The organism is Flagellimonas hymeniacidonis (assembly GCF_008040165.1).
GTDB classification, from domain to species: Bacteria; Bacteroidota; Bacteroidia; order Flavobacteriales; family Flavobacteriaceae; genus Flagellimonas; species Flagellimonas hymeniacidonis.
In genome coordinates, this window is the sequence record NZ_VRUR01000001.1 from 1,277,879 (window position 1) to 1,508,564 (window position 230,686).

The following is a 230,686-nucleotide window of genomic DNA, read 5'->3' on the forward strand; positions in this document are numbered from 1 at the left end:
ATGAAAAATATAAGTGCTGTGAAGTATTGTTTGATCGTCATAGTTATTTACTGTGCCAAACTATTTACCATTCTTATGCCAAAGAATTAAATGACACATTATCAATTAGTTGAGATGATTTTCAAAGACAACACAATCTCAATGTGTAAAATTTTTATACAAAAAATGTCAAATTATTTTACACCGAATAAAAAGATAACAGTTCAATTCGTAGTTTTAAATCAGATATGAATTGAAGATTACATGATTGACGCCAATATTTTAGTGATTGATGACAACAAAAGCGTGCTAAGCGCTTTGGAGATTTTATTGCAATTTGAATATGAAAGTGTTCAAACGCTCTTTAATCCAAATCAAATTTCTTCATTTCCAAATATGGAAAAGATTGATATTGTGCTTTTGGACATGAATTTTTCTGCAGGAGTAAATACCGGTAATGAAGGTTTGTTCTGGTTAAATGAAATTAAGAAGAAATCGCCCAACACCTCTGTAATTATGATGACCGCCTATGGCGCAGTTGATTTGGCGGTCACCGCGTTAAAACAAGGGGCATCAGATTTTGTATTAAAACCATGGAACAACGAACGCTTGTTAACAACAGTGAAATCTGCATATGAACTTAGAAAGTCCAAAATAGAGATTCATAAACTTAAAAGGAAAGAGAGCAACCTTAAACAGGTGATTAATGATGACAAGAATTTCATCATTGGAAATTCAAAAGCGTTAATGTCGGTTTTAAATTTAGTTAGAAAAGTGGCCAAGACCGACGTAAATGTTTTGATTACTGGAGAAAATGGAACTGGGAAAGAGCTGATTGCAAGAGAACTTCACCGATTGTCATCCAGAAAAGATGAGGTATTTATTGGGGTAGACATGGGCTCTATTGCAGAGAATTTGTTTGAAAGCGAACTCTTTGGGCACCTAAAAGGCTCCTTTACAGATGCAAAAGAAGATCGGGCAGGTAAATTTGAAGCCGCACACCAAGGCACATTGTTTTTGGATGAGATGGGCAATCTTTCCTTACAAATGCAAGCCAAGTTGTTATCCGCAATTCAAAATAAATCGGTGGTGCGTGTTGGATCAAACAAATTAATTAATGTAGATATTAGATTGGTTTGTGCTACCAATTGTAATTTGGAACAAATGGTAGCGGATGGCCTTTTTAGAGAGGACCTTTTATATAGAATAAATACCATACACATTGAAGTGCCCCCGCTTCGTCAGCGAGATGGAGATATATTAATTCTTGCCGATTTTTACTTGAAGAGATTTGCAAACAAATATGATAGACCAGGCCTTCGCATTAATCAGTTGGCTCAAGAGAAACTAATAGAATATTCCTGGCCGGGAAATATAAGGGAGCTGCAACACACCATGGAAAGAGCTGTTATACTTTCGGAAGGAAATGTGCTTAAACCAACCGACTTTTTACTGCATTCCAAGCCGCTGCAATCATTTGAAAATGGACCAGCAACACTAGACGAGATGGAACTCCAGATGATTTCCAAGGCCTTGGACCAGCATGATGGAAATTATAGTGCTGCCTCAGAGCAACTAGGAATTTCACGACAAACGCTATATAATAAGTTGAAGAAAAAGAAGAAATAATGGCAAGTCGCAACTTTTATATTCAGCTAATTTTTAGGGTTTTAGTAATTTCCCTAACAGCGCTGGCTTTTGCGTTTGGTGTAGTTAAACTGTGGTATTTTACCATGGTTTTTTCTTTTTTCTTCCTGATTACCCAAGTATACTTTTTAATCGCTTTCATTAATAGCACTAATCGTAAGATTGCCTATTTCTTTGATGCTATTAGAAATGAGGATTTCACCCTTCGGTTTCCGGAAAAGGTTGCTATAAAATCATTTAAAGAGCTTAATCAAAGCTTGAATAGGGTTAATGGTCTTATTCAAGAAGTGCATCTACAATTACAAATTAGGGAGCAATACTATCAAGAAATACTGAAGCAAGCGAGTATTGGAATTATGACATTCAATGAGAAAGGGCATATTCTTTTTTCCAACCCCACTTTGGAAAAACTACTCAATTACACACCTTTAAACCACATTAAGCAATTAGCCCAAGTAGATGAAAAGTTATATCAGGTATTTAAGTCATTTCGGCCGTTTGAAAGGAAGTTGTTTCAATTGACCAATGAACGGGAACAAATTCAATTGGCACTAAAATCCACGCCCCTTACACTGGACGGAAAATCACTTATTTTGGTAGTGGTGCAGGATATTCATGAAGAGTTGGATGAGAAAGAAACCGAATCTTGGGTGCGACTTATAAGGGTGCTTACCCATGAAATTATGAATACCATCACCCCAATTGCATCAATTTCAGATTCCATTATTAAATATTATAGGAAAAACAATAAAATAGTGCCTTTACAGGATCTAGACGAAAGCCAAATAAAGAATACATTAAAAGGGCTGGAGGTAATAAAGGAGCAAGGTGGTAATCTTATGGATTTTGTTCAATCATACAGAAGTTTACTCAATGTTCCAGAACCAAACAAGACCATTGTGAGTGGTAAAGGATTGCTAGAAAAAATAGATGTTCTGATGTCGGCGAGACTAGAAGAAGGACAAACAGATTTTAAGTTGATTTGCGATCCAGAGGATTTGGAATTTTTTATTGATGAAAAACAGATTACCCAAGTGCTGATAAATTTGGTTAAAAATGCGCTTCAATCCGTTAATGAGAGTGATGAAGGTAGCGTGAAAATGATAGCGGGCATGGATAACAACGGGATAAAATTTATTGAAATAAAAGACAATGGCCCAGGCATTCCATTAGATTTGATTGATGAGATTTTTGTGCCCTTTTTTACTACTAAAAATGAAGGTACGGGTATTGGACTTAGCCTCTCCAAGCAAGTAATGCAATTACACGGGGGCAGTTTAAAGGTTCGCTCTATACCCAATCAAGAAACTGTTTTTAGATTGGCCTTTTCTTAGCAATGATTTTCAATATGAAAACGAAAGAAGCACTTTTAAACTTTTGTTGGGACCATTTTAATGACAGAATGGAAAACCTCAAAAAAAGCAGAGCATCATTACAAGAATCGCTGAATTCCGAAACTAAAAGTAGCGCTGGAGATAAGCATGAGACGGGGCGTGCGATGGTACAACTGGAACTAGAAAAACTGGGAAAGCAATTTTCTGAACTGGAGAAATTAAAAGAAGTACTTCAAAAAGTCGATATAGAAAAAAGGTCCAGGAAGGTTGGCCTAGGAAGCTTAGTTGAAACAACTAATGCACATTATTTTATCGCAATTTCCGCAGGGGCATTTAATATCGATGATATTGCGGCTTTCTGTATTTCAGCAAATGCGCCCATTGCTAAATTACTACTTGGTAAAGAGAATGGAGACACTTTTGTTTTTAATGGAAAAGAACATGCGGTTGCAAAAGTATTGTAGCCAAACGCGCCAAGCTAATCCCAATCGGGTTTTTTACGACTCGCCTTTTTGTCCGAATCCTTTTTCTTGGACTTCAATCGCTTCTCAATGGAAGATTTAGAGGGTTTGGTGGGCCTCCTTTTTTTGGGAACTTCTAGCCCTTTTTGCAATAGAGAAAAGAAACGCTTTATTACAATTTCTTTGTTTTTGTGTTGACTTCGTGCTTCATCACACTGTAAAATCAATAACCCCTCCTTAGTCAATTTGGAATCCAGTTTGAGCAATAACCGTTCTTTTTCCAAAAGGGATAAACCTTCTGATGCCTGTAATGGGAACGTTAATTCCACTTTAGAAGACACCTTGTTTACATGTTGCCCACCAGCCCCGCTGCTTCGGATGGCTTTAAATTGAAGTTCTCTATGAATCTGTTCCTTGTTCAAATTGAAGACGCAAATTAATGGTCTCCAAAGATACATTAAGGAAGACAGTGTCGCCTTGCTTTAGCTTTTTATTGGAATTGAAATACAAAACTGTTTCCTCATTTACTTCCCCTTCAATAAGATAATGGGTTCCCTTAAAAAAGGATTTTTTTACCCAAACCTTTAAGCCCGAAGTTTCCGAAACTTTAAACTCGTGTGGATAAATCAGAACAGTTTTATCAATTTCTGAATACGATTTTAAAAGTTTAATGGGAAGCTGATTTACCTCTCCAAAAAGGGAAGCTGTGTAATAATTGGGGGGGTTCTTATAGAGCTTTTTTGTTTTTTGATTGGCTATTATTTTCCCTTTTTCCAAAATCAAGGTTCGTTCTGCATAGGGTAAAACATCGTTGGGATCATGACTGGCCGTAAGCACAGTTATTCCTTTTTCCTTCAAATAGGGGAACAGATTCCTTCGAAGTGAATTTCTTTTAAAATTATCAATATGCCCAAAGGGCTCATCTAACAATAAAAGCTCAGGTTCTTGAGCCAAAACACGGGCCAGCGCAACGCGTTGTTGTTGCCCACCACTTAAGTTTTTCACTTTAGTTTTGGCATAGGCTTCCAACTCAATCAGCTCCAAAAGCTCTTGAATTCTTTGTTGATGGTTTTCCTGCTCAAAGACAGATAGATGTTGTCCAATGTTTTCAGCTACTGTAATAAAGGGCATCAAATCAAAATCCTGAGACAAGTATTTCATATAGGGCTCACCTGGCACCAGATTAAAATTTGGACCAAGCACTTTTTTTTCTTCCCAAGAGATAATTCCGTTTTCAACATGCAAAAGACCATAGATAATCTTAAGCAATGTACTCTTGCCCGAACCGCTTTCACCCATAAGGGCCAGATGCTCTCCTTTATCCACTTTAAAGGAAATATCCTCTAAAATGGACTGGTCCTGATAATGGAAAGAATCAATGTGAACGTCTAACATATAAGGGAAATCAACAAAAAATCCGCTTCAATAGAAACGGATTAAATGGGGATTAAAGTATTTCTAATCCTTAAACTCTTTTAATATTGCTTGATTCGGCAGATAATCATACCCCATATTATAAAGGGTAAAGCCAAAAATATCAGCATACTGTTCAATGGTTTTACTTACAGGCGTTCCAGCTCCATGACCAGCATTAGTCTCAATACGAATTAGGGTGGGATTATTTCCAGTTTGTTTTGCCTGTAACTCCGCTGCAAATTTAAAACTATGGGCAGGCACTACACGATCATCATGATCTCCAGTCGTAACTAACGTGGCTGGATACGCAGTTCCCTCCTTAACATTGTGCACGGGCGAATAGCCTTTAATATAATTGAACATCTCTTCACTTTCCTCCGACGTACCATAATCATATGCCCATCCTGCGCCAGCTGTAAAGGTATGGTAGCGAAGCATATCCAAAACCCCCACGGCAGGTAGTGCGACCTGCATCAAATCTGGGCGTTGGGTCATTGTTGCACCAACCAGTAAGCCGCCATTGGATCCACCTCTAATAGCTAAATATTCTTTAGAAGTATAATCGTTTTCAATTAAATATTCTGCCGCAGCAATAAAATCATCAAACACATTTTGCTTTTGCATTTTGGTGCCGGCAATATGCCATTTCTTACCATATTCACCACCCCCTCTTAGGTTTGGAACGGCATAAATTCCTCCCTGCTCCATCCAAACAGCATTGACAATACTGAATGAAGGGGTAAGACTTATGTTGAATCCACCATATCCATATAATATGGTTGGATTTTTACCATTACGTTCCACGCCCTTTTTGCATGTAATAATCATAGGAATTTTTGTTCCATCTTTTGAAGTATAGAAAACTTGTTTTGACTCATAATCCTCTGGATTAAAGTCAATTTCTGGCCTCCAATATTGCTCATATTCCCCAGTTTCCACATTATACTTATAAGAAGAGCTTGGGGTATTATAATTGGTGAATGAAAAGTAAAATTCTTTCTCTTCTTTTTTGCCGCCAAAACCACTTGCGCTCCCTACGCCAGGCAGCCTCACTTCCCTTACCAGTTTGCCATCATAATCATATTGCAGCACTTGGGAAATGGCGTCAACCATATACTCTGTAAAAAAATAGCCCCCACCGGTTCCCGTGGTTAGTACGTGCTCCGTTTCCGGAATTAAATCTTTCCAGTGTTCTGGTGTAGGGTTCGATGCATCGGTGACCACAATTTTTTTATTGGGTGCGTCCATATTAGTGACCAGATATAACTTGGACCCAACAGTTTCTATCACGAAAGTATCAGAATCGGTATTGTCTAAAATGGTGATTAAACCGCTATTGGGCTGTGTTAAATCCTTTAGAAATAATTTATTGCCAGAGGTTGATGTCGAGGCGGAGATGAACAGATACTTTTCATCTTCTGATACGGAAGCACCTACATAACGATGTTTTTCTTTAGCAGTGCCCCCAAATATTATGGCATCGTCCGATTGAGGCGTTCCCAGCTTGTGGTAGTACAATTTATGTTGATCGGTTTTTGCGGAAAGTTCACTTCCTTCAGGTTTGTCGTAACTGGAGTAAAAGAAGCCTTCGTTTCCTTTCCATGATATTCCACTAAACTTGATATCGACCAAAGTATCTTCTACAATTTCACGGTTTGTTGTGTTTATGACAATACCTTTGCGCCAATCGCTACCTCCTTCAGAAATTAAATAAGCAGCTTTAGAACCATCTTTGGTAAACTGTAGCCCCATTAAAGAGGTAGTGCCATCTTCAGAGAAGGTGTTAGGGTCCAAGAAAACCTCTTCCTCGTCGCCTTCTTTTTTTCTATAGACGACATATTGATTTTGCAACCCATTGTTTTTGTAGAAATAAGTGTAGTCTCCTTCTTTAAAAGGAGATCCTACCTTTTCATAATTCCAAAGCTTTTCTAATCTGTTTTTTAAGTCATCCCTAAATGGGATTTTATCCAGAAAGTTAAAAGTGGAAGCATTTTGTTCTTTGACCCAGGCTTCGGTTTCGGCACTGCGATCGTCTTCTAACCAGCGGTAGGGGTCTTTTACTTCATTTCCAAAATAGGTATCAACGGTATCAACTTTTTTCGTATCGGGATAATTCACTACAATGGGTTCTCTTTTGGTTGCGGTTTCACATGAGGCCACAACAATTATAGCTACAACAAGACTAAATGTTCTCATTCCTTTTGAGATTGATTTTGCTAAAAATAGCACAAAAACCCTGACTCTCAAGGATAAGAATAAAGCTTTAACGTATTTTAAGAAACAGCTTCGGAAGTGCTGATTACCAGATTATTTTCCACAAGATATTCGGCTATTTGAACCGCATTGGTTGCAGCCCCTTTTCTAAGATTATCCGAAACAACCCACATGTTCAGGGTATTGCGTTGCGTTTCATCCCTGCGGATTCTCCCCACAAAAACATCATCTTTCCCATGGGCATAAATGGGCATTGGATAAGTGTTGGTCTCTGGATTGTCTTGTACCGTTACGCCAGGAGTTTCACTCAATAATTTTCGAACCTCTGAAAGATCAAAGTCATTATGAAACTCAACATTAACGGATTCGGAATGACCACCGGCGGTTGGAATTCGCACGGCTGTTGCAGAAACGGAGAACGTTCTATCGTCTAATATTTTTTGAGGCTCTCTGGCCAGCTTCATTTCTTCTTTGGTATAGCCGTTTTCCATAAAAACATCGCAATGTGGCAGTGCGTTGCGTCCAATAGGGTAAGGATAGGCCATTTCTCCCTGTACCCCTGCAATCTCATTTTCTAATTGGCGCACAGCTTTTACTCCAGTTCCGGAAACAGATTGGTATGTAGAGACCACTACACGCTTCATTTGGTATTTTTTATGGAGTGGGTTAAGCGCCATCACCATTTGAATTGTTGAGCAATTGGGATTGGCTATGATTTTATCTTCAACGGTCAACTCGTTAGCATTAATTTCTGGGACCACTAATTTTTTGGAAGGGTCCATTCGCCAAGCAGAAGAGTTATCAATGACAGTGGTCCCTATTTCAGCAAATTTTGGGGCCCACTCCAAAGAAGTATCACCACCAGCTGAGAAAATGGCAATATCAGGCCTAGATACAATGGCATCTTGAAGCCCAATTATAGTATGTTCTTGGTCTTTGTATGTCAATTTTTTTCCAACAGAGCGCTCAGAGGCAACCAACAATAATTCCGTGATTGGAAAATCTCTTTCGGCTAGTACTTTCAACATAACTTCGCCCACCATACCTGTGGCTCCTACAACTGCTACTTTCATTTCAGATTTTATTATAAAAGAACAAAGGTACTCCAGATAAAGATCTATGCAAGCATTTTATAAGGGGCTGATAAAAAAATAACAAAATGTTATAAATAAAACAACCGCCAACTTGTTAGCGAAACAAACTGACGGTTTTAAAGTTATTATTGTGATGTAGCGGTTGCCCTTTAAAGGCAAATGGGCTTATTTTTTAAGGAGATCCCTAATTTCAGCAAGCAACTCTTCTTGAGATGGACCTGCTGGCGCTTCTGGAGCTGGCTCCTCTTTTTTCTTCATCTTATTAACGCCTTTTACAATCATAAACATTACAAAAGCGACGATGATAAAATCAATTACATTGGTTAAAAAGTCACCGTATAGTACAGCTACTTCTCCTACTTTTTCACCTGCATCATTCATAGTTCCTTCGGTTATGGTGTATTTAAGATCTTTGAAATCTGCATTGAAAATGAGACCGATTAAAGGGGAAACGATTCCACCTGTAAAAGAGGCAACCACCTTGTTAAAGGCTGCACCCATTACGAAACCTACGGCAATGTCCACTAGGTTTCCTTTCATTGCAAAATCCTTGAATTCTTTCAACATAGTTTTATAGTTTAACTGGTTAATAGGATTACAATGTAATTAAAAATAGGGTTTTGCACCAATTGATGATGGAAAAATCATGAGTTAATAATAACCCTCTTTACTCTATGGGAAATAGCGGTTAAGATTTCATAAGAAATGGTATCAGCAGTATTTGCAAATTCTTCTGCGGACTGATGCAATCCAAAAACAAGGACTTCATCCCCTTCTTTGCAGGCAATATCGGTAACATCAACCATGATCATATCCATGCAGACATTCCCAATAATAGGAGCTTTTTTTCCATGTATGAATACATGCCCTTTTTTATTCCCGTATTGGCGGCCAATACCATCGGCATGACCCAAAGGTAATGTTGCGGTGATTCTATAACCTTCTGATTTGTATGCGCGATTGTACCCTACGCTTTCATTGGGCTCTATTTTATGTAGTTGCGAGATAATAGTTTTTAGCTGAGCTACTGGCTTTAGTTTAGCATCAATAGCTTTAGCATTTCCATATCCATATAACCCTATTCCGCTTCGGACCATTTCAAATTGTGCTTCAGGATAGTTAATGATTCCTGAAGTATTTAGCATATGCCTAAAAGGCTTGTACCCCAATTTCTGGTTTAATGCCTCACTTGTTTTTTTAAAAGTGGCTATTTGTTGAAGGCTAAATGACCTTTCAGCTACATCTTCAGATGCAGCCAAGTGGGAGAAGACAGAAATTACTTTTAAGGCATTTTGTTCTCTAAGATGATTAATAATATAATCAACATCGTTTTCCCAAAACCCTAAACGATTAAGCCCTGTGTTGAATTTAATATGTACAGGGTAATCCTTTTGCTGTCTTTCCTCAGCTTTTTCCAAAAAAAGCTTTAAAATTTTAGGGGAATATAAGCTGGGCTCTAGATTAAAATCAATTAAAGCTTCAAAGTTTATAGGCAGTGGATGAAGTATCAGGATTGGTAATGTAATTCCGGCATTCCTAAGCAAAACACCTTCGTTCGCATAGGCAACCGCAAAATAGTCGGTTCCCAAACTTTCCATTTTTTTGGCAATGGTTACCATATCGCTTCCGTACGCAAAGGCCTTTACTACAGAAAGAAACTTGGTTTCAGGGTCTAATCTGGATTTTAAAAACTTGAAATTGTGTTCTAGTGCCGCCAAATCAATTTGTAATGTAGTCTCACCAACTTTATCCATCAGCAGTTTTCTTTTTTGCTGCGACTTCCTCAGCATCTACATTCATTTGACTTACTTTTTCCTTAAGCATGGCTTTATAAAATGCCGCTCTACTTAACGGTTCGTATTCTCCGGTTTCACCTAGCAGGACAAGATTATCGTCGTTAGATTTTCTAAAACTGTAATTGGCCAAGTTCCCGGTACGCGTGCAAACGGCATGTACTTTGGTTACATACTCTGCAGTAGCCATTAGGGCTGGCATAGGGCCAAATGGATTTCCTTTAAAATCCATATCCAATCCAGCAACTACAACGCGAACACCTCTATTGGCCAGATCATTGCAGACCGTAACGATTTCATCATCAAAGAACTGTGCTTCGTCAATCCCAACAACGTCACAATCATCTGCCAACAACCGGATATTAGCTGCGGCAGGGACCGGTGTGGAACGAATTTCATTGGCATCGTGGGAAACGACCATATCCTCGCGATAGCGTGTATCCACAATAGGTTTAAAAATTTCTACTTTCTGCTTGGCAAACTGGGCACGCTTTAATCTGCGGATCAATTCTTCAGTCTTTCCAGAGAACATGGAACCACAGATAACTTCTATCCATCCAAATTGTTCTTTAGGGTTGACTGTGTTTTCGAGAAACATACCGTACTTTTAAACGAAATTGGGTAGTTTTTTCGTTTTATTATAGGAAAGCACAAAACTACTAAAAAAATATGCCTTGGCTTAAGATTAAAATTTAACCTTTTGTTCTAAGTGACATAATTAAAATGGTTTTATTTTTATAATATAGATTAAGAGCGATGATAAAGAAATTAAGGGAAGATTTGATAAAATTATCTACGGATATTATCACATCAAGGGAAGATAAAGAGCTGACAGAACTTTACGGTAAAGCTAAGGAGATTTATGAGAAGCTAGCAGTTCTTAAGTTTATAGATGAGAAGCTAAACGATGTGGAAGTTGATGTTTCTAAAAATATGATTGCCTCTCGGTTCGAAAAATTGGCAAATGCGGTGTTGAGTGAAAATATTAAAGTTCCAGAAAGCAACCCACATGAGGAAGATATCATAATACCGGGAATGGATACCATTAAAGATATGGTTTCAGAAATGCCAACAGAAGCAGCTGTCGAGCATGTGTTTACAGAGTTTGTGGCAAAACCTGATTACATGAAAAATGAAAAAGAAATTCTTTCCCCCGCAGAGAGCAATGGAAATGTTGTAGAAGGCAGATCTAAGTCTTTGAATGATACCTTTATTAAAGACCTGCAAGTAGGTCTCAATGACAAATTGGCCTTTGTAAAGCATTTGTTCAATAATAACACGAGTGACTACGACCGTGTACTTTCGCAATTAAACACCATCGATACCGAAGAGCGCTCCATTGCATTTATAAACAACATGGTAAAGCCAGAGTACAATGGTTGGGAGGGCAAAGAAGACTACGAAGCCCGATTTATAGCCTTGGTGGAACGAAGATTTGCTTAAAAACTTCTTTTCCAATTACTTTTTATACATTTAGGTAAGCAACCTAAACGTTCAATTATGAATTTCAAAAAAATAAGCTTTTGGCTGTCAACAGCTTTGCTGACGGCTATAATGTTGTTTTCTATCTACAATTATTTTTTTAACCATGAGATGATTCATGGTTTTTTTGAGAGTATGGGCTACCCAACATACCTCATTTATCCTCTGGCTAGTGCAAAAATTTTAGGATTGATTGCCGTTTGGGGTAATTTTTCCAAATGGTTAAAAGAATGGGCATACGCTGGATTTTTCTTTAATGCCATTTTAGCTTTTTTTGCTCATTATATGATAAGTGATGGACAACATATCGGTGCTGTTTTGGCTTTTGCATTTGTATTGATTTCCTATTTCACAGGAAAGCAAGTAAGGCCGTAACTTTGGCCTATGGGAAAGCTGTACCTGGTACCTACACCAATAGGAAATCTTGAAGATATAACCCTAAGGGCTATTAAAGTGTTGAAAGAGGTAGATTTAGTGCTGGCGGAAGATACCCGAACCAGCGGGAAGCTCCTAAAGCATTTTGAAATAGGGACCCCGTTGCAAAGCCACCACATGCACAACGAACACAAACAAGTGAATGCGTTGGTGCAAAAACTAAAAGCAGGCACTACGCTGGCGTTAATTTCAGATGCTGGGACACCAGCAATTTCGGATCCTGGATTTTTATTGACAAGAGCTTGTGTAGAAAATGATATTGAAGTAGAATGTCTTCCGGGCGCAACCGCGTTTGTACCTGCACTTGTAAATAGTGGGCTTCCCAATGATCGCTTTATTTTTGAAGGGTTTCTTCCCATAAAAAAAGGTAGACAAACCAGATTGCAGCAATTGGCTGAAGAATCCAGAACCATGGTTTTTTATGAATCTCCACATAAGTTGATAAAAACCTTGACCCAGTTTATTGAATACTTTGGAGCCGACAGACCTATTTCAGTATCACGTGAGTTGACCAAGTTATATGAGGAAACTGTCAGGGGAACCATAGTTGAGGTTTTAAAGCACTTCACTGAAAAGCCCCCAAAAGGAGAATTTGTTATCGTTGTCGGTGGAAAAAAATAGACCTGTATGAATCTGACTCCATGGATTATAACTGGAATAACAGTTACCGTAGTTTATTTTTTGGATGTCTGGGAGAACAAATACATCAAATCTATTTTCGACTGGGTTCCTGCCATCTTATTAGTGTATCTAATTCCCGCGGCGGTTTCATATGTTTTGGGCCTAGACTTTTCTCAGGAAAAAATCCATGACTATAGTAAAGACTTCTTTATTCCATTGGCAATTGTTACTGTCATGGGAAGTCTTTCATTAGGGCAACTTAAGGCGATTGGTTATAAACCAATTGTACTTTTTGTTGCTGGGTCGTTTTTTATTGCGCTCTTTCCGATAATTTTTGTCATGGGATTTTCCGAAACCACCTTGGTTGCTGAAACATTATCTATGAATGGTTTTTGGAAAGGAATACCTCCAATTGTAGGCAGTTGGATAGGAGGAAGTACAAGTCAATTGGTACTAAAAGAATTGGTAGAATGCCCTGAGGCAATTTTTCTTTCCGTCTTGGTTATGGACAATATCTTGGTTAACGTTTGGACCATTTTAATGTTTCAAGGAATTAAGAACAGCAATAGACTAAACCTTTGGTTTAAAATAACAGACAAAGGAATACCCGAGGAAATTCGCGAGGAAAAGCAGAAACCAATGGCTGTATGGATAACCGTCGTTATTCTTTTGGCCGTTGTTTTTGTCACTAACTATTTTGTCGAAAGCTTTGTGGGAAAAGTGGTTTTACTTTCAATTGTTGGATTAGCACTTGGAAATTTTGTTCCCAGATGGAACTTCAAGTTCTCTTTGAAGGCAGGGGCTATTTTAATTTTGGTGGTCATGGCTATTTTAGGATTAAAGTTGCGGTTTGATACCCTTGGTTTTGATGTATCCTTTTTTGGCTTTTTAGTAGTTTGGCTCTTTGGTCATTTTATTTTTATGGTCCTAATAGCCAAATTGATGAACATAAATATGGCCTGGGTTCCCATTGCAAGTATGGCAAATGTTGGGGGTATCGCAACCGCACCTGCCGTTACAGCAGCTTATGAGAAAAAATGGATGCCACATGCCATTGTATTGGCAATACTAAGCATGGCAACAGGTACTTTTTGGGGAATGCTTACGATATACTTTTTAAAAGTAACAGTAGGGTCTTAACTATGTTAAACCTTTGAGTGACTATTAACGCGTAAGATTTGATAGTTTTTGAGTGTATTTTCGACAATACCTCTAGCGTTTAGTATTTGACTCCAATGGTCCAAAAGTTTAATCCTGAGATTGATAAGGTGTATTTCATCAACAGATATACGCTTTTTCATATTATGTCAGGTTCGGGAACCATTCAAGTGGATTTCAAAAATTATACAGATTGGCAGGACAAAGCCATCTACTTAGAAAAAGGACAGTATATCAAATTCTTTTCGGATGATTTTGTGGTCAGAAAAATAGAATTTCCAAGTAAATCCATTTTTGAAAAGAAGGAAGTTCGAGTTCTTTTTAAGCATTTGATTTCGTTGGGCTACATCAACTTCAATGAATGTGAGGAATGCAAAAGATATCTTTCAAATACAGTTTTCTCTGAAAACACCGCCGAAATTATCGACATCTCCTCAAAACAATGGTATTGGCAAAATCCTTTTCAGGCCAGTAAAGAAGAATATCAGATCATTTTTGATGTGAAGGATATTATTGACCAAGAATATTATGGCAACTTTACCAACAATGACCTTTCCGCATTAATGTTGGAAAATGGGTATGACGCTCAAGCATTGGTCAAAGACAAGGTTGGTTTTTCCGTTAGAACATTGCTTTCCAACAAACGATTAATGGAGAGCAAGAAAAAAATAGCCTTTACAGATAAGAGCATTCAAGAAGTTTCTTATGAAACGGGATATAAAGACCCTGCCTATTTTAATCGGGTATTTAAAAATACTACGGGCCAGACGCCTTCTCAGTTTCGAGATGGCTTCGATTATGAAAACCGTGATTCCTTCACCCAAAACCTTATTGAGTTATTGAAAGAACATCATTTGGAACATCGTGCTTTGGATTTCTATGCGGATAAGATGAACCTTTCTGTAAAAGCACTTTCCAAAAAAACGAGGGCGAAAATGAACGCCTCTTTGGGTCAGTTGATTCGAAACGAGGTGATTTCCACCTCAAAAAGGTTGTTGAGCCAAGATGCTTCCATAAAAGATGTGGCTTATGCATTGGGATTCGAGGAAGCCAACCACTTTTCACATTTCTTCAAAAATTATACGGGCAATACCCCCACCGATTACAAAATCAAAAAGTACAATTCTTAGCGTCTTTTTTGTACGGATTCTAGTCCATTCCATGCTGAAATTTGCAATGTAATTACAAACAAAAATTTGTTCAATCATTAAAAATATCAGAAATGGAAATTAAATCATTAGCCGCCGAAATGGATGGCATAGTAACACAAGGAGCTATAGTTGATGCAGTAAAGCAATTCTTCGCGGAAGACGCGACCACATCAGACTATAGTGGAGTAGCAACCACTAACAAACAACAAATGGTGGAAAAAATGGAAGGTTTCGCAGGGGCGATTGCCCAAGTGAACGGCATTACCCATCACCACACTATTGTGGATGGAAATGTATCTGCTTCAGAATTCACTTTTGATTTCAATATGAAAGATGACAGTAAAATTTACTGGCATGAAATTATTCGTCGTATCTGGAATGCAGAAGGGAAAGTTGTACAGGAAGAATACTTCAACGCACAATAGATGCTTCCTTATTTCTCTAATATCAAACAAGAAAATCGATTGTATCGTAATGACGCAGCGAGTTTTGGTGATGTTTTTATCAGGTCCAGATGGTATTATCAATTAGTACTTACAGACAAAGATATTGGTAGGAGTAAAGATGTAGTAATTAAAAAAACAAACAAATAATTTAAGAAAAGTAAAATGAAAAGTTTAAAATTATCCATAGCATTAGTAGCATTAACATTTGCTACAGGTTTATCGGCCCAAGACAAAATGGCCAATAATATTGACAACAGTAATATTGCACTTGCAGGGTATAGTCCTGTATCATATTTGGATTTGGGATTGGCCCAAAGAGGTAATAAAGCGTATAAGTCTGAGTATAAAAAAGTAGTTTATTATTTCACTTCTGGAGAGCAAAAGGCAACTTTTGATAAAAACCCTTCAAAGTACTTACCTCAATATGGGGGTTTCTGTGCTTTTGGCACCTATGCAGGAGCAAAGTTCAGAGTGGATCCAACTAAATTCATTGTAAAAGACGGAAAATACTACTTGTATTTGAACAATGTGGAGCTCGATGCAAAACAACTTTGGCTTGCAGAAAACAATCATGGTAAATTAAAAAGTGTTGCGGACACCAATTGGAAGAAGTTGGGTAAGACGCATAACTAAGCCATTTTAATAATCGCTAAAATTTTAAATTATGAAATTCATAACCAAAAGAATTCACGCATTTTTAGATTATCCAGTAGCTATAGCATTAATAGCACTCCCATTCTTATTAGGTTTGGGTAGTTCTAACCCATTAGCATTACAGCTTTCGGTGGCTACAGGAATTGCAGCATTTGTGCTGACCTTGTTAACAGATCATCACTTGGGAGCATTTAAAGTTATTCCCTATAAGTTTCATTTGATAGTTGACTTTATGGTTGCCATAGTATTTATTCTGGCACCTTTTATACTGTCTTTTGAAGGAATCGATGCTTACTACTATTGGATAAATGGAATTGCGGTACTGACTGTGGTTAGCTTGCATAAAGCAGAAATAAGTACTTAGAACTGTGAAAGTGGAGAATAATCAGAATACAATGTTCTTTTTCACATAAAACAACTGAAGATTTTGGTTGGTTATGGCTCCAAGCATGTCGATTGTAAGATTGATGTGCTTTGGTGTTTATTATGAATCGCAAAACTATTTCAACAAAAGCTAAGCTAGGTAACTAAAACTACTCTCTTAGCTTTTTTATACATTTAACAAGCATGAAAGAACTACTCTCCGATATTCGAAAGTGTGAAGTATGCAAAGCACACCTTCCTTTGGGCCCAAGACCCATCGTTGCAGGACACCCAGATGCGCGAATCTTAATCATTGGCCATGCACCGGGCACCAAAGTGCATAAAACAGGAATACCTTGGGATGACCCTAGCGGCAAACAGCTTCGCAAATGGATGGGGGTAACGGACGAAGAATTTTACGATGAGACCAAAATAGCTCAAATGCCCATGGGATTCTGTTATCCAGGAAAAGGAAAAACGGGTGATTTACCCCCAAGAACAGAATGCGCTCCCCTGTGGCATAAACCACTGCTGAGTAAAATGCCTAACCTTAAATTGACAATTTTGATTGGCCAATACTCCCAACGTCATTATTTGGGCAACAAAATGGAAAAGAATTTGACCGAAACGGTTAGGAATTACATGAACTACGCTCCTGAATATTTTGTAATACCACACCCTTCACCCAGAAATCGATTTTGGTTAAGTAAAAACCCTTGGTTTGAAGAGGAAGTTGTGCCCAAGCTTAAAGAATATATTTCGCAACAATTAAACAATTAATACGAAATACTAGATCGTAACCTACTGAACGTTTCGGGTTTCATGTTAAGGTAAGAAGCCAAATATTTTTGTGGAATTATTTTTAGCTCCTCAGGACAGCGTTGCATAAAGGTGGTATAGCGTTGCTCGGCAGAGAGGGTCAATATTTCAACCTCCCTTTGTAATCTACCAAACAAGATTTGTTGAAAAAACTGATGTCCCCACACATAGAAATCTGGATATTTTTCAAACAAACCTTGATAGTCCTTGAAAGAAATGGCCAACATTTTTGAAGGCTTCAATGCTTCTAGGAAAGTATCTGAAGGTGTTTTTTTAATAAATGAATCAAATGCTCCAGAAGGACTGCCCGAATACGAAAACCCAAGAACCACTTTCTCGCCCTTTTCATTCAAAATATAAATGGCCTGTACGCCCTCCAGTACAAAATAGAAATAGCGCTCAACATTCCCAGCTTCGGTAATCAGGTCATACTGGTTAAAAGTCTTTACAGACCACAGTGACTTAAAATGACCTTCTTCTTGTTCATTTAGGGTAATCTGAGGAAAAAAGGCCTTTAGGCGAAGGAAAGTTTCATCATTCATACAAGCAGCGAATTTTCCTTAAAAATAAGAATATGGTTTAGGATTAAAATAGAGGTCTTTAAACAAAGTGATTATGCTTTTTCAGACATCAGATTTCTGACCACTGACCTAAAACTCGACCCTTCAATCCACAATTTGCATTCGTCAATTAACTCTTGAATCTTAAGCTAAATTTCCCGAACTTCATTTATCTACGGATAAAAATCATTAAAACGGATTCATATCCTTTTTAGATAAGTGCAATCTAAAAGGCATAACCTGATATATTTGGCAGTGTTGTCTCCCTAAAACCCCATCCTTCAATCCAAAAGGGCCATCCATCAATTCCATCTTGATTTTAAACGTTAATTCAGCCAACTTCCATTCGGATGATATAGCTCATTAAAATGAAGCCATATCATAATCATTTGCAACAATTAAATATAAATTGATGGAGAAAATAATTGCAGAAGAATTAATGACTGAAAATTTATTTTGGACAATTATTTCAAACTCGAGAAAAGAGGGTAAGGACATAGATTCTCAAGCACGATCATTGAAACTTGAATTAAAGAAATTATCTGAACAGGAACTTTTTGGTTTCCTGTACCATTACTACAAACTTTCATCAAAATCATATAATGGAGACTTGTGGCTGGTGCCTTACATTCTTTTGGGGGGCTGCAGTGATGACTGGTTTGATTATTTTCGGGATTGGCTTATTTCTAGGGGGAAAGCAGTGTATTATAGCGCTTTAGAGAACCCTGACAGTATTTGTGATGAATTTGATTTAATTTCTGAAGGAGATGAACCAACATTTGGGGGATTGGGCTATGTATATAGAGAAGTTTTTGAAGAAAAGTTCAAAAAGGATTTTTATAAGGAAGAAGACAAATACGATTATGGTGATGCATTGAATAGGGATGAAATTGAATTCAAATGGTCTCGGGAGGATGAAGAGTCTATGCGAAAAATTTGCCCAAAAACCTTCGATAAATGGTGGAATAATGATAGATTCTAATCAAAATAGAATAAAAAGTTGCCGACAATCTACATGAAATTATAGTTTTATTCCACAGATGCAACACAAAAAACCGCACATAATATACTCAGCGATAAGTGCAATCTAAAAGACATAACCTGATATATATTTGGCACTGTTGTCTCCCTAAAAACCTCTGCCGAGCAAGGTTAAAGGGTGATACTAAAGACCGTTCCGCAAAAATTAATTCTTATTTACTGACTACTGACTACTGACTACTGACTACTGACTACTGACCACTGATCCAAAACCCCATCCTCCAATTCAAAAGAACCATTCATCAATTTAGCCCAGATTTAAAGAATAGAATCTTCGAACTTCACGTATCGCCGGATATAAACCATTGAAACGAATACATATCCTTAGTAGTTACCTATAAGTTGAAAATAATGGATGAAAATTGGGAAATTGAAAAACATAAATTTGATGAAGAAACCCGTCTTTCCGTAAGTGTCAATAATAAATTGAACGCTTCAGATTTAAATAAAATTGAAGATTTAGTAGCCAAGAATAATATTATTTATATTTCCTTTAAAACCGAGCAAACAACAAAGCTTTGGAAAGAAATAAATAGAATAATAGTTACACACAGTCCAACAATACGATTCGCTATAAGTAATCTTAAAATCGGAGAATTTGAAAATCTATCTTTTTTAGAGAATTTACCGGATATTCAAGACCTGTACATATCCAATTATTATAAATTAAAAGATTTGAGTCCGATCTCTAATTTAAAAAAACTTAGAGTTTTAAGACTTTTATACCCTTTTCGGTCTGCAAGAGTCCGTTTAAAGCCTTTGACCGAATTAAAACAGCTGGAAGAATTTGAAATATTTCACGTAAAGGATATAGAGGAAATTGCGAATTTCACATCTTTAAAAAAAATAACCCTTCTTCGTTTAAAATGCGATAACCTTGACTTTTTGAGGCCTTTAATAAATCTAGAGGGAATCAGATTAGGTGCAAGTGATAAAATAGCAGATTTTTCTGGCTTATATGATCTACCTCGATTAAAGGACGGGTTCTTTATTAAGGATTATAAAAACACCACCGCTGAATTTATTTCTCATCTAAAAAAAATGGAAAAATTGAAAGTACATTGCTTTAACTCTTTAGTAAAGTTTCCTTCTTTAGAAAGCCTTGACAATTTAACAGAATTAGAGATCGTCCATTTAAAAAAATTAAGAAATATCGATGGTGTTGCCAAGGCAAAAAACTTAAAGGAACTAATTGCTTTTGTTGGAAAAGAATTTAAACCATCAGCATTGAAAATATTAAAGGGACACCCATCTTTACAAACGTTAAGAGCAGGATTTAACACAAACAAGCAAGAAGCAGAATTTGAATTGATAAAAAAAGAAATTTTGGGATAAAAACTGTAGGGAACACCGTATAAAAATGATAAGGATCAAATACCAACCCATAACTGCAATCCAGCACAACCTGATATATTTGGCACTGTTATCTCCCTAAAAAACCTCTGCCGAGCAAGGTTAAAGGGTGATACTAAAGACCGTTCCGCAAAAATTAATTCTTATTTACTGACCACTGACCACTGACTTAAAACCCCACCCTCTAATCTAAAAAGACCCTGCCATCAATTTAGTCTGGATTTTTCTTTAAAATTTCCGAACTTCACTTATTGGATGACATAGTCCATTAAAGCGAAGCCATACCATAATTGTTAGTTTTGATATTAAAGGAATGATAATTAGAATATTTAAAGCAGTAATCCCAGAAGAGCTTCATGAGGAATTTGAATTGAAATTCAAGGAAATTTCCGTTCCAGTCGTTGAAAATTATAGTGGTCTGATATCGTTGGAAATCGGCAAACCAACAAAGTGGAATCCGAAGGAGTTCATTATGATTTCTTGTTGGAACAAGGAAGACGATTTAATAAGATTTGCAGGGCAAAATTGGAATGAAGCCCATATCCCAAAAGGAATGGAAAAGTATATTGATAGCTGTTCTGTAGACCATTACCAGCAAATCAAATTATCAAATAACTAAATCTAACAACGTATATAATTTTGCCTTCCCTTTTAATTGTAAATTAAATCCATCGGAAAAATCCAATCAAGCTGCTCCCGCACACGCGGAATCACAAGTATTTTGGTAGTGTTGTCTCCCTAAAAAGCTATGCCGAGCAAGATTGAAGGGCGAGACTTCAGGCTTATACTAAAGACCTCTTGCCCAAAACCCCACCCTTCAATCCAAAAGAACCATCCATCAATTTAGCCCAGATTTAAAGAATAGAATCTTCGAACTTCACTTATCGGTTGCTAAATAATCATTAAAAAGATTTTTAGCTTAACATTAGACAACATTTGAGAAACTCAATCTGAATGGAATTAAAGTCAATATCTGGACAACAAAAGAGAACTTTACTTGACTTTTACAACCCAAAAGAATGGCCATCGCAATGGAAAAAAATGCCTGAAATGATGTGTGAATTAATTAAAACACTCGAATTGATTGACCACGAACCTGTTTGGGTATTTACATCTCATGCTGAGCTGTTATTTACGAATAAAGATGACTATCAGGATTGGCAAGTTTTAGTGAAAGTAATTGAAATAGATAAAAAGCAATATTATAAAATAACTGCTGCGCAAGAGAATCCGTGGCATCATTTAACTGGATTTTCGGATAATCATAATAGTGCAGCTGAATTAGTTATATCTGGATTATCGGTTTCGGCTATTGGGAAAAATCGAAATATTTTTCTGGACTCGAACTGATAAAAAACGTTGTCTAACAATGGCTATAATCCATTAAGGTCTCAACTGCTCCTTCAACAAAATTAGGACTACATTACCCGAAGTGAGGTTTAAAGTAATCCCATTACCCCAAAACCTCATCTATCTGAACCATATGCCGTTCTATATGGCAGAGCAAAAATTCAAAAGCCTCTGGCAAATAGAAATTGACAATCGGGCCAATGGCCGAGGTAATCTTTATTTTGGCGACATCCTTACTTCTGCTTTTTAGGATAGATTGTTTTAAATGATCGTGGAGTGTAAAAAACTCAGCGAAAACAATATTAATTTTCTCCCTATTTAGGTCTTTATTGCTCAATAATGGCTCAAAACGCTTAAGGGTCTTCATTTTCCATTTCCGCACGCCATTTTTTGGTCGTTGGCCAGCAATAACCAGTTTTTGCCATGCCCTAGCTTTGAATTCTACAGGGACAGAGTCAACGGTGGGTAATTTGGTAAAGGCTTCGTCCAGTTTTGGCATGTACATTCCATAAGCGATGTTCAAATGGGCTATTACTTCCACCACATTCCAAGACTTTGAATTTGGTGTAGCGATTAATTGGGAAATATCCAGCCCTTGAATTGTTTTTACATGGTTCAAGATTCCATTTAGACGTTGAATTTGATTTTCAGAAGAGATGAGCAAGCTTGCCATAACTGTTCGTTTTTTGATTGGAACAAAGTTCAGTTATACCCCATCAATAAATGTTGATGTAAATCAAGAAATCTCACTGTCAGACATCTGATTTCTGATATCAGTATCTACTCCCATCATGTTTTCCTTCTTCCCAACCATGCTTGCCAAGATATTGTTCCCCGCTTTCTACAGCCCCTTCCTCAATAGAAGTGCCCATAGAATCGTTCCAACGGTTCAGGTATCCAAACAAAGAAATTACCCCTAGCATTTCCACAATTTCGCCTTCATTCCAATGCTCATGTAGGCGAGCCTTGATTTCGGCATCCACCCCATTTGGAACTTGGGAGGCAACCAGAGAGAAATCTAGGGCAGCACGCTCAGCATCCGAAAAGGCAGGATGTGTTCGGTACTCCCAAATATTGTCCAACTGCTCTTGTTCCGCACCGTAACGTTCCGCAGCTCTTATGGCATGTGCTTGGCAATACCGGCATCCGGTGGCATTACTGCTCACCCAGGCAATCATCCGTTTTAGTGCCGAAGTCACCCTGCCCTCATTGGCCATTACCGCTTTGTTAAGGTTAATAAAGGCTTTTGAAATTGCTGGCCTATGCTGCATGGTCAATACCGAGTTTGGGCAAAACCCAAGCGTCTCGTTAAAGAATGCTGCAAGCTCTTTTGTCTCTGGATCATGATTTGGGTCAAGCGGATTTACTAATGCCATAAGTGCGGTTTTAAATTGTATTTTTGAAGGCTACAAGAAACAAAAATTTGACATCATGACAAATCATATCACCACCAAATGGCTAGGCGAAATGGCCTTTGAAAGCAACAACCCTTCAGGACTACATTTTAAAATTGATGCAGGGCCAGATGATGGTGGTAAAGGAGAAGGATTTCGCCCCAAAGCACTTATGCTTTCTTCTCTTGCTGGTTGCTCTGGACTGGATGTTGCTTCGCTCATTAAAAAAATGAAATTGGAAGTAGATGATTTTAGCATTGAAACCATAGCCAATCTAACGGATGAGCATCCAAAATACTATGATACGGTGACCATTGAATATCATTTTCACGGATCAAACTTACACGAGGCCAAGCTTAAAAAAGCAGTTGACCTTTCTATTGAAAAATATTGTGGGGTAATGGAAATGTTTAGAAGATTTGCAAAATTGGAAATCAAAACGATTTTTCATCATAAGTAAAACAAGTTCAAAAAAATAAGCTCAAGTTCAAAATACGGGTATAAGTATAAGAAATTGACTTACATTTAATATCAGTTTCAGCCTCAGAATCAATTCATAGAAAATATGAGCAATAAAAAATTTGATTTAGAGGATAGATTTGTTGAATTGGCGGCAAGCATCGCTTTATTTTGCAAAGGGTTGCCTTCGGATTTCACTGGACAATATTATGGCAATCAATTGCTTCGCTCTGGAGGAAGTGCAGCGTTGAACTTTGGAGAAGTCCAAGGAACCAATACAAATAGAGACTATCGTTTTAAAGCATCATTGGTTTTAAAAGAGTTGAAAGAATCAAGAGTGAACTTAAGAATCTTGAATAAAATCAACTACGGTCCGGAACAAACTCAGCACCAACTTTTGGATGAAATTGAACAACTGGTCAAGATTATCTCTACCGTTATCAAAAACAAAACCCCTTGAATTTGAACTTAATTTTTGAACTTGAACTTAGCCCATGAGATGGACCATAAAACCAAAACCTACCCCAAAAGACATTGACCGACTTTCAAAAGAACTTAAGATAGATAGTTTGGTGGCACAATTGCTTTTGCAACGTGGAATAACTACGTACCAAGAGGCAAAAGATTTTTTCCGACCACAGCTTTCCCATTTGCATGATCCTTTTTTAATGAAAGATATGGATAAAGCCGTGGAACGAATAGAATTGGCTATAGCCAACCATGAAAATATTTTGGTTTACGGGGATTATGATGTGGATGGCACCACAGCGGTAGCGTTATTATCCTCTTATCTTTTGGAAGAGTACCCCAATGTTGCTACCTATATTCCGGATCGTTATGCGGAAGGATATGGTGTCTCTCTACAAGGAATTGATTTTGCTTCTGACAATGATTTTACCTTGATTATAGCATTGGATTGCGGTGTAAAAGCAATTCAACAAGTAAAATACGCGAAGCAAAAAGGTATTGATTTTATTGTTTGTGATCATCACAGACCAGGTGAAGAAATGCCTGAAGCAGTAGCTATATTGGACCCAAAACGGCCAGATTGTGAATATCCCTATAAAGAACTTTGTGGTTGTGGGGTGGGTTTTAAGCTTATTCAAGCATTAGCATTAAAAAAAGGCGAAGGCATAGATGATCTTATTCCTTATTTGGATTTGGTAGCCACTGCCATTGGAGCGGATATTGTTCCAATCGATGGGGAAAATAGAGTACTTGCCTATTTTGGACTGCAAGTCATTAATACAAACCCAAGAATTGGATTTAAAGCCATTATTGATCAAATAAAAAAGAAGGAACTTACCATTACAGATGTTGTTTTTATAATTGCTCCTCGAATAAATGCAGCCGGAAGAATGAAACATGGTCAACATGCAGTGGACCTTTTGGTAGAAACAGATTTGACAATTGCCTCTGAATTCGCAGCAGAAATTGAGCAGTTTAATTCAGACAGAAGAAACCTTGATAAAGAGATTACAGAAGAGGCGCTTCAACAGATACAAAAAAACAAAGAGGAAGATAGATTCACATCCGTTGTGTATGATGAAAATTGGCATAAAGGAGTTATCGGAATCGTTGCATCCAGGCTTACAGAAACCTACTATCGCCCAACATTGGTTTTTACTAAAAGCGGAGATAAGTTGGCAGCTTCAGCTAGATCTGTAAAAGGATTTGATGTATACAACGCTTTGGAAGGATGTTCTGATTGTTTGGAACAGTTTGGCGGACATAAATATGCTGCGGGATTGACGTTATTGGAAGAGCAGTATGAAGCCTTTAAGAACCAGTTTGAAAAGGTTGTTTCTGAAACCATTGACCCAAACTTATTGGAACCTGAACTTAAGGTAGATGCCATAATAGAATTACATCAAATAAATGACAAGCTCATGCGAATTTTAAAACAGTTTGCACCCTTTGGCCCAAGTAATATGACTCCAGTTTTTATGTCTGAAAAAATCCAGGATACCGGATATGCCAAGGGTGTTGGGGGTGGAGAAAAACATCTAAAACTAACCGCTTTTCAAAAGGATTCTACGCCTATTGGGGCCATTGGTTTTAATTTGGGAGGCAAATTGGAAAGTGTCAAAAACAAAAATTCATTTGATGCGGTTTTTTCTTTGGATGAAAATGAGTGGAACGGAAATGTAAGTCTTCAGCTAAAACTTAGAGATATTCGCTAGTACCATATGGATCCCTACGCAGCCTTACGTTATAAAGAATTCAATATCTTTCTGATAGTCCGTTTTGCCATGGTCTTTGCTTGGTCCATGCAATTTATCGTTATTGAATGGCAGGTATACTCCTTGACCAAAGATCCTTTGTCTCTTGGAATTATTGGTTTAATGGAGGTTATTCCCGCAGTATTAATGGCACTTTTTGCGGGGCATATTGTTGACCAGAAAGAAAAAAGAAATTTACTGATCAAATGCATTCTTGGGTTTTCTGTTATTAGTCTGGGCCTATTTTTTGTCAGTGATCCATCAATGGAAGCAGTCCTATCTCCAAAGGGAATTTTATATATCATTTACTTTTTGGTCTTTCTGGGAGGTTTGGTTCGTGCCTTTTTGGGCCCTACCATATTTTCATTGATTGCATTGATTGTTCCCAAGAAAATATACCCAAATGCTGCCACATGGAGTAGTTCCACTTGGCAAATGGCATCTGTTTTAGGTCCTGCACTTGCTGGTTTTTCAATCAGTTGGATTGGAGTCCATTGGTCCATGTGTGTGATTTTTGGTTTTTCACTTTTTGCTTTGCTTTTTCTGCTCAAGATTCCGAAAAAACCCATTTTAAACCCCAAAATTGGAGAACCGGTTTTACAAAGTTTAAAAGACGGGTTGAAATTTGTTTTTAATAGTCACGCCATTTCCGGAGCATTAACCTTGGATATGATTGCGGTACTCTTTGGGGGTGCTGTAGCACTTTTGCCTATTTATGCTCAAGATATTTTACATGTAGGTTCAGAAGGCTTTGGTATTTTGAGGGCTGCACCTGCTGTGGGAGCGTCCATCACGATGTTGGGATCAACTAGATTTCCTTTGCATAAATATGCAGGTAAAAAATTGCTATGGGCGGTATTTGCTTTTGGCATTTGTATTATCGTTTTTGGTATTTCCACCTCTTTTTGGCTTTCTGTTGCAGCCTTGTTTTTAAGTGGTGCGGTAGATGGTGTTTCCATGATCATTCGCCAGACGATATTGCAGTTAAAAACACCGGATAATATGAGAGGACGGGTTGCTTCGGTAAATTCTATTTTTGTGGGGTCTTCCAACGAGCTTGGAGCTTTTGAAAGTGGATTGGCAGCAAAACTTTTGGGTACGGTTTCCGCAGTAGTCTTCGGGGGTTGTATGACTCTTTTGACCGTTGGAATAACGGCAATAGTTTCCCCAAAGTTCAGAAAATTGGACCTTCAAAAGGACATTGAGGAACATGAAAAAGACTAGTCTTCCAGTTTCTCAAGAGATAGCTTTTCACCATCAAATACGGCGTAGGTAAAATATGAAATCCAGTCCCCTAAATTGGTATAAGTGGATGTGTCATTTAGTTTTATTTCCATGGGAAGGTGGCGATGTCCAAAAACAAAATGATCGTAGTGCTGTTCCTCCAGTTTTCTTTTGGCATATAGAATCAACCATTCCTTATCTTCTCCTAAAAAAGAAGCATCAGCCTCACCAGAAATAATCCGGTTATTTATAGAAAGATGTTGTGCCAACCGTACTCCCAAATCTGGGTGCAACCATCTAAAAAACCATTGGGCAACAGGGTTGGTAAATACTTTTTTCATGCGCTTAAACCCTTTATCAGAAGGTCCCAGACCATCACCATGGCCTAAAAAAAACGAAGTATCATTAATAAGATATTGCTGAGGTTTATGGTAAACGGGAATATTCAGTTCTTCTTCAAAATACCCGTTCATCCATAGATCATGGTTGCCTACAAAATAGGTAATTGGAATACCCATGTCGGATAGCTCAGCAAGTTTGCCCAAGGTTCGCGTAAATCCCTTTGGAACAACGGTTTTGTATTCAAACCAGAAATCAAAGAGATCTCCCATTAAAAAAATAGCGGAGGCATCTTCTTTTATGGAATCTAACCAAGCCACAAATTTTTTCTCCCTGGGCAAACTTTCTTTTAAAGAAGGTGCGCCCAAATGATTATCGCTAGCGAAATAAATTTTTTTGCCTTTAGGAAGTTGTAGCTTCTTCATGGAATAAATATACAGCTATATGTGATTTGAAATATTAAAAGTACGTATACCACAGATAACTTCCTCCTAGAATGAGAAAAGGAGAGGCAATCATTCCCAAAATAATACTCCAACGGTATAGTCCCCAAAAAGAGATGGTTTTTACATGGGTCTTATTTCTTCCGTCATAAACGATTTTAATATTTTGACCAATATCGTATGCAGCGGGACGGGATTTAATAGTACTTTCAAAAGAATGGACATTTTTCTGACGGTCCTTGAATTCAAAAACGGGGGCATAAGTAGTGCCATCATCGCTTTGGTAAGGAATCAATTGTGTGACTTTGGCCGTGGTGCGGATGCCTTTTTCCAACAGCAATTCTGTTTTATTGTATTGATTATATGCGGAATACATTAAAAACCCGCCCAACAAAAAGAAAAACCAATATAGTAGTACCCACATATGCCACTTGGTTTTGGACATGGTTACCTTTTAAACCGTCTTTGGTTACGAATCCTGGTAATGATATAAACCACTATGACCAACAATGCCAATAAAGGAAGAACAATATCACTATTTAAAAAAGAAAGAATATCCATAATATTACTTCTTAAACTTCTCCAAAGCTGTTTTAGTATTTGGCGACAAGGAAAGTTTACCTGAAGCTTCTGCCCTTTCTAGCAACAATTTGCCCCAATGCTCTGTGCCTTCCCACAGCACGCGTTTCATTTCTGAGAGCGCCTCGGAGTTATAAGAAGCGAGTTTTTGAACATGAAATTCCAATTCTTTATCCATTTCCGCAATAGAATCATACACTTTGGAAAACAGACCTTTTTCTTTGGCCCAATAGGCATTTTTCCATTCTGTTGGAACTAACGAAAGTTCGGAAAGTCCAGCTGTCCCAATTTTACGTTCAACTGCTGGCGCAATAACCAAAGGAGCAATACCAATGGAGATTTCTGAAAGCTTTATGGAAGCTGCCTCAGTAGCGTAAACATAATCACAGGCTGAAGCCAAACCAACTCCCCCGCCAACGGCTTTCCCTTGTACTCGCCCAACAATTGGCTTTTTGCAAGTTCTCATGGCATTGATTACATTGGCAAAACCACTGAAAAAGGCTTTCCCTTCTTTAAGATTTGAGATGGCCACCAATTCATCAAATGATGCTCCTGCACAAAAAGCCCGTTCTCCTTCAGATTTTAAAACGATTAGGGAAACCCCATCATTTCCAGAAAGTTTGTTGAATTCGTTAGTAAGGCGTTCCAGCAATTCCGAAACAAAAGAATTACTGGCGGGATGGCCAAATTCAACAATTGCGATTCTGTTTTCAATTTTTGTATAGAGACTTCCGTTAGATCTATCTGTAGACATTATTGTAGCTTCTTTATGGCACTAAATTAACTGTTTTGAACCAAGGGCTTAAATTTTCTTCGAAACTTCCAAACCAGCGCAAGGCCCCTTATTAGCATCCAAACCACAAAAGCGATCCAAATGGCATAAAATCCCCAACCTAGATATTTCCCTAGATATAATGAAGGAATAAACCCTAAAAAGGTGGCGGACAGCAATACATTTCTCAAATATTTCATCTCTCCCAATCCTTTAAAAAGTCCATCAAAAACAAAGGCAAGGGTGTTCATGGGCAATCCTAGAATAACGATGAAAAAGATTCCGTAAAAAGTATTTAAAACAACAGCCTCATTTGAAAAAATGTGCCCTATGGGCCTATAAAAGATGAACCCGAATGCCATCAAAATAAGACTGATGACCATTCCATATGTGATGATTTTTTTGGAAAGTTTCCAAAGCCCTTTATAGTCTTTTGCCCCTAAAAGTTTTCCGCCCATACTGTTACCTGCCGCACCATATCCATCAATAAAAAAGGCAGCGAACAACCAAAGGTTGATGGCGATGGTATGGGCTCCAATATACTTGTCACCTAGAGCGGTTGCTTCACGAACGGCAATAATCAAGGCAGCATTAAGTGCCAGTGCTCTCACAAATAAGTTTAAACTCATGATCACAAGTCTCTTGATTTCTTTGTTTAAAGGGAAGACCAATTTTAAACTGATTTCGGTTTTTTTAAGCAATAGGATAAAAACCAGTATTGCCATTACTGCTTGGGAAATTAGACTGGCCCATGCGGCACCTTCTAAATACATGGCAGGAATGTACCCATCTATACCATAAACAAAAACAAAATCTAAAATGATATTAAGTACAGCACCGATTATAGCGATGATCATGGGGTAAAACGTATTCTGCAAGCCCCTAAAAATTCCGAAAATGGCAAAAGTAAAGAGCGTAAGAGGGAAGCCCCATACTCGAATAGAATAGTAGGAGATGCAGTATTCCAATATTTTTCCTGTGGCTTCAAACAAACTGAAAATTTCTTCTACAATGAAAATTGTGGATAGTAGTAGCACTATGCTTAAAAGGATATTAAAAAAGATAGCTTGGGCTGGTAGATTTTTAACTTCTTCCAATTTTCCTGCGCCTAGATATTGAGAAATTATTGCTGAAATAGAACTTCGGGTTTGACCGAGCACCCAAATGAGCATGGACAAAAAGGAACCTACAATTCCTGCTGCGGCCAAGGATTCCAATCCATCAACAGGAATGTTTCCCACAATAGCGGTATCCGTAATAGATAGAATGGGTTCTGCAATACCGGAAATGGTTGCTGGAACGGCAAGTTGGTTTATGGTTTTAAAATTGACTTGTGTTCTCAAAGTCGTAGCAAGTTACAGCACTAATTCATAACAATGAAAGGGATGGCTACTTTGTTTTGGAAAGAAGATATTCCCTAATTTTTGATACCCCCGTTGCTCATAAAACTTTTGGTTTCTTTTGTTTTGTGAAAAGGTATCTAAACGGACTGATATAAAGCCATTTGATTTAGAATACGCTTCAGCAAAATTCATTAATTCTTGGGCAAATCCTTTACTTTGGAAGCTTGGGTGTACACAAATTCGATGTATATAAATATTATTTCCATTTGGCACAAGCCATTTTATGGGCACATATTCTTTATCCATATGTGTTGTAATTACAATGGCCCCAATAATCTCCCCATGGAGCTCTTTTACATAAAGTTCGTTGCGTTTTAAGTCATTCAAAAAAACAGTTTCAGAAGGGTAGTGTTCATTCCATTGAAAAATATCATTATTGATCATTTTAGTGGCACAGGCCCTGGTAATGTTCAGTATATCTTTAATTTCAGATATCTTTGCATGTCTTATCATGGATTCATTTCAATTAAATCGTAAATTTAAGGTATAATCATAACCACCAAACAATGAATAATATACTGGTACCTATAGGAACATCCCCTAACTCATCAGATACACTTCAATATGCAATAGACTTCGCAGCGAACTTTGGTGCCAAGGTATTTGTAATGGACGTTTTTTCGGTGACTTCGGGAACAGGTAGCTTGGCCAATGTTAAAGAGAAAGTGGCCAAAAGCAGCAAAGAACATTTAAAAGAAATTATTGACACTGTAAACACCAATGATGTTGAAATTAAAATAGCAACATACAATGGGGATATTGTTGATGGCCTCAATGAAATAAATAAAGAACTGGGGATAGATTTGATTATTATAGCTCCTCGAAGCAATGATATTCAGGAAGAGCTTTATTTAGGAAATACATCTGGTAGAATCGTAAAACAGACCAACATACCAACCTTGTTGGTTCCTAAGAGTACCTCGTTTAAACCTATAAAGAGTATTATGACGGCTTTTGGTTCTGGAATCCTTAAACGTAATAGGGTATTAAACCCCTTGATAGCAATTAAGGATAAATTTAGATCAGAGATAAGTTTGCTGTTGGTTAAAAGACCTGGATATTCTGAAGAAGATCTACAAGTAAATACGGCGTTATTGGATTTGAGTCAACAATTGAATATTACGGAGCATGCCACCACGTATTTGGGTGTTTTGGAGCATTTTAAAGAACACCACCCTGATTTATTATGTGTATTTAGGAAAAAGCGTGGGTTCTTTAAAAAATTATGGGAGAAAAACACTGTCCTTAAGGCTGAGTTTTTTGTTTCGATACCAGTATTGGTATTAAGCGTTAAAAAAGAGTAAGCCAAGGTTGAATTTTGAAACCTTGTTAAAATGTCTTTCCTTTGCCGTCGCTTTGGGGGATTAGCTCAGCTGGCTAGAGCGCTTGCCTGGCAGGCAAGAGGTCACCGGTTCGACTCCGGTATTCTCCACTAATATTTATAGGGCTTCAAGAGTTTTTAACTTTTGAAGCTTTTTTCATTTGCACGCAATTTGCACGCAAAACTGGTTTTAAATCAACCATGGTATTATTTGATACAAATTGGTCTATTTTAGTACTTCTTCACCCTTTACAGAATATTTTTTGAAAAAGCATCACATTTATTGGGTGCTTTAACTTCAATATTAGATTAAGGAATCTAAGTCCCATAAAACGTCAAATTAAGGGACTACTAAAAGAGACCATAATTGAGACGTTTGAATATGAAGTTATAAACTATTGGCAAAGTGTCCTAAAAAACGGCCATCTATTGAGACTACTACTGACTCATCCCCATATTAGAAGATCGATGATATTAATCGGTTAGGTAAATGACCAAAAAGAACAAATGTTGCCTTCCAAATACCTGCAAATACCCGAAAATATCCTTAGATTGACCAGTCTATTTTTGATTGACATACATTATTTAATGCCATATACACAGTTTTTGACTGGGTAAAGTGTAACTTGCCTAGATTGCAATTTTTATTCAGTAGTTCCCCAAAATAGGAATTTGTCACGCTTTAACACCTTGGAATTATGAATTTAAAAAAAATAGTAATTCTTTACTTCTCCGTTTTATTTCTGTATTTATCTGCCTGCAAGAATGCCAATCTGGCACCTGATTTAGCGTCTTTGGGTTTAATAAGGGGTACCCTCCAGTTATGTGGGGATGGTCAATTCGGAGAGGTCAACTTTTCGGAATCCTGTAATTACGAAACAAGGGAAACATTCAACCTTGGGATATCATTACTCCATTCATTTGAGTATATCGAAGCGGAAAAAGCCTTTGTACAGGTCATCGATAAAGACCCGGAATGCGCGATGGCCTATTGGGGTGTGGCGATGAGTATTTATCATGGGCTTTGGGCACCACCTGAAAAATCAGTATTAGAAAAAGGGGTTAAATTATTGGAAATCGCCGAAAAATTACCCAAATCTGAAAAAGCTGAACAGTATTTAAATGCAATAGGTGCTTTTTACAAAGAATGGGAAATTGTAGATAATCAAACCAGAAAATCAAGGTATGCCAAAAAAATGGAAGAAATGTACCTTGAAAATAACGAGGACACGGAAGTTGCCGTTTTTTATGCCTTGGCCCTTCGCGCATCCGCCGTACCCAGCGATATGACATATTCCAAACAACGGGAAGCCGGTAAAATACTGGAAAATCTTTTCAAAAAAGAACCCAACCACCCGGGTATAGCCCACTATATTATCCATTCCTACGATTATCCCGAATTGGCGGAGTTGGGCCTGGGCACGGCCAGGCGCTATGCTGATATTGCACCAAATTCGGCACATGCGCAACATATGCCATCACATATATTTACACGTTTAGGGCTTTGGGATGAATCGATTAGCACAAACCTAAAGTCGGCCGAATCTGCCATTTGTTATGCAGAAAGTATTGCTCCTGGCGCACATTGGGATGAGGAAGTACACGCTATGGGCTACTTGGTTTACGCCTATCTGCAAACAGGAAACAATAAGCTTGCTTACGAGCAATACAACTATCTTAAAACATTTAAAGAATTATTTCCGCCAAATTTTAAAATTGCCTACACAGCCGCTGCGATTCCCGCACGTTTGGCAGTTGAAAACAAAAATTGGGAAGAAGCTGCCAATATTGAGTTGCCTCAAAAGTTAGAGATAGAATGGGTAGAATTTCCATGGCAGTCATCGCTATTGCATTTCGCAAAAGCATTGGGAAATATTCATATGAATAAATTAGACTCTGCCCAAAATGAATTGGACATTTTATATGCTTCTAAACAAAAGTTGACAGCCCTAAATGATGCTTATAAAGCAAATCAGGTTAACATCCAAATTAAAACCATTGAAGCATGGATACAATTAAAAAGGGGTAATGAAGAAGAAGCCTTGACCCTTATGTCCACTGCGGCAGAAATGGAAAGTAAGACATCAAAACATCCTGTAACGCCTGGGGAAATCTTACCTGCCGATGAACTTTTGGCAGATATGCTTTTGGTCTTGAATAAACCGCAAGAAGCTTTGACCGCTTATGAATTAAATTTAAAAAGACGCCCAAATAGGTTCAATGGTATTTATGGCGCAGCTGTAGCGGCCAATCTTATTGGTGATATTGAAAAAGCGACCATGTACTTTGAAATATTACTTGAACAAACTGAAAATGTAGTTAGTGATAGACCGGAAATACAAGAAGCAAGAGTATTTCTAGAAAAGAACATAAACAGTTAATATGTGTTTCAATAAACCATTCTCAATTTTCACTGGCTTAATTCTTTGTTTCACATTATCATGTAATAATACCAAATCAGGCAAACTGCCTATCTATAATCCTTCAGATTTTAATGCTGAATTGGTAGATGTAAGTTTACGAAATACCAGTAAAAATCATACAGTATCAGATTTTGAGTTAATAAATCAAAACGGAGAAATTGTAACTCAAGACCATTATAAAGGTAAAGTTTATGTCGCTGATTTCTTTTTTACAAGTTGCCCGACCATTTGTCCTATAATGACAGATAATATGGCCATACTTCAAGATGAATTTTTAGAAAATCATGAGATCATGTTTTTATCACTATCAGTAACACCAGATATTGACAGTGTCTTCGTACTACGCAAATATGCCACAGAAAAAGGCGTGATAGATTCAAAATGGAACGTTACGACTGGAAATAAAAAACACATTTATGAATTGGCCCGAAAAAGCTACTTTGCCGTTGTAGAGCAAGGTGATGGTAGTTTTCAGGATTTTATACATACACCAAATTTTGTGCTAATTGATAAGAAAAAAAGAATAAGAGGGATTTATGATGGCACGGATAAGGACGAGATTTTTCGAATTATAAATGATATCAAGACTTTAACGACCGATATTGAGAAAAAATGAGTGTTTGCCACGGCTACTGTAGCCCACTCAAGAATCCCGATAGCTATCAGGAGCACTCGCGGATCTTCTATTTGATTTGTACTTGTTAAATAAGGTGTTTAAAACGTACAACTAACCATATACAATACCGCTGCATAATTTTAAAAAACTGAAATCAACGTAGTGATCAATGCATACGAATACTTTAAAAATCATCCGAAATTCAACAAACTTGTTGGAAATGATTTCTTGTTCGTAGAATATAAATGTCCTCTTAATATTGAAGAGTATCAATTGTGGATTGAAAATCATTTGATTACGTATGTCATTAGCGGAAAAAAGGATTGGATTACTTCAAAAAAAATACACAAACTTACAGCCGGAGACACCCTATTTGTTAGAAAAGGTGTTTATACTACAAAGCAATATCTGGAAAGTGAGTATTGCGTAATGTTGTTTTTCATTAATGATAATTTCATAAATAGGTTTATTTCGGAGAACCCAACTTTTAAAAGAGAATTGAATCACCGGAACGAGTATCGTCAAATATTTGAGATTACGACCAATGAAGCGTTCAGAACTTTAATAAAAAGTGTATTTCACTATTTAAACCAAGGAGATAACATTCCTAAAGAACTGGTTGAAATTAAGTTTAAAGAATTGCTCTACAATATTGTACTCAACTCAAAAAATAAGGAATTACTGTTTTTCTTCAATTCAATAATGCAAAACAGTCAAACAACTATTGAAAATATAATGACAGAAAATTTTCAATACGATTTAAAAATAGCAGATTTTGCAAAACTTTGTGGAAAAAGTCTATCCTCTTTTAAGCGTGAATTTAAAAAATTCTTTAACACAACCCCAAGTAGGTGGTTGATTAACAAACGATTGGACCACTCCAAAATACTACTGTTAGGTACAAATTTGACCGTAAATGAGGTAGGTTATGAATGTGGTTTTAAAAATAATTCCCATTTTATTCAAGCTTTTAAAAAGGTGGCCAAAGTAACGCCGAATAGATATAGAATACTCAAAAAAGAAGTGTAACTATAATATTGCTTGGACTTTTAAGAATATTAATTGGGCTTTTAAGAAATCCTGATTGGCACTATAAATACAACCTTTACATCATTAGTAAATTAGAAAAATGATGTTATGCCAAATCAGGAGTATTCAGCCAAAAATATAAAATCCAAAAAGGACACTTCCGTTGTTCACGAAAGACATTTAGTTCTTAAGGAAAAATATTTAGAAGATTCCACATCTGGTTGGATTACTGATTCTGCGGAAGTTATTGGAATTAATCTACACGACCCATTTAGAACATCGGTTTCCATAAATAATAAAATGAAGGTTCCATTTAAAATCGGGGTCCATAACGCAGTTGGGGGCGACCACGATTTTCCAAATCCTGGAGATTTACTTTGCGCTTCGCTGGCATCTTGTTTTGAAAGCACCATTAGACTGATTTCCAATAAATTGGGAATAGAACTTATTGAAACAAAAATAAACGCAACGGCCCAAGTTGATGTCAGAGGAACTTTAATGTTTGATAAATCCGTTCCAGTTGAGTTTCAATCTATGCATATTGATGCATTAATTATTGCTAAAAACACCACTGAAAAGCTCTTGCACCAACTAATAGAAGGAGCAAAACGTAGCTGTATTGTCTATCAAACTATAAAAAAAGGCACCCCAATTACTTTAAAGTCGGATGTTAAAACCAAAAACAATAAATTATGAAAAAATCAATCATCTTATTATATGGAATTGTGGCCTATTTTGTCTTTCTAATTGCTTTTTTATATGCCATTGGATTTGTAGGTAATATTATTGTTCCAAAATCGATAGACTCAGGTGCAGAAACTACAATGTACTCTTCCATATTCATCAACCTGGTTTTATTGAGCGTTTTTGCTTTACAACACAGTATAATGGCGAGACCAAAATTTAAAGAATGGTTTAATTCTATTTTTAGTCAAGCTATGGAACGTAGCACTTATATTCTACTATCCAGTTTAGCTCTAATTTTAATCTATTGGCAATGGCAACCAATAACAACCATAGTTTGGAAAACCGAAAACACAATTCTTTCAAGTATTATAACTGGAATATTTTTTCTAGGTTGGATTATTGTTTTACTTTCTACGTTTATGATTAATCATTTTGAGCTTTTTGGATTAGCCCAAATTTTCGATAATCTAAAAAACAAACAAACTGCTAATCCAAAATTTCAAACCAACTATTTATATAAAATTGTTAGACATCCCATAATGCTAGGTTTTCTAATCGCCTTTTGGGCAACACCTACTATGACAGTTGGACATTTACTATTTGCTCTAGTAACTACTATTTACATTTTTGTAGCGGTAAAGTATTTGGAGGAAAAAGACCTGAAAAAAGTTATTGGAGAAAAATATGAAACGTACCAAAAAAAAGTGCCAATGATTATTCCTTTTACAAAAGTCAAAAAATAAGACCCCAGAAATTTGGTTTTTAAAATTAATTCTTTGCGGAATCAAACTTAAGCCGTCATTAAATAATTGCTTGGGCCTGTGTTACGCGGAAAACCCAACTAATTTTCTCTGGTTCATTTTCTTTTACCAGTTAAAACTTATCCAATGCGAGCAACCATACACGAACAGTTTAATTCTCAATTTTTGTGCTTTCTCATGATGGGAACAATTATTTGGAATTCTCACTTCTTTCCTATTCGGTTCCTTAATTAGGCCTTTTCATGAGGTCTCGCTTACTTTTTGATAATCTTATACCCCTAGCTACAATTGAGCATGTAAATATCTTACCGAATAGAATATTAATCTCTTAGGCTTGAAACTATTAAGTAGCTCGCCGTAAATTATTATATATGAGTTTATTATCATACTGAGCAACTGTGTCCAAAGTCTTAAATGTTGTGTTATTTTCTTATATATAAGCAACGGGTCTTTCCCTCATCAAACCTTAGTACAACAACCTATTTAATCAATAACAATGTTTTCAGGAAAGGGGACGTTCCATTTTATAAAGTTTTTTAGCACTCCTCCAAAAGTCTTGATTTTTGCCTTGCTGAAAATACCATGCGGGCGGGCGACAACCTGCCATTGACAACTTCGGGAAACAATAGAACCAAGACCGTCAAAACACTATCTCATATGGGCTACTTTACTACCAGAGAAGGACTATATTCAAAGGCATCCTCCTCCGTAATGGAAGTAAAGTGATCGGCCTCATCAATCAGAACGGCAGCTGCGTTTTTCTTTACGGCAGCTATTTCTACCCTAACGCCTCGTGACTTGAGGTAACGGACCAGTTCCACATAGTCGGAATCACCGCTAAGAATAATAATTGTATCCACCTTTTGTGCTATCTGGGTGGCGAAGATAGTAAGGGGAATATCAGCTGATTTGTGGCAAGGAATCACACTTCCATGAAAGTTTTCATGTAGTCTTTCAGCCAGTTTGGCACTGATCTCCTTCCCTTCACGAAAATAAACCAATCGATTCAGAGCTCGGTCGCTCAACAATCTGGGCACAAGAGTATCAAAGTTAGCAAGTACGTTCTTGTTCATCAGGCTCTGTAAACTTCGCTCAATATTGTTGCCATCAATCAAAATCGCCACACATTGGTCTATCTTAATCATTTTTGTTGGATAGATAACCGTTCAAAATTAGTATTGTTCTTTTCTCTGCCCAATTCCCTGAGTCTGCGGTAATGAGAAGCCAATGCACTAAAAACATTGGGCTTAAGGTTATACGTAAAACCAAACTCTTTGGCCGTACCCTCTATAATAGGGGCAATAGCGGAATAGTGAATATGGCAGATGTTCGTGAACATGTGGTGCTCTACCTGATAATCCAAACCGCCGATATACCAGCTCAACAGCCCATTTTTTCTGCCAAAATCGGAAGTTGCACGCAATTGATGTACCAACCACTCGGTATGGAAGATGTTATTTTCATCCGGTAAGGGTTGATACGTGCCCTCGACCACATGGGCCATCTGGAAAACTGTGGTCATGATTATCCCGGCGGTCATTTGCATAATGGCGAAACCCAGAAATATTTGCCAAAAGCTAAATTCGGTCAACCACATTGGCAACCCGAATATGACCCCAAGGTATATGAGCTTAGTGGCTGCCAGCTTAACGAATTCAAGGACGGGGCTTGATTTTTGATCTTTGGTGATTCCCTTCCGGTTGTGTTTTAGCAATACGCCAATATCGCCGAACAGTCGCATCAAAGTTGCAAATCCATAGAGAAAAAAGCTGTACAGGTGTTGAAACCGATGATACTTCTTCAAGGTCGAATGATCGCTTAAGCGGACTACCGCTTTTGTAGAGATGTCTGGATCAAAGTCAAACATATTTGTGAAAGTATGATGCTGTATGTTGTGCTGTATCTTCCAATTAAACGTATTGCTGCCCAACAAAAACATGGTGGAAGCTGCCATTTTATTGACCCACGGTTTGGAAGAATAAGCTCCATGTGCCCCATCGTGCATGATAGACATACCTATTCCCGCTTCGCCTATTCCCATTAGAACCACCATTGCCAAAGCTGCCCAAGGTGTAATGGGAATCGTAAGCAAAAGGATAAAAGGTGCCAGGTACAGCCCTAACATGACGAAGGTTTTCAAGTACATGTTGTAATTACCGTGAATGGAGATGTTATTATCCTTGAAATATACACGTACCCGTTTCCTGACCTCTCGCGAAAATTCCTTTTCCGTTTTATTATCGCTTCTAAACTTTACTCTTTCCATATCAAATACTAGTTTTCTTTTTCAAAGAAATTCAAAAACCCGGAATTCAAAAATGACCAAAATCAGTGATTGGAATACCAAATGTCCTCATATATGGATGACATCATTCAGCTTCGATTATTTCGTTTAAAATAGTTTGCGGATAAAATACAATTCAGTACTCGTAAGTTTGTTTCCGAACGTTAGCCTCCGAATTACTTTTGCATCTTTTTTGGCCTTTGTTTTCGGCTCTCCGTGCAGTTTTGTTACTCCTCACCTTGTCGCATCAAACCCACCGCACTATTGTCTTAGTGTTATCATCTCAATAGTTAAGGAAGCGTTTATATCTAGAACGTCTCAAGGTTATGTAGAGGTACCTTGGAGGCAGTAAATTCGACTTATCCAAGTTCTCCAATTAGATAAGGATTTGTTCGAACAGATGAGTCGCAAGAAATATTGATTTAGGGGAAATAATCCAATCCAACATGGCTATATGAAAAGGCAGATAAATCAAAATGGTTATTGTCGCATAATTCCAACAATTTTTAAGACTCCATAGATTTTCTAAACCGGATTCAATAAACGGCTGTATTATAGGACTGATAATATCTTGGATAAATCTTATGTCGATTGCTACATTAAAGACAAAGGTTATTTGTTCAAAACTAAACCAAAAAGAACTTACTTTCTGCCAAGAAAATCTGTCTTAATATAATCCGTATATTGGTCGGTGTCAAGTTATTATTACAGAACATAAAAAAATCAAAACACCTTAAGTATGCCATTATTCATGGACTTCCACAAAATCGATTCAGATGCTGTTACTGAAGACGATATGTACAAAGCTCACTTGAGAGATGTGGCCGTGCAAAATAAACACGGATTGATTTACAAGAAATATTATCTGAACCTTCCCAACAAAACAGCTTTTTGCTTGATTGAAAGTCCTGATAGAGAATCATGTGTCGAGAGCCATAAAGAGGCTCATGGACTTGGTGCGTGCAATGTTATTGAAGTATCACGAGAGCATGAATTTCTTCCCTATATGGGAGAGGGAGGCCAAAATGAGCAGGATTTGGCTTTGACGCTAACAGGAGAAATCGACAGTGGTTTTCGTACGATTTTATTGGTCGACTTTTTGGACCTAATGGAAAATCAAAAATTGATAGACTCCAAAATAATTGATTTTATTAAAAACTGTAATGGTAGTGTAATTAAGGTTCCGAGCGAAAAGTATATGGCTTCTTTTATTGATGCTATTGATGCCTTAGATTGTGCGCAGCAAATATCGAGGTACTTTGAATCTTCTGACCAAAACTCTTTATACAGTATAGCTTTAGCGACAGGAAGACCAGTTGATGAACACGGTAAAAATTTATTCGAAGAAACTAAAACTAGAGTAAATGTGATGTCAAGACTAGGTTTTCAAAAAGGAATATTTATGGATTTGGAAACAAAACTTTCTGCTTCCCGAAGCAAAGAATTTTCCAAAATTGATACTGAACGTGTAACTATTCTGGACGAGGCATCTTACAAAGAAATTGAAAAATTGGATGAAGTTCTTCTGAAAAATCTAATCAATTCAGCTTTTAAGAGTGATGACCTTAGCAATGACCTAGGGTTGAGTAAGACCCAAGCCTATCGAAAAATATCCTCTCTAGTCGGAATTCCTCCCAATAAGTTGTTGTCCGAATTACGTTTGATACTTGCTGCAAAAGCTTTAAAAAAAGGAGGTAAGACGGTTTCAGAAATAGCCTATGAATCAGGTTTTAACAGTCCAACCTATTTTACCAGGGTGTTTCGAAAAAGGTTTAATATACTCCCGACCGTGATTGGCAAGTCTATATCCAAGTAACCAAAAAAACATACGTTTTACATCCTGCTTGTCTAAATTGTTTCAGCTTTTGGAACAAAACTTACATCTTGGGTTTCAATATCCCTTTAGTTTTACGCCATGGAATAATTGGAAAATCCCCTTTCAATTTCACTATTGCTACTTCAAGGTTTCCATTTAACGTCTATCACTAAAACATAAAAAAATGAAATCAAGGAAAAACAAAAAAAGATTATGGATAATCGTTACGACTTTCGCCCTTACTTTTCTGACCAATCAAAAGATGACTTCCCAAGAAGTAGTTCTACGTACGAATGAGGTAAAAGGTGAAACGCATATTTCAAAAGACGATTTTCCGAAAGGAAACATTATCAACATGGTCAATGGTTGGGGAGGAATGACAGTTGCCATAAACGAGCCTAAGGCAGGCACCGATTATACCCCTATCTTAAAAGGACTTAAAAATGATTTATGCCAAGTGCCTCATTGGGGTTATTTGGAAAAAGGTAAAATACGAATCATTAATTCAGATAAAAAGACCATAACCGTTTTGGCGGGAGAAGTTTTTTATATGCCACCAGGGCATACTCTTATTGTGGATGGGGATGCAAGGATTATCGACTTCAGCCCAGAGAAAGAAATGAACGAACTCAACACCTTTATAGTTAATAAAGTAACCGAAATGCAGAACAAAAAATAAAAACATCATGGAAAAATTGATTGAAGAGTTGAGGAACAACACCCGGGGGCAGGTAATCCTTCCTCAAGACAATAGTTATGACGAAGCCAGAGCTATTTATAATGCAATGATAGACAAGCGACCGAGAATTATTCTGAAATGCAAGGATAAAGAAGATATAGTGCAGGCGGTCAATATTGCACGGGAGAACAATTTGGAGGTTTCTATTCGCAGCGGAGGTCACAATGGGGCAGGATTGTCCTTGGTAAACGATGGTTTGGTCATCGACCTCTCCGAAATGAAATCAATAAAAATAAATCCAAACGAAAAAACAGCAATCGTAGAGCCAGGAAATACGCTGAGTGATTTGGATAAGGCCACTCACGAGCACGGTCTGGCCTTGCCAGTTGGTATAAATGGCACAACAGGTATAGCTGGCCTAACCCTTGGGGGAGGGTTGGGCTATTTAAGCCGTAAAGGAGGTCTGGCCATCGATAATCTTTTAGAGGCGGAGGTTGTTTTGGCATCGGGGGAGCTGATTACAACCAACGCTTCAAAAAACTCCGACCTTTTTTGGGCGCTGCGTGGTGGTGGTGGTAATTTTGGGGTCGTAGTTTCTTTTACCTTTAATTTAATTCCTATAAAGAATGTATATGCAGGGCCTATGCTCTGGCCTTTGGAACAGGCGGAAGAAGTTATGAAGTTCTATGATAAAACTACCAAGAACGCCTCTAACGACCTCTACGGATTTTTTGCATTTTTAACCGTACCGCCCTCGGAGCCTTTTCCAGAACATTTGCACATGAAAAAAGTCTGCGGTATAGTTTGGTGTTACACAGGGGATATGGAAAAAGCAACAGAGGTTTTCAATCCCATCCGTGCGTTCGGCCCACCTATTTTGGACTTTGTAGCCGAACTTACTATGCCTGTCCTTAATGGTATGTTCGATGGATTATATCCACCAGGATACCAATGGTATTGGAAAGGTAACTACTTTGATGAATTGACAGACGAGTGCATTCAAGAGCATATAAAACATGGGTCCCAATTGCCGACGATGTTTTCTACCATGCACCTGTACCCCATTGATGGAAAAGTTCATGAAACAGCGCAGCAGGATACCGCTTGGGCAAATCGTGGCGCACGGTGGGCACAAGTAATCGTGGGGGTTTCTCCTGACCCCGCGGAAGCTGATAGAATTACCAAATGGAGCCGAGATTATAATGAAGCAATGAAGCCCCATGCCTTAGGCGGCGGATATGTCAATTTTATGATGCAAGATGATCAAGCCCGGGTTAAAGAAAGTTACGGGGTAAATTTTGATAGACTTCGTAAAATAAAGAAAAAATACGACCCCGATAATTTCTTTCATATGAATCAGAATATCAAACCGGAGTAATGGGTTTTTACCCTGTTCCATAGCCCCATTTTTTCTCCCTCAATTTTAGCAATTTCATTATAGATATTAGACTTTGAAAGTTTCAATCTCTTCTGCTACAGGACCTGCTATGCCTAAAAATTCCCCATCAAAATAGAATATAAATCTTTTAAAACCATTGAAATTATGAAAACAGACAAAACAGTATTATGGATATTATTATTTGGAGTTTTAATTGCAGGATGCAAACAAGAGGAAAAAAAAGTGGAAACTGAAGAAGTGAAAATTGATTTAATTAATGATGAATTTCCTGAAGCAAAACAGGAAGTAGCGGAAACCTATGAGGCAATTGTTCAAAGTATTAAAGAAGGAGATATTGATAGGCTTATTTCTTTACACGCCTACAGCCCAAAGTTTACAGAATTCAAAAATGGAGAACTACGTAATGGTGGTGAAGCAAATGAAACATACGAACGAAATATTTTTAGCTCTATAACCGAAGTGGTAAAATTCGATTCAAACGACTTAAAGATTGCAGTTTATGGCGATGTTGCAAATGTAACCTTTCACTCTGATTTTCATTTTAAATTCGGAGAAGACCTTGTGGTCGTTAATGACCAACTTACTCTACTATTTGTAAAAACAGAGAATGGTTGGAAATTGGTTCATGAGCATCATTCACCTTTGAACGCATCAGAAGAAAATAGCTGATTCATTTTGGCACTTAAGGTCTTCGGATAGGCCACTATGACCCAACTGGCCAATAACAAAAAAATCTGGGATAATGTTCGGCTCGGTTTTGGCGCCCATATTCCGAAAAAAAAATATGGAAGAATCCATAAACTGGCAAGCTAATAGTAACAGGAAAAAAAAATTCGCCATAGATTGCGATGGTGAACTCTGCGGTCTTGCCGGTTTGATCTTCCAAAAAGACGTCTATCGCAAATCGGCGGAGATAGGCTACTAGATAAGTGAACACTTTTGGGGCAACGGCATCGCTACCCAAGCCGTTGGTCTCTTGGTACGCCATGCATATGAAGAATTGATAATGGTGCACGCTTATATGCAGGAGTATCCGAATTCAATTTAGGTTCTATGCGAGCTTTTGGAAAAGAACGGTCTTCAAAAAGAGGGCATCATTAAAGACTATCTATTCAATATTTCCCGGAAGAAAGTAGCATACAATTCTTATTTAAGATATTCTTTTTTATGGAGTTCCGTAAAACGAAGGTTTTTTGAGACGGTACTTTCAAATGAAATGCCAATCTTTCTTCACGTAATAATAAAATATCAAAGCGTTTTTAATATGACTTAAATATCAAAATCCGTCTTTTCATAGTCCTTATTTTCTAATTCCTTCAGTTTTAATTGTTGATAACCCACAATTTTCTGCTAAATCACAGATAAGACTCTTATTTAGAATGGTGTCGTTTGGTATCAAACGGAACCAAATAAAATTACTGGACTTGTAGCATCATCTAGTTTGGTATAGTTTGGTTTAATTTGTTGTATATCAGTTATTTGTGAATAACTATTTGTTACGGTCTACTTCTTTATTCGCCTATTTTCATACATTTATTCAATAACAATATTGAAAGAAAACAAAAGCGCTTTTGTTCATTTCGTAACCCTAAAAAGAAACAAAATGGACAACTTTTTAATACTCGAACGGCTAGACCGTTTGGAAAGACTGTTGATTGCCAATAAAGAGGTACTAACCTTTGAGGAAACCTGTGACTATACCGGCATATCCAGAAGTTACCTTTACAAACTTACCGCTGCGGGAAACATTCCGCACTCCAAACCCAATGGGAAATTGATTTTTTTCGAACGGAAGAAAATCGTTCGTTGGCTGCTGCAGAACGAACGAAAATCCATAGGGGAAATCGAAGTGATAGCGGATCCTGTTCGTTAGGTAGTAGCAGGCGATACCGTTTCTGAATTTTTTATCAACCCACTGTTACATCTTGGGAATCCCCTTGATGTTCAAAACGTCATTATATGAAAACAGTACCGTACTTACGGGTGGGCACTTCCTATTATAAACTGGTGCAGGCACCGACCATAGCAGGCCATTTCAACGAAATACTGGTGCATTGGAACATCGAGACCATACGCCAGGACCATGGCAAGGATTACCTGAGTAAAGTTCCCAAGTACGATGGCTTTACCTGCATCCCGAGCAACGTCGAATTCAAACAGGAGTATAAGGGGTTCTACAACACCTATTCCCCTTTGCCGGCAACCCCCAAAGAAGGGGAATGTCAACATTCGTTGAATTTTGTAAAACACATTTTCGGGAAACACTATGAACTTGGATTGGACTACTTGCAATTACTGTACACAAAACCGGTACAGGTATTGCCCATCCTATGCTTGGTTTCTAAGGAACGTTCCACGGGCAAGAGTACCTTCTTGAAATGGCTGAAGGCCATCTTCGATAATAACATGACTTATTTGACCAATGACAGTTTTAGTAGCCAGTTCAATGCGGACTGGGCGAACAAACTCCTTATATGTATAGACGAAGTACTGTTCAATAAGGAGGAGCTTACCGAACGTATCAAATACCTGAGCACAACCAATATTAATAAGTTAGAAGCCAAGGGAAAGGACAAACGTGAAGTAGAGTTCTTTGGCAAGTTCGTACTCTGTAGCAACAATGAAGACAACTTCATCAAGATAGACGGGAACGAGACCCGTTTTTGGGTCTTGAAAATTCCTGTACTCAAAAAAGAGGAAACCAATTTTCTGAATCAATTGATATTGGAAATACCGGCTTTTCTGCATTACATGCAAAAGCGACAGTTATCGAGTAAGCATACCACAAGGATGTGGTTCACCCCAAAACAGATAAGGACAACCGCCTTGAAAAAACTGGTCCAGAATAATCGTAATAGGGTCGAAAAGGAACTTGCTACGATTCTGCTTGGGGCCATGGAACAATTCGATTCCGAAGAAATACACCTTTGCCCTTTGGACGCACTACAGTTGTTGAACAGGACACGGATAAAGACCGATTTGACACAACTCAGAAGACTGCTGAAAAGGGACTGGAAACTGGATAACAAGGACAACTCCCTGAGCTATCAAAAATTGGTCATTTGGCAGGATGCTTCCATGCAACTATTGGATGCAAAGGGACGCTATTTTGTAGTGGAAAAATCCTTTTTGCTTGACAATTTCGATGAATCGATGACGGATTGAGCTTTTCTTAATATCTATCAATGCCGGGGCTGTCATCATTATTTCATCATTTGTTCATCAAAAAATAAAACGATGACAAGAAAACATAGAAAAAATATAAAAACGATGAATCGATGAGGAAAACGATGCTACGGAAACCTAAGTAAAGAAGGGCTTTCCCATGTTCTGTCATCAAAACATCAATTTTTTGCCCAAAACTATTTGGCTTATGAAAAAAGAAAGAACAACCGGATTATCGTGTGAAATAGCCCGAGCTTTTCCCATCGAAAAGGCGCTGGCAAAACTCGGGCACTTTCCGACCAAGACGAGCGAAAAAGAAGCTTGGTTCCTGAGTCCGTTCCGGCTCGAGACCCAAGCCTCTTTCAAGGTGGCCAAGAAACTCAATAGATGGTACGACCATGGTGCTGGAAAAGGTGGAAATGTTATCGACTTGATATGCCTGATAAACAAATCGTCAGTAAAGGAAGCTTTGAAGTTTGTTGGACAAGACCAGACCTCTTTCTCTTTTCAACAGCGGCCAGTTTTAATAAATGATAACAGCAATGGCAGACAGATTCTCCACGCACTACCGATTCGGCATTACGGTCTGTTAAAATATCTTTTTGAACGAAAAATTTCCATTGCTACGGCATCGACCATTTGTAAGGAAGTCCACTATCTACATAAAGGAAGACGATACTTCGCCATCGGTTTGAAAAATGATTCGGGAGGATGGGAACTACGGAACAAATACTATAAGAATTCCAGCTCTCCGAAGGACACCACCCATATCAAAAACGGTAATAAAAAACTTATCGTTACAGAAGGGATGTTCGACCTTTTATCGATTTTGGAGAATAGTAAAACTTTGAAATCGGAATACGATTTTTTGGTCTTGAACTCTACGGCGTTTCTACGGAAAGCGATAAAAGTCATTGATGGCTATAACCAAATCGACCTCTATTTGGACAATGATACAACCGGTAAAAAAACGACCCAAAAATTGATTGCCCATTTCAACAACTGCCTGGACAAATCCATTATTTACAAGGGATTCAAGGACATGAACGAATGGCTGATGTTCAATGCTAGAAATGGACTTGGTCAGGGAGCGCGAGATGTGTCTTTGTTGCCACAAAAACAAACTCGCTTTACTCCCGGCGGTCGCAAAGTAAAAAAGAAATGAAACGGACCTACATCAAATTCCGGTGCTCTATCTACGAGAAGAAGCTGCTCAGCAAAAGGGCGGAACGGGCAGGTATATCCCTTTCCGAATATTGCCGTAGCTCCGCTTTCGGCAATTCGGTCATCGAACGTTTGACCGATGAACAGTTGGAACATTATAAAATGCTGGTGAAGTACAAGAGCAACTTTACCCGCATCGGGAATATGTTCAAGAAACACAACCCGAAACTGGCAAGCGAGATCGAGCAATTGGCGGAAGAAATACGCACACACCTTTATAATTTCAAAAGAATACAGAAATGATAGGAAAGGGAACCTCCATAGCGCACACCGGGACAAGTATCGATTACGGATGGAACCAGGAGAAAGATGCCGAGATAGTCTTTAGTCAACATCTGGCGGGAACCGATCCCAAAGAAATCACCGAGGAGTTCAAGTTGATACAGGAAGAGAATACCCGTTGCCAAAAGAACACCTTGAGCTTTATCCTCAGCCCGACACAAGAGGACGGTAAAAACCTTTCCACGGAACAATTGGGGGAACTGACCCAAAAGTTCATCAAGGAAATGCAGCTAAAAGAGCGGCAGGCCATCGCATTCGTTCATCGGGACAAGGCACATACGCATGTGCATTTGTACGTCAACCGCATCGGTTTCGACGGCAGGGCATACAATGATAGCTTTATCGGGAAGCGGAGCCAACTGGCAGCCGAAAACGTGGCCAAGGAAATGGGACTGACCACGGTCAAGGAAGTACAACTGGAAAAGGAGCTGGATTCCATAAAAGTCCGCCTTGAAATAAGAAACGTTCATCAGAGGGTAATGGAGAGCCAAAGACCAAAAACCTTGGATAGTTATATCAAGGCCATGCAGGAAAGGAACGTGGAAGTAATTCCAACTATCAACAAGGCGAACAAATTGCAGGGATTTCGATTTGAATACCAAGGCCATAATTTCAAGGCCAGCGAGGTACACCGCTCCCTGTCCGGGGGAAGGATTATGGCACAGCTTTCCCGGAACAAAGGGATCGCCAAACCAAAAGAAATCGGCAAATCGGTACAGTTACTAGGGAAAACGGTGGAACTGGGTACCAACCTCGCAACGAGCATCGCCAAGAACATCATCAAGAAAACAATTAAAAGGGCTATCGACACGGGAATCGGAATTTAAAACTGAAAACTATGGGATACAAGAAACTGGATGAAATAATGGAACTGCTCACAGACGAGCTGGACGGGTTTGACAAGTCCCTTGTCAGACTGGAACGGTTGACCCAAAACACAGACAACATCAAGATTAAAGCGGATACCACCGAAATTGAAAGTTTGCTCAAAGAGCATTTGAACTCCGAAAAGATCAAGAATACAGAGCTTCATGAATCCTTTCAGAACGTTACGGAACAGATTTCAAAGGTAAGATTGGTTCCAAAAGTACAGTTGTGGTTTCAATATTCGATTTGGTTGATTTCCTTGGTCATCATAGGATATATGGTTTTACAGGTCGCGCGAATTGGGGATTTTCAAGAAAAGGCCTTTGCAAAGGGAGAGCAAGAAGTAATATCTAATTTAAAAGGATATTTTGACCAATACCCGGAGCATTACGAATCATACCGAAAATGGATAAAAGAAAAAGATAGTGTTCCAAATCAAAAGTAGAATGCGCCCTATGGAATTTTTGCTTGACGCTTATCTGCCGGAACACTACAAAAATTCCACAGGATCCAGGCGCAAAGTTTAAGGGTAAGACTGGGGACAAGCTAAAAATCAATCCTTATAGCTCAACTAATTTTTTGTTGTAATCATCCAATATCTCGCTTGGCAAAGACTTAAGGTAAATTTGAGTAGTTGATAAACGATTATGACCCAGCATAGCTGAGATTGCTTGTAAAGGAACATCTTGTAACATGGCTTGAGTGGCGAAGCTGTGACGAGACACATAGGAGGTCAACCGTTGTTCTATGTTACATTTTTTCGCAATCTCCTTCAACCCTTTATTATATCTCTTCCGAGCCCATAATACATCCTTATATTGAAGTTCAAAGGTGTCCCTTTTAACTATCGGAAATATAAAATCTGATTTCCTCTTGTTCTCAAGGTAAAATGAAAGTATCTCCTTTAACTGTGGCGTTATATTTATATCATAGGGTTTGGATGTTTTTTTCCTCTGGAACTTAATGCGGTTATCAATGATATTTTCAACTTTTAAAAAAGCCAAGTCCATAAAGGAAACGCCATAGAGCATATAAGATGCTAAAAAGTAGTTTCTATAATGAAACAAGTTATCAGTTTCTTCCAGTTTTAAAAGCATTATGGATTTGATGCTTTTGATGTCAAGAGCTCTTTTTTTAGTGGGAGTTGTTTTAATTCTATAGTGGGTAAAAGGATAAGCATCTCTTGAAATAACATCAGATTTAATGGCCTTATTTAAAATAGCCTTTATAGTTCTCATGTATGCCGAAAGACCGTTTACAGAATTACCCCTTGAAAAATGCCAACTTTCAAACTTTTTAAGAAAGTCGTAATTAACTTCGTTGAATTTGATATCATTCCCACCGGTAAATTTTTCCATTACTTTTATTACAGCATAGTACGTGTTAGCATTTCCAAAGCGTTCCGCATGCCTTAGCTCATTTACGATACCCTGACTATATTCAAAAAATGATTCGAATGAGGCGGTTTTTACGATTTTGTTTTTGAGTTGTAGAATGGATAAAAAGTTAAGCTCATCTTTCTCGTGCAGATCATTAATTATGTCCACAGCTCTGGTCTTTTCCTTCAAAAGCTGATTATTCAATTTACTAACTGATGAAGTGCCTTTGAACGCTCTTTTTATCTTCTCGTTTTTATTGTCCCAAAACTCCTTTTGTACAGATTGGCCTAAACTTATTGACGTTGTTTTGCGAAAATGAGTCAATCGTAAAATAACTGGGTAAGAAGCATCCTTTTTCTGCCTGCGCGTATCTAAAGAAAGTTTTACATTAGTGTTCATCCTAATCAAAGGTAAAAAAAATTTGCACGCAATTTGCACGCAAATAGATGGTTTTGTTTGATATCAAATGAATATGAATTCAATTAAATAATTGATTTATAATTAGTTATGTATAATTTTGGTTCGGTTTGATATGACAATCCTCTTGCTGGCAGGCAAGAGGTCACCGGTTCGACTCCGGTATTCTCCACCAAGTAAACATGGGGCTTCCAAGAAATTGGAAGCTTTTTTTATTTCCAAAAAAACTTGTTTTACGCTCACTTTTATCTTTAACTAAGTATAGAATCATGAAATCTGAACCCAAATATTTACTATTCTTTAGAGGGCTAAATTAGTTCCTTAAAAGGTGAATTAACGAAACTACTTAAAGGAACGGAATGAGTACGAGCAGCGGATTCCCAAGAATTGTTCGTTTTATGAACCTTTAAGAATTAAGGAGCAACGATTAGTAAATGAAAAAGTAGGTGATTGCAGGATGATTTCAGGTCTAAATACAAAAGTTGGAGAGGATAACTTTAAGTTAGTTGCTTTCACACATGCTTCTTACTATGTCTTGTAAGCAAGCTCATTTTGTTTAATATTTATTTTGGGGTTTCAACTTTTCAAAAATCTTGGTACTTATCCAATAAATACCTCGATAAGGCTTTTTTGCTTTTTTGAAAAAGAGATATTTAGCATCTGGAGATAATGTTGGTGAACCAGCCCTAGCTTCGGTGTTCACTTCAGCTCCTAAAGGAGAGGCTTTAGTCCAGATGTTTTCACCTATTTGAAAAGAAATGTAAATCTGCTGTATGCTATTACTTTCAGGTCGCGAAGTGCAGAAAAGTATATAGCTTTCATCTGGTGCAATTACTGAATTGCTTTCTCCAAAGGAAGAATTTACATTTGCCCCCAGTTTTTAACATTTATAAAATTTCCATTCACCTATTCACCTCGATATAGATCATCACCGCCAAAGCCCCCTAGACGCGATGAACGAAAAAAAATATTCTTTTTCTTTGAAACAGAAAGATAGACTTCTCCTTCGGCTGTGTTAATGTCCATACCGGCATAAATTGGCTCTGACCAACCGCTTTCTGTTTTTATGGCATAATATATATCAAGACCGACTGAATTTGGCTGTGGTCTATCCGAAGCAAAGAATATATGATTGCCATCGGGCGAGAAATTAATGTCCACATCAGAATATTTACCAGAAAATGAAGCAGTTTTAGGACCTACCCATTCATCATTAATTCGTTTGAAAGTTCTTATTTCATATGTAGGCTCCGGTTTTTCCTTAGTTGCCTTGTAATAGGAAAAAAACATTTCTTTGCCATTAGGTGAAAAAGAAACATTAAAGCTCCTTCTTTTCCCTTTTGGATGTATGACCAATTCACCACCACTAAATAGCTCTGCCTTAAGGCCTGGAGGTTTTTGTCCCAAATAGTTGTTTGTTTTTTCTTGTGAATGCAAAGAGCATAGTGCTGTAATAAAAGCCAAAAAAGATAATAATCCTTTCCTCATATTATTTTTTATTTAGCGATTTCAGCTCCTCAATAATCTTTGTAGAAACCCAATAAATATCTGCCTTACCCCTGCGTCTGCTCATAAAGAACAAATACTTTCCATCTAAAGTTATACTCGGACAAATCTCATCAAAAGCTGAATTTACCGCACCCCTTAAGTTTTCGGCCTTCGTCCAATTATTATTTTCTCCTTTAAATGAAATATACAAATCTTGTGCGCCAATCGTATCTGACCAATCTTTTGAACTAAAAATAATGTAGCTCTCATCTGGAGAGACATAAGCATCCCAATCATGCATGTTGCTGTTGATATTTTCATCCAAAAGAATGGGTTGTTGGTATTTCATATTTCTAAATGGAGCCATGTAAAGATCACATCCTCCCCAACCTTCATTTGTGCATGAGAAATAATATAGGTTTCCATTAGCCGCCACGGATGGATAATTCTCACCGTGATCACTGTTCACGGGAGGTCCAATATTAACCGGATTTGACCACCCTCCTGATTCATCCCTTTGAATAAAGTAAATATCCATCGATTCCAAGATTCTTTCTTCTGAGGTACGAGGTCTGTTCGAACCAAAAAAGATTTTGCTTCCATCGGGTGAAATGGTAAAATCACCATCGGTAAAATGCAGTGGTTGGGGTTTTGTCCACCTCCCATCAATTTCTTTGGTAAAGAAAATGGAAAATGTTCCATCATTCGTGAAAGCAGCACACATTTCACTTCCTTCAATAGTTGAAATAATTTCAGGACTAAACACTTCGGTAGTTAAACCAGGTGGCTTTTGACCCAAATAGGGGCCATTCAATTTTGAGAAATCAGAATTCTTTCCTTGGGAATATCCAGAAATAAAAACAAGGAAAATTATAGCAATTGACAACAATGGTGTTCTCATATTTTCACCAATGATATGTTTGGTGACAGGAGACAAAGATCGTATAATCTTTGGGCGACATATATGTACAATAAAAGTAAGCAATTAAGTACGTTGATTTGGTCAAAAGATGAGGTCCCATAAAACGCCCTATTTAAGGGACAATATTCAACTAATGGAGGAGACCCAAAATGGATTTGCAATACCAAATGGTTATAAAACATTTTATAAACGAACAATTATATTTGAGAAATTAAGTTGAGAAATTTATTTTTCTCGTTTATTATTTCTTTGCATTGCAATCAGTTTTTCAGTCAAAGTAATCTAAAAATGGATTGATAATTAACATTAATGAAATCAAACTAATTACAAATGGATAGCTTTAGCCTTTAATAACCTCAAGGCTTAAAGCAGAAACTGAATTTAGTTTATACAATATTTACTACCTTGAACTATTGCAAATCAAATTTTAACAACAATTTCATTGGTCCTTATTAGGTAGTTTGGATTATTTTTTAGGCTGAATTTATTATATGAAACATATATTGCTAATCGGTAATTTGGATGGCCACTCTGTTCCAATTCTACGATATACAGGTAAGTTATGTAAAGATTTAGATTTACGTTTACATGTACTCAAGATTGAACCTAATAACGACCCTGTTTTTCTCTCTTCACCCCATTATGTAAATAAATTGGGCTTATTGGCAAATCGGGGCACTTCGGTCAAAAAAAAGGAATTGGAAACCTTTGTTTTAAAAAATACGGAAGATCTTATTGATTCCACATGGGTATCACTTAGATTAATGAGAGGAAATATTGAACATTGTCTCAATTCATTTATAAACGAAGAAAAAATCGATATGATCATTGCTCGATACGAGCTGTTCAAAAAATATGGTTTTGAAGAAAATGAAATTTTTAGAAAACTTTTTCTCAATGTTTCAGAACTCCCTACTTTGCTTATTCCGGAAAATTTCTCTTATGAACCTTTACAAAATGTAGCTTATTTTTCAACGTTTAAGCAAGATGATTATAACAATATTCAGTGGTTGTTGACCAATTTTCCCAAATCGAAAATAGATGTTATACACTTTTCAAAAGAAGAAAATACCATTGAACATCAGAAATGGATCAAATATTTGATGTCCGAAATTAGTAATGCAAATCTTTCATATCATCGAAAAGATGCAACTATAGAGGAATTCATCCAAAAAGAGGCTGATACAATTACTCCCGACTATAATTGTCTTGGATTAACAACCCATAAAAGAAATTTCTGGGTTAGGCTAATTGACCCCAGTACTGTACTTAACCTGTTGTCTAAAATAGAGACGCCAACTCTAGTATTCAAATATACCATTGCCAAGAAGTAATATTGGGACCTTTCATTTTTCCCTGGGGCCCAAATTAGATCCGTACTACCTATTCGACGAGTTTTAGATCGGTGATAGTGTTCGTAGTGATTTCATCGCCTTCATCATCTTCCTCGGTGTCAGTAGTGTAACTGATTACAAATAGTTTCCCCTTGAATTCATCGGTAGTAAGATCGAACTGCTCCAATACGCCTTTTTCAACATGCACGAATTCATTTGAAAAATCATCTTTGTCAGTAAAAAAGTAGATTCCATCAACGTACCCGTCAAAAGTAGCTTTCATGGTTTCGGTTTCTTGGTTCAAAAGTCCCATCGATGTAATTGTAATTAAGAATACAAATAGTGTTTTCATTTGTGTTGTTTTTTTAATTTGTTAAGTGATTTATTAATAAGTTATTCTTTAAAATTGTAACGGAATTATCCAGTTGAATTCCAAAAAAATCTAAGAATTTTACTGAATCGTAACTGCTACCTAAGTAGCTGTCATTCTAAGATTAGGTTCTTCATTCTATTTTTTTACAGAACAGTTTTATGCATCAACAACCTCAATGACCAAAGTCGTTCGAAGTTTTGAGGTCGCATCGCCTCGCACCGAACCCGAAACCGGCATGGTATTTTCATAATGGCTGCTTGAGGCTACTGCGATATGGGTATGACTGGTTGTGATTCCATTACTAGGGTCGAAACCAATCCATCCTGCCCCTGGTATAAATACTTCCGTCCAGGCGTGTAGTTCGTACTGCGGGTCTTCAACATTGACATAATAGTAACCACTTACAAATCTTGAGGCGATACCTAAATTGCGAAGTAGCTGAATCTGCATCCATACCAAATCGCGACAAGAACCTTTTTTTAGGCGAAATGTTTTGTCCGCTTCAAAGGGGGAGCCTTCCTCCCTCGATTCCACAATAAAATCAGTATGGATGGCAATTGTAAGTTCCGTTAGAAAAGAAAGGGTATCATTATTCTTTGAAGCTAGGATGGTTTTGCCGTACCGAACCAAGTCCTCTTGTATGGTTTCTGCCCGTAGATACCTGTGAAGCAAAACCTGTGAGGCATCCGAATAAGAAAACGGAATGGTATTGAAATAAATCGGATAAACCAAAAAATTAAATGGGTTATGTGGACTACTATTCAAAACCGCTTCTGATGTAATGCTGATTTTTTTGTGCATTCCTTCAAACCAACAGAAATGAAGGAAATTATCTTCTGCATCCAATTGTTCTGATATGCCTGCCGGGGTAATTGAAAGTTTTAAGAGGTGAGATTCCAAATCAAGGTGCGGTTGGTTCTTGGGCCTAAATATCATACTATGGGGTTCAAGAAAAACCGCCTCACTAAACTCGTATTCCGTTTCATGAATGATTTTGAACTTCATGGGTGCCGTCTTAACAGTCATTTTTATTAGATGTATCCTCTTTGGATCTAAGCTTTATTCCCAAACGATATCTCATTGATTTCTTTATAAAGGGGATGGTCATTGTTGAATCTGTGTTTGCGCCTGTGCGGCAAAAAAGGAATTATAAAGCCCTAAAGAAACGGCGTTCAACCGTTTTTGAAATTCGTCTAGATATTCATGAAGACCACTTTCAAAGACATCACCGATTTCAATAAATTCGAGTTCTGATTTAAGTTTTCCCAATTGCTTTTCCGCTTCATTGCTAAAGCCACCAGTGTTTCCCGTTATTTCTTGCAACGACTTCTCAGCATGAATCAAACAACAAAGCATGGACCGAGGAAACCTTTTGTCCAGAATCAAAAATTCCGATATGTTGACAGCGGTCAGTTTGCCATATTTTTTTCGGTACATGTCATAGGCACTTACCGATTTTAGCAAAGCGGCCCATTGCATCAAATCCAAAGGGCCTCCAACTTCTTGATGCGTTGTCAATAAAATATGATATTTGACATCCATTACCCGCGATGTTTTATCGGCCCGTTCGATAAGTTGTCCGATCTTACCGAAATGCCACCCATCGTTTCTGGAAATAGTTGCGTCCAAAATGCCGTATAGCAATTGACAGTTTTCTTTTATTTTTTTGAAGAACATTCTGGGATCGTTATTTTTCCAGCGTTTCTTTTCCAATCCGTCTTTTACAAAAAAGTAGATTGCATTAATCTGTTCCCAAACTTCTTTGGTAATCTCTGGTCTTATGGATCTTGCATTTTCCCTAGCCTGTGTTATGCAACTGTATATGGAGTTCTGGTTTTGGGGATCAAATCCCAAGAAATAAATGACATTGTTCTTGTTCACGGTTTCATAAAGAGATTGGTATAAAGGCCAATCTCCTGTAATTACCACTAATGGCTTCCATTGTTCTTCAGCATTAGGTTGGGATTCTAAAGAAAGATTGAAATTCACATCCATAAATCGAGCATAATTTTCGGCTCGTTCTATATATCGGTTCATCCAATACATGGTATTTGCTACTCTACTAAGCATACGTTATTTTTTAGTTTTGGAATCTAGTACCCAAGTGTCTTTACTTCCACCACCTTGAGAAGAATTGACTACTAATGATCCCTTGGTGAGAGCGACTCTTGTTAGTGCGCCCGGTACTATTTTAATATCTTTCCCGTATAGGCAATAGGGCCTTAAATCCACATGCCTTCCTTCGATGGTATCATCCGTCAGGGTCGGTACTCTAGAAAGATTGATCATGGGTTGGGCAATATAGTTTCTTGGATTGTTTTTTATTTTGACGAGGAATTCATCACATTCTTTTTTAGTTGATTTTGGACCTATCAACATGCCGTATCCTCCAGAACCGTCAGTTTGTTTTACTACGAGGGTATGAATATTTTCCAGAACATATTTACAGTCGTCTTTCTCCCCACAGATGTAGGTCTTGATATTAGGCAAGAGCACCTCTTCTCCTAAATAATATTTGATCAATCGGGGGATGTAGGCATAAATAGCCTTGTCATCGGCGACCCCTGCACCTGGCGCGTTGACCAATACCACATTGCCCTTGCGGTAGGCTTCAAAAAGACCAGCTGTGCCCAACATTGAATCTTTATTAAAGACCAATGGATCTATAAAATCGTCATCGACCCTGCGGTAGATAACATGTACACGTTGAAGCCCTTTGGTGGTGTTCATATAAACAAAATCGTTTTTCACGACCAAGTCCCTTCCCTCGACCAATTCGGCACCCATTTGTTGGGCTAGGTAAGCATGTTCAAAATAGGCTGAATTATAAATACCGGGCGTCAACACAGCTATGGATGCAGGAGATTCCTTAGTTAGGGACTCCAACATATCCCTTAGATGGTGGGTATAATCATGAACTGGTCTTACGTTTAGTTTTTCAAACACTTCAGGAAATGTGCGTTTCAAAATCTCCCTGTTTTCAAGCATGTACGATACGCCAGAAGGGCATCTTAGATTATCTTCCAGCACATAAAAATTACCATCATCGCCACGAATTAAATCCGTTCCAGAAATATGGCTCCAAACATTCTCGGGAGGACGTAAACCAACACATTCCTTGAGGTATCCGGCACTAGAAAGCACAAGTTCTTTTGGGATGATATTATCCTTTAAGGATCTTTGTTCGTTATAAATATCATTAATGAACATATTCAATGCCACGATGCGCTGTTCCAACCCTTTTGCAAGCATGTCCCAATCGTTACCGCTTATGATTCTTGGTATAATATCTAAGTGTAGGATACGTTCCACCCCTTGGTTGTCATTGTACACGTTAAAGGTCATGCCAAGAGATAGTTGGGCCCGATCTGTTGCGTGCTGTAAAAATTGGAGTTTGTTTTTACTCAATTTTTCCAAACGTCCTTTGAACTTTTCATAACTAGGTCTCACGTCATTGGTGTCCTTGAACATTTCGTCATAAAACCCAGTGGTTTCATATTTGGTAAAATCTACTTTGGACATATTTATGGTTTTTGGTTCTTATGTTATATTTTTTTCGGCAAAAGGATGTTTCGGTATTAAATCAGTATGTAAATCCCGCTAAAAAGGAAGCCCTTATAATATACTATTAAATATTTATCTATTGGGTTTGTATGGGTACAGATTAGAAAGAAATTAATCGAATTCTGAATTTCCGTGGATGAATTTGTTTAAAAGTACGAATTGCAAGTAAGGCTTAACAATCTATATTAATTGGTTATCAGCACTTTAGATTTTATGGCTTTAACTTTGTTTGTTATGGCATCAATCATTCGACGTATAAGAATCAAAAAATAGGCATCTAAGATTTATATGTGTCATTTGCGCATAGAAATAACAAATCACACTTTGCATCAACAGTAAATATTGCATTAAGTGATGGGAAATCGGTTAAAAAGAAATTGTCTTTTTGTGATTTGCCGCTATATTGGATATTTCGAGTGAAGAATATAAAGATGTCCCTAAAGACCTTCAGTGTATACCCATTTAATCCATGTGAACAAAAGAGACACAATTACAACATATTTGCAATTTTTTCAAGACAATCTACACCACCATTATGCTCAACCGCAAATATGCCAAAGGTCACACCTCTGAAAATATCAAAATCATCGCCTTGTCAACAATAATTCATGAATAAAAATCATTTTTTTTATGACTTTCTTGGTAATCACAAATGGGTAAACATCTGATATTCCCATTGCTCTGTTGATACTATTAACGGCAAAGGATAAGGGTACACAGGTTCGTATAATTGTTTTAAAATCTTTTACTGTATAAGGGTCAAATGTTGACGATATCTTCATACTTTCAGAAATATCCCTATGATTTACTTCCAATCCAAAAAAGTGTGCTGTCTCCACCATGTCCATAATGTGTAGGTAATGTGCCCAAGTTTCCGCCCAATCTTCCCAAGGATGCGATGTCGCATATTTACTTATATAGGAGTCGTGCCAATCATCGGGTGCTCCGTTCTTGTAATAAGCCTTCAAGGCATCAGCATAATTCTCTTTCTCATTTCCAAAAATGCTCCTAAAGGTTTGCAATACCTCTTGATCTTTGAAAATTAATTGTTCCCAAAAGTAATGGCCTACCTCATGCCTTAAATGTCCTATAAGTGTCCGATATGGCTCCTGCATCTCCTTTCTCGTTTGCTCCCTCAATACCGAATCCGCTTCCCTTAATAATATGGTAATGACTCCATTTGCGTGTCCAGTCATGATTTTTGGGTTATTCCGTTTTGCTATAAAATCAAAACACAATCCCTCATCGTTGTCCATTTTACTTGGCAAATCCATGCCTATTTTTTGAAGCTGATAAATGAGACGGTGTTTAGCAACTTCTAAATTTTGCCATTTGGGAAAATTCTTTTTGTCGGAAAGATCAGGTATGGTTCGATTGAGCTGGCAAGCACGGCAATATTCTTGCTGGGAGTCCCTTACTAAAAGCCAATTACAAACTTCATACTCTTTGTTTTTACAGTACTTATATTCAAATTTTTCGCGATCGGAGGTCAGGGAAGAGGCATCTGGGTCAAATGTGAGCATCTGCCGGTCAAGGTCGCGATAACCGGACAAATGTCCGCAATTCTCACATTGGGTATTTTCAAAATACAGCGGATGGTTGCAATGTCCGCATTGAAAAACTTTCATTGATTATATTCAATTTTTGAGTAGCGAATGTAGTAATTAAACCACAAGATATTTGGTTATGTATTAATGTTTTGATCAAGGTATTTGTAACTTAAATGAGGGGTTTATAAAACGAAGGTTTCTAGGGAATTTAATCTTTCTGCGTAATCAGTCCCAACAACTTGCCCTTTTACAACACCGATTGATTTTTTAACAAATGATATTCACACAAAAATCTGAACTGCAAAAGTATTGCAAGCATAGAATTTGATGCTTCTATTTTAAGAATTGAAAGCCACTGGTTATGATTTATGCCGGGATTGAAATTGGTATGGATAATTAAAAAAAATTGGCAGGCATAAATTATGAAAAGTTTGAATTAATTTCAATACATAAATGAATCCCTAAAGTTAGGTTATGACTGGTTTAAATCCGATAATGGTAAAAGTAAAGCCCTCTGCCACTTTGGCGATTAATGAACTGTCCGCAAAATTGATTTTAGAAGGCAAAGAAGTATTTCGGTTGGGTTTTGGACAATCACCGTTTCCCGTTCCGAACAAAGTGGTTGAAGCCTTAAAAAAAAATGCGCATCAAAAGGATTATTTACCTGTTCAGGGTCTAAAGTCCTTGCGAGAAGAGATTGGTTCTTTTTTCAGAAGGCGTTATGGTTTGCTAGTCGGAGCTGAAGAAGTATTCATTGGTCCTGGATCAAAAGAACTGATATATAACTTTCAAGTATCTTGTGCGTTTAATGAATTGTTGTTGCCCACTCCAAGTTGGGTCTCATATGAACCTCAAGCGATACTTACCGGCCATAAGATCGTATGGCTACCTACCAAAAAAGAAAACGGATGGAAACTGGATGCAAAGGCTCTAGAAGAGCATTGTAAGAAGGATCCCGATCAAAAAAGGGCTATAATACTGAACTATCCATCCAACCCGCTCGGCAACACTTATTCTGATGAGGAACTGCAAGCTTTGGCAGAAGTGCTAAGAAAAAAACAAATCATTGTAATAGCGGATGAAATATATGGTGAGGTGCATCATGAAGGTCAGCATCAGACCATGGCCAAGTACTATCCAGAGGGGACAATAATAAGTACTGGACTTAGCAAATGGGCCGGAGCCGGTGGGTGGCGTTTTGGTGTTTTTGTTTTCCCTCCGCAACTGAAATACTTACAGAATGCAATGGCCATTGTGGCAAGTGAGACTTTTACCTCCGTTAGTGCTCCCATACAATATGCAGCGGTCGAGGCTTATAAAGAAGATGAATCTTTGAGGTTATATCTGGAACACACACGAAAAATTTTAAAAGCGGTTGCGTTATATGTTTATGGTGAACTAACAACAATAGGAATCTCAATGCCCAAGCCAGAAGGCGGGTTTTACCTTTATCCAAATTTTGAAAAATGGAGGCCCTATCTAATTTCTATGGGTCTTACCAACAGTGAGGATTTTTGTTCGCACTTATTAAGTGAAACTGGTGTGGCACTTTTACCAGGGATGGCATTTGGACATCTTCATGATCATTTTGCTGCACGTCTTTCCTATGTTGATTTTGATGGAGAAAAAATACTGCAGTACGTCATGGAGAATCCTGGGATTAATATTGACAAAGGCTTTGTTGAAAACCATTGTGCAAGAATAGTCTTGGCAATAAAACGACTTATCACATGGACTTTATCACTGGAAAAAATACAATAGCGTATTTTCTTCTTATTATGTCATTTCTAGTATGTAATGATCAGAAAGAAACTTTTTTAGGAGTAGTTACATCAGCTACACCCGAAGCATCACAAGCTGGCGAAAAGATTATGAAGATGGGAGGAAATGCTGTTGATGCTGCTGTGGCCGTTTCTTTTGCCCTAGGTGTGACCGAGCCAGCAATGTCCGGTTTGGGCGGGGGAACCCAGGTATTGCTCTCCCTAAAAAACCAGCCTCCCATAGCCATCAATGGAACTACTTTTTCACCTCAAAATACCTTGGTGACCAGTGAGGACACCTTAACGTATCATCGAAGAAGTACTATCCCATCAACGGTAAAAGTTCTTGGTTACCTACATAAAAAGTATGGCAGTGGTAATATTACTTGGGAAGAGTTGATATACCCTGCTATTGAATTGGCAAAAAATGGATTCGAAGTGGGTGAATTTAGGGCGAAAGTCTATGAAAAATATGAGGCCAAGCTACAAGGGAATAAACACCATACCTCTTTGTTTTTGATAAATGGAAATACAGCTCCAAAAAAAGGGCAAATTTTAAAGCAACCTGTTTTGGCAAGAACATTGGAAAGACTGGCAGAGTATGGCGCAGAAGACTTCTATTCAGGTCAAATAGCCCAAAGTATATCGGAAGACATGCAAAACAACAACGGATGGATCAGTCTGAAAGATCTAAAAGAATTTCAGGATCCAAAAGAGTTGACCCCTTTAGCCATTGAGTATGGAGATTATACCGTTTACTCCCAACCTCCTCCTTGCGGAGGTTGGACAACCCTACTAATATTGAGATTATTGGAGGAAGAATCCAAGAATGATAAAATCAAAACTGATGACCTTGTAAAAGCATTGTATTTGGCTCAGAACGATAGAAGAACGGATCCAGTTACAGATTTGCTCGATTATGATAGCATTGTACATGTGAAATTGTCAAAACAATACGCTGCACAACTTTTATCAGCTTCGCCAGGTTTTCAAAAAAGTGATGGAAATTCTAGCAATAATTCTGGTGAAACCACACATTTTTCCGTGATTGATTCGCAGGAAAATGTCATATCGGTCACGGCAAGTATAAACGCTTATTTTGGGTCTTTGGCCGCATCAGAGCAGTTAGGGTTCCTATATAACTCCTATATGGACGATTTTGTATTTGGGGAGCCAGGACACCCCTTTGCCTTAAGTCCAAATGCAATGGCCTATTCATCCATGTCTCCAACAATAGTTCAAAAAAATGGCGAAAACAGGATGGTCATAGGTAGCCCTGGAAGCAGTAGAATTGTATCAACTGTTGGTCAATTGACAGCTAAGTGGATTGAAAAACAGGATATTGCAGACTTAATTCACACTCCACGTATTCATGTTAACCGAAATAAAGTCTATTTTGAGAAAAAAAAGGACACCTCACTCGTCACCGATAACTTGGCGCAGGAATATGGCCTAAGATTTCACTTTCCAAGCGAAGACTTGCTTTCCCAAGAAGGGTTGAACCCCTATTATGGCGGAGTACATGCTATAGCAAAAGAGAATGGTAGCTGGATTGGAGCATCGGACCCAAGAAGGGACGGACAGTCAATTCGTGTTCTGAAATAATTCTATTGGGTTTGTCGGTATTTTTGCTACATAAAGGAGGTATTTGATTGTAGTTAACAATTTTGCATTCACAATTTGCGCCGTTTGCATTGGAGATAGAATTATATAAAGTTTATACACTAAGATTTGGGGTCTAATTATCTCAAAAAAAGTAAACATTCCTCAGTCTGTTCCGGTCACTATTCTCAAGATAGCTGGAACAATTGAATGGGGTATTAACTTTTTTTATTGGCAGAGGTTACTGCATCAGCAAAAGAAGAAATCTATTATTCCTAGATATCATAAAAAGATGGTTTTATGAAACTTCAACCATTTTTTAATAAGGCCGATACCAATGGAACGGCTATGTACACCATAATAGGGACTATGATAACAGTTAGTACCAAAATCTGAATCGGCAAAGAAAAAAGCTTCAATGTAGGCTCCAGCATGAGTAGTGCCAAAGTTACGATGGGATAAATCGCAAGCCAATCAAACAGAACCGTTTTTAATTTGTCCTTATTTACTTTTAATCACATAACGATTTGTACTCAACATGGGGAAAATTTTCAATGACTTTCCATTCACCTGAGTCATATATCAGTGATATATAGGATTGGAACTTTAATTTTTCACTTTCCAATCGGACCTTGGCAACCGCTATATTAAGGTGAATGTCCAGCCTTTCAATCTCCATACTGCGGGGGATGCCTCCGAAAGTCCTATCTTGGATAAGTTGTAAATAATGGGCCTTATTGAATACGAAAACCCCAGTTTTGTTAAAAAAACCAAATTGGACATTTCTGTAATCGGCATGCAAAACTTCCTTTAGTCCCTTAAGGTTACTTTCATCCCCTGCTTTGATAAATTTTGTAACCGCTTCGGTCACTGCTATTCTATGTTCTTCCATAATATTTAAATTGATTGAGTTGAAGTATGGGCATATACCGTTTATGATTTTGTACCAGTACTTCGAGAAAGTTGTTCATTTGCTGTGTTTGTTTTAAATACGATATAATTTTATTTACAGGCAAGAGTGAATAGGTGTATACAAGACAAATAGCCAAACAAAAACGTGACATGTTTTTTCATTTTAACGACCATGTAACCATTATATAGCTATTCAGTGGACTCCACATTTAAATGAAGGAAACCATTTATAGCAAGATTCGGGTTTTACATTCAACTTGTAACAGGGAAATTGGACCCTCAAACATTTTGATATGAAAAATATTCTAATTGCCTTAATGGCCTTCTATTGTGGTACCACGTGGGCCCAGGTTCAGGACGTTGAAAAATTCGCACTGATCGAAACTTCCGAATTCATCGAAGAACCCAAAGATGTTTTAGCGCATATTGTCAATCTAAAGTCCAAGGACTCTCTTGAGTTGATTACCTTTTTGAAGACAAATGGTGAACTGGCGGAACATGGAACGATAACCAAAAAGGCTTTAACGGAGATTTTGGAACGCACCAATTTTAGAAATCGATATTTTGTAGTATTGATTGATAAGACAGCCATTTTTTATTTGGATTAGCATTAAGTTGTGGAAGAGGTATTTTTGAAAAAGATTGAAAAAAAACCTACTTTTTGTCACATTGAACACTTTTCTTTTGTCCATATATATGTGGAAGGCAACAATAATCAATAATAAGGTATTTGTATGATGGATACTGTTTACCGTAGTTTGCTCACCTATGCCTATAATATCATTGGATCTTATGCCGATGCGCATGATGTGGTTCAGGATGTAATCGAAAAATACATAGGACTGGATAAATCGAAAGTGGAAAATGAGGTCAACTATCTTATTAAATCCGTTATCAATCATTCCATCAACTTTAAGAATAGGAGCAAAAAATTCTCAAAATATGGGGTTTGGCTGCCCGAACCAGTGACCACAGAAAGCGCAGATACCCCTTTGATCAAGGAGCAAGTGGCCAATTACTCTCTTTTGGTTCTATTTGAAGGGCTTAACCCCAAAGAAAGGGCAGTCTTTATTTTAAAAGAGGGGTTTGACTATAAACACAGTGAAATTGCCCAGGTCCTTGAGATTTCGGTAGAGAACAGTAGGCAATTGTTCGTTAGGGCCAAAAAGAAGCTTAAAAATCAAAACTTTAAAAAAGAGTTGCCTTCAAAGGGCAATCTTTCACCTTACATAGACGCCCTTATGAATGCGGACACAAATAAATTGGAGTCCCTCTTTACCGATGATATTCGCCTAATGGCTGACGGAGGTGATACCATAAAGGTGGTTACCCGTATTACGGATGGCAAGCAACATACCGCAGAATTGCTTCAATATGTGTACGCTATGTTTTTGGACGGAAAGGAATATACCGTCACCACTGTCAACCATCAGCCCGCTATATGGTTCAAAACCAATAATCGGATTATGAGCTGTATGATCTTCAATTTTGATGAGAACCAAAAGGTTAATACAATTTATTCCATGGTAGCCCCAGAGAAGCTGAAAAATATGGAATACGGAAAAATGATGGGCCAAGGTAAAGACCTCACAAATTTGTTAAAGCAGTTTGGTCAAAACCTAAATTGAAATAAAAAAGTGTGAAACGCGTCACATAATACCGTATTGATTTGTCTTGTATAGAGAAATATAGCAAATCATGAAAACACTTTTACGAATCGACTCCAGCTTTAACCAGGCCAATTCTTTCAGTAGACAAGCAGCAGACCATTATGAAGTATTATGGAGGCAACAGCACCCGAACAACCATATTATTTATAGGGATTTGGAGCAAAAGGTACTGCCCCACCTATCCAAAGCGGCTTATGAGGCGTTCAACAAGCCTGAAGAAGGTAAGGACCATTTGAAAATTTCTGACCAACTTATTGAAGAGATGGAACAAGCGGATACCATTCTCATCAGCTCTCCAGTGCATAATTTTTCGGTGCCCAGTTCACTAAAGTCTTACATAGATCATGTCCTCCGGATCAATAAAACCTTTGGGTATGACCCAGTAAGTAGGGAGCGAAAAGGATTGCTCGTCGGTAAGTCAGCTGCAGTTATAGTGGCTAGGGGGGGACTCCCATTAAATGGGGAATCACCTGATGGCGTTGAAAATTATCTTTCTGCAATTTTAAATTATATAGGAATAAATGAGGTGAAAACATTTTCAGTCAATGGAACTGCTTATCCAGGCTCCGAAGAACAAATTTCGACCACCATGACCGAAATATCCCAATGTTTTGAATAAGCTAAATGAATTTAACTAACTAGATTATGGAAGAAAATATATTTGAAGATACTTTGGCCGATAAGTCACATGTGGTATTGCCAAGTGAAGGGGAAACACTGAAAATGAAAGGCGTGGCAATCACTTTTAAAGTGACCAGCGGGCAAACGGGAAATCAATTGGGCATCTATGAAATAGTCCTGCAACCCAAGACTATTGGCGCCAATTTGCATTACCACAGGTTTATGGACGAAACGTTTATCGTTACCCATGGAATGTTAACCATGATGGTTGATAAACAGATAAAACAGGCTCCAAAAGGCACAGTGGTCTTTGTACCGAGGTTTACACCACACGGTTTTAGAAACGATTCGAACAGCGTAGTAAAACTGATGCTCATTTTTAACCCTTCCATGAAGCGAGAAGGTTTTTTTAGGGGATTACATATGACGCTGACCGAGAATCCAATAGACCCCTCAAAATATCTCAAATTATATAACAAGTACGACAGCTTTCCGGTTGACTTGGATAATATGCTTCCCATAAGCAAACAATAAAAACCATGAAAAAACAGCTAATAAGTTCAAACTCTCCTTTTGAAAGGGAAATAGGTTATTCAAGGGCCGTGGTCCACGGAAATTGGATCTTTGTATCGGGTACTACGGGTTTTGATTATACTACTATGGAGATTTCCGATGATGTGGTGGTCCAAGCGGAGCAATGCATTAAAAATATTGAAAGTGCCCTGCAACAGGCCAATGCTGATTTGAATAGTGTAGTAAGAGTGAATTATATACTACCCAAAGCAAGCAATTTTAAACTATGTTGGCCAGTATTAAAAAAATATTTTGGCAACATAAGACCGGCCGCGACCATGATATCGGCGGGACTATCGGATGCAAGAATGAAAATAGAAATACAGGTGACCGCAATAAAACACTAGAATAAAGGATAAGAGGACATCGGTTCGACTCCGGTATTCTCTACCAACAAAAGCCTTCACTAAAATCAGTGAGGACTTTTTTAATTTTTGTTTTGGAGACATCTTTTTGAAAAAGCTCTAGGGTATAATTTTGATTGAATAGAGTTTAAAGCTTTATTAGTAAACAATTGCGTGACAAAAACAATCAAAAGAAAATGTTAACGATGATAATGCCGATTAGGATGAACAGATAAGCCGATGTAAATTAACATTTACAGCTTGTATGTTTCTGTAAATCAAAATTTTAAATAAACCAATTATGTATTTTCATGACCTGCATACTGACAATTAATGAGATTGCTAAAGAGTTTTTTTCAAACAAGCATATGATGGGTAAGGGTAAAATATTATCGTACATAATGCTTTTTCTTTTTTGAGCATTAATTTTTACGACTTTTGTTCCCAAACTAATTGGACAATGAATTTAAAAGGTAAAGTTGCCTACATAACAGGTGGGACCAAAGGAATAGGATATGGAGTTGCGGAATGTTTATTGGCCCAAGGGATGAAAGTTGCCATAAGCGGGAGAAGTGAAGCTGGGGTTCAAGAAGCTTTAAAAAGCCTCGGAGACAAGGAAAATGTTTTGGGATTACGTTCAGATGTTTCAAGCCTTTCTGATGAAACTGTAGCTGTAAAAAAGATTTTGGACAAATGGGGCCAATTGGATTTGGTTTTGGCCAATGCCGGGGTAGGTCATTTTGCACCAATTGATGAAATGAAAGAAAGTGAATGGCACAAGATGATCAATATAAATCTAAATGGGGTTTTTCATACCCTTAAGGCTTCCGTTGAGGCATTGAAAAAATCAGAAGGGTATTATATGACTCTTGCAAGCTTGGCCGGCACTAATTTTTTTGCCAATGGAGCGGGTTATAATGCCACCAAATTTGGAGTAGTTGGTTTTACTCAGGCGGCCATGTTGGATTTACGGAAGTATAATATAAAAGTGACTACTATAATGCCTGGATCCGTTGCCTCCAACTTTAATGGAAATAAACCTTCTGAAAAAGATTCATGGAAAATACAAGCCGAGGATATTGGCAAGCTTGTGGTTGATTTATTAATGATGCACCCTAGAACCTTGCCTAGCAAAATTGAAGTAAGGCCCACGCGCCCAGATTTGAAGTAATTAAACCTTTTTTTCTATAAATGGAATAGAAGGACTGCAGATTTCAAGAATCAACTTTTGCAAAGCATCTTCAAAAAGAGTGAGTGTTTCTTTGGTTATTGTATTTCCTTCTGCTGAAAACAGCAATAACCCCTGACTTAGATTTTTAAACGAATAGATTCCTGCCTGCATATCGGAAGCATTTTTTTGCTTAGTATACAAATAGGCATAGCAAAGTAGTTGAAAAGCCTTGCTTTTATCATAATCAGCAATAAGTTGGTCCCAATCCGTAATTTTTACATTTTTAGGCTCTACCTTGCCTGTTTTATAATCCACTATTCTAATAACCCCATTAACTTCATCAATCCGGTCTAGGGTTCCTTTGAGTTTTATGGGATAGTCCAATGGAGGAACATCAAGTTGTACTTCATACTTTTCTTCTAACCCCAAAAGTTTAATTTGATGTCGTTGTATTTGATTTCTCTCCAAAGCAATGAAATTCTCTAAGTACTTTACAATAACATTATAAACCAATAAAAATTTACCTTTTGTAATATCAACACCATGTAAGACTACATGAAATTTCTGTCGTACTATTTCTGGGATGCTTTTTGCCAGTTTAGCTGTATTTTCCAGGTCTAGAACTTTGCCTACTAACGGTTGATACAGCTGTTCTAGGCTATCATGGACTATGGTGCCAAAAGTATTGGCTGCCATGGTTTCTTCTACTTCAATTACATCATTGATTTTAAGAATGTTTTGTTTGTAAAAATCAAGAGGATTCCTAATATAGTTGGTAAGTGATGTTGGTGAAAACCCATTGGCTGCAAAAGCCTTTATCTCATTTAAAAGCAATGGTGTTTTGCCAACCTCATGCAGAGGAGAAGCAGTGATTTTCACTTCTGGTGATGCGATATTGTGGGTTACGTATTTGGCAATATTATCGTCCGTGAGCAATTGGCTTATCAATCTACTTTTTTCACCTCCCTCGAGAACATCAGGTTCTGTATTATATATGATGTAAATGTTCTTTGCCCTGGCAATAAGTCTGTAAAAGTGATAAGTATATATAGCATCTTTTTCTTTGTAAGTGGGAAGTCCATATTCTCTCTTTACATCAAACGGAATAAATGAGTTGTTAGACTTTCCGGCAGGTAATATTCCCTCATTCACAGAGGTAAGGATAACGGTTTCAAAGTCAAGGTTTCTGCTTTCCAACATTCCCATGATTTGCAATCCAGATAAGGGTTCGCCAATAAAATCTAAAGCTTCGGTGGTGGCCAATTGCTTAAAAAGGGTTTTTAGAGACTTTAAATTCGTTATAAAGGAAATGGAACTTAAGTGTTGTTCAAGCTGATTGAATAAATTATAGAATCTATACAAATGTTCTAATTCCCTTGTATTCTTTTCCGCTTGAAAAAGACGCTTTAATTCATGTATTAATAAAATACAATGTTCTATCCACTCTAAAGGAGAGATAGCTTCCGCAGGAAATATAATTTCCAATATGTTTTTTGATGAAGTATACTTAGACAATTGATTTGTATTGAGATACAGCCAATTGTTCTTTTTTATATCATGGGTAATGGATTTTGCAAAATCTACCTTTTCAGTTGTAGAAATTGCAATGGAGTAGGGGCTGGCCAAAAATGCCAAAACATCTTTATAAAACCAACCTTTTTGGGTTTTGGCAATCGTGAGGTCTAGGAATGATATGAAAAAGGAATACAAAATGGTTTTATTCAATGGCATGCCCATGGTAATGTTTGCTTCCTTTACCTCTTGAGGGATAGCCTGAAGAACGGGATTCAACAAAGATTCATCTGCAAGAACCAAAGCCGTATTTTTAAGTCCATCATCAGATTTGCCATTGATTTTTTGTAATAGTTCACCGACATATTTTGCCTGTGAGATACTCTTTGGAACACCAGTAATAGAAATTTTTTTTTGGGAAAGGAAGCTACTATGAACACCCAATAGATTTTCAGTGGCATAATAGGGCCATTGCTGCTTGTAGTTTCTTATGAATAGTCCAGCATCGTGAATGGAGTCTTCCATAAAGTACGAATCAATATCCCAATAAATACTACAATTGGGTTGTTTCAGAAAATATTGGACAATGGTAGATTCTGCTGTATTTAATGCATTAAAGCCGATAAAAACAAGAGGGCTGTCTTCCATAGCTTTGCTATAATCTGCAAGCTTATTAACGGCTTCTCTATACACTAGCCCTTGATATCCCCTTTTTTGTTTTAGAAGGGTCATGGTGAAAGAATTGTAGAGTGATTCTAATCCTTTCCATAGCTGCAGATAGTTTTGGACAAGTTCTGTTTTATTGCTTTGTAGTGACCAGTGATCAAGTTCTTTTATTGCGGACAGATAGTTAAGAATATTGTCAGCAGGGATAAGATACCGGTCTATTTCGTTAAAATCTTGAAGGAGGGTTTGCCCCCATTTCAAGAACGTATTAAAATCATCATGACTTTCTAATGGTTGTTTTTTATAAACGTTATATAGGGTTAGTAAGAGTTCTATAGAAGTAGCGGATGAGATATCTGCTATTTGGGAAACATAGTCTTCTATGGATAAAACCTCTGGACTGAAGCAGCTCTTGTCAAGGGTAGTTGCAATATGCTTTTTAAGAAATGTCCCAGAACGTTTACTGGGTAGAATAAAGGTGCAGGCCTCAATGGACACATCCTTGTTCTGTAAATCGTCTAAAACATACTTAAGAAAACTTTGGTGCATAAGTCTAAAAATAAAAAAGGCTCCGCATTTGCGGAGCCTTTTTTGAAAAGAAAACTGAATTTCTATTTCATTATTTTACCAAGTTGATTTCAACTCTTCTGTTTTGAGCTCTACCAGCTCTTGTTTTGTTTGTAGCAATTGGCTTGTCTTCACCATAACCAACAGCGGATAATCTGAACTCTCCAATTCCTTTATCTACCAAGAAGTCTTTTACAGAAAGCGCTCTTGACTCAGAAAGTTTTTGGTTTGTAGTTGCTCCACCAACACTATCAGTGTGTCCTTCAACTGAAAACTTAGCATTAGGATACTCATTCAAAATTTGGATGATATCAACCATTACAGAAGTAGATTCTGCTTTGATAGAAGATCTACCAGTGTCGAACAAGATAGTTCTTGCATAGTCGTTCAATTGCTTTTGAACTTCTTCAGTTACTTCTGGACAACCATTGTTAGCAACAGTACCAGCTACTTGAGGACATTGATCATCTTTATCAAGAACACTGTCACCATCAGCATCAGGCCAAGGGCATCCGTTGTTCTCAGCAGGACCAGCTTCGTTAGGACATTGATCGTCTTTATCAGCTACACCGTCACCGTCAGCATCTGGACATCCAGCTAAAGTAGCAAGACCAGCTTCGTTAGGACAAGCATCATCTTTGTCAGCTACACCGTCACCGTCAGCATCTGGACAACCGTTCATTTCTTTAGAACCAGCTTCGTTAGGACAGCTATCTTTGCTATCTTCAATTCCGTCACCGTCAGCATCTGGACAACCATTGAAAGCTTCTAAACCAGCAACTTCTGGACAAGCATCATCTTTGTCGTAGATTCCGTCACCATCAGTATCAGTTCCACCAAATTTGATGCTAATACCTGCCATGTGTTGGAAATGCTTAACTAAGTAATCTTCGAAAGCATGCTTATACTGAGTCTGTAATGTTAAACCTACGTTCTCTGAGAACCAGATATTAACACCAATACCAGCGTTTGCTGTTCCAGCACCAATTTCATCTACCCAAGTATAACCACCACCAATTTCCGCAAAAGGATCAATAGTTGTGTTTTTTAGGAAGTTGTACTTAATGGTACCATCTATAGCGTAATGAGAAAGATCATCAACGGATTGATCACCGTTGTTTTCAATTCTATTTAAAGAACCTCTTGCACCTACAGAAAAACCACTTCCAACGTACTTAGATACGGCCACGTAAGAAACGGAAGGCAAGATGTTCCAGTGGTCAGAAACGTTAAAGTACTCATCGAACAATGTAGTACTAGAGAACGGGTTGTTCTCGTCGTTAGTAGGATAAAGGTCAATTGCGTTTACCCCGAAACTAACCTGCCAAGGATTATTCTCGTCTTGCGCTTGTATGTTGTTAGCTCCTAAAACTAATAGGACAACAACTAATAATTTGCTAAGATGTTTCATGCTCAAAATTTTAAGTTTAAGTGTTTATCAGCAGCAAATGTAAGTTGTTAAGACTTATTAACAAAATCAATTTTTCTTTTTTTTTGATGCATTACATGGAACATTTACTGCATTTCAACGATTTTCAATGCTTTTCCCACCTCAATGAAAGCGTTAATGGCATGATCCAAATGGTGCTTCTCATGTGCTGCGGACAGCTGTACTCTAATGCGAGCCTTGCCTTTTGGGACTACGGGAAAGAAAAAACCTATTACATAGATTCCTTTCTCTAAAAGCATATTTGCCATTTGTTGCGAGAGTTTGGCATCATATAACATTACGGGAACGATTGCAGAATCTCCATCAATAATGTCAAAACCTGCCTTTTTCATGCCTTTTTTAAAGTATTCCGTATTGTCTTGGAGTTTATCTCTTAGCGAAGTGTCTTTATCCAGCATTTCAAAAACCTTAATGGAAGCACCCACTATTGCCGGTGCAAGTGAATTGGAAAACAGATAAGGCCTTGATCTTTGGCGCAACATTTCTATGATTTCCTTTTTGCCGGTTGTATAGCCACCCATAGCACCTCCCAATGCTTTGCCCAAGGTACCTGTGATGATATCAATACGATCCATTACCCCTTTTTCCTCCAAAGTTCCTCGTCCTGTCTCTCCAATGAAACCGGCAGAATGACATTCGTCGATCATGACCAAGGCATCATACTTGTCCGCTAGGTCACAAATTTTATCCAATGGGGCTAACAAGCCATCCATGGAAAAAACACCATCAGTAACTATTATTTTAAATCGGGCGCCATCTTTTTGGCTTTGTAACAGTTGATTTTCCAAATCTGCCATATCATTGTTGGCATATCGATATCTTTTTGCCTTGCACAACCGTACTCCGTCAATAATGGAAGCATGGTTTAAGGAATCTGAGATTATGGCATCCTCTGCGGTCAACAATGGCTCAAAGACGCCTCCGTTGGCATCAAAAGCGGCGGCATACAAAATAGTGTCCTCTGTGCCATAAAAATCAGCGATTTTTTGCTCTAGTTCTTTATGGATATCCTGAGTGCCACAAATAAACCGAACCGATGACATTCCAAAACCGTGGGTGTCCAAGGTGTCTTTTGCCGCTTGTATTACCTCTGGATGGGAGGAAAGCCCTAGATAGTTGTTGGCACAAAAATTTACCACCTCTTGTCCAGAAGCTATTTTTATAACAGCATCTTGTGGGGACGTTATAACGCGCTCCTGTTTAAAAAGTCCTGCTTCCTTAATAGTTTCCAATTCGTTGGAAAGGTGCTCTTTTATTTTTCCGTACATAATGTTTTGTTTAGAGAAAATGGGGATTTATTTCTTGGTCAATATAAACAATAATGAGATGTTTAATTTTAAAATTCATTTCTTTTAGTACATCTGCATATTCGGTTATCTGCTCTTTATGGGATGGTGATGTCTTTCCAGTTTTATAATCAATTATAGTAGCTTCATTATCAGCAATTGCAATTCTATCTGGACGCAAAGATTCGCCATTAGCTTTAAGAATTTCTTGTTCATTCAATATTTGATATTGGTGCGTAAAAAATTCTTTTAGTTTGGGATGATGAATAATGGCAAGGATTTTCTGCTCAATATATGTTATTGAATCTTGGGGAGCATGACCTGTCAACTTTAATTTTTCAAGAACCTGCGGAACATCATCCAACGTTTTTATTTGGCTTAAGGCAAAGTGAATTAGATTTCCCATTTCAATGGCCTCTCTTTTTTCCTCATCCCACAACTGACTGGATTTTGTAGAAATAGTAAAATCAATTTCTTGTTTGTTCCTTATCATATATGGAATATAATGAGGCTCTTTCGAGTGTTGTTCAGCAGTGCTTTTATTTTCCGAGAAATCGCCGAAAGTATAAACGTCAAGCTCATTTTTTGGAATTCCTTTTTCACTAAGATAATATTGGAACAAGTCGGCATAGGAGAGGGCTTCCATTAAAGAATTGACATTCTTACCTGTCTCAGAAATAATGTATAATGCTTTTTCGGCTCTTGTTAACGCAACATACAATACATTAAATGCATCCAAGGCCGTCTTTTTAGATTCATCCGTATACACCTCCGCGGCTAGCTCATTGTAATGCAACATGTCTTGGGTAGTGTTGACCAAGAATTCAGACAACCCAAATTTTTCTCCTGCCTCAAGAGCAGGTGTCCAAGATTTCTTTTTCTTTCTTTTATCATCAATAATTGCATTCGCAAAAGGAAAAATTACAACAGGGAACTCTAACCCTTTTGCCTTATGAACGGTCATAATTTTTACTGCATTCACGTGATCTGGAGCTGTAATGGACAGGCTTCCTTTTTTTTGTTCCCAATAATTGAGAAAGGAATAGACCCCAGGGCCGTCTCTTTTTTCCACCAATAATACTTCATCCATTAAAAAAGTGAGGTAAGCTTCTGAATCCTTAACAAGGTCAAACTTAATGATTGCCTGTTCCAAAATTGTCAGTACCGGTTGCCCTTTTACATCTTGAAGATGAAATCCATAAATTTCAGAAAATAGCGCCCCAAGATCATCAAGATAAGATGCTGTAAAATCGTGGGTTTTACTTTCTACTGAAGCTAGATAACGTAAAACCTGATAGGCAGCTTCTTTATCGTTTATGTTGTCAATCACTTTTAGAAGTGAAATCAGAAAGACCACTTTTTCATTGTTTGCAAGCAACAGAGAATCTGATGAAACAATAGGAATATGGTTCTGCGATAAAAAATTGGCAAGGATTACGCCTTTATTATTATCCCTAACCAAAATACAGATATCAGCATAGGAGTGCTTTTTGGAGATGGCTTGATCAATCGCCTTTAAAACCTCGTTGCAATAGACTTCTTCCTTATTGTCTGCCATTTTATCCAAAAAAGACAATTGCACAAAACCCCCATTTACAGTGTTCGGTTTTTGTTCGCAACCTTCTAAAAAGAGATTTTTATGATCTTCATCTTTTAAAAAGAGAGCAATCAACTTGAAAAAACTATTATTGAATTGGACAATTTCTTTGTGACTTCTCCAATTGGTGTCCAGAACATTGATGTTGGGTGCTACTACAAAAGGATGTGTTTTTTTGTTGATGAGATTTAAGAATTGTTCTGCCCTACCACCACGCCACCGGTAAATGGCCTGCTTTACATCTCCAACCAGGAATAAGGAACCGCGTTCCTTTATCTCGTTTTCACTTTCAAGCGCACTTCCAATTAAGGGAATTAAATTATCCCATTGCATTTGGGAAGTATCCTGGAATTCATCAATAAAGTAATGCCGATACTTTTCTCCCATTCTCTCATAAATAAAAGGCACTGGCTGATTTTTAATTTCTTTGGACAGTAGGGAATTTAATGAAGAGATGGGGATGATGTCTTTTTCATTTTCAATATTCTTGATTTCCTTCGCAATTTCATTAAGCACCGTTAAAGGAACAATATTGCCATAAATATTTTTAAGGTAAGCCCGTTGGTAGATTTTCTTTTTTATAGACAAGTACGATTCTAAAATGTAACTGGATAAATGATTGGAATCTCTTTTGTCTCCAGATTTTAAAATGGTATTATCAAGGAGGTTTTGTTCAAGTTTGTTGTTGTATAGCGCTTTTGGATTGAACTCTTTCGAGCTTATTTTTTTGAAATGATTGGGCAAGGTTTTTCTTGGGAAATCTGACTCTACGAAACCCATATTATCAATTTCCGTCAGTATTTTTTGCGCCTCTAGAATGGCTTTCCCCTCAATTGAAGCGATTTGAGATAAGATGTTTTTTTGGATTTCCTGAAAATCGCGAATGGTTTTTGAACTTAATTTTTCAAGATGTGTGGAATGATTCTCTTGAAAAAGCAACTTTCCAATCTCAACCAAATCATAAGCGATGTTCCAACTTTTATCATCATCAATTTTTTCTAGGGAAAAAGAAAGTAGGACATCTGTAAGTTCTTTATCGGTTCCTGTCCTTTCCAACAAATTGCCCACGGCCTCCTCCAAAAGCAGTTCAACGTCCAATTCCACCTCAAAATTTTGTGCAAGCTGAAGATCACGTGCAAATGTTTTTATGATTTTATGGTTGAATTTGTCAATAGTAGAAATTTCAAAAAATGAATAATTATGCAAAATTCTCTTTAGCACAATTTGGGACCTCCGTTGCAGTTGTTCTGGTTTTAATGAAAGCTCTTTACAAATGTCGTGGAACAAGGAACTTTGTTCCTTGGCATCAGTTTTAGTACCAAAAGCGTAAAGATTTTCTAAAATTCTATTTTTCATTTCTCCAACGGCCTTGTTGGTAAAGGTGATGGCCAGAATTTGCCTAAATGTAGCGGAGGAGCTATCAGATAATATGAGTTTAAGGTATTCTTTGGCCAACATATATGTTTTGCCAGAACCTGCGGATGCGTTGTATATTTTAAAGCTGGAAACCTCCAAAAATGTTTTTCTTGCAAATTACGGATTACGTACCTGAACTTAATATCCAATTGCATGAAAAATATATCTTAAAACCGTATTTTTACAGGAATCATTAATAACTTAAAAACAAAAGAAATATGGCTTTTGAATTACCAAAATTACCCTATGCATATGATGCGTTGGAGCCACATATAGATGCAAGAACGATGGAAATCCATCATACAAAGCACCACAATGGTTATACAACCAAATTAAATGGAGCTATAGCCGGAACTGATTTAGAAGGAAAGGAAATCTTAGATGTTTTATCCAATCTGGACATGTCTAATGGAGCTGTAAGAAACAACGGAGGAGGCTTTTATAATCACGCCTTGTTCTGGGAAGTAATGTCTCCTAATGGCGGTGGAGCACCTAGTGGAGATTTAGCGACTGCTATTGATGCTGCTTTTGGCTCTTTTGATGGATTTAAAGAAAAGTTTAGTGCTGCTGCTGGAACTCGTTTTGGTTCGGGTTGGGCATGGCTTTGTGTTCATAAAGGCGGAAAAGTTGAAGTTTGCTCAACACCAAACCAAGACAATCCCATTATGCCTGGAGTAGCTTGTGGAGGTCACCCCATTCTTGGGCTGGATGTTTGGGAGCATGCATATTATTTAAACTATCAGAATAGAAGACCAGATTATGTTTCAGCATTCTTTAATGTAATCAATTGGGATAAGGTTTCTGAAAATTATGAAGCGAACAAATAGGTAACTTTATTACTTGGATAAAAAGGGCGGGGCACTATTTAGTGCCCCGCCCTTTTACCTTTACAAATGTTTGTAATAGAAAAGGGTGAGGAAGCCCTCACCCTTTTCGTCCCAAATCTTACCATAAACTTAACCTACTTATGCTATGGCAAAACTAAATTACTGGTATTGTGAGAAATAACAAAAGTTTTTGAGGAATTTTTTGAGTTGTAAAGAAAAATTTAAGCTGACTTTGGGAGAAGAATTTGTTAAATCCTTGGGGTTCAAACATAAAGAAGGCGGAGTTGCCTCCGCCTTCTTTCCCCAAATCTTACCATGAACTTAACCTACTTATGCTATGGTCCTCCAAATGTAAGGCAAGGAGGTACTTGTGGAAAAAGCTTTTAGACGAAACCCCCTTTATTTGGTTGAACGACCAACCTTGTTGTTAGGGAGTACTATTGCTAAGGAAAAGGATTACGAAGAATTGTATTTGGATTACCTAAAATAAAAAAGGTGGAATAGCTTCCACCTTTTTTGCCCCAAATCTTACCATGAACTTAACCTACTTATGCTATGGCAATACTAAAGTAGGTTTGACATTTACCTACCGTACAAAAACACGGCAATCTGCACGTTTCATCGATGAAATGCACACATTAACTTTAATTTAAATACAGCTCAATTAATAAGCTCTCTGGTTTTTGCCTTCGTAGAAGTTGATGAATGCCCTGTTCACCACTCTATTTCCACCTGGTGTTGGATAGTTTCCTGTGAAATACCAATCCCCTAAATTTTTAGGACAAGCTTGGTGCAAACCTTCTATGCTTTGATAGATGATAGCGACTTCGGCATTAATGTCTTCGGGACTAAGAATTTCTGCAGTTTTCTTTGAAATTTGGTCTGCTGTAAATGGAGCATAAAACTCTTTTACATAGTTCACAACCTCTTTATCATTAGAATCGGTTTGGGCTAGGCATTTTTCGTAGATGTCTTTTATGATGTGCGTAGTTCCATGTTCTTCATGTAGTGCCTGCGCCGCTTTAAAAGCCACAAAATCCTCAAGCTTGGCCATATCAATCCCATAGCAATCTGGATATCGTATCTGCGGAGCCGACGATACGACCACTATTTTTTTAGGAGATAGTCTATCAAGAATTTTGAGAATACTTCTTTTTAAAGTTGTCCCCCGTACAATGCTATCGTCGATAATAACAAGATTGTCATTTTCTTTTACTGATCCGTATGAGATGTCATAGACGTGGGCTACAAGGTCATCCCTACTACTGTCCTGGGTAATAAAGGTGCGCAGCTTGGCATCCTTGATGGCCACTTTTTCAATTCGAGGACGCACCTCCAATATTTTGTGTAACTCTTCTCCAGTAATTTTTGGTCCTAAGGCCAATATCTGCTCTTCCTTTCTTTTGTTGAGGTAATTTTGGGCTTCTTTTACCATACCAAAAAAGGATGTCTCAGCGGTATTGGGAATGAATGAGAAAACGGTATTGCCCAAATCATCATCAATGGCTTTCAAAATTTGTGGGAACACCAATTTCCCAAGCATTTTTCGTTCCTGATAAATTTCTTTGTCGCTTCCTCTTGAAAAATAAATCCGCTCAAAAGAGCACGCTTTTCTTTCTGTAGGCTCCTGAATCTGCTCCAAATGAACCGTTCCTTTTTTCTTTACGATGATGGCATGCCCAGGATCAAGCTCTTTTATATCATCGTATTTGACATTAAAAACAGTTTGAATAGCTGGCCTTTCTGAAGCAACCACAACCACTTCCTCATCTTGGTAGAAGTAAGCCGGACGTATTCCAGCGGGGTCTCTCATGACAAAGGCATCGCCATGGCCCAATAAACCTCCAATAGTATAGCCGCCATCCCAATTCTTGGAAGACTTAGTAAGTAATTTTGCAACGTTTAATCGCTCTGCAATTAAAGCGGAAGCTTGTCTTTTATTGAACCCTTCCTTTTTTATTTGCTTGTAGAGTTTGGCAACCGCATCATCTAGGAAGTGACCAATTTTTTCCATTACGGTGACGGTATCCGCCATTTCCTTCGGATGTTGTCCTAGGGCTACAAGGTTATTAAAGAGCTCATCAACATTGGTCATGTTAAAGTTACCCGCAACAATGAGATTTCTATGCATCCAATTGTTCTGTCTTAAAAAAGGGTGGACGCTTTCAATACTATTTTTCCCGAAGGTGCCGTACCTCACATGCCCCATCAACAATTCTCCTATGTATGGAATGTTCTTTTTCTGAAGGGCGACATCATTTTCATATTCTGGGTGTTGCCCGAGAGTAGTATTGATTCGCTCATTGATTTGGGCAAAAATATCCTGTATGGGCTGTTGCTGTGCAGAACGAACCCTGCTCATGTAACGCTCTCCAGGATCCATATCCAATTTTATGCTAGCAAAACCAGCACCGTCCTGTCCTCGGTTATGCTGTTTTTCCATCATAAGGTACATCTTGTTTACACCGTAGAAGGCAGTACCGTATTTTTCTTTGTAGTACTCTAGAGGTTTAAGCAAACGGATCAATGATATTCCGCATTCGTGCTTAATCGCATCACTCATAACAAACCAAAAATAAAAAAGCCCCGAAAATTTTCAGGGCAGTATTTATGTTAATTCAATATTGAACTGTGTCAATTCTCTAAACTGTATCAATCGTTTATCCACTTCGTGCTTCTGCAATTCTACCATTCTTTCTGTTCCAAAGCGTTCCACACAAAATGAAGCTAGGTTAGATCCGTGTATGATGGCATTCTTCATGCTTTCAAAAGAAATATTTTTTGTTTCTGCTAAATGGCCCGCAAAACCACCTGCAAAAGTATCTCCTGCTCCCGTGGGATCAAAAACATCTTCCAAAGGTAAGGCAGGCGCAAAGAAAATATGCTCTTTATGAAATAAAAGTGCACCGTGTTCTCCTTTTTTAATGACCACATATTTTGGCCCCATCTCTTGTATCTTGGCTGCGGCTTTTACCAGTGAATATTCGTTGGTCATTTGGCGGGCCTCTTCGTCATTAATGGTAATAACGTCTATATATTTTATGACAGCTACTAACTCATCCCAGGTATGATTCATCCAAAAGTTCATGGTATCCAAAATGATGAGCTTTGGTCGTTCTTCCATCTGGTTGATTACACCCATTTGAATATTTGGATGCAAGTTGCCCAGCATAACAACTTCGGCAGTTTTAAAATTATCAGGAACAATAGGATTGAAATCGGCTAAGGTATTTAGCTCTGTAATTATGGTGTCCCTAGAATTTAAATCATTATGGTACTTCCCTTTCCAATAAAAGGTTTTTCCTCCTTTAACAATATCAATTCCGGAAATGTCAATGTTTCGTTCAGTCAAAAGGTCTAGATAGCTTTGTGGAAAATCATCTCCTACAACCGAGACCACAGCAGATTCAACTTTAAACTGGGAAGCTGCCAAACTTATAAAGGTTCCTGCGCCTCCTAAGATTTTATCACTCTTGCCAAAAGGAGTCTCAATATCATCAAAAGCGACACTTCCAACAATCAATAATTTACCCATTCACTAAAATTTGGTGCAAATATACACTTTAGCATTGCCATTTGTAACTACGAAGAGGGTATTTAAAGAAAAGTGAATCAATTGTATAAAAGTTGCTTTATTTTCTGCCAAAATCAGCGGGTATTTCTCCCCATGCTTTGGTTTCCCATTTAACAATTGGGGTATTGTACCTATTTTTTTTCAACCAGTCTTCGGCACGTTGGATAAGTTCAAAAACAGTAGCGTTTTTGGCGTTTTTTTTCAATTTGGTGCCGCACTTTTTCTTTCTTACCCAACCTATGGCAATTCTAGAATCTGAATAAATAATACGCTCACTTTTTCGTTCCTTTAAAAATGCGAGACCATGTACCAAGGCCAAGAACTCTCCAATATTATTGGTGCCTTGCTCAAACGGGCCCTGTTTAAAAAGCAGCTTTTTGGTTTTGGTGTCGACACCTTGGTATTCCATTTTACCCGGGTTACCGCTGGAGGCTGCGTCAACGGAAATAGAATTATAATTGGGATCTCCAATTTTTAGCAATTCTTCAGGTGACAGCTCTTTTTTACCTTTGGATTTGCCCTTGTATTCAAGATAATTACTGTTGTATGCCTTTTTGGCTTCTGCAAACTCGGAGAAGGATTTGTACTGTGCTCCTTTAAAGCCTTCTATCTGTGCCTTGCAATCTGCCCAGCTTTCGTAGATGCCAGGTCGCTTGCCTTTCCAAACCACATAAAACTTTTTTTTAGCTGCCATTACATCAGTAATTTTTCTATCACTTTTGGGAAATGTTCATATTCCAATTGGTGTACTTTTTCAGCTATAGACTCTGCACTATCCTCAGAAGATATTGGTGTACTTGCTTGAAATATTATGGCCCCTTCATCATAATTTTCATTTACATAGTGAATGGTAATACCGGTTTCTGAATCCCCATTTTCTTTTACTGCCTGATGTACTTTTGCCCCATACATGCCTTTTCCACCATATTTTGGTAATAAAGCGGGGTGAATGTTTATGATGCAGTTTGGAAAAGCATTAATAAATGGGGATGGGATCTTCCATAAAAATCCCGCCAAAACAATTAGGTCAGGGCTTAAGCCCTGTAAAACCTTTATAAAGCTATCCGAGTCAGAAAAAGCTCCTCTGTTAAAATAAAAAGCTGGTACTTTAAGTCTTTCACAGCGGTCTAAAACTGCTGCGGTTTTCTTATTGGTAAACACTGCAGATACCTCTACAAGGTCATTTTCCCTAAAAAAGGAAATGATGTTTTCTGCATTTGAACCACTTCCAGAGGCCAAGATGACGATTCGTTTCATTATGGGACTACTACTATAACTATTGGTCAATATTTAGGAGCTAAAGTAGTATATGAGGGGGTAAGATGTTTAATTTATGGCACATTTTATCGACAAATGGTGTATTTAATCCAAAGTTTTATATTTTTGCCAACGATTAAATTTTTAAAACCGATATAATTATGTCAGACATTGCATCAAGAGTAAAAGCTATCATCGTTGATAAGCTAGGTGTAGATGAGAATGAAGTAGTAGCTGAAGCTAGCTTCACCAATGATTTAGGAGCGGATTCCTTGGACACTGTTGAACTTATCATGGAGTTTGAAAAAGAATTTGATATTCAAATTCCAGATGATCAAGCAGAGAACATTGCAACTGTTGGTCAAGCCATTAGCTATATAGAAGAAGCGAAGTAATTTTATGATATTTTACTAAAGATTGTAAATTATCCATGTGATGATCATCACATGGATAATTTTTTTTTAATTTAGGTCTAAAGCATAAAGAATAGTTCAATGCAGTTAAAGCGAGTAGTAGTTACTGGAATGGGGGCACTTACTCCCATAGGTAACAATTTGGAGGCTTATTGGGAAGGACTAAAAAACGGTAAAAGCGGTTGTGCACCCATTACGTATTTCGATACGGAAAAGTTCAAAACCAAATTTGCCTGTGAGCTTAAGGGATATAAACCTGAAGACTTTTTTGATAGAAAAGAAGCCAGAAAACTAGATAGATTTGCCCAATATGCACTAGTTTCTTCAGATGAAGCTATTGCAGACTCAGGTATAAACTTGGATACCGTGGACAAGTTTAGGGTAGGAGTTATCTGGGGGGCAGGAATTGGAGGATTGGAAACGTTCCAAAATGAAATGATGGGATACGCTGGAGGCGATGGAACCCCTCGTTTTAACCCGTTTTTCATCCCAAAAATGATTGCAGATATTGCACCAGGGAATATTTCCATTAAGCATGGATTTATGGGCCCGAATTACACTACGGTTTCCGCTTGCGCATCATCCGCAAATGCAATGATTGATGCTCTTAATTATATTAGATTAGGACATTGTGATGTTATTGTTTCAGGAGGAAGCGAAGCTGCAGTTACCATAGCGGGTATGGGCGGATTTAACGCCATGCATGCATTATCAACAAGAAATGAAAGTCCAGAATCTGCATCGAGACCTTTTGATGCTACAAGAGATGGTTTTGTTCTAGGTGAAGGAGCTGGAGCACTTATTCTAGAAGAATATGAGCATGCAAAAGCTAGGGGAGCCAAAATATATGCTGAGGTATTGGGCGGCGGATTATCCAGCGATGCACACCATATGACCGCACCACACCCTGAAGGAATAGGTGTTGTAAGGGTGATGGAAAATTGTTTACAGAACGCTGGGTTAAAACCAGAAGATATAGATGCTATTAACACTCATGGAACATCCACACCTTTAGGTGATGTTGCCGAGTTGATAGCAATCTCCAAAGTGTTTGGAGCGCATGCGCCCAACATCAACATCAATTCTACTAAGTCCATGACGGGGCATTTACTTGGCGCAGCAGGAGCTATTGAAGCCATTGCCTCTATCTTGGCTATGGAACATAGCCTTGTCCCTCCTACAATTAACCATAGTGTGGTGGATGAGAATATAGATTCATCATTAAACTTAACGCTTAACAAAGCTCAAAAAAGAGAGGTTAATGTGGCAATGAGTAATACCTTTGGTTTTGGTGGACATAATGCCTGCGTTTTGTTTAAAAAATTAGGGTAGTTTTGTAAACGATGAGATTTACTTCTAAAATATTCAATTCCCCTCCGAAAACGGACGGGGAATTTTTTTTGGGAGTCAAAAAAATACTTGGATTTAAGCCCAAGGATATTGATGTTTATAAAAAAGCATTTCTACATCGCTCTGTAAATAAGAGAGATGAAGATGGGAATCCAATGAACTATGAGCGGCTGGAATTTTTGGGCGATGCCATGTTGGGGACCATTATATCAAAACATTTGTATAGCGAAGTACCAGAAGGAGATGAAGGATATCTTACCAAAATGCGGTCCAAAATTGTAAGCAGAAAACATTTGAACGAACTTGGAAAAGAGTTGGAGCTTTTACGTTTTGTGGAGAGTAGGATTCCCAAATCACATTTTGGAGAAAACATTCATGGAAATGTATTTGAAGCTTTGGTAGGGGCCATTTATTTAGACCGAGGCTACCCGTATTGCGAAAAATTCATTAATGCAAGGGTGATACAACCTTATGTGGATATTGAACAATTGGAAGGTAAAGTAATAAGCTATAAAAGTTTGGTGATAGAGTGGTGTCAAAAACAAAAGAAATCATTTCACTACGATGTGTATGAAGACACCGGTAATGATGAGCTAAAGCACTTTGCCGTTAAACTCACCATCGGTGAAAAAATACTGGCCAAAGCAAGGGCGACTTCCAAAAAGAAGGCCGAGGAAAAAGCTTCCAGAAGAGCATATTTTGCGTTGCAAAGCAGAATTGAAAATCAACAGTTTTAAATTATAGTAAACTCAAACGTTTTCGTAACCTTCTATAAGGGTAATGTTCCGTTTCAGCTAGGCTGGGAAATGTATTAAGAGTATATTTACCGTTCGTGTTTAGGCCATGTTGACAACGCACAAGATATCAGCTGACTTCTATGATGACAATTTTCAGCTCATCGCAATACATAGCGGTTTGGAAGACTATGCTATGGGTTATGCAATAAATTCTAATTGCGGATTGCATCTAACAAGAATGAAAAGTGATTTGCAATTTGATAAAAACCTCTCTTTTTCAGTTTTTGAGTGGGATGATGAGATGAACGATACCTACTGGACTCTTATTTCAAATAAGTGTACCCTTGAGGTTGAAGTTCCATCCTATGGATTTTTTGAAAATAATACTGCTTTACAAACAGCTTATTTGATAGAAGAAAAAAAGGAAGTTGATTATTTTTTGAAAGTTGACGCTGACAATGATTTGAAGTTGACAGCGTATATGAAGCCTATCCAGATGATATCCAAAGTTATTACTGCATATCCAGTAGAAACACAAAGCTTAAAATCAAAAAGAAACCTAATCTTTTAGCAATGCCGACTAGAAAGAAAACCAAAATAGTAGCGACCCTTGGTCCTGCAACCAGCAAGAAAGCTGTTCTTAAGAAAATGATGCAAGCAGGCGTAGATGTTTTTAGAATAAATTTCTCGCATGCTTCACATGATGATGTTGCCGAACGCATTCAGATGATTCGGGATTTAAACGAGGAACTGGGAATCAATACATCCATCCTCGGAGACTTACAAGGCCCTAAACTTAGAGTAGGTGTTATGGGCGGAGAAGCTGTGGTTGCTCCAGGAGATGAGATAACCTTTGCTACCGGAGAGCCTTTTGAAGGGAGTGCCCAAAAGGTATACATGAACTACCAAAGTTTTCCACAGGATGTAAAACAGGGAGAACGCATTTTGCTGGATGATGGAAAGCTAATATTTGAAGTAAAGGAAACCAATGGCAAGGATGAAGTAAAGGCGAAAGTGATACAGGGAGGACCCTTAAAATCAAAAAAAGGGGTAAACCTACCCAATACAGATATTTCTTTACCTGCTCTTACAGAAAAAGATATAAAGGATGCCATTTTTGCCATAGGACAAGAAGTGGATTGGATTGCACTTTCCTTTGTACGACATAGTCAGGACCTAATCGATCTGCAAAATATTATCAATAAACACTCAGAGCATAAGATTCCAATTATAGCTAAAATTGAAAAACCGGAAGCTGTAGAAAATATTGATAAAATTGTTGCCTATTGTGATGGATTGATGGTAGCCCGCGGGGATTTAGGCGTCGAAGTTCCAGCACACGAAGTTCCCTTAATTCAGAAGCAATTGGTACTTAGGGCCAAAACAGCAAGAATTCCAGTAATTATTGCTACCCAGATGATGGAAACTATGATTACTAGTCTAACCCCAACGCGTGCTGAGGTAAATGATGTTGCCAATTCTGTAATGGATGGTGCAGATGCTGTAATGCTTTCAGGAGAAACTTCCGTTGGAAACTATCCTGTTCAGGTAATTGAAAAGATGAGTAGTATTTTGGGTAGTGTGGAAGGCTCAAGTTTAATTAGTGTCCCTCAAACACCGCCGCATATTCGTACCAAGAGATACATTACCAAATCGGTATGTTATCATGCAGCAATAATGGCTAATGAGATTCAGGCTAAAGCAATTTCCACCTTAACAAATAGTGGTTATACGGCATTTCAAATATCAGCTTGGAGACCAAGTGCCCACATCCTTGTTTTTACATCCAACAAAAGAATTTTAACCCAATTAAACCTGTTGTGGGGAGTTAAAGCTTTTTACTATGACAGGTATGTTTCTACAGATGAAACCATAGAGGATGTAAACCAGATTGCATGCAAGAAAGGATTTTTGGATGTTGGGGACATGTTGATTAGCCTTGCGGCAATGCCAATAAAAGATAAGGGAATGGTAAATACCCTACGGGTTACAGAAATAGAAAGCTGTAGCTTTTAGGTTTAAGCCACCTCTTTTTCAAATGCGATAAAATTAACAACCTTACCCGCCTTGTCAAAAATTGGAGAGCCTTTTATCCAGCAGTTATATACAGAGCCGTTTTTTCTGTAATTAGTTAAGACAACTTCAAAAGCTTCATTATTTTTAATGGCCTCTGATACTTTGTTGGTAGTCTCTTTACAGGTCTCAGCACCTTGAAACATTTTTGGCTTTTTCCCATAAACCTCCTCCGGCATATAGCCATTCATATGGTACATGTTCTGCGAGGCATACACAATATTGAGATTAGCATCAGTCACAACAACAACATGTTCTTTGTCCATAATCTCATTTCTGAACGGTACCTGATCGTGCCACTTCTCCCTTTTTGCCAAACCACTTAGTTGTTGCACATCTTGCAAACTTTTGCAAACTGTACTAAAGTGCTTTGTATAGATATCTAAAGAACTTATGGGGTAGCTATGTATTTCTTTGTCACGATAAAAATTGTTTACCGCTTCATCATAGAATTTTGTCTTTTCCATACCCAATACTATAAAAAGTTATAAGGACAGTAAAATGTATGCGTTGAATTAACATTCTTGTTTAAGAAATCCTTTAAAACAGCATTTAAAATGGGTGTAAGTATCAACAAGATAGCAAGACTAATTGCTCGAAATATGTGTTTTTTTGACCATCAACTAAGAGCAATCGTTTAATGAGACAGGAGTATAGAGACCCAAAACTGGGTGCAATTTTGGGGCTAACGGACAATGTTAAAGAAGACCGGGAACGTTTCACAATGACCTCCAATACCATTAAGTTTTTATGGAACAGAAATGAGGAACCTCTGGAAATTGTTGTGGATGATATGGTCCTGGAACTTAACCCCAATCAAATGGTTACGGTTACTTATTTACAAAACGTCTCTTTCACCAAAACACAGTTACCCCTAGCCGCTATTCTTTTCAATAGGGAGTTTTATTGTATTTCAGATCATGACAGCGAGGTCTCTTGTAACGGTATCCTATTTTTTGGAACCCAAGATCTACCAATAATCACTATACCGGAAAAGCAGCTGCGTAAATTCAATTTACTGTATGAGGTTTTTGTTGAGGAATTTTCCACGCCGGATAACATTCAAGGGGGAATGCTTCAGATGTTATTGAAACGGTTGATTATTATGAGCACCCGTTTGGCAAAAGAACAGTTGATTGTAAAGGAATTGAATAATGACCAAATAGACACCATAAGAAAATTCAACTACTTGGTAGACATTCATTACAAAACCAAAAGAAAGGTTAGTGATTATGCAGAAATGCTTTTTAAATCACCCAAAACACTTTCCAATCTATTTTCAATCTACAACCAAAGGTCTCCACAACAAATTATTTTGGAACGCCTGACCTTGGAAGCTAAAAGACTTATTCACTTTACAGATAAGCAAAATCAAGAAATAGCCTTTGATTTAGGGTTTAATGACCCAGCGCATTTTAGTCGTTTCTTCAAAAAAATGACCAAAAAAACACCTTCAGAATACCGCGAGGAGCTCCAAATATCCGCCTAAGGGAAACTTGGGCAAGCCATCGGGAAATTGTTGCTAACACCTCCCCTCATTTTCGAGACATCTTTGTACTGTAATTAAAAGCTAGGTAAAGATGAACGAAATAGAAAAATCAATTTTCAATCTCATAGAGATTTTTAGAACTTCCAAAAAACAAGAAGCTCAGCCTATTATTCCACAAACACATTGTGAGCAAAAACATCACCATGATTTTTATTGTGATGCGGAAAAACCATTTGTAAAGAATTTTTAACCCATATAATAATTAAATAAAAATAGAATTATGAGCACATTTAATGTACCCAAAAGAGAAGAAGTAAGTACCGCAAATCAAGTAATTTTTGACAATTTGGAAAAGGCGGTTGGTTTTGTACCAAACCTTTTTGCTACCTACGCGCATTCAGAAAATGCATTGGGCAACTATCTGAACCTTTCAAATGCTAAAACTTCACTAAAAACAAAAGAGAAAGAAGTAGTGAACTTGGCTGTTAGTGAAGTGAACAGCTGTATTTACTGTTTGTCTGCACACACGGCTATCAGCAAAATGAACGGATTTACAGAAGACCAAATACTGGAACTAAGAGCTGGTAGAGCGTCATTTGATAATAAGTTGGATGCATTAGCGCGTTTGGCGAAGAACATTACTGAAAATAGAGGAGCTACCGATGCTGCAATTGTAGACAATTTCTTTGCCGCAGGATGGACCAAGGAAAATTTGATTGATACCATTGTATTGGTTGGCGACAAAACCATTTCAAATTATATCAATAATACTACCGAAGTGCCTGTTGATTTTCCTGTAGCGCAACCTTTGGAAGCAGTAGAAGCATAATTAATAAACCCTTATATATTTAAAATTCATAAAAATGAAAAAAACAATTGCAATTTTAATGCTAGCCGTTGGAACAGTATTTTCTGCTAACGCACAGGACAAGATGATGAAGGATGCACCAGTGAGAACACTGTCTTTAGAGCAAACTTCTGGTGAGTTTACCCAAAAACAAATTACTGTTTCGGAAGGAACATATGTTTTTGATATTACCAACAACGGAGTTGGACATGATGTAGGTTTTGTATTGGTGAAAAAAGGGAAAGATGTAAGCAAGCCTGAAAATCACATTCAGACTGCTTATGTTACTCAAGCGGTAAAAACAGGAACTTCGCAAACTTCAAAGCCAACTAAATTGGAAAAAGGAGAATACGTGTATTTCTGTCCTTTAAACCCTACATCAACAGATAATACCTTGATTGTAAAATAATAACAAGTGTTATATAAATAAAAAGAGCCCCTTCAATTTTGAAGGGGCTCTTTTTATTGTACTACTTCAGAATTAGCAAAAAGTAATGGTGCTATGCTTCTAGCCGTATAAATGGGCCAATCATTTTTGAACAAATGACTCTCGGTAATGGCGCTATCGTATAAAAGATAGATTCCTCCTGATATTTTTTCGGTCTCGGCCTTGGAGATATTGGTAATATTGTCACCAACAACCTCACCTAAGTACAACAACAGTTCTTTTTTTTGCTTTTGTATTACCCCTAAAATTTTTTTCTGTTTAGGTGAAAGTTCCCCCAAGGTTTTAAGTCCCCAACAGCCATGAAAATCTTCCTCTCTATACATATCCCTTAAAAGGTCAAAGATGGCCAACAACTGATTTCTCCCTTTTTTCCTCTTGGAAACATAACTTTTTAAGGATTCCAAGAAACTATCGTGACGCTGTTTTAGATAAGCCATACAAATGTCTTCCTTAGATTTAAAATGGCTGTACAGCGTAGCTTTTGCTATACCAGACTTAGAAATAATTTCATTGATTCCCGTTGAATTATATCCGTTGGCATAAAAGAGATTACTTGCTGAAGTGATTATTTTGTTGTGTATTGTGATTTCCCCCATGGTATAAATATAAGAAAAGACTGGTCTGTCTAGTTATCCTTATAAAAATTTAAATTTAAACACCTGTATTAGAGGGTATTAAGATTTATGCTCCGCTTATTTTAGTTCTATATATTGAGCTGGGAGTTTTAATTATAATTTAGCGTTTTATAGTATGGATTAAAGCATTTTCATGACTAGTTTAGCGGTCTAAATAATGCTGTGATATTAGACCTATTAACTGCCATGCTTTGGAGTTTATCCCCTTTTGGTGAATCTAAATTGGGAATACCTTACGGAATTATGAGAGGCTTAAATAGTTATGTAGTTCTTATTGCCTGTTTTCTCGCCAATCTTTTGGTTTTTCCTTTAATGATGTTCTTTCTTGAGAACATAAACCGTTATTTGATAAAATGGCGTTTCTATAAAAAATCGGCAATCTATGTTGCCAAAAGGGCAAAGATTGGATCAGCAGCAAAAATTAAAAAATTTGGTTTTTTTGGCCTAGTGCTATTCGTTATGATTCCTTTGCCTGGTACAGGGGTGTATGCTGGAAGCATTGCATCGTATCTTCTTAAAATTGAAAAAAAGAAGGCATTTTTCGCCAACGCCATTGGAATCTTCTTCTCTTCTATTATTATTTGGGCATTGACCATATTTTCTGTAGAAGCAGTATAATTTTTGGTTTTTGGATAGAGATAACCGGTTTTGATTGTAATCAAAAATCAAATTTTAATTGTACGGATACCGATTCTTTTTTAGGCGCTTCTTTTTTGATGTCTGTGTTGAGGTTTGCTAACGAAATCCCCAGTAAGCGAACGGAATTTTGAAGCGTAGACTGATATAATAACTCCTTTGCTGTTTCCAATATGAGCTCTTTTTTCGCAATATAATATGGAAGTGTTTTGCTCCTAGTTTGAAGTGTAAAGTCGCTATATTTTATTTTTAGGGTAATGGTCTTTCCAGCAATTTTCGATTTTTGAAGCCTTTTTTCTAGCTCAGTGGCAATGTTTTCCAACTTCTCCAACATAAAAACTTCACTGCTTAAGTTTTCAAAAAAAGTACGCTCAGCACCAACAGATTTTGGAATCCGTTGCGGTTTTACTTCACTGTTGTGAATACCACGGACCACATAATAATAGTACTTCCCACTTTTTCCAAAAGTACTATCCAAAAACTCCAATGACTTTTGTTTTAAATCCTTGCCGGTGAAGATACCAAGGCTGTACATTTTTTCAGCGGTTACTTTTCCAACCCCATAAAATTTTCTAATATCAAGAGCTTCTAAAAATTCGATTACTTCTTCTGGATTTACTGTTTTTTGCCCATTAGGCTTGTTATAATCACTGGCTACTTTGGCAATAAACTTATTAATTGAAATTCCAGCAGAAGCGGTCAAGCCTGTTTTTTCAAAAATCTTTTGTCTAATTTCTTTGGCAATAAGTGTTGCTGATGGATTTCCTTTTTTATTTTCGGTAACATCCAAGTAAGCTTCATCCAAAGAAAGGGGCTCAACCAAATCTGTATATTCAAAAAAGATGCTCTTAACCTGCTTGGAAACTTCGGAATAGCGATCAAAACGTGGTTTTACAAAAATAAGATCAGGACAATTTTTCCTAGCAATAAATCCTGCCATGGCACTACGGACACCAAATTTTCGCGCTTCATAACTTGCCGCTGAAACTACGCCACGTTTTGAACCTCCACCAACGGCAACAGGTTTTCCTTTAAGCTCGGGATTGTCATGCTGTTCCACCGAAGCATAAAACGCATCCATGTCTACATGAATGATTTTTCGTAAAGGAAAATCAAAGTCCATACCCAAATTTAGGGTATATTTAGTTTGATGGAACACTTGGAAATTGAACGTAAGTTTTTGGTAAAATCAGAGGCATATAAAAAGGCAGCAAGCACCAGCACAAGAATTGTTCAAGGGTTTTTGAATACAGACCCAAAACGTACCGTTCGTGTTCGAATAAAGGGAGATAAGGGTTTTTTGACCGTAAAAGGAGAAAGTAATGAGTCCGGTACTACAAGATTTGAATGGGAAACGCAAATCAACCTAGTTGAGGCAACAAATCTTATAGATTTATGTGAAGCGGTTATTTTGGAGAAAATGCGATTTGAAGTTCCTTATAAAAAACATCTTTTTGAAGTGGATGAGTTTTTAGGGGAAAATAAAGGTCTTGTCGTAGCCGAAGTAGAGTTACAACATGAAGATGAGATATTTGAAAAGCCAGATTGGTTGGGTGCCGAGGTGACGGGAGAAGTGAAATACTATAATTCGCAACTAAGCAAAGTTCCTTTTTGCAAATGGTAATTAGTCCAGTTTTTTATCCAATGCCAAAATGGTATGGAGTAAAACATTGGCGCCATTGGCCATATCTTTAGCAGATGTAAATTCTTTGGGAGAATGACTTATGCCTCCTTTGCTCGGCACAAAAATCATCCCCGTTGGTGCAATAGTAGCTATGTCCTGGGCATCATGCCCCGCGCCGCTTGGCATATATTTAAAAGAATATCCCAGTGTTGAAGTAGCTATTTCAATTTCTTTTTGAATTTCTTTGGCTGTCAAAGCTGGGTTTGCTGTAGTATCCAGAGGAAGAAATTCTATCGATACATTTGAAGTTGCAGCAATTTCTTCTCCCTTTGCCTTTATTGCACTGTATACCTTTTCGATGACATCTGAGGACAAATCACGAATTTCCAAGCTGGTAATCACCTTTCCAGGAATAACATTAGGTGCTCCTGGGAATGCTTTAATGCGCCCAACAGTACCTACTTGGCTTCCTTCAAAGCTATTGGTGATTTCATTCACGGCCACTACAAATTTAGCTGCTGCAAGCAGTGCATCCTGTCGTGCATTCATTGGAGTAGTTCCTGCATGATTGGCAAATCCAGTAAAGACAACATCCCACCATTTAAGTCCAACAATACCTTCAACAATACCAATATCCAATTTTTCTTTTTCCAAAATACCGCCCTGTTCAATATGAAGTTCCAAGAAAGCTGCCATGGATTTTTTTTGACGTTTGACTTCAGCAAGTTTTGTGGTATCGCCACCCAATCTCATAATGCCTTCACCCATGGAAAACCCTGTGGAATTGACCACTTGCAAAGCGCTTTTCCCCAAATGACCAGACATGGCCCTACTGCCCATGACACCACCTTCTTCATTAGAAAATATGATTACTTCCAGGGGATGTTCTGTTGTAATATTGTTTGCATTTAAGGTTTCGATAACCTCCAATGCCGCCATGGACCCGACACAGCCATCATAATTTCCTCCATTGGGGACCCGATCAGTATGCGAACCAAAAGAAATGACTTTTTTGTTGGAATCTCGACCTTTTCGAAGCCCGATAATATTTCCAGCAAAATCTATGGAAACGGTTAAACCTTGATTTTCCAATGTGTGTATTACCCATTTTCTGGCCTCAATATCCGCATCGCTGAAAGCGACCCGTTCCGTTTCTCCATTTTCTTGCAAACCAAATTTTGCAAGTTCGAAGATTCGGGTTTCAAGACGATTTTGATTAACCTTGAGATTTTTCTTCTGTGAAAAAGTAGTAACGGAAACGAAAAAAACTAGTAATGGGATATGGCGAAAAGTCATACACTAAATATAGCCATAAAAGAGAAATTTTGGCATATGGATGAAGAAGTAACAACGGAAATTAAATACTATAAATGCCCAAAAAAATAAAACTATTTTCGGTTTGGTAAATTATATTATAGACTTATCTCTACTAAAAAGTCAAGTGAATTGTTCGACTGGTCTATATTTAAATCGTTTCCGTTAGAATTTGCATTCACAGGAATATAATAGGAAATATTGCATTGGATATTTACCTTTTCAGCGCCAAAATCTATACTAATTGGTTGTTGATCCTTAAGACTTATGGTATATTGAAACGATTCCATTGATGCTATGGAAAGACTTATGGTGTTGTCAAAAGGCAGAGGTTGGATGGCCATGGAAGGAGGAATAAATCTAAAACCAGCACCTGTAAAATTTCCTGTCGCTGATATATCATCTGGAAGTATAGTTCCATTTTCGATTAAATTATCACCATTTTCATCGACAAATTTTAGAATCAGTAAAGGAAAGGCAGGGTCAAAGAGTGCACAATCAATACGGTCATCATCATTACTGCATGAAAGTACACAAGAAACTAAAACGAAAAATGTAAATACTCTTTTCATTTTTTTTCTCAGAAGATGTATAAAATTGCAATGGGTTGCTACAAAGCGGACTTAAACTGCTCTAAGAAACGGATATCGTTTTCACTTAACAAACGGATATCAGAAATTTGATGTAATAAAAGTGCAATTCGATCAATACCCATTCCAAAGGCAAAACCAGAATACACTTCGGGGTCAATACCGCAGTTTTGCAAAACGTTTGGATCTACCATACCACAGCCCATAATCTCCAGCCAACCGGTTCCCTTGGTCATACGATAATCTGTTTCAGTTTCTAATCCCCAATACACATCTACTTCTGCGCTGGGTTCTGTAAAGGGGAAGTACGATGGACGTAACCTAATCTTAGATTTTCCGAACATCTCTGAGGTAAAATATTGAAGCGTCTGCTTTAAATCTGCAAAAGACACATCTTTATCCACGTATAAGCCTTCCACTTGGTGAAAGAAACAATGGGAACGTGCTGAGATAGCCTCATTTCGATATACTCTTCCCGGTGATATGGTACGGATGGGAGGTTGGTTGTTTTCCATGTAGCGAACTTGTACCGAAGAGGTATGTGTACGAAGTAAAATATCTGGATCTGTCTGAATAAAGAAAGTATCCTGCATATCCCGCGCTGGATGATATTCCGGAAGATTTAATGCGGTAAAATTATGCCAATCATCCTCTATTTCCGGACCTTCGGAAACATTAAAACCAATGCGCGAAAAAATATCGATTATTTGATTTTTTACTATGGAAATAGGATGTCTTGCTCCAATCTCTATAGGCTCTCCGGGTCTAGTTAAGTCGCCATATTTCCCTTTCGTATCAGCTTGGTTTTCCAAGGCCGTTTTAAGGGAATTCACTTTTTCTGTTGCTGAATTTTTTAATTGATTGATGACCTGTCCAAATTCTTTTTTCTGCTCAGCAGGCACATTTTTAAACTCCGCAAAATAGGTGTTCAAAAGCCCTTTTTTCCCCAAATACTTAATTCGGAAAGCTTCTATTTCTTCTTTGGAGGTGGAGATGAATTTTTCAACTTCCGCTAAGTGTTCTTTAATGGTCTCAATCATAGTCAATGGCGCTATTGGCCGACAAATTTAACAAATTGTCTTTGAATATGTAGGCAATTAGAAAATGTACCGCAACTCCACCAAAAAAATGCCATAACCAATGCGTGCCCATTGGAAAAAAAGTTTGATTCAAATCAATGCTTCTAAAATAAATCGCCACTCCAAAAACTGCAAAGGCAGATACAACTAAAATAAGATTTCTCCTTTTGGTTTTTATCACATACCATATAATAGGTAAAAGTATCGTGAAGGCTGTAATGATATATCCTAAAGAGATTCTCCAAGTGTCTGCAATTGGTAAAATCCTTAGAAAGAAGGAAGTGCCAAAAATCAGAATAAGCAATAATAGTCTTTGCCACCATGAGTGCACCACTTTGAAAATAAAATAAACGATAAGGGCAAAACATAAAAGCATAATAGGCATCCAATCCAGTCTAAGCCAAAATTCATGACTTCTGGATGCATGATAAATGGTTCCCCCAACATAACTGATAGCAATAATGGGAAGAACAAATGCCAAGAAAAGATGCTGTCTTGGGTTTTTGTAGACTTTTGACCCCCAATATAAAAGTATGGCAACAAAGATTAAATTACTGTATGTGTTAAAGGGCTCTACCGGAAACCTTCCTTCTATGGTTTCCAGATAAATAGGCCCAGAATCATTGGGGAATTTAAAAAAAACATTTAAAAGAGTATTCACATCCTACTGGATTTCCTCCGCTTCCTTAAGGTTTTCCTTTATCCACTCCAGACAAGGCTTAAAGTCTTCAAAAATATGTTCTTCGGGAATTAGATCTGGAATAATATCAATACGTTGCATCATATATTTTGGCTGTTCCAAGATTCCTACAAGCAAGACGGTTATCCCCTTCCTTTTTAAATCTTGTAAAACATCTTCCATGGCATACAGACCAGATTGGTCCATATACTGCATCCTGCCCATTCTTATAACAACAGAGGATGCCGAATCTGGTATTTGTTCAGCCAGTTGTTGAAAATCACTCGTAGATCCAAAGAAAAGAGGTCCTTTAATATGTTTGATGAAAACCTCTTCCCTCAGTTTTTTGGGAAAATCTTTCTCATCTGCCCAAGCTTGTTCCTTTAAGGGCCTAACATCCGACCTTTTTGCGGTAAGATCACCAATCTTTTTCATAAACATAAGGGAAGCAAAGACCAACCCGATTCCTACAGCATATACCAAGTTCCAGATGGAGGATAACACCATAACCACCAACATGATAATAACCTCAGAGCTTAAATTTAATGGCCCTAGTTTTATATCCTTTGGTAAATATGGAATGGCTTTTAACCCTCTGTAGTCCATTACCCCAATTCCAACGGTTACCAAAATACCCGCTAAAACAGCAGCTGGGATTTGAGAGGCGACTGGACCAAGTGCCAATAATATAACAAGTAAGAGTACACCAGCTATCATACCAGATAATCTAGTTTTACCACCAGAATTAATGTTCACTACTGTTCTTATTGTGGCCCCCGCGCCAGGAATACCTCCGAAGATGGCAGCAATACTGTTTCCAATTCCCTGACCTACCAATTCTTTATTGGGCTTGTGTTTGGTCTGCGTCATGTTGTCCGCCACAACTGATGTTAAAAGAGAATCAATAGCTCCTAAAAGTGACAAGGTTAAGGCTGTGAATATATAGGGGGCGATAGCGCCGAATTTAAATCCTGTGAAAATTTCAAGATTTGGAATGGGAAGACCGCTTGGGATTTCCTCAATGGGGCGATAAGGCAATCCAAAGCCATATGCAGCACCGGAAACAACAATTAAAGCTACTAATGTACTTGGAACCGCGGTAGTAACCCGCTTAAAACCGTATATGATGAAAATAGTGGCCAAGGCAAGGCCCAGTTCCAACCAAATAATACTTTTTAAAGCTCTTGGCAATACTCTAAATGTTCCTATCACTCCTGAAGCCTCTTTTGCTGCCAAGGTCTTTGCTTCTTTTTGCATATCTGCCGGAGTGATTTCACCAGCCCTTCTAATGGTCTCTTCAAAATCCTCTAAAACCAAAATTCCCTCACCAGCTTCTTCTTTCAGAATATTTTCAAGAATTTCTTCTTCTGCATCAGCCTTAAAACGACTCACATATTCTGCATCTTCTTTTGGGTAATAACCAACCGCAGGAAGAATCTGTGTCACCAAGATAATTACACCTATGGCAGTCATAAACCCTGAGACCACTGGATATGGAATATATTTTATATACTTTCCAAGGCCCATTAGGCCAAGTCCAATTTGCATGATACCTGCTAAAAGGAAAACAGCTAAAATTATAGGTAATGCTTTAGCAACATCACCATCATGAACAGCCAAAATACCAGCAATAATGACCATGCTCACAGCGGTCATAGGCGCAGTAGGCCCAGATATTTGGGTATTTGTACCACCAAAAAGAGCTGCAAAAAAACTAATAAAAATAGCTCCGTATAAACCGGCACTTGGACCAAGACCAGAGCTAACACCAAATGCCAACGCCAAGGGAAGAGCAACAATTCCTGCTGTAATTCCACCAAATAAATCTCCTCTAAAATGTTTGAACATGGGTATAGATTGGTTATAATAGTATTGCTGTCAAGATAATGATTTTGTGCTACTAAAAAAGGCCAATGAAATGTTAAACACTGGCCTTTTAGAGTTTTTATGGAAAAGGATTTACATATAGGATATTTTTCCGTTTTTAATATCATACATCCCCCCAACAATTAAAATTTCTCCATTGTCTTCCATTTCCTTTAAAACAGGACTTTGGGTTCTTATATTTTCAATGGTCAACCGAACATTTTTGTCTGCAACTGCATTTACAAAATCAATATTCTTAGAGGTACGTTCACCTGTATCTGTAGGTTCTTGAACGGCATTTACTGCTGGCCTTATTTTGCTTAACAGGGCTGTTAAATTTCCCATTTTAGCATCGTCGCAAGCCCCTTTAACTGCACCACAACTGGTATGGCCAAGCACTACAATGATTTTGGTTCCCGCAAGTTTGCATGCAAATTCCATGCTTCCAAGGATATCTTCGTTCACAATATTTCCTGCAACGCGGGCACTAAAAATATCGCCTACTCCTTGATCAAAAATCAACTCCGCAGAGACCCTAGAATCTATACAACTTAAAATGGTTGCGAACGGGTATTGCCCAGAGGCCGTTTCTGCTACTTGTTCCAAGAGATCTCTATCTGTTTGGTTTTTTTCAACAAAGCGCTTATTGCCTTCTTTTAACAACTCCCAAGCGGTATTGGGGTTTAAGGCGGATTGTGTTTCTTTTGTATGTGTTATCATCCTTTTTATTTTATGCCGATTTTGGCCTTAGGTTAAAAAATTCTATATAACTAGCAGGGTTCTCAACGATACCTCGTTCTGATACCAATTTGATATCGATGTTTCGATTTTGGGCTTTTTCGGAGAAATCTTCGAGGATTTCAACAATATCATTATCTAAATAGCGGGTTTTTCTAACATCCAATTCAAGATATGAATTTTCAGGAAGACTATCCAATTCTTTTAAGATGGCTCCTTTGTTAAAGAAAGTTACTTCTTCTGCTAGGGTCATTTTAATTTTATGAACGCCATTACTCTTGTCTTCAATATGAAGGAAATGTGAGTTTTGATAGCTTTTTATCAGTATCACTACAATACCTACGGCAAGTCCAAGACCTATTCCAATAAGTAAATCGGTAAATACTATTCCAACAACGGTAACCGTAAAGGGAATAAATTGTTTCCATCCTAAATTGTACATTTTTTTGAATAGTCCTGGTTTTGCCAATTTGTACCCAACAATAAACAGGATTGCTGCTAAAACGGACAATGGAATCATATTCAACAGTTTTGGAATTAGCATTACTGAGATTAAAAGGAAAAAACCATGGATTATGGCAGATGCCTTTGTTCTACCTCCAGATTGGATATTGGCGGAGCTGCGCACAATTACTTGGGTCACGGGTAATCCACCAAGCATACCGGAAATACTGTTTCCTACTCCCTGAGCAAACAGTTCTTTATTGGTAGGGGTAGTTCTTTTATATGGATCTAGTTTATCGGTTGCTTCAACACAAAGCAGGGTCTCTAAACTAGCGACTAGTGCTATAGTAAAGGCGGTAATCCATATTTCGGGCCTTCCTATAACGGCAAAATTTGGAAAGCTTAAAAGGTTTCCAAAAGATTCAATACTGTCCGGAATTGGAACACTTACCAAGTGATCACTTGATATAGAAAGCGACTGGTGGTCTTTGGTAAAGACATAGTATAAGATTCCAATTACAACAGCGACCAAAGGACCCTGAACCAGCTGAAAAACTTTAGATTTCTTACTCAGTACTTTGTCCCAAAGTACAAGAATCAATAACGCCATAACAGCAACAAAAGTTGCTCCAGGGCTTATGAAGTTGATAGCATTAATAATTTCGCTAAAGGTGTTTTCTCCATCTACTTGGAAAAAAGCAAAATCTCCTTCAGGATTGGAGTCATAGCCAAAGAAGTGTGGAATCTGCTTTAGAATAATTATTATTCCAATCCCTGTTAGCATTCCCTTAATAACGGAAGAAGGAAAATAATAGGCAATTACTCCAGCTTTTAGAATGCTGAAAATAATTTGAATCAAACCTCCTAGCACAACGGCGACTAGAAAGTTCTCGAAACCACCCAAGGTTCCAATTGCGGTCAATACTATCGCGGCCAGACCGGCGGCTGGTCCACTTACTCCAATTTGGGAGCCACTTAAAGCACCAACAACAATTCCACCAATTATTCCTGCGATTAAGCCTGAAAATAAGGGTGCGCCACTGGCAAGGGCAATACCAAGACAAAGAGGTAGTGCCACAAAGAATACGACAATACTTGCCGGCAAGTCATTTTTTATATACTTGAACATGATAAAGAAGTTAGGCCTTCAAACGTAACTACTTGATTGAAGACGGTTAGAAATTGATTAAAATAAAATTGAGATATTAAACCAATTCCCGGGGAGGAGGGAGGAGTATTTCAGCTTTAAAATCTGAGTTGGAAAAAACATATCTGCTAAAGCCTTGATCCTGGTTCAGCAAGTATAAACTGTTGGATGGGGAAGAGTCATCTAAGAACAAGTTTTTTTCATCGAACTTTTTTTCAGACTCTTTTTCTTTGTTTTTTTCTTCTTCACCAGAATCGACAAGTACGGCGATGTCGAATTCCTCGTCTATTAAAGGCGCAAGAGATGGTGCCAATATGGAAAATATTAGCATCATGGCGATTAATGGAAATGCTATGGTCTTTAGCACTAGTTTGTTGTTTTGCATCAAAAATAATAGTAAAGCTATTGTTTTCTGTTAAATAAATTTTAAAAATCCTTCAACAATCTCAAATTTTGGTCCGTTAACCATCCCGTTTGCCCATCGGAGAGCTTTATTTTTTTCCAATCATTGAGTTCTTCCAGTACATTGACTTTGGTTCCTTCGTGTAAGGTAAAAACAACTTCACTATTGTTATTGGGTTCTGAGGTAATTTTGACTTCTTTGCTAAAGATAATGGCGGGGTTATCCATCTTAAACTCTCTATACTGTAGATAGGCAATCAAAATGCACAGCACTCCTAAAATCAGTGACGATATGCTGGCAATAAAGGCTATTCTTTTTTGTGTAGCAAATCGAAGGAAAAAATAAGATAGATAGGCCAAAACAAACAACATTACAAGGGTCACTGCTAAGTAAGCCCATTGGTCAAAAGAGAGTAGATTAACGAAATTATTATACAATTGTGCAAGCTCGGTTCTAGGCATTTTCTCTACGGCATCTAACCGCATATTTTGGGCATACCCCAAATTATTTAGAATTTCGCTATCGTTTGGCTTTAGCAATAGGGCTTTTTCATAATAAAAAATACTTGGCCCTATGGCGTTAAGTTTGTAATGACAGTTCCCCAGATTGAAATAGAGCTCTGCAGAATGTTCTCCATTTTTAATAATTTGCTCGTAATTCTCAATAGCTTTAGTATACTCTCCTTTATTATATTTTTCCGTTGCTTCTGTAAAAAGTGAATTATTCTGGGAAGCTCCAAGATTAAAGCAAAGGATGCAAACAATAAAGGCAGCTACATATCTCATTTTCATAACTGTTTGTCCAATTTAGAGATTACTTCACTTGCTTTTTGATAATCATTCTGCATTTGTACATCGGAAAAAGGACTATACCTGGCCATTTCACAACTTGTAAGAAGACCTATAAATCCATTCATACTATCCACATCTACCTTTCTATCAGTCAAAATAGTGGTGATTTTCTCCTTGCTAAATTCTGAAGTTTCGATTTTCAGCTTTGCTTTTAGATAATTATGCAATCCTTTTTCCAAGGCAACATAAAAGGCTTCTTTATTACCTAGTTCTTTTTTTGCAGTGGAAAGGTATTTTTTCGCCAATTTGTTGGCCCGCTTGATTTTGTTTCCTGCGACATCACTGGCAATAGCCTCTCTCTTTTTAAAAGAAACTACAGCAATGGGAATTAATAATAATGGTAGAATGAGCATAAAATAAAATCGGTTTGAACCAAAGAAGTAATTTGCCCCTATTTTGTTAAGGTTTGGACTCAGTTTTATGAAGTGAAATTGCTTTCCTGTTGGCACAACAAGTTGCTTGTTACTAGTTGAGGAGACGGCATTGTTTGAAGTTGCTCCAACGGGTCCTTCCATAACTTCAATATTAATTTCTTCTGAAGTCAAAGTGACATATTTGGAGGTCTTTGGGTTAAAATAGCTGAAGGAAATACTGGGGATTGGATATTTTCCTCTAAAAGAGGGGACAATGGTGTAATGGTTTGCGACCTTACCTTCCATACCAGAACTTACGGTACGCACATTTTCGTCATACTCAGGCTCATACACTTCAAGTGCACTGGGCAGTTCTGGTTCAGGCAATTGAAATAACTTTAGGTTTCCCTTACCAGTAACTTCTACTTTGGCCTGAAGCGATTCTGAGGCATTCAGTTGCTTTTTGCTCGTCGTTACAGCAAATTCAAAATCACCAACAGCACCACCAAAATTCAAAGGCTTTCCAGCCTCCGGCAAGGCCTTTACGTTTAAGGTACGCCTTCCTGCTGAAACTGTTTTGGTGGTCTGGGAATAAATCCGACCTCCAAAAAAGTCACGCCTATTCGTAGGGACATCAACGTAAATTTCCAAGGAAAGAGGTTCAATATCCAACTTGCCAGATTTCTGCGGATAGAGCACAACCCTTTTCAAGACCACAGAAAGATAGGGTTTCCCCTTATAGGTAGTATTTTGGGGTTTGGGTTTGGAAACGGGGATATCCTGACTCCAAAAATTATTGTATTTAGGATTATCTAACGGCCTATAATTGGTAACGCGAATATCTTGACCCACATATAATTTATACACCACGGTCACCGCTTCATTTAGATAAGGATTTCCCTTGGAAACTTCAGCAACCAAATGCAGGCTTTCATCGGCAACATCGTCCACGGTTTTTTCATCGCTAGGTTTATCCACTGCAGCTGTTACCTCTACGGTCTTGGGTAATGTTTTATAGGTTTGGCCACTAATTTCAATGGTGGCCTGCTTTATGGTAAATTTTCCTCTGGAGGTAGGGACCAAAATATAGGAATAGGATTTTGAAAAACTACGCTTTCCATTAATCCATGAAGAACTGATTGATTGTGAAGGCCCCATGACCACTTTAAAACCATCGAAGGCCGGTGGGCTAAAGTTGTCCCCATCTTTATTCATGGTAAACTCAACTCTAAGCCGCTCATTAATACCCAATTTTTCTTTGCTGAGCTTTATTTCAAAGGAAACTTCATTTTCTTGCGCATAAGAAATACTGCCCAACAACAGGCATGCACTCAAAAAAATAAAAAATTTAACCTTCAACAGCTGCATCACCAATCCTTTTCGTTTTTAATTTTTTTGCCTTTTATCTTTCTTGCTTCCATTTTTTCTTGCACTTTCTTTTCCTCGTTTTGCATCGCTTCTAACAGATTTTGAATCTGCTGCTTAGAAAGTTGATTTGGTCTTGGTTGCTTTTTTTGTTCTTCAGGTTGATCTCCTTCGTTAGGCTTCTTTTCCTGTTCTTTCTTTTTATCTCCTTCACCTTCTTTATTTTCTTCAGGCTTGTTCTCTCCATCATCTCCTTCATCGCCTTTGTCTTTGTTTTCATCTTCATTTTGTTCTCCTTCATTGTCCTTTTTATTCTCACCTTCGTCGTTCTGATCTTTGTTCTTGTCTTTTTGATCTTCCTGATCCTGCTTGTCCTTATTGTCTTGGTTTTGGTCGTTCTTTTGTTCGTCTTGTTGCTTTTTTAGCATTTCTTTAGCCAAGGCAAGGTTGTATCGAGTCTCTTCGTCATTTGGATTATTGCGTAAGGATTCTTTGTAAGCTTCAACCGCTTTTTGATATTCTTTGTTCTTCATGAACACATTGCCCATGTTATGAAAGGCTTTATGTTTTTTTGGTTTTTCAGTGGTTTTTTCACCTGCTTGTTTAAACCGTCCAAAAGCCTCTCCATAATGCTCTCTGTTGTAATACGCGGTGCCTAGGTTAAAAGGGGCAACGACGTTTTTTTCACTTTTGGAGATGGCTCTTCTATAATCCGACTCTGCATTTATAAAGTCATTTGAAATAAGTTGATTGTTTGCATCCCATGTTAGATTTGTAGAAGCGTTAAGCGCTTTTTCCGCTTCCTTTTGGGCATCGTCTTCATCTTGGGCGTATGAGGTTAACCCAATGAGAAGGAACAGGCAAAATAGTAATCCACTCTTATACATCTTCGTGTTCATTAAAAAGATTTAGCTTTTTCAACCACTTTGTTTTTTTGTCTAAAAGGAAGATATCCAAAAATAAAAAGAAAAGACCTATGCCCAAGAACCATTGAAATTGGTCCTTATATTCGGCAAATTGCTTGGCTTCAAATTCTTTTTTATCCATCTGATTTAGTTGTTCTTTTATATACTCCACAGCATTTTCTGTATTGGAACCATCAATATATTCTCCATTTCCTTCGCTGGATATTTCTGATAGAACAGCCTCATTCAGTTTGGTGATGACCACCTCACCTTTATTGTCTTTTTTCAAACTTTCCACAACACCATTTCTTTTGATAGGAATGGGAGCTCCCTTTGGTTTTCCAACACCAATTGTAAAAATGCGGATACCATTTTTTACAGCGTTGTCCACTGCATCAATAGTAGATCGTTCTGAATGATCTTCACCATCAGAAACTATAAACAGTACCCTGTTGGTTTGTTCAGAATCGTCATAATAAGTACTTGCTAAATCTATCGCTGCATTTATTGCGGTTCCTTGAGATGAAAGCATATCTGTATTCATGCTTTGCAAGAACATTTTAGCAGCCCCATAATCCGTAGTAATGGGTAATTGAGGGTATGCTTGACCGGCATAGGCAATTATTCCAATACGGTCACTGGCTAATTGATTAATGATTTCAGAAACCAATCTTTTTGCTTTTTCAATTCGGTTTGGTGCAATATCCTCGGCCAACATACTTTTAGAGACGTCAACAGCAAAAACAATATCGACCCCTTCCCGTTTTACGGTTTCCAGCTTGGTTCCAATTTTTGGATTTACAAGACCAATAATTAAAAAGGCGAGCCCCAAGGAAAGAAAAATCAGTTTTAACGCTGATTTAAAACTTGATTTATTTGGTGCCAGTCGTTTTAAGAGCTTGGTGTCCGCAAAATGACGCTGGGTTCTTTTTTTCCATACCTGAAGAAAGAAAAAAGCAACAACCATCACTGGGATGATGGCCAATAGGTAGAAATATATTTTTTCGTCCAGCTGAATCATTCTTCTTTATATAAAGCTTTTAAAAATTGAGTTGCGCAATACCCATTCTATCAATAGCAAAGCTCCTGCCAATAATATCAAAGGCCTAAACTTTTCTTCGTATTTGTAATATTTGAACTCTTCAATTTCTGTTTTTTCCAGTTTGTTTATCTCGTCGTAAATCTCTTCAAGCTTTTCATTATCCGTAGCTCTAAAGTATTTTCCGCCTGTTGCTTGGGCAATTTCTTTTAATAATGCTTCATCAATTTCTACTTGTCGCATCCCAAACCTAAAGGAGCCATCTCTATTATAAGCTATTGGTGAAAGGGCATTGCCATTGGTGCCCAAACCTATGGTATATGTTTTTATACCAAATTCTACTGCTAAGTCCGCGGCGGTATTTGGCTCAATAAAACCTGAATTATTGACTCCATCGGTTAGTAGAATAATAACCTTGCTAATAGCCTTGCTTTCTTTTAGGCGGTTTACGGATGTAGCCAGCCCCATCCCTATTGCTGTACCATCTTCTAGTTCACCATAGGTGATTTCTTTAAGGGCTCTTAGAACAATGGATTTATCGCTGGTAATGGGAGTTTTGGTATAGCTTTCCCCGGCATACCCAACGAGTCCGATTCGATCATTAGGCCGTTGTTTGATAAAATCCCCTGCTACAGATTTAAGTGCAGAAAGCCTATCTGGTTTTAGATCTCTTGCTAACATACTCGAAGAAACATCTATGGCCATTACAATATCAATACCTTTTGTGGTCTTTGTTCTGGTAGAGATGTCTTCCGTTTGAGGTCTTGCGAGTGCAGTAATGATAGCTGCCAGTGCTAAAATCCGTAGAATAAAAAGTGCAGGTTTTAATTTGGATGCTAAGCTTCCCACCGTAAATCCTTTTATGCTGGAAATCTTTAGCGAGGCTATTTCATTTTTTCGTTTGAAAAAATACCACAGCAAAGCCAAAGGTAGCAGCAGTAGCAACCAAAAAAACTGAGGGTTTGCAAATTCTATATTCTCAAACATTTACGTCTGTGTTTTTACATCTAAGGTGTTCAATATTCTGCTCACTATTTGATCTGCGTAAGTGTCTCCTTTTTCATGGTAAATAATGACCTGTTGCACAAAACCTTTACCGCCAAAACATAAAATAATGTATTCTATTTTTCTTGTCTCTTTTGTATCGGGAATATCGAAGGTTCCGGTACCAAAAGTTTTGAGGCCCACTACGCCAGATTTTGTGGTGAATTTATCTTCTTTGGTAAGGATGTTTCTAACACCCATGTTTTCAAAGTTTGCTAAATTGGCATCTACCAATGCTTTAAAATCAGGTTCAACTTCTTCTTTATAGGTAGTTGAATTAGCAGAAACGGAAAACAGCCCATCTACTTTTCCATTGAGAAAAGTCTGATGTGATTTCACTACTTCTTCAGCACCTTCAGGTAATGTTACTTCTTGTCTAATAAGCACATCGGGTGTCTCTAAATCAATGGGAGGAAAACCATACGAGCTTGTTACCCATTCTCCTTCTAAAAGCTCTTTTGTTGGATGTCCTAAAACGGTGTCTTTTACTTCTTTTAAACCATAGTATGCGATGGAAAGTCCGCCTCCAAATATTAAAAGTCCAGCAAAAATAGCTGCCGCCCAATAGATTTTCTTACGCTGTTTTTTTCTGGCAAGTTCCTCAAGATATTCTTCTGTTAGCAATAATTCCTCTTCGGTAGGTTCTGGGAGTGCTTCATGCGTTTTTACCACAATTTGCTCTACTAGTGCTCTATCTTGCTCCGCTACCGAGGTGGAAGGCTTGGACTTGGCGAATTTTACCAAATCCGCGGTTTGTAGAATTTTCTGAAATTGGGTTATGGTCTCGTCATCTAATTTTAAATCACCAGCATCTTTAAGCATTTCAAGCTTGGCAATTAATTGACCCGTTGTGCTTTCTAAAGCAGAAACGTTAACGTCTTCCTCCAAATAGGAACGAACAATGTCTGTAAGCTCAGAATAATATTTTTTGTATTCGTCCTGGATAAGGTATTTTGAATTCTCCAGTTTCTTAAGCTCCAGAAGGGCTCGATCATATGGAGGAAGCAAAGCTTCTTTTTCTTCTTCGGTAAGTGGTTTTTTTCTAAGGAAAAACCAATAGACCAATCCACCAACGATTAGTAGCACTACTAGTATCCATAGGAGAATTCTCCAAAGTCTGGCATTGCTTTTTTCCACTTCGATGAGCGGCTTAATGTCAAACATTTTTTGTTTGGTGGTGTCCACTACCACATCCGCCACTTTTATTTGAAAAGAATCTGTGAAAAAAGGCTGCTCATTAATGGCTATTCGCTGTGGAGGAATGGTATAGGCTCCGCTATCAAATTGAGTGAGGGCATAGATGCGTTGAAGGGTAACTCTTTTATTGTTTTTGACGGTATCCAACATGATGGCTTCCACAGTTTCTAAGGGTGAAAAGGTCTGCCCTTCCGGGAAAAAAACAACATCTGTGGAATCTGCTTCAACGGTAATTTTATATTGAATTTGCTCTCCAATCTTGATGGAAGTGGTATCAATTTCTGAGGTAACTTTGGGTTTTTCTTGTGCAAAACCGATGATGGGAATCATAAAAAGAAATAGAAAGGTCATTTTGCTAAATGACAATCTATTGCTTCTAATATCTAGTTTTATGTTCTCCATTTCAATCATCCCCTACGTTTAAAATAGCCCAACAATTTTTTTACGTAGCTCTCATCCACACGACAATTGATAACACCACAGCCCGATTTTGTAAACGAATCCAAAAAGTAACTCACCTTGTCTTTGTGGAATTGACCGTATGCAGTTCTAACTTTTTTAGATTGGGTATTTACCAATTGCAGTGTCCCAGTCTCTGCATCTTGCATTTGTACCATTCCCAAATTTGGAATAGACTCCTCGCGTTCATCAAAAACCCTAATGCCTGTAACATCATGTTTGTTGCCGATTATCCGTAATGTATTGTCATATTCATCAGCAATAAAGTCCGAGAGCGCAAATACAATGGCTTTTTTCTTCATTACGTTCATCAAAAACTTTAGGGCTTCTGCAATATTGGTCTGTGTGCTTTTTGGAGTAAACTCCAAAAGTTCCCGAATAATACGCAGCACATGACTTTTTCCTTTTTTCGGCGGAATATATAGTTCCACTTCGTCTGAAAACAAAATCAGACCAACCTTATCATTATTCTGTAGTGCTGAGAAGGCAAGAGTGGCAGATATTTCGGTAATCACATCTTTTTTAAACTGATTGGTGGTCCCAAAAAGCTCGGAGCCACTTACATCCACCATCAGCATCATGGTAAGTTCACGTTCTTCCTCAAAAACTTTTACAAAAGGCTCATTGTAACGTGCGGTAACATTCCAGTCAATGTTCCTAACATCGTCACCAAACTGATACTGACGGACTTCGCTAAAGGTCATACCCCTACCTTTAAAGGTAGAGTGGTATTCTCCACCAAAAACATGGTCGGAAAGACGCCTCGTCTTTATTTCAATTTTACGTACTTTTTTAAGTAGCTCTTTTGTATCCATCTGTAAAGTGAACAGTGTTTAGCTGTCAATATTCGGTGATGGTAGGTTATTTTAAGGACACCACCAACTTCAACGGCCAACTTCTCTAAGGTACTTCTACCTCGTTGACAATCTTGTTTATGATTTCCTCGGAAGTGATATTTTCTGCTTCTGCTTCATACGTGATTCCAATACGATGCCTTAGCACATCATGTACGACGGCCCGCACATCTTCTGGAACTACATATCCTCTTCTTTTTATAAAAGCATAGCATTTGGAGGCATTTGCCAAGTTGATACTTCCCCTTGGAGAAGCACCAAAGCTGATTAGGGGTTTGAGGTTTTCTAGATTATATTTTTCTGGATATCGGGTAGCAAATACCAAATCCAATATATACTTTTCAATTTTTTCGTCCATATAAACCTCTCGCACCGCTTCTTGTGCACTTAAAATTTGCTTTACGGTGACAACAGGTTTTATGGCTTCGTTTTTACCGCTCAAGTTTTGGCGTATAATAAGCTGTTCCTCGTTTAACTTTGGATAGTCAATTACGGTTTTTAGCATAAAACGGTCAACCTGGGCTTCCGGTAACGGGTAAGTTCCTTCTTGTTCCACTGGGTTTTGTGTTGCCATTACCAAGAAAGGAGGATTCAATTTAAAAGTCTCATCTCCAATAGTTACCTGTTTTTCCTGCATGGCTTCCAAAAGCGCGGATTGCACCTTGGCAGGTGCTCTGTTGATTTCATCAGCCAACACAAAATTTGCGAAAATGGGTCCCTTTTTAATGGAAAAATCATTTTCCTTCATGTTGTAGATCAGCGTACCTACCACATCCGCAGGCAAAAGATCTGGAGTAAACTGAATTCTGCTAAAACTCCCTTTAACAGCTTTTGCCAATGTATTAATGGCAAGGGTTTTTGCAAGTCCGGGAACTCCCTCCAACAAAATATGCCCCTGGCCCAAAAGGCCAATAAGAAGCCTTTCTACCATATGCCGTTGGCCAACGATGGCCTTGTTCATCTCATTTGTGAGTAAGTCTATAAAAGCACTTTCCTTGGCAATTTTTTCATTCACAGCACTAATATCAATAGTAGTGTTTTCTTCCATACAAACTTTTATCGTTTAAGTGTTAATGTTGGTTTTTTTATAGAAGTGCAAAATGAAAATTAATTTAAAAATGGTCTGTTAATTAATGGTTAAAAAAATCGCTGAAGCCCTAGTTTTGTGAAGGATTTAAGGGTTTAATTTTATACTTTCACTTTATATGCAAAATACAGATAATTATTCTAAGATTATAGCAGGGACTATGACATGGGGAAGTTGGGGTAAAAAACTTCCTAAAGTTGAGATGATCGATTTAATGCACTATTGTATTGAAAATGGGTTGACGACCTTTGATCATGCTGATATTTATGGGGATTATTCCACGGAATCGGATTTTGGAAGGGCCTATGCCGAAAGCGGTATTGAAAGATCCAAAATACAGATGATTTCAAAATGTGGTATCCAAATGACGTCTGGCAGGGACAATAGGGTAGCACATTATCAATATGATAAAGAATACATTATTTGGTCGGCAGAGCAATCACTCAAAAAACTAAATACGGACTATTTGGACTTGCTATTGGTGCATAGACCAAGCCCTTTGATGGATCCTGTTGAAATTGGCAAAGCCGCTAAAGAACTTTTGGAGAGCGGAAAAATAAAAAAGTTTGGAGTTTCCAACTTTACTCCTTCTCAAATCAATATGTTAGAAAAAGAAGTTCAAGTTGAGGGGAACCAGGTTGAGTTTTCTTTAACGCATAACACACCAATGTATGATGGCACTTGGGATGATTGTATAGCGAACAATAGAATGACAATGGCATGGAGCCCATTAGGGAGCCTGTTTAGAGAGGATAATGAACAGACTGGCAGGATAAAAGAAGCATTGATTCCCCTTACTGAAAGATATGGAGTAGATGAAAGTCAATTGTTGTTGGCCTGGATTCTTAAACATCCGGCTAAAGTTCATCCGGTTATTGGAACAACAAATAAAGATAGAATTGCAGCATCAGCGGAGGCTGCCAAAATAGCATTGGACTTACAAGATTGGTTTACGCTTTTAAAAGCCAGTCACGGACATGATGTACCATAGAAAAAATGAAGATGAGAGATAAAAAAACGGTTCTTGTTACTGGAGCAACCAGTGGAATAGGAAAAGCGACCGCGGAATTATTGGCAACGAAAGGGTTTAATCTTATTGTGTGTGGTAGAAGGGAAGAGCGACTGCAGCAACTAAAAGCCGAGTTGGGAAAACATACCCAAGTACATTCCTTACAATTCGATGTTAGGGATAGAGATGCCGTTCAAAAAGCTGTGGAAAGTTTGCCAAGTTCTTTTGCAACTATAGACGTGTTAATTAATAATGCAGGAAATGCGCATGGACTGGATACCATTGATCAGGGAAGTCTAGATGATTGGGATGCCATGTTGGACATTAACGTAAAAGGACTTTTGTACATATCCAAAGCAATACTTCCTCAAATGGTGGAACGCCAATCTGGGCATATCATAAACATAGGTTCCACAGCGGGTAAGGAGGTATACCCAAAAGGAAATGTCTACTGTGCCAGCAAGCATGCTGTAGATGCCATTAACCAAGGCATGCGTATGGATTTGAATGCCCATGGGATTAGAGTGGGTGCAGTAAATCCAGGTTTGGTCGAGACCGAATTTAGCGATGTTCGGTTTAAAGGAGATTCAAACAAAGCGGAAAAAGTATATCAAGGATTTCAGCCACTCAAGGCTGAAGATATTGCAGATATCATTCATTTTGTCATTACAAGACCTTATCATGTAAACATTGCGGACTTGGTTGTTATGCCCACTGCACAAGCGAGCAGTACCATTGTGAAGAAAGAGTTATGATCAATAAACGCCTTTTGGTCAAAAACCTTTTAGCGCATAATGATGAGAACAGTTTTTATGACAAGAAGAGGTTCATAGCCATAGGTGAAAAGGAAGGAAAGGCCAAGTTTTTAAAGCATGTTTGCGCCTTGGCAAACAGCAATCCAAAAAACAATTCTTTTATTGTTGTTGGTGTAGAGGATGAAGACAATGCCATTGTTGGAGTCGATTTCTTTGATGACAGCAAGATTCAAAATTTGGTCAATGCGTATTTGGATAACCCTCCTATTATTTCATATGAAAACATCCCATTTCCACACTTACCTGAAGGAAAAGTAGTAGGGTTGGTTACCATAAAATCCAATGGCAAAGTATGTGCGTTGCGAAAAAACATTTGGAAGTATTATGGTGGCGCTGTTTTCTTTAGGGAAGGAAGTATAAGTTTACCCAAAGCATTTGATATTGAACTCAAAGACATCAACTCAAAAGCGGTAGCAACTATAGAACAACATGCACGTAACAATATTGAGCTAACCTTAGATGCTGTTATCAATTTTATGAACAACAGACATGCTGATTTAACTAGTAATTATAAGGTTTTTAAAGAACAATTTGTAGTCTGTTGGGCAGGGAACAAAAAAAAGGTAAACAATAAAACCTACTATTCTAGAGTAGATATCGAATTGATTAATGAACAGGTGAAATTGTTCTACTCCGCACTAGATGAAATTACTATTACCTATGACAACCATTCATTTACTACTTTGGAATTTGTGCAATTGGGTCTGGGCTCCCAACAAAAATACTATCCGCTCGAGCAGATGGTTATTACGTTTTCAGATAATGGAAAATATACCATTAATAGCGAACTGCTCTTTGAGCCACCGCAATATGACAAAAAAACACTCCACCATGTCCTCAACACCAATAATACCTTATTGCAGAAGTTGGAAAAAGGGATAAGCTTGAACAAGACAGAAGAGATTGATTTAACACACTTGCCGGCCACCTATCTTATTTGTTATCTAAATGGTTTTGAAGAAGCAAAAGAGCAAATGGAACAGGCACGCCCAATATTAAAAGCTGCAAATGAAAGAGTCTACGGTTCACTGAAAGAATCCTTAAGGATTCTTAGAAAAGTGCGTTATAATTAAGATTTCTTCAACCAAAGCAATTGATAAGGTTTTATTTCAAGTAGACCACTTTTAAGATTCACCTTTTCATCCGAAACAAGGTCTTTAGGCTCTCCTTTTGCAAAATACCCTAGTTTTTTTATCCAACTAGGCTCAATAACCTGATGTTTTTCATCAAAATTGCAAATGGCCAACAGCCCATTTTTTGCATTGCCTGTTCGCTCAAAAACGAGCATATGATGATTACCCGTATGATGCAATGTTAGATTATTATGATCTGCAAAAACTGGATTTTTCTTTCTAATACCGATTAACTTTTTTAGGGTATGGAATATTATAGATTGTGGGCCTTTTCCCGAATTTAGGCTAGCGATAACTTCCCAATTCTGTTTGGGCCGGTTCACCCAGCGACTGTCTTCTTTTTTTGACTCATCTTCAGTGAAAGAATAATCATTGGGCATTGCTATTTCATCACCTGCATATATCATAGGAATTCCTCCATAGGCTAGAATAATTCCATAAAGCAAAATAATTTTTGAAACAGCATCTGCAATTAGGGTTTCATCTTTGTTGGCCAAGGCCTTTTCCAACCCCAAAAGAGAAGCGGTACTCCCAGTTATTCTTCCATCTCCTGTTTTGGGATTATACATAAACAATAAGCCCGTTGCCGGAGACCAACCTAGCCGTTGGCAGTAATAATCCAATAAAAACTTACGGTGTTGTTGAGGGTCCCACCCAATTTCCTGGATGAATTGGTTTTCATACCCTAAACCGATATCATCGTGACATCGAACATAATTAATCCATGTGCAATCATCGGGCTTTGAAGGCACCTGTGTTAAGCTTTTATAAAGTAAAACGGTTTTTTTCGTAGCAATGGAATTCCATAGCAACGCCATCAAAGAAGCGTTGTAGGCAACTTCACATTCATTTCCTTTTTTTTGCCCTTCCCCAAAATATTTTACAATTTCTGTGGGTGCAACAATGGCCTCAGCCAAGAATATGGTTCCAGGAGCCACGACCTGCAAACACATTCTGAACAACGTTATAAGATCATGAGCTTCTGGAAGATTTTGGGAAATGGTTCCGATTTTTTTCCAAAGAAATGCTAATGCATCAAAACGTACTATATCTGCACCCAAATTGACTAGCTTAACTAAATTGGTCAACATTTCCATGAACACCTTTGGGTTGGTATAGTTTAAATCCCATTGATAATGATTGAAGACCGTCATTACCCATTTATCCATTTCGTCGTTATAGGTGAAATTTCCAGGAGACGTTTCCGGAAAAACTTCTGGCATCGATTTTTCGTATTCTTTGGGAATGGTGTCGTTTTCAAAAGTGTAGTAAAACCCTTGGTATTTCTTGTCACCAGCTATGGCCTTTTTTGCCCAGGAAAATTCGTTGGAAGTATGGTTGACCACAAAATCAAGCATTAAGAACATGTCTTGATCGCGTAATTCCTTGGTTAGTTTTAATAGGTCTTTATTGGTTCCGTATTTTTTAGCTACTTGATGGTAGTTATTTACGGCATAACCACCATCATTTTCTTTTTTCGGACGGGTGGTAATTGGCATTAAATGTAAAAAGTTGACACCTAATTCTTTAAAGTATGGGATTTTTTCCTGTAAGCCTTTCAGGTCTTTATTAAAGTGTTCCACATACAACTGCATGCCGAGCATTTGCTCAGATTGATACCAATTGCCCATGCTTAGCCGATGTAAATCTTGCTGTTTTAACTCGTCGGGGCGAAGGGAAAATAATTTAGGAAGCAAATCCAACAATTGTTTAAAATCGCTTTGATGGTCTTTTTGGGAATAAAGAGAAAAGAACTGTTGCTGAATGAGGCTGAGATTGGTGGCTAACCTTAAATCAAATAATGTTTTAGGATTTTTTTCCTTGAACTTGGTAGCAACGAGTCTATGTAGTGCAGCTTGGTTCATCTAGTTTTCAAGCTGGGATTTTGTGGGTAAAGCTATAATAGCCCCATAATTGGTAGTGGTAATGGCTCCTGCCTTGTTTGCTTTCTCAACCATTTTTAATAATAGGGCGTAATTTTCGAAAACGGGTTTAAAATTACCCAAATCTGAAATTTGATGAAGTAAACAACCGATAAACGCATCACCGGCACCAGTAGTGTCAACAGGTTTAACTTTAATACTGGGGACAAGGGTTTTTGTATTATTTGCGCTTAGCAAGGTGCCTTCTTTGCCCAATGTTATGGTTATGATTTGCGTCCCCACTTCATGTAAAAAATCGCAAGCATCATAAACATCTGTTTTACCAGAAAGCAGTTGAGCTTCTTCCAGACTGAACTTACATAAATGCGATTTTTCTATAAAAGGCTTACACTTTTTAATGAACTGAGATTCATTGTCTTTCCATAGGTCGCCTCTAAAATTTGGATCGAAACTTATAAACATTTCTTTGGTAAGTGCATCAAATAAATATTTACCGTACGTTTTTTCAAGTGGTCCTCCCAATAGGGCGGTTGCGGCTCCCAAATGAAGAATATTGCCGTCAAAATCTTTCCTAAGCGTTAGGTCATATGTCAGTTCTTTGTCGGCACCTCTACTAAATACAAAATCCCGTTCTCCGTCCTCCGCCAATGATACAAAGGCAAGTGTTGTAAAAGTGTCTGACTTTTGCGCTAAAGAGACATCCACCCCTTCTTTTTTAACAACATCCAATAAAAAGCTTCCAAAAGGGTCGTCACCTACACAACCGATGAAAACGCCATTTCCACCGAGTTTGGCAATAGCACAGGCGACATTGGCTGGAGCTCCTCCAGCTTTTTTGGTAAAAACTGAAGCTTTAGATAGATCGTTGCCTTGTTTTTCGGCAACAAAGTCTATCAATAATTCACCAACACAGAACACTTTTTTCATACCTAGTAGGAATAATTAGGTAATCCAATGTAAGGAGAAAAAAGCTGCTATTCCAAAATTTTGTGGCTAATAACTGTAAAATAAGTACTAGAAGCATCTGGGCATAAGGATTCTTTGGCTTTTGCCTCGAGAATCATATCGTTTTGCAATTGACTTGGTTCAAAAAGAAAAGCTACGTCCATTTGCTGTGCCTTGGAAAGTTTCTGATTCAAACTAGTTCCTAGTTCAATAATTTCTGTTAGCTCTACTTGATATACGTGGTCTTTTGTAATTCCACAGATTTCTTTGTTCTGTTCTAATGAGCCCACAATTTTAATTTGGAATATAACTTCATTTGGGCCTAACAATTGCTGATCTAAAATAACTTCTTCGTTTTGTGTCGTTTCTAAAATATCCACGCTATCTGATTCATTGCAAGAGTTGCCCAAAAAGAAAAGTAAACATAGGATTAGGGGTTTCATAATGCTTTTGCTTTTAATTATATACGAACCGCAACCGCAACTGGATGTTATAAAAAAGGCGTGATTAATTCACGCCTTTTTTGGTTCAGGGATTAAAAATCATTTTTTAATAATTTTAAAATTCTCATTGGTATTTGGTCCGGTAATTTTCACAAAGTAAATGCCTGAAGGACTATTGGACGCATTCCAAATAACAGGTTTGGAACTACTCGTGCCCTCCTTTTCAAAAACTTTTTGACCTACCATATTGAATATTTGAGTGCTTACTTTGGTGTCAGTGCTATTTTTTAAAGCAAAGTAAAATTCATTGGTGGATGGATTTGGCCATACTGCGGTGATAACTTCAGTTTCTAATGTAGCTAAGTTCTCAGCAGTCTGATCTGAGTTCCCTGAAGGAGCAATTTCAACAGCGGTATCTCCTGTGGAACCACTATCCACGTTTCCAAATATTTGAAAAATGTGGTCTTCGGGTGCTCCTCCAAAAACAAGATTCGTCGGAACCCAATCTACAGCTCCAGTGCCGAACAAATCAGCAGTGTCTCGGAACAAATTACCGTTTCCGATTAGACCAGCTTGTGTAAACCAAAACCACTGTGTTTCATTTGGCAAGAAGTTTAAATTGGCGTAAACAGAAAGCCAATAGGTTCCAGATTCCAAGACAACGGGTTCTGGAAGATCTAAACCAAGATTCGTATTGGTAGGTGCAGTAACGGGTGCTATTGCACCACTATCATAAACTACTGCGCCAGGCAAACCACCATTGTCCTCATAAATTACAATTGTTGCACTATCAAGCGAAGGGCTATTGTTTGCTCCGCCAAATGCGACAATACTGTTAATAGTCCATTGACTTCCTTCTGGAATTATAAAATCATCCGCAGATTGCAGCAATGCACCACCAAAATCAGGAATTAATTGGGATGGCGTACTACTGGTAGAGACCTCATTTTGCTCATAAATTGGAAATTCTGTAAGTGTCACCGTGAATCCTTCCGAAACTTGTTCTCTTCCTGAGGTGGCAATGAGTCCTATGGCTGCTGAGCCTTCAGAATCTGGTGCAAACGAAAGGGAAATCACATCGTCTTCTAAAACAGCAGTTACCAAATCGGGATTTGAATTAGTGAGCTCAATAGAAATTGGTCTGCCTCTGGAATTGACAAATAAATCCTTCACATTAACCTCTTTGTCCGCACTGTTAATAGGCAAAACCAAATCGGATAGCAGATAGGCGGTGCTTAATTTTGCTTCTGGTGATGGGGATGCATAGAATTGTGCATTGTAAACACCATTTCCGTGGGCTGCCACAGCAACGAAACCGTCTTCCCTTGTCCGTACTTGAGGGACGACAACGTTGCCTACTATAGCAGGTTCACGATACCAACGGGTGCGGTCTCCGTTTAAATAGAAGGATGCATATAATCCAGTGCTTGTTCCTGCAAAATAAATGTTGTTATTTCCACTAATTGCAAACCATCTAACGGAAGGTCCATTTCCTGTTCCATCTTTATTCTGCTCTAAATTCCCGCTAATACTCTCCCATGTTTCACCTCCATTTTTGCTCATAAAAATGCTTTTGATATTGTAGTTGGAGAACACTGCAAAAACACGGTCGGCATTGGTAGGGTCGACATAGATTTGATTTATGTTTCCTTCTGGAAGCCCTTTTCCTGAAGAAATATCTACAGGAGGTTGATCATCAATATTAGCATTTTCTACCTTAAAGATCATTCCACTGGAAGTTCCATAATACAATCTATTGGCAACTGGGAATTTAGAGATATCCAATCCGGTAATGATCGACCCATCTGGAGTGGCCGTCTGTGTTTGTTCTGCCCAGTTGACGGAGGTTGGGGCATTGGAAAATAATGGAATTTCATCCAAATTATTGTTACGCCACATGCGATCCCCCGCAGGCATATACATAACATTGTCATTTAAGGGGTCTAACACAAAAGGAGCGACAAAATCGAAGCCACTTGCTCCAGCGGGTTGTACTCTCGTAAAGGATACAAACGCTCCAGCTTCATCAAAATTGAAACGGAATACTACCCCAAATTGAGCTGAAACATATCGGGTAAGCCCACCATCGGCAATGGCGTTGTACGAGCCATCTCCACCAAAATCTTCTTCCCAAGGATCATTTTTGTTGGTTGAATTCGTAAACCAAGTTCCATTATCTTGAAAACCAGCAACCACATCTTGGCTATTTCCCTCTGGATCTATTGCAATGGCATATGGTTGAGTGGTGATGTAACTATTGTTCAAAGAGGTCCAAGTAACCGGTTCCGTGGTTATTGAGATATCTTCAGTTACTTGTACGCCACCGTCGTTAGCTGAAATTGCCTTATTTGGATTTGAAGGTAAAAAGACGAGATTGTGCTGATCTGGATGATGATTAGGATAAAGCCCAAAACTATCACTAAAAATGGTATAGCCTCCAACCCAACCTTCAAACCCTGTTGGGGTTGTAAATCCAGTTGTAGAGCGATATAGGTTTGTGCCGCCCAAGAATACTAAATCTGGATTTGTTGGATGCACTTTGATAACCATATTATAGGCTCCCTGAAGGTCTAAATCCCCTGCCAATCCTCCAATGTTTGTAGGAAGATTTGCGGTCAGGTCTACCCATTGCTCTTCTGGAGTGGTAGCATCAGCTTGGTATCTCCAAAGGAATGCTTCACCTGCATTGCTTAAATCATGCGAGAAGAAAAAGACTCTATTTTCATCAGAGGGATCATAGGCCATAACGGTTCTTCCAAAAGATGGAAATAAGCCTTCTGGGGTAATATTGGTCCAGGTATCTCCATCTTGAGAAGTATAAAAACCAGCATTTTCTCCGCCAAAAATATCTACGGTTCCATAGATAGTACCATTTGGAGTAATGATTACCTCAGTTTGACTATCAAAGCCACTGGGGAGTACCTCTTCAAAAGAGCGGGCTCCATTTTCTGAACGGAACAAGCCGTCAAAAGTGGCAGCATAAACATCTCCATTTGCAGGGTGTACCGCAATACTGTTGATCAAATCAAAGGACGAAATGGAAGTGACATCATTATCAGATGTGTTTCGCATTCTAAACCAACTTCTTCCATTATTATAGGATTTATAAATACCTGATCCTTGATAGAACGCCCCTGGTGCGCCGGCAGAGTTTCCGTAGCGTTCTCCAGAAGCATAGTACCAAATATTCTGACGGTTTCTTCGTGGGTCTTGCACTATGGAAGTGATACTAGGGTTTTGCCATTTTCTGGTAACCCTTCTCCAAGTTTCTCCAGCATTTGTAGAGCGCCAGAGCCCTCCTGAGACGCCTCCTGCTAGAATGGTGTTTTCGTTTTTTCTGTCAATGGCCAGAGCTCTTGTTCTTCCACCAACATTGGCTGGGCCTCTACCTCTAAAATAGAAAAACCGTTTTTTTGAAGCTTCGCCTCCGTAGGTTTTTGACATTTGTTGCTGAATGTTTGTAGAATCAATCTTACCTGAGAATTCTGCAGCTCTTTCCAAAATGTGTTCTGGAATCTTTTTTGTAAATGGATCTTGAACCTGTCTAAACTCATAGGCCAGTCTGTCCATAGCTCGGTCACCCTGTGCTTTTGGTTTTGCACCAGCAGGGCCTTTTTTGCTATCATAAAGCTTAGATTGCTTGTAGAGATCATGTCCTTTTTTGGGAGCATCATTATGGGTCTTTTTCAAATTTTGCCCTTGCGCTACAGAAAAAATGAGCGAAAAAATGGTCAAAAAAGAAAATAAGTGTTTAGTGAGTAGTCGTTTTTTCATATAGTTGAGATTAAATGAATTAGCCTTTCAATATAACAAAAAATAGAAGTATTGTTGTACTATTCTTACAAGGATCGATGAAATACGCTGTTAACTATATGCCAATTAAATAGGATTAAATGTTTTCTTCGATTCATAAACAAATCTTTATCTAGTTTGTAAACAAAAGTCCTTTTTTGTTATGTATAATTGCGCAAAATTTGTGGGATGAGAACTTTGGTAATAGGAGATATCCATTCTGGGGTGAGGGCACTTGAACAACTTATGATTCGTGCTGAGGTAAGCCAGAATGACCACCTTATTTTTTTAGGGGATTATGTAGATGGATGGAGTACGGCGGTGGAGACCGTCAATTTTTTAATTGACCTGAAGGAAAATTATCACTGTACATTTATAAGGGGTAATCATGATGAACTTTGCAGAGAATGGATGCTTACCAAAAAGGAAAACCCACAATGGTTGGCTCATGGGGGTACTGCTACTCGAGATTCATACTTGGGCTCAAAAAGAGAGAATTGGGAAACACATCTTGCGTTTTATGCCGAATTGGAAAACTATTATTTGGATAAAGACAATAGACTTTACCTTCATGCAGGGTACACCAATCTTAAGGGGGTGGAATATGAATATTTTGACCAGCTGTTCTATTGGGACAGAACGCTCTGGGAATTGGCCCAAGCAATTGACCCCACCCTAAAGAAAAGTGATGCAGATTTCCCCAAAAGGTTGACACACTACGAAGAGATTTTTATTGGACACACGCCTATTTCAAAAAAAGAACTTGTAAACCCACAAAATCGAGCCAATGTTTGGAATATAGATACCGGAGCTGCTTTTATGGGTGCCTTAACAATGATGGATGTGGAAACCAAAGAATTTTGGCAGAGTGATCCTGTCCATACATTTTATCCAGGGGAAAAAGGGAGAAACTAAAACAATACTGTTCTTTATTGGAATTTAATAAAGACCTTTACAAAAAATGAATTATGTCGTTAAAAAATATTCGGTTAGAAGTAATGCAAGCTATTGAACCCAAAGTGCAGGGTTTTATGGATTCATTTCTTATACCTATTGAGGAAATATGGCAGCCGAGTGATTTTTTACCCGACTCTCAGAATGACAACTTCTTCACTGAAACTGAACAAATTCGAGAAGAAGCAAAGGAGCTTGGCTATGATTTTTGGGTTACCCTTGTAGCAGATACCATAACAGAAGAAGCATTGCCTACCTACGAATCTTGGTTGATGGATGTTGAAGGAATTGACCAACATAATGGCAAGGAAAATGGTTGGAGCAAGTGGGTGCGTGCATGGACTGCCGAAGAAAATAGGCATGGCGATGTCTTGAACAAATACCTTTATCTGTCAGGAAGAGTGAATATGCGAGAAGTTGAAATCACTACCCAACACTTAATATCAGATGGGTTTGATATTGGCACCGATAGAGATCCTTATAAAAACTTTGTGTATACCACTTTTCAAGAATTGGCAACCAATATTTCCCATAAGCGTGTTGGCAAAATGGCCAAACAACAGGGGAATGCTTTGTTGGGAAAAATGTGTAATATTATTGCCGGTGACGAAATGAGACATCATTTGGCTTATAGAGAATTTGTGAAAACCATACTTGGGCAAGATCCAAATGGAATGATTGAGGCTTTTGCTGATATGATGAAAAGAAAAATTGTAATGCCCGCACATTTTTTGCGTGAATCTGGGGAAAGTATTGGTACTGCTTTTGAAGTTTTTTCAAATTGTGCACAACGCTTAGGCGTCTATACCGCACAAGATTATATTGAAATTTTGAAAAAATTAAATGATTACTGGGAAATAGGAAATCTGGGAGGGCTTTCCGATCAGGCAGAGAAAGCTCGTGATTATTTAATGAAGCTTCCGGACAGACTTCAGCGCATATCGGAACGGATGCAGTTTGGACAAGACCAGTACAAGTTTAAATGGGTCGAGGCCAACGGAATTTTATAGATCCAGTTAAATAACTAGAGTTTTTACCCAGGCAGGGATTAAAATTTACCAGACTTATGTTTGTCTTGCCATTTCCTTAATTTTTTCCATTGCCCCTCATAAGCCATTTTAGCCTGCATGGGCCAAGAAGCAGGATCATGTATTCTATACCGATCTCCTCCTGAATTCAAAACTTCTTGACATTTATCTGCTGAAGTTTCAGAGAGTGCTTTCCATGTTTTTATATTGAAGTTATGGAATAGGCCTTCAATTTTAGGGCCAATGCCTTCTACTATCTTTAAATCATCTTGTTTTACTTTCTTGCCCAGTGCTGCTTTGGCAGTTGCCGCATCAAATCCTGAAACAATTGGAGCTGAAGGAATTTTGGTTTTTGAAGAAGTTGATGAAGCTTCTTTTCTGCATGCTTCCAGTTCTGTTTTTAGCTTGGCGTTTTCTGCTTCAAGCGCATTTATTTTTGAATGGTCTGGAGGCGAAGCTTCTTTCCCTTTCCCTATAAGGTATCCTAAGATTCCAGAAATAATACCAACTAGTGCGGGAATAACCCAACACCAGATATTTAGATTTTCAAAATTCATTATAATGAGGTTTAATAGTTAGTTTAATTCGATTCAGGTGCTGTCTTCTCTTCAGTAATAGCGTAAGTAATCGGCCCTAAAAGGGTTGTGCCTTCAAGAGTTAGTCCGTCCATGAGTTTTCCAGCTGTTGCTATTTGTTTTGATGGGATACCGCTTAACATTAATTGGTTTTTTACGGAATGTGCTCTAGCTAAACCTAAGGTATTGTAAGGCGTATTGTTTTCCTCACCCTCAGCATACAATCCGGTAAGCGCTAATACCTTTATTGGGTTTGCTTCCAAGTATTCTTTTATCGTAACAATACCTGCTTTTAGTTCATCAGAAATAGGCATTAAAAAAGAGGGACTGGACAGTTTAAAGTTGAAGTTATCTTCAATGGTATGTTTGAAATCTCCATCTACCATAGAAAACGAATTTGATTTTGTTTGAGGATTTTTTATCTGTTTAATAACAGCATCGGTCGATGGAGCTATACAAGAACTGCACAGATTTATGTAGAGCAAAGTTCCAATACCAATAACAGCAAGTATCCCCAGCAAGTATGTGGTCTTTGTTGTCATTAGCAATGATAATTAGTGTTGAGTACACCAAATTATTAAAAAAATGCTAAAAACTTCAGTTTAACACTAAGAATCTGAGGTGTTTAGAATATGGTACGGTTCATGATACTTAATGGGAAAGAACAAAAGATGAGCTAAAAAACACCAATCATACACTTTTCTGAACCAACGATAATATTGCGGTTTAGAAGTAGTAAAAATATTTAGAACTTAGACCTATATATTAGGCAAAGAACCCTATTTCTCCCGACAAAGATCCGGCACTGAAATAGGGTTTAACTTAAGTTTGAGTTAGTTAAGTTGGTTTAAAGACCGCCAATCTTGTGTTCATCCAGGATGGCGGGCTTTTTTTATAAATCGAATTTTATTCCTTGTGCCAAAGGCAGTTCTGTAGTATAATTTATGGTATTGGTCTGTCTACGCATATACACTTTCCACGCATCAGATCCACTTTCTCTACCGCCACCTGTCTCTTTTTCTCCTCCAAAAGCACCACCTATTTCAGCACCAGATGTTCCAATATTTACATTGGCAATACCACAATCGCTACCCCAGGCAGATAGAAAACGCTCAGCCTCACGGAGGTTGTTGGTCATAATTGCTGAGGAGAGCCCTTGGACCACACCATTTTGAATGGCAATGGCATTTTCAACATCTCCAGAATACTTTAACAAGTACAGTACAGGGGCAAAAGTCTCATGTTGTACAATTTCGAAATCGTTCTGGGCTTCGGCAATGGCGGGCTTAACATAGCAACCACTTTCATAACCTTCACCAGCTAGAACACCTCCTTCTACAATGATTTTCCCTCCTTCGGCAACTACTTTTTCCAATGCTTTTTTATACATGGAGACAGCATCTGTATCAATTAAGGGACCAACATGATTGTTTTCATCTAATGGGTTTCCGATTCGTAACTGTTTGTAAGCAGCAACTACAGCATCTTTAACTTTATCATAGATGGAATCATGAATAATTAGTCTACGTGTTGAGGTGCAACGTTGTCCAGCTGTTCCTACCGCACCAAAGACAGCACCAATGACGGTCATTTTAATATCAGCATCTGGAGTAACGATAATGGCATTGTTACCACCCAACTCCAATAGTGATTTTCCTAATCGTGCTGCTACTGCTTGCGCCACAATTTTTCCCATGCGAATAGAACCTGTTGCTGACACCAAAGGAACTCGGCTATCATTGGTCATAAGTTCTCCCACCTTATAGTCACCATTTATTAAACAGGAAATACCTTCAGGAAGGTTATTTTCCTTGATAACTTGGGCAATTATATTTTGACATGCTACTCCACATAAGGGTGTTTTTTCTGAAGGTTTCCAAACACAAACATCACCACATACCCAGGCTAAAGCTGTATTCCAAGCCCATACAGCTACCGGAAAATTAAAGGCTGAGATAATGCCCACAATACCAAGGGGATGATATTGCTCATACATTCTATGTCCAGGACGTTCTGAATGCATGGTTAAGCCATGTAACTGTCTTGAAAGACCCACTGCAAAATCACAGATATCGATCATTTCCTGTACTTCTCCCAATCCTTCTTGGTAAGATTTACCCATTTCATAGGAAACCAATTTGCCCAATGGCTCTTTAAGCTCACGCAGCTTTTCTCCAAATTGCCTTACAATTTCCCCTCTTTGAGGAGCTGGCATCAATCGCCATTCTTTAAAGGAGGAAGTAGCAGTTTCCATTACTTTTTCATAATCCGCTGGAGAAGTAGTTTTTACCTTCCCAATCAACGCACCATCTACGGGTGAATAAGAAGATATAATCTCCCCAGAACCAAAATGGTTTAAACCAGTTGATGTACCTTCATTTATTTCAGAAAGCCCCAGTTGATCAAGGGCTTTGTTTATTCCAAAAGCAGTTGCAATTTTTGACATTTATAACTTTTTAATCTTGAATTGTTATATTTTTTCAAAACTACGAATAATCCTGATTCTGACAGCTAAGATTTCTTAAAGGAAATGATCGAGTAAAAGGAGTGTTATTCCAATGAGTGCAGGAAGCGCTTGAATGGTAAATATTTTTTTGGAAGCGGTAAGCGCTCCAAAGATTCCGGCTACGGCCACGCAGCCTAGAAAAAATAAAGCCACATATAGCTGCCACACCGAATCTTGAATAAGCAAGGACCAGACAAGTCCAGCGGCTAGAAAGCCATTGTACAGCCCTTGGTTGGCGGCTAATGTTTTGGTGGGTTCAAATAAATCTTCAGGAAAAGAGCGAAATACTTTTTTGGCTTTTGTGGTCCAAGCGAACATTTCTAACCATAAAAAATAGAAATGTAGAACAGCAACAATTAGGATAATAAGTTTGGCGGCTATGAGCATAATTAGTCTTTAGCAATAAATCGTTCATCAACAGGCATTACAGTGCTACAGTTTTTACAGGTGCGTAATTCTTCTGACCCGTAAAAATGTTTAAAGTGTCCAAGAAAATCCTTTTCAATGTCATGTAAAGTGAAATAGGCTTCGTATAATATGTTATTGCAGTTGTCGCAAAACCATAACAAGCCATCATCCACATTCATATGGTCTCTTTTTCGTTCCACCACCAACCCGATGGATCCTTCATGACGGACTGGTGAGTGCGGTACTTTGGCAGGGTGAAGGTACATATCTCCTGGACCAAGTTTAAAAGTTTTTTTTTCTCCTTCGTCCTGTATATGCACTTCTATATTTCCTTCCAATTGGTAAAAAAGCTCTTCGGTTTCATTGTAATGGTAATCATTTCTGGCGTTAGGTCCCGCGACAATCATTACAATATAATCTCCGGCGTCTTTATATAAGTTTTTATTACCAACAGGGGGTTTAAGGGTATCTCTGTTTTCCGCAATCCATTTGGTCAAATTAAAAGGTGGAAGTATGGCCATTGCTAAAGATTTTACGAAAGGTATAAAAAACCTTTGTTGGTACATAGGCTTTAACAAAAAAGACCTACTGTAATGCAGGTCTCTTCAAACACTTATGTATAAAACTAAAATTCTGTCTAATCCACTTTCATAAATATTTGGGTACAATAGGCCCTACCGTTCTTGTCTAATTCAACATTTAAAGTGGCATGAGTGAATTCGCCCTCCAGTGTGCTTTTATGGGAAGCGCTATTTAGCCAACCATTTAGCATCGCTGAAGCGGTGGAATAATATCGAGCCACATTTTCAGAAACGTTAACGGCGTTGATTTCGAGTGCAATTTTTGAAGCCCTTGCATCGAAATTATCGTGGCTTAATTCGTTTTGGGAAATCATATAATTGCTGTGTTCCTGAGCATGGACATACGATGATGAACTGTTTTGCAATTGAGAAGCGCCTATGGATAATCTGTGTTCGTTTACCAAATTGAATAGCTCTTCCTCCATTTTTGATGGATCAATTACAATTTTTTCGTTTTCGAGAAACGCCTCGGTCAGTTGTTTTTCTTCTTCAGCCGTGGATGTTTTACTGCACATACTGAATATTATTGTCAGCCCAACTACCAGAGAGAGGTAATATACTTTTTTCATTTCCGGGGGTGATTATTGAGACTTGTTCTAAGAGTCTCATGTGTTCTAATGGCTAAACTAGATGCGAGGGTTGGCTATGCCATAAAATTTCCATAGGTGTACAGATTAATCCGTTAAGCTGCAAAAATTAGGGTTTTAAGCCATATTTACTGAAAATACCTAATTCCTTTCATCGAGAAAAAGAGACCGTTCATACGACTCAGTTACAAACCAATAGCTTAAGAATATGATGGGTTAGGAAAGAACAAAAGCAAACCCGGTTAAACTACTAAAACTATAGGAGTTGATTTTCATTTTCGGTTGAATCTTTCTTGTCATCTTGTAGCACGAAGGCAAAAACAAAAGCACCAATTTCTTTTACCGGTTCATAAAAAATAGATTCTTTTTTAGTCTCTTCATTAATAAAGTTTAGGGAAGAAGTAAGTCTGTCAAAAAAAACCAGAAACGCTCCAAGGATGATAGCTACTTTTAAAGCTCCAAAAACACCACCAGCTACTTTGTTCAATAGACCAAGCATTGCAAAATCGGCAATCTTTGTTAAGAATTTACCAGCAAAGTGAACTAGCAAAACAATACCAAAAAAGGTAATTAAAAACGATGTGATTTTAATATATCTATCACTCCAGTTCATACTCTCAGAAAGGTAGTCCGCTGTTATGTAGGAGAAGTGTATTGCACCATAAATACCCGCTATTAAAGCAACTAAAGATGCTATTTCTACAAAAAGTCCATTTTTTAGCCCTTTATACAGCCCCCAAACAAGGAGTACTCCAATAACAATATCCAAAAAGCTCATATACGGGTTTTTAACAAATATAGGATATTGATTTGTACCTTTGAAGCTCTTAAAAAAATGCATGGCAAGGGACGAAAAGCTTAAGGAACGATGGGAGATTCTTGTAGAAAAATTATCCAATCAATTTTCTGATGGGGACCCTTTGGAGATTGATGGAATCATCTACTTAGTCGGAGTGCAAGAACTGGGTAATTTTCACAGAAGCTTTAAAAAAGATGAGAAGGTGAACTTGATGCACATTGCCATTTGCAGATTGTTGGAGCCCTATGGATACTATGATTTTGATTTTTTTGATGAGGAGGGTTGGCCCCATTACAAAGTAAAGGAACAACTACCGCCGTTAAAAGCAGGTGAACAATCTGTATTAATGAAGGAAGCTGTTGTTAATTATTTTTTGGAAAAACAATATATCACCTAAATGGAATTGCAAGAACCGTATTACGCAGTAATTTTTACCAGCACAAGAACCGAAGGGGATAATGGCTATGGACAGATGGCTGTTGAAATGGAAGAATTAGCGCGTAAACAACCCGGATTTTTAGATTTTGAGAGCGCTAGAGAAGAAGTTGGGATTACCATAAGTTATTGGGAAAATTTAGAAGCAATAGCCAATTGGAAGGCCAACGTAGACCATCGTGTTGCGCAGCGTAAAGGAATTAAGGAATGGTATTCTTGGTACAAAGTACGAATATGTTTGGTAGAACGAGAGTATGATTTTCATCAAAATAAACAAAAGTAGCACAGTGTAGCATACTTTTTTCACATCTTTGTATATCCATACAATCATAAGGAGTAAGTTTTTGATATGAGATTTGGGTTTGTTTTGACAGAAAGTGATTATTTGGTTTACGCAATGGATTTAATATAAACTTAATCCCATCATCGATGTAAACGTTTACATTTTTGTGTAATTTTGAAGCTTGCCCTCAACAAATTAAAAAGGATATGAAAGAGCCAGTTAGATTTTCCAACCTTGATAGGGAAAAAACCATTCAAAAAGTTTCAGAAGAAGCTTTTGACCTCGTCGTAATTGGAGGTGGAATTACTGGTGGAGGAATTGCATTGGATGCTGCTTCAAGAGGAATGAAGGTGGTGCTGCTTGAAAAAGGAGATTTTGCCTCTGGCACAAGCAGTAAATCGACAAAATTAATCCATGGGGGACTTCGCTATCTAAAACAGTTCGATTTCTGGCTGGTAAAGGAAGTGGGCTCAGAACGCGCTATTGTGCACAAGCTTGCTCCGCACCTAGTGCTGCCAGAGAAAATGTTGCTACCGCTTATTGAAGGAGGCTCATATGGTAAATGGCTTACATCTATCGGACTTAAAGTATATGATATTCTTGCCCAAGTTACTGGAGATGATAAGCGACAAATGTTGGAAAAAAAGGAAGCATTGAAATTAGAACCTCTTTTGCCTAAAAAGATTTTAAACGGGGCCGGATATTATGCGGAATACAGAACGGATGATTCCAGATTAACCGTTGAGAATATAAAAACCAGCTTACAGTATGGTGCCCAAGCATTGAACTATACCAAGGTGGTTGATTTTATTTATGAGAATGAAACCGTTGCTGGAGTTAAGGTAAAAGACGAAGCTTCTGGAGAAGAATTTAGCATCAAATCTAAATATGTAATAAGCGCGGCTGGACCATGGGTGGATGAGTTGAGGAGCGTTAACAATTCCAAAAAAGGAAAACGCCTGCATTTGACCAAAGGAGTTCACTTGGTTTTTCCACGAGAGAAACTTCCAGTGAAACAATCTGTATATTTTGATATTCCGGATGGCCGAATGATGTTTGCTATTCCAAGAGGTAAAATTACTTATGTTGGTACAACAGACACCAATTTTAATCTGGACAAGGACAATGTTAAAACAGATTTGGCAGATGCCATCTATTTAATTTCTGCTGTGAATAATATGTTTCCAAACATTAATTTGGAAATGGAGGATATCATCTCCTCTTGGGCAGGACTTCGACCATTGATTCACGAGGAAGGAAAATCTGCTTCGGAGCTTTCAAGAAAAGATGAAATCTTTACATCAGATACAGGACTAGTGAGTATCGCTGGCGGAAAATTGACAGGCTATCGTAAAATGGCCGAAAGGGTAGTTAATCGCATAGTGAAGAAAATGGAAGAGGACTATGGGATTAACATTCCAGAAGGCACCACGGATAAAATACCGCTTTGCGGCAGTGATTTCAAAAAATTCAAGCATGTAAAAAAGTATATTGATGAGGTCTTTAATCGAATCAAAGAAGATGGATTTACAGAATACGACGCTTGGTATTTGGTCACCAACTACGGAAAACAAGCTGACATCATTTTAGAAAATTATGCCGCATTAAGAAATCAAGATGTTTATTTAAGGATGATAAGAGCCGAGGTACAATTTTCAATTGCACACGAAATGGCACTTAACCCTATGGATTTCTTTATCCGCAGAACAGGTAGGTTATATTTTGATATTGATAGTATCCGAAATTATATGGAACCTGTTTTGGAAGAATTTAAAAAGGCATACGGTTACAGCAATGATCAAATACTAGCTTTCAAGGAAAGTTTGCTAAAAGAATTGGATTCGCATTCCAATTTCTCGTTGGAACGGGATTAAGACTCTAGCTTAACTATTTCCTGTGCCCATTTAATAATGAGGTTGATCGTACCTGGATCCCATACCCCTTCTTTTCCTTCAAAGGAATTTTTAGGACTTTCATGAATGGTATTCCAGTGATCTAATCCAGGATACTCGTATAAAAGATGGTCTTTATGCCCAACCCGATCTAAGACTTCAACAATCATTTTATTGTCAAAAGAGGACATAATCCAATCATGGGTACCCCTTAGAATCCGCACAGGAACTTTCACCTTTTCCCATTGCCCGGCCAAATCAAACTCTTGTAGTTGTTGGTAATAGGCTACTGGCCTTCCATACATATGTGCTGCGGAGTGGTAATTATATTCTGAAAGTGCGGGATACTCATTGACCACTTGTTGGTAGGTTTTCTTTTGGATTAGCATACCATAATATAATGGGATATAATATTTGTTGAGTTTTTCAACAATTTGTGATTCTGAGTTTCCTTGAAACTGAAGAATGCGTCGTTCTATTTCGAGCATATGTTCGTACCATGTTTTAAAGAAAGTACCATCAGAGATTACACCTGCCAAATTAAATTTGTTGGCAAGGAAAGGAGCCAAAGCGCTTCCCATACTGGAACCATAAACCACTATTCTGGATGAGTCTACATAAGGTTTTGTCTTTAAATTTTTTATGGCAGCCTTGTACCCTTCTATATCTGTTATGAAATCGGATTGTCCGCAATCTCCTTCGCTATCTCCAACACCAGGCTTTTCTATTCGCATTACAACCATGCCTGATTTTTCTACCAAGTCTTTAATGGTCTGTACCCAATTACCCTTTCTGCCAGGGTATGTTTCAATACTGGAACAACTCAGCCCGCCAATCAATACTATCGCGGGTTGTCTTCCTGGTTTTTTGGGTTTGGTGATAATGGTTCTTTGGGTAATGCCATAAGAACTTGTAATTTCTTCATAATAGGTGTCAATTCCAGTATGTTTTTCTTGTTCCAAAGGATTAAACTCTACTGTGGCTTCAAAAACTTGACCATCGCGAAGGGCTTTAATGTTCGTTGCCTTGTTTGCTCTAAGGCCATAAGAAATTTCACTCCAAACCTCATCATCCTTTAATAGCACCCCATCCACTTCAAGAATAATATCGTCCATTAAGAAACCAGCCTTTTGCAATGGACTGTTAGTATTGAGTGCAATAATTTTTGCGCCGGGCACACTTCCATTGGGGCCTTCAATTTTAGCTTCCCAAGAGGTTCTACGACCCAATAATTGGGCGTTGATATGAACAGTAGAAAAAACAATCAGAATAGTAAGCAGAGAGAGTTTGGTATTTAATTTCATCAATGAAGATTTAAGTTTTCTTTAAAATTAGATTGCCTACTTTTAGTCTTGAGACAATTTATACGTAGCTGCTTTCTTTTTATGCGAATGTGACCCTTATCATGACTTGGAATTTTAGCGACATGAAATTTGCCAATAATTTTTACATATTAAATTCAAGGATAGCCACCCATGTGCTTTTTTGGGTTGTGTATTACCTCTTATTTGGATTTATATGGGCAGGCAAAGAAGGCTATTTGGCTTCTTATTATTTAGAATTTATTCTGCTGCCTGTTCGGATTCTTGCGGTTTACGTCACTATTTATTTTCTGTTGCCCCGTTTTTTGTTGAAACGAAAATTCAGAAACTTTTTTCTGGGGTATGGTATTACACTCTTGCTAGGTGGAATTTTACAGCGTGTATTTATACATCTCTTTTATGAAGAGTTGCTATTAAACGATTCTAGTGCGGGCTTGTTTAGTATCATGATGTTGGTAAGAGCGATTATATTAATCAATACTACAGTGCTGTTGATTCTAGGAATGAAATTATTTCAGCTTTGGTCTATTGAACATGATAAAAACAAAACGCTGGAAAGCGATATTTTGGAAATACGATCCAATCGCAAAACACATCGCGTTGTCATTGACAACATTTTATTTGTGGAAGGATTGGGAAATTATGTCACCTTTCATCTGGCCGACAAAACAAAAATTACCAGCTATGGAAGTATAAAAAATACGCTAGAGCAGTTGCCAGAAAATTTTAGAAGGGTGCACAAATCCTATATTGTAAATAAAGGACATATAAAATCTTATGATACCATATCTATTGATATTCAGGATACCTCTATCCCAAGGGGAAAAAGTATTCCAGATGAGGTGCTCTTACAATAAAATCAATCTAATTTTTCGGTAAGCTTTTTAAAAACCTTTTTCGGGTTTTTGTCGCAATAGAGAACTTGAAACACTGCATTTATTATAGGTGTCTTAGATTTTTTTTCCCGCTTTTCACTTAGCAGATGGGCGCTTTTGGTAGCATAATATCCTTCCGCAACCATATTCATCTCCATCATGGCACTTTTTACGGTATACCCTTTGCCAATCATATTGCCAAACATGCGATTTCGGCTAAAGGTGGAATACCCAGTAACCAGCAAATCTCCTAAATAAGCAGAGTTGTTAATATTACGTTTCATTTTATACACACTGTCTATAAAGCGTTTCATTTCCCTTATGGCATTGCTCATCAATACACTTTGGAAATTATCACCATACCCCAGTCCATGTGCAATACCAGCAGCAATGGCATAAATGTTCTTGAGCATTGCCGCATATTCCGTTCCAATAATATCATCTGAAATTTTTGTTCGGATGTAATGGCTTTTAAAATGTTTAGCCACCAATTCCGCTTTAGCGGCATCTGCGCAAGCAATGGTAAGATAAGACAAGCGCTCCAATGCAACTTCCTCGGCATGACATGGCCCAGTAACCACCCCAATATTTTTGAATGGAATATTATAATGCTCATGAAAATGTTCTCCAACAATTAATCCGCTTTCAGGAACAATTCCCTTAATGGCCGAAAAAACTATTTTATGGCTAATGGGAGCATCAAGTTTTTTGAGTTCACTTTCTAAAAAAGCTGAAGGAATGGCAAAAATGAGAATGTCCGATGCTTCAATAATTTGATTAATATCCGCAGTCAATTCAAGTTTAGAAGTATCAAACTCAACCGAACTAATATAATTGGGGTTGTGCCTTTCTTTTTTTAAATGCGCAATTGCAGATTCACTTCGCATATACCAAGCAACAGTATCCAGGTTTTCAGAAAGCATTTTCACAATAGCAGTTCCCCAACTACCGCCTCCCAATACTCCAATCCGCAAGTTGTCTTCCATAAACAAGATTTAGATGGCAAAACTAAACAATCCAGCAATTACAATATTAATAGCTGATTATCAAATAGTTACACTTTTTGGCATGGTGCTTGGTTTATTCTTGATGAATCAAAAAGCCAGGAATATGAAAATTGGAAAACTACTACTCGGAATTATAAGCATAGGTCTTTTGGCCAGTTCTTGCTATACAGAAGTTGTATTTGAGGATGACTTTATAGAACAATCACCAATAAATACAGCCTTGGTATTGGAATCATACGATTTATGGTATGTCGATATCAATGCAACAAAAGGAAATGGTGAAGTCCCTTTTTTACAAAGAGCATTTACAATTTCTTTTGATAGGGGAATTATTTATGCCAATAACAATATTGTTGGTATAGGCAAAACAGGAAATGGATTGGGAATAGATGTAGGTTCTTATGGAACGTTGAATGGAGTTGTTGATATAAACCATGATATTGATGGAGATTGGTTATTGGATGTTTTTGCGGTAAACAACAGTACTTTGGAATTATATGATTCACGTTCAAATACCTCCTACATCATAAAAGGATATCAGCGAAACAATTTTGATTATGACATGGTCTTCTATGACAATATTGACTATTTCTTACAGGAATATGAGGCGTGGGAGAAAATCTATACAAGTGAGCTTGGGGCCATAAACGAATTTGATGATGAGAACTATCTTCAGTTTTTGTCAAGCGCTAATGGTGCCTTTTTTAGATCATCTGTGGATGGTAGTGGGACACCGATTGTGAATCTACAATGGGACTATGAAGGAGATTACGAAGTTTTTGATGTGGCGAATGATACTACACTTAAAACTTTAACACTGGATTATGACTTCTTGGGCAATGATTATTTTGAGCTGTACGTTATTGATGATAGTACTATTGAATTGTATCATGTGGCAAGTGAGACGGTATATGAGTTTACAGGAAGAGGGTACAAACAATATTTAAAGTCAGGTAAGAGTACTGATAAAAAGCGTTCAAAAGTTAAAAATTCCATAATGTCTGTTACTCGGCAAAGAAAAATGTAAGGAAAAAATATAGTGTTCGACTACTTAGACAAGTTTTTTGGTTGGTTATTTAGTTAAAAATCGCCTCAAGCATTTCACGCTTGGGGCGTTTTTTTTGAAGAAGTAAAAAGTAACAGACCAATACTTACTTTTTCATCTTCAAATTAACTTGATACTGCCTTTTAAATTCCGAAGGGTTTTCTCCGCTTATTTTTTTAAACGTACGGTTAAAATAAGAAAGACTTTCAAATCCACATTCGTAGCAAGTCTCCCCCACATTTTTACCCATCAACAATAATCGCTTGGCCTGACTTATTCTATACTGATTAAGAAAACTGGTAAAGGTATTTCCGGTGGTCTTTTTAAAATATCTACAAAAAGCTTCTTTACTAAGATTACATAGTTGGGCAACTTCAAAAACTTCTATTCTCCGCTGATAACTCCTATCCACAAACTCATGGATATTTCTCAACCGATCTTGTTCTTTTTTCCGATACCTGTTTACAAAAGGATAATCATGGAGTAGAAAAAACTCATTGCTGTTGGCAAGCTCCTTCAATATTTGAATAGATTCCATGAAAAGATCAAATGCAGAAAGTAGATGTAATTCTTTCAGCCTTTTCCCAATATGCTTTTTTGTCTCACCTGTAAATACAATACCATGTTTCGATTTTTCAAATAAAGTATCTATTAATGAAAACTCAGGAATGTCAGCTAACATTTGTTCTTTAAATGATGGTTTAATATGAAGCACATCCTTGATGTAATCAGTTTTGACACCATAATCGAAATTCAGGTGGGGAATGTTGGAGCCAATAAAGACAAGATCGCTATCTTCAAAGTTGGATATACTGTTGCCAACATGCCTGGTTGCACTTGCACCTTCTATATAAACCAATTCATATTCTGGATGAAAATGCCAGTAGAAAAGATGGTTCAGTCTAGGCAGATGCAAAAGCCTAAACGGGCTTTTGGTATTTGGCGCTATGGTCTCTAATTGAATCTTCAATTTTCACTAAAATATCATATAATATATATAATTGTAAATTAAAAGTCAATATAGTTCAAATTTTCATCAATATTAAGGTGGAGAACTGTTTGTAATGCCTCTAGTTTTATTCCATAGAATTTTAGTAAGTAGATAATAGTATTAATATGGAGAAAGATGTAAAATTGGAAATGGCCAATAAGGGACATGAAGAAATTCCCGGCAATCCATCCACGGCAACAAGCAGTAGTCAAAAATTAAACGATAGGTCCAATGGAAAACCACTAAGGGTACTTTCAGAAAAGGATTGGGAATTTTGGATACATAATGGGTACATTGTTATAAAGAATGCCATTCCCATTGAACAGGCCAAAGCTACGGCAGATTTTTTATGGGAGTTTGATGAGAAAGATCCAAAGGATTCCAAAACATGGTATGCACCACCACGTGCAGAAATGAAAATGAAAGAACTGACAGGAACCGGAATGGTTGAGGTGTATAACCATCAACATTTATGGAACAATAGGCAAATGCCAAGAGTATATAATGCCTTTGTGGATGTTTGGGGGACAGAGAAATTATGGGTCACCATTGATCGGGCCAATCTAAATTTCCCATTACAACCAGGCGTGGAAAAAAAAGGATTTATCCATTGGGATTATGACCCCGAGACTCGGCCACAAAACGTGCAAGGGGTATTGGCTTTGGCAGATCAAACAGATGAAAATATGGGAGGCTTTCAATGCATACCATGGCTTTATCGCAATTACGATACCTGGAAGCTGACCCAGCCAGAGGATAGAGACCATTTTCAACCAAGTCTAGAGGGGTTAGAAGATAAAATTGTAAAGGTGAAAATGGAAGCCGGTGATTTATTAATTTTTAATAGCACCGAGCCCCATGGTATTAGACCCAACAAATCTGGCAACAAAGTGCGAATTGCCCAATACATTTCCATGATGCCTGCCGAAGAAAATAATGAAGCATTACGGCAATGGCGAATCAATTCCTGGAAGAATCGAATTGCCCCAGAAGGATATGCATTTCCTGGTGATCCTAGAAATTGGGAACGTGATAAATATGATACGGCAAACCTCACTGATCTAGGTGAAAAATTATTAGGTTTGAAGAATTGGTAACGTACGTATCATTAAAATAACCAAACGTTAAATTTATGACCACCACAATGAGTTTTTGGGATGTGGGTATCATCCTATTTTATTTTGCCGTTATACTTTGGATTGCGAAGTGGGCATCAAAAGGTAATAAAGAAGGAAGTGCGGCAGATTATTTTCTTGCAGGTAAAAATCAAGGATGGTTAGTGGTCGGAGCTTCTTTGTTTGCTTCAAATATTGGCTCCGAAATCATTTTAGGGGTTTCTGGAGCTGGTGCTAGGGCAAACATGCCAATGGCTAATTTCGAAATAATTGCCTCCTTGGTTCTAATATTATTGGGGTGGGTATTTGTCCCATTTTATTTGAGAACAGGGGTTTACACCATGCCTGAGTTTTTAGAGAAAAGGTATTCAAAAGCATGTCGAAACTATCTTTCAGTAGTCTCCATATTAGCGTATGTAATTACAAAGATTTCCCTTATTATTTTTGCCGGAGCCTTGGTTTTTGAAACCATTGGTGTTCCATTTTGGACAGGCGCCATTATTACCGTTATTGCCACGGGCTTTTATACGGTATTGGGGGGATTGAAAGCAGTTATTTATACCGACATGGTGCAGGCTGTTATTTTATTGGTGGGAACCATTGCGGTGACAGTATTTGGAATATATCAATTAGGGGGTTGGGATGGATTGATTAATACGTTGGAAGTTGCTGCTCAAACTCCCGGCAATCCACCAGCAGAACGTTTCTTTAATCTATGGAGACCAATGTCCGATACGGAATATCCTTGGACAGGAATGCTTTTTGGAGCACCAATTTTAGGGGTTTGGTATTGGTGTACAGATCAATATATCGTTCAAAGAACCCTGTCTGCAAAAGATGTATCTAATGCCCGAAAAGGAGCACTTTTTGCTGGTTACTTAAAACTATTGCCAGTGTTTATCTTCTTTATTCCAGGTGTAATTGCTTACGCGTTATTGCAAAAAGGTGAAATAAATTTTGTCTTACAAAATGCGGATCAAGCGTTGCCCACTATGATTAACAACTTTCTACCCATAGGGTTGAAAGGCCTGGCCATTGCCGGACTCTTGGCAGCGCTGATGAGTTCATTGTCTTCTGCCTTTAATTCAAGTTCAACATTGTTGACCATTGATTTCTACAAACAATACAGACCTAAAGCTTCGGATAAAAACTTAGTCCGATTTGGGCAGCTAGCTACCATTGTTCTGGTCATTGTAAGCTTGGGCTGGATTCCCTTTATGCGAAGTCTTATGGGGGGAGGAATTTTTCATTATTTGCAGAGTGTTCAAGCTTATATATCGCCACCTATTGCAGCAGTATTTTTATTCGGACTATTTTATAAATGGATAAATGCCAAAGGAGCAATAGTGGCGCTTTGGTCTGGTTTCATCTTGGGAATCCTTCGTTTGGTTACAGAATTCATGGCTAATGAAGGTGTTTTAATGGTAGAGAAAGGAACGCTATTGTCCTATTTTTTAGAAGTTAACTTTCTGCATTTTGCTTTGGTTCTTTTTCTTTTTTGTGCTGTAGTTCTTGCAGGAGTGAGCCGATTTGGGAATCCGAAGTCAGATGAGGAATTAGCCTTGGTAACCTTCCAGAAGTCCAATAATAGTGGCAAGTTCAAATGGTCGAAAGATGCTACATTGACGGTATTGCTTGTGGTTTTTGTTTTTGTTTTATGGGCATTGTTCAGCCCCTTAGGATTAGCAGGTTAATATGGATTTAAAATTAAAAGACAAAACAGTATTCATTACCGGTTCTACTGCTGGAATAGGTTTTGCAACGGCCAAAGCCCTTTTAAATGAAGGGGCGAAAGTAATTGTGAACGGGCGTACAAATCAATCCATTGATAGCGCGCTATCCAAATTGAAACAAGACTTTCCTTCGGGGGATGTTTCTGGTTTTGCTGCCGATTTTGGAGACCTGGAAAGTGCTAAACTGTTATGCGCGACATTGCCAGAGTTAGATATTTTAATCAATAATGTTGGTATCTATAAGGCAGCCCCTTTTTTTGAAATGGAGGATAGTTCATGGTACCAACAGTTTGAGAACAATGTAATGAGTGGTGTACGTTTGTCAAGACACTTTTTACCAAAGATGTTGAAAAAGAACTGGGGACGAATTTTATTCATTTCAAGTGAATGTGCGGAATTGGTTCCGCCCGATTTATTAGCGTACAGCATGACAAAAACTGCAATGGTGGCTATTGCCAAAGGGCTTGCACAGCTGACCAAGGCAAGTGGGGTAACAGTGAACTCCATTTTACCTGGTTCAACCCTTTCTGAAGGCGCAGAACAGTTTTTAAAAGATGAAGCCGCCAAATCAGGTAAAACCAAAGAAACTGTTGAAGCGGATTTTTTTAAAGAAGTAAGAACCTCGTCACTTTTACAGCGCTTCGCGACCGTAGATGAAGTGGCCTCAACTATAGCCTATTACTGTAGTCCTCTGGCTTCGGCCACAAATGGATCGGCCCTTAAGGTTGAAGGAGGAAGTACAGGAGGATTAATTTAAAATAATTAGTAACAAATATATAGTACAGATGAAGAACTTAAAGGTGATTATGATTATGGTGCTTTGCAATATGTTGTTAAACGCATGTGCAGAGAAAACTGAAAAAGAATTAAAAGAAGAACCTATGAAAGAAGAGAAATTATTAAGGCATGTCGTAATTTTTAAGTTCAACGATGACACTAGCGATGCACAAGTTGAAAAACTGAATAAAAGCTTTAGTGAACTGCCCAATCATATTTCAATTATTCAAGATTTTGAATGGGGTCTAAATGATAGTCCAGAAGATTTTCACCAAGGATTTACCCATTGCTATATGTTAACATTTAAGTCTGAGCAGGATAGGGATAGTATTTATACACCCCACCCAAAACATCAAGAGTTTGTCGCTAGCCTTGGACCATATGTAGAAAAAGTCTTTGTTGTTGATTATTGGGCAAATTAATTAGGATTGAATTCTGAATTCCGCAATTATTTGGGAATAATTGCAAAATGCAGGTAATAAAGGTTTTTCTAGATTAGAATGACTTAATTTTGCCCGCTTAAATTACAGGATGAAAAAGTATCTTAATCTCTTTGACTTTTCCCAGAAAGTAAACTATAGAACAGAAGTATTATCTGGGTTAACGGTGGCCTTGGCGTTGGTGCCTGAGGCCATTGCCTTTGCATTAATTCCTGGTTTTTCACCATTAACTGGATTGTACGCGGCCTTTGTCTTGGCTTTGGTAACCTCAATTCTTGGTGGTCGCCCTGGAATGATATCTGGAGCTACCGGCGCTGTGGCGGTAATTTTTGTTGGATTGATTTTGGAACTCAAACGGACATTTCCAGGTATAGAGCCGACCACCATATTAAACTACGTTTTTGCAACGGTCATCATAGCGGGTGTCATTCAGATTTTAGCCGGATTACTTCGTTTAGGAAAATTTATTCGTTTAGTACCGCATCCGGTAATGTTCGGATTTGTAAACGGTTTGGCAATAATCATTTTCATGGCGCAGTTCCCAAATTTTTATCAAAAAGGAACAGAAGAGTTGCTTACAGGCGCTTCATTATATACCATGTTGGGGCTAACGCTGTTGACTATGCTCATTATTTGGGGCTTTCCAAAATTGACAAAAGCAGTTCCTTCCTCCCTTTTGGCCATTGTAGTAGTTTCTGCGCTAGTTATTGGCTTTGGCATTGATACCCTTACCGTTGCTGATACGATGCAAGAAGGAGAAAGTATTAAAGGAGGCTTCCCACCCATATCCATTCCAAACATTCCCTTGACCTGGAATACGTTTTTAATCATCATTCCATATGCAGGTATCGTAGCAGGTGTTGGGCTTATTGAAAGTTTATTGACGCTAAACATTATTGATGAGATTACGGAAACCCGTGGTAGTGGAAACAAGGAATGTGTGGCGCAGGGTACCGCTAATATTCTATCTGGATTCTTATCAGGAATGGGTGGTTGTGCAATGATTGGGCAGAGTTTAATCAATACATCGTCAGGAGCAAGGGCAAGACTCTCTGGTATTACCGCGGCGGTGATGCTTTTGGTATTTATTATGTTTGGTAGCAGCTTAATTGAGCAATTGCCAATGGCCGCATTGGTTGGATTGATGTTTATGGTTGCCATAGGTACTTTTGAATGGGCTAGTTTTAAAACATTCCGGAAAATGCCGAATTCTGATGTTATAGTGATGGTTTTGGTGACTTTGATTACGGCCATTACACATAACCTTGCCGTTGCCGTTTTATTGGGCGTGATCATTTCGGCATTGGCCTATTCCTGGGAAAATGCAAAACGAATACGTGCTCGAAAATATATTGATGAGGATGGAGTAAAGCACTATGAGATTTATGGCCCCTTATTCTTTGGATCTACAACCTTGTTTGCAGAAAAATTCGATGTTCATAATGACCCAAGCGAGGTGATTATCGATTTTCAAGAAAGTAGGGTAGCAGACATGTCGGGGATTGAAGCATTGAATAAAATTACAGAGCGTTATGCCAAAGCAGGTAAAAAAGTTCACCTAAGACATCTAAGCAAAGACTGCATACGTCTATTGAAAAATGCGCAAGACATTATTGAAGTTAATGTTCTTGAAGACCCAACATATAAAGTAGTAGTAGATAAGATTAATTAGTAAAGGTTAGCTTGAAAAAGCAAATACCCTCCAAAAATTAAAAGACACAGAATTAAAAAAGCACCAAGATAATTTCTTATTTCCTGTAATCTATCTTTTTTAGCTTGGGCAATGATTTTATCTCTAATTTTTTTCTGCTCAAAAGGGGTAAGTTCCTTAAAGTGAAGTTTTCTCTCAGTAATATAACCGTCATAGGCCTCCCGGATATCACTATAACTACGCCTTTTATGCAACAAAGCGCGATTTGCTTTTATAACTAATAATGAGTGACTGGCGAACCCCATCTTTTAGGTTTTAATTATGGGTAGCAGAAAATAGCGTTTTGTTACAAAACCCTTAGCCCTTTAATTATTTCTAAGCCTACCGTTGAAAACGCTAATATTAGGATTTATAGGGTTCCCAGAAGTCCGTCGCATCATCGTGATTTGCCCTGCATGATAGATACAATCCGATAGCATTCCATTAATCATATTCCAATATGGATAAGGAGTTTGTTTTTCTCCACGTTGAAAAATGACTTTAAAATTTTCAAAATCAGCGGCACTTTTACCCGCCATCAACTGGCTTGCTGTCTGAAGATTGTTTAATGTCCCTTTACGTAAATCTTCATAGGTAAGTGCAGAAAGGTCCATAGGTCTAACATTGGGTTTGGACCCTGGCGCATTCATGATCATTTCAGACATTCCATAAATATGCTGAAGGGTTTCAAAAACTGTTCTACCCTCTTCCGAAGCTTTATAATCCAAATCTTTTTGTGCCAATCCCTCAGTTGCCCAATAATAACGGAAACCTAGACCATCAATCATTCTGGCAACCACATTTCCTGGACTATAATCTTCAGGGTAGTCGGGAATTTCATAATAGGGTAATTGTTTTTCTTGTGCTTGCATTTGTAAAGTCAAAATAAGAATGGGAAGTACTATATATTTTTTCATAAACTAAAATTATTCAATACACCCTTTATAAAAAGCATTGAAAGGGTGAACTTCAACATTAAAAAGTTTTTTTTGGAGCGCAATATCTTGATGTAGCATTGCTTTAGCAGCTTCCAAATCATCTGCTTTCAAAATGATCATTCCAGTATCGCTATAACGAGCACCTAAGATAATTTGCTTTTCCTTTCTTAGGTTAGATAAAAATCCGGAATGCTCTTTAAAATATGCCTGTTCTCCAGGTTGCTTCTCCATATCCCAACTTTCACCCAAAGTATAAAGCGCAATAAAATGTGGTTGAACATCTTGATGTTCTTGCGAGAACATCATAAAAGGAACACCTATAGTAAAACATAAAATGAGTACGGCTTTCATTCTTCCCATCTAGATTTGAGTAAAAGTAAAGATAATTATTATTGTTTCCGTAAACTCCATACTTCGTAAAGTGGATCTCCTTTACTACTAAACCCGGAATGGTGCCAATCCCCATCTTTTGTTTCAAAATCGAATTGAAGACTTGCTCCTACCCGTGAATTATCCCGAGAAAAAAACTCGATATTCTCCTGGTATTTACCATTAATGGTGGTGTAATTTCCACCACCCGTTGCCATAAATTGTTTGGTATCCGTGTTGTAAGCAATCCATTGGAACCTTGTTCCAGAAAGTATTTTCATGGTTTTTCGTGGTTGATCCACATTACGGGTTTGAAATTCTCCATTACGTTTACGGCCAGACATTAGCCAAGCGCCATTCAATGTGCCTGGATCATTATCATCTATTCGAGTCCAAACTCGGTCGTCACCTTTTATTTTCAAAAGGTGTTCAGAAAGTTCAATCTCGAAAGAAACTTGGGAACCAACACGGCTCGGAGTTTCAGAATCGAATTCCACAGTTTCGGTAACGGTATTGCCATTTATAGACCAAGCACCTCCGTTGGCACTTATAAAAGCTCCGGAATCCATATTAAACCATGTGGATACTTGGTGTCCTTCAGAAAAGATAACTACGTTCTTAAGCTGTTGGCCATCCGCGGTAGACTTTGTATTTTCCCAGGCACCCAGTAAGGTTTGTGCTTTTACGGATAAACAAAGAATACAAGTCAATATTGTCAAAATATACTTTTTCATCTGTTCTGTTTATAATTGAAGTCTTCTGAGTAAACTTTTTCTCCTTCCAAATTGTTTAAGTGCACAAAATCAACAGCGCCTTTTCCTGTAAATGTAAATATCAACCCCATAATTTTGCCTCTTTCTCCTTTAAAATCTGTATCCAAAGCAAGTTCATCATTTAAATAGTACTTGAGGCGTTGGTTAGAACTGACCAACCGTATAGTTTGCCATTCGGACATATTTGTACCTAAGGCAGAAAAATCGTTTTCCATTCCTGATAATATTGTATCACCCACCTTTACATTTAAGTTACTAACACAACCCTTATCCGTTATGCCCAACCAAGAAGCATCCTTTTCATCTATGATTTTCACTTCCATATATGGGCAAACAATCCCCTGTATATCATCAAACCTGACTTTTGTCTCTAAAACAAAGCTATCTGACCTTAAATCAGAGAACTCTCTGATATTAAAATATGATACAATGAGATTTTTATTGGGGTCTATATGGGATTGCTTAAAGGCTTCGTTTTTTACCCTCATACTTCCTTCATCAACTAATTTTGATTGATTGGGATAAAAGGGAATGTTGTCCAATCTATTGGATTTAGCAGTGGCAAACCAACCATCTGTTTGAATATTGACCCGAATTTTTCTTATAATCGTATCATTAGCAATAAGATGAGCCCAATGAAAACCGGGATAATAATAGATCTCGGAAAAATTCTTTTTGGCAGGGTCAATTGCTTTTTTATGGGTTGGATTCCAAGAACGTTGGATGAAGAAACTATCAGCTTCTACTCCCTGTAGGTCGTAGGAAAAAATGACAGAATTGGGAACATTATGGGTCACTGTTTTATTGGCGGAAAACTTTACACTATCTGGGATTTGTATCGGCTTATTATCGGTGGAAATAATTAGAAACACTATAATTGTTACAACCAACCCAAAAGCCAAAAAAAGCAAAAGTTTTATAGCCAGGGATGAGGTTTTTTTAGAGGTTTTATTCCCTGGTCCAAAAACTTTGTTTTGTTCTTGTAGAAAAGAGTTCCAATCATCATAGTCAATTAGCGAAGCCAATGCATTTAGGGTACTTGGGTGTGGCATTTGATTAAACTCATTCTTCCATAGCCGTTTCATTGTAGAAAGGCTGATTCTTGTGCCAGAACGTTCCTCCATCAACTCCATTAAATATTCCAAATCCCGCTGTCGGAGTCTTTTTCCAGAGGAGAATTGCTCTGGAAAAAACCGCTGCTCAATTTTTTTGATGCAATCTGAAATTGAATTTCTCTCTATAGCTTGCATAAAGAGCTTTTTGAAATGGACGAAAAATAAGCCATAAATAAACGGTTTTTGATTGCGTAACTAATGTAAAGAAGGCTCAATATTGTATAAAAATAAACCTTTTCAATTTTTAGCTATGACATGTCTGAATTCCATTCAAATTAAAATTTACTTGACTATAGCCTTACTAATCTCTGGTAAATTCCTGTTTGCCCAAAGTATTCCGTTGACTCCTCAAAATTGGCAAGTTGTGGATAATGAAAATAACCAAGAATTAGATTTACAAGTAAGCGAATACAAAGGCAAGTCGGCAATTCATTTGGGAAGGCATGAAATTGTGAAGCTAAAGACCAATACATATGAAAACTTTGTACTTGAAATGGATATTGCCGGAAAAGCAATGCCAGGTATTGGTTTTAGAGCTAAAGATTTATGGGATTACGAATTTTTGTACTTCCGTGTTTTTTCAGGAGGTAAAGATGATGCGATTCAGTATATCCCAGTCTTTCATGGATCACATCCTTGGCAATTGTACAATGAGCCTACCTATGAAACATCTGCAGAATTTAAATCACAAGAGTGGTTTCATGTTAAAATGGAAGTGTTTGATAAAAATATGCGGGTATTCATTGGAGATAAAGAAACCCCCAATATGCAAGTTGAACTACTACAGAAGGAATGTGATAAGGGCAGTGTTTTTTTGAAGACCAGTTTTGCGGAAGCTTATTTCAGCAATGTAAAAATACAGCCGCTTGAAAAACCTTTTACAATCGAGCAGCCGAGAACTGAATTTAAATATATTGCTGAATGGGAAATTTCAGAACAACTTCAAGGCAACATCCGTTCTCAAAGACAATATTTTGAATGGATAGGAAATGCCGAAAAAAACCATAAATGGAGGGCTATTGAAGCTGACATAACGGGGATTATAAACATGGCTCAATATTATGATCATCCGCAAGAATCAGCTTTTGCAAAAACGACCATTCATTCTGATGTTGCCAAAAAAATGACCCTTGCATATGATTATACCCAGGTATTGCTTATTTCCCTAAATAATAAGATTATTTTCTACGGTCGCGAGTTGGACATGAACAATTTTATGCGGGTAACCGATGGAGAACAAACGATAGAATTGTCATTGAATAAAGGAGAAAACAAGCTGGTTTTTTGGATTCGCTCTGATGACGAATGGCAAAATGAGGTAGGTAACCCTCCATATTTGGGGCGAAAACAAGCAATGAATTGGGGATTTATGGCAAGACTATTACAGGAATAGTAATATATTAAATTGGATTAAAAGTAAGCTCTAACATTCCTTCTTCCTCCAGGGCATTCCATTTTGATATCAGTTCCTCAAAACTGTTATTGATTTTCTCCAAACGCTCTTGGGTTAGGATTTCGGGAAATGCCAGACCATCTTCCTTTAACATCCCTTTTAATTGATCAATAAAATCGGAACCTATGTTTTTTTGAAAATGATCAATCAACAATAAATTTGCAATATGCTCGGTTTGCAATGACTCCACAGGTAGGTTTTTGGAAATCAATGCCTGCGGGCGTTGTTCCACGGGTAGTGAAAAATCTTGGATATTATATCCCTTGGCAAGTAATCCATAAAACGCATTGGTAAAGCCCAACTCAGTTTCTATCGCAAAATGCGCAAGGTCATGTAACTCAAAATCCACTTGTAATTTGTCCCAAGTTCTGGTTTCATCTGACCTTATACAGGTAAGTGTGCTTTGCTTATCCCTATATTTTTTAAATTGAATAATCATGATTTGATGAAATTATAGGCATAAAAAAGTGCTGTCATTACCAATTAAAAGGAATAACAGCACTTTTTTATGTTATCTGTATTTAAAGTGTGCGCAGATACTCAGCAAGATCCCTTGCCTCAGCCTCGGTAAGGTTTTGATTGAGCATAATTGCATTGTTGTATTCCTTTAACAGCGCTTTTGCAATAGGGTCTTCTCGTAACATCTCATCAGGATTCAATATCATATTCATGACCCATTCTGGACTTCTACGTTCATAAACTCCCTCCATTGCCGGACCTATCATACGCTGGTCTACCATATGGCATGCCACGCATATGGCGTTGAATTTAGCCTCGCCACGAGCAGCCATTTCTGTATCTATATCATCTGGAAACTCAAGATTTTTAATCGGTCCCACTCCTTTGTTGTCCAAATCTACCGGCACCCCTTCATTAGCTTGTGCTTTTTTGTCCTCAGATTTGGTACGGCTTACTTCAAAACCATCCTTTTTTTCTTCTTTTTTTCCGCCGCAGCTTGCTATAAAGGCACCTAATGCCAAGAACAGGAGTATTTTTTTCATCTTATTAATTTCAGTTGTAATTTGTTGTATTTGCAGCTACTAAGATAGTTAATTAGGCTTGAACTTTATAGTCCACTTTGTGTTACATCTAACACTATGCTCAGCGTTATGGATTACTAGTATGGGAGACAAAAAAATCCAGAGCTCTTTTTTCTGTATACGTTGTGTTTTTATCTTCCCAAAAGCCTACATGACCTCCATACTTAGGAACTTCTAAAAACAGATTTGGACTGCTCTCTGCCTCTCTATATGGATAACATTCCTCTCCTAAAAAAGAGTCATCTTTCGCATTTATTAGTAGGCTTGGAATTACAATGTTTGGCAAAAATTGTAGTGAACTGCATTGGGTATAGTAGTCCAGTGCGTTTTTAAAACCATGAGCATTACTAGTATAAAAATCATCAAAATCCTTTAAAGTGATAATGGACTTAATGTCCTTATCTGAAACCAAATTGGGAAATAGACGCTGTTTTCCCCTTAGTTTGCTTATTAAATGTTTTTTAAATCGTTGGGCATACAAGATGTTCTTACGAGTGAGCAATTGGTCACAAGAACTATGTAAATTACAAGGAGCCGAAACAGCCACTGCTGCTTTTATCTCTTCAGGAATTGCATTTCCCTCCCCCAAATATTTAAGAACTAAATTGCCTCCTAGACTGAATCCTTTTAAAAAGATTTCTGAATACTTCTTGGTTTTTAAAACATGTTCAATAACAGCAATTAAATCCTCTGTGGCTCCTGAATGGTATGAACGAAATAAGATGTTGGATTCCCCACTGCAACCACGATAATTAACCGCACATGCATCAAAATCATTTTGAGTAAAGAGCTTGGCGCTTCCAGTGATATAAGGCCGTTGCGCATCTCCCTCTAGACCATGAAGTAAAATAACTAGTTTTTGGGCAGGCACCTGTGAAAAACTCCAGTCCAGATCTAAAAAATCCCCATCTGAGAGTTTTATTCTTTCTCTCTTTTGAACAAGCCCAGACACTTTTCTAATTAACCCAGCATAAATGGTGGCAAAATGCCCATTTCTAAAAAAGAAAGGAGGTTTGTAAGAGGAAGAAATTAGGGGCATTAATATAAGATATTGTGCTGTGGTTTTATTTTTTCAGGTAAGTTTTGCTCATCAAGCATATCCCTTAAATCAATTTCTATGGTCCTGCACAAAGCTGTCATGGGGACATCGTTAATACGACCCTCAAATGGGTCTTCACTATTGCTTCCAACCTTATCCATGGTAATAAACATCCATGAGATTAAAACTGAAAAGAAAATCATTAAGACGATATACCACCAGTTATGGCCAACTTGCAATTCTAACAATTGGGTTTCAAAAACATTAAGAAGTCCAAAAGGAAGTAGTAAGATAAAAATCCAAGTGAATAAAGTGCTGAAATGCGCATATTGTCTTGGGAAAGGTGTGTTTTTTATACGTTCACATTTTCCTTGAAGATTGTACATCTCCTCTAAATTACTATGAAAGACTTGCTTATCAAATTCTGTTATTTTTCTTTCTTGCAATAATTTTTTCAAGTGTAAACCTTGTTTTTTTATCAGGTGAGTTGCAACATTCTTTCTGTTTTCCAAACCGTCTACCTCTTCGGGTGACAAAAACATGTCCATCCCACTGCAAACAGGATTTCGCTCTCCATGTCTATCAAATAAACGTTCAACCGCTCTGTTTTCCTTAATAGAAAAACTTGTAGGTTGCCGTAACTGAATCCGTAGGGCATTAATCCATGCAATATGCCTGTAAATCAATGTAATTTGTGCATTTCTATCATCTTCAACAAAGCTCAATACATTATTTGCCCAAGTACGAGAATAGTTGACAATGCCGCCCCAAATTTTTCGTCCTTCCCAAAAACGGTCATAACTCTGGCTATTTTTAAAACCAATATAAAAGGCCACTGCTATACCGATAACGGACAGCGGTTGAAAAGGAATGTCTATATGTTTCCAATCTAGGGAATGGTATAGAAAAAAAATAATCCCAGCATAGAGGGTGAAAAAGATGAGGTTTTTCCAGGCATATCTTAGAATGATACCCCAACTAATATTTCTTTTAATGTACATGGTAGTTGATTAAGTACTAAAAATACTTAAATCTTTCATATTTGACCTTAGCTTAAAATTTGAAAGTAAAGTTTGTCGTATTTTTAAGATATGGGGCTACGTGTAAAAAAATGCGAACATCTTCAAGCTATTTCTAAAGTAAAAAAGGCAAGGGGATACAAATGTGAAGAATGTGTAAAAACAGGTGATACATGGGTGCATTTGCGCACCTGTCAAGAATGCGGAACAACTTTGTGTTGTGACAGCTCACCCAATAAGCATGCCAGTAAACATGCAAGTTCATATAACCATCCCGTAATTAGTTCCGCAGAACCCAACGAAAATTGGATGTGGTGTTACGTTCATGAATCAAGCGCTAAATATTAAAAAATGAAAGATCCCCGTTTTCCAGAACTTACCCAAAGGCAAATAACAATCTTAAAAGCGTACGGAGAAGTAGAAAGTCACCCATCAGAGGCAAAAATATTTACCCTTGGAGATTTACAGTATGATTTTTTTGTGGTTTTAGATGGTGAGGTTTCTATTGAGGATCCTTATAACGATAACGCGGTTATAGTAGTACATCAAAAGAATGAATTTACGGGGGATAGCGGTATGCTTTCTAACCGCGGGGCTCAATTTCATGCCATTACCAAAGGAGACACTAGTGTGCTCCGAATTACTCCAAAAAAATTAAAGGAAGCTATAGCAAGACATAGTGATATTAGTGATGTGTTGTTGAACGCTTTCCTACTAAGGCAAGAAACTGTGCTTACCGAGTTTACCGGTGGAATAAAGCTTGTAGGTTCCGGAAACTCAAAAGAAACGTATGTTATCCGAGATTTTATGGATAAAAATCATATCTGGTATAACTTTTTAGATGTTGATGTATCAGAATCTGCCCTTGAACTTTTAGAGAACTTTAATCTTTCTAAAGAAGATTTACCTTTTCTGATTAACAGTGATGCCAAGGTGTGTCCAAATCCCTCACTGGAGCAATTGGCACGTTACTCAGGTGTCTTGATGGATTTTGAAGATAAGGTCTTTGACCTTTTGGTCATAGGCGCTGGACCGGCAGGATTGGCAGGAAGTGTTTATGCCGCTTCAGAAGGGTTAAGTGTGGTTACTATTGATAGTAAAGCACCGGGTGGACAAGCAGGGAAGAGCTCAAAAATTGAAAATTATTTGGGGTTTCCTACGGGAATATCAGGAAGTGATTTGGCCAATAGGGCCTATGTACAGGCTCAGAAATTTGGATGTAATATTTCTATTCCACATAAAGCAGAAAAGATTGAGCATACCGGCAGTCATTTTATTCTTCATGCCACCAATGATAAAACCATAAAGACAAAAGCCATTATGGCTGCTACAGGAGCAAATTACCGCAGTTTGCCCATTGATAATATTGAAAAATATGAAGGTAGCGGAGTATATTATTCAGCAACTGGAATGAATGCATCAGCCTGTAAAAATGAGTTGGTAGGCGTAGTTGGTGGAGGAAATTCTGCAGGGCAGGCTGCACTATTTTTAGCAAACCATGCAAGGGAAGTACATGTAGTTTTACGAGGAGATAATCTAGGTGCAAAAATGAGTGATTATTTGGTGCAACGAATAGAGGCTGCAGAAAATATATTTGTACATCTAGATACACAGGTGACCGAGTTAACGGGTCAATACCATCTAGTGTCTTTGGTATTGGAAAATAAAGCAGGTGAAAAAACATCAAAGAACATTACTAACCTTTTCACTTTTATTGGCGCTAGACCTTGTACAGAATGGTTGCAAGGATTGGTTGCTACAGATGAGAAAGGATTTATATGCACGGGTCCCGGAATAAAACAAGAAGAATTACACAAGTGTTCTATTTATACTGGCAGAGAGCCACAATCTTTGGAAACCAGTATTCCTGGGTTTTTCGCCGTAGGCGATGTAAGAAAAGGCTCAGTAAAACGCGTTGCTTCAGCAGTAGGAGAAGGATCCATGTGCGTAAGCCAAGTTCATCAATTTTTGGCAGATTTAAAGAATACAACAGCTATAGAAGCTTAGCTTTTACTAGTCCTTGGGATAGGTTTCCAATAGTTTTGCTTGCTCCTCAATAGCTTCTTTAAATTCTGATTTTAAAGTTTCTACAAGTTCAGAAACAGGCATTACATTTTCAATGGTGGTTACCCCTTGGCCGGCAGACCAAATAGTTTTCCAAGCTTTAGCTTCGGTATCCAATTCTTTTCCGAAGTCAATTTTATGATCTTTTTTAAGATCTTCTTGGGTAATTCCAGCGGCTTGAAGACTTGGCGCCAAAAAGTTGGCATGTACTCCAGAAATAGCTGCTGTATAAACCACATCGCTTGCTCCTGCATCAATAATCATTTTTCGATATTCTTCTGGGGCTTTGCTTTCTTCCGAGTTTATAAAACGCGTTCCCATATAAGTTAAATCAGCACCCATTTGCATTGCGGAAGCTATATCCCTACCAGTGCTTATACAACCCGATAATAGTATGGTTTTCTTGAAGATTTTTTTTACTTCGGCAATTAAACTCATTGGATTTATGTTGCCAGCATGTCCTCCAGCTCCTGCAGCAACCAGAATAAGTCCATCAACGCCAGCTTCTGAAGCCTTTTCAGCATGTCTTTTTTTAATGATATCATGAAAAACCAAACCACCATAACTATGAATCGCATCTACAACTTGGCTTACAGCTCCCAATGAAGTAATGACCAACGGAACTTGATGTTTTACACAAAGCATGACATCAGCTTGTAATCTGGGGTTTGTAGGATGCACAATAAGATTGACTCCAAAAGGTGCAGGCTTTTTGCCAGTTTCTTCCTCAAATTGTTTTAACTCAGATTTTATTTGGACGAGCCATTCTTCAAATCCCTCACTAGTCCGTTGATTTAGGGCAGGGAATGTGCCCACGATACCATTTTTACAACATTCAATGACCAATTTTGGTCCAGAAATAAGAAACATGGGTGCCGCAACTGCGGGCAACGAAAGGTCTTTGATGAATTCAGCTTTTTGACTCATGGGAGTTGTGTTAAAGTATCTTTAAAAATAAGGTTATTTATGGTGTCTGATTGGAATCAGTTTTCAAAACTATGGTAATTTTACAATTATTATGCATGCATAACAAAATAACTGACTATGTTTTTTAAAGAATTTGAGATTCGCTGGAGCGATTTGGATGCCAATCGTCATTTGGCCAACTCGGCTTATATCAATTTTATGAGCCATACCCGAATGGCCTACCTCGGGCAATTAGGGTTTAACCAAAAATCTATGGCGCAGTACAATATTGGGCCTGTGGTCTTTTATGAACATATGTATTATTTTAAAGAAGTTTTCCCAGGAAAACCGGTAAAAGTATCACTTGGTTTTGAAGGGATGAGCGAAGATGGAATGTTCTTTGAATTTCAGCATGACTTTTACGATGCCAATGGAAAAAACTTTGCCCGTTGTGAAATGATGGGGGCATGGATGGATTTAAAAGAACGTAGTTTGACCGCTTTGCCACAAGTTTTCTTGGATGCATTTGGTAAAATGGAAAAGGCCGAAGATTTTAAAACTTTGACCAAGGCAGACACACGGAAGTTTTTTAAGGTTCCGGAAGATTTGTAAAACTCTTATTCTGCATTTTATTTATAACCAAACCAACTAGGCGAATTTGAAATGAGTTTCCCCGAGATGACCTCGTCCAACCATCGTTCGTACCAATCCAGGAAGGTTTTTTCATAGGTAAATTTTGGCGCCTCATCAGCCGACATCTCAAGATTTACCACTTTACCTTTGTAGGGTCCGTTTAGAATCAAGCCGTGCAGATAGGTGCACCCCTGGAATCCAATGGGAAGAACCCCGCTATAGATTCTTCCAATGGTTGCATAATAATCCTCATTAGATGTATTGTCACAATGGAGGACAGCAGTGATATTGTCCCAATAATCGTCTGCGATATTTGGTTTTAGAACACAGGATTCTTTGAGGTATTTCTCTGGATTACCATAAATTAAATCACCCACATTTTTTCCAAAAGGATAGATACCATAAAAGGGGCCTGCTCCTGAATTTTGATAGGAAGGTCCGCCATTACCAATATTCAGAATAAATGACCTATAGCATTCAGGTAGTTGAATGCCATATCTTTTTTCAAAAGCTTCAACTTCATTAATGTTGGCAGGTGGATTAATTTCATACTTATGGCTGCTTGCGCCAAACACTTTAAAGTCCACATCAGCTTGTTTAGCCTGAATCAGTTTTTGTTTGATACTGTGAATTTGTTCGGTGTAATCATTCATTCTTTATTGTATGAGAAGGTTTAATGGATCACATTTAATCCTGGTTTTTTCTGTGATCGACGCGCTTGATTTTCCCCCAGGATACTCTTTTAATGGTAAAAGCGTAGATAAAGTAACCTATCAAACACAACCTAAAAGTGGTGGAGGCTAGTTCATAGGCCGATAGTTTGGGTTGGTTCAAATGCAATAAAAGGCCTAATGACCCATCGAGTTCATATAGGTTATCGATTTGTTTTACTTTCCAAGATTGTGGAAGCACAGAGGATAATTTATCACTTAAAAAATGAAAACAAAAATAGATACCTCCCAAACCCAATAATGGGTTGAATATGTGTGCTTTGAACAATACTTTTATTAGCCAAAGAAACCCTGCAAATACAACTATACCAGAAGTAATACCAAAGAAAACCATACCTAAACTTAATAAGTGAATTTTAAAGGTATTTGATTGATCTCCAGCTTTGATAGATCAATTGATGGATGGCACAAATAAGTTTATTAATGTGAGCAGGACAAATTGATAAAACTTACTATGGGCTTGGTTTTGGCTTCTTACTTGCCAAATAAACTCCAAAAAGAACCAAAGCGGTAGCCAAGATCTTTATCATAGTAAGATGATCTTTACCTGAAAAAAGCGCAACTAAAATTCCCAACAATGGCTGTAGATAAATAAAAGCGCCCACAGTAGAGGCTTTCAGCTCGGTTAGGGCAAACACATTAAAGAGATAGGTCAAAAAAGTGGTCCCAATGACCACAAATGCAATAGAGCCATATACCCAGAGAGGCATGGTAGACCATTTAATTTCCAAAGCCTCTGGCAAAGTAATGGGAAGATTAATTAGTATGGCTATAGTAAACATCCATTTCATTAAGGTAAAAGGATGGTATTTTTCAATCAATTTTTTCACTACAATAAGATAGCCTCCGTATGCGATTCCGTTTACAATGAATAAAAAGTTCCCGAGAGGTATATTGGGGGCATCTTGACGTATTTCGGCCCCAAACGATATCAAAGCAGTTGCTCCAACAAAACCTAAAAGAATTCCAAGCCCTTTGTTCAGGGTGATTTTTTCACTTAGAAAGAAAGCGGAAAGCACCACCACAAAGATTGGGGTAATGGTGATTAATACCGAGCTATTAATTGGGGTTGACAACTGCAAACCCTTAAAAAAGGCAAGCATATTGATTACCATTCCCAGAATGGTGCATACCAAAACCCGTCCCCAATCTTTTTTTTCTATTTTCTCTTTGGGTCCAAAAAAGGAAATAACCCAAAATAGAATGGCCGCACCTACCACGCGCAACATTATAAACCCAAAGGGTTTAACATGGGTGGGCATAACGCCTTTGGCAACCGTATGATTTATAGCATAAATAGTTGTAGCACCAAGGGCGGCAAGAATGGCAAGTGTTCTTTTACTCATGGATGTAATGCCTCCTTGGCCGCTTGTACAACTTTTTTAGCATTCCCAACAAAAATCTGATCATTTAATAAAAGAACAGGTCTTTTCAGAAATGTATAATGTTCTAAAATTAGATTTTTGTAATCGGTTTCAGAAAGTTGTTGTTCATGTAGGCCCTTTTGCCGAAACAGCATAGCTCTTTTGCTGAACAATGCTTCAAAGCTTCCGGACTTCTCCTTCATTTCCTCTAACTGCTGCACTGTAATGGGTTCCGTTTTTATTTCTTGTAAGGTAACTCCATCCAATGGTTCCAATTCTTTTAAAATTCGTTGGCAGGTGGAACAACTGCCCAAATGATACATTTTTTTCATGCTGAAAATTATAAGGTCATAAGGAATGTCAAAATTCGTTCATTTGAAATTAAGAAGTAGCAAAGTCCACGGCTTTTTGTGCATGAATTTTGGTGGTGTCAAAAGAAGGAAGACCAACTTCATCGGACGGGATTAGCATTGGCAGTTCTGTGCATCCTAAAATTACTCCTTGGGCACCTTGGGTTTTAAGCTTTTTAATGATTTCCAAACAACGATTCTTGGATTCAATTGTGAAAATACCTTTTACCAATTCATTGTAAATTATAGATTGAAGTACATCCATATCATCAGTATTGGGGACCAAAATTTCTAAGCCGAATTCGTCCTGAAGTATTTTGGTATAAAAGTCTTTTTCCATTGTGAATCTGGTCCCCAATAGAGCCACTTTTTGCAATCCACTTTTTGCAATAGCTTCACCGGTAGCATGGGCAATGTGTAAAAAAGGGATATCAACAGCATTGGTAATGTCTTTACTAACCAGGTGTATGGTATTGGTGCAAAGTATTGCAAAATCAGCACCGGCTTTTTCCAGTTTTTCCGCATGAAGGGCCATGATCTCTCCCACTTTGTCCCAATCACCAGAAAATGAGAAACGTTCAATTTCCTCAAAATCTACTGATGTTAAAATACTCTTTGCGGAGTGGGAGCCTCCTAGCTTTTCTTTAATCATCTCATTAATATGCTGATAATATATTTTGGAAGATTCCCAGCTCATTCCCCCTATTAGACCTATTGTTTTCATTCTTAGTGATGATTTTATTTAGTTTTTGATAAATATTCCGCTCCCTCAATTTTAAAAGAACTTAGAAATTTTACAATTCTTTTTAAAAGGGTGTCATTCAAATTTTCATGCGTTAAGTGCTTATTAACGGTGCTGCAATCTAGAGAGTTTTCCATGGTTGTCAAATTTATATTTCGCTAAATCTCGATTTGATATATTAAAAAATTATAGATCTGTTTTTAATGCTGCAATGTATGCTGCTATTACTTCCTCATTCCGTCTGTAATAAGTCCATTTTCCATGACGGGTGGGTATAACCAAACTTGCATTTTGCATAGAGTTTAAATAAGTGGAAATAGTGGACTGTGATAATCCCGTTTTATCTTGAATAAAACCTACGCAAACCCCATCATCAAAATGATCTATATCTTGGTGAGGAGGAAAATTTCGCTCAGGGTCCTTTAACCATTTTAAAATATTAACCCTAGTTTGATTTGCTAATACTTTGCTTATTTCAACAATATCCATAGGCCAAAGATAAATCAAATATTTACATATCTATAATTATAGATATGTTTTAACGTAATTTTAAAACATGTATTAAAAATGGAAAGCTATTCAATATTTTAATATGGGAAAGCGCTAAGATTTTACTTTCCGTTTTAAGTATTTATTTATTTCATTATAAGGAATGGTTAATATGATGGGGCCGTCAGCATAGGATGCCACTTCATACTGGTTGTACACCAATTGAACCCCATCTTTAGTATAGCCTATGTTCTCTGCTAAATGAAAAGTATCACGTTCAAACATAAATCCGGTAGCATTAATGTTTTTATCTTGGGGGATGTCTTCTTGAATTCGGAATTTGGCTTCCGTAAAACTTTGAAAGCTTTCTAAATCATCAAAAAGCTCCCAATTTTCCAACTCAATTCCCTTTAGTTTATCAAAATTGAGAAAAGTAGTTGAGCCATACCCATGTGCGCCTCCGGTAAAAGTGTATGCATTTAAGACCAAGGTAAGGATGGTATCATCTTCATATATTATATCTGCATCAACTTTTGCCTCCCAGCCGATGGTCTCTTCCGGGAATTTGGCTTTTAAAGCTTTATAGCTGTTATGAAAAGATGCAATGGCATCCTCAATTTTAGCAATGTCCTCTGTTTCATCAAAGGACAATAAGGATATAATTTCCTCTTCCAAAGCACCATTAATGGCTCGGGACACAGCAATGTCCTCTAAAGCTTTTGGAATATTTATTTTGATCTCTGGACATGTTTTGCAAGATTCCCCTGTCAACTGTAATGGCTCAAAAGTAAGTTTACCATCATTTTCGCAACCAAGGGAGAGCAATAAAAATAAGAGTAGGTAAAAAGACTTTTTCATAAAGTGGGGTTTTAGGGAGTTCAAAAATAAGACAACATTGATTACTCCAAAAGATAACAATACATTTGTACGCAGATTTATACAAAATGAGCAAAAAAGACTTAAAATTCAACAGCAAAACCATTCACGGAGGCCAGCATCCAGATAAAGCGTATGGCGCAGTAATGCCTCCTATTTATCAAACTTCAACCTATGCCCAAACTACCCCGGGGGGGCACCAAGGGTTTGAATATTCACGGAGTGCCAACCCAACGAGAACGGCATTGGAGAATGCTTTGGCTAGCATTGAAAATGGGGTTTATGGACTTGCCTTTGCCAGTGGTTTGTCCGCAATGGATGCGGTAATAAAATTGTTGAATCCAGGTGATGAGGTAGTTTCTACCAACGATTTATACGGAGGCAGCTACCGTTTGTTCAAACAGATTTTTGAAAAATATGGAATTACCTTCCATTTTGTTGGGATGCAAAGCATTGATGCGATTGCGGAAAAAATCAATAACAACACAAAGCTGATTTGGGTTGAAACACCAACCAATCCAATGATGAATGTTATCGATGTAAAAGCGGTGTCAAGTTTGGCCAAAAAGCACAATTTACTTTTGGCGGTGGATAATACGTTTGCCACACCATATTTGCAACGGCCTTTGGATCTTGGGGCAGATATTGTAATGCATTCAGCTACCAAATACTTGGGAGGACACAGTGATGTTGTCGTAGGGGCTCTGGTTGTAAAGGATAAAGAATTGGCGGACAAGTTGTATTTTATTCAAAATGCTAGTGGTGCTGTTTGTGGACCTATGGACAGTTTTTTAACATTGAGGGGAATAAAAACACTTCATGTGCGCATGCAAAGGCACTGTGAAAATGGAAAAGCTATTGCTGAATATTTGGTGAATCACCCAAAAATTGAAAAAGTATATTGGCCAGGATTCGAAACACATCCTAATCATGATGTTGCCAAAAACCAAATGGATGACTTTGGCGGTATGATTTCTTTTATTACCAAGGGCAGCAATTATGATGAGGCCATTAAGATTGTAGAAAGATTGCAAGTTTTCACCCTAGCTGAATCCTTGGGAGGGGTAGAAAGTTTGGCGGGGCATCCTGCAAGTATGACACATGCCAGTATTCCGAAGGAAGAACGTGAAAAAAGTGGTGTAGTAGATGCATTAATTCGCCTTAGTGTGGGTATAGAAGATGCGGATGATTTAATAGCAGATTTAGAACAAGCCATAGGATAATCATCTTTGCAAAATTTTTAAAAAAAGCCTATTTAAATTATGTAAATAGTATAATTTTGCCGCTAAATTCCTAATTCATTAAAAACAACGAATACTAATCCGTTTTATGGAAGCAAAAATCAAAGCATTTATGGATGAGGTGAAGACCAGAAATGGTCACGAACCAGAATTCATCCAAGCGGTACAGGAGGTAGCAGAGACTGTTATCCCGTATATTGTGAAGCATGATATCTATCATGGAAAAAATATCCTTTTAAGAATGGTTGAGCCAGAGCGATTGATTTCTTTTCGTGTGGCTTGGGTAGATGATGATGGAGATATTCATGTAAACCGAGGATATCGGGTTCAAATGAATTCTGCTATAGGACCATATAAAGGAGGCCTTAGGTTTCATCCAACGGTAAATGCCAGTGTTCTAAAATTCTTGGCCTTTGAACAAGTTTTTAAGAATAGTTTGACGACCCTGCCCATGGGCGGTGGTAAAGGAGGTTCAGATTTTGACCCTAAAGGAAAGTCGGATGATGAGGTCATGCGTTTTTGCCATGCCTTTATGTTGGAATTGAACAGACATATTGGTCCAAATACAGATGTTCCAGCCGGCGACATTGGTGTAGGAGCACGTGAAATCGGATTCCTTTTCGGAATGTACAAAAAGATACGAAACGAGTTTACAGGAGTATTGACCGGAAAAGGTCGTTCTTGGGGTGGGTCATTGATCCGTCCAGAAGCTACTGGATATGGAACTGTTTATTTTGCTGACAGTATGCTAAAAGGAAAAGGAGATTCTTTTAAAGGTAAAAATGTTGTGATTTCTGGTTCTGGAAATGTAGCACAGTATGCAGCAGAGAAGGTTTTACAGCTTGGAGGCAAAGTCCTCACATTATCAGATTCAGGAGGTTATATCTATGATAAAGATGGTATAGATGCTGATAAACTTGCTTTTGTAATGGATTTGAAAAATAACAGAAGGGGAAGAATATCAGAATATACAGATAAATACGCATCTGCAGAGTTCCATAAAAGAAAGACACCATGGGAAGTTACATGTGATGTGGCCTTACCCTGTGCAACGCAGAACGAATTGAATGGAGACGACGCTGTTGTTTTGATAAAAAATGGATGTGTTGCCGTTGCAGAAGGCGCTAATATGCCTTCTACGCCAGAAGCAATACATGCTTTCCATGAAGCAAAAATCTTGTTTGCTCCGGGGAAAGCGTCAAATGCTGGAGGAGTTGCTACTTCCGGATTGGAGATGTCTCAAAACTCACTTCGCATCAGCTGGACACGTGAAGAAGTTGATGACAGACTAAAAGGAATTATGGAGGATATTCATGATTCTTGTATCGAATATGGAAAAGAAGCAGATGGATATTGCAACTACGTAAAAGGAGCCAATATCGCAGGATTTGTAAAAGTAGCCGATGCTATGTTAGCTCAGGGAGTTATTTAGGTAACTAACTTAGAATTACAATATAAGTGGGCGGTTGAATTACAATCGCCCACTTTTTTTATCTTCAAGGCTTAGGTAAATTATATCAAAACCATTAGTAACAATCAAAATGCAAGTAAACACCAAGGCAATAGTACTTTCTTCCTTAAAATATGGAGATACTAGTCTTATTGTAAAAGCATTTACTGCATCGGATGGGTTAAAATCGTACCTGCTAAAGGGGGTGCTAACTTCTAAAAAGGGGAAATTAAAAGCAGCTTATTTTCTTCCGTTAATGCAGTTGGAACTAGTGGCCACCCATAAAAATAAAGGCACTTTAGAAAGTATTAGGGAAGCAAAAGTGAGTGTCCCATATAAGAGTTTGCATACAGATATTGTAAAAAATAGTATGGTTCTTTTTTTGGCTGAAATGTTGAGCAATAGCATTCAGGAACAAGAGCAGAATAAAGGGCTGTTCAACTATTTGGAATATGCTCTATATTGGTTGGATGCACATGACTCCATTTCCAATTTCCATCTTTTGTTTTTACTTAATCTCACAAAATATTTAGGGTTTTATCCTGATACCTCATTTCACAATGGAAATTATTTCGACTTGGTAGAAGGAAGTTTTTGCACAACCCCTAGTCTCAATCCACTCATTCAAGGTGAAAATTTAACTAGCTTCAAACGTATGTTGGGCATAAATTTTGATGCACTTCAGACGATACAAATAAACAAGCCCCGGAGACAAGAACTTTTAAAAATGGTTATTCTGTATTTTGAATTACATTTGCAGGGATTCAGAAAGCCCAAGTCCTTAGCGGTTTTAAATGCAGTATTTGAGTAGTATGCGCAGCACAGGTTTCACCTTCCTTTTTTTTCTGATTTCCTTTTCTGTTTTTAGCCAAGAGATTACGGTTCTGGACGAGGATACAGGAAATGCTATAGCCAATATTGCCATTTACAATAGGGATAAATCCAAAACCACAGTGTCTGATTTTAATGGAGCATGTGATTTAAGTCTTTTCTCCAGAAATGAGCGAATTACGTTCAGGCATATTAGTTATGAAGTATTCAATACCACCAAAGCCCAAATAAGCAAAAAAGGAAATCGGGTGTATCTGAGCTTAAAGTTGGAAGAATTACAAGAAGTGGTGATGTCCGTTTCTAAATGGGAACAGCAAAAAAAAGATATTCCACAAAAGATTGAATCCATAGATGCGCGAACAATCTCGTTTACCAATCCCCAAACTTCGGCTGACTTACTACAAAATAGCGGAAAAGTTTTTGTGCAGAAAAGTCAACTAGGAGGAGGAAGTCCCATGATACGGGGTTTTGCCACCAATAGGCTATTGCTATCAGTAGATGGGGTACGCATGAACAATGCTATTTTTAGAGGGGGAAATATTCAAAATGTAATTTCTGTAGACCCTTTCACCATAAAAAACACAGAGGTCATATTTGGACCAGGATCCGTTATTTATGGTAGTGATGCCATTGGTGGGGTAATGAATTTTTTTACACAGAAACCTAGGTTCTCTTTTACGGACAGCCTTACTTTTTCTGGTAATGCAAATTATAGGTTTGCATCGGCAAATAATGAAAACACCACTCATGTAGATTTTAATCTAGGGCAGCAAAAATGGGCATCTTATACCAGTTTTACCTATAATAAATTTGATGATTTGGTGATGGGAGAACATGGACCCGAGGAGTACTTACGAAACAATTTTGTGGTCAGGGAAAATGGAAACGATCTCTTAGTAACGAACAACGACCCTAGAAAACAAGTTACTTCAGGATATGATCAAATCAATTTTCTTCAGAAGTTTACATATAAACCCAACAGTACCTGGAACTATGATCTAGGGTTGTATTATTCAGAAACTTCAGATTTTTCAAGATACGATAGATTGATTCGGCCCAATAGTGCGGGAGACGGATTACGTTCTGCAGAATGGTTGTACGGTCCTCAAAAATGGTTTATGGGAAATTTTCAATTGACCAAAAAAGGAAAGAACAAGTTTTATGATGGCGTTAAGTTAACCACCGCCTATCAGCATTTTGAAGAAAGTAGAATCAACAGGGATTTTCAAGAAGTTGACCGGTTCACCACAAAAGATAAAGTAGATGCCCTGTCAATCAACCTAGATTTTGAGAATAAAAAGATAGGGGATTTACGATTGTACTATGGTGCGGAGTATATTTTCAATAAGGTAAATTCAGAAGGGAGTCAAGAAAATATTGAAACCAATGTAGTTTCTGGAGCAGCATCTCGGTATCCAGATGGAGCCACTTGGCAAACGTTTGCAGGGTATATCAGTGGCGAATACAAACTAAAACCCAATTTCACCTTGCTATCCGGAGCACGTTATAGCCAAGTCTGGGTAGATGCACAATTTGATACAACATTTTTTCCTTTCCCCTTCGATGAAGCTGATTTAATTACTGGAGCCTTTACAGGAAGTGTAGGCTTTAGTTGGTTTCCAAAAGCAGATTTACAAGTCACATTAAATGGCTCAACAGGATTTAGAGCACCAAATATTGATGATATTGGAAAAGTATTTGACTCAGAGCCTGGCTCTGTGGTTGTGCCAAACCCAGATTTAGAACCAGAGTATGCATACAATGCGGAAATGGGAGTTCGAAAGAATTTTAAAGATAAAGTGGTTTTAAAAGGAGCCGCTTTTTATAGCTATTTGGTGGATGCTTTGGTAAGAAGGGATTTTGAGTTTAATGGGGAGACAGAAATTTTGTATAATGGTGAATTAAGTAATGTACAGGCCATTCAAAATGCAGCAAAGGCTTATGTGTACGGTTTTGAATTTGGTCTTGAAGCCTTTTTGAATGAGAACTGGTCAATTACCTCAAATTTAACCCTTACAGAGGGGACTGAGGAAGATGATAACGGAACAGACTCCCCAGCAAGACATGTTGCCCCAACTTTTGGGGATGTTCATTTAATCTGGCAAAATCAAAAATTGAAAACAGATTTATTTTTGAATTACAATGGTGAAATTAGCTTTGATGATTTGGCACTGTCCGAAAGAAATAAGGAATTTATTTATGCAGTCGATGGTGATGGCAACCCATTTTCACCTTCCTGGTATACTTTGAACTTTAGATCACGATATCAAATTTCAAATGCACTCAAAACCACCGTAAGCCTAGAAAACATTACTAATCAACGCTATAGAACCTATTCTTCAGGTATTGCTGCCCCTGGGATTAACCTTATTTTAGGATTGGGGTATACATTTTAAAAACAAAAAAGCCTGGAATTTTCCAGGCTTTTCTTAATCCATAGAAATTAGATTAATGATCTAATTTATCTTTTGCGTCCTCTGCAACCTTTTTAAGATCATCAGCGGTTTCTTTAGCAGCATCTTTTGCATCTTCACCCATTTCTTTGGCTTTGTCCATGGTCTCTTCACCGGCTTTTTTAATACTGTCCAATGCCTGGCTTCCTGCCTCTTTCATTTCCTCACCGGCTTCTTCCATAGCCTCTTTGGCCTCTTCTGCTGCCTCTTTTAGTTCATCACCAGCTTCTTCAAGGGAATCTGCCGCTTCTTCAGTTGCCTCTTTGGCCTTGTCTGCGGCTTCTTTGCATGACATCATTGTAGATATCGACAAAGACAATGCAATTACTGTAATTACTACTTTTTTCATATAAAATGGTTTAGTGTTAATTCGGTTAAGGTATGGATTTTAGAAGGAATGAGGATTCAAGAGGTATCATATTTAGGTTAAGCAGGTTAAGGAAATTCAAATACATGATTTGTAAGGCAATAATTCCAGCTAAATTTTTAATTTTGCAAACTTGGAATTCTAGAAGAAGTAGGAGAAAATATGAAGTTTGCGGAATATAAAGGATTGAATTTACCCAAAGTATCAGAAGAAGTTTTGAACTTTTGGAAGGACAATCAAATTTTTGAAAAAAGTGTTTCCACCAGAGCGGGGAAAGAAAGCTACGTGTTTTACGAAGGGCCACCTTCTGCAAACGGAATGCCTGGAATTCACCATGTAATGGCACGTACCATCAAGGATATCTTTCCCAGGTATAAAACCATGAAAGGGTATCAAGTAAAGCGGAAAGCAGGATGGGATACCCACGGTTTGCCCATTGAGATCGGTGTGGAGAAAGAGCTTGGCATTACCAAAGAGGATATAGGCAAAAAGATTTCGGTTGAAGAATATAATGCAGCCTGTAAAAAAGCGGTCATGCGTTATACAGATGTCTGGAATGAGATGACCGAAAAAATTGGTTATTGGGTAGATATGGATGATCCATATGTCACCTACAAATCAAAATATATGGAGTCTGTTTGGTGGTTGTTAAAGCAGATTTATGATAAAGGTCTTATCTATAAAGGATATACCATTCAACCGTATTCGCCAAAGGCGGGAACGGGATTAAGTTCCCATGAGTTGAATCAACCTGGAACGTATCAGGATGTAACGGATACCACGGTAACGGCACAATTTAAGGCTGTTGAAAACACATTGCCTGAGTTCTTAAAAAAGTTTGACCATTTGCATTTATTGGCTTGGACGACTACTCCATGGACCTTACCGTCCAATACTGCATTAACTGTTGGTGCTAAAATTGATTATGTAGTAGTTGCCACTTACAATCAATATACTTTTCAACCAACCCATGTTATCCTTGCTAAAAATTTAGTAGGGAAACAATTTGGAGGAAAGTTTGAACAAACGGATGATGTTTCAGTGCTTTCCAGTTTTTCTAAAGAAAATAAGAAGATACCGTTCTTAATTGCCACGGAATGTAAAGGAGAGGAATTACTGGGAATTCAATACGAGCAATTGCTTCCATATGCCCAGCCCTATCAAAATCCAGAAAACGCTTTTCGAGTTATTTCAGGGGATTTTGTAACTACCGAAGATGGTACAGGAATTGTACATACCGCGCCCACCTTTGGTGCGGATGATGCCTTGGTGGCAAAACAAGCAAAACCTGAAGTGCCACCGATGTTGGTGTTGGATGAAAACAACAATCCAGTCCCTTTGGTCGATTTGCAAGGAAGGTTTAGACCAGAACTTGGGGAGTTTGCCGGCAAGTATGTGAAGAACGAATACTATGCAGATGATGCGGTTCCAGAGAAGTCTGTTGATGTTGAAATTGCCATCAAACTAAAAGAAGAGAATAAAGCCTTTAAGGTAGAGAAGTACGTACACAGTTACCCAAATTGCTGGCGTACGGACAAGCCGATTTTATACTATCCGTTGGATTCTTGGTTCATTAAGGTTACGGATGTTAAAGACCGTATGTTCGAGTTAAACCAAAGTATCAACTGGAAGCCAAAAGCTACCGGTGAGGGTCGATTTGGAAACTGGTTGGCCAATGCCAACGACTGGAACCTTTCCCGTTCCCGTTACTGGGGAATTCCACTCCCCATTTGGCGCACCGAAGATGGGAAAGAAGAGCTGATGATTGGATCCGTAGCGGAATTGAAATCCGAAATGGGTAAAGCTGTTGAAGCAGGAGTTCTTGAAAAAGACCTTTTTGAGGATTTTGTGGTAGGCGACAATGACGAGGGGAACTATGACAAAATCGATTTGCATAAAAATATTGTGGATCAGATTACTTTGGTATCCCCATCAGGAAAACCCATGAAAAGGGAATCTGATTTAATTGATGTTTGGTTTGATAGTGGGTCCATGCCCTATGCACAATGGCATTACCCGTTTGAAAATAAAGAGCTAATCGATGGCGGTGTTGCATTCCCAGCAAACTTTATTGCGGAAGGAGTGGACCAAACAAGAGGATGGTTCTATACTTTGCATGCCATTGCCACTATGGTTTTCGATACCGTTTCCTATAAAAATGTAGTTTCAAATGGGTTGGTATTGGACAAGGACGGAAAGAAAATGTCCAAGCGTTTAGGGAATGCTGTTGATCCATTTAAAGTGCTTCCAGAACATGGGGCAGATGCCACACGTTGGTATATGATTTCCAATGCAAACCCATGGGACAATTTAAAATTTGATTTGGATGGGATTGTTGAAGTAAAACGGAAATTTTTCGGCACACTTTATAACACCTATTCTTTTATGGCATTATATGCCAATATTGATGGGTTTGATTATTCAGAGGCAGATATTCCATTAAGTGAGCGACCAGAAATTGACCAATGGATTTTATCTGAACTACATTCACTTATTCAAAAAGTGGATGAGGCATACAATGATTATGAGGCGACCAAAGCAGCTCGAATGATTTCTGATTATGTGCAGGAAAATTTAAGCAACTGGTATGTGAGATTATGCCGAAGACGTTTCTGGAAAGGAGATTATCAACAAGATAAGATCTCTGCATATCAAACCTTGTATACCTGTTTGTTAACCGTAGCCAAGCTATCAGCCCCAATAGCACCCTTCTTCATGGATCGGTTGTATAAGGATTTGGATGCAACTACCAAAAAGGACGGTTTTGAAAGTGTTCATTTATCAGGTTTTCCAGTTTCTGACCAAGGGATGATCAACAAAAAACTGGAACGTAAAATGCAATTGGCACAAAAAGTTTCTTCCTTGGTATTGTCCATTCGTCAAAAGGAAAAGATCAAGGTACGTCAGCCACTGCAAAAAATAATGATTCCTATTTTGGATGATGAACAGAAAGCAGATATTGAAGCGGTTTCAGATTTAATAAAATCCGAGGTAAACGTAAAAGAAATTGAATTGCTTGATGATGCTTCCGGAATTTTGGTGAAACAAATCAAACCTAATTTCAAGGTTTTAGGGCCTAGATTTGGGAAGGATATGAAGGCTATTGCTGGCGCGGTGAACTTGTTGAATCAAGATGATATCCAAAAAATTGAACGAGAAGGCGAATTAATGCTTGCTTTGGAAAATAAAAGTATTATTTTACAGTTAACTGATGTGGACATCAGCTCCCAAGATATTGAAGGGTGGTTGGTAGCAAGTTCTGGCTCATTAACGGTCGCTTTAGATGTAACCATTGATGAAAACCTTAGAAAAGAGGGCATTGCAAGAGAACTGGTGAATAGAATCCAAAACCTTAGAAAGGAATCTGGATTTGAAGTCACCGATAGAATTGACATTAAAATATTGAAAGACGGTTTTGTGGAAAGTGCGGTTTCCAGTAATGAAGATTACATTAAAACAGAAACTTTGACTGCAGAACTGAATTTTGAAGAAAAATTAGATGAAGGTATAGCGATTGCCTTTGATGAAGTAAATACAAAATTGTTTATCCAAAAACATTAGAACATGGCACAAGATTTAAAAGTAAGATACTCGGATAAAGATCTAAAAGAATTTAGAACGTTAATTGAAGAAAAGATAGATAAGGCCAATAAGCATTTAGAGCTGCTTAAGAGCTCTTATATGAACGATGGCAATAATGGCACGGATGACACCTCTCCGACCTTTAAAGCCTTTGAGGAAGGTTCTGAGACCATGAGCAAAGAAGCCAACACACAGTTGGCAATTCGCCAAGAAAAATTCATTAGGGACTTAAAGAATGCGTTGCTCAGAATAGAGAACAAGACGTATGGTATTTGCCGTGTAACCGGGAAGCTGATCAACAAAGAGCGATTAAAGCTTGTACCGCATGCTACACTGAGCATTGAGGCCAAGAATATGCAGAAATAACAAAAACGCCGTAAGGCGTTTTTTTGTTTATGAAAAGGATATTCTTTTTTCTCTGTCTTTTTTCATTGATTCAGTTGCAAGGTCAGAAACTAATCAAGAAGGCCTTTGTTGGTCCAGAGACCAAATACATTCAAATTGACTCTAAGTATTGCTATCAGGTCGATCTTGACACCAACAATATCAATGAGGTTAAGGTGGAGGCGAGTATCGAGGGGGAATATTCCAAGGATTTAGTGATTACTATAGAAGAACAAGGCGCTACTGTTTTGCTCAGTGCAGGTTTTCAGCCGAACTTTATCAATCCAAATGATAAACTTAGTGCCCATAAAGTTATTTCCATAAAATTACGCATAACACTTCCGGAGCATAAAGAGGTATCCGTTTATGGTACAAATAGTAATGTACAGGCAACAGGGGATTTTAAAAGTCTTATGGTAAAATTATCAGATGGGAGATGTGTATTGGAAAATGTAATAGCAAATGTTGAGGTAGCCACCCAAAAAGGAGATATTTTACTCAAGGTTCCAAGCGGAAATATTGTTGCCAAAAGCACATATGGAGAAGTTCAGAAAGAAACTATTCCACAAGGTGAAAAGCTATATAACTTGAACACGGTAGAAGGACGGATCTTCCTTAAGAAAACAAAATAATATCCATACTTTTGCGCAATCTGTTTTTAAGGTAATGAATTTAAAGAAGTCCCTGTTAATCATCGTATTGGTCCTTTTGGTGGATCAGATAAGTAAAGTCTATGTAAAGACCAATTTTGTGTTGGGAGAATCCATCGATGTTTTTACTTGGTTTAAAATACTTTTTATAGAAAATGAAGGTGCTGCATGGGGAACAAAGTTAAGTGACCTACTACCCATTTCTGAGTCTGCAGGGAAACTGGTTCTGACCATTTTTAGACTTTTTGCCATTTTTGGTATTGGGTATTGGCTTTGGGATAACATAAAGAAACAATCCCCACGAACATTGGTTTTGGCAGTTTCACTCATTTTTGCAGGAGCTTTGGGGAACATTATTGATTCTGTTTTTTATGGGATGATTTTTGACGAGAGCAGCAATCAAGTTGCCACTTTATTTTCCAGTGAGCCTTATGGAAAGCTATTTTATGGAAAAGTAGTGGATATGCTTTATTTTCCGTTGGTTGATACTTCTTGGCCCGATTGGGTCCCTTCATTAGGCGGAAAAAGCTTTCGTTTTTTTGAGCCTGTTTTTAATATAGCGGACACTGCTATTAGCACTGGGGTTGGAATATTGATTGTATTCAATAAAAAAGCCTTTCCTAAACCAGAGAAACAAACCGAAGGTTAAAATTTATATACTCTTTTGGGTGTAATACAATAATTGAGTCTTACATCATTTTTGGTCATATTCATAATTTGTTCCTCTGCCTCAAAAAAGGAAAGCCCTACTGTAATGGTTTCCGTTCCACATTTCCTCAGAAAAGTATCATAGTACCCTTTGCCATAACCCACTCGATTTCCTTTTAGGTCAAAGGCAAGTAAGGGCACAAAAACTACATCTATTTGGTTTTCTGGAATTTTAATACCATCCACAGGTTCTGGAATGTTCCATTTATTTTTTTTGAAAGCGGTGTTATCGGTTAGCAAATAGTTCTCCATTGCATTTTCTCCACTAACCTTTGGAATGACCACATGCTTGTCCTTTCCCTGGAGAAGGGTCATTATCGGAAGGGTATCAACCTCCCTGTTTTCTTCAATACTTAAAAAAATATGGAAATAAAAAAAATCCCAAATAGGGATTTGAAGTGCATGATTTGCTAAAAGTATACTATAATCAGAGATTTCTGAAAGGCTTAGCCCTTCTCTCAAATTCTTATATTTTTTTCTCAGTTCATGTTTCAACATCTAGTGTTGAAATTTTTCGGGGTGGTGTTTTGGGGAACTTTTTTTATTACTCTCTGGTTGAAACAGAGAAAAAGATTTTGAAAAAAAGCATCAAAATCAAATACATTCCCAAAACGATAACATAGTTCTCCATAGAATCGTATTTATAAGGTTAAATGTAGGTAAAAGAATTGAAAAGTTCACCATGAAATGCATTTTTAATCGATGAAACGCACCTTTTTTAGCAACAGTTTAACAAGTCGAGTGTTTTTTTAGGGTTTTGTTTAGAGCAGTTATTAAGGTAACTAATTGAAAATAAGAACTATTGAGTTCACATGGCTTTCGGAGTTCTAATTGACCTAAAAAAATAAAAAAATAAAAATCTTGCATTTTGAGTATCCAAAACAGTACTACATCTTTTTTGTAGGAAAAAGCAAACAGAGAAAAACAACTATGTATAAAACTCAAACAAAGGTTAAACCACAGTGGGAATAGATCAATTTTAATAAAAAAATAGTATTATTAAAAGTTACTTTTGTTTTGGAGTCCATATCCCAAGATTATATGTCCGCCTCGTCATCTATCAATGTCCAAATAAGTGCTCTTCCAAACAATCCGGGGGTATATCAATTTTATGATTCTGAGGATAAGATTCTTTATGTGGGCAAAGCAAAGAACCTTAGAAAAAGGGTCGCTTCCTATTTTAATAAAAAACAGGAGTATGGAAAGACACGTGTTCTGGTAAAAAAGATACATTCTGTTAAACATATTGTTGTCCGCACAGAATCTGATGCCCTTCTCTTGGAAAATAACCTGATCAAAAAGTTATTGCCAAGATATAATGTCTTGCTTAAAGATGATAAATCATATCCATGGATATGTATAAAAAAGGAACGTTTCCCAAGAGTTTTCTCAACCCGTAAACTAATTAAGGATGGATCGGAGTATTATGGTCCATATACAAGCATGAAGACTGTAAGGACTTTGTTGGATCTGGTTAAGAGCCTGTATCCATTGAGAACCTGCAACTATGATCTTTCTGAAGAAAAGATTTCTTCAGGAAAGTATAAGGTCTGTTTGGAATATCATTTGGGAAATTGTCTAGGGCCGTGTGAGGGATTACAGAAAGAGAATGAATACCAGAAGCAGATAGAAGATATTAGGGATATTATAAGAGGTAATTTTAAAAGTTCACTTCAATTCTTTAAATCTCAAATGAAGGAATTGGCCAAAAATATGGAGTTTGAAAAGGCCCAAAGAATTAAAGACAAACTTGAGATACTCGAAAATTACCAGGCCAAGTCTACTGTTGTAAATCCAAAAATCAACAATGTTGATGTGTTTACCATTATTTCTGATGAAACCCACGGATATGTGAATTTTCTACAGCTATCGCACGGGGCCATCATAAGATCTCATACCTTAGAAATAAAAAAGAAATTGGATGAGACCGATGAGGAATTACTGCAACTAGCCATTACCGAGATTAGGCAGCGATTTAATTCAGAATCTAAAGAGATTTATCTGCCATTTCCTGTTGCGGTAGAAGAGAGCCTTAAAATCACCCTGCCGAAACTTGGGGACAAACGTCGCATCTTAGAACTTTCTGAACGCAATGCCCGTTTCTTTCGACAAGACCGATTTAAACAGATTAAAATCACAGACCCAGATAGACACACCAAAAGAATCATGGCCCAAATGAAAGCAGATTTGAGGCTTTCGGAGGAGCCGGTACACATAGAGTGTTTTGATAATTCCAACATTCAAGGCAGTAATCCTGTTGCGGCCTGCGTTGTTTTTAGAAATGGAAAACCATTCAAAAAAGATTACCGCCATTTTAATATTAAAACAGTAGAGGGCCCGGATGATTTTGCCAGTATGGAAGAAGTAGTTCTTAGAAGATATAAAAGACTGCTCACCGAAGGTGAATCACTGCCCCAACTCATTGTTATTGATGGTGGAAAAGGACAGTTGTCCTCAGCATTAAAAAGTCTGGATATTTTGGGATTAAGAGGTAAAATTGCCATTGTAGGAATTGCAAAACGATTAGAGGAAATTTACTTTCCCGAAGACCCCATTCCGCTTTATTTGGATAAAAAGTCGGAAACTTTGAAGATTATACAGCAGCTACGGAATGAAGCACATAGATTTGGAATAACACACCACAGAAATAAAAGAAGCAAGGGTGCTATTGATTCTGAACTGGAAAATATTGAAGGGATTGGTGAAAAAACAGCAGAACTGTTATTGAAGAACTTTAAGTCGGTAAAACGAATAAAAGAAGCAACCATTGAGAGCCTTGCGGAATCTATAGGTATGTCCAAAGCAAAAAAAATTTATAAAACCTTCCATTAGCAAAATGAAAAACACATTGACCATAATTATGTTTGTTTTTTTTGGTGCTTTTGTAATGTTCCAAAGTATTGGACAGGACAGGCCTCCAAAAGTGGGTCTTGTGCTTAGTGGTGGTGGGGCAAAAGGAATGGCCCATATAGGCGCACTTAAGGTAATCGATGAAGCTGGAATTAAAATCGACTATATTGGAGGCACTAGTATGGGCGCCATTGTGGGGGCTCTTTACGCCTCTGGGTATACGGCCATAGAACTCGATTCCATTTTTAAAGCGACTAACTTTTCCGAATTAATTCAGGATAACGTACCCAGAGGAGCTAAGACCTTTTATGAGAAGGAAGATTCCGAACGCTATGCGTTGGGCCTCCCCTTTACCAATTTCAACGTATCCTTCCCCCAAGCAATTTCAGGAGGGCAGAATATTTATACTGAATTGGTACGCCTTCTCTTCCATGTAAAGGATATTCAGGACTTTAAAAGATTACCCATTCCGTTTTTGTGCATTGCAACTAATGTAGAGACTGGCGAGGAGGTATTATTGAATGGAGGATATCTCCCAGAAGCGATTATGGCCAGCGGCACCTTTCCCTCATTATTTGAACCCTCAGAAATCGACGGAGAGATTTTGATTGATGGAGGGGTGGTGAATAATTATCCAATAGATGAAATACGGGCCCTGGGAGCAGATTTGATTATTGGAGTGGATGTACAACATGGTTTGGCAACCAGAGAATCACTTTCTTCCGCTACCGAGATATTGCTTCAAATCAACAATTATAGAACGGTTGATGATATGAAGGAGAAAATTGAAAAAACAGAAATTTATATTCGGCCAGATATCGATGACTTTTCAGTAATTGATTTTGATCGCTCCCTTGAGATTGTGGAAATAGGTGAAGCAGCAGCTTATAAAAGACTCGCTGAATTACAAGAAATAGCACAAAGCCAAACAAATGCCTCAGTTAAAAAAGATAGAGTAAAGACAAGCGACAGCTTAACCATAAATAGATTGATTATTAGGGGGAATGATCGCTATACAAGAGGATATATTAAAGGAAAGCTTAGGTTTGATCTAGCTGAGAAAACATCATTTGAAAGACTAAAACAAGGCATTAACAATTTATCAGCAACAGGAAACTTTAAGGCCATTAGATATGAATTGGCCTCCAATGGATTGGGAACAGATCTAATATTAAAGTTAACGGAAAATCCAACGAAGATGTTCTTAAAAATGTCTGCACATTATGATGATTTGTATAAAAGTGCGGCACTCATCAACCTGACCAAGAAGAATTTTTTGCTAAAAGATGATGTGGCATCTTTCGATTTTATACTGGGAGATCATATTCGTTACAATATGCAGTATTACTTGGATAAAGGTTTTTATTGGAGCTTCGGAATCAATTCCAAATTTACAGATTTTGATGAGGAAATTGATTTTGGATTGATACAATCAAATTTTAATGTACCAGATGACCCAAACATTCGAGAAATTAATTTGGATGTCACAGATTTGACCAATCAAGTTTATCTGCAAACGGTGTTCAAAGAAGAGTTTGCTTTTACAATAGGCGCCGAACATAAACTTTTACGGTACAGCACTAGAACATTAAATGAAGCTGTGGATGAAAGTGCGACAAGCTTTTTACCAAGAGATTCAGACCGTACATTTTTTGACAACTCCAACTACTTTAGCGCGTATGGTAAAATAACCTTGGACACCTACGATGACAAATATTTTCCCACAAAAGGATTGTTTTTTGACAGTGATTTTCACCTGTATTTATTCTCTTCAGATTTTAATGAAAACTTTAAAGAGTTTGGGGTGGGAAAAGCAAGGTTGGGTACAGTAATTCCTTTAGCTCACAATCTTAGTTTTAATATAGAGACACAAGGTGGGGTTAAATTGGGAACCTCTGGGGTAACTTCATTTGACTTTGTTCTAGGGGGCTATGGAAATGACTTTGTAAATAATTTTGTTCCCTTTTTTGGATATGATTTTTTAAGCCTTCCAGGGAATAGTTTTGTAAAAGCATATGGAAGATTGGATTATAATTTTGCACCCAAGAACCACATATTGCTCTCTGCAAATTTCGCCAATATTGAAGATGATCTTTTCCGAACAGGAGAGTGGTTTTCAGAACCCAATTTTTCAGGATACGGAATAGGCTACGGGTTTGAATCTTTTTTGGGACCCATTCAGATATATTATTCATGGACGCCAGAAATTTCCAATAGCAATATATTTTTTAGTGTAGGATATTGGTTTTGAACAAACTTTGAAACGATGGGTAAATAGTCCCTGTTCAAAAAATATAAACCTATGGATAAAAAGAAGTTTCCTACTTTAAGAATTGGAGGAAAACCATAGCAAAACTATGGCATTTTCTTAACGATTTGCTAATTATTTAGCAGCTTAACGATAATTTGGGCAAAGATCGTTAAAGTCCGTTAAAAACTTATTTTCCTACAAAACCTTGGCGTATCTTTACATCACATAAGGGGTGGTTCCCTTATAACTTTAAGTATTGGTTTTTCATAATTTAAAGTTTGGTTGGTTATTTAGGAAAAGCCCAGTTACAAGACTGGGCTTTTTTTATATATAATATTTTGGAACAAGTTTTGTTTATGTAAATGTAAAGTCATCAACTTAAACGGTGATTTCACTAATTTTATATCGATTCAAAGGATTATGAAAAAGATTTTAATCATTTTTTCCATATTGCTTACAACCTCCAGTATGGCCCAAAAAAAGCATCCTGCCTTTAAAGCGGGAGAGTGGCTAAAGTTTCGTATTCACTATGGTTTTTTGAATGCCAGTTATGCTACATTGAAGTTGACCACTGACTCTATTGATAGTATACCGGTATACCATGTGGTGGGTAGAGGAAAAACTACAGGTTTTGCCAGTATATTTTTTAAAGTAGACGATACTTATGAAAGCTACTTCGGAAGAAATGATGGTAAACCATATCGATTTATTAGAAAAATAAATGAAGGTGGATATACAAAGGATATAGAAATAGATTTTTATCATCAAGAAGACAAGGCAATTCTAAAGGACAACAAAAATGGTAAGGAATTTGATATTCCGGTCCAAGATGATATCCAAGATTTACTGTCAGCGTCCTACCATTTAAGGAACAGATACAAGCTTGAAGAATTTGAAGTAGGCCAATCCATTGATATGGATATGCTCTTTGATGATGATGGGGTCTATAAATTCAAATTAAAATTTTTGGGAAAAGAAGTCATACGGACCAAGTTTGGGAAAGTAGAATGTCTTAAATTTAGACCCGTTGTTCAATCAGGTCGTGTTTTCAAGGAAAAAGAAAGTTTAACGCTTTGGGTTTCCAACGATTTGAACAAGATTCCGATAAGAATAAAGGCGGACTTAGCCGTAGGGTCGCTTAAAGCAGATTTGGATGCCTATAACGGGCTTAGAAACCAGTTTAAAATAATAATGAGATAGTAAGTAGTTGTTGAATGAAGAAAGACGAGCTAATTGAGTCCCAAATCAACAAGCTTGAAGAAAAGTACAAAAACTCTGGCCAAGACTTAAGTTCTTATCTTGATGGACTCCTCTACCAAAAGTACCTCACGTATTGGGATTACATACACTTAGATACACTGTTAAGTATTCAAGTTCCACGCACCCATTTTCCAGATGAGGAGATTTTCATCATGTACCATCAAATTACCGAGCTGTATTTTAAGCTGATTTTGCATGAACAAAAACAAATCGTAGAAGATAAGTCTCAAGATTTGGATTTTTTTATAGAAAAAACCAGAAGAATCAATAGCTATTTTAAAGCGTTGATTTCGTCCTTTAGTATTATGATCAAGGGGATGGAACGCGAGCAGTTTTTGCGATACCGTATGGCCTTGTTACCTGCAAGTGGGTTTCAGTCGGCGCAGTATAGAATGATTGAAATTTATGCTACGCCATTAGAAAACCTGGTGCATCAATCGCAGCGTGATTCTTTTTCTAGCAAAAATCAGATTGAAGAGCTTTTTGAGCATATTTACTGGAAAAAAGGTGCTACGGATTTAGTCTCTGGCGAGAAAACCCTGACTTTAAAGCAATTTGAGTTTCGTTATACACCAAGACTGCTTAGAATTGCAAACCAAGTGAAGAGCAGTAACATATATCATAAATACCTTCAATTACCAGAAAAGTCTAGGAAAAATGAAGAATTGATAAAGTCCTTAAAGGACATGGATATAAACGCCAATGTAAATTGGCCATTAATGCATATGGGCTCTGCCTACAGATATTTAGCAAAAGAAAATAAGGAAGTAGAAGCAACAGGAGGCACCAATTGGAAGGAGTTTTTACCCCCAAGTTTTCAGAAAATAATATTTTTCCCAACTTTGTACTCAGAAAATGAGTTGGATACATGGGGAAAACAATGGGTAGACCACATTTTTAATCCATCAAATAAGTAATACTAGGAATGCAAAAGTTTTTTGGGGCAATTTTGATGCTATTGGTTATAGTGTCATGCAAAGAGAAAAAAGAGTTAGTGCAGGAATTGGCGCAAGAAGCGCCAGTTGCAAAGCCAATAATAAAGCAATATGGGTTTAACCTGGAGGAGTTTAAAGTAGTCCAGGATACTATCCGAAATGGAGATAGTTTTGGAGAGCTTATGTTAAAAAACAAGGTGGACTACCCAAAAATTGCAACCATCTCACAAAACTTCAAAGATACTTTTGATGTACGCAGAATAATGGTTGGCAAACCATATTTAATTCTAAAATCCAAAGACACTTCTGAAGTAGCGGAAGTTTTTATCTATCAAAATGACCGAATCAATTATACCGTTGTTGATTTGTGTGACAGTGTAATGGCCTATAAGAGTAGAAAGAAGGTGAAATATGTGATGAGGGAAGCCTCTGGAGTGATAGAAACTTCATTGTCCGAGGCGATTCTGGACCAAGGGATAGACTACAACATAACATTAAACCTTTCTGAAATTTACGCATGGACCATAGATTTCTTTAGACTGGAAAAAGGGGATAAATTTAAGGTGCTTTATAAGGAGCGTTATATTAATGATTCCATTTATGCAGGAGCCGAGCCTATTGAAGCAGCTTACTTTGAACATAAGGGCACACCAATTTATGCATTTTCATACGTAGCGGATTCTTCAAAACAAATTGTCGATTATTTTGATGATGAGGCCAATAATTTAAGAAGCACCTTTTTAAGAGCCCCAATAAAATTTGGATACCGATTGTCCTCAAGATATAACCTTAAGCGTAGGATTGCGTATTACGGGTATAAAGTTAGGCCACATAAGGGTACAGACTACGCTTCACCTGTGGGAACTCCAATTATTGCTACTGCAGATGGAACGGTAACCGAGTCCACAAGAAGAGGAGGAAATGGAAGATACGTGAAGATTAGACACAACGGGACGTATAGTACCCAGTACCTTCACATGAAAAAACAAAAAGTAAAAAGAGGTGATTTTGTTCGCCAAGGTGATGTTATTGGATGGGTTGGAATGACTGGAAATACAGGTGGCCCACATGTTTGTTATAGGTTTTGGAAAAATGGGCGACAAGTAGATCCCTTGCGCGAAAAATTACCAGCCGCAGAACCCATTGCAGATTCATTGCGCACAGATTATATGGCATTCATAGCCCCCTTAAAAGCTCAATTGGATTGTATTGAATTTATGGAACCTACCCCAGTACCAATACCAGAAGAAAATCAAATAACACTTAACCCCTAACATGGCATTACCCAAAACCAACCCTACAACCACCCAAGCTTGGAACAAACTTTTAGCACACTATAAAAACACAAAAGACAATCATTTAAGGGAACTGTTTGCCGAGGATTCAGATCGAGGCAAAAAGTTTACGTTGCTCTGGAATGATTTTTTGGTGGATTATTCAAAGAACAGAATTACGCAAGAAACACTTTCGTTGCTACTTCAATTAGCCGATGAAGTAGGGCTTAAAGAGGCCATTTCCGGCTATTATGAGGGAGCCTTGATTAATCAAACCGAAGGGCGAGCGGTATTGCACACAGCCTTAAGAGCCAAAAAAGACGATAAAGTATATGTTGATGGCCAAAACGTTATTCCGGAGGTTTATGAAGTCAAGGAAAAGATAAAAGCTTTTTCAGGATCAATTATTTCTGGAGAAAAAAAAGGATACACCAACAAAGCTTTTACAGATGTTGTAAACATAGGTATTGGAGGGTCTGATCTTGGGCCGGCCATGGTTACGGAAGCTTTAAAATTTTATAAGAACCACCTAAAAACGCATTTTGTAAGTAATGTAGATGGTGACCATGTTCGTGAGATTGTGAAGGAGTTGAATCCTGAGACGACTCTGTTTGTTATTGTTTCAAAGACCTTCACCACCCAAGAAACGCTTAGCAATGCCCTTACCATAAAAAAGTGGTTTTTAAATGCTGCTTCAGAGAAAGACATCGCTAAACATTTTGCAGCTGTTTCCACCAATACCAAAAAAATCAAAGAGTTTGGCATAGACAATGAAAATGTTTTTCCCATGTGGGATTGGGTAGGAGGTCGTTTTTCACTATGGAGTGCTGTGGGACTTTCAATTGCCCTTGCCGTAGGGGCTGATAATTTTGACGAATTGCTATCCGGTGCAAATGAAATGGACGTACACTTTAAGGAAACCCCATTTTCTGAAAATATTCCAGTTATTCTAGCACTGTTGAGTGTTTGGTATAACAATTTTTATGGGGCAGAGACGGAGGCAATAATTCCATATACACAATATCTAAGTCGCTTTTCTGCATACTTACAGCAGGGGATTATGGAGAGTAACGGTAAAAGTGTGGATAGGAGTGGTAACAGAACTGGTTATGAAACCGGGACTATTATTTGGGGAGAGCCAGGGACCAATTCTCAGCATGCGTTCTTTCAATTGATTCATCAAGGGACAAAACTTATACCAACAGATTTTATCGGTTTTAAGGAATCCTTGCATGGGGAAACGGATCATCATAACAAACTAATGGCCAATTTTTTTGCTCAGACAGAGGCATTAATGAACGGAAAAACAGCTGATGAGGTAAAAGAAGAGCTGGAAAAACAAAACCTGAGTGAAGAAGAATTACAAGCCTTATTACCTTTCAAGATATTTGAAGGAAACAAACCTACCAACACCATACTTATTAAAAAACTTACTGCTAGAACACTAGGATCCTTAATCTCACTTTATGAGCATAAAATTTTTATTCAGGGGATTATTTGGAACATTTTCAGCTATGATCAATGGGGGGTTGAATTAGGGAAGCAACTTGCTAAAAATATACTTAGCGATATTGAAAATTCGGATATTGGCAAGCATGATAGCTCAACTTTGAATCTTTTGCATTTTTTTAAGAATTGAATTAAGTTTTCATAAAGTTGATTTAATAGATAACTTATTATTAATCAACTATTTGTGTTTGATTAATAGTAATTCGCATTATTTTTTTTAACATTAAATTAACATAACAAACGTTAAAAAAAAAGACTTTTGCAGTGCTATTCAAATAATAAACACTGTAAAAATGAAAAAATTCTACTTATTAATTGTGGCTCTCATGGTATCCACAATTATGTTTTCTCAAGGAACCATTACTGGTAAGGTCGTTGACGGCGAACTTGGAGGCCCACTTCCAGGAGCTAGTGTAGTACTACAGGGCACTGAAAATGGTGCATCAACAGATTTTGATGGGAACTTTTCACTTGAAGTTCCTGAAGCTTCGGGTACTTTGGTTATTTCCTATATTGGGTTTATTTCCAAAAACATCACTTTCAATGCTTTGGGTAGCATTGGTACAATTTCATTGGCTCCAGATGCTGAAGAACTTGAAGGTGTTATCGTGACTGGAATTCTGGATATTGCTAAGGACAGGGAAACCCCTGTAGCGGTTTCAACTATTAGAGCAGCTGAGATACAAGAAAAGTTGGGATCTCAGGAATTACCGGAAGTATTAAGATCAACCCCATCCATCTATGCCACTAAAACGGGTGGTGGATTTGGAGATGGAAGGATAAACGTAAGAGGCTTCGATTCTCAGAATACGGCTATTATGATTAACGGTATTCCCGTTAATGATATGGAAAATGGTAGAGTATTCTGGAGTAACTGGGCAGGTCTTGGTGATGTTACTACGGCAATGCAAGTACAAAGAGGCCTTGGTTCCTCCAAGCTGGCCATTAGTTCGGTTGGTGGAACAATCAATATTATCACTAAATCTACAGAGCAAGAAGAAGGTGGTTCCGTTCGCTTTGGTGGTGGTAACGACGGTTATATGAAAATGACCGCTTCATACAATACTGGAAAAAGCGAGAATGGATTTGCAGCTTCAGTATTGTTGGGAAGAACTTCTGGTGATGGATATGTTCAAGGAACTAAGTTTGAAGGCTATAACTACTTCATAGGATTGGGATATGAGCCTAATGATAAAAACAGCTTTCAATTCGTATTAACAGGGGCACCTCAAGTACATAATCAAAGAACATCTAGTTTCTTTAATGTAGCCACTATAGAAGATCATGTAGAATATGGAGCGCTATATAACTTCAACCATGGATTTTTGAATGGTGAGGAATTCGGATGGAGAAGAAATTTCTACCATAAACCAATTGCCTCTCTTAACTGGGAGCATAAATTCAATGATAAAACCACGCTTTCTACATCTGCCTATGCATCTTTTGGTAGAGGTGGCGGAACAGGAGATATAGGTGTTGGCCCAGATTTTGGTTTTGCTAGCTCTAGTAGGTATAGAATACCTGAAACTGGATTGGTTGATTATGATTTGATTTCAAGATTTAACAGTGGAGAAGCCGTTACATTTTACAACGGCGATAATGACGGGAATCCTCGGCAATTGGCTCCTACAAATGGAGAGCAAATTGTCACCAGTTTTGGAGATGGAATCATTAGAAGAGCTTCAATGAATTCACATAACTGGTTTGGTGTTATTGCAAACCTCCATACAGACATCGATGATCAATGGAGTTGGGATGCTGGGATAGATGCCAGAGCATACAAAGGAATCCACTACAGAAGAGTGGATAACCTTTTGGGAGCCGATGGTTATTTTGATGACGATGATATCAACAATCCTGACCGTACATTAAGACAAAATGATGTTATAACATCTGATTTTGGATCTATTGTAAACATTTTTAAAGATATTGATGCAGAAGAAAAAATAGATTACTATAACGATGGTATCGTAAGATGGTTGGGTGCTTTTGGACAATTGGAATATACAGATGGTGTGGTTTCTGCATTCCTACAAGGGGGAGTTTCGCAACAAGGCTTCAAGAGAATTGATTATTTTACTTATTTGGATTCTGACCCACAACAGGAAACTGATTTTGAAAACCTATTGGGTGGAAATATTAAAGGAGGAGCGAACTTCAACCTGAACGAAGCACATAACGTTTTCTTCAATGCTGGATATTATTCCAAGCAGCCATTGTTTGATGCAGTTTTTCTAAATTTTGTGAATGATGTAAACCCAGATTTGACCAATGAAAAAATATTGGGTCTTGAAGCGGGTTATGGTATTAATCTTGGGGATTTTAGAGCTAAGGTCAATATTTACAGAACTTCCTGGAAAGATAGATTTGAATCGTTGGATATTGAAACACCTCTTGGAGATGAGGGTAGAGCAAACATCAATGGTGTTGAGCAAATACACTCCGGGTTTGAATTGGAAGCTGATTATAGAGCCTCTGATGTAGTTCAATTTAGAGGAATGATGTCCATCGGTAATTGGGAGTATGGCGGCAACGCTACAGGTGCTGCATTGGACGATGATAGAAACGTGATTGATCCAGAAGTTACTTTGTTCTTAGATGAGGTAAAAGTTGGAGATGCAGCTCAGTTCACTACCAATTTGGAAATGATTGTCAGACCAGTTCAGAACCTTAAACTGAGTACTACATTGTATTCAGCTTCAAGATTATTTGCGCAAATTAACGCAGAGGATTTTGATTCAGCAGATAATCAAGGTTCCTTGAGATTGCCAAGCTATAGCTTGTTGGATTTTGGGGTATACTATAAGTTTAGCTTTGGCCAGAAAAAAGATTTCATCAATATTGCGGCCAATGTAAACAACGTTTTTGATACAGAATACATCGCAGAATCTTTGACCAACAATTTTGCAGGCCCAGGCTCTGATACCTTTAGAGGATTGGATACTAGCAACAAAGTATTCTTTGGTTTTGGAAGAACTTGGAACATTAGCATGAGTTATAGTTTCTAAGTCTTAAGCAATACAATAGTAAAAAAACCCTGCCAGTCGGCAGGGTTTTTTATTTGCAAAATCCTTACTTTTAAGCTTCAAACCAATCTTATGGAAATTCTACAAAACGTACACTCCTATCTTGCCTATGTGGTGCTTGCAATTTTAATTCTAGCTGTTTTTAATGCCTTATCAGGATGGTTGGGAAAGAAAGAGTTTAGCATGGAAAAAGATTTACGAGTAAGTCTTTTTGCGTTAATACTGAGCCATATTCAATTGTTACTGGGACTAATTGTCTACTTTGTTTCAGATAATGGTTTAAAAGCGATACAGACTTTGGGTATGGGAGGCTTAAATGCTGCTGCGCGCCTTTTGGCTTTAGAGCATCCGCTTATGAATGTTATAGCTATTATCTTAATCACAATGGGATGGTCTCGCCATAAGAAAAAGGCAGATGACACTGCTAAGTTTAAGAGCATTGCAATTTTCTATGGTTTGGGACTGGTATTTATTTTAAGCCGTATCCCATGGGGACAATGGTTTAACTAAAGGCATAGAGCCTTATTCTTCCTTCAGCAAAAATAAATATACAGGAAAGTGATCACTATATCCACCTGTATAACTTCCACCTGCATACGTTCTAAAGGGATAGCTCGTGAATTTTCCTTTAGCGGTTTTTAAGTAGGGTGGGGCAAAGACGCCTGCCTTCCAATATGAATGCAACTGCTTATTTGGATTGATTAAGTTGCCAGATATAAAAAATTGATCAAACAGATTCCATTTATCCCTATAAGCAAGTGAGCCCACTCCCTTCTTATATAATTTTTCCATCGGATTGAAAAAACTTAAGCTATCTACCTGTTGTATTTTACCCTTTGTTTTTAATACTTTTTTTAAGCTATCATCCCTTGGATCATCATTAAGGTCGCCCATACTTACAATTTTGGCGTTCCAATCTAAGGCTTGAATAGAATCGATAATCCGTTTGTTTAACAGGGCAGCTCTAATTCTATTTGGCTTGCTTTTAGAAGCCCCACCTCTTCTAGAAGGCCAGTGGTTTACTATAAAATAAAACTCTTCTTTGTCTAATACCCCACCTACTACAAGTTGATCTCTAGTATATTTTCTTTCGCTCATATCGTCAAATAGTAGAAGCCGATGACTTTTAAAAGAAGTGGGTAAAAAAGAAGCTTTTTTAAAAAGAAGGGCAACATCTATCCCCCTAGCATCGGGAGAATCAAAATGAATAACACCATAATTTTTATTTTGAAGATTGGGGTGTTGAATTAAATCCTCAAGAACAGCTCTGTTTTCAATTTCGCATAGCCCAATAATATCTGGAGAAGATTTTGATGTCTCTTTCCCTATTTCAGAAAGTACTTTTGAGATATGACTTATTTTCTTGTTGTAACGCTCAAGGGTCCAGTGGTAACTTCCATTGGGAGTCCGTTCGTCATCAAAAGTAAGGGTGTCATTTATAGTATCAAATAAGTTCTCAACATTATAAAAGGCGATGGTTCTTACTTTATACATTTTTTGAGATTGCCCAAATATGGGCATGGATAAGAACACAATTAGGAATCGTAAAAAAGACATTTAATTTGGGATTTTAATCTAAAATACTTAAAATTGTTTGTTTTTCGTACAGTTCCAGAAAGACAATAACCTCAATACCTATTAATTTAACCTACGCAATTATGCATCTAAGGACTATGCTGTTCTTTGCAATGCTTTGCTGTGTAACAGCGCATTACGGACAACAGAGCACTCTTATTTTTGGTAATATAAAAGATGGGGTTTCCAAAAGACCGGTTCGGAATGCTAAACTCACCATTGTTGGAGATGTAACGTCTTTTCTTTCGGATACAAAAGGAGATTTTAAAATGGAATGCTCGCTGTCTGGGGAGCAAATCATAGAAATAAACGCACCTGAATTTATCTCCAAACGCTTTTCAATCTTTTTAAATGAACAGCCCATTGAGTTAGCAGATATCTTTTTGGAAAAGGATATAGCACTGGAAAGGACGGACAATTTGATAGCATTAACAGATAGTGAGATTTCTGAGAATGACGAATCCATTTCTGGTTCTTCGGGCCTTTTACAATCCACGAAGGATATTTTTTTAAATAGGGCAGCATTTGATTTTGGCCAGGCATTTTTTCGTGTAAGAGGGTATGATTCCCAGAATGGGGAGGTGCTTATAAATGGCATCCCAATGAATAAATTTTTTGACGGAAGACCTCAATGGAGCAACTGGGGAGGACTTAATGATGTCATAAGAAATCAGATATTTACAAATGGTCTTACTGCCAATAAAAATACTTTTGGGGGAATACTTGGAACTACAAATATTGATGCCAAACCCTCTGGATTAAGACCAGGAACTCGATTATCCAGTTCAGCATCCAACAGAACATACAGAGGAAGATTGATGGCAACCCATAGCTCAGGACTGAATGAAAAAGGACTTGCATATACGGTTTCCTTATCTAGGAGATGGGCGGGAGAAGGATACATTGAAGGGACATTGTACGATGCTTATTCCGCTTTTGGGGGATTGGAGTATCAATTGAATAATCAGAATAGCGTAGCGCTTACCGCTATTTTGGCAAAAAATAGAAGAGGTCGTTCCGCTGCTTTGACCAAAGAAGTTTTTGATTTGAAAGGGAATCAATATAATCCCTATTGGGGGAGTCAAGATGGGAAGACAAGAAACGCTAGGGAAAGAAAGATTTTTGAGCCTATATTTCTTCTGAATTATTTTCTTCAGTCAGACAAATTGAATTTAACCGCAGGTGTTGCATATCAATTTGGAACCAATGCTAGAAGTAGGTTGGGATATTTTAATGCGCCAAATCCAGACCCTACCTACTATAGATATGTACCAAGCTTCCATATCAACAGCTCTATTGGAGCAGATTTTAGAAATGCAGATTTTGCAAAAAAAGGGTTTCTAGATAATTCTCAATTGAAATGGCAGGAATTATACAATGCCAATTCTAATATGATCAATAATGGAAAAGCGGCTTATATCGTATATGATGATGTGGCAAATGATACACAAATAACCGCTTCAACTATTATAGAAGTCCCAGTAAACGAATACATCAATATTGATGTAGGAGGAAATTTTAAGACCCTGAACTCAGATAATTTTGCTGAGATTAGCGATTTACTGGGAGCTAGTTTTCACGCTGATGTAGATTCTTTTTCGAACACGCGAAACAATCTTAATGGTACCGAAGCAAAGATAGTCGGAGAGAAAATTAACTACCATTACCAATTGGGGGTTGCTGAGTTAAAGGGCTTTGGCCAAGCAAAATGGAATTTTAAACGTTGGAAAGGATTTGTTTCTGGCTCTTTTTCAAGCTTTGGGGTTCAACGCGATGGACTTTTTTTGAACGAACGGTTTTTAGAAAACTCATTGGGGACTAGTGAGAAAATTTCTTTTTCTAGTCTAGGCCTAAAAACTGGTCTTACGCACTTTGTTTCTGGAAGACATTGGCTTACAGCAAATGGGGCCATGATCAATAGACCTCCAACTCTTCAGAACATATTTATCAATCCAAGGGAGAATAACAATAGTGTACCTAACATTTTAAACGAAACCATTACAACTTTAGATTTAAATTATTTTATCCGATTGCCAGATTTAACGGGACGGATAAGCACATTTTACACGCGATTTCAAAATACAACAGATATTAATTTCTTTTTTGTGGATTCTGGTATAGGATCAGACTTTGTACAGGAGGTAATTACTGGCCTGGATAAACTTCATAAAGGAATAGAAATCGGATTGGAATATCAGGTTTCTTCAAATGTAAAGCTATCGGTAGTGGGAAATTTGGGGCATTATGTTTATGCAAGCGACCCCTCAATAAACATAAATTTTGATGCTGCTGATTCAGAAATTAGTAGATCTGAGGGGAACATTGATTTAGGAATTGCAAAACTAAAAGGACTGCGATTGGCCCAAGGGCCACAGACCGCATTTGCTCTTGGCGGGGAATACCGAAGTCCCAAATATTGGTGGATTGGAGCTACAACGAACTATTTAGCAAATAATTATTTAAACATTTCCGCAATTACTCGAACGCAAAGTTTTCTTTTAGATCCAGATACAGGAGAGCGATTTCCAGATGCCACAGATGAAAATATTGCACAAATTTTAAAAGAGCATCCCTTGGATAATTTTTACCTATTGAATCTTGTTGGCGGAAAATCCTGGATAGTCAATAAAAAATATATCAGCGCTTTTGCAAGCGTGAATAATCTTTTTGATCAAGTTTTTAGAACAGGAGGTTATGAACAAAGTAGAAATGGCAATTATGGACAGTTCTATCAAGATAATTTAAGTGGGACCCCTTCATTTGGACCAAAGTATTGGTATGGTTATGGGCGAACATATTTCTTGAATTTGGCGATAAGTTTTTAGGGTGTGCTGGTGCTGTTCAGATGAAAAACTATAAAAAATGATAAAAAGATTTTTAAGCGCAATTGGATTTATTTTTATTGCACTTTCGGCTTGTGTTAAAAGCACAGAATTTGATGCCTTAAAATCAAATTGTGCCTCAAATATAGAAGCAAATAGTAGTTTTTTAGAGATTGAGGCCTTGTTTAATGGTGAAACCATACAAATACACGAAGATTTGGTTCTTGAGGGGTATGTGATTTCCTCAGACAAAAGCGGAAATTTTTTTAACACACTATTTTTACAAGATCACCCGTCATTTCCTACCCAAGCACTACAAATAGAAATTGACTTTAGGAAATCCCACTTGTTTTTTGAAGCGGGAAGCAAAGTGTTGGTAAAATTAAAAGGACTGTATTTGGGAAAAAGTAGTTCTGTAACCAAACTGGGAGGAACATTTTCATCTTTTGGAAATGTCTCAGTGGGTAGATTGCCTACATTAAAAGTACAGGAGCATATTTTTTTAGCATGTGATCAAACGGAAAGTCTAGAACCAATTTTGGTCACCATTTCAGAGCTAGATAGTATAACTACAAATACCTTGGTGAAGTTTGAAGGCCTTGAAATAATTGATGAGGAATTAGGAGTCACCTTTGCTGAAGAAGGAGAAGAAACTGAACGATTCCTTCAGGATTGTGAAGAAAATAGAATTGGCTTGTTGACCAGCGGCTTTTCGGATTTTCAAGCTGAGATTTTACCCGAAGGGAATGGCACAATTTCTGGAATCTTGCAAAAGGATAAAAATGAGTATCAACTGATTGTTCGAGATTTGAATGATATTGAGTTCAAAAATGATCGCTGCCCAGAGGTTATAACCGAATTTACATCAACGGAAGTCTTTATTTCAGAATTGGCCGACCCAAATAATAATTCAGGTGCCCGTTTTGTGGAATTGTACAACGCTTCATCAGAACCGCTGGATTTGAACAAATGGATGTTGCATCGCTATACCAATGACAAAACCGAAATTAGTTCCACCATAGATTTATCCGGGTTTATTATTGATGCCGAAAGTACATTGGTACTATCGCCCAATGCTGCAGAATTTGAAACTGTATACGGTTTTGCACCGGATTTAGGAGTATCTACAAACAGTCCAGCCGATTCCAATGGGGACGATAACTTGGTTCTGGTGGATCCTTTTGGAACAGTAATCGATGTTTTTGGTGTTGTCGGGGAGGATGGGTCTGGAACCAATCATGAATTTGAAGATGGGAGAGCCGTGCGCAACACAAATGTGGCTCAGGGAAATCCTAACTACACCTTTACCGAATGGACAATATGTAACGATTCAGGTGATAGCGGTACCACCAAACAACCCAAAAATGCCCCTGAAGATTTTACTCCTGGAGCTAGGGAATAAGCACTTGTTTTTGATATTAAATAGAGATTTAAGCAAATCGGAAAAAAATAAAATAGAGGGTTACCAAGCTACCAACCTCTATAAAAAACCAAATCAGCTTTGATATTGTTATTTTTCTATTGGCTTTTTTATATTGCTCTGCACCTAATTTATATTGCGTTGAAATGACACTCCCTTTTTTTGCCAGCTCTAGGCATTCTTTTGAAAATGCATTTAATTCTTTTGAATTCTGAATGATTTTTGCCAACTTATAAATCCAAAGACAAACAACAATGCCAATTAAAATTTTAACCATTGTATGAGTTTTAACCATTGGAAAGATAGAAAATGATCCCATGCATACCATAAAAAGCATAAAGATTAAACCCTTATATCATCTCCTTTTTCTTGGAATAGGACAGTTGTACGGTGCTTTTGTGATATTTCGATTGGGAGTACTGATTATAAAAGAAGAATGGATAAATATATTATGCTTTATTTCCGCTTTAGGTTTGGTAGTATGGGCAGGGTATATTTTTTATGCTTTTTCTAGGTATTTTAATCTAAAGGACAACAAGATAATCTTCAAAAAAGGAATGTTTTCTTTCTTGGGAGTTGAACTAAAATATTCTGATATAAATAATTTTGAAATAAAGACATATGACTCCGAGCTAACTTTGGACATTTACCTAAAACAGTTGGAAGAACCAATTTCTTTAACGGCTATATATATGAAGCCAAATGATTTTCATACAATATTCAAAGCCTTGGTCGAAGTTCAATCCCAAAGTAACCCTGAAGAATATCAACCTAGAGTTTTATAAAGTGATGGGGTTTCCTGACTTAAAACGGCTTATAGCTAAACTTTTGTCCCCCAACGGAGGCATCAGCCATTAGCCCCGCTTTGGGCAAAGCAAAAACGGCTACGCCGTCCTTATATTTGGCATTAAAAGCAATTCCAGACTTTAAAACTACAGCAGAAGTTTCTGCAGCAAAGGCAAACTTACCTTCCTTAAAACGTGACAAGTCCACTTGAGTTTCAAAAAAGATAACTTCAATAATGGCCTGTCCACCAGCCTGCAACCCAATATTCAATTTTTTAAGGCCAGCCATTCCTACACGTTCACCACCTTCATATACAACTCCATTGCCAGAGGCTCCACCTATAATAAAACCACCCTTACCCACATTGGGGAAAAGGACATACCCGGCAGAATTATCAAAAAAGCGTTGTAGTCTGGCGTCTGCTTTCAAAAGTGTCTTCTTTGCTTTTTTGGCATCACTCATTATTTTTCTGTCCTTTTTATTTTGGGCAGTTGCGCCAACAGCAATAAAAAATACGACAACTAGGGCAAGTGGTTTCAATAGTTTCATTCTCTTTTATTTCTTAGAATTCATGGCCAAAGGTAAAAAATAACCCCTTCCAAAAAGAAAGAGGTTTGCCAATAAATGTTAATTGGGATTACTATTTTTTAGGAAAAAGCTTGTGGGCCATTACCTCTTCCATTTGTTTTACATGACGTTCTGTATGCCCAGACATAAAGAGGACAATCTGGAACCCGTCTATGGTGCCAAATGGTAAATCATTACTGAAGCGGTTTCTTAAATCATCTTCGGTAGAACCGATGTACGCAATGTGCTCGCTTCTTTTGTCCATAAAAGCTTTGGCGGTAGCTTCATGGGAACCGAACTTGCCGGTAGGCTCAAATGGCTCTCTGGTTTTCACTTTGTGATCCCTATTGGTGATAATGCCCAAGAGTTCTTCATCCTTCATTTTCACAGAATCTTTTAGTGCAGGATTTGGACCGGCTGCAACGGTTTTTTGAATGAGCCCTCCAAAAGCATTTTCAGAAATGGCAAGATGCTCCACACATTCAGCAATGGACCAAGCACCTTCTTCCGATTTAAAGTTAAGCTGTTCCTCATTTAGTCCTTTTAATACTTTAAACATATGTTCGCTGGTTTCTGTCAAGTGTTTAACAGCCATTTTACGCTCGTCATCGGAAAGTTTAAAAGTGTCGGCACTAAAACTAAAAAGTAAAAGCGCAACCATAGGTAGAATTAGTTTTTTCATTTGTGATAGATTTTAAATTAATTATGTGTTTAGTGAGTATTTGTTTATAGACGTTTAAGGATAAATGAATTGGACAATTTTGAAAAAAATCATACAACGAACAAATACCCGTGTAACAACAAATATAAGGCATATTTATGCCAATAAGAGGGGTGTTTGTGCCAAATTGAAGCGTAAATTCGGCTAAAATCGATGAAAAAGTAATTTTTATGTAGATAGATTATACTTATGTTTTAATAGTATTTTAATATGAATTGCTTATACTGTGTGGCAGTGTTTTTTTAACTTTATGAAGGCTTAAAAATCATATTTAAACAACAATACTATCATGAGTAAAAATGAAACAAAATCGTCAAATGGCGCCAACGGATGCCCATTTATGGGTGGAGCTTTAAACCAAAGTGCTGGAGGCGGGACTACGAACCGTGATTGGTGGCCAAACCAATTGAAATTGAACATTCTTCGTCAAAATTCTTCCCTATCCAATCCAATGGATGAAGATTTCAATTATGCTGAGGAGTTTAAGACGCTTGACTTAAAAGCTGTAAAGCAAGATTTATATGATTTAATGACCACATCTCAAGATTGGTGGCCTGCAGATTACGGACATTATGGACCATTCTTCATTCGTATGGCATGGCATAGTGCAGGAACGTACCGTATCCAAGATGGACGTGGAGGTGCAGGTTCAGGTTCGCAACGTTTTGCCCCTTTGAACAGTTGGCCAGATAATGGAAATTTAGACAAGGCACGTTTGCTATTATGGCCCATCAAACAGAAATATGGCAGAAAATTATCATGGGCAGATTTGTTGATTTTAGCAGGGAACTGTGCATTAGAATCCATGGGCTTTGAAACCTTCGGTTTTGGAGGTGGTAGAGAAGACATATGGGAGCCGGAACAAGACATTTATTGGGGTTCTGAAACAGAATGGATGGGAGATGACAAACGTTATTCCGGTTCTGAAGAAAGAGAGCTTGAAAACCCATTGGGAGCTTCACATATGGGATTGATTTATGTAAACCCAGAAGGTCCAGGTGGACAACCTGACCCACTTGGTTCTGCTTATGATATTAGAGAGACTTTTGGACGAATGGCCATGAATGATGAAGAAACAGTTGCATTGACAGCTGGAGGGCATACCTTCGGAAAGGCCCATGGTGCAGCCGATCCAAACAAATATGTTGGAGCTGAACCAGCAGGAGCGCCTATTGAAGAAATGAGTATGGGATGGAAAAATTCATACGGCACGGGTGTTCTGGACGATACCATTACTAGTGGTTTAGAAGGTGCATGGACGCCAAACCCAACCAAGTGGGATCATGACTATTTTGATGTATTGTTGAACTATGATTGGGAATTGACCAAAAGCCCTGCAGGAGCGCATCAATGGACTCCAACGGCGGCATCAAAAGCAAGAATGGCACCAAGAGCAGGTGATGCATCCAAGGAGCAACCGCTTATGATGACCACAGCAGATATGGCAATGAAAATGGACCCAAAGTATCTTGCTATCTCAAAACGGTTTCATGAAAACCCAAAAGAATTTGAAGATGCATTTGCACGTGCTTGGTTTAAACTTACACACCGAGATATGGGCCCTATCGCCCGTTACGTTGGATCAGAAGTGCCTTCGGAAGAGCTAATCTGGCAAGATCCAGTTCCATCGGTTACGTACGAACTGATCAATGAAGCCGATATCGATGCATTAAAGGCAAATATTCTTGCCTCAGGACTTTCTGTTTCAGAATTGGTTTCTACAGCTTGGGCTTCGGCATCTACTTTTCGTGGATCAGATAAAAGAGGTGGAGCTAACGGAGGACGTATTCGTCTTGCACCACAGAAAGATTGGGAAGTAAACAATCCGCAGCAGTTGGCTAAAGTGTTAGATACCTTAGAAAGAATTCAAAAAGAATTTAATAGCACTTCAGGTAAAGAGGTTTCTATTGCTGATTTAATCGTTCTTGGAGGATCTGCGGGTATTGAACAGGCAGCTAAAAATGCTGGGGAGAACATTACAGTGCCATTTACCCCTGGAAGAGGAGATTCTTCTCAAGAACAAACAGATGTAGAATCGTTTGAAGCCCTTAGACCATTGGCAGATGGATTTAGAAATTATAGTACACCGGGCCATAGCACATCTGCAGAGCAATTGTTGGTCGATAGAGCCCAATTGCTTACTCTTACGGTACCAGAAATGACTGTTCTTGTTGGAGGACTTAGGGTATTGGATGTAAACCATGACCAATCGCAACATGGAGTTTTTACCAAACGTGCCGGATTATTGACCAACGACTTTTTTGTTAATGTATTGGATTTAAGTACCAAATGGGAAGCAACTTCCGATGCGGATAATGTGTTTGCAGGACGTGATCGTGCCACTGGTGAAGTAAAATGGGCGGGCACACGTGCCGACCTTATATTTGGATCAAATACTGAATTGCGGGCTTTGGCAGAAGTATATGCATGCAAAGATTCCAAGGAGCGATTCTTAAAAGATTTTGTAGCGGCATGGACCAAAGTGATGAATTTAGATCGTTTTGATTTGGACTAGATTTTGGTCAGTATTGATATTAGATTAGAAAAAGAAAATTAATGAATTAAGACTGCCATAGCCACCAAGGTTGTGGCAGTTTTTTTATACCTTTCCTACAAGATATGAGCAAAAAAGAAGACTTTTTTAGCGAAATACGAAATGGCAATATAGAAGCCGTTGAACAACTGTTGCAAGAAGACGTGGGCTTATTGGAATCTTTGGATGAAAGAGGTTCTACACCTTTAATTTTAGCGACGTATTACAATCACGAAAAAATCGCAGAACTTTTTTTAAAAAAAGGAGCTCAAATTGATGCAAAAGATGGCTCTGGAAATACCGCGTTGATGGGTGTGTGCTTCAAGGGTTATACCAACTTGACGAAGTTATTGATAGAAGCTGGAGCCAATGTAAATCATGTCAATGCTATGGGAGCCACCTGCCTTATTTACGCAGCAACCTTTAACCGTATTGAAATTGCGGAACTATTATTGGTAAATGGAGCGGATACAAAAGCAAAAGATGCCCGTGGAAATACAGCATTGGACCACGCAAAAATGCAGGGGATAAAAGCATTGATAGAATTATTGGAAACTAAGGCCTAAGTATAATGAACCCAAAAGAACAACTTAACCTATTAAAACGTTTAAAGGCCATTTCGGAGGTGGGATTGGTATATGCCAAGGATCCTTATGACCAAGAACGTTACGAAGAACTGAAACAGATAAGCCTAAAGCTTATGGCTTATATGGCTGATGCCCCCATTAAGGTGATACAAGATTTCTTTATGCCCGAACAAGACTACCCTACTCCTAAAGTGGATGTAAGGGGGTTTGTCTTAAATGAAAAAGATGAAATCTTAATGGCCAGGGAAAGCGTTGATGGTAAATGGACCATTCCAGGAGGTTGGGCCGACATTGGAAGCACACCTTCAGAAATTGCTGTAAAAGAAATTGAAGAGGAAACTGGATTACAATCAGAAGTGATACGGTTTTTAGGAGTTTATGATAAACAGGTACACCCACACCCTCCAGAGCCCTATTATATTTATAAACTCATTTTCTTGTGTAAAATAAAGGGAGGAGTGCTTAAAGCAGGATTTGATATGCTTGATGCAGGTTTTTTCCCTTTACATAATCTTCCTGAACTTTCAGAAGAACGAATTTTGGAAAGTCAATTAAAACACTTATTTCAGCTGACCAAGTCTTCGGAATCTGAAGTATATTTTGATTAGAACAATGTCGCAAGAACTTAAAATAGCCCTTATACAATCCCAATTAATTTGGGAGGATCCCCAAGCAAACAGAGCTAATTTTTCAAAAAAAATTGCCTCCATCCCAGAAGATGTGGATTTAATTATCCTTCCGGAAATGTTTACAACAGGCTTTACCATGAGTCCACATACTATTGATGCTTCGGAAGGAAGCAAAACAGTTGAATGGATGCAAAAGGTGGCAAACAAGAAAAATGCCGCACTGTGTGGAAGTATTGTTTATAATGAAAAGGGTAGTTATTTCAATAGGCTTTACTTTGTAAAACCAAACAGAGACATCAGCATTTATGATAAAAAACACACATTTACCCTGGCAGGAGAGCACAAAGTATATCAAGCGGGAGCAGCCAAACTTGTATTAGAGTATAAGGAATTTAAGGTTTGTCCACTGATTTGCTATGACCTTCGTTTTCCAGTTTGGGCTAGAAATGCTGAGAATTATGATGTACTTCTCTATGTTGCCAATTGGCCAAAACCAAGAATTACGGCTTGGGATACTTTGCTTAAAGCACGAGCCATAGAAAATATGGCCTATTGCATTGGAGTAAATAGAATTGGTTTGGATGAGCTGGGGCATGAATATTCTGGCCATTCCGCAGTTTATGACGCTTTGGGAAATCAGATAGCCTATTCAGAAAAAGAAGAAATCGTTTATGCCAGTTTGGAAAAGAAACATATCCAGGGAACCAGGGAGAAGCTAAAGTTTTTAGATGACCGTGACGAATTTAGTTTGATATAACAAAGGTCTGTTTCAATTCCCAGTTGGCCCTCACATCAATTACATCTGGATAATAACTAACCCTTTCAGGTTGTATCTTGTTAAGATAGCTTCCTGTATCCCAAACTTGGTTTCCATTGTCATCAAAAATCACCCTAACCACATATTTGCCAGGCTCAAGGTTATTGAATTCAAAATTTTTAGGCCTGTCCGCAAACAGTTCGCGTTGGGTTTCTCCTCGCTCATTAGTCAACTGTACAATTAAAGGAAAACGGACATCCCCGCTAACATTAAAGCGCAAGTTTCCATAATCAGCATAGCTTCCTGTTGAAAAGCTATAATCCAATGAGTCGTTTTGGATTCCAAAGAAGTCTGTAATGGCACCAGGTAAAAAAGCAAAGCGATATCGCTGATTTGGCGCAACTTCAAAATTAAAATCAATCTTATTCTCTATAGAATCCAATGTATAGGTGTATGGAGCCAATAAAGAATCATTGAGTACTAAGCCCACTTTTGTGGAGTCCATGGTCACAATGGGTGTAGTCCCCATGATGCTAAAAGAGTCCTCAAAATTAAGCTTTCCTCTTACGTTGGAACTCAGTTTCAAAGAATCCAAGGGCAATTTTCTGGTTTTCACCGTAAAAGTGTCAATGGCTTCCAATTTTTCATTACTTACCGTAAAAATGATGGAATCTATGTCGGTAGGAGTCAACCAATAGTCCAAAGTATCTTTTTCTCTATCCTTTAGCAATAGTGTTTTTACAGAATCAGGGAGTTGGGTCAATGGTTCAATTTTAATGTCCCGATAATCCCCTTGAAACCCAAAAATAATATGGTTCTTGGCTACGTAACTGGGAAAGGAAGCACTATAATCAGAACGCTCTTTAAAAAGATTAAGGAGATAAATAGAATCTGTGGGAATGGAAATGGTATCCGTTAAAAAACCTATTTTATCTTGTCTTTGATCAAAGAGATTATTTTTATTAATATCCTTTATAGCAACGATGGCATATTCCCCAGCTTTAAGGTTTTTAAGCTCAAAGAGCGGAAGGCTGTCCGAAGTATTAGTAATATAATTGGGCGGACTTTTATATATGGTAGAATCGGTAAAAGCGGTATCCAACTCGTAGAGCATTACACTTATAAATTCTTCTGCTTTGCGCTCAAAGGCATCTTTTACAGCTCCAGATACGGTCAACGAATCTATATAATCGCCTGTGGAAAAAACATAGCTTAAAAAGCTATTGGGATTTCCTTCATTATTATCCACAATGCTTTGTCCAAAATTAAGCGTGTAGGTAGTGTTTTCCTTTAAGGTATCTTTTATGATAACTTCAATATACTTACTGGCACCACCCAAGGGTCTTACTTCTGGGGCATTTTTTAGTGGTGGGGAGACAATTAACTGGTTTTGTACATCTTGCAATTTGATGAATTCATCAAAGTATAGCCGTATTTTTTCTGCCTTAAAATTGGTGGAGAAATTTTCTGGTTCTGTTTTGGTTAATTGCGGAGGGGTTACATCCTCAGGACCACCAGTAGGTGTTCCACGTTTTGCACATTGCCATAGCGCCAAACCCATTAGGATTATAAAAGAAAAACTCAACAGTTTTTTTAAGTACCGCATTGGAAAAACTAGTGTGGAACAAAGAAACAACTAATTTAAAAATTGAAAAGCAAGGTTTTCTAAAATTTAACCTCCAGGAACTACGGCAATGCTTAGAACTGAAATATCAATACCCTTGACTTGATGGAGCGTTTTTGCACAGGCCTCAATTGTCGCTCCCGTGGTAATAACATCGTCAATCAATAGAAGGTGTTTAAAGTTCTTCTTGACGGTAGGATTTAATTGAAAGACATTTTTCGCATTTTCCCAACGTAACTGTCTATCCTTTTTTGTTTGTGTTTTTGTATTGATGACCTTAAGTAGTATGTCATCCCTGTATTCAGCCCCAATAGAGGTTGCAATTTTTTGAGAAAATAAGGCAACCTGATTATAGCCGCGTTTCTTTTGTTTTTTTGGGTGCAAGGGCACTGGAACAACAACATCAACGGTTTGAAGCAAAGGCTCGTGCCCTAATAAGGCACCCAGCCAATCCCCAAAAAAAGCACCTATATGTTCCTGTTTTTTGTACTTTAATTGATGCAAAAGGTTTTTAACGATTCCATTTTTAGCAAAAAACACGAAAGCCCCTGCCTTTTTTATAGGAATCCTCCCATAAAATATACGGTCAACAGGGTTTTCATCGGCAAAAGTATAATCGGTGAGTGGTAATTCATGTCGACAAACGGCACATAGTACGCTTTCTCCTCTGGATAATTGCGCATTACATCCAAAACAGACTAATGGCAATAGGATGTTGTTAATATCGTTTAGTATCTTAGCCAACCTTTTTATATTCAAATCTTATACGTTTTAGAGTAGCCTATTAACCCATGGATGCCCAGGATAACAATTTTAACTACAAGATTATTTTTGTCGCACTTGTTGCGGTAATAGTGGGTATTCTAATAGCCTTCTATTACAGTTATGCGCAGTCCAAAAATCAAATGTCTTTTTTAGAGCAGGAAAAATCCCTTTTGGTGAAAGATTTAACACTCATGAAGGCAGAGGTAGATCGATTGTCTGGACTTAATGAGGTTAATGATATTGAGTTACAAACATCAAGATTCAAGGTACAACAATTATTGGATTCTGTTGGTCGATTAAATTTCAGTATTGTTAAGCTAAAAGAGACCAGAAAAGAACTTCGCATGTTGGAGGTCAAGTTTGATAGCTTAAAACTCAAAAACAACTTTCTTAGATACAACAATAGCCTTTTGGCCAGTAGGTATGAAGAAACCCGAAAACGACTCGAAGAAGTACGCGGAAGGGCAAGTAATATGGAAAAGGCAGAATCCTTGTTACGGGAAACTAACAAAGAACTTGCAAGAGAGTTAAAAATAAAAAGCTACCTAAAACTGCAAGATGCCGAGGGTAGTGGTTTTAGATTAAGGGCTGGGCGTCCTCTAAAAACGAATAAGGCGTCTACCATAGAAAAATTACGGGGCTGTGTTACCATTCTTAGCGATACCAACGAGGATGGTGATGTAAAAGTCTTATATCTACAGTTTTTAGATTCCAATATGGCTGTTATTGAGGATAATGCAAATACGATTTCCGTAAGCGGGAATACGTACAGCAAAAAAGTAGAAATTGTCTATACAGGGAAAGAAATTAGCGTTTGTGATGCGATTACCGTCCCTGAAGGCTCCTTAGCAGAAGGAATTTATACCCTTAATGTTTTTGAGGACGAAAGACTATTGGCCTCTACCGAATTTCAGTTGAAATAAAGCATTTCTTTTAGGGTAAAATTCTATTTTTGCGCAATGGCAAATCAGGAAGACATTTTTAAGAAGGTTATCTCCCATGCAAAGGAATATGGTTACGTATTCCAATCCAGTGAGATTTATGATGGACTCAGTGCGGTGTATGATTATGCACAGAACGGTGTTGAGTTAAAAAAGAACATTCGTGAATATTGGTGGCAGGCCATGGTGCAGCTTAATGACAACATTGTTGGCATTGACGCGGCCATTTTTATGCACCCGACCACATGGAAAGCATCGGGTCACGTAGATGCCTTTAATGACCCTCTGATAGATAACAAAGATTCCAAAAAAAGATATCGTGCCGATGTTTTGGTTGAGGATTATGTAGCCAAAATTGAAGCCAAAATAGACAAGGAAGTTACCAAAGCGGCCAAGCGTTTTGGAGATAGTTTTGATAAAAAACAGTTTTTAGAGACCAACCAGCGGGTATTGGATTACCAAACCAAGGGGGATGGAATTTTAAAGCGTTTGGGCAAGTCCTTGGAAAATGAAGATTTGGCCGACGTAAAAGCACTGATTGAGGAATTGGAGATTGCTTGCCCACTTTCAGGTTCTAAAAATTGGACAGATGTGAAGCAGTTCAATTTGATGTTTGGCACTAAGTTAGGAGCTTCTGCAGATTCTGCTATGGATTTGTACCTAAGACCCGAAACTGCCCAAGGTATTTTTGTCAACTTCTTGAATGTTCAAAAGACAGGAAGGATGAAAATCCCGTTTGGAATTGCACAAACCGGAAAAGCATTTCGGAATGAGATTGTGGCGCGGCAGTTTATCTTCCGCATGCGGGAATTTGAACAGATGGAAATGCAATACTTCATCAAACCGGGCACACAGCAAGAGTGGTACGAAAAGTGGAAGGAAAAGCGAATGAAGTGGCACCTTTCATTGGGAATGGGAGAAGAAAATTACCGTTTTCATGATCATGAAAAATTAGCACACTATGCTGATGCCGCTGCTGATATTGAATTTAAGTTTCCTTTTGGATTCAAAGAATTGGAAGGAATCCATTCCCGTACCGATTTTGATTTAAGTCAGCATGAGGAATTTTCCGGTAAAAAACTGCAATATTTCGACCCTGAAGAAAATAAGAGCTACGTGCCTTACGTCTTGGAAACTTCTATAGGTCTAGATCGTATGTTTTTGGCGGTGTTTTCGAACTCCTTAAAAGAAGAAGAATTGGAAAATGGAACCACAAGAACGGTTCTTAAGCTTCCGGCTGTATTGGCACCCGCAAAAGCTGCTGTACTTCCTTTGTTAAAAAGAGATGGGCTTCCAGAAGTTGCTCAAAAACTTGTCGATGAGCTAAAATGGGATTTCAATGTAGTTTACGATGAAAAAGATGCGGTCGGGAGACGGTACCGTCGCCAAGATGCTGCAGGTACGCCATTTTGTGTTACCGTGGACCATCAAACATTAGAGGATAATACAGTCACTATTCGTCATAGGGATACCATGGAACAGCAACGTGTAGCACTAGATCAGGTAAAGGCTATTATCTCCAAAGAAGTGGATATGCGGTATTGGTTGCAGCGAATCTAGTAGAGATAAACGATTTCCTGTTACTAGAACAAACCTGTAATCTCACCTTCATCATTTACATCGATACCTTCGGAGGAAGGATGAGCAGGTAGGCCGGGCATACGCATGATGTCTCCTGTAATAGGAACCAAAAATCCGGCACCTACGGCAATTTCAATCTCTCTTACGGTAATTATAAAGTCTTTTGGACGCCCCAATAGTTTGGGATTGTCCGATAATGATTTTTGGGTTTTTGCGATACAGACGGGCAAATGATCAAGACCCAAATTGGAAATTTTACGTAAATGTGCTTTCGCTTTTGAGGTATAATCTACATGCTCTGCGCCATAAATTTCAGTGGCAATAATGGCAATTTTGTCCATGACACTGGATTCCCATTTGTATAAAGGGGTAAAATCTGAAACATTGGATTCCACAACATCGATAACATGCTGTGCCAACTCTTCGGCACCTTCTCCACCTTTGGCCCAAACCTCGGCCACTGCAATGCGAACACCTTTAGCTGCTGCCAAGTCTTTAATTACCTCAATTTCAGCATCCGTATCAGTGATAAATTTGTTGATGGAAATAACAGGGACAATATTGAATTTGGCAATATTCTCTAGATGCTTTTCCAAATTTGGGAGGCCTTTTTTAAGCGCTTCCACATTGGGTTTGGTAAGTGATTTTAAATCTGCCCCTCCATGATATTTTAGTGCACGCACAGTAGCAGTAAGAACTACTGCCTTCGGTTTTAAATCAGCACTCTGACATTTGATGTCAAAGAACTTTTCTGCCCCCAAATCAAATCCAAAACCAGCTTCGGTAACGGTATATTCAGAGTAAGACATGCCCATTCGGGTAGCAATTACGGAGTTGGTACCTTGCGCAATATTGGCAAAGGGTCCTCCATGGATAATGGCAGGATTCCCTTCTATAGTTTGTACTAAATTGGGTTTGATGGCATCTTTGAGCAAAGCGGTCATGGCTCCTTCTGCCTTTAGGTCTTTGGCATAAATAGGCTCTTTATCAAAAGTGTAACCTATGAAGATATTTCCTAAGCGCTTTTTTAGGTCACCTAAGTTTTCCGCCAGACAAAGAATGGCCATAATTTCTGAGGCTGCAGTAATATCAAAACCGGTTTCTCTGGGCACACCTGAGGTAGTGCCTCCCAGCCCCACAATAACATGCCGTAGCGAACGATCGTTCATATCCATGACACGTTTCCAACCAATGGTTCTTGGATCCAAACGCAAAGACCTGGTCTTACTTTGAATATTGTTGTCAATTACAGCCGATAAAAGATTATGGGCTTTTTCAATAGCGGCAAAATCACCTGTAAAATGAAGATTGATGTCCTCCATAGGTAGTACCTGCGAATATCCACCTCCCGTAGCACCACCTTTAATCCCAAAAACAGGGCCTAATGAGGGTTCTCTTAAAACCACAGTGGTTTTTTTGTTCAACCTGTTTAATCCTTCTGTAAGGCCTATGGACATGGTAGTTTTTCCCTCCCCAGCTGGGGTTGGAGAAATTGCCGATACCAAAATGAGATGACTCTTTTCAGCTTGTTCTTTGTTGATTGCTTGTAAGGGTAACTTGGCTTTGTGTCTGCCATACATTTCAATGGTGTCTGGATTCACCCCAAACTTTTCCGCAATGTTTGAAATGGGTTGTAGCGTAACCCCTTTTGCAATTTCCAAATCGGACATAGATAGTTGTTTTGAGTTAGGTTTGAAACGGATGCAAAAGCTCCATTTTAACTGTTACAATATACCATAATCAAGTGAGTTATTTTGCTCTTTTTTCTTCCCTTTTCTTTTTGAAATAACTTTTATCCGCTATGTAAATCGTCTTCTTTACTTGACAAAATACTTGGGTTTTATCCCGATTGGTAAGATTCGTTATTTTAACAATTTCCATTTCATTTTCTAGACTCACTTTAGTTCTGATTGTATCAAGTTCCTGAGGGGTGTAACTAAATTCAGCATAAAGATGCTCTTTGGCAGGGCGTTTAAATAAAATTTCGGCAGATTTGTCCCATACCACATAGTTTTTGTCCAGTAGATTAATCAACTGCACCATAGGAATTGGGTCCACAGCGGAAAACATACTGCCACCAAAAATAGAATTCACATAGTTTCTGTTTTTATAAGTAATGGGAAGTTTTACAGTTACCTGAAGCAGATCTTCCGATACATGAGTTACTCTGGCGGTACTCCTTCTATACATGGGGGATAGATTAAACCCATATTTAAAGAGCGTATGCTTTTTAATAAACTTGGAACCTACATCTGCAAGTTTTTGATATACTGACATTGACTTTTTAGTTTGAGGGTGAAATAGGATGATAACGATAATGTCCAATAATTTTAAAGTCAAAAAGCATGTCTTCCAAAACCTGCCCGCGACCTATGTTGTGTACAATTAAATTGCGTTTTCCATCATTGGATTTTTTATTGACCACGATGCCGATGTGGGTAATGGCACCTCCTAAATTCCAGCAAACAACATCGCCAGGGAGGTAATCTTTGGCCTGACTGGAAATGGACTTTTCTGCACCTTGGCGTTTAAAATAGGTCATTAGATTGGGGACACGACGATGATCTATGTTTTTATCTGTACGGGATAGTCCCCAAATCTTGGGATAGGCACTAAAATTAGTTTTCATGTCTTCGTGTACTTTTTGTTGCAAATCAACACTCATTTTTCGGTAGGCACGGATGATGACATCAGTACAGACCCCTTTGTTGCTGGGGACATCTCCATTAGGATAATCAATGGAAAAGTAGCTTGGGTCATAAGTCACTTGTTGCCGAGTAAGTTCCATGGCAGCATCTACTAAAGTAGCAGGTGCAGCAACTGTTTGACTCCAACAAAGATTGAAAGCCAGTAAAACCAGTATCAATAATACGCTTCTCATGTGTTTTTTGTAATGATCATAATCCCAAGAGCGGTAAATGCTTTACGTTATGGTACGTTAATGTAGCTTTGATGCATTGCTTTAATTCCGTTTTCGGAAGTTCATCATCCAATTGAAAAACGATGGCACGGTTCTTCTCAAAAGAAAATACATCTTTAAACACGGTCCTGAACGATGGCACCAATTGGCTTGTACATTTGAAATACATTGCATATTGATCTGGACTTTTTTGCTTCCAGTCCATACGAAGCGTACTTCCTTTTTTGGTGAGATAACTAGGCTCTCCCCATTTTAGAGTTTCTTCCAAAGTGGTTATTTCCTCTACTTCCTCCGCAGTTTCCAAAACCAATTGCCTCAACTTTTCCATTTTGCCTTTTACCTTTTTAGGGTACGCTTCAAAAACGGCTTTAACTTCTGGGTTGGATTGCAGTTTTATAGTTTTCATTTAATTCGTATCGATTATACCAGATTATGGTTAGGTCTAGTTTGAACTTCTAACAAATCTTGTTCCATAGGCATTATTCCGCATCCCGCCATGCCACCCACCATATGTTCTATAGGCAATTGGACTAAACGGATTAAACTCATGATATTCTCGATCATAACCATAGAAACCTCCGCCACGGAAACCTATACCTCCGGATGCTCTCACACCCGTTGGCCAATTTTGGTCAGTAGCGGTACCACTAGGAGACAAGGTCCCATCACCATGTGACCCAATATAAGCTCTTCCAATTGGATGTCCTATGGTAATTACTCTTTCCCACAAACTACCGGCCATATCCATTACCCAATAGTATGATGCTCCGAAGTGCGCTTTTGTGGCATCTGTTAATTGTGACTCGTCCCATCCGTTGGCCATAATTAGCATACGATCATCACTCGGAATTCGCTGCATTTTTTCTTTGCTATTTGAGCCCCATGGAAATTCCTTTGCAATAGGTTGGGAAGGACCTCTTACTGCCTTTGTGTATTCAAACTCGGTCATAGGTCTTAAACCGGCCCAATCTGCAAAAGCCATGGCGTCATCCCAACCCACAAAGAGACAAGGTTTGCTTGGATTTTCTGTGGAATACGAGTCATTTTCAAAAGTGATAGTTCCACCCTGTATGGTGTATTTTTCTTCATTGATTATTACCCTATCACTGATTTGACTTTGTGCAAGACTATTCAGAAAAGTTGCATATTGGCCTTCGTTGAGCTCATATTTCATGACATAAAATGAAACGACCCCTTTGGGATAGCTGGAAGGGATAGGTCCTTTTTGATCCCCTTCGTAGTGCTCTGGCCCTGCTTCATAAAATAGATCCCCCGTTTCGGATACCGTTAATTTTTGACGCTCTGAATTGATTGCAACTAATCCAGTAGCATCGCCTTTTTTTTTGGGCGCGAAGAAACTGCCATATTCCTGCGCTTTTGTATCTGGGTCTCCCAAGGTAAAAGATCCTTCGGGGATATTCACCATTTCAATGCCGTAGGCAGTAAAATACCAATTTATGGGATCAACGTCCACAAAACTTATTTTATCCAACAACACTTTAATAGTGGCTTCTACCTTGCCTCTAAATGTATTTTTTGGTTTAAGAAATAAGCCAATGCCATCGCTTGGCACTTCAAAATCTAAAGTCATATTGTTCGAAAAAACCGAAACTATGGAATGCCCCTCTTTCAATATATTAATATGTTGATACCCTTTTTCAGATGATAATGATTTAAAAAACAGCCAAACAGCATCATTGTTTTTTTCGTTGTTCCATGCATTGTCCCAACTCACATTAAATATAGTGTAGGGAGTATCTCCTTCGGCGTAGAGCAAAGGTGTTGAAATCTTTAGGTCGGAAGCTTTTACAAAAAAGGAGAGGATAAAAATCAATAGTGTTAAGGAATGTTTCATGGTTATGACATATGATTGATGAATGAAGACCAGCTTTTTCTTAAGAAACTGGCTGCATATGCCTAAAGTTAGCCAATTCACAGGATTATTAAAACAGGCAGGGTTAAGACGATTTTATCCGGGCCCCATTTAACTTCTCCAAGGTGGATTTAAGCTGTTTTCCATCGAGGTCTTTTAGTCTTCCCTCCCGCCAAAGCCAAGGTCTGTTGCTGGGTTTTTCCTTAAAAACAATTCCTCTTTGGTAATAATCTTAGCACCAAGATATTGGAAAAAATATAGGCTAGAGTCAATCTTTTTGTCATTTGAAGCTCATAAAATGTGAAGTTATTCTGAAAGGTTCAGTTGCCATGAAATACCATATCTGTCTTCACACCATCCAAATTTTTTGCCAAAGCCATAATTTTCTGAGCCGTAATCGTCAAGAGGAACCATAACCTGACCACCATTTGAAGAAAGCTCATCAAATAGAGTTTGTATCTGATTTTCTGAGCCACATTCAGCAAACAGTGACACTCCCGGAGTAAATGACCAGGCATGGTTATAATTACTTTCAGAGACTCCGTATTCAACACCATTTAATGTAAATATTCCATATTTGATAAGCTCTGGTGTTCCTCCAGCCTCTCCTTCTGAGTATTTTGTTATGCTTTTGATTTCCGAATTCGGAAAGATTGAAGTATAAAAATTAATTGCTTCTTCGGCCCTTCCGCATTGATTACCTACAAACGTTAGAAATGTTGTTATTTGCATTTTCTTAATTTTAGTTCAAACCATTTTTTTTATCAGAACAATTTGACCAAGATGATAGTAACTATGTTCAATCATTCCATCAATGTTTCTATAATAAGTTCCATATTTTTCATTTACAAAGTCTCGATTCAATTCTTCATCTGTCATTTTTTCTATTAATGCAGCAAGATTTTCTGTATCACTCCAAAATGTGTTTTGAAATGTCTCCCATTCAATTTGCGATTTAATAGGTGGGAAATCAAAACTGTACTTATCTCTAATTTCAAGTTTTCCAGTAGTAAACACGTTTTTTATTCCAGCGATATAATAATGGATATGCTGGGACAAAATTGAAATCGTATTTAATGATTCAAATTCTGTTGTTGCAATTTTCCAATCCAAGCCCTCCAATTGGTCTTTAAAATTTGTATTCGCAATCCAAGTACCATTTAGAATCACTTCTCGAAGTCGCTTAGCTAATTGATTACTTTTTGCCATTTTAGAGGTTATTTTGTCATATTATACATAACGGTCTGAGCTATGAACAGTACGGGAGCAAATTGGCGTTAGCTTTCCGCCACGCACATAGCGAAATCTTTATATTCATCATTCTGCTTTTTTACTCAGATTTTCAGTTAGCAAAATCCATTTCCCATTTTCATTAATTAGAACTGTGGTCCCAATTCCGTTTCCTTTTGTAAGATTTTCATTGATTATTCCTTCCCAGTAGAATTCAAACACAAAAGCGGCCATAGATTCTTTTTTAAGAATCCATCGTACATTTTGTATTGAATATTCTTCGTTCTTAATCATTGAAAAATTTTTTTCAAAGGCAATTCTAACTTTTGATTTCCCCATATGAATTGTTCCATTAGAAAAAGTTACACAGGCATTATCATGAAATAACGGGTCAACATTTTTCCAATCCTGCGTTTTTAAGGCAGCTTCATATTCTTTTATAAAATCTTCTGGTTTCATTTACTACTATGTTCGATTATAATTGCCGCCAACGTTTTGGCTAAACTGCGTTTGGTTCCATCGAAGTCTCGACGTAGGTGAGTTAATGCAATTTAGGTTTTGTTAGCACCAGTTTCTACTTTTTTTCTTCACGTAAAATTTTCTCCATTTTACGACCTCTTGCCAATTCATCAATCAGCTTTTCCATGCGTCTACATTGTTTATACAATTCAAATTCATCCTCTATTTCTTCAATTCGATAACCACAAACGACTCCTTTAATCAAGTGTGCGTTAGGATGTATTTTAGCTTTTTGAAAAAATGTTCTAAAGGTTGCTTTATCATCAATAAGTGCTTGTAAAGCCTCTTGATCAAAACCAGTAAGCCATTTAATTACTTGATTGAGTTCTTCTTTTGTTCTCCCATTTTTCTTCAATCTATTAAGGTAAAGTGGATAAATGGATGCAAATATCATATTGGCAACCTTTTCATTTTTTTCGGCTGTAACTTTCATTTTTATTTGATTTTGAATTGATTGGTGCCAACTTGTTTATATGGATGTATAATACATCGTTATACTCCTAAATATAGCATATAAACGATACATAACTTAAAGTATAATGTAGAACGCATTCTTTGATCACGGCTCACAATCCCTCTGGCACCTTCCCTGCTTCATCCAAAATCCCTTCCATTTTTAAATGGGTAATCACAGGCTTTTTAGCCATCCGTACCAAGGTAATATGATCAAAGGAGAGAGAGTCTGCTGGATCTTGGCCTCCGCCCGTAGTGCCTAAAATAGTATAACTTCTACCATGGCGCGTTTGGTTAGAAAAGGAATGAAAATGCCCATTAATCACTGTATAGGGACGATTTGCCAGCAATGCCTCCAACTTGCCCAAACCTTTTTCATCCTCACGCATCCATAAAGGTTTGTGCATAAGCACAAAAGTCCATTTTACGGTTGGGTATTTTTCCAACACCCCTTTAAAATAGTTGAACTGCCCATCACCCATACCACCTACCCGGCGCTCTTGCATATGAAAGTATTCGGAGTCTTCAAAAGTGCCCTCCAACGCTCCTTTAATAATTTTTATGGCCTTGGCTCGGGCCTTGTAAATCTCCATCATCCGCTCTTCTTCGTAATCTTCAGAATCCAACATTAAAAACAATACATCTTCATATACAAAATGATAGTAGCGTGGCCCCAATCTGTTTTTCCAAAATGTACGCATGGCAGGGTTGGTAAGATCATGGTTGCCGCCCAGATAAAAGAAAGGCATATTTAATTTAGCGGTACGTTCATCAAACGAGTCCCATTCCTTGGTCAATTGTTCGGTATCTTCGGTGCCGCCATCGATAAGATCGCCAACGCTGAGGACAAAAGTGGGGTCCAGCATATTCAATTGTGTCACCGCGGTACTGTAGACGCCTTCCCGCTCCCCACCATTTAGATCCGAAATGATCCCAAAGGTGAAATCTTCCTCCTCCAGTTCAAATTCGTCGCTGGTCCAGGGGGTAGGGCCTTCGGTAATATCATGTTCAAACTTGGGCTGGGGAGCAGGTTCTGGATTGGTCTTACAGCTAATTAAGCAAAGTAGTACAAGGCCTAGGAGTATATGGGTTTTCATGCTAGTTTTGGTTTAGGATTGACGTATATAAACCTAACCAATAAAGCCATGATATGCAAAGTAAACTGCTCCTAAGGTTGAGGTGCTTACAAAAGGTAACTCAACTTAAATCCTCCATAAACATTTCGTCCATTCCCCGGATAAAAATAGCGAGGAAGCGCACCACCAAAACTTGAGGCGTTGATTAATACGCTTTGCGCATAATTGGTGTCGAAAAGATTGTTTATTCCTGCGTTTAATCCCAAAGAAAAATGTGAAGACAGGCTAGTTTGATATCCTAGTTTTGCATTGAAAACATTGAAAGAATCACTATTTAAGCTGTTGGCATCCGTTAGTGGAATGTCATCCACAAATTGATGGGTCAAGTTTAGTTGTAACCCATTTGTATGGCGGAAATCCACCCCAGAACTGATGCGATGTTTGGGCACTCCAGTCAAAGGGTTTCCGGAAAAATTATCATCACCATCTACAAAATCGACAAAGCTATGATCGCTTAGGGTATAGCTTAGGTAGGGAGATAGCACCAGTTGTTTGCAAAGCCGAAGGGCATATTTGGCATCCAACTCCAATCCTTGGTGCCGCGTTTCTCCAGCATTTCGGCCAATGAATTGATCTTCGCCTACGCGTTGCGCTACCAATAGGTTATTAATGTTCATACGGTAGAGCGCAAAATTTAACGACAAATGTTTTCTTAGCAACGCAAACTGCCCGCCCAGTTCAAAATTGGTGCCTGTTTCTTGTGCAATATCTGGGTTGATGACCCCATCTGGAGTTAAAGTTTCTTCTAGACTAGGATTACTAAATCCACGGCTGATGTTGGTATATAATTGTCCCTGCTTAAATTGATATTGCAATCCAAAACTAGGAAGCAAAATGGCATCAAAATTCCGTTCGGCAGAAGTATTGGCAATACCTTGGTTGAACAAATCTCTAAAATCGTAGTCAGTATTGTTGAGGCTGAGACCCATTTGGGCTGAAAAAGCAGCACTCAGAGGATAGGTAATCGTGCCGAAAAGATTCAATTGACTTCTAAATTCTTGATTGCGACTAAGTCTATCTCCCTCTAGACTGCCATTGCCATTATTGTCCCTGAATAGATTTTGAAATGTGCCCCAGTGGTACTCATCCTTATACAATTCTCCACCAAAAGTGTATTGGGCCTTAGCCCATTGTCCTTCAAATTGGCTTCGTAGACCAAAACCGTTGGTAAATTCATCCAAAATATTGAACGGACGAGGTTCGTAATGATCTAAATAGGTATAAAAAATACTGGTGGTATTTTTAAGGTTTTGCGAAAATTGATGTGTATATGATAATCCTAGAAGCGTATATTGGTTAGCCTCAAACCCTTGTGCAGCCAACCAATTGGCAGCGGCGCGGGTAGGATCTTCATCAAAGTCGGTTTGGTTTAGGGAACTGGGAATCTGTGCAGTATAATCTATGTAATTGATTAATATTCCCAAACTGCCTTTGGAACCGATTTTTATATTGGAATTTAGCAAAAAACCATCGCGGTCAAAGTTATTGTTTTGCCGATAGCCGTCGGTTTCAAAATGGTTGTAGCTAAAACTAAGGTCCAATTTATTGTTGGAGTGTTGAAAGGCCAGATTATCCTTTAACATACCGTATGACCCTATGGTAAAATTGTTGACCAATTTAGTCTCATCTTCAAAAACAGGTTTGGTGTCCAATAAAATAGCTCCGCCTAAATTGGCACCAAATGAGGTGGCTTTTGGGCCTTTAATGATTTCAATAGCTCTTAAGTTTTCAAAATCGAAAGCCTCAATAGTTGAAGAGCCAGTGCCATTGGTCACGGGAATGCCATTAAAGTACAAGCGAAGTTTGTCGGTCCCAAAAGGTGTTCTGGCCCCAACCCCTCTAATGGTTATGCGATTGGTGTTTAATGCCCCCGAGAGGATGTAGACTCCGGACACTTGATTTATGGCCGAGGCGATATCGATGGGGTTGAATTTTTCAAAAGTGGTCGGGCCAATAGTTGAAGAGGGGGTTATTCCTACTGCTTTTTTGGTTATTACATCCTCCAAAAGGATAATCTCATCCAATTGGGTTACTGAATCTTTTTTGATTTCTTGCGAGAACAACTGCATTGTAAAAAGTAAAAATAGAACAGAGAGGAAATCTTTCATGAGGGTATAGCGGAACTTAAAATATTATTTTTTTAATGTGATAGTTTTTCCTTTTTTGGCACTTTCTCTTGCGGCATCTAAAATTTCCATCACAACCATATTATTTTCTAGTGATGAAAGGTTGTGAGGGGGAAGCGAAATCTTGTTTTTAATCACTGCAGCAAGGAAGGAAAAAGGATCATTAAAAGGAGCTTCCCTTTCCTTAAGCGTAAATTGTTCCTCACTGTATCCATCATACCCTTCTGCAATACGGATACGTAAATCGTTTCTGTTGTCAGCATAAATAGCACCTGTTAATCCATATACCTCCATATCTTTTCTACCCATAGGCCAGTTCCAAGATGGTTCTAAAATTGCCTGGGCATCATCATAGGTAAGAATAATAGTAGCATCATCATCCACTTTTGGATTGTTTTCAGGCTGTAATTGTTGGGTAATTGCTGTTACGGTATTGGGTCGTTCTCCATTTTTGAGCCAGGTCATTAAATTGGCACCATAGCATCCAAAATCCATGATTGCTCCTCCTCCATTATCTTTTGGATCTAATAACCAGTCCAAAAACTCACTGTTGATTCCTAATTTGGCAGGTCCACGATGTCCATCACGGACGATTACTTTTCTTAAATCACCCACTTTCCCTTGATCTAGTAATTCTTTAGCGCTGTGATTGGTGGGGTACCAAGTAGTTTCATAATTGGTCAATAAATGAATGTTGTGCTTTTCCGCTAATGCTTTCATTTGTTTTGCGTGTTTTAAACTCACTGCCAAAGGTTTTTCCACCATGACATGAATGCCTTTTGGTGCACAAACTTCAACGACTTCTAAATGGTCATAAATGGTTCCAAATGCTGTAACGGCTTCTGGTTTTGTGGCTGCAATCATTTCTTCCAAAGTATCAAAGACCAAATCCATGGAATATCCGTATTGTTCGGAATAGCGTTTAGCCAAATCGCGGTTGGGTTCCACCATTCCTACAATTTCTATATTGGGATTGTCTTCAATGCCCAGAATCCAATGCACATGAGTGTGTGTAAGGCCAGCTACTCCTATTTTTAATGGTTTTTCTTGAGAAAAACACGAGGAGAAATGCACAATAACACAAAAAATAAAGGGAATTGCATAACGCAACATAAGGGAGAATTTAAAATGAATATCCTATAAAAATAGCAACTAATTACGTAGCTCCTTTAATAATGTTGCCGTATCCTTTATGATGGCAAATTCATCTTTAAGATTGGCCAACGCAGTATTATGGATAAGTTCCGCGCTATACTTTTCTCCCGTAACCCCAATTTTATTGAAAGATGCTGTGGCATCGGAAATTAAGGTAGTATTAAATCCAAGATTGGAGGCCATTCTAGTTGAGGTAGAGATACAATGCTCAGTAGTAAGCCCAACAATAACCACATCAGTTATGTTTTTAGACTTTAGCTGTGCTTCCAAATCCGTTCCAATGAAAGCGCTGTTCACATTTTTTTGAATAATAGGTTCTCCATTTTTAGGTTGAGTGGAAGGATGAAATGCGTTTCCTTCTTTGGTAGGATGTAAGGGAGATTCCGGATTTGTGGAGCAATGCTGAATATGGAACCTGGGTAAAGCTTTTTCGCGAAAAGCCTCTAAAATTTTTTGGCAATTGGCTTCTGCTTCTGGATTGCTACGTTCTTCACCGTAATAATTGGTTTCTTGGAGACCAAGTTGTATGTCTATCAATAATAAGGCTGTCATCAAAAAAAAAATTAAGCCTAAAATTAAGGATTAAAACCTGAAGCCCACAGATAATCCTCCACGGTACATAAAGGTATCTTGAAAATCCTCAGGGTTGATATTTCTGCCAAATCCGCCATGAATTTCCAAGGTAAATTTTTCACTTCGGGTAGCCCATTTATTTCCTAACCCCAAGCCTAATGCTACGGTATTATACTCATTGTCCCTAAACGCTAAAGGGTCACCAGCTTCGTTGTCTTCGCCGGTGTAATACACCCCAAAGGCCTCAGCAAAAAAACCGCTACGGGGTTGGTAACCAAAGTATGCCCTAAAGTTTGCCCCAATTCCAAAATCCCCGTTGTAGTCTGTGGCATCATTATCAAAATAAACCGTACCGCCAAAACTGGTGTCTTCGCTCAGGTAGTATTCATAAGAACCCTCTACAATACTAGTAGCTATGAAAAGCCCTGCATTGAACTTTATTTCATGATTGTTGCTGAATGCTGGATACGCCTGGGCGGTCATTACATATCCAGAAAGTAAAAGACCAAAAAAGACTAGGTTTTTCATAATAGTGATTTTAATTCCACCAAGAATAAGCAATTAGCGTTCCAAAAATTAAAGTTAGTCATCTCTGTCAAAAACTTCAATTTTAAATAGCCAAGTACATTGGTTATTTTTAGTGAAAATTTAGAAATGAAGATAGTATCGTATAACGTAAATGGAATAAGGGCGGCTTTAAACAAAGGGTTTATAGATTGGTTGCAAACTGTGGGTCCAGATGTGGTTTGTCTGCAAGAGACCAAAGCAATGAAAGAACAGGTAGATGTGTCCTTGTTTGTGGCAGCGGGCTATAAACATCATTATTGGTTTAGTGCACAAAAAAAAGGATATAGTGGGGTTGCTTTGCTATGCAAGGAAGAACCGGACCATGTTGAATTTGGCACTGGAGTTGACTATATGGATTTTGAAGGGCGAAATATACGAGCGGATTTTGGAGATATTTCCGTTATGAGTATGTACTTGCCATCTGGAACCAATATGGACCGTTTGGAATTTAAGCTCACCTATATGGCAGACTTTCAAAAATATGCTGATGCACTTAGAAAGGAGCGGCCCAATTTAATTGTTTGCGGGGATTACAATATATGTCATGAAGCTATTGATATTCATGATCCGGTACGAAACAAAAATGTATCTGGATTCTTGCCAGTGGAGCGGGAATGGATCGGTAGTTTTATGAAAAGTGGTTTTATAGACAGTTTTAGACATTTTAATAAAGAGCCGCATAACTATACATGGTGGAGTTACCGGGCCAATTCCAGGGCAAACAATAAAGGTTGGAGATTAGATTATGGGATGGTGAATGAATCTTTAAAAGATAGATTAAAACGTTCGGTGATCTTATCTGATGCCAAGCATAGCGATCACTGCCCTATTCTTTTAGAAGTAGAAAAATAACCATTGCTTTAAATTCCAGAAGTAAGTATTGAGTACTTTTGCACGTCTAAAAATTGCTAAATGAAATACACCAGACTTCCACATACCGATATTAAGGTGAGTAAAATCTGTTTAGGAACCATGACCTGGGGTAGGCAGAATACCGAAGCAGAAGGCCACGAGCAGATGGATTATGCACTAGAGCAGGGCATCAATTTTTTTGATACTGCAGAACTTTACCCCGTACCGGCCAAAAAAGAGTTATATGCGGTAACAGAGGAATTTATTGGTAATTGGTTTAAAAAGAATGGGAATCGAGACAAAGTGGTCTTGGCATCAAAAATTGCAGGGAGAGGTGATTATACCAAATTTATACGTACCACAGGTTTTAGCCGGGAATCCATTATTAAGGCAGTAGAGGGTAGTCTTCAAAGACTGCAAACAGATTACATTGATTTATACCAGCTGCATTGGCCAGAACGAAACACCAATTATTTTGGACAGCGCGGATTTAATGCTCATGTTATTGACCCTTGGGAAGATAATGTGCATCAAGTTTTGGAAACGCTTCGGGATTTAATTGAAGAAGGGAAGATTAGACATGTGGGAATTTCTAATGAAACTCCATGGGGAACCATGCGTTTTTTGGAAGAAAGCAAAGTGCATCAAAGTTTGCCACGAATGTTGACCATACAAAATCCGTATAACCTATTAAACAGGCTATTTGAAGTTGGTCTATCTGAAATTTCTACACGTGAAAATATAGGCTTGTTGCCATATTCTCCGCTTGGTTTTGGAGTGTTGAGTGGAAAATATTTAACAGAGATACCTCCTAGAAAGGCGAGAGTGACCCTTTTTCCCAATTACAATAGATATAGTGGAGAAACAGCGACCCAAGCCACTCAAAAATACTATGATTTAGCGGTGGAAAACGGATTGAGTCTTGCTCAAATGGCTTTAGCTTTTGTTAATACAAGACCTTTTGTAACCAGCAATATTATTGGAGCCACATCTATGGAGCAGCTAAAGGAAAACATTGGGAGTATAGATATTGAGCTTTCTGATGAGGTACTGGATGGGATTGAGGAGATTCATAATACCATTCCCAATCCTGCACCTTAGGTGCATTAGTCTAGAGCATACGCTCGATATTCATCACCTGATGGAGTTCCCATTTTTCCTCCTCCGCAAGCAATGACAACATATTGTTTGCCTTCAATTGCGTAGGTGGCTGGTGTGGCATAACCACCCGCGGGAAGATTGTCTTCCCAAAGCAATTCTCCTGTTTTCATATGAAAGGCTCTAATTTTTTCATCCTTTGTGGCGGCAATAAATAAAACACCACCAGCTGTGATTACTGGGCCACCATAATTTTCAATTCCTGATACAGGAATCTTAGGGTCATTCAAACTTTCTTCATGACCCAAAGGAACCTTCCATAAAAACTCACCATTGTTTAGATTGATGGCATTCAGTGTACCCCATGGTGGTTTAACCACTGGAAAACCGCGGTCATCTTTAAAACGTCCAAAACCAGATAATGCATAAGGGACATCAAGGGTTATTTTTTCTGTCCTGTGATCCGTGTCTTCATCAAGATTCATTAAAAAATAAGCAATCTCATCTATTTCTTTCTTGGTAAGGTTTGGCATTGCTGGCATTGCGCCTTTTCCCTTTTTAATTATAGCCTTTATAGTGTCAGGGCTCAAGCGTAGATGTGCATTTTGAAGCTCTGGAATTCCTGTTAGGCCCTGGAGCTCTCCTCCATGGCAACGAGCGCAATGTATTTGTGTAAATGATTCGCCAATTGAAACGTTTGCGCCTTCTTGACCTATGGCTTTCATTTTTACAATCCATGCCATCTCATTTGAATTTACATACATTACTCCGGTTGTAGGGTCTAAAGCGGCCCCTCCCCATTCAGCTCCCCCATCCGCACCGGGATAAAGCACCACACCAGTAGTATCAATGGGCATAAACTGACCTTGCGATGTAATTGATTTTAATTTTTCAAGAACAGTGGGGGAATCCGTATCCTCGCTTTTCTCTACCAAATCATCCACAAAGGCTTTCCGATTTGGGTCGTATAAATCATTTTCAGTGAGGATTTGTCTTGCGAACGGTTTGGGTTTTGTAGGTAAGGGCTGCGTAGGAAACGCATGCTCTCCTATTAAGGTTGAACTGGGATAGGACTTCTCCACTATAGGAAACAATGGTTCTCCTGTTACCCGATTAAACACAAAAATATGACCGCTTTTTGTAACCTGAGCTACAGCGGGTATTTCTTTTCCGGCACGAGTAATGGTTAGAAGGTTGGGCGGTGCGGGTAGATCCCGATCCCACATATCATGATGCACCATTTGAAAATGCCAGATGCGTTCTCCCGTATCCGCTTTAAGCGCCAATAAGGAATTCGCAAATAAATTCTTCCCTTCGCGATCTCCCCCATACCAGTCAAAGGCGGCAGACCCTGTAGGGATGTAAACGATGCCTCTTTCCAAATCTACGGCTAGTCCTGCCCAGCTATTGGCTCCACCTACTTTGGAATATGCTTCTTTGGGCCAGGTATCGTATCCATATTCGTTGGGTTGTGGAATGGTATGGAATGTCCATGCTATTTCTCCTGTTAACACATTGTAGGCTCGTATATGGCCAGGTGAAGACCCTGGACCCTCACCCACACGCGTTCCTTGAATTAAAAGATTTTTGTAAATAGTTCCAGGAGTATTGGCAACAACTGATAATTTCTCTGCATCTCTTCCTAAACCATCCCTTAAATCGATACTTCCATTTTTTCCAAAAGATGGAATCAACTCCCCATTTTCAATATCTACAGCGAAGAGTTTTGAACCAGAGGAAAAAAACAATCTACTTTTTTCTGCAGAATTTGAATTCCAGAAGCTTAACCCCCTATTGACACCAAGTTCAGAATTGTCAGAGGAATTGGGGCTAAACTTCCATAGTTCCTGACCGGTTTGCGCATCTAATGCAAAAAGCTCAATAGCTGCATTTACACCAAAAAACGTATTGCCTAGAATTAAAGGATTGGTCTGAATTTGGGTAGTTCTTCCCTCTTGAACCCCACCACTTTTGTATGTCCAGGCAAGTTTTAGTTGGCCTACATTTAAAGTATCAATATCATAGAGGGTTGAGTAATGAGATCTTCCTGGATCTCCCAAATAATGTTGCCAAGTTGCATAGTATTCTTTGTTACTTGGACTTTTGACCGTTTCGGAACAGGAGAGAAATAGTATACCGATTAAGAAAATAGAATTCCTGAATGTTTTCAAAACAAAGGTTTTCTAAATATAAAAAGATAAGGCTTAGAAAACTAGTTGTGATTAGAATAGGGACGTGACCACATCTTCAATTTTGGAAACCAACTGTATTTGAATAGAAGTGTTTTTTAACCCTATTTTGTTGCTTTTGGAAACATAAATTTGGATAAAACCCAGTTTTTCTGCTTCAAGAATGCGTTGGTCTACACGTTGTACTGGACGTATTTCCCCAGCAAGGCCAACTTCTGCAGCAAAGCAAACCCCTTTCTCAATAGGGATATCAGCATTGCTCGATAAGATTGCTGCTAAAACTGCCAAATCAATAGCGGGGTCATCAACAGAAATCCCACCAGTAATATTTAGGAAAACATCTTTTGCAGCCAATTTAAAACCAGCCCTTTTCTCAAGCACAGCCAAAAGCATGTTTAAACGTTTGGCATTGAACCCGGTTGCAGAACGTTGTGGGGTTCCATAAACTGCTGTGCTAACCAAGGCTTGAATCTCAATTAATAAAGGGCGCATCCCTTCAACGGTAGCTGCTATGGCTGTTCCGCTGAGGTCTTGATCATTTTTTGAAATCAATACTTCTGAAGGGTTGTTCACTTCACGAAGCCCACTTCCTTGCATTTCATAAATTCCTAACTCGGCAGTGGAACCGAACCTATTCTTTAGTGAACGAAGAATGCGATATACATAATTACGGTCTCCCTCAAACTGGAGGACCGTATCTACCATATGCTCTAAAATTTTAGGGCCGGCAATAGTACCATCTTTGGTAATATGACCTACCAGAATTACTGGGGTACTACTTTCCTTTGCAAATTTGATGAGCTCGGCCGTACATTCCCGTATTTGAGAGATACTTCCTGCAGCGGATTCAATATAATCGGTGTGTAATGTTTGAATGGAATCGATTACTACCAAATCTGGTTCTAAGGCGCCTATCTGTTGGAAAATGTTTTGGGTTTTGGTTTCAGTAAGAATAAAACAATTTTCACTATTTGGGTGAATACGGTCCGCCCGCATTTTAATCTGCTTTTGACTTTCTTCTCCAGACACGTAAAGTGTTTTGTATGCTAATTTTAAAGCAATTTGAAGTAAAAGGGTACTTTTTCCAATTCCAGGCTCTCCACCTAATAGAATTAATGAGCCTGGAACTATTCCCCCGCCCAATACTCTATTAAATTCCTGATCTTGAGTGTCTAATCTAAGTTCCTTTTCATTACTTATTTCGGAAATCCGTAAAGGGGCAGAGGCTTTTTTGGTAGAAGTTGAACCGCTTTTCCATGCTTTTTTGTCTTCTTTTTGCACCACTTCTTCAACTATGGTGTTCCATTGTTTGCAAGATGAACACTGTCCAATCCATTTAGGATATTGGGTGCCACAATTTTGACAGAAGAAAGCAGTTTTGGTTTTGGCCATTACCCTTTTTTGGTTTGGCCTAAAGATAGCAAAGTCCTAAAAAGAAACTAGATTTTAGTAACCGAAGTCGGCTTTTAATGCATCGATTTTTTCCAACGCCATATCTTTGGTTAAGAAATCGATTTCTTCCATTTGAAATGCTTTTTCAAATGTTTTGAAAGCCTTCTTGGGTTCACCCATTTCTTCAAAGTATTCTCCTTCAAAATAAAAACCTAACATGGTGTCTGGAAATTGTTTTTTGCACAATTCCGCTAGTGGTTTTAGAGATTCAAAATCGTCTTTTTTCAAACAAGCTGCATAAATAGCCATAATATCATTGAGCTCTACTGGCTTTTGGAATCCAAGCAATTTTTCAATCATATCATATCGGTCTTCCAGATATTTGAAAACAGGGTCGTTTGAGGTGAGAATTTCAGTCTTGTATTCCTTTGGACTAATAGGTCTAAATATTTTGAAAACATTATCGAATGCCTTACTAATGCCATAGGCAGCAATAGAAACATGATCGGCATCATCGTATTCATCAAAGAAGTAGTGTAGACTCTCTTTGCTTATAGATTTAACGGCGTTGTTCATTTGCAGAATACGCTGCCTATCTTCTGTCTTTTCTTTTTCCAATACAACATTGTAGAAAATCTCTTGATTCAGGTCTGATAGTCTAGCGGGGACCCTACTTTCCATTTCAGTTGCCAATACAGGAGATATGGATAGATAGGAATTAAAAAGCGACTTGTCTTTAAATAGAAAGTAATTGCCAAAGTTTGCGGTAATGTCATAGCCAATGAACATCTTAAAAGGAGCAACACTGTATTGTGTTTCTAAGAACGGAATAAGCTCGGTGCCCAGAAATTCATAGAATTTTGCACCTTTTTCGGTGGGCAAACCAGTGGTTTGTTCAAAATCACAATCTTCCCAACGGAGCTCGTTTTCTGCTTGATCTATACCAACAATAATAGCTTCTGGCATTCTGTGGTGGCGACTATAAAACCTAGCATTTGCAACCACAATATCAAAAAGGTATTCAGCATCCAAAACAAGAATTAAAGGATACTTTTTATCGTCTGAATAGTCTTCTGGAAAGTAATAAGAGACCCCTCTTCTTTCTTGAAGCTTGAAGGATTCAAAAATTTCCTTTTTCACCTGTGCTCCTAAATTAAAACACAGAAGGCCTATCAATATAAATAGACATCTTTTCATTAGTAAAGTTTTACTGGTTGGGGTCTACCGATTTCTATTCAATAACGGTAAGACAATAAAGGATATTGTACCAAAAACAACGACCATTAAGGTTTGGGACGTCCACAGAATCCAACCATAGGCATCACCAGAGGTTTTACTTACACCATAAACAGATAGTGCTGCTGTAACTACTATTGGAAAAAGACCTAATCCGCCATTTGTGGCTACCATGGCGAAAGATCCAGCAACAAATGCCACAAGAAATGCTCCTAATGGAAGTGCTGTAGTTTCGGGCACTGTAAATTTAATCACCCAAAACATCCCAATATAGCAAGCCCAGATAAAGAAGGTGTGAAAAATAAAAGCGGCCTTGTTTTTCATTTTGAAAATACTCAGCACTCCATCCAAAAGACCATTTAGAAATGTCTTGATCTTGACAGCAAATTTTGAAGTAGATTTTTTAATTAGTCGTATAGCAACATACAGCCCTAGCACGCCGACGAGCAAAAGTATTAGAGATCCAGCCAGCCCTATTCCGTTTTCCTGAAGAATTCCTAGAATTACATCAGTTTGAAAAAGCAGCGCAGCGGTAATAACCAACAAAAGCATTATCACATCAATAATTCTTTCGGTGACAATAGTGCCAAATCCTTTTTCAAAAGGAACATTTTCATAGGTGTTTAGCGCCGTGGCTCGTAAAAACTCACCTGATCTAAGTACCAAGGTATTTGCAAAATAGCTGATTAGAATAATCAGTACATTATTAATAAGCTTTGGTTTGTGTCCTAGCGGTGCCAAAAGGTAGTTCCAGCGGATGGCTCTCGAGACATGGCTTAAAATACCGATACATATTGATAGGAAAACCCAGAATAAATTCGCATTCTGAATGGACTCAAGAATTTTTTCCCTGTCCTCTGGTGTGGTTGTAGAAAAGGAGTAAAAAACGAGCCCAACTCCTATAAGTATGGGAATTACAATTTTTAGAATTTTTTTGAGCGAGCTGTTCAAAATTAATTCAAAAGGTTAGTCTCTTCGTTTGGAAAAACCAATGAAGGATTAAAGGATTTTGCTTCCTCAATGTCCATCCATGCATAGGTTATCAATATTAATATGTCACCAACGGCCACTTTACGGGCGGCGGCTCCATTTAATGTAAGTTCTCCAGAACCTCGCGGGCCTGGGATGGCATAGGTCTCTAAACGCTCACCATTATTGTTGTTCACAATTTGAACCTTTTCACCTCTTATTATATTAGCGGCATCCATTACATCCTCATCAATGGTAATACTACCAATATAATTAAGGTCTGCCCCTGTGACTTTTACCCTGTGAACTTTAGATTTTACAACTTCTATTTGCATGGTGCAAAATTAATTAATTCAATCTTAGATTGTCTATTAAACGAACGTCATCTGCGTAAACGGCTATGAACGCTCTATATTTTCTATTTGCCTGTTTTTTAAGCATTGGAGTAAGCGTATCTTCATCTGCAATTTCGAAATACTCCAATTCTAATACTCCATTTTTGCTAAACTGGGATTTTACCCATTCCGAGATAACATGAGCACTTTCCGTGCCAAATTTTTCCTTGGCAGTTAGTAGGGTAGTATAGATAAAACTTGCTTTTTTTCTAGTGCTTTTTGACAGGCGTTCATTTCTGGAGCTCATGGCCAAACCATGTGGTTCCCTTTCAATAGGGCAGCCTACAATTGTATAAGGTAGATTTTTGTATTCAACCATTTTTCGAATGATTTGAAGTTGCTGAAAATCCTTTTCACCAAAATAGGCCTTATCTGGGGAAGCAGTTCTTAAGAACAGTTCCACAATGGTTCCAACCCCATTAAAATGTCCTTCTCTAAACTCGCCCTCCATAACTTTATCCAATCCGTCAAACTCATACATTTGGGATTTTACAGTTGCCCCATAGATTTCATCAACAGAAGGGGTAAATACCACAATCTTATTGGAAACACTTATTAGTAGATCTAAATCCTTGTTTAGGTTTTGAGGATATTTTTCTAAATCATCCTTTTTATCAAATTGCGTAGGATTTACAAAAACACTTACTACCACCAAGTCATTTTCCGAAAGTGCTTTTTTTACCAAAGAGAGGTGACCTTGATGCAAAGCTCCCATAGTCGGAACCAATCCTACGGTATGGTTTTTGACTCTTTCTTGGTGTAGGAAGGACTTAATTTCCTTTTTTTGATCAAATACTAGCATAAAAGCAGTTCAAAAGCGTGCAAAAATACTATAAATACTGCTAATCAGCATAATTTTTGTACTTTTGCAGCTACGTTTTTCAGATAAGCAAAAGAAAGTGTTTATGAATGGTAAAAAGATATTGTTTGTATCTTCTGAATTAGTGCCTTACCTCCCAGAGAATCAAGTTTCCTTAATGTCGTATGAAGCGCCTAGAATGGTCAACAGTAATGGGGGTCAGATACGCATTTTTATGCCCAGATATGGGAACATTAACGAAAGAAGGCATCAATTACACGAGGTAATTCGATTATCAGGGATGAATTTGGTTATCAATGATATGGATATGCCCCTTATCATAAAAGTTGCTTCAATTCCCAAGGAGCGAATTCAGGTGTATTTTATTGATAATGAAGAATACTTTAAAAGAAAGGCAACGTTTGCCGATGCAGATGGAAATTTATTTCCTGATAATGATGAGCGCGCCATTTTCTTTGCAAAGGGTGTTGTGGAAACAGTTAAGAAATTAAATTGGTCCCCAGATATTATTCATGTGCATGGTTGGATGGCATCATTGCTGCCGCTGTACCTTCGAAAATATTATGCAGATGAGCCCTTGTTTGCAGATAGTAAAATAGTGACTTCAATTTATGACAAAGGTTATGAAGGGGAGTTGGATAATAAAATGATAAATAAAATTACTTTTGATGGCATTGATACCGAAAGTGTTTCCTCACTTTCTAAGCCTGACTATAATAATTTGTTAAAAGTAGCAGCGGATTATTCCGATGCGATTATTTTAGCCTCGGAAGAGGTGTCAGATGACTTAAAAGATCACGTTGCCAACCTTTCCAAACCAGTATTGCCCTATGTTTCACTTCAAGAGGCAGAGGAAGCATACACTAATTTCTATAAAACAGAGGTTTTAAATTAAGTTGCATGAAATTTTATAGGATTCTAAAGGCTTCAGCCTGTATTGGAGCTTTATTTCTACTAATCACTTCTTGTGAAGAAGAAGAATTGGGTACCATTGGAGAAGGTGTAGTAGCTGGTGATCCATTTACCACAGCAAAAGAAGTGTTCGATGTTTTTGCGTTTAACAAAGGGATAGAAGTGGTGCAGACCAACCGATTGCCTTTATACCAATTAGGAACGTACAATGATCCAATATATGGGCAAAGGACTGCGAGTATAGTATCACAGGTAACCTTTCCAGGAGGAGCTGCGAACCCTACCTTTGGAGATTCTTCCCAGGCCACAGAAGATGGTGCAGATACAGATGATTTAGATTCAACAATTCCAGAAAATGAAACAGTAAAGGAGGTTTTTCTATTTCTACCATTTCAGCAAGCAGCAGCAGTTTTTAGAGATGCCGATGGAGATGGAGTTGATGATCAGTTTGATGCAGACCCCACAAATCCTAGCTCAGATACAGATGGAGATGGTGTTACCGATAATGATGAACGTATTATAGGGTCTAATCCTTTAGACGCCTCTGAGGACGGAACAGAAGATGATTTTTTAGCCAATACGTTTCCAAAAAGGTTCGATTTAGATAGTATATATGGTTTGCCTGCACCCAGCAACCCTATGGATCCCATAATTGAGGGTTCTGTTAATCTAAAGGTTTTTCGTTCAACCTTCTTTCTAAGGAATTTAGATCCCAATACAAATTTTGAAGAAGCGCAAGAATATTTTTCCAATCAAGATTTTTCAGGCTTTGTGTCCGACGTGTTTTTTGACTCGGATACAGATGGGTCAGTTGCATTTAGCAATGAAGAAATGTTGTCTTTTGCTGATGATGATCCCGAAACTGAAGATGTTGATGAGTCCCTTCAAGTGGAGTCTAGGCTTAACCCAGGACTTAAAATTCAGCTAAACACTGCATTTTTTCAGGAGATTTTAGATAAGGAAGGACAATCAGAACTGTTGAGCCAAGCAAATTTTAATGACTTTTTCAGAGGGATTCATATATCTGGTGTAGATATGGAAGAGTTGATGTTTTTGTTCGATTTAACACAGGCGAACATTACCATTACCTATGATTTTCAAGATTATAATGCAACGGAGGAACAAGTGGAAACTGTGGAACGGGATTTTGTTTTAAATCTTATTTTAAACAATAATGGAAACCTCATAGGCAATGCCGTAAATACCTTTACGGATGCGGCTTTTCCACCAGAAATAGTAAGTGCCCTGGACAATGGTGAAAATGCTTCCAGAATATACGTAAAAGGTGGTCCCGGAACTATAGCCGAGATAAGACTTTTTGGAGAGGATGAAGATAGTCAGGTTCGTGGGCAAAACTTTATTGATCAGATAAAGGCCAACAATTGGATTATTAATGAGGCCAATTTGGTGTTTTATGTAGATCAAGATGCCTTTTCGGGCATGAATGCAGATGAACCGCCAAGGTTATACCTATTTAATCAAGAGACAAGCCAGCCCATTTATAATGCGTTCACTGAAAACCGTACAACCGATGATTCTACCAACGAATCTTTACGTACCTTTTTAAATTATGATGGCATACTGGAAGAAGAGAATGGCAAAGGGTTAAAATATACGGTAAGGATAACGGATCATATCAACAATATTATTGTAAGAGATTCTACCAATGCTAAATTGGCTTTAACGGTTACTTCCAACATTAGTGTCATCAGCGTTTCCGAAGCTATGGGAGCAGCAGGAACGGTAGATATGCCTCTTATGTCTACAGTAAATCCACTAGGAACCGTGCTTTTTGGAAGTAATGTAGACACTGCAAACGAGGATAAAAGATTAAAACTTGAGATTTTTTATACGCAGGCTAATTAAAATGCGTTTTTTCATTACCATTCACAGACTTTTTTTGCTTTAAAACATGGGGAATTACGAATTCTCCTCAATTGCGTTTAAATTTGCAAGCATAAAATGCGTGAATTCTTAATTTAAAACCAGTTAAATGTGTGGAATTGTAGGTTATATAGGACATAGGGATGCTTATCCCATAATAATGAAAGGCTTGCAAAGATTGGAGTACAGAGGTTACGACAGTGCTGGTATCGTTTTGTTTGATGGTGAAGAAACTCACCTATCCAAGACAAAAGGCAAAGTTGAGGATTTAAAGAAAAGAGCCGAATCCACAATAGCAGTTAAAGGAAAATTAGGCCTTGGCCATACTAGATGGGCGACACATGGTGTGCCTAATGATATTAATTCCCACCCGCATTACTCAAATTCTGGAGATTTGGTGATTATCCACAATGGAATCATTGAGAACTATGAATCCATAAAAAAAGCACTGATTGGTCGTGGATATTCCTTTGAATCTGATACGGATACGGAGGTTTTAGTCAACCTTATTGAAGAAATTAAAAATACTGAAGATGTAAAACTTGGAAAGGCAGTACAAATTGCACTTAATCAAGTAGTAGGGGCTTACGCAATTGCTGTTTTTGATAAGAATAAGCCAGATGAAATTGTAGTAGCAAAATTAGGAAGTCCGTTAGCGATAGGAATTGGGGAAAATGAATATTTTATTGCATCTGATGCTTCGCCTTTTATAGAATTTACCAATAATGCGGTGTATTTGGAGGATGAGGAAATGGCCATCGTCCGCATTGGAAAAGAAATTAAGCTGCGTAAGATAAAAGATGATGCCATTGCATATCCCAATATTCTTGAACTTCAATTAAATCTTGAAGAAATTGAAAAAGGAGGGTATGATCATTTTATGCTCAAGGAAATTTACGAACAACCAAGAGCCATTTTAGATACGTATAGAGGTCGATTACTGGCAGATCAGGGAATTATAAAAATGGCAGGAATTGACCAAAATTTGGAGAAGTTCCTAAATACAAATAGAATCATCATAGTTGCCTGTGGTACTTCATGGCATGCTGGGTTAGTGGCCGAATATATTTTTGAAGATTTGGCAAGAATTCCGGTTGAGGTGGAATACGCATCCGAATTTAGATACAGGAATCCGGTAATCACAGAAAATGATGTGTTAATTGCCATATCACAATCTGGTGAAACGGCGGACACATTGGCTGCCATAAAACTGGCAAAAGAAAAAGGAGCTTTTGTTTTTGGAGTTTGTAATGTGGTTGGTTCTTCAATAGCGAGAGAAACACATGCCGGAGCATATACCCATGCAGGGCCAGAAATTGGTGTAGCCTCTACAAAAGCATTTACTACCCAGATTACGGTTCTTACCCTTATTGCCTTAAAATTGGCACATGAAAAAGGTGTCTTTTCCCAATCTAAGTACCATGAGTATTTAACAGAATTGGAAGGGATTCCAGCAAAGGTCGAAAGGACATTGCAATCCAACCAAATAGTAGAAGACATTTCTGAGATATATAAGGACTCAACAAACTGTCTTTATTTAGGTAGGGGATACAATTTCCCTGTTGCTTTGGAAGGAGCACTTAAACTAAAAGAAATAAGTTACATACATGCAGAGGGTTACCCAGCTGCAGAAATGAAGCATGGCCCCATTGCACTCATAGACGAGCAAATGCCGGTAATTGTTATTGCTACCAAGAAAGGACATTATGAAAAGGTGGTAAGTAACATCCAAGAAATCAAATCACGGAGTGGACGAATCATCGCCATTGTCACAGAAGGGGACAAAACGGTAAAAGAGTTGGCAGATCATGTTGTAGAAGTGCCAGAAACTTCGGAAAGCCTCACTCCGCTGCTGACGACAATACCATTACAATTACTATCTTATCATATAGCAGTTATGAGAGGTTGTAATGTGGATCAGCCTAGAAATTTAGCAAAATCGGTTACTGTGGAGTAACTTTGGAAAATCATAAAAATGTAATAAAGGCGCTGGTAACAGTGCTTTTTTTTGTTAAAAACGTAGTCAAAGCGTGTTTTTTTTAGCAAAAAAGTATTATGCATGCATAATTTTTTTCAATTTTGTGGAAATCAAATGAAAAAAAATGTATCTTCCCCCTCCAATACTTAACAGATACTTAATAACTAAATTAACTCTAATTTAAAGCTAATGAGAAGACTAATAATCATTTCCCTCATGCTGTTTGGTGTTATCTCTTATGCGCAGACAACAGTACAGGGAACGGTAGTTGATGAAAATAATGAACCTATTCCAGGAGCCAATGTAGTCTTGGTTGGAAAAGCTGAAGGAACCACTACGGACTTCGATGGAAACTTCACCTTTAATACCTCAGAACAACCGCCATTTGCACTTCGTTTTACAAGCATAGGATTTTCCGATTTAACAATGCAAGTCACTTCTAATAACCAGACACTTTCTGTAACATTGAGTGAGGCTTCAACACTTTTAGATGAAATTGTAATCTCCGCTTCTAGAACTCCGGAACGAATTTTTGAATCTCCGGTTTCTGTTGAAAGGTTTGGATTGAAGGAAATCAAGAATACAACCGCTGAATCTTTTTATGGCGGTCTACAGAATTTAAAAGGAGTAGATATCAACACAAACAGTTTAACGTTCCAATCCATAAACACTAGAGGTTTTGCGACCTTTGCAAACAATAGATTCTTACAGTTGGTTGATGGTATGGATAACTCGGCACCGGGTCTAAACTTTGTTTTGGGTAACCTTGTGGGGATGTCAGAATTGGAAGTGCAAAGTGTTGAGATTCTACCAGGAGCTTCTTCAGCTTTATATGGTGCGGGTGCATTCAATGGTATTTTGTTCATGCAAAGTAAGAGTCCTTTCGATTTTCAAGGAATCAGTGCTTATGGAAAAACAGGTTTAACATCTCAGGATGCCGCAGGAGATAACAATTACTATGATTTTGGGATCAGGGTGGCTCATGCCTTTAGCGATAAAGTAGCTGTAAAGGCAAATCTGTCCTTTTTAAAAGGAGAGGATTGGCATGCGGTAAATACCACAGATTTGGGTAATCTTGGAGCAGATAGAACAGACCCAAATTATAATGGTCTTAATATTTATGGTGATGAAGTTACTACACTTTTAAACTTTGATGCCGCAGCTAATTTGCCAACTGGAACTGTTGGTACGGCAAATGTTTCAAGAACAGGTTATGCAGAAAGTGATTTGGTAGATTACGATGCACAAAGTGTAAAAACAGACTTTTCTGTTTTTTACAGACCTTTTGCCGATGACTTTGAAATTATCTATAATGGTAGAGTGGGTCGTGGAAACACCATTTATCAAGGAGCAAATAGGTATTCTGTAAAAAACTTTATTCTTCAACAACATAAAATTGAGTTTAGAAATAAGAATTTCTTCCTAAGAGGGTATATTACTACGGAAAACTCAGGAGATTCCTATGACACGCGTTTTACAGCAATTAATGTCAACAACCGATGGAAAGACAATACACAATGGTTCACAGAATATGCCCAAACCTATATACCCACTTTCTTAGGAGGTATACAACAAGGAGGCCTTTCAAGGGAACAGGCTTCGGTTGCTGCACATGCGGCCGCTAGACAAGCAGCAGATACAGGTAGGTTGGTGCCAGGTACTCCAGGGTTTCAAAGTGCCTTTAATTCTGTTACTACAGATGGGGATTTAACTACTGGATCTAAATTTATAGATAATACTAAATTCCGTCATGTAAACGGGAACTATAATTTAGCACACCTTATAGATGATTGGGCAGATGTACAAGTAGGAGGTTCTTTTAGAGAATATGAACTAAATTCAGGAGGAACTATATTTACAGATTCCGATGGGCCAATTAAATACAATGAATTTGGAGCGTATGTTCAACTTCAAAGGAAATTTTTGGATGATAGATTTAAGTTTACCGGTTCTGCTCGTTACGATAAAAACGAGTTCTTTGATGGCTTTTTGTCACCAAGACTTTCTTTAGCCTATACAGCTGGTGAACGAAGAAACCACAATTTTAGAGTTTCAGCGCAACAAGGTTTTAGGAACCCTACAACCCAAGATTTGTTTATAGGATTAAATGCTGGGTCTGCAATTTTGGTAGGATCTGCACCATCCAATTTGGATAAAGATGTAAGAACATTTGATGTTACCCAAAGTGGTCAAGACTTGATTGGACAAGCAACGGTAGATGTGGTTGGACGAGCTGCTTACGAAAATGCGTACTCGCTAAGTTCAGTTTTAGCTGGAGCACCTGAAGCAGTTAATACATCTATAATTGAGCCTGAAGAGATTACTGCTTTTGAGGCGGGATATAGAGGACAAATTGGAAAATTCACTATAGATTTAAGCGGTTATTATAATAGGTACAAAAACTTTATTGCCAATGTAACGGTATTAGTTCCATTTTACGGTACAGCCGGTGATGGTGGATTATCATTACTTGCTTTGCAAAATGGAGATAGACAAGCTTATCAAACCTACACGAATTCTGAAAGCGATATCAATTCGTATGGAGGAACCGTTGGTGTAGATACCAAAGTGTTGGGTAATTTCGATTTAGGTGTAAACTATACGTATGCAGAATTGGATTTTGATGAAGCTAGATTTCCTGATTTCAGAACTAACTTTAACACTCCAAAGCATAAAGTGAAAGCTTCTTTTGGGAACACAGCACTTTTTGAAAACTTTGGATTCAATGTAAATTACAGATGGAGCGATAGTTTCTTCTGGGAAGCATCTTTTGCTGATGGTGATGTTCCTGCATATACGGTGTTGGATGCTCAAATCAATTATTCAGTTCCGAGTATTAAATCAGTTTTCAAGGCTGGTGGCTCCAACCTTTTGGGAGATGAATACTTCCAAGCAGTAGGTACAGGTTTAATAGGTTCTATCTACTATGTTTCTTGGACAATCAATCCATAAAAGATTACTTTAAAATACTTTCAAAGGCACTGACAAAATCAGTGCCTTTTTTGTTGCTAAAAAAAGGGATTATAAGTTTCACATTAAAAATGGAAAAGTATATCTTTGCAGCCGGAAAAAAAGCAGTTTTTCCCTTCGTATTCAATTAAAAATAAACACAGTAATGTCTAAAGTTACAGGTAAGGTTGCACAGATTATAGGCCCGGTCATTGACGTTGAGTTTGAGTCGGGAACAGAAATCCCAAAGATTTATGATTCTCTAGAAATCAACAAAGCAGATGGTTCCAAGTTGGTATTGGAGGTTCAATCCCACGTTGGTGAAAATACCGTTCGTACCATTTCTATGGATTCTACGGATGGTTTAAGCAGAGGAGTTGAGGCCCACGCTACAGGAAGTGCAATTCAAATGCCTATTGGTGAGGATGTTTATGGACGTCTTTTCAATGTTATTGGAGATGCAATTGATGGGATGGAAAACTTGCCAAAAGCTGGAGAAAATGGACTTCCAATTCACAGAGAAGCTCCAAAGTTTGAAGATCTTTCCACGTCTACTGAAGTACTTTTTACAGGAATCAAAGTAATCGATTTGATTGAGCCTTATGCAAAAGGAGGTAAAATTGGATTATTTGGTGGTGCTGGTGTTGGTAAAACAGTATTGATTCAGGAATTAATCAACAATATTGCAAAAGGACACGGTGGTCTTTCTGTATTTGCTGGTGTTGGTGAAAGAACAAGAGAAGGAAATGACTTGCTTCGTGAGATGTTGGAATCTGGCATTATCAAATACGGAGACGATTTCTTGCATTCCATGGAAGAAGGCGGATGGGATTTATCCAAAGTAGATAAAAAGGCAATGAAAGAGTCCAAAGCGACTTTCGTTTTTGGACAGATGAATGAGCCTCCGGGAGCACGTGCTCGTGTTGCTTTATCAGGATTGACAATTGCTGAATATTTCCGTGATGGTGCTGGAGATGGTCAAGGAAAAGATGTACTTTTCTTTGTGGATAACATCTTCCGTTTTACACAAGCGGGTTCAGAAGTATCTGCCCTTTTAGGGAGGATGCCTTCAGCGGTAGGGTACCAACCTACTTTGGCAACTGAGATGGGTGCCATGCAAGAACGGATTACATCAACAAAAAGAGGTTCCATTACATCGGTACAGGCGGTATACGTACCTGCGGATGATTTAACAGATCCAGCTCCTGCTACAACCTTTGCTCACTTGGATGCCACTACGGTACTTTCGCGTAAAATTGCTGAGCTTGGTATTTATCCTGCGGTTGACCCGTTGGATTCTACTTCTAGGATTTTGACAGCAGAAATTTTAGGAAAAGAACATTACGCATGTGCACAACGCGTAAAAGAGTTGTTACAACGCTATAAAGAGCTTCAAGATATCATTGCCATCCTTGGTATGGAAGAGCTTTCTGAAGAGGATAAGTTGGCAGTAGGAAGAGCAAGAAGGGTACAACGTTTCTTATCTCAACCTTTCCATGTTGCTGAGCAATTTACAGGCATCCCTGGGGTATTGGTAGATATCAAGGATACTATTAAAGGATTTAACATGATTATGGATGGTGAATTAGATCACTTGCCAGAATCTGCCTTTAACTTAAAAGGAAGTATTCAAGATGCTATAGAAGCAGGAGAAAAAATGTTGGCTGAAGCCTAATAGTTGATAGTTGACAGTTGATGGTTTCCTTAAATTAACAATCAACCGATAACAATCAACCAACAACTAAAAATATGTATTTAGAAATTGTATCACCAGAAGCTACGTTATTTGCAGGTGAAGTAACCTCTGTTACTGTGCCAGGAATAAATGGCGAATTTCAAATGTTGCAGAATCACGCACCTGTAGTTTCCTTGCTTCAAAAAGGAGATGTTAAGGTTCAGGGGGATATTACCATTGATGAGGATTTTCAAAATAAATTTTCCAAAGGCCCAAATGGCGAGACTCTGCTGTCCATTACCAGCGGGACCATTGAGATGAAAGACAACAAAGTAATCGTCTTAGCGGATTAAGTTTTATAGGACAATATAAAGAATAAAAAAGCCGCTCAAACGAGCGGCTTTTTTATGTCAAGATAATAAGGGACCACTTTTTTCCTTCAGAACGATATCTTTTTAGTTCTATAAATCCAACGGCTTCATGTG

223 protein-coding genes and 1 tRNA gene (2 of these 224 cut by a window edge) are annotated in these 230,686 nt (G+C 38.0%); 110 read left to right on the forward strand and 114 right to left on the reverse strand.

Features of this window, described 5'->3' with window-relative positions; genetic code table 11:
* On the reverse strand, positions 1-41 hold the start of the coding sequence (locus FVB32_RS05685) for a TolC family protein (protein ID WP_147742041.1). 1,300 nt of this gene lie to the left of the window's left edge; only the first 41 of its 1,341 coding nucleotides appear in the window; the start codon lies at positions 39-41; its stop codon lies beyond the left edge, outside the window.
* Between the two features lie 202 nt (positions 42-243).
* On the opposite strand from FVB32_RS05685, the gene FVB32_RS05690 reads away from it, so the two are divergent.
* Genes FVB32_RS05690 through FVB32_RS05700 form a run of 3 tightly spaced genes read left to right on the forward strand, consistent with a single transcriptional unit; the run spans position 244 to position 3,424 of the window.
* A complete protein-coding gene (locus FVB32_RS05690) occupies positions 244-1,608 on the forward strand; it encodes a sigma-54-dependent transcriptional regulator (RefSeq protein WP_147742043.1) in 1,365 nt (454 codons plus the stop codon).
* Positions 1,608-2,960: a sensor histidine kinase gene (locus FVB32_RS05695; RefSeq protein WP_147742045.1), complete on the forward strand. Its 1,353-nt coding sequence runs from the start codon at positions 1,608-1,610 to the stop codon at positions 2,958-2,960. The genes FVB32_RS05690 and FVB32_RS05695 overlap by 1 nt, the downstream gene beginning before the upstream one ends.
* A 14-nt stretch (positions 2,961-2,974) precedes the next feature.
* Positions 2,975-3,424 (forward strand): 3-oxoacyl-ACP synthase, encoded by a 450-nt coding sequence (locus FVB32_RS05700; protein ID WP_147742047.1) that lies wholly within the window; start codon positions 2,975-2,977, stop codon positions 3,422-3,424.
* A 14-nt stretch (positions 3,425-3,438) separates the two neighbouring features.
* Here the strand turns inward: FVB32_RS05700 and arfB are convergent, their stop codons facing one another.
* From arfB to FVB32_RS05735, 7 genes are all read right to left on the reverse strand, one after another.
* Positions 3,439-3,843, reverse strand: coding sequence for an alternative ribosome rescue aminoacyl-tRNA hydrolase ArfB (arfB, locus tag FVB32_RS05705; protein WP_147742049.1), 405 nt, complete (start codon positions 3,841-3,843; stop codon positions 3,439-3,441).
* Entirely contained in the window at positions 3,821-4,816 is a 996-nt protein-coding gene (locus FVB32_RS05710; protein WP_147742051.1) for a sulfate/molybdate ABC transporter ATP-binding protein, read from the reverse strand. Before FVB32_RS05710 ends, arfB begins: the two co-directional genes overlap by 23 nt.
* A 63-nt stretch (positions 4,817-4,879) precedes the next feature.
* Positions 4,880-7,033 (reverse strand): prolyl oligopeptidase family serine peptidase, encoded by a 2,154-nt coding sequence (locus FVB32_RS05715; protein ID WP_147742053.1) that lies wholly within the window; start codon positions 7,031-7,033, stop codon positions 4,880-4,882.
* 77 nt (positions 7,034-7,110) lie between these two features.
* A complete protein-coding gene (locus FVB32_RS05720; protein WP_147742055.1) occupies positions 7,111-8,124 on the reverse strand; it encodes an aspartate-semialdehyde dehydrogenase in 1,014 nt (337 codons plus the stop codon).
* A 186-nt stretch (positions 8,125-8,310) separates the two neighbouring features.
* Positions 8,311-8,712 (reverse strand): large-conductance mechanosensitive channel protein MscL, encoded by a 402-nt coding sequence (gene mscL, locus FVB32_RS05725; RefSeq protein ID WP_147742057.1) that lies wholly within the window; start codon positions 8,710-8,712, stop codon positions 8,311-8,313.
* A gap of 77 nt (positions 8,713-8,789) precedes the next feature.
* Positions 8,790-9,899: an alanine racemase gene (gene alr, locus FVB32_RS05730; RefSeq protein ID WP_147742059.1), complete on the reverse strand. Its 1,110-nt coding sequence runs from the start codon at positions 9,897-9,899 to the stop codon at positions 8,790-8,792.
* Positions 9,892-10,536 (reverse strand): thymidine kinase, encoded by a 645-nt coding sequence (locus FVB32_RS05735; RefSeq protein WP_147742061.1) that lies wholly within the window; start codon positions 10,534-10,536, stop codon positions 9,892-9,894. The genes alr and FVB32_RS05735 overlap by 8 nt, the downstream gene beginning before the upstream one ends.
* A 158-nt stretch (positions 10,537-10,694) precedes the next feature.
* Here FVB32_RS05735 and FVB32_RS05740 point away from each other — a divergent pair, with 158 nt between their 5' ends.
* From FVB32_RS05740 to FVB32_RS05780, 9 genes are all read left to right on the forward strand, one after another.
* Entirely contained in the window at positions 10,695-11,381 is a 687-nt protein-coding gene (locus FVB32_RS05740) for a hypothetical protein (RefSeq protein WP_147742063.1), read from the forward strand.
* A 57-nt stretch (positions 11,382-11,438) separates the two neighbouring features.
* A complete protein-coding gene (locus FVB32_RS05745; protein WP_147742065.1) occupies positions 11,439-11,795 on the forward strand; it encodes a DoxX family protein in 357 nt (118 codons plus the stop codon).
* Positions 11,796-11,804: 9 nt separating this feature from the next.
* Positions 11,805-12,476 (forward strand): 16S rRNA (cytidine(1402)-2'-O)-methyltransferase, encoded by a 672-nt coding sequence (gene rsmI / locus FVB32_RS05750; protein ID WP_147742066.1) that lies wholly within the window; start codon positions 11,805-11,807, stop codon positions 12,474-12,476.
* A 6-nt stretch (positions 12,477-12,482) separates the two neighbouring features.
* Positions 12,483-13,616 (forward strand): DUF819 family protein, encoded by a 1,134-nt coding sequence (locus FVB32_RS05755; RefSeq protein ID WP_246139833.1) that lies wholly within the window; start codon positions 12,483-12,485, stop codon positions 13,614-13,616.
* Positions 13,617-13,711: 95 nt separating this feature from the next.
* The gene (locus FVB32_RS05760) at positions 13,712-14,764 is read left to right on the forward strand and encodes a helix-turn-helix domain-containing protein (RefSeq protein ID WP_147742068.1); all 1,053 of its coding nucleotides are present in this window, start codon (positions 13,712-13,714) and stop codon (positions 14,762-14,764) included.
* Positions 14,765-14,856: 92 nt separating this feature from the next.
* A complete protein-coding gene (locus FVB32_RS05765; protein WP_147742070.1) occupies positions 14,857-15,210 on the forward strand; it encodes a hypothetical protein in 354 nt (117 codons plus the stop codon).
* A 183-nt stretch (positions 15,211-15,393) separates the two neighbouring features.
* Positions 15,394-15,864 (forward strand): YHS domain-containing (seleno)protein, encoded by a 471-nt coding sequence (locus tag FVB32_RS05770; RefSeq protein ID WP_147742072.1) that lies wholly within the window; start codon positions 15,394-15,396, stop codon positions 15,862-15,864.
* A gap of 31 nt (positions 15,865-15,895) precedes the next feature.
* Complete coding sequence (locus FVB32_RS05775; protein ID WP_147742074.1) at positions 15,896-16,249, forward strand: hypothetical protein; 354 nt, start codon at positions 15,896-15,898, stop codon at positions 16,247-16,249.
* 203 nt (positions 16,250-16,452) lie between these two features.
* Entirely contained in the window at positions 16,453-17,028 is a 576-nt protein-coding gene (locus FVB32_RS05780; protein WP_147742075.1) for a uracil-DNA glycosylase family protein, read from the forward strand.
* On the opposite strand, the gene FVB32_RS05785 is transcribed toward FVB32_RS05780, so the two are convergent.
* Positions 17,025-17,609, reverse strand: a complete 585-nt coding sequence (locus FVB32_RS05785) for a Crp/Fnr family transcriptional regulator (protein ID WP_147742077.1) — start codon at positions 17,607-17,609, stop codon at positions 17,025-17,027. The two genes, FVB32_RS05780 and FVB32_RS05785, sit on opposite strands and share 4 nt — an antisense overlap.
* Positions 17,610-18,039: 430 nt before the next feature.
* Here FVB32_RS05785 and FVB32_RS05790 point away from each other — a divergent pair, with 430 nt between their 5' ends.
* The 4 genes from FVB32_RS05790 to FVB32_RS05805 all read left to right on the forward strand — a co-directional run bounded on the left by FVB32_RS05790 (position 18,040) and on the right by FVB32_RS05805 (position 21,371).
* Complete coding sequence (locus FVB32_RS05790; protein ID WP_147742079.1) at positions 18,040-18,609, forward strand: DUF4240 domain-containing protein; 570 nt, start codon at positions 18,040-18,042, stop codon at positions 18,607-18,609.
* Positions 18,610-19,019: 410 nt separating this feature from the next.
* Positions 19,020-20,003 carry a hypothetical protein gene (locus FVB32_RS05795; RefSeq protein ID WP_147742081.1) on the forward strand — a complete coding sequence of 328 codons (984 nt, stop codon included), beginning with the start codon at positions 19,020-19,022 and terminating at the stop codon, positions 20,001-20,003.
* Between the two features lie 331 nt (positions 20,004-20,334).
* A complete protein-coding gene (locus tag FVB32_RS05800) occupies positions 20,335-20,640 on the forward strand; it encodes an antibiotic biosynthesis monooxygenase family protein (RefSeq protein ID WP_147742083.1) in 306 nt (101 codons plus the stop codon).
* Between the two features lie 335 nt (positions 20,641-20,975).
* Complete coding sequence (locus FVB32_RS05805; RefSeq protein ID WP_147742085.1) at positions 20,976-21,371, forward strand: hypothetical protein; 396 nt, start codon at positions 20,976-20,978, stop codon at positions 21,369-21,371.
* A gap of 103 nt (positions 21,372-21,474) precedes the next feature.
* On the opposite strand, the gene FVB32_RS05810 is transcribed toward FVB32_RS05805, so the two are convergent.
* Positions 21,475-22,044 (reverse strand): hypothetical protein, encoded by a 570-nt coding sequence (locus tag FVB32_RS05810; RefSeq protein ID WP_147742087.1) that lies wholly within the window; start codon positions 22,042-22,044, stop codon positions 21,475-21,477.
* Positions 22,045-22,144: 100 nt separating this feature from the next.
* Positions 22,145-22,747 carry a carboxymuconolactone decarboxylase family protein gene (locus FVB32_RS05815; RefSeq protein ID WP_147742089.1) on the reverse strand — a complete coding sequence of 201 codons (603 nt, stop codon included), beginning with the start codon at positions 22,745-22,747 and terminating at the stop codon, positions 22,145-22,147.
* Positions 22,748-22,802: 55 nt separating this feature from the next.
* Between FVB32_RS05815 and FVB32_RS05820 the strand changes: the two genes are divergently transcribed.
* The 4 genes from FVB32_RS05820 to FVB32_RS05835 all read left to right on the forward strand — a co-directional run bounded on the left by FVB32_RS05820 (position 22,803) and on the right by FVB32_RS05835 (position 26,670).
* Entirely contained in the window at positions 22,803-23,225 is a 423-nt protein-coding gene (locus FVB32_RS05820; protein ID WP_147742091.1) for an OsmC family protein, read from the forward strand.
* Positions 23,226-23,330: 105 nt separating this feature from the next.
* Positions 23,331-23,684, forward strand: coding sequence for a four helix bundle protein (locus tag FVB32_RS05825; RefSeq protein WP_147742093.1), 354 nt, complete (start codon positions 23,331-23,333; stop codon positions 23,682-23,684).
* A 34-nt stretch (positions 23,685-23,718) separates the two neighbouring features.
* Positions 23,719-25,407, forward strand: a complete 1,689-nt coding sequence (recJ, locus tag FVB32_RS05830) for a single-stranded-DNA-specific exonuclease RecJ (protein ID WP_147742095.1) — start codon at positions 23,719-23,721, stop codon at positions 25,405-25,407.
* Between the two features lie 6 nt (positions 25,408-25,413).
* Entirely contained in the window at positions 25,414-26,670 is a 1,257-nt protein-coding gene (locus tag FVB32_RS05835; protein WP_147742097.1) for an MFS transporter, read from the forward strand.
* Here FVB32_RS05835 and FVB32_RS05840 read toward each other — a convergent pair.
* The 5 genes from FVB32_RS05840 to FVB32_RS05860 form a co-directional block, all read right to left on the reverse strand.
* Positions 26,667-27,434, reverse strand: coding sequence for a UDP-2,3-diacylglucosamine diphosphatase (locus FVB32_RS05840; RefSeq protein ID WP_147742099.1), 768 nt, complete (start codon positions 27,432-27,434; stop codon positions 26,667-26,669). The two genes, FVB32_RS05835 and FVB32_RS05840, sit on opposite strands and share 4 nt — an antisense overlap.
* A gap of 34 nt (positions 27,435-27,468) precedes the next feature.
* On the reverse strand, positions 27,469-27,897 hold the full coding sequence (locus tag FVB32_RS05845) for a DUF3592 domain-containing protein (protein ID WP_147742101.1): 429 nt from the start codon (positions 27,895-27,897) through the stop codon (positions 27,469-27,471).
* Positions 27,898-28,017: 120 nt separating this feature from the next.
* Entirely contained in the window at positions 28,018-28,785 is a 768-nt protein-coding gene (locus FVB32_RS05850; protein ID WP_147742103.1) for an enoyl-CoA hydratase/isomerase family protein, read from the reverse strand.
* A 26-nt stretch (positions 28,786-28,811) separates the two neighbouring features.
* Positions 28,812-30,146 (reverse strand): MATE family efflux transporter, encoded by a 1,335-nt coding sequence (locus FVB32_RS05855; RefSeq protein ID WP_147742105.1) that lies wholly within the window; start codon positions 30,144-30,146, stop codon positions 28,812-28,814.
* A gap of 12 nt (positions 30,147-30,158) precedes the next feature.
* Positions 30,159-30,659: a GNAT family N-acetyltransferase gene (locus tag FVB32_RS05860; RefSeq protein WP_147742107.1), complete on the reverse strand. Its 501-nt coding sequence runs from the start codon at positions 30,657-30,659 to the stop codon at positions 30,159-30,161.
* A 53-nt stretch (positions 30,660-30,712) separates the two neighbouring features.
* Here FVB32_RS05860 and FVB32_RS05865 point away from each other — a divergent pair, with 53 nt between their 5' ends.
* From FVB32_RS05865 to mddA, 7 genes are all read left to right on the forward strand, one after another.
* The gene (locus FVB32_RS05865; protein WP_147742109.1) at positions 30,713-31,510 is read left to right on the forward strand and encodes a universal stress protein; all 798 of its coding nucleotides are present in this window, start codon (positions 30,713-30,715) and stop codon (positions 31,508-31,510) included.
* A 54-nt stretch (positions 31,511-31,564) separates the two neighbouring features.
* Positions 31,565-31,638 (forward strand) — tRNA-Ala (locus FVB32_RS05870).
* A gap of 587 nt (positions 31,639-32,225) precedes the next feature.
* Positions 32,226-33,908: a hypothetical protein gene (locus FVB32_RS05875; protein ID WP_147742111.1), complete on the forward strand. Its 1,683-nt coding sequence runs from the start codon at positions 32,226-32,228 to the stop codon at positions 33,906-33,908.
* A gap of 1 nt (position 33,909) precedes the next feature.
* The gene (locus FVB32_RS05880; protein ID WP_147742113.1) at positions 33,910-34,566 is read left to right on the forward strand and encodes an SCO family protein; all 657 of its coding nucleotides are present in this window, start codon (positions 33,910-33,912) and stop codon (positions 34,564-34,566) included.
* A 162-nt stretch (positions 34,567-34,728) separates the two neighbouring features.
* Positions 34,729-35,595 carry an AraC family transcriptional regulator gene (locus tag FVB32_RS05885; RefSeq protein WP_147742115.1) on the forward strand — a complete coding sequence of 289 codons (867 nt, stop codon included), beginning with the start codon at positions 34,729-34,731 and terminating at the stop codon, positions 35,593-35,595.
* A gap of 108 nt (positions 35,596-35,703) precedes the next feature.
* Positions 35,704-36,291: an OsmC family protein gene (locus tag FVB32_RS05890; RefSeq protein ID WP_147742117.1), complete on the forward strand. Its 588-nt coding sequence runs from the start codon at positions 35,704-35,706 to the stop codon at positions 36,289-36,291.
* Positions 36,288-37,025 (forward strand): methanethiol S-methyltransferase, encoded by a 738-nt coding sequence (gene mddA / locus FVB32_RS05895; RefSeq protein WP_147742119.1) that lies wholly within the window; start codon positions 36,288-36,290, stop codon positions 37,023-37,025. The genes FVB32_RS05890 and mddA overlap by 4 nt, the downstream gene beginning before the upstream one ends.
* Positions 37,026-37,705: 680 nt before the next feature.
* On the opposite strand, the gene FVB32_RS05900 is transcribed toward mddA, so the two are convergent.
* Both FVB32_RS05900 and FVB32_RS05905 read right to left on the reverse strand, forming a co-directional pair.
* Complete coding sequence (locus tag FVB32_RS05900; RefSeq protein WP_147742121.1) at positions 37,706-38,188, reverse strand: NYN domain-containing protein; 483 nt, start codon at positions 38,186-38,188, stop codon at positions 37,706-37,708.
* Positions 38,185-39,309 (reverse strand): fatty acid desaturase family protein, encoded by a 1,125-nt coding sequence (locus FVB32_RS05905; protein ID WP_147742123.1) that lies wholly within the window; start codon positions 39,307-39,309, stop codon positions 38,185-38,187. Before FVB32_RS05905 ends, FVB32_RS05900 begins: the two co-directional genes overlap by 4 nt.
* Before the next feature lie 757 nt (positions 39,310-40,066).
* Here FVB32_RS05905 and FVB32_RS05910 point away from each other — a divergent pair.
* The 4 genes from FVB32_RS05910 (at position 40,067) to FVB32_RS05925 (ending at position 43,890) form a co-directional block, all read left to right on the forward strand.
* The gene (locus FVB32_RS05910) at positions 40,067-41,143 is read left to right on the forward strand and encodes a helix-turn-helix domain-containing protein (RefSeq protein WP_147742125.1); all 1,077 of its coding nucleotides are present in this window, start codon (positions 40,067-40,069) and stop codon (positions 41,141-41,143) included.
* A 184-nt stretch (positions 41,144-41,327) separates the two neighbouring features.
* Positions 41,328-41,822, forward strand: a complete 495-nt coding sequence (locus FVB32_RS05915) for a cupin domain-containing protein (RefSeq protein ID WP_147742126.1) — start codon at positions 41,328-41,330, stop codon at positions 41,820-41,822.
* A 7-nt stretch (positions 41,823-41,829) separates the two neighbouring features.
* Positions 41,830-43,200 (forward strand): FAD-binding oxidoreductase, encoded by a 1,371-nt coding sequence (locus FVB32_RS05920; protein WP_147742128.1) that lies wholly within the window; start codon positions 41,830-41,832, stop codon positions 43,198-43,200.
* 165 nt (positions 43,201-43,365) lie between these two features.
* The gene (locus FVB32_RS05925) at positions 43,366-43,890 is read left to right on the forward strand and encodes a YybH family protein (RefSeq protein WP_147742130.1); all 525 of its coding nucleotides are present in this window, start codon (positions 43,366-43,368) and stop codon (positions 43,888-43,890) included.
* Between the two features lie 34 nt (positions 43,891-43,924).
* On the opposite strand, the gene FVB32_RS05930 is transcribed toward FVB32_RS05925, so the two are convergent.
* Positions 43,925-44,209: a hypothetical protein gene (locus tag FVB32_RS05930; RefSeq protein ID WP_147742132.1), complete on the reverse strand. Its 285-nt coding sequence runs from the start codon at positions 44,207-44,209 to the stop codon at positions 43,925-43,927.
* 615 nt (positions 44,210-44,824) lie between these two features.
* On the opposite strand from FVB32_RS05930, the gene FVB32_RS05935 reads away from it, so the two are divergent.
* The 6 genes from FVB32_RS05935 (at position 44,825) to FVB32_RS05960 (ending at position 49,204) form a co-directional block, all read left to right on the forward strand.
* Positions 44,825-45,094, forward strand: a complete 270-nt coding sequence (locus tag FVB32_RS05935) for a helix-turn-helix transcriptional regulator (RefSeq protein WP_147742134.1) — start codon at positions 44,825-44,827, stop codon at positions 45,092-45,094.
* 86 nt (positions 45,095-45,180) lie between these two features.
* Positions 45,181-46,386 carry a primase-helicase family protein gene (locus tag FVB32_RS05940; RefSeq protein WP_147742136.1) on the forward strand — a complete coding sequence of 402 codons (1,206 nt, stop codon included), beginning with the start codon at positions 45,181-45,183 and terminating at the stop codon, positions 46,384-46,386.
* Between the two features lie 208 nt (positions 46,387-46,594).
* Positions 46,595-47,551 (forward strand): toprim domain-containing protein, encoded by a 957-nt coding sequence (locus FVB32_RS05945; protein WP_147742138.1) that lies wholly within the window; start codon positions 46,595-46,597, stop codon positions 47,549-47,551.
* Complete coding sequence (mbpA, locus tag FVB32_RS05950) at positions 47,548-47,853, forward strand: mobilization protein MbpA (RefSeq protein WP_147742140.1); 306 nt, start codon at positions 47,548-47,550, stop codon at positions 47,851-47,853. Before FVB32_RS05945 ends, mbpA begins: the two co-directional genes overlap by 4 nt.
* Positions 47,850-48,719 carry a relaxase/mobilization nuclease domain-containing protein gene (locus tag FVB32_RS05955; protein WP_147742142.1) on the forward strand — a complete coding sequence of 290 codons (870 nt, stop codon included), beginning with the start codon at positions 47,850-47,852 and terminating at the stop codon, positions 48,717-48,719. Before mbpA ends, FVB32_RS05955 begins: the two co-directional genes overlap by 4 nt.
* A gap of 11 nt (positions 48,720-48,730) precedes the next feature.
* Positions 48,731-49,204: a DUF6730 family protein gene (locus FVB32_RS05960; RefSeq protein ID WP_147742144.1), complete on the forward strand. Its 474-nt coding sequence runs from the start codon at positions 48,731-48,733 to the stop codon at positions 49,202-49,204.
* A gap of 115 nt (positions 49,205-49,319) precedes the next feature.
* On the opposite strand, the gene FVB32_RS05965 is transcribed toward FVB32_RS05960, so the two are convergent.
* From FVB32_RS05965 to FVB32_RS05980, 3 genes are all read right to left on the reverse strand, one after another.
* On the reverse strand, positions 49,320-50,537 hold the full coding sequence (locus tag FVB32_RS05965; protein ID WP_147742146.1) for a site-specific integrase: 1,218 nt from the start codon (positions 50,535-50,537) through the stop codon (positions 49,320-49,322).
* Positions 50,538-51,461: 924 nt separating this feature from the next.
* Complete coding sequence (locus FVB32_RS05975) at positions 51,462-52,043, reverse strand: PD40 domain-containing protein (protein WP_147742148.1); 582 nt, start codon at positions 52,041-52,043, stop codon at positions 51,462-51,464.
* A 1-nt stretch (position 52,044) separates the two neighbouring features.
* Positions 52,045-52,944 (reverse strand): TolB family protein, encoded by a 900-nt coding sequence (locus FVB32_RS05980; protein WP_147742150.1) that lies wholly within the window; start codon positions 52,942-52,944, stop codon positions 52,045-52,047.
* A gap of 512 nt (positions 52,945-53,456) precedes the next feature.
* Here FVB32_RS05980 and FVB32_RS05985 point away from each other — a divergent pair.
* Entirely contained in the window at positions 53,457-54,299 is an 843-nt protein-coding gene (locus FVB32_RS05985) for a hypothetical protein (protein ID WP_147742152.1), read from the forward strand.
* 49 nt (positions 54,300-54,348) lie between these two features.
* Here FVB32_RS05985 and FVB32_RS05990 read toward each other — a convergent pair whose 3' ends face one another.
* The 5 genes from FVB32_RS05990 to FVB32_RS06010 all read right to left on the reverse strand — a co-directional run bounded on the left by FVB32_RS05990 (position 54,349) and on the right by FVB32_RS06010 (position 59,864).
* The gene (locus FVB32_RS05990) at positions 54,349-54,651 is read right to left on the reverse strand and encodes a hypothetical protein (protein ID WP_147742154.1); all 303 of its coding nucleotides are present in this window, start codon (positions 54,649-54,651) and stop codon (positions 54,349-54,351) included.
* A gap of 177 nt (positions 54,652-54,828) precedes the next feature.
* Positions 54,829-55,677 (reverse strand): transglutaminase family protein, encoded by an 849-nt coding sequence (locus FVB32_RS05995; RefSeq protein ID WP_147742156.1) that lies wholly within the window; start codon positions 55,675-55,677, stop codon positions 54,829-54,831.
* A 99-nt stretch (positions 55,678-55,776) separates the two neighbouring features.
* Positions 55,777-56,742, reverse strand: coding sequence for an alpha-E domain-containing protein (locus FVB32_RS06000; protein WP_147742158.1), 966 nt, complete (start codon positions 56,740-56,742; stop codon positions 55,777-55,779).
* A gap of 3 nt (positions 56,743-56,745) precedes the next feature.
* Positions 56,746-58,194 carry a circularly permuted type 2 ATP-grasp protein gene (locus tag FVB32_RS06005; RefSeq protein WP_147742159.1) on the reverse strand — a complete coding sequence of 483 codons (1,449 nt, stop codon included), beginning with the start codon at positions 58,192-58,194 and terminating at the stop codon, positions 56,746-56,748.
* A gap of 626 nt (positions 58,195-58,820) precedes the next feature.
* Entirely contained in the window at positions 58,821-59,864 is a 1,044-nt protein-coding gene (locus tag FVB32_RS06010) for a zinc-binding metallopeptidase family protein (RefSeq protein WP_147742161.1), read from the reverse strand.
* Between the two features lie 417 nt (positions 59,865-60,281).
* Between FVB32_RS06010 and FVB32_RS06015 the strand changes: the two genes are divergently transcribed.
* Complete coding sequence (locus tag FVB32_RS06015) at positions 60,282-61,547, forward strand: pyridoxal phosphate-dependent aminotransferase (protein WP_222707948.1); 1,266 nt, start codon at positions 60,282-60,284, stop codon at positions 61,545-61,547.
* Positions 61,517-63,151 (forward strand): gamma-glutamyltransferase family protein, encoded by a 1,635-nt coding sequence (locus FVB32_RS06020; protein ID WP_147742165.1) that lies wholly within the window; start codon positions 61,517-61,519, stop codon positions 63,149-63,151. The genes FVB32_RS06015 and FVB32_RS06020 overlap by 31 nt, the downstream gene beginning before the upstream one ends.
* Before the next feature lie 508 nt (positions 63,152-63,659).
* Here FVB32_RS06020 and FVB32_RS06025 read toward each other — a convergent pair.
* Positions 63,660-64,040 carry a nuclear transport factor 2 family protein gene (locus FVB32_RS06025; protein ID WP_147742167.1) on the reverse strand — a complete coding sequence of 127 codons (381 nt, stop codon included), beginning with the start codon at positions 64,038-64,040 and terminating at the stop codon, positions 63,660-63,662.
* Positions 64,041-64,353: 313 nt separating this feature from the next.
* Between FVB32_RS06025 and FVB32_RS06030 the strand changes: the two genes are divergently transcribed.
* The 6 genes from FVB32_RS06030 (at position 64,354) to FVB32_RS06055 (ending at position 68,439) form a co-directional block, all read left to right on the forward strand.
* Complete coding sequence (locus FVB32_RS06030) at positions 64,354-64,668, forward strand: hypothetical protein (RefSeq protein ID WP_147742169.1); 315 nt, start codon at positions 64,354-64,356, stop codon at positions 64,666-64,668.
* Positions 64,669-64,794: 126 nt separating this feature from the next.
* Complete coding sequence (locus FVB32_RS06035) at positions 64,795-65,688, forward strand: sigma-70 family RNA polymerase sigma factor (protein WP_147742171.1); 894 nt, start codon at positions 64,795-64,797, stop codon at positions 65,686-65,688.
* A gap of 70 nt (positions 65,689-65,758) precedes the next feature.
* Positions 65,759-66,349, forward strand: a complete 591-nt coding sequence (locus FVB32_RS06040; protein ID WP_147742173.1) for an FMN-dependent NADH-azoreductase — start codon at positions 65,759-65,761, stop codon at positions 66,347-66,349.
* 26 nt (positions 66,350-66,375) lie between these two features.
* Entirely contained in the window at positions 66,376-66,885 is a 510-nt protein-coding gene (locus FVB32_RS06045; RefSeq protein WP_147742175.1) for a cupin domain-containing protein, read from the forward strand.
* A 5-nt stretch (positions 66,886-66,890) separates the two neighbouring features.
* Positions 66,891-67,271 carry a RidA family protein gene (locus tag FVB32_RS06050; protein ID WP_147742177.1) on the forward strand — a complete coding sequence of 127 codons (381 nt, stop codon included), beginning with the start codon at positions 66,891-66,893 and terminating at the stop codon, positions 67,269-67,271.
* Positions 67,272-67,728: 457 nt separating this feature from the next.
* Positions 67,729-68,439 carry an SDR family oxidoreductase gene (locus FVB32_RS06055; RefSeq protein ID WP_147742179.1) on the forward strand — a complete coding sequence of 237 codons (711 nt, stop codon included), beginning with the start codon at positions 67,729-67,731 and terminating at the stop codon, positions 68,437-68,439.
* On the opposite strand, the gene FVB32_RS06060 is transcribed toward FVB32_RS06055, so the two are convergent.
* The 4 genes from FVB32_RS06060 to FVB32_RS06075 all read right to left on the reverse strand — a co-directional run bounded on the left by FVB32_RS06060 (position 68,440) and on the right by FVB32_RS06075 (position 77,032).
* The gene (locus FVB32_RS06060) at positions 68,440-71,166 is read right to left on the reverse strand and encodes a PD-(D/E)XK nuclease family protein (RefSeq protein WP_147742181.1); all 2,727 of its coding nucleotides are present in this window, start codon (positions 71,164-71,166) and stop codon (positions 68,440-68,442) included. It abuts the gene before it with no gap.
* A gap of 70 nt (positions 71,167-71,236) precedes the next feature.
* Positions 71,237-72,595, reverse strand: a complete 1,359-nt coding sequence (locus tag FVB32_RS06065; protein WP_147742183.1) for an OmpA family protein — start codon at positions 72,593-72,595, stop codon at positions 71,237-71,239.
* 104 nt (positions 72,596-72,699) lie between these two features.
* Positions 72,700-73,902 carry a glycine C-acetyltransferase gene (gene kbl, locus FVB32_RS06070; RefSeq protein ID WP_147742185.1) on the reverse strand — a complete coding sequence of 401 codons (1,203 nt, stop codon included), beginning with the start codon at positions 73,900-73,902 and terminating at the stop codon, positions 72,700-72,702.
* A gap of 10 nt (positions 73,903-73,912) precedes the next feature.
* Positions 73,913-77,032: a UvrD-helicase domain-containing protein gene (locus FVB32_RS06075; RefSeq protein ID WP_147742187.1), complete on the reverse strand. Its 3,120-nt coding sequence runs from the start codon at positions 77,030-77,032 to the stop codon at positions 73,913-73,915.
* A 119-nt stretch (positions 77,033-77,151) separates the two neighbouring features.
* On the opposite strand from FVB32_RS06075, the gene FVB32_RS06080 reads away from it, so the two are divergent.
* Complete coding sequence (locus FVB32_RS06080; protein ID WP_147742189.1) at positions 77,152-77,760, forward strand: superoxide dismutase; 609 nt, start codon at positions 77,152-77,154, stop codon at positions 77,758-77,760.
* Between the two features lie 664 nt (positions 77,761-78,424).
* Here the strand turns inward: FVB32_RS06080 and FVB32_RS06085 are convergent.
* From FVB32_RS06085 to purN, 4 genes are all read right to left on the reverse strand, one after another.
* The gene (locus FVB32_RS06085; protein WP_147742191.1) at positions 78,425-80,323 is read right to left on the reverse strand and encodes an amidophosphoribosyltransferase; all 1,899 of its coding nucleotides are present in this window, start codon (positions 80,321-80,323) and stop codon (positions 78,425-78,427) included.
* A gap of 45 nt (positions 80,324-80,368) precedes the next feature.
* Positions 80,369-81,295: a PfkB family carbohydrate kinase gene (locus FVB32_RS06090; RefSeq protein ID WP_147742193.1), complete on the reverse strand. Its 927-nt coding sequence runs from the start codon at positions 81,293-81,295 to the stop codon at positions 80,369-80,371.
* Positions 81,296-81,392: 97 nt separating this feature from the next.
* Positions 81,393-82,028, reverse strand: a complete 636-nt coding sequence (locus FVB32_RS06095) for a ribonuclease H1 domain-containing protein (RefSeq protein ID WP_147742195.1) — start codon at positions 82,026-82,028, stop codon at positions 81,393-81,395.
* The gene (gene purN, locus FVB32_RS06100; RefSeq protein WP_147742197.1) at positions 82,028-82,591 is read right to left on the reverse strand and encodes a phosphoribosylglycinamide formyltransferase; all 564 of its coding nucleotides are present in this window, start codon (positions 82,589-82,591) and stop codon (positions 82,028-82,030) included. Before purN ends, FVB32_RS06095 begins: the two co-directional genes overlap by 1 nt.
* Before the next feature lie 161 nt (positions 82,592-82,752).
* On the opposite strand from purN, the gene FVB32_RS06105 reads away from it, so the two are divergent.
* From FVB32_RS06105 to pyk, 5 genes are all read left to right on the forward strand, one after another.
* Positions 82,753-82,986, forward strand: a complete 234-nt coding sequence (locus FVB32_RS06105; RefSeq protein WP_009778413.1) for an acyl carrier protein — start codon at positions 82,753-82,755, stop codon at positions 82,984-82,986.
* A 99-nt stretch (positions 82,987-83,085) separates the two neighbouring features.
* Complete coding sequence (gene fabF / locus FVB32_RS06110; RefSeq protein WP_147742199.1) at positions 83,086-84,336, forward strand: beta-ketoacyl-ACP synthase II; 1,251 nt, start codon at positions 83,086-83,088, stop codon at positions 84,334-84,336.
* Between the two features lie 11 nt (positions 84,337-84,347).
* Entirely contained in the window at positions 84,348-85,091 is a 744-nt protein-coding gene (rnc, locus tag FVB32_RS06115; protein WP_147742201.1) for a ribonuclease III, read from the forward strand.
* Positions 85,092-85,197: 106 nt separating this feature from the next.
* Positions 85,198-85,662, forward strand: coding sequence for an IPExxxVDY family protein (locus FVB32_RS06120; RefSeq protein ID WP_147742203.1), 465 nt, complete (start codon positions 85,198-85,200; stop codon positions 85,660-85,662).
* Between the two features lie 2 nt (positions 85,663-85,664).
* Positions 85,665-87,107 (forward strand): pyruvate kinase, encoded by a 1,443-nt coding sequence (pyk, locus tag FVB32_RS06125; protein WP_147742205.1) that lies wholly within the window; start codon positions 85,665-85,667, stop codon positions 87,105-87,107.
* Positions 87,108-87,109: 2 nt separating this feature from the next.
* On the opposite strand, the gene FVB32_RS06130 is transcribed toward pyk, so the two are convergent.
* Positions 87,110-87,631 carry a PAS domain-containing protein gene (locus FVB32_RS06130; protein WP_147742207.1) on the reverse strand — a complete coding sequence of 174 codons (522 nt, stop codon included), beginning with the start codon at positions 87,629-87,631 and terminating at the stop codon, positions 87,110-87,112.
* Positions 87,632-87,804: 173 nt separating this feature from the next.
* Between FVB32_RS06130 and FVB32_RS06135 the strand changes: the two genes are divergently transcribed.
* From FVB32_RS06135 to FVB32_RS06145, 4 genes are all read left to right on the forward strand, one after another.
* The gene (locus FVB32_RS06135) at positions 87,805-88,653 is read left to right on the forward strand and encodes a helix-turn-helix domain-containing protein (protein WP_147742209.1); all 849 of its coding nucleotides are present in this window, start codon (positions 87,805-87,807) and stop codon (positions 88,651-88,653) included.
* A 91-nt stretch (positions 88,654-88,744) separates the two neighbouring features.
* The gene (locus tag FVB32_RS17715) at positions 88,745-88,903 is read left to right on the forward strand and encodes a hypothetical protein (protein ID WP_187269513.1); all 159 of its coding nucleotides are present in this window, start codon (positions 88,745-88,747) and stop codon (positions 88,901-88,903) included.
* A gap of 30 nt (positions 88,904-88,933) precedes the next feature.
* Positions 88,934-89,482 (forward strand): carboxymuconolactone decarboxylase family protein, encoded by a 549-nt coding sequence (locus FVB32_RS06140; RefSeq protein WP_147742211.1) that lies wholly within the window; start codon positions 88,934-88,936, stop codon positions 89,480-89,482.
* Positions 89,483-89,516: 34 nt separating this feature from the next.
* Positions 89,517-89,909, forward strand: a complete 393-nt coding sequence (locus FVB32_RS06145) for a plastocyanin/azurin family copper-binding protein (protein ID WP_147742213.1) — start codon at positions 89,517-89,519, stop codon at positions 89,907-89,909.
* Positions 89,910-89,962: 53 nt separating this feature from the next.
* Here FVB32_RS06145 and FVB32_RS06150 read toward each other — a convergent pair whose 3' ends face one another.
* Positions 89,963-90,544: a TetR/AcrR family transcriptional regulator gene (locus FVB32_RS06150; RefSeq protein ID WP_147742215.1), complete on the reverse strand. Its 582-nt coding sequence runs from the start codon at positions 90,542-90,544 to the stop codon at positions 89,963-89,965.
* A 225-nt stretch (positions 90,545-90,769) separates the two neighbouring features.
* On the opposite strand from FVB32_RS06150, the gene FVB32_RS06155 reads away from it, so the two are divergent.
* Entirely contained in the window at positions 90,770-91,201 is a 432-nt protein-coding gene (locus tag FVB32_RS06155) for a COG2426 family protein (protein ID WP_394348885.1), read from the forward strand.
* Positions 91,202-91,241: 40 nt separating this feature from the next.
* Here FVB32_RS06155 and dinB read toward each other — a convergent pair whose 3' ends face one another.
* Positions 91,242-92,342, reverse strand: coding sequence for a DNA polymerase IV (gene dinB, locus FVB32_RS06160; protein ID WP_147742219.1), 1,101 nt, complete (start codon positions 92,340-92,342; stop codon positions 91,242-91,244).
* A 27-nt stretch (positions 92,343-92,369) separates the two neighbouring features.
* On the opposite strand from dinB, the gene FVB32_RS06165 reads away from it, so the two are divergent.
* On the forward strand, positions 92,370-92,843 hold the full coding sequence (locus FVB32_RS06165) for a CYTH domain-containing protein (protein ID WP_147742221.1): 474 nt from the start codon (positions 92,370-92,372) through the stop codon (positions 92,841-92,843).
* Here the strand turns inward: FVB32_RS06165 and FVB32_RS06170 are convergent, their stop codons facing one another.
* The 16 genes from FVB32_RS06170 to FVB32_RS06245 form a co-directional block, all read right to left on the reverse strand.
* Positions 92,844-94,139: a Zn-dependent hydrolase gene (locus tag FVB32_RS06170; RefSeq protein WP_147742223.1), complete on the reverse strand. Its 1,296-nt coding sequence runs from the start codon at positions 94,137-94,139 to the stop codon at positions 92,844-92,846.
* A 116-nt stretch (positions 94,140-94,255) separates the two neighbouring features.
* Positions 94,256-94,729, reverse strand: a complete 474-nt coding sequence (locus FVB32_RS06175) for a hypothetical protein (protein WP_147742225.1) — start codon at positions 94,727-94,729, stop codon at positions 94,256-94,258.
* A gap of 38 nt (positions 94,730-94,767) precedes the next feature.
* The gene (gene pheS / locus FVB32_RS06180; protein ID WP_147742227.1) at positions 94,768-95,787 is read right to left on the reverse strand and encodes a phenylalanine--tRNA ligase subunit alpha; all 1,020 of its coding nucleotides are present in this window, start codon (positions 95,785-95,787) and stop codon (positions 94,768-94,770) included.
* The gene (locus tag FVB32_RS06185) at positions 95,780-96,487 is read right to left on the reverse strand and encodes a ceramidase (protein WP_147742229.1); all 708 of its coding nucleotides are present in this window, start codon (positions 96,485-96,487) and stop codon (positions 95,780-95,782) included. Before FVB32_RS06185 ends, pheS begins: the two co-directional genes overlap by 8 nt.
* A 3-nt stretch (positions 96,488-96,490) precedes the next feature.
* Positions 96,491-98,353 (reverse strand): SulP family inorganic anion transporter, encoded by a 1,863-nt coding sequence (locus FVB32_RS06190; protein WP_147742231.1) that lies wholly within the window; start codon positions 98,351-98,353, stop codon positions 96,491-96,493.
* Between the two features lie 111 nt (positions 98,354-98,464).
* A complete protein-coding gene (locus FVB32_RS06195) occupies positions 98,465-99,091 on the reverse strand; it encodes a carbonic anhydrase family protein (protein ID WP_147742233.1) in 627 nt (208 codons plus the stop codon).
* Between the two features lie 10 nt (positions 99,092-99,101).
* Entirely contained in the window at positions 99,102-100,682 is a 1,581-nt protein-coding gene (locus tag FVB32_RS06200) for a SulP family inorganic anion transporter (RefSeq protein ID WP_147742235.1), read from the reverse strand.
* Between the two features lie 76 nt (positions 100,683-100,758).
* Entirely contained in the window at positions 100,759-101,067 is a 309-nt protein-coding gene (locus FVB32_RS06205; RefSeq protein WP_187269514.1) for a hypothetical protein, read from the reverse strand.
* A gap of 59 nt (positions 101,068-101,126) precedes the next feature.
* Entirely contained in the window at positions 101,127-101,888 is a 762-nt protein-coding gene (locus tag FVB32_RS06210; RefSeq protein ID WP_187269515.1) for an SH3 domain-containing protein, read from the reverse strand.
* Positions 101,889-101,890: 2 nt separating this feature from the next.
* Entirely contained in the window at positions 101,891-103,675 is a 1,785-nt protein-coding gene (locus tag FVB32_RS06215; protein ID WP_147742241.1) for a BatD family protein, read from the reverse strand.
* A complete protein-coding gene (locus FVB32_RS06220; RefSeq protein ID WP_246139836.1) occupies positions 103,675-104,571 on the reverse strand; it encodes a tetratricopeptide repeat protein in 897 nt (298 codons plus the stop codon). Before FVB32_RS06220 ends, FVB32_RS06215 begins: the two co-directional genes overlap by 1 nt.
* Positions 104,552-105,598 carry a VWA domain-containing protein gene (locus FVB32_RS06225; protein ID WP_147742243.1) on the reverse strand — a complete coding sequence of 349 codons (1,047 nt, stop codon included), beginning with the start codon at positions 105,596-105,598 and terminating at the stop codon, positions 104,552-104,554. Before FVB32_RS06225 ends, FVB32_RS06220 begins: the two co-directional genes overlap by 20 nt.
* Before the next feature lie 6 nt (positions 105,599-105,604).
* Complete coding sequence (locus FVB32_RS06230) at positions 105,605-106,603, reverse strand: vWA domain-containing protein (RefSeq protein ID WP_147742245.1); 999 nt, start codon at positions 106,601-106,603, stop codon at positions 105,605-105,607.
* Positions 106,604-108,259: a BatD family protein gene (locus tag FVB32_RS06235; protein WP_246139858.1), complete on the reverse strand. Its 1,656-nt coding sequence runs from the start codon at positions 108,257-108,259 to the stop codon at positions 106,604-106,606.
* 5 nt (positions 108,260-108,264) lie between these two features.
* The gene (locus FVB32_RS06240; RefSeq protein ID WP_147742247.1) at positions 108,265-109,131 is read right to left on the reverse strand and encodes a DUF58 domain-containing protein; all 867 of its coding nucleotides are present in this window, start codon (positions 109,129-109,131) and stop codon (positions 108,265-108,267) included.
* Positions 109,132-109,216: 85 nt separating this feature from the next.
* On the reverse strand, positions 109,217-110,218 hold the full coding sequence (locus FVB32_RS06245) for an AAA family ATPase (RefSeq protein ID WP_147742249.1): 1,002 nt from the start codon (positions 110,216-110,218) through the stop codon (positions 109,217-109,219).
* Between the two features lie 157 nt (positions 110,219-110,375).
* Here FVB32_RS06245 and FVB32_RS06250 point away from each other — a divergent pair, with 157 nt between their 5' ends.
* Genes FVB32_RS06250 through FVB32_RS06260 form a run of 3 tightly spaced genes read left to right on the forward strand, consistent with a single transcriptional unit; the run spans position 110,376 to position 113,154 of the window.
* Entirely contained in the window at positions 110,376-111,248 is an 873-nt protein-coding gene (locus FVB32_RS06250) for an aldo/keto reductase (RefSeq protein ID WP_147742251.1), read from the forward strand.
* A gap of 11 nt (positions 111,249-111,259) precedes the next feature.
* The gene (locus FVB32_RS06255; RefSeq protein WP_147742253.1) at positions 111,260-112,021 is read left to right on the forward strand and encodes an SDR family NAD(P)-dependent oxidoreductase; all 762 of its coding nucleotides are present in this window, start codon (positions 111,260-111,262) and stop codon (positions 112,019-112,021) included.
* On the forward strand, positions 112,018-113,154 hold the full coding sequence (locus FVB32_RS06260) for an ATP-binding protein (RefSeq protein ID WP_147742255.1): 1,137 nt from the start codon (positions 112,018-112,020) through the stop codon (positions 113,152-113,154). Before FVB32_RS06255 ends, FVB32_RS06260 begins: the two co-directional genes overlap by 4 nt.
* Here the strand turns inward: FVB32_RS06260 and FVB32_RS06265 are convergent.
* From FVB32_RS06265 to FVB32_RS06280, 4 genes are all read right to left on the reverse strand, one after another.
* A complete protein-coding gene (locus FVB32_RS06265; RefSeq protein WP_147742257.1) occupies positions 113,151-115,079 on the reverse strand; it encodes an alpha-amylase family protein in 1,929 nt (642 codons plus the stop codon). The genes FVB32_RS06260 and FVB32_RS06265 overlap by 4 nt on opposite strands.
* On the reverse strand, positions 115,080-116,024 hold the full coding sequence (locus tag FVB32_RS06270) for a carbohydrate kinase family protein (RefSeq protein ID WP_147742259.1): 945 nt from the start codon (positions 116,022-116,024) through the stop codon (positions 115,080-115,082). It abuts the gene before it with no gap.
* A gap of 47 nt (positions 116,025-116,071) precedes the next feature.
* On the reverse strand, positions 116,072-116,485 hold the full coding sequence (locus FVB32_RS06275) for a hypothetical protein (RefSeq protein ID WP_147742261.1): 414 nt from the start codon (positions 116,483-116,485) through the stop codon (positions 116,072-116,074).
* Between the two features lie 99 nt (positions 116,486-116,584).
* Positions 116,585-120,259 (reverse strand): T9SS type A sorting domain-containing protein, encoded by a 3,675-nt coding sequence (locus FVB32_RS06280; protein ID WP_147742263.1) that lies wholly within the window; start codon positions 120,257-120,259, stop codon positions 116,585-116,587.
* A gap of 207 nt (positions 120,260-120,466) precedes the next feature.
* Here FVB32_RS06280 and FVB32_RS06285 point away from each other — a divergent pair, with 207 nt between their 5' ends.
* On the forward strand, positions 120,467-121,192 hold the full coding sequence (locus FVB32_RS06285; RefSeq protein ID WP_147742265.1) for a metallophosphoesterase: 726 nt from the start codon (positions 120,467-120,469) through the stop codon (positions 121,190-121,192).
* Positions 121,193-121,245: 53 nt separating this feature from the next.
* Entirely contained in the window at positions 121,246-122,241 is a 996-nt protein-coding gene (locus FVB32_RS06290) for an acyl-ACP desaturase (protein WP_147742267.1), read from the forward strand.
* A gap of 38 nt (positions 122,242-122,279) precedes the next feature.
* Here FVB32_RS06290 and FVB32_RS06295 read toward each other — a convergent pair whose 3' ends face one another.
* The 7 genes from FVB32_RS06295 to FVB32_RS06325 all read right to left on the reverse strand — a co-directional run bounded on the left by FVB32_RS06295 (position 122,280) and on the right by FVB32_RS06325 (position 127,694).
* Positions 122,280-122,816 (reverse strand): hypothetical protein, encoded by a 537-nt coding sequence (locus FVB32_RS06295; protein ID WP_147742269.1) that lies wholly within the window; start codon positions 122,814-122,816, stop codon positions 122,280-122,282.
* Positions 122,817-122,839: 23 nt separating this feature from the next.
* Positions 122,840-123,376 carry an OmpA family protein gene (locus FVB32_RS06300; protein WP_147742271.1) on the reverse strand — a complete coding sequence of 179 codons (537 nt, stop codon included), beginning with the start codon at positions 123,374-123,376 and terminating at the stop codon, positions 122,840-122,842.
* Between the two features lie 350 nt (positions 123,377-123,726).
* Entirely contained in the window at positions 123,727-125,280 is a 1,554-nt protein-coding gene (gene amaB / locus FVB32_RS06305; RefSeq protein ID WP_147742273.1) for an L-piperidine-6-carboxylate dehydrogenase, read from the reverse strand.
* Positions 125,281-125,355: 75 nt separating this feature from the next.
* Entirely contained in the window at positions 125,356-125,727 is a 372-nt protein-coding gene (locus FVB32_RS06310; protein WP_147742275.1) for a DUF1304 domain-containing protein, read from the reverse strand.
* Between the two features lie 2 nt (positions 125,728-125,729).
* A complete protein-coding gene (locus FVB32_RS06315) occupies positions 125,730-126,269 on the reverse strand; it encodes a 3-hydroxyanthranilate 3,4-dioxygenase (protein WP_147742277.1) in 540 nt (179 codons plus the stop codon).
* 116 nt (positions 126,270-126,385) lie between these two features.
* Positions 126,386-126,898: a CAP domain-containing protein gene (locus tag FVB32_RS06320; protein ID WP_147742279.1), complete on the reverse strand. Its 513-nt coding sequence runs from the start codon at positions 126,896-126,898 to the stop codon at positions 126,386-126,388.
* A 274-nt stretch (positions 126,899-127,172) separates the two neighbouring features.
* The gene (locus tag FVB32_RS06325) at positions 127,173-127,694 is read right to left on the reverse strand and encodes a CvpA family protein (protein WP_147742281.1); all 522 of its coding nucleotides are present in this window, start codon (positions 127,692-127,694) and stop codon (positions 127,173-127,175) included.
* A 61-nt stretch (positions 127,695-127,755) separates the two neighbouring features.
* Between FVB32_RS06325 and FVB32_RS06330 the strand changes: the two genes are divergently transcribed.
* The 3 genes from FVB32_RS06330 (at position 127,756) to FVB32_RS06340 (ending at position 130,307) form a co-directional block, all read left to right on the forward strand.
* Positions 127,756-128,112 (forward strand): hypothetical protein, encoded by a 357-nt coding sequence (locus FVB32_RS06330; protein ID WP_147742283.1) that lies wholly within the window; start codon positions 127,756-127,758, stop codon positions 128,110-128,112.
* Complete coding sequence (locus tag FVB32_RS06335; RefSeq protein ID WP_147742285.1) at positions 128,113-128,433, forward strand: antibiotic biosynthesis monooxygenase family protein; 321 nt, start codon at positions 128,113-128,115, stop codon at positions 128,431-128,433.
* A gap of 206 nt (positions 128,434-128,639) precedes the next feature.
* Positions 128,640-130,307: a glycerol-3-phosphate dehydrogenase/oxidase gene (locus FVB32_RS06340; RefSeq protein ID WP_147742287.1), complete on the forward strand. Its 1,668-nt coding sequence runs from the start codon at positions 128,640-128,642 to the stop codon at positions 130,305-130,307.
* On the opposite strand, the gene FVB32_RS06345 is transcribed toward FVB32_RS06340, so the two are convergent.
* Positions 130,304-131,629: a serine aminopeptidase domain-containing protein gene (locus tag FVB32_RS06345; protein WP_147742289.1), complete on the reverse strand. Its 1,326-nt coding sequence runs from the start codon at positions 131,627-131,629 to the stop codon at positions 130,304-130,306. The genes FVB32_RS06340 and FVB32_RS06345 overlap by 4 nt on opposite strands.
* Positions 131,630-131,730: 101 nt before the next feature.
* Here FVB32_RS06345 and FVB32_RS06350 point away from each other — a divergent pair, with 101 nt between their 5' ends.
* Positions 131,731-132,504 carry a LytR/AlgR family response regulator transcription factor gene (locus tag FVB32_RS06350; RefSeq protein WP_147742291.1) on the forward strand — a complete coding sequence of 258 codons (774 nt, stop codon included), beginning with the start codon at positions 131,731-131,733 and terminating at the stop codon, positions 132,502-132,504.
* Positions 132,505-132,506: 2 nt separating this feature from the next.
* Here FVB32_RS06350 and FVB32_RS06355 read toward each other — a convergent pair whose 3' ends face one another.
* Positions 132,507-133,508, reverse strand: a complete 1,002-nt coding sequence (locus FVB32_RS06355; protein WP_147742293.1) for an NAD(P)H-dependent glycerol-3-phosphate dehydrogenase — start codon at positions 133,506-133,508, stop codon at positions 132,507-132,509.
* A gap of 124 nt (positions 133,509-133,632) precedes the next feature.
* Here FVB32_RS06355 and FVB32_RS06360 point away from each other — a divergent pair, with 124 nt between their 5' ends.
* Positions 133,633-134,556 (forward strand): nicotinic acid mononucleotide adenyltransferase, encoded by a 924-nt coding sequence (locus FVB32_RS06360; protein WP_147743436.1) that lies wholly within the window; start codon positions 133,633-133,635, stop codon positions 134,554-134,556.
* A 124-nt stretch (positions 134,557-134,680) separates the two neighbouring features.
* Here the strand turns inward: FVB32_RS06360 and FVB32_RS06365 are convergent, their stop codons facing one another.
* Positions 134,681-135,544 (reverse strand): AraC family transcriptional regulator, encoded by an 864-nt coding sequence (locus tag FVB32_RS06365; protein WP_147742295.1) that lies wholly within the window; start codon positions 135,542-135,544, stop codon positions 134,681-134,683.
* 146 nt (positions 135,545-135,690) lie between these two features.
* Here FVB32_RS06365 and FVB32_RS06370 point away from each other — a divergent pair, with 146 nt between their 5' ends.
* From FVB32_RS06370 to FVB32_RS06390, 5 genes are all read left to right on the forward strand, one after another.
* Complete coding sequence (locus tag FVB32_RS06370) at positions 135,691-136,662, forward strand: phytanoyl-CoA dioxygenase family protein (protein WP_147742297.1); 972 nt, start codon at positions 135,691-135,693, stop codon at positions 136,660-136,662.
* 35 nt (positions 136,663-136,697) lie between these two features.
* On the forward strand, positions 136,698-138,374 hold the full coding sequence (locus FVB32_RS06375) for a sodium:solute symporter (RefSeq protein WP_147742299.1): 1,677 nt from the start codon (positions 136,698-136,700) through the stop codon (positions 138,372-138,374).
* Between the two features lies 1 nt (position 138,375).
* Complete coding sequence (locus tag FVB32_RS06380; protein ID WP_147742301.1) at positions 138,376-139,170, forward strand: SDR family NAD(P)-dependent oxidoreductase; 795 nt, start codon at positions 138,376-138,378, stop codon at positions 139,168-139,170.
* 28 nt (positions 139,171-139,198) lie between these two features.
* The gene (locus FVB32_RS06385) at positions 139,199-139,612 is read left to right on the forward strand and encodes a Dabb family protein (RefSeq protein ID WP_147742303.1); all 414 of its coding nucleotides are present in this window, start codon (positions 139,199-139,201) and stop codon (positions 139,610-139,612) included.
* Between the two features lie 109 nt (positions 139,613-139,721).
* Positions 139,722-141,302 carry a SulP family inorganic anion transporter gene (locus tag FVB32_RS06390; RefSeq protein ID WP_147742305.1) on the forward strand — a complete coding sequence of 527 codons (1,581 nt, stop codon included), beginning with the start codon at positions 139,722-139,724 and terminating at the stop codon, positions 141,300-141,302.
* Here the strand turns inward: FVB32_RS06390 and FVB32_RS06395 are convergent.
* Genes FVB32_RS06395 through FVB32_RS06415 form a run of 5 tightly spaced genes read right to left on the reverse strand, consistent with a single transcriptional unit; the run spans position 141,299 to position 144,650 of the window.
* The gene (locus FVB32_RS06395) at positions 141,299-141,586 is read right to left on the reverse strand and encodes a hypothetical protein (RefSeq protein WP_147742307.1); all 288 of its coding nucleotides are present in this window, start codon (positions 141,584-141,586) and stop codon (positions 141,299-141,301) included. The genes FVB32_RS06390 and FVB32_RS06395 overlap by 4 nt on opposite strands.
* 60 nt (positions 141,587-141,646) lie before the next feature.
* Positions 141,647-142,237 carry a DinB family protein gene (locus tag FVB32_RS06400; RefSeq protein WP_147742309.1) on the reverse strand — a complete coding sequence of 197 codons (591 nt, stop codon included), beginning with the start codon at positions 142,235-142,237 and terminating at the stop codon, positions 141,647-141,649.
* Positions 142,238-142,246: 9 nt separating this feature from the next.
* Entirely contained in the window at positions 142,247-142,609 is a 363-nt protein-coding gene (locus FVB32_RS06405) for a YciI family protein (protein ID WP_222707949.1), read from the reverse strand.
* Positions 142,610-142,647: 38 nt separating this feature from the next.
* Positions 142,648-143,361 carry a membrane or secreted protein gene (locus tag FVB32_RS06410; protein ID WP_147742313.1) on the reverse strand — a complete coding sequence of 238 codons (714 nt, stop codon included), beginning with the start codon at positions 143,359-143,361 and terminating at the stop codon, positions 142,648-142,650.
* On the reverse strand, positions 143,358-144,650 hold the full coding sequence (locus tag FVB32_RS06415) for a hypothetical protein (RefSeq protein WP_147742315.1): 1,293 nt from the start codon (positions 144,648-144,650) through the stop codon (positions 143,358-143,360). The genes FVB32_RS06410 and FVB32_RS06415 overlap by 4 nt, the downstream gene beginning before the upstream one ends.
* A 151-nt stretch (positions 144,651-144,801) precedes the next feature.
* Between FVB32_RS06415 and FVB32_RS06420 the strand changes: the two genes are divergently transcribed.
* Positions 144,802-145,908: a LamG domain-containing protein gene (locus tag FVB32_RS06420; protein WP_147742317.1), complete on the forward strand. Its 1,107-nt coding sequence runs from the start codon at positions 144,802-144,804 to the stop codon at positions 145,906-145,908.
* 7 nt (positions 145,909-145,915) lie between these two features.
* Here the strand turns inward: FVB32_RS06420 and FVB32_RS06425 are convergent, their stop codons facing one another.
* The 4 genes from FVB32_RS06425 to FVB32_RS06440 all read right to left on the reverse strand — a co-directional run bounded on the left by FVB32_RS06425 (position 145,916) and on the right by FVB32_RS06440 (position 149,048).
* Positions 145,916-146,407, reverse strand: coding sequence for a hypothetical protein (locus tag FVB32_RS06425; protein ID WP_147742319.1), 492 nt, complete (start codon positions 146,405-146,407; stop codon positions 145,916-145,918).
* An 82-nt stretch (positions 146,408-146,489) separates the two neighbouring features.
* Positions 146,490-146,969, reverse strand: a complete 480-nt coding sequence (locus FVB32_RS06430) for a c-type cytochrome (protein WP_147742321.1) — start codon at positions 146,967-146,969, stop codon at positions 146,490-146,492.
* Positions 146,970-147,075: 106 nt separating this feature from the next.
* On the reverse strand, positions 147,076-148,047 hold the full coding sequence (locus FVB32_RS06435; RefSeq protein ID WP_147742323.1) for a YheT family hydrolase: 972 nt from the start codon (positions 148,045-148,047) through the stop codon (positions 147,076-147,078).
* Entirely contained in the window at positions 148,047-149,048 is a 1,002-nt protein-coding gene (locus tag FVB32_RS06440; RefSeq protein ID WP_147742325.1) for a bestrophin family protein, read from the reverse strand. The genes FVB32_RS06435 and FVB32_RS06440 overlap by 1 nt, the downstream gene beginning before the upstream one ends.
* Before the next feature lie 90 nt (positions 149,049-149,138).
* On the opposite strand from FVB32_RS06440, the gene FVB32_RS06445 reads away from it, so the two are divergent.
* Both FVB32_RS06445 and FVB32_RS06450 read left to right on the forward strand, forming a co-directional pair.
* On the forward strand, positions 149,139-149,414 hold the full coding sequence (locus tag FVB32_RS06445; RefSeq protein WP_147742327.1) for a UBP-type zinc finger domain-containing protein: 276 nt from the start codon (positions 149,139-149,141) through the stop codon (positions 149,412-149,414).
* A gap of 3 nt (positions 149,415-149,417) precedes the next feature.
* The gene (locus FVB32_RS06450) at positions 149,418-151,073 is read left to right on the forward strand and encodes an FAD-dependent oxidoreductase (RefSeq protein ID WP_147742329.1); all 1,656 of its coding nucleotides are present in this window, start codon (positions 149,418-149,420) and stop codon (positions 151,071-151,073) included.
* Positions 151,074-151,079: 6 nt separating this feature from the next.
* Here the strand turns inward: FVB32_RS06450 and FVB32_RS06455 are convergent, their stop codons facing one another.
* Complete coding sequence (locus tag FVB32_RS06455) at positions 151,080-152,057, reverse strand: NAD(P)H-dependent flavin oxidoreductase (protein ID WP_147742331.1); 978 nt, start codon at positions 152,055-152,057, stop codon at positions 151,080-151,082.
* A gap of 117 nt (positions 152,058-152,174) precedes the next feature.
* On the opposite strand from FVB32_RS06455, the gene FVB32_RS06460 reads away from it, so the two are divergent.
* Positions 152,175-152,648 carry an acyl-CoA thioesterase gene (locus FVB32_RS06460; RefSeq protein WP_147742333.1) on the forward strand — a complete coding sequence of 158 codons (474 nt, stop codon included), beginning with the start codon at positions 152,175-152,177 and terminating at the stop codon, positions 152,646-152,648.
* 17 nt (positions 152,649-152,665) lie between these two features.
* On the opposite strand, the gene FVB32_RS06465 is transcribed toward FVB32_RS06460, so the two are convergent.
* The 6 genes from FVB32_RS06465 to FVB32_RS06490 form a co-directional block, all read right to left on the reverse strand.
* Entirely contained in the window at positions 152,666-153,322 is a 657-nt protein-coding gene (locus FVB32_RS06465) for an SMI1/KNR4 family protein (RefSeq protein WP_147742335.1), read from the reverse strand.
* Positions 153,323-153,852: 530 nt separating this feature from the next.
* Entirely contained in the window at positions 153,853-154,746 is an 894-nt protein-coding gene (locus tag FVB32_RS06470) for a DMT family transporter (protein ID WP_147742337.1), read from the reverse strand.
* Positions 154,743-155,096 carry an arsenate reductase family protein gene (locus FVB32_RS06475; protein WP_147742339.1) on the reverse strand — a complete coding sequence of 118 codons (354 nt, stop codon included), beginning with the start codon at positions 155,094-155,096 and terminating at the stop codon, positions 154,743-154,745. The genes FVB32_RS06470 and FVB32_RS06475 overlap by 4 nt, the downstream gene beginning before the upstream one ends.
* 49 nt (positions 155,097-155,145) lie before the next feature.
* Complete coding sequence (locus FVB32_RS06480) at positions 155,146-155,838, reverse strand: aspartate/glutamate racemase family protein (protein ID WP_147742341.1); 693 nt, start codon at positions 155,836-155,838, stop codon at positions 155,146-155,148.
* Between the two features lie 204 nt (positions 155,839-156,042).
* Positions 156,043-156,345, reverse strand: coding sequence for an ArsR/SmtB family transcription factor (locus FVB32_RS06485; RefSeq protein WP_147742343.1), 303 nt, complete (start codon positions 156,343-156,345; stop codon positions 156,043-156,045).
* A gap of 114 nt (positions 156,346-156,459) precedes the next feature.
* Positions 156,460-157,203 carry a DUF3298 and DUF4163 domain-containing protein gene (locus tag FVB32_RS06490; RefSeq protein ID WP_147742345.1) on the reverse strand — a complete coding sequence of 248 codons (744 nt, stop codon included), beginning with the start codon at positions 157,201-157,203 and terminating at the stop codon, positions 156,460-156,462.
* An 86-nt stretch (positions 157,204-157,289) separates the two neighbouring features.
* Between FVB32_RS06490 and FVB32_RS06495 the strand changes: the two genes are divergently transcribed.
* The 4 genes from FVB32_RS06495 to FVB32_RS06510 all read left to right on the forward strand — a co-directional run bounded on the left by FVB32_RS06495 (position 157,290) and on the right by FVB32_RS06510 (position 163,139).
* Positions 157,290-158,444, forward strand: coding sequence for a cystathionine gamma-synthase (locus tag FVB32_RS06495; protein WP_147742347.1), 1,155 nt, complete (start codon positions 157,290-157,292; stop codon positions 158,442-158,444).
* Positions 158,445-158,550: 106 nt separating this feature from the next.
* A complete protein-coding gene (gene gdhA / locus FVB32_RS06500; protein WP_147742349.1) occupies positions 158,551-159,894 on the forward strand; it encodes an NADP-specific glutamate dehydrogenase in 1,344 nt (447 codons plus the stop codon).
* A gap of 109 nt (positions 159,895-160,003) precedes the next feature.
* On the forward strand, positions 160,004-160,723 hold the full coding sequence (gene recO, locus FVB32_RS06505; RefSeq protein WP_147742351.1) for a DNA repair protein RecO: 720 nt from the start codon (positions 160,004-160,006) through the stop codon (positions 160,721-160,723).
* Positions 160,707-163,139 (forward strand): TonB-dependent receptor, encoded by a 2,433-nt coding sequence (locus FVB32_RS06510; protein WP_147742353.1) that lies wholly within the window; start codon positions 160,707-160,709, stop codon positions 163,137-163,139. The genes recO and FVB32_RS06510 overlap by 17 nt, the downstream gene beginning before the upstream one ends.
* Positions 163,140-163,191: 52 nt before the next feature.
* Here FVB32_RS06510 and FVB32_RS06515 read toward each other — a convergent pair whose 3' ends face one another.
* Positions 163,192-163,545 (reverse strand): YtxH domain-containing protein, encoded by a 354-nt coding sequence (locus FVB32_RS06515; RefSeq protein WP_147742355.1) that lies wholly within the window; start codon positions 163,543-163,545, stop codon positions 163,192-163,194.
* Between the two features lie 180 nt (positions 163,546-163,725).
* Here FVB32_RS06515 and ileS point away from each other — a divergent pair, with 180 nt between their 5' ends.
* From ileS to FVB32_RS06535, 4 genes are read left to right on the forward strand one after another with little or no spacing between them, the layout of a single operon-like run.
* A complete protein-coding gene (gene ileS, locus FVB32_RS06520) occupies positions 163,726-167,124 on the forward strand; it encodes an isoleucine--tRNA ligase (RefSeq protein WP_147742356.1) in 3,399 nt (1,132 codons plus the stop codon).
* 3 nt (positions 167,125-167,127) lie between these two features.
* Positions 167,128-167,511: a TraR/DksA family transcriptional regulator gene (locus FVB32_RS06525; RefSeq protein ID WP_147742358.1), complete on the forward strand. Its 384-nt coding sequence runs from the start codon at positions 167,128-167,130 to the stop codon at positions 167,509-167,511.
* A gap of 29 nt (positions 167,512-167,540) precedes the next feature.
* On the forward strand, positions 167,541-168,161 hold the full coding sequence (locus FVB32_RS06530; protein WP_147742360.1) for a hypothetical protein: 621 nt from the start codon (positions 167,541-167,543) through the stop codon (positions 168,159-168,161).
* 34 nt (positions 168,162-168,195) lie between these two features.
* Complete coding sequence (locus tag FVB32_RS06535; protein WP_147742362.1) at positions 168,196-168,828, forward strand: lipoprotein signal peptidase; 633 nt, start codon at positions 168,196-168,198, stop codon at positions 168,826-168,828.
* Here FVB32_RS06535 and FVB32_RS06540 read toward each other — a convergent pair.
* Positions 168,825-169,385: a 5-formyltetrahydrofolate cyclo-ligase gene (locus tag FVB32_RS06540; protein ID WP_147742364.1), complete on the reverse strand. Its 561-nt coding sequence runs from the start codon at positions 169,383-169,385 to the stop codon at positions 168,825-168,827. The two genes, FVB32_RS06535 and FVB32_RS06540, sit on opposite strands and share 4 nt — an antisense overlap.
* Before the next feature lie 543 nt (positions 169,386-169,928).
* Between FVB32_RS06540 and uvrC the strand changes: the two genes are divergently transcribed.
* The 8 genes from uvrC to FVB32_RS06580 all read left to right on the forward strand — a co-directional run bounded on the left by uvrC (position 169,929) and on the right by FVB32_RS06580 (position 182,502).
* Positions 169,929-171,719 carry an excinuclease ABC subunit UvrC gene (gene uvrC, locus FVB32_RS06545; RefSeq protein ID WP_147743437.1) on the forward strand — a complete coding sequence of 597 codons (1,791 nt, stop codon included), beginning with the start codon at positions 169,929-169,931 and terminating at the stop codon, positions 171,717-171,719.
* Between the two features lie 4 nt (positions 171,720-171,723).
* Positions 171,724-173,988 (forward strand): patatin-like phospholipase family protein, encoded by a 2,265-nt coding sequence (locus FVB32_RS06550; protein ID WP_147742366.1) that lies wholly within the window; start codon positions 171,724-171,726, stop codon positions 173,986-173,988.
* A 420-nt stretch (positions 173,989-174,408) separates the two neighbouring features.
* A complete protein-coding gene (locus tag FVB32_RS06555) occupies positions 174,409-175,188 on the forward strand; it encodes a DUF3108 domain-containing protein (protein WP_147742368.1) in 780 nt (259 codons plus the stop codon).
* 14 nt (positions 175,189-175,202) lie between these two features.
* Positions 175,203-176,165: a tryptophan 2,3-dioxygenase family protein gene (locus FVB32_RS06560; protein ID WP_147742370.1), complete on the forward strand. Its 963-nt coding sequence runs from the start codon at positions 175,203-175,205 to the stop codon at positions 176,163-176,165.
* 8 nt (positions 176,166-176,173) lie between these two features.
* The gene (locus tag FVB32_RS06565) at positions 176,174-177,457 is read left to right on the forward strand and encodes a M23 family metallopeptidase (protein ID WP_147742372.1); all 1,284 of its coding nucleotides are present in this window, start codon (positions 176,174-176,176) and stop codon (positions 177,455-177,457) included.
* A gap of 1 nt (position 177,458) precedes the next feature.
* Positions 177,459-179,096 carry a glucose-6-phosphate isomerase gene (pgi, locus tag FVB32_RS06570; RefSeq protein WP_147742374.1) on the forward strand — a complete coding sequence of 546 codons (1,638 nt, stop codon included), beginning with the start codon at positions 177,459-177,461 and terminating at the stop codon, positions 179,094-179,096.
* 163 nt (positions 179,097-179,259) lie between these two features.
* Entirely contained in the window at positions 179,260-181,974 is a 2,715-nt protein-coding gene (locus FVB32_RS06575) for a TonB-dependent receptor (protein ID WP_147742375.1), read from the forward strand.
* Between the two features lie 90 nt (positions 181,975-182,064).
* Entirely contained in the window at positions 182,065-182,502 is a 438-nt protein-coding gene (locus FVB32_RS06580) for a hypothetical protein (RefSeq protein ID WP_147742377.1), read from the forward strand.
* Positions 182,503-182,514: 12 nt separating this feature from the next.
* On the opposite strand, the gene FVB32_RS06585 is transcribed toward FVB32_RS06580, so the two are convergent.
* The gene (locus tag FVB32_RS06585) at positions 182,515-183,486 is read right to left on the reverse strand and encodes an endonuclease/exonuclease/phosphatase family protein (RefSeq protein WP_246139837.1); all 972 of its coding nucleotides are present in this window, start codon (positions 183,484-183,486) and stop codon (positions 182,515-182,517) included.
* A 164-nt stretch (positions 183,487-183,650) separates the two neighbouring features.
* Here FVB32_RS06585 and FVB32_RS06590 point away from each other — a divergent pair, with 164 nt between their 5' ends.
* Together FVB32_RS06590 and FVB32_RS06595 are read left to right on the forward strand one after the other, a co-directional pair.
* The gene (locus FVB32_RS06590; protein ID WP_246139838.1) at positions 183,651-186,392 is read left to right on the forward strand and encodes a TonB-dependent receptor; all 2,742 of its coding nucleotides are present in this window, start codon (positions 183,651-183,653) and stop codon (positions 186,390-186,392) included.
* A gap of 37 nt (positions 186,393-186,429) precedes the next feature.
* A complete protein-coding gene (locus FVB32_RS06595; RefSeq protein WP_147742381.1) occupies positions 186,430-187,791 on the forward strand; it encodes a DUF5689 domain-containing protein in 1,362 nt (453 codons plus the stop codon).
* 28 nt (positions 187,792-187,819) lie between these two features.
* Here the strand turns inward: FVB32_RS06595 and FVB32_RS06600 are convergent, their stop codons facing one another.
* Positions 187,820-188,086, reverse strand: a complete 267-nt coding sequence (locus tag FVB32_RS06600; protein WP_147742383.1) for a hypothetical protein — start codon at positions 188,084-188,086, stop codon at positions 187,820-187,822.
* Positions 188,087-188,126: 40 nt separating this feature from the next.
* Here FVB32_RS06600 and FVB32_RS06605 point away from each other — a divergent pair, with 40 nt between their 5' ends.
* Complete coding sequence (locus tag FVB32_RS06605) at positions 188,127-188,594, forward strand: hypothetical protein (protein ID WP_147742385.1); 468 nt, start codon at positions 188,127-188,129, stop codon at positions 188,592-188,594.
* A gap of 19 nt (positions 188,595-188,613) precedes the next feature.
* On the opposite strand, the gene FVB32_RS06610 is transcribed toward FVB32_RS06605, so the two are convergent.
* On the reverse strand, positions 188,614-189,144 hold the full coding sequence (locus FVB32_RS06610; protein ID WP_147742387.1) for a lipid-binding SYLF domain-containing protein: 531 nt from the start codon (positions 189,142-189,144) through the stop codon (positions 188,614-188,616).
* 91 nt (positions 189,145-189,235) lie between these two features.
* Positions 189,236-189,844, reverse strand: a complete 609-nt coding sequence (locus FVB32_RS06615) for a DinB family protein (RefSeq protein WP_147742389.1) — start codon at positions 189,842-189,844, stop codon at positions 189,236-189,238.
* A gap of 328 nt (positions 189,845-190,172) precedes the next feature.
* On the opposite strand from FVB32_RS06615, the gene katG reads away from it, so the two are divergent.
* From katG to FVB32_RS06635, 4 genes are all read left to right on the forward strand, one after another.
* Complete coding sequence (katG, locus tag FVB32_RS06620; RefSeq protein WP_147742391.1) at positions 190,173-192,398, forward strand: catalase/peroxidase HPI; 2,226 nt, start codon at positions 190,173-190,175, stop codon at positions 192,396-192,398.
* A 104-nt stretch (positions 192,399-192,502) separates the two neighbouring features.
* The gene (locus FVB32_RS06625; RefSeq protein ID WP_147742394.1) at positions 192,503-192,982 is read left to right on the forward strand and encodes an ankyrin repeat domain-containing protein; all 480 of its coding nucleotides are present in this window, start codon (positions 192,503-192,505) and stop codon (positions 192,980-192,982) included.
* Positions 192,983-192,987: 5 nt separating this feature from the next.
* Positions 192,988-193,611: an NUDIX hydrolase gene (locus FVB32_RS06630; RefSeq protein WP_147742396.1), complete on the forward strand. Its 624-nt coding sequence runs from the start codon at positions 192,988-192,990 to the stop codon at positions 193,609-193,611.
* A gap of 4 nt (positions 193,612-193,615) precedes the next feature.
* Positions 193,616-194,389 (forward strand): amidohydrolase, encoded by a 774-nt coding sequence (locus tag FVB32_RS06635; RefSeq protein ID WP_147742398.1) that lies wholly within the window; start codon positions 193,616-193,618, stop codon positions 194,387-194,389.
* On the opposite strand, the gene FVB32_RS06640 is transcribed toward FVB32_RS06635, so the two are convergent.
* On the reverse strand, positions 194,376-195,995 hold the full coding sequence (locus FVB32_RS06640) for an Ig-like domain-containing protein (RefSeq protein WP_147742399.1): 1,620 nt from the start codon (positions 195,993-195,995) through the stop codon (positions 194,376-194,378). The two genes, FVB32_RS06635 and FVB32_RS06640, sit on opposite strands and share 14 nt — an antisense overlap.
* 66 nt (positions 195,996-196,061) lie before the next feature.
* Complete coding sequence (locus tag FVB32_RS06645) at positions 196,062-196,772, reverse strand: ComF family protein (RefSeq protein ID WP_147742401.1); 711 nt, start codon at positions 196,770-196,772, stop codon at positions 196,062-196,064.
* Positions 196,773-196,804: 32 nt separating this feature from the next.
* Between FVB32_RS06645 and FVB32_RS06650 the strand changes: the two genes are divergently transcribed.
* Together FVB32_RS06650 and FVB32_RS06655 are read left to right on the forward strand one after the other, a co-directional pair.
* Entirely contained in the window at positions 196,805-197,701 is an 897-nt protein-coding gene (locus FVB32_RS06650; protein WP_147742403.1) for an AAA family ATPase, read from the forward strand.
* 36 nt (positions 197,702-197,737) lie between these two features.
* Positions 197,738-199,279 (forward strand): glycine--tRNA ligase, encoded by a 1,542-nt coding sequence (locus FVB32_RS06655; RefSeq protein WP_147742405.1) that lies wholly within the window; start codon positions 197,738-197,740, stop codon positions 199,277-199,279.
* A gap of 23 nt (positions 199,280-199,302) precedes the next feature.
* Here FVB32_RS06655 and FVB32_RS06660 read toward each other — a convergent pair whose 3' ends face one another.
* From FVB32_RS06660 to FVB32_RS06725, 14 genes are all read right to left on the reverse strand, one after another.
* Positions 199,303-200,970: a formate--tetrahydrofolate ligase gene (locus FVB32_RS06660; RefSeq protein WP_147742407.1), complete on the reverse strand. Its 1,668-nt coding sequence runs from the start codon at positions 200,968-200,970 to the stop codon at positions 199,303-199,305.
* A gap of 79 nt (positions 200,971-201,049) precedes the next feature.
* The gene (locus tag FVB32_RS06665; RefSeq protein WP_147742409.1) at positions 201,050-201,577 is read right to left on the reverse strand and encodes a DUF4442 domain-containing protein; all 528 of its coding nucleotides are present in this window, start codon (positions 201,575-201,577) and stop codon (positions 201,050-201,052) included.
* Between the two features lie 7 nt (positions 201,578-201,584).
* Positions 201,585-202,181, reverse strand: coding sequence for a DUF1287 domain-containing protein (locus FVB32_RS06670; RefSeq protein WP_147742411.1), 597 nt, complete (start codon positions 202,179-202,181; stop codon positions 201,585-201,587).
* Between the two features lie 16 nt (positions 202,182-202,197).
* Entirely contained in the window at positions 202,198-202,626 is a 429-nt protein-coding gene (locus tag FVB32_RS06675; protein WP_147742413.1) for a DUF1801 domain-containing protein, read from the reverse strand.
* A gap of 36 nt (positions 202,627-202,662) precedes the next feature.
* Positions 202,663-204,075 carry an SUMF1/EgtB/PvdO family nonheme iron enzyme gene (locus FVB32_RS06680; protein WP_147742415.1) on the reverse strand — a complete coding sequence of 471 codons (1,413 nt, stop codon included), beginning with the start codon at positions 204,073-204,075 and terminating at the stop codon, positions 202,663-202,665.
* 324 nt (positions 204,076-204,399) lie between these two features.
* Positions 204,400-204,825, reverse strand: a complete 426-nt coding sequence (locus tag FVB32_RS06685; RefSeq protein ID WP_147742417.1) for a VOC family protein — start codon at positions 204,823-204,825, stop codon at positions 204,400-204,402.
* A gap of 15 nt (positions 204,826-204,840) precedes the next feature.
* Positions 204,841-205,302 (reverse strand): DUF1572 domain-containing protein, encoded by a 462-nt coding sequence (locus tag FVB32_RS06690; protein ID WP_147742419.1) that lies wholly within the window; start codon positions 205,300-205,302, stop codon positions 204,841-204,843.
* A 108-nt stretch (positions 205,303-205,410) separates the two neighbouring features.
* A complete protein-coding gene (locus FVB32_RS06695; protein ID WP_147742421.1) occupies positions 205,411-205,782 on the reverse strand; it encodes a nuclear transport factor 2 family protein in 372 nt (123 codons plus the stop codon).
* 115 nt (positions 205,783-205,897) lie between these two features.
* Positions 205,898-206,275 carry a DUF2200 domain-containing protein gene (locus FVB32_RS06700; RefSeq protein ID WP_147742423.1) on the reverse strand — a complete coding sequence of 126 codons (378 nt, stop codon included), beginning with the start codon at positions 206,273-206,275 and terminating at the stop codon, positions 205,898-205,900.
* 133 nt (positions 206,276-206,408) lie between these two features.
* Positions 206,409-207,392, reverse strand: a complete 984-nt coding sequence (locus FVB32_RS06705) for a metallophosphoesterase family protein (protein WP_147742425.1) — start codon at positions 207,390-207,392, stop codon at positions 206,409-206,411.
* A gap of 86 nt (positions 207,393-207,478) precedes the next feature.
* Positions 207,479-209,539 carry a TonB-dependent receptor family protein gene (locus FVB32_RS06710; protein WP_147742427.1) on the reverse strand — a complete coding sequence of 687 codons (2,061 nt, stop codon included), beginning with the start codon at positions 209,537-209,539 and terminating at the stop codon, positions 207,479-207,481.
* A 24-nt stretch (positions 209,540-209,563) separates the two neighbouring features.
* Positions 209,564-210,670 carry a Gfo/Idh/MocA family protein gene (locus FVB32_RS06715; protein ID WP_147742429.1) on the reverse strand — a complete coding sequence of 369 codons (1,107 nt, stop codon included), beginning with the start codon at positions 210,668-210,670 and terminating at the stop codon, positions 209,564-209,566.
* A 39-nt stretch (positions 210,671-210,709) separates the two neighbouring features.
* On the reverse strand, positions 210,710-211,264 hold the full coding sequence (locus FVB32_RS06720; protein ID WP_147742431.1) for a cysteine hydrolase family protein: 555 nt from the start codon (positions 211,262-211,264) through the stop codon (positions 210,710-210,712).
* Between the two features lie 30 nt (positions 211,265-211,294).
* The gene (locus FVB32_RS06725; protein ID WP_147742433.1) at positions 211,295-211,813 is read right to left on the reverse strand and encodes a hypothetical protein; all 519 of its coding nucleotides are present in this window, start codon (positions 211,811-211,813) and stop codon (positions 211,295-211,297) included.
* A 126-nt stretch (positions 211,814-211,939) separates the two neighbouring features.
* Between FVB32_RS06725 and FVB32_RS06730 the strand changes: the two genes are divergently transcribed.
* Both FVB32_RS06730 and FVB32_RS06735 read left to right on the forward strand, forming a co-directional pair.
* Positions 211,940-212,704, forward strand: a complete 765-nt coding sequence (locus FVB32_RS06730) for an exodeoxyribonuclease III (protein WP_147742435.1) — start codon at positions 211,940-211,942, stop codon at positions 212,702-212,704.
* Between the two features lie 60 nt (positions 212,705-212,764).
* The gene (locus tag FVB32_RS06735) at positions 212,765-213,805 is read left to right on the forward strand and encodes an aldo/keto reductase (protein ID WP_147742437.1); all 1,041 of its coding nucleotides are present in this window, start codon (positions 212,765-212,767) and stop codon (positions 213,803-213,805) included.
* Positions 213,806-213,810: 5 nt separating this feature from the next.
* Here FVB32_RS06735 and FVB32_RS06740 read toward each other — a convergent pair whose 3' ends face one another.
* The 6 genes from FVB32_RS06740 to panC are packed head-to-tail and all read right to left on the reverse strand — an operon-like array spanning position 213,811 to position 220,785.
* Positions 213,811-215,973 (reverse strand): outer membrane protein assembly factor BamB family protein, encoded by a 2,163-nt coding sequence (locus FVB32_RS06740; RefSeq protein WP_147742439.1) that lies wholly within the window; start codon positions 215,971-215,973, stop codon positions 213,811-213,813.
* Between the two features lie 51 nt (positions 215,974-216,024).
* Positions 216,025-217,383 carry a DNA repair protein RadA gene (gene radA, locus FVB32_RS06745; RefSeq protein WP_147742441.1) on the reverse strand — a complete coding sequence of 453 codons (1,359 nt, stop codon included), beginning with the start codon at positions 217,381-217,383 and terminating at the stop codon, positions 216,025-216,027.
* A gap of 54 nt (positions 217,384-217,437) precedes the next feature.
* Positions 217,438-218,580: an alpha/beta hydrolase gene (locus FVB32_RS06750; protein ID WP_147742443.1), complete on the reverse strand. Its 1,143-nt coding sequence runs from the start codon at positions 218,578-218,580 to the stop codon at positions 217,438-217,440.
* A gap of 24 nt (positions 218,581-218,604) precedes the next feature.
* Positions 218,605-219,570 (reverse strand): lysylphosphatidylglycerol synthase transmembrane domain-containing protein, encoded by a 966-nt coding sequence (locus tag FVB32_RS06755; protein WP_147742445.1) that lies wholly within the window; start codon positions 219,568-219,570, stop codon positions 218,605-218,607.
* 2 nt (positions 219,571-219,572) lie between these two features.
* The gene (gene panD / locus FVB32_RS06760; protein WP_147742447.1) at positions 219,573-219,923 is read right to left on the reverse strand and encodes an aspartate 1-decarboxylase; all 351 of its coding nucleotides are present in this window, start codon (positions 219,921-219,923) and stop codon (positions 219,573-219,575) included.
* A gap of 13 nt (positions 219,924-219,936) precedes the next feature.
* Complete coding sequence (panC, locus tag FVB32_RS06765; protein ID WP_147742449.1) at positions 219,937-220,785, reverse strand: pantoate--beta-alanine ligase; 849 nt, start codon at positions 220,783-220,785, stop codon at positions 219,937-219,939.
* Positions 220,786-220,888: 103 nt separating this feature from the next.
* Here panC and FVB32_RS06770 point away from each other — a divergent pair, with 103 nt between their 5' ends.
* From FVB32_RS06770 to FVB32_RS06795, 6 genes are all read left to right on the forward strand, one after another.
* Positions 220,889-221,698 carry a glycogen/starch synthase gene (locus FVB32_RS06770; RefSeq protein WP_147742451.1) on the forward strand — a complete coding sequence of 270 codons (810 nt, stop codon included), beginning with the start codon at positions 220,889-220,891 and terminating at the stop codon, positions 221,696-221,698.
* 5 nt (positions 221,699-221,703) lie between these two features.
* On the forward strand, positions 221,704-223,581 hold the full coding sequence (locus FVB32_RS06775) for a DUF4270 family protein (protein ID WP_147742453.1): 1,878 nt from the start codon (positions 221,704-221,706) through the stop codon (positions 223,579-223,581).
* A gap of 127 nt (positions 223,582-223,708) precedes the next feature.
* Positions 223,709-225,556, forward strand: coding sequence for a glutamine--fructose-6-phosphate transaminase (isomerizing) (glmS, locus tag FVB32_RS06780; RefSeq protein ID WP_147742455.1), 1,848 nt, complete (start codon positions 223,709-223,711; stop codon positions 225,554-225,556).
* 210 nt (positions 225,557-225,766) lie between these two features.
* Positions 225,767-228,529, forward strand: coding sequence for a TonB-dependent receptor (locus tag FVB32_RS06785; RefSeq protein WP_147742457.1), 2,763 nt, complete (start codon positions 225,767-225,769; stop codon positions 228,527-228,529).
* 163 nt (positions 228,530-228,692) lie between these two features.
* Positions 228,693-230,201 carry a F0F1 ATP synthase subunit beta gene (gene atpD / locus FVB32_RS06790; protein WP_147742459.1) on the forward strand — a complete coding sequence of 503 codons (1,509 nt, stop codon included), beginning with the start codon at positions 228,693-228,695 and terminating at the stop codon, positions 230,199-230,201.
* Positions 230,202-230,275: 74 nt separating this feature from the next.
* Entirely contained in the window at positions 230,276-230,554 is a 279-nt protein-coding gene (locus FVB32_RS06795; protein ID WP_147742461.1) for a F0F1 ATP synthase subunit epsilon, read from the forward strand.
* Between the two features lie 52 nt (positions 230,555-230,606).
* Here FVB32_RS06795 and FVB32_RS06800 read toward each other — a convergent pair whose 3' ends face one another.
* Positions 230,607-230,686: the 3' portion of a GNAT family N-acetyltransferase gene (locus FVB32_RS06800; RefSeq protein ID WP_147742463.1), read on the reverse strand. Its footprint extends 451 nt past the window's final position; only the last 80 of its 531 coding nucleotides appear in the window; its start codon lies off the right edge, out of view — the gene reads right to left on this strand; it ends in the stop codon at positions 230,607-230,609.

Excerpts from the sequence above, each read along its gene's own strand:
- FVB32_RS05690 (WP_147742043.1), top strand. The coding sequence starts at position 244 with ATGATTGACGCCAATATTTTAGTGATTGATGACAACAAAAGCGTGCTA.
- FVB32_RS05695 (WP_147742045.1), top strand. The coding sequence starts at position 1,608 with ATGGCAAGTCGCAACTTTTATATTCAGCTAATTTTTAGGGTTTTAGTA.
- FVB32_RS05700 (WP_147742047.1), top strand. The coding sequence starts at position 2,975 with ATGAAAACGAAAGAAGCACTTTTAAACTTTTGTTGGGACCATTTTAAT.
- FVB32_RS05710 (WP_147742051.1), bottom strand. The coding sequence starts at position 4,816 with ATGTTAGACGTTCACATTGATTCTTTCCATTATCAGGACCAGTCCATT.
- FVB32_RS05715 (WP_147742053.1), bottom strand. The coding sequence starts at position 7,033 with ATGAGAACATTTAGTCTTGTTGTAGCTATAATTGTTGTGGCCTCATGT.
- FVB32_RS05720 (WP_147742055.1), bottom strand. The coding sequence starts at position 8,124 with ATGAAAGTAGCAGTTGTAGGAGCCACAGGTATGGTGGGCGAAGTTATG.
- mscL (WP_147742057.1), bottom strand. The coding sequence starts at position 8,712 with ATGTTGAAAGAATTCAAGGATTTTGCAATGAAAGGAAACCTAGTGGAC.
- alr (WP_147742059.1), bottom strand. The coding sequence starts at position 9,899 with ATGGATAAAGTTGGTGAGACTACATTACAAATTGATTTGGCGGCACTA.
- FVB32_RS05735 (WP_147742061.1), bottom strand. The coding sequence starts at position 10,536 with ATGTTTCTCGAAAACACAGTCAACCCTAAAGAACAATTTGGATGGATA.
- FVB32_RS05740 (WP_147742063.1), top strand. The coding sequence starts at position 10,695 with ATGATAAAGAAATTAAGGGAAGATTTGATAAAATTATCTACGGATATT.
- FVB32_RS05745 (WP_147742065.1), top strand. The coding sequence starts at position 11,439 with ATGAATTTCAAAAAAATAAGCTTTTGGCTGTCAACAGCTTTGCTGACG.
- rsmI (WP_147742066.1), top strand. The coding sequence starts at position 11,805 with ATGGGAAAGCTGTACCTGGTACCTACACCAATAGGAAATCTTGAAGAT.
- FVB32_RS05755 (WP_246139833.1), top strand. The coding sequence starts at position 12,483 with ATGAATCTGACTCCATGGATTATAACTGGAATAACAGTTACCGTAGTT.
- FVB32_RS05760 (WP_147742068.1), top strand. The coding sequence starts at position 13,712 with ATGGTCCAAAAGTTTAATCCTGAGATTGATAAGGTGTATTTCATCAAC.
- FVB32_RS05765 (WP_147742070.1), top strand. The coding sequence starts at position 14,857 with ATGGAAATTAAATCATTAGCCGCCGAAATGGATGGCATAGTAACACAA.
- FVB32_RS05770 (WP_147742072.1), top strand. The coding sequence starts at position 15,394 with ATGAAAAGTTTAAAATTATCCATAGCATTAGTAGCATTAACATTTGCT.
- FVB32_RS05775 (WP_147742074.1), top strand. The coding sequence starts at position 15,896 with ATGAAATTCATAACCAAAAGAATTCACGCATTTTTAGATTATCCAGTA.
- FVB32_RS05780 (WP_147742075.1), top strand. The coding sequence starts at position 16,453 with ATGAAAGAACTACTCTCCGATATTCGAAAGTGTGAAGTATGCAAAGCA.
- FVB32_RS05785 (WP_147742077.1), bottom strand. The coding sequence starts at position 17,609 with ATGAATGATGAAACTTTCCTTCGCCTAAAGGCCTTTTTTCCTCAGATT.
- FVB32_RS05790 (WP_147742079.1), top strand. The coding sequence starts at position 18,040 with ATGGAGAAAATAATTGCAGAAGAATTAATGACTGAAAATTTATTTTGG.
- FVB32_RS05795 (WP_147742081.1), top strand. The coding sequence starts at position 19,020 with ATGGATGAAAATTGGGAAATTGAAAAACATAAATTTGATGAAGAAACC.
- FVB32_RS05800 (WP_147742083.1), top strand. The coding sequence starts at position 20,335 with ATGATAATTAGAATATTTAAAGCAGTAATCCCAGAAGAGCTTCATGAG.
- FVB32_RS05805 (WP_147742085.1), top strand. The coding sequence starts at position 20,976 with ATGGAATTAAAGTCAATATCTGGACAACAAAAGAGAACTTTACTTGAC.
- FVB32_RS05810 (WP_147742087.1), bottom strand. The coding sequence starts at position 22,044 with ATGGCAAGCTTGCTCATCTCTTCTGAAAATCAAATTCAACGTCTAAAT.
- FVB32_RS05815 (WP_147742089.1), bottom strand. The coding sequence starts at position 22,747 with ATGGCATTAGTAAATCCGCTTGACCCAAATCATGATCCAGAGACAAAA.
- FVB32_RS05820 (WP_147742091.1), top strand. The coding sequence starts at position 22,803 with ATGACAAATCATATCACCACCAAATGGCTAGGCGAAATGGCCTTTGAA.
- FVB32_RS05825 (WP_147742093.1), top strand. The coding sequence starts at position 23,331 with ATGAGCAATAAAAAATTTGATTTAGAGGATAGATTTGTTGAATTGGCG.
- recJ (WP_147742095.1), top strand. The coding sequence starts at position 23,719 with ATGAGATGGACCATAAAACCAAAACCTACCCCAAAAGACATTGACCGA.
- FVB32_RS05835 (WP_147742097.1), top strand. The coding sequence starts at position 25,414 with ATGGATCCCTACGCAGCCTTACGTTATAAAGAATTCAATATCTTTCTG.
- FVB32_RS05840 (WP_147742099.1), bottom strand. The coding sequence starts at position 27,434 with ATGAAGAAGCTACAACTTCCTAAAGGCAAAAAAATTTATTTCGCTAGC.
- FVB32_RS05845 (WP_147742101.1), bottom strand. The coding sequence starts at position 27,897 with ATGTCCAAAACCAAGTGGCATATGTGGGTACTACTATATTGGTTTTTC.
- FVB32_RS05850 (WP_147742103.1), bottom strand. The coding sequence starts at position 28,785 with ATGTCTACAGATAGATCTAACGGAAGTCTCTATACAAAAATTGAAAAC.
- FVB32_RS05860 (WP_147742107.1), bottom strand. The coding sequence starts at position 30,659 with ATGATAAGACATGCAAAGATATCTGAAATTAAAGATATACTGAACATT.
- FVB32_RS05865 (WP_147742109.1), top strand. The coding sequence starts at position 30,713 with ATGAATAATATACTGGTACCTATAGGAACATCCCCTAACTCATCAGAT.
- FVB32_RS05875 (WP_147742111.1), top strand. The coding sequence starts at position 32,226 with ATGAATTTAAAAAAAATAGTAATTCTTTACTTCTCCGTTTTATTTCTG.
- FVB32_RS05880 (WP_147742113.1), top strand. The coding sequence starts at position 33,910 with ATGTGTTTCAATAAACCATTCTCAATTTTCACTGGCTTAATTCTTTGT.
- FVB32_RS05890 (WP_147742117.1), top strand. The coding sequence starts at position 35,704 with ATGCCAAATCAGGAGTATTCAGCCAAAAATATAAAATCCAAAAAGGAC.
- mddA (WP_147742119.1), top strand. The coding sequence starts at position 36,288 with ATGAAAAAATCAATCATCTTATTATATGGAATTGTGGCCTATTTTGTC.
- FVB32_RS05900 (WP_147742121.1), bottom strand. The coding sequence starts at position 38,188 with ATGATTAAGATAGACCAATGTGTGGCGATTTTGATTGATGGCAACAAT.
- FVB32_RS05905 (WP_147742123.1), bottom strand. The coding sequence starts at position 39,309 with ATGGAAAGAGTAAAGTTTAGAAGCGATAATAAAACGGAAAAGGAATTT.
- FVB32_RS05910 (WP_147742125.1), top strand. The coding sequence starts at position 40,067 with ATGCCATTATTCATGGACTTCCACAAAATCGATTCAGATGCTGTTACT.
- FVB32_RS05915 (WP_147742126.1), top strand. The coding sequence starts at position 41,328 with ATGAAATCAAGGAAAAACAAAAAAAGATTATGGATAATCGTTACGACT.
- FVB32_RS05920 (WP_147742128.1), top strand. The coding sequence starts at position 41,830 with ATGGAAAAATTGATTGAAGAGTTGAGGAACAACACCCGGGGGCAGGTA.
- FVB32_RS05925 (WP_147742130.1), top strand. The coding sequence starts at position 43,366 with ATGAAAACAGACAAAACAGTATTATGGATATTATTATTTGGAGTTTTA.
- FVB32_RS05930 (WP_147742132.1), bottom strand. The coding sequence starts at position 44,209 with ATGGCGTACCAAGAGACCAACGGCTTGGGTAGCGATGCCGTTGCCCCA.
- FVB32_RS05935 (WP_147742134.1), top strand. The coding sequence starts at position 44,825 with ATGGACAACTTTTTAATACTCGAACGGCTAGACCGTTTGGAAAGACTG.
- FVB32_RS05940 (WP_147742136.1), top strand. The coding sequence starts at position 45,181 with ATGAAAACAGTACCGTACTTACGGGTGGGCACTTCCTATTATAAACTG.
- FVB32_RS05945 (WP_147742138.1), top strand. The coding sequence starts at position 46,595 with ATGAAAAAAGAAAGAACAACCGGATTATCGTGTGAAATAGCCCGAGCT.
- mbpA (WP_147742140.1), top strand. The coding sequence starts at position 47,548 with ATGAAACGGACCTACATCAAATTCCGGTGCTCTATCTACGAGAAGAAG.
- FVB32_RS05955 (WP_147742142.1), top strand. The coding sequence starts at position 47,850 with ATGATAGGAAAGGGAACCTCCATAGCGCACACCGGGACAAGTATCGAT.
- FVB32_RS05960 (WP_147742144.1), top strand. The coding sequence starts at position 48,731 with ATGGGATACAAGAAACTGGATGAAATAATGGAACTGCTCACAGACGAG.
- FVB32_RS05965 (WP_147742146.1), bottom strand. The coding sequence starts at position 50,537 with ATGAACACTAATGTAAAACTTTCTTTAGATACGCGCAGGCAGAAAAAG.
- FVB32_RS05975 (WP_147742148.1), bottom strand. The coding sequence starts at position 52,043 with ATGAGGAAAGGATTATTATCTTTTTTGGCTTTTATTACAGCACTATGC.
- FVB32_RS05980 (WP_147742150.1), bottom strand. The coding sequence starts at position 52,944 with ATGAGAACACCATTGTTGTCAATTGCTATAATTTTCCTTGTTTTTATT.
- FVB32_RS05985 (WP_147742152.1), top strand. The coding sequence starts at position 53,457 with ATGAAACATATATTGCTAATCGGTAATTTGGATGGCCACTCTGTTCCA.
- FVB32_RS05990 (WP_147742154.1), bottom strand. The coding sequence starts at position 54,651 with ATGAAAACACTATTTGTATTCTTAATTACAATTACATCGATGGGACTT.
- FVB32_RS05995 (WP_147742156.1), bottom strand. The coding sequence starts at position 55,677 with ATGAAGTTCAAAATCATTCATGAAACGGAATACGAGTTTAGTGAGGCG.
- FVB32_RS06000 (WP_147742158.1), bottom strand. The coding sequence starts at position 56,742 with ATGCTTAGTAGAGTAGCAAATACCATGTATTGGATGAACCGATATATA.
- FVB32_RS06005 (WP_147742159.1), bottom strand. The coding sequence starts at position 58,194 with ATGTCCAAAGTAGATTTTACCAAATATGAAACCACTGGGTTTTATGAC.
- FVB32_RS06010 (WP_147742161.1), bottom strand. The coding sequence starts at position 59,864 with ATGAAAGTTTTTCAATGCGGACATTGCAACCATCCGCTGTATTTTGAA.
- FVB32_RS06015 (WP_222707948.1), top strand. The coding sequence starts at position 60,282 with ATGGTAAAAGTAAAGCCCTCTGCCACTTTGGCGATTAATGAACTGTCC.
- FVB32_RS06020 (WP_147742165.1), top strand. The coding sequence starts at position 61,517 with ATGGACTTTATCACTGGAAAAAATACAATAGCGTATTTTCTTCTTATT.
- FVB32_RS06025 (WP_147742167.1), bottom strand. The coding sequence starts at position 64,040 with ATGGAAGAACATAGAATAGCAGTGACCGAAGCGGTTACAAAATTTATC.
- FVB32_RS06030 (WP_147742169.1), top strand. The coding sequence starts at position 64,354 with ATGAAAAATATTCTAATTGCCTTAATGGCCTTCTATTGTGGTACCACG.
- FVB32_RS06035 (WP_147742171.1), top strand. The coding sequence starts at position 64,795 with ATGATGGATACTGTTTACCGTAGTTTGCTCACCTATGCCTATAATATC.
- FVB32_RS06040 (WP_147742173.1), top strand. The coding sequence starts at position 65,759 with ATGAAAACACTTTTACGAATCGACTCCAGCTTTAACCAGGCCAATTCT.
- FVB32_RS06045 (WP_147742175.1), top strand. The coding sequence starts at position 66,376 with ATGGAAGAAAATATATTTGAAGATACTTTGGCCGATAAGTCACATGTG.
- FVB32_RS06050 (WP_147742177.1), top strand. The coding sequence starts at position 66,891 with ATGAAAAAACAGCTAATAAGTTCAAACTCTCCTTTTGAAAGGGAAATA.
- FVB32_RS06055 (WP_147742179.1), top strand. The coding sequence starts at position 67,729 with ATGAATTTAAAAGGTAAAGTTGCCTACATAACAGGTGGGACCAAAGGA.
- FVB32_RS06060 (WP_147742181.1), bottom strand. The coding sequence starts at position 71,166 with ATGCACCAAAGTTTTCTTAAGTATGTTTTAGACGATTTACAGAACAAG.
- FVB32_RS06065 (WP_147742183.1), bottom strand. The coding sequence starts at position 72,595 with ATGAAACATCTTAGCAAATTATTAGTTGTTGTCCTATTAGTTTTAGGA.
- kbl (WP_147742185.1), bottom strand. The coding sequence starts at position 73,902 with ATGTACGGAAAAATAAAAGAGCACCTTTCCAACGAATTGGAAACTATT.
- FVB32_RS06080 (WP_147742189.1), top strand. The coding sequence starts at position 77,152 with ATGGCTTTTGAATTACCAAAATTACCCTATGCATATGATGCGTTGGAG.
- FVB32_RS06085 (WP_147742191.1), bottom strand. The coding sequence starts at position 80,323 with ATGAGTGATGCGATTAAGCACGAATGCGGAATATCATTGATCCGTTTG.
- FVB32_RS06090 (WP_147742193.1), bottom strand. The coding sequence starts at position 81,295 with ATGGGTAAATTATTGATTGTTGGAAGTGTCGCTTTTGATGATATTGAG.
- FVB32_RS06095 (WP_147742195.1), bottom strand. The coding sequence starts at position 82,028 with ATGGCAGCTAAAAAAAAGTTTTATGTGGTTTGGAAAGGCAAGCGACCT.
- purN (WP_147742197.1), bottom strand. The coding sequence starts at position 82,591 with ATGAAACGAATCGTCATCTTGGCCTCTGGAAGTGGTTCAAATGCAGAA.
- FVB32_RS06105 (WP_009778413.1), top strand. The coding sequence starts at position 82,753 with ATGTCAGACATTGCATCAAGAGTAAAAGCTATCATCGTTGATAAGCTA.
- fabF (WP_147742199.1), top strand. The coding sequence starts at position 83,086 with ATGCAGTTAAAGCGAGTAGTAGTTACTGGAATGGGGGCACTTACTCCC.
- rnc (WP_147742201.1), top strand. The coding sequence starts at position 84,348 with ATGAGATTTACTTCTAAAATATTCAATTCCCCTCCGAAAACGGACGGG.
- FVB32_RS06120 (WP_147742203.1), top strand. The coding sequence starts at position 85,198 with ATGTTGACAACGCACAAGATATCAGCTGACTTCTATGATGACAATTTT.
- pyk (WP_147742205.1), top strand. The coding sequence starts at position 85,665 with ATGCCGACTAGAAAGAAAACCAAAATAGTAGCGACCCTTGGTCCTGCA.
- FVB32_RS06130 (WP_147742207.1), bottom strand. The coding sequence starts at position 87,631 with ATGGAAAAGACAAAATTCTATGATGAAGCGGTAAACAATTTTTATCGT.
- FVB32_RS06135 (WP_147742209.1), top strand. The coding sequence starts at position 87,805 with ATGAGACAGGAGTATAGAGACCCAAAACTGGGTGCAATTTTGGGGCTA.
- FVB32_RS17715 (WP_187269513.1), top strand. The coding sequence starts at position 88,745 with ATGAACGAAATAGAAAAATCAATTTTCAATCTCATAGAGATTTTTAGA.
- FVB32_RS06140 (WP_147742211.1), top strand. The coding sequence starts at position 88,934 with ATGAGCACATTTAATGTACCCAAAAGAGAAGAAGTAAGTACCGCAAAT.
- FVB32_RS06145 (WP_147742213.1), top strand. The coding sequence starts at position 89,517 with ATGAAAAAAACAATTGCAATTTTAATGCTAGCCGTTGGAACAGTATTT.
- FVB32_RS06150 (WP_147742215.1), bottom strand. The coding sequence starts at position 90,544 with ATGGGGGAAATCACAATACACAACAAAATAATCACTTCAGCAAGTAAT.
- FVB32_RS06155 (WP_394348885.1), top strand. The coding sequence starts at position 90,770 with ATGCTTTGGAGTTTATCCCCTTTTGGTGAATCTAAATTGGGAATACCT.
- dinB (WP_147742219.1), bottom strand. The coding sequence starts at position 92,342 with ATGGACTTTGATTTTCCTTTACGAAAAATCATTCATGTAGACATGGAT.
- FVB32_RS06165 (WP_147742221.1), top strand. The coding sequence starts at position 92,370 with ATGGAACACTTGGAAATTGAACGTAAGTTTTTGGTAAAATCAGAGGCA.
- FVB32_RS06170 (WP_147742223.1), bottom strand. The coding sequence starts at position 94,139 with ATGACTTTTCGCCATATCCCATTACTAGTTTTTTTCGTTTCCGTTACT.
- FVB32_RS06175 (WP_147742225.1), bottom strand. The coding sequence starts at position 94,729 with ATGAAAAGAGTATTTACATTTTTCGTTTTAGTTTCTTGTGTACTTTCA.
- pheS (WP_147742227.1), bottom strand. The coding sequence starts at position 95,787 with ATGATTGAGACCATTAAAGAACACTTAGCGGAAGTTGAAAAATTCATC.
- FVB32_RS06190 (WP_147742231.1), bottom strand. The coding sequence starts at position 98,353 with ATGTTCAAACATTTTAGAGGAGATTTATTTGGTGGAATTACAGCAGGA.
- FVB32_RS06195 (WP_147742233.1), bottom strand. The coding sequence starts at position 99,091 with ATGATAACACATACAAAAGAAACACAATCCGCCTTAAACCCCAATACC.
- FVB32_RS06200 (WP_147742235.1), bottom strand. The coding sequence starts at position 100,682 with ATGTTCAAGTATATAAAAAATGACTTGCCGGCAAGTATTGTCGTATTC.
- FVB32_RS06210 (WP_187269515.1), bottom strand. The coding sequence starts at position 101,888 with ATGAGATATGTAGCTGCCTTTATTGTTTGCATCCTTTGCTTTAATCTT.
- FVB32_RS06215 (WP_147742241.1), bottom strand. The coding sequence starts at position 103,675 with ATGCAGCTGTTGAAGGTTAAATTTTTTATTTTTTTGAGTGCATGCCTG.
- FVB32_RS06220 (WP_246139836.1), bottom strand. The coding sequence starts at position 104,571 with ATGAACACGAAGATGTATAAGAGTGGATTACTATTTTGCCTGTTCCTT.
- FVB32_RS06225 (WP_147742243.1), bottom strand. The coding sequence starts at position 105,598 with ATGATTCAGCTGGACGAAAAAATATATTTCTACCTATTGGCCATCATC.
- FVB32_RS06230 (WP_147742245.1), bottom strand. The coding sequence starts at position 106,603 with ATGTTTGAGAATATAGAATTTGCAAACCCTCAGTTTTTTTGGTTGCTA.
- FVB32_RS06235 (WP_246139858.1), bottom strand. The coding sequence starts at position 108,259 with ATGGAGAACATAAAACTAGATATTAGAAGCAATAGATTGTCATTTAGC.
- FVB32_RS06240 (WP_147742247.1), bottom strand. The coding sequence starts at position 109,131 with ATGGATACAAAAGAGCTACTTAAAAAAGTACGTAAAATTGAAATAAAG.
- FVB32_RS06245 (WP_147742249.1), bottom strand. The coding sequence starts at position 110,218 with ATGGAAGAAAACACTACTATTGATATTAGTGCTGTGAATGAAAAAATT.
- FVB32_RS06250 (WP_147742251.1), top strand. The coding sequence starts at position 110,376 with ATGCAAAATACAGATAATTATTCTAAGATTATAGCAGGGACTATGACA.
- FVB32_RS06255 (WP_147742253.1), top strand. The coding sequence starts at position 111,260 with ATGAGAGATAAAAAAACGGTTCTTGTTACTGGAGCAACCAGTGGAATA.
- FVB32_RS06260 (WP_147742255.1), top strand. The coding sequence starts at position 112,018 with ATGATCAATAAACGCCTTTTGGTCAAAAACCTTTTAGCGCATAATGAT.
- FVB32_RS06265 (WP_147742257.1), bottom strand. The coding sequence starts at position 115,079 with ATGAACCAAGCTGCACTACATAGACTCGTTGCTACCAAGTTCAAGGAA.
- FVB32_RS06270 (WP_147742259.1), bottom strand. The coding sequence starts at position 116,024 with ATGAAAAAAGTGTTCTGTGTTGGTGAATTATTGATAGACTTTGTTGCC.
- FVB32_RS06275 (WP_147742261.1), bottom strand. The coding sequence starts at position 116,485 with ATGAAACCCCTAATCCTATGTTTACTTTTCTTTTTGGGCAACTCTTGC.
- FVB32_RS06280 (WP_147742263.1), bottom strand. The coding sequence starts at position 120,259 with ATGAAAAAACGACTACTCACTAAACACTTATTTTCTTTTTTGACCATT.
- FVB32_RS06285 (WP_147742265.1), top strand. The coding sequence starts at position 120,467 with ATGAGAACTTTGGTAATAGGAGATATCCATTCTGGGGTGAGGGCACTT.
- FVB32_RS06290 (WP_147742267.1), top strand. The coding sequence starts at position 121,246 with ATGTCGTTAAAAAATATTCGGTTAGAAGTAATGCAAGCTATTGAACCC.
- FVB32_RS06295 (WP_147742269.1), bottom strand. The coding sequence starts at position 122,816 with ATGAATTTTGAAAATCTAAATATCTGGTGTTGGGTTATTCCCGCACTA.
- FVB32_RS06300 (WP_147742271.1), bottom strand. The coding sequence starts at position 123,376 with ATGACAACAAAGACCACATACTTGCTGGGGATACTTGCTGTTATTGGT.
- amaB (WP_147742273.1), bottom strand. The coding sequence starts at position 125,280 with ATGTCAAAAATTGCAACTGCTTTTGGAATAAACAAAGCCCTTGATCAA.
- FVB32_RS06310 (WP_147742275.1), bottom strand. The coding sequence starts at position 125,727 with ATGCTCATAGCCGCCAAACTTATTATCCTAATTGTTGCTGTTCTACAT.
- FVB32_RS06315 (WP_147742277.1), bottom strand. The coding sequence starts at position 126,269 with ATGGCCATACTTCCACCTTTTAATTTGACCAAATGGATTGCGGAAAAC.
- FVB32_RS06320 (WP_147742279.1), bottom strand. The coding sequence starts at position 126,898 with ATGAAAAAAGTATATTACCTCTCTCTGGTAGTTGGGCTGACAATAATA.
- FVB32_RS06325 (WP_147742281.1), bottom strand. The coding sequence starts at position 127,694 with ATGAGCTTTTTGGATATTGTTATTGGAGTACTCCTTGTTTGGGGGCTG.
- FVB32_RS06330 (WP_147742283.1), top strand. The coding sequence starts at position 127,756 with ATGGCAAGGGACGAAAAGCTTAAGGAACGATGGGAGATTCTTGTAGAA.
- FVB32_RS06335 (WP_147742285.1), top strand. The coding sequence starts at position 128,113 with ATGGAATTGCAAGAACCGTATTACGCAGTAATTTTTACCAGCACAAGA.
- FVB32_RS06340 (WP_147742287.1), top strand. The coding sequence starts at position 128,640 with ATGAAAGAGCCAGTTAGATTTTCCAACCTTGATAGGGAAAAAACCATT.
- FVB32_RS06345 (WP_147742289.1), bottom strand. The coding sequence starts at position 131,629 with ATGAAATTAAATACCAAACTCTCTCTGCTTACTATTCTGATTGTTTTT.
- FVB32_RS06350 (WP_147742291.1), top strand. The coding sequence starts at position 131,731 with ATGACTTGGAATTTTAGCGACATGAAATTTGCCAATAATTTTTACATA.
- FVB32_RS06355 (WP_147742293.1), bottom strand. The coding sequence starts at position 133,508 with ATGGAAGACAACTTGCGGATTGGAGTATTGGGAGGCGGTAGTTGGGGA.
- FVB32_RS06360 (WP_147743436.1), top strand. The coding sequence starts at position 133,633 with ATGAAAATTGGAAAACTACTACTCGGAATTATAAGCATAGGTCTTTTG.
- FVB32_RS06370 (WP_147742297.1), top strand. The coding sequence starts at position 135,691 with ATGGAGAAAGATGTAAAATTGGAAATGGCCAATAAGGGACATGAAGAA.
- FVB32_RS06375 (WP_147742299.1), top strand. The coding sequence starts at position 136,698 with ATGACCACCACAATGAGTTTTTGGGATGTGGGTATCATCCTATTTTAT.
- FVB32_RS06380 (WP_147742301.1), top strand. The coding sequence starts at position 138,376 with ATGGATTTAAAATTAAAAGACAAAACAGTATTCATTACCGGTTCTACT.
- FVB32_RS06385 (WP_147742303.1), top strand. The coding sequence starts at position 139,199 with ATGAAGAACTTAAAGGTGATTATGATTATGGTGCTTTGCAATATGTTG.
- FVB32_RS06390 (WP_147742305.1), top strand. The coding sequence starts at position 139,722 with ATGAAAAAGTATCTTAATCTCTTTGACTTTTCCCAGAAAGTAAACTAT.
- FVB32_RS06395 (WP_147742307.1), bottom strand. The coding sequence starts at position 141,586 with ATGGGGTTCGCCAGTCACTCATTATTAGTTATAAAAGCAAATCGCGCT.
- FVB32_RS06400 (WP_147742309.1), bottom strand. The coding sequence starts at position 142,237 with ATGAAAAAATATATAGTACTTCCCATTCTTATTTTGACTTTACAAATG.
- FVB32_RS06405 (WP_222707949.1), bottom strand. The coding sequence starts at position 142,609 with ATGAAAGCCGTACTCATTTTATGTTTTACTATAGGTGTTCCTTTTATG.
- FVB32_RS06410 (WP_147742313.1), bottom strand. The coding sequence starts at position 143,361 with ATGAAAAAGTATATTTTGACAATATTGACTTGTATTCTTTGTTTATCC.
- FVB32_RS06415 (WP_147742315.1), bottom strand. The coding sequence starts at position 144,650 with ATGCAAGCTATAGAGAGAAATTCAATTTCAGATTGCATCAAAAAAATT.
- FVB32_RS06425 (WP_147742319.1), bottom strand. The coding sequence starts at position 146,407 with ATGATTATTCAATTTAAAAAATATAGGGATAAGCAAAGCACACTTACC.
- FVB32_RS06430 (WP_147742321.1), bottom strand. The coding sequence starts at position 146,969 with ATGAAAAAAATACTCCTGTTCTTGGCATTAGGTGCCTTTATAGCAAGC.
- FVB32_RS06435 (WP_147742323.1), bottom strand. The coding sequence starts at position 148,047 with ATGCCCCTAATTTCTTCCTCTTACAAACCTCCTTTCTTTTTTAGAAAT.
- FVB32_RS06440 (WP_147742325.1), bottom strand. The coding sequence starts at position 149,048 with ATGTACATTAAAAGAAATATTAGTTGGGGTATCATTCTAAGATATGCC.
- FVB32_RS06445 (WP_147742327.1), top strand. The coding sequence starts at position 149,139 with ATGGGGCTACGTGTAAAAAAATGCGAACATCTTCAAGCTATTTCTAAA.
- FVB32_RS06450 (WP_147742329.1), top strand. The coding sequence starts at position 149,418 with ATGAAAGATCCCCGTTTTCCAGAACTTACCCAAAGGCAAATAACAATC.
- FVB32_RS06455 (WP_147742331.1), bottom strand. The coding sequence starts at position 152,057 with ATGAGTCAAAAAGCTGAATTCATCAAAGACCTTTCGTTGCCCGCAGTT.
- FVB32_RS06460 (WP_147742333.1), top strand. The coding sequence starts at position 152,175 with ATGTTTTTTAAAGAATTTGAGATTCGCTGGAGCGATTTGGATGCCAAT.
- FVB32_RS06465 (WP_147742335.1), bottom strand. The coding sequence starts at position 153,322 with ATGAATGATTACACCGAACAAATTCACAGTATCAAACAAAAACTGATT.
- FVB32_RS06470 (WP_147742337.1), bottom strand. The coding sequence starts at position 154,746 with ATGAGTAAAAGAACACTTGCCATTCTTGCCGCCCTTGGTGCTACAACT.
- FVB32_RS06475 (WP_147742339.1), bottom strand. The coding sequence starts at position 155,096 with ATGAAAAAAATGTATCATTTGGGCAGTTGTTCCACCTGCCAACGAATT.
- FVB32_RS06480 (WP_147742341.1), bottom strand. The coding sequence starts at position 155,838 with ATGAAAACAATAGGTCTAATAGGGGGAATGAGCTGGGAATCTTCCAAA.
- FVB32_RS06485 (WP_147742343.1), bottom strand. The coding sequence starts at position 156,345 with ATGGATATTGTTGAAATAAGCAAAGTATTAGCAAATCAAACTAGGGTT.
- FVB32_RS06490 (WP_147742345.1), bottom strand. The coding sequence starts at position 157,203 with ATGAAAAAGTCTTTTTACCTACTCTTATTTTTATTGCTCTCCCTTGGT.
- FVB32_RS06495 (WP_147742347.1), top strand. The coding sequence starts at position 157,290 with ATGAGCAAAAAAGACTTAAAATTCAACAGCAAAACCATTCACGGAGGC.
- gdhA (WP_147742349.1), top strand. The coding sequence starts at position 158,551 with ATGGAAGCAAAAATCAAAGCATTTATGGATGAGGTGAAGACCAGAAAT.
- recO (WP_147742351.1), top strand. The coding sequence starts at position 160,004 with ATGCAAGTAAACACCAAGGCAATAGTACTTTCTTCCTTAAAATATGGA.
- FVB32_RS06510 (WP_147742353.1), top strand. The coding sequence starts at position 160,707 with ATGCAGTATTTGAGTAGTATGCGCAGCACAGGTTTCACCTTCCTTTTT.
- FVB32_RS06515 (WP_147742355.1), bottom strand. The coding sequence starts at position 163,545 with ATGAAAAAAGTAGTAATTACAGTAATTGCATTGTCTTTGTCGATATCT.
- ileS (WP_147742356.1), top strand. The coding sequence starts at position 163,726 with ATGAAGTTTGCGGAATATAAAGGATTGAATTTACCCAAAGTATCAGAA.
- FVB32_RS06525 (WP_147742358.1), top strand. The coding sequence starts at position 167,128 with ATGGCACAAGATTTAAAAGTAAGATACTCGGATAAAGATCTAAAAGAA.
- FVB32_RS06530 (WP_147742360.1), top strand. The coding sequence starts at position 167,541 with ATGAAAAGGATATTCTTTTTTCTCTGTCTTTTTTCATTGATTCAGTTG.
- FVB32_RS06535 (WP_147742362.1), top strand. The coding sequence starts at position 168,196 with ATGAATTTAAAGAAGTCCCTGTTAATCATCGTATTGGTCCTTTTGGTG.
- FVB32_RS06540 (WP_147742364.1), bottom strand. The coding sequence starts at position 169,385 with ATGTTGAAACATGAACTGAGAAAAAAATATAAGAATTTGAGAGAAGGG.
- uvrC (WP_147743437.1), top strand. The coding sequence starts at position 169,929 with ATGTCCGCCTCGTCATCTATCAATGTCCAAATAAGTGCTCTTCCAAAC.
- FVB32_RS06550 (WP_147742366.1), top strand. The coding sequence starts at position 171,724 with ATGAAAAACACATTGACCATAATTATGTTTGTTTTTTTTGGTGCTTTT.
- FVB32_RS06555 (WP_147742368.1), top strand. The coding sequence starts at position 174,409 with ATGAAAAAGATTTTAATCATTTTTTCCATATTGCTTACAACCTCCAGT.
- FVB32_RS06560 (WP_147742370.1), top strand. The coding sequence starts at position 175,203 with ATGAAGAAAGACGAGCTAATTGAGTCCCAAATCAACAAGCTTGAAGAA.
- FVB32_RS06565 (WP_147742372.1), top strand. The coding sequence starts at position 176,174 with ATGCAAAAGTTTTTTGGGGCAATTTTGATGCTATTGGTTATAGTGTCA.
- pgi (WP_147742374.1), top strand. The coding sequence starts at position 177,459 with ATGGCATTACCCAAAACCAACCCTACAACCACCCAAGCTTGGAACAAA.
- FVB32_RS06575 (WP_147742375.1), top strand. The coding sequence starts at position 179,260 with ATGAAAAAATTCTACTTATTAATTGTGGCTCTCATGGTATCCACAATT.
- FVB32_RS06580 (WP_147742377.1), top strand. The coding sequence starts at position 182,065 with ATGGAAATTCTACAAAACGTACACTCCTATCTTGCCTATGTGGTGCTT.
- FVB32_RS06585 (WP_246139837.1), bottom strand. The coding sequence starts at position 183,486 with ATGTATAAAGTAAGAACCATCGCCTTTTATAATGTTGAGAACTTATTT.
- FVB32_RS06590 (WP_246139838.1), top strand. The coding sequence starts at position 183,651 with ATGCATCTAAGGACTATGCTGTTCTTTGCAATGCTTTGCTGTGTAACA.
- FVB32_RS06595 (WP_147742381.1), top strand. The coding sequence starts at position 186,430 with ATGATAAAAAGATTTTTAAGCGCAATTGGATTTATTTTTATTGCACTT.
- FVB32_RS06600 (WP_147742383.1), bottom strand. The coding sequence starts at position 188,086 with ATGGTTAAAATTTTAATTGGCATTGTTGTTTGTCTTTGGATTTATAAG.
- FVB32_RS06605 (WP_147742385.1), top strand. The coding sequence starts at position 188,127 with ATGCATACCATAAAAAGCATAAAGATTAAACCCTTATATCATCTCCTT.
- FVB32_RS06610 (WP_147742387.1), bottom strand. The coding sequence starts at position 189,144 with ATGAAACTATTGAAACCACTTGCCCTAGTTGTCGTATTTTTTATTGCT.
- FVB32_RS06615 (WP_147742389.1), bottom strand. The coding sequence starts at position 189,844 with ATGAAAAAACTAATTCTACCTATGGTTGCGCTTTTACTTTTTAGTTTT.
- katG (WP_147742391.1), top strand. The coding sequence starts at position 190,173 with ATGAGTAAAAATGAAACAAAATCGTCAAATGGCGCCAACGGATGCCCA.
- FVB32_RS06625 (WP_147742394.1), top strand. The coding sequence starts at position 192,503 with ATGAGCAAAAAAGAAGACTTTTTTAGCGAAATACGAAATGGCAATATA.
- FVB32_RS06630 (WP_147742396.1), top strand. The coding sequence starts at position 192,988 with ATGAACCCAAAAGAACAACTTAACCTATTAAAACGTTTAAAGGCCATT.
- FVB32_RS06635 (WP_147742398.1), top strand. The coding sequence starts at position 193,616 with ATGTCGCAAGAACTTAAAATAGCCCTTATACAATCCCAATTAATTTGG.
- FVB32_RS06640 (WP_147742399.1), bottom strand. The coding sequence starts at position 195,995 with ATGCGGTACTTAAAAAAACTGTTGAGTTTTTCTTTTATAATCCTAATG.
- FVB32_RS06650 (WP_147742403.1), top strand. The coding sequence starts at position 196,805 with ATGGATGCCCAGGATAACAATTTTAACTACAAGATTATTTTTGTCGCA.
- FVB32_RS06655 (WP_147742405.1), top strand. The coding sequence starts at position 197,738 with ATGGCAAATCAGGAAGACATTTTTAAGAAGGTTATCTCCCATGCAAAG.
- FVB32_RS06660 (WP_147742407.1), bottom strand. The coding sequence starts at position 200,970 with ATGTCCGATTTGGAAATTGCAAAAGGGGTTACGCTACAACCCATTTCA.
- FVB32_RS06665 (WP_147742409.1), bottom strand. The coding sequence starts at position 201,577 with ATGTCAGTATATCAAAAACTTGCAGATGTAGGTTCCAAGTTTATTAAA.
- FVB32_RS06670 (WP_147742411.1), bottom strand. The coding sequence starts at position 202,181 with ATGAGAAGCGTATTATTGATACTGGTTTTACTGGCTTTCAATCTTTGT.
- FVB32_RS06675 (WP_147742413.1), bottom strand. The coding sequence starts at position 202,626 with ATGAAAACTATAAAACTGCAATCCAACCCAGAAGTTAAAGCCGTTTTT.
- FVB32_RS06680 (WP_147742415.1), bottom strand. The coding sequence starts at position 204,075 with ATGAAACATTCCTTAACACTATTGATTTTTATCCTCTCCTTTTTTGTA.
- FVB32_RS06685 (WP_147742417.1), bottom strand. The coding sequence starts at position 204,825 with ATGCAAATAACAACATTTCTAACGTTTGTAGGTAATCAATGCGGAAGG.
- FVB32_RS06690 (WP_147742419.1), bottom strand. The coding sequence starts at position 205,302 with ATGGCAAAAAGTAATCAATTAGCTAAGCGACTTCGAGAAGTGATTCTA.
- FVB32_RS06695 (WP_147742421.1), bottom strand. The coding sequence starts at position 205,782 with ATGAAACCAGAAGATTTTATAAAAGAATATGAAGCTGCCTTAAAAACG.
- FVB32_RS06700 (WP_147742423.1), bottom strand. The coding sequence starts at position 206,275 with ATGAAAGTTACAGCCGAAAAAAATGAAAAGGTTGCCAATATGATATTT.
- FVB32_RS06705 (WP_147742425.1), bottom strand. The coding sequence starts at position 207,392 with ATGAAAACCCATATACTCCTAGGCCTTGTACTACTTTGCTTAATTAGC.
- FVB32_RS06710 (WP_147742427.1), bottom strand. The coding sequence starts at position 209,539 with ATGAAAGATTTCCTCTCTGTTCTATTTTTACTTTTTACAATGCAGTTG.
- FVB32_RS06715 (WP_147742429.1), bottom strand. The coding sequence starts at position 210,670 with ATGTTGCGTTATGCAATTCCCTTTATTTTTTGTGTTATTGTGCATTTC.
- FVB32_RS06720 (WP_147742431.1), bottom strand. The coding sequence starts at position 211,264 with ATGACAGCCTTATTATTGATAGACATACAACTTGGTCTCCAAGAAACC.
- FVB32_RS06725 (WP_147742433.1), bottom strand. The coding sequence starts at position 211,813 with ATGAAAAACCTAGTCTTTTTTGGTCTTTTACTTTCTGGATATGTAATG.
- FVB32_RS06730 (WP_147742435.1), top strand. The coding sequence starts at position 211,940 with ATGAAGATAGTATCGTATAACGTAAATGGAATAAGGGCGGCTTTAAAC.
- FVB32_RS06735 (WP_147742437.1), top strand. The coding sequence starts at position 212,765 with ATGAAATACACCAGACTTCCACATACCGATATTAAGGTGAGTAAAATC.
- radA (WP_147742441.1), bottom strand. The coding sequence starts at position 217,383 with ATGGCCAAAACCAAAACTGCTTTCTTCTGTCAAAATTGTGGCACCCAA.
- FVB32_RS06750 (WP_147742443.1), bottom strand. The coding sequence starts at position 218,580 with ATGAAAAGATGTCTATTTATATTGATAGGCCTTCTGTGTTTTAATTTA.
- panD (WP_147742447.1), bottom strand. The coding sequence starts at position 219,923 with ATGCAAATAGAAGTTGTAAAATCTAAAGTTCACAGGGTAAAAGTCACA.
- panC (WP_147742449.1), bottom strand. The coding sequence starts at position 220,785 with ATGCTAGTATTTGATCAAAAAAAGGAAATTAAGTCCTTCCTACACCAA.
- FVB32_RS06770 (WP_147742451.1), top strand. The coding sequence starts at position 220,889 with ATGAATGGTAAAAAGATATTGTTTGTATCTTCTGAATTAGTGCCTTAC.
- FVB32_RS06775 (WP_147742453.1), top strand. The coding sequence starts at position 221,704 with ATGAAATTTTATAGGATTCTAAAGGCTTCAGCCTGTATTGGAGCTTTA.
- glmS (WP_147742455.1), top strand. The coding sequence starts at position 223,709 with ATGTGTGGAATTGTAGGTTATATAGGACATAGGGATGCTTATCCCATA.
- FVB32_RS06785 (WP_147742457.1), top strand. The coding sequence starts at position 225,767 with ATGAGAAGACTAATAATCATTTCCCTCATGCTGTTTGGTGTTATCTCT.
- atpD (WP_147742459.1), top strand. The coding sequence starts at position 228,693 with ATGTCTAAAGTTACAGGTAAGGTTGCACAGATTATAGGCCCGGTCATT.
- FVB32_RS06795 (WP_147742461.1), top strand. The coding sequence starts at position 230,276 with ATGTATTTAGAAATTGTATCACCAGAAGCTACGTTATTTGCAGGTGAA.